Annotated in this window: 141 protein-coding genes, 7 tRNA genes and 3 pseudogenes; 56 read left to right on the top strand and 95 right to left on the bottom strand. The window is 42.7% G+C overall.

From position 1 onward, the window contains the following. A partial coding sequence (locus tag C0J08_RS10240) for an integrase core domain-containing protein (RefSeq protein WP_212652994.1) occupies positions 1 to 263 on the top strand: 263 nt, incomplete at its 5' end. A 45-nt stretch (positions 264 to 308) separates the two neighbouring features. On the opposite strand, the gene yiaY is transcribed toward C0J08_RS10240, so the two are convergent. Then, positions 309 to 1,457, bottom strand: a complete 1,149-nt coding sequence (yiaY, locus tag C0J08_RS10235; RefSeq protein ID WP_212656029.1) for an L-threonine dehydrogenase — start codon at positions 1,455 to 1,457, stop codon at positions 309 to 311. Positions 1,458 to 1,856: 399 nt separating this feature from the next. Between yiaY and C0J08_RS10230 the strand changes: the two genes are divergently transcribed. Together C0J08_RS10230 and C0J08_RS22735 are read left to right on the top strand one after the other, a co-directional pair. Next, a complete protein-coding gene (locus C0J08_RS10230) occupies positions 1,857 to 2,531 on the top strand; it encodes an outer membrane beta-barrel protein (RefSeq protein ID WP_212656028.1) in 675 nt (224 codons plus the stop codon). A gap of 383 nt (positions 2,532 to 2,914) precedes the next feature. Next, positions 2,915 to 3,043 (top strand): hypothetical protein, encoded by a 129-nt coding sequence (locus tag C0J08_RS22735; RefSeq protein ID WP_283247164.1) that lies wholly within the window; start codon positions 2,915 to 2,917, stop codon positions 3,041 to 3,043. An 892-nt stretch (positions 3,044 to 3,935) separates the two neighbouring features. Here the strand turns inward: C0J08_RS22735 and C0J08_RS10225 are convergent. Then, complete coding sequence (locus C0J08_RS10225; RefSeq protein ID WP_212656027.1) at positions 3,936 to 4,517, bottom strand: hypothetical protein; 582 nt, start codon at positions 4,515 to 4,517, stop codon at positions 3,936 to 3,938. 281 nt (positions 4,518 to 4,798) lie between these two features. Continuing rightward, positions 4,799 to 5,770 (bottom strand): transposase, encoded by a 972-nt coding sequence (locus tag C0J08_RS10220; protein ID WP_212656026.1) that lies wholly within the window; start codon positions 5,768 to 5,770, stop codon positions 4,799 to 4,801. A 234-nt stretch (positions 5,771 to 6,004) separates the two neighbouring features. Here C0J08_RS10220 and C0J08_RS10215 point away from each other — a divergent pair, with 234 nt between their 5' ends. Continuing rightward, on the top strand, positions 6,005 to 6,868 hold the full coding sequence (locus tag C0J08_RS10215) for a lipase family protein (protein WP_212656025.1): 864 nt from the start codon (positions 6,005 to 6,007) through the stop codon (positions 6,866 to 6,868). 86 nt (positions 6,869 to 6,954) lie between these two features. On the opposite strand, the gene C0J08_RS10210 is transcribed toward C0J08_RS10215, so the two are convergent. The 6 genes and pseudogenes from C0J08_RS10210 to C0J08_RS22870 all read right to left on the bottom strand — a co-directional run. Next, a complete protein-coding gene (locus tag C0J08_RS10210; RefSeq protein WP_212656024.1) occupies positions 6,955 to 9,663 on the bottom strand; it encodes a hsp70 family protein in 2,709 nt (902 codons plus the stop codon). A 3-nt stretch (positions 9,664 to 9,666) separates the two neighbouring features. Then, positions 9,667 to 11,433 (bottom strand): Hsp70 family protein, encoded by a 1,767-nt coding sequence (locus C0J08_RS10205; RefSeq protein ID WP_212656023.1) that lies wholly within the window; start codon positions 11,431 to 11,433, stop codon positions 9,667 to 9,669. Positions 11,434 to 11,436: 3 nt separating this feature from the next. Continuing rightward, the gene (locus tag C0J08_RS10200) at positions 11,437 to 12,030 is read right to left on the bottom strand and encodes a DUF2760 domain-containing protein (protein WP_212656022.1); all 594 of its coding nucleotides are present in this window, start codon (positions 12,028 to 12,030) and stop codon (positions 11,437 to 11,439) included. A 3-nt stretch (positions 12,031 to 12,033) separates the two neighbouring features. Continuing rightward, positions 12,034 to 12,246 (bottom strand): annotated as a pseudogene (locus tag C0J08_RS22880) (ABC transporter ATP-binding protein); the annotation flags it as partial. 378 nt (positions 12,247 to 12,624) lie between these two features. After that, a pseudogene (locus C0J08_RS22875) lies at positions 12,625 to 12,939 on the bottom strand (ATP-binding cassette domain-containing protein); the annotation flags it as partial. A gap of 186 nt (positions 12,940 to 13,125) precedes the next feature. Next, a pseudogene (locus tag C0J08_RS22870) lies at positions 13,126 to 13,959 on the bottom strand (ATP-binding cassette domain-containing protein); the annotation flags it as partial. A 262-nt stretch (positions 13,960 to 14,221) separates the two neighbouring features. On the opposite strand from C0J08_RS22870, the gene C0J08_RS10190 reads away from it, so the two are divergent. The 3 genes from C0J08_RS10190 (at position 14,222) to C0J08_RS10180 (ending at position 19,287) form a co-directional block, all read left to right on the top strand. Further along, on the top strand, positions 14,222 to 15,310 hold the full coding sequence (locus C0J08_RS10190) for an efflux RND transporter periplasmic adaptor subunit (RefSeq protein ID WP_212656020.1): 1,089 nt from the start codon (positions 14,222 to 14,224) through the stop codon (positions 15,308 to 15,310). Positions 15,311 to 15,327: 17 nt separating this feature from the next. Then, positions 15,328 to 18,474 (top strand): efflux RND transporter permease subunit, encoded by a 3,147-nt coding sequence (locus C0J08_RS10185; protein ID WP_212656019.1) that lies wholly within the window; start codon positions 15,328 to 15,330, stop codon positions 18,472 to 18,474. A 246-nt stretch (positions 18,475 to 18,720) separates the two neighbouring features. Beyond that, entirely contained in the window at positions 18,721 to 19,287 is a 567-nt protein-coding gene (locus tag C0J08_RS10180) for a DUF3237 family protein (protein WP_212656018.1), read from the top strand. 60 nt (positions 19,288 to 19,347) lie between these two features. On the opposite strand, the gene C0J08_RS10175 is transcribed toward C0J08_RS10180, so the two are convergent. From C0J08_RS10175 to C0J08_RS10110, 14 genes are all read right to left on the bottom strand, one after another. After that, a complete protein-coding gene (locus C0J08_RS10175) occupies positions 19,348 to 20,520 on the bottom strand; it encodes an O-succinylhomoserine sulfhydrylase (protein WP_212656017.1) in 1,173 nt (390 codons plus the stop codon). A 97-nt stretch (positions 20,521 to 20,617) separates the two neighbouring features. Continuing rightward, complete coding sequence (gene purF, locus C0J08_RS10170; RefSeq protein ID WP_212656016.1) at positions 20,618 to 22,123, bottom strand: amidophosphoribosyltransferase; 1,506 nt, start codon at positions 22,121 to 22,123, stop codon at positions 20,618 to 20,620. Between the two features lie 77 nt (positions 22,124 to 22,200). Then, positions 22,201 to 22,734: a CvpA family protein gene (locus C0J08_RS10165; protein WP_212656015.1), complete on the bottom strand. Its 534-nt coding sequence runs from the start codon at positions 22,732 to 22,734 to the stop codon at positions 22,201 to 22,203. A 71-nt stretch (positions 22,735 to 22,805) separates the two neighbouring features. Then, on the bottom strand, positions 22,806 to 23,399 hold the full coding sequence (locus tag C0J08_RS10160) for an SPOR domain-containing protein (protein WP_249344617.1): 594 nt from the start codon (positions 23,397 to 23,399) through the stop codon (positions 22,806 to 22,808). Further along, positions 23,396 to 24,661, bottom strand: coding sequence for a bifunctional tetrahydrofolate synthase/dihydrofolate synthase (gene folC / locus C0J08_RS10155; protein WP_212656014.1), 1,266 nt, complete (start codon positions 24,659 to 24,661; stop codon positions 23,396 to 23,398). The genes C0J08_RS10160 and folC overlap by 4 nt, the downstream gene beginning before the upstream one ends. A gap of 4 nt (positions 24,662 to 24,665) precedes the next feature. Continuing rightward, positions 24,666 to 25,535 (bottom strand): acetyl-CoA carboxylase, carboxyltransferase subunit beta, encoded by an 870-nt coding sequence (gene accD, locus C0J08_RS10150; protein ID WP_212656013.1) that lies wholly within the window; start codon positions 25,533 to 25,535, stop codon positions 24,666 to 24,668. 31 nt (positions 25,536 to 25,566) lie between these two features. Continuing rightward, positions 25,567 to 26,373 (bottom strand): tryptophan synthase subunit alpha, encoded by an 807-nt coding sequence (gene trpA / locus C0J08_RS10145; protein WP_212656012.1) that lies wholly within the window; start codon positions 26,371 to 26,373, stop codon positions 25,567 to 25,569. Further along, positions 26,370 to 27,593 (bottom strand): tryptophan synthase subunit beta, encoded by a 1,224-nt coding sequence (gene trpB / locus C0J08_RS10140; RefSeq protein ID WP_212656011.1) that lies wholly within the window; start codon positions 27,591 to 27,593, stop codon positions 26,370 to 26,372. Before trpB ends, trpA begins: the two co-directional genes overlap by 4 nt. Further along, on the bottom strand, positions 27,574 to 28,191 hold the full coding sequence (locus C0J08_RS10135) for a phosphoribosylanthranilate isomerase (protein WP_212656010.1): 618 nt from the start codon (positions 28,189 to 28,191) through the stop codon (positions 27,574 to 27,576). Before C0J08_RS10135 ends, trpB begins: the two co-directional genes overlap by 20 nt. Next, positions 28,175 to 29,002 (bottom strand): tRNA pseudouridine(38-40) synthase TruA, encoded by an 828-nt coding sequence (gene truA / locus C0J08_RS10130; RefSeq protein WP_212656009.1) that lies wholly within the window; start codon positions 29,000 to 29,002, stop codon positions 28,175 to 28,177. The genes C0J08_RS10135 and truA overlap by 17 nt, the downstream gene beginning before the upstream one ends. Further along, a complete protein-coding gene (locus C0J08_RS10125) occupies positions 28,995 to 31,190 on the bottom strand; it encodes a motility hub landmark protein FimV (protein WP_212656008.1) in 2,196 nt (731 codons plus the stop codon). Before C0J08_RS10125 ends, truA begins: the two co-directional genes overlap by 8 nt. 212 nt (positions 31,191 to 31,402) lie before the next feature. Then, positions 31,403 to 33,049, bottom strand: a complete 1,647-nt coding sequence (groL, locus tag C0J08_RS10120; protein ID WP_212656007.1) for a chaperonin GroEL — start codon at positions 33,047 to 33,049, stop codon at positions 31,403 to 31,405. Positions 33,050 to 33,106: 57 nt separating this feature from the next. Then, the gene (locus C0J08_RS10115) at positions 33,107 to 33,397 is read right to left on the bottom strand and encodes a co-chaperone GroES (RefSeq protein ID WP_212656006.1); all 291 of its coding nucleotides are present in this window, start codon (positions 33,395 to 33,397) and stop codon (positions 33,107 to 33,109) included. 129 nt (positions 33,398 to 33,526) lie between these two features. Then, entirely contained in the window at positions 33,527 to 34,006 is a 480-nt protein-coding gene (locus C0J08_RS10110; protein WP_212656005.1) for an FxsA family protein, read from the bottom strand. A gap of 47 nt (positions 34,007 to 34,053) precedes the next feature. On the opposite strand from C0J08_RS10110, the gene C0J08_RS10105 reads away from it, so the two are divergent. Further along, the gene (locus C0J08_RS10105; protein ID WP_283247163.1) at positions 34,054 to 34,374 is read left to right on the top strand and encodes an MGMT family protein; all 321 of its coding nucleotides are present in this window, start codon (positions 34,054 to 34,056) and stop codon (positions 34,372 to 34,374) included. A gap of 43 nt (positions 34,375 to 34,417) precedes the next feature. Here the strand turns inward: C0J08_RS10105 and C0J08_RS10100 are convergent, their stop codons facing one another. Continuing rightward, positions 34,418 to 34,903 carry a YajQ family cyclic di-GMP-binding protein gene (locus tag C0J08_RS10100; protein WP_212656004.1) on the bottom strand — a complete coding sequence of 162 codons (486 nt, stop codon included), beginning with the start codon at positions 34,901 to 34,903 and terminating at the stop codon, positions 34,418 to 34,420. A gap of 83 nt (positions 34,904 to 34,986) precedes the next feature. Here C0J08_RS10100 and C0J08_RS10095 point away from each other — a divergent pair, with 83 nt between their 5' ends. After that, positions 34,987 to 35,934, top strand: coding sequence for a ketopantoate reductase family protein (locus C0J08_RS10095; protein ID WP_212656003.1), 948 nt, complete (start codon positions 34,987 to 34,989; stop codon positions 35,932 to 35,934). A 23-nt stretch (positions 35,935 to 35,957) separates the two neighbouring features. Here C0J08_RS10095 and C0J08_RS10090 read toward each other — a convergent pair whose 3' ends face one another. Beyond that, positions 35,958 to 36,791, bottom strand: a complete 834-nt coding sequence (locus C0J08_RS10090) for a CvfB family protein (RefSeq protein ID WP_212656002.1) — start codon at positions 36,789 to 36,791, stop codon at positions 35,958 to 35,960. Between the two features lie 79 nt (positions 36,792 to 36,870). Continuing rightward, positions 36,871 to 37,431, bottom strand: coding sequence for a DUF1415 domain-containing protein (locus tag C0J08_RS10085; RefSeq protein ID WP_212656001.1), 561 nt, complete (start codon positions 37,429 to 37,431; stop codon positions 36,871 to 36,873). 216 nt (positions 37,432 to 37,647) lie between these two features. Between C0J08_RS10085 and C0J08_RS10080 the strand changes: the two genes are divergently transcribed. Continuing rightward, complete coding sequence (locus C0J08_RS10080) at positions 37,648 to 38,853, top strand: DEAD/DEAH box helicase (RefSeq protein WP_212656000.1); 1,206 nt, start codon at positions 37,648 to 37,650, stop codon at positions 38,851 to 38,853. Between the two features lie 79 nt (positions 38,854 to 38,932). Here the strand turns inward: C0J08_RS10080 and ribA are convergent, their stop codons facing one another. After that, a complete protein-coding gene (ribA, locus tag C0J08_RS10075; RefSeq protein WP_212655999.1) occupies positions 38,933 to 39,541 on the bottom strand; it encodes a GTP cyclohydrolase II in 609 nt (202 codons plus the stop codon). Positions 39,542 to 39,638: 97 nt separating this feature from the next. After that, positions 39,639 to 40,112, bottom strand: coding sequence for an Lrp/AsnC family transcriptional regulator (locus C0J08_RS10070; protein WP_212656287.1), 474 nt, complete (start codon positions 40,110 to 40,112; stop codon positions 39,639 to 39,641). A gap of 215 nt (positions 40,113 to 40,327) precedes the next feature. On the opposite strand from C0J08_RS10070, the gene leuA reads away from it, so the two are divergent. Further along, a complete protein-coding gene (leuA, locus tag C0J08_RS10065; RefSeq protein WP_212655998.1) occupies positions 40,328 to 42,001 on the top strand; it encodes a 2-isopropylmalate synthase in 1,674 nt (557 codons plus the stop codon). 70 nt (positions 42,002 to 42,071) lie between these two features. Here leuA and C0J08_RS10060 read toward each other — a convergent pair whose 3' ends face one another. The 17 genes from C0J08_RS10060 to C0J08_RS09980 form a co-directional block, all read right to left on the bottom strand. Beyond that, positions 42,072 to 42,998 carry a GGDEF domain-containing response regulator gene (locus C0J08_RS10060; protein WP_212655997.1) on the bottom strand — a complete coding sequence of 309 codons (927 nt, stop codon included), beginning with the start codon at positions 42,996 to 42,998 and terminating at the stop codon, positions 42,072 to 42,074. Next, positions 42,998 to 46,774, bottom strand: a complete 3,777-nt coding sequence (locus C0J08_RS10055; protein ID WP_212655996.1) for a response regulator — start codon at positions 46,772 to 46,774, stop codon at positions 42,998 to 43,000. The genes C0J08_RS10060 and C0J08_RS10055 overlap by 1 nt, the downstream gene beginning before the upstream one ends. A gap of 108 nt (positions 46,775 to 46,882) precedes the next feature. Beyond that, the gene (locus tag C0J08_RS10050) at positions 46,883 to 47,134 is read right to left on the bottom strand and encodes a hypothetical protein (protein ID WP_212655995.1); all 252 of its coding nucleotides are present in this window, start codon (positions 47,132 to 47,134) and stop codon (positions 46,883 to 46,885) included. A 196-nt stretch (positions 47,135 to 47,330) separates the two neighbouring features. Beyond that, positions 47,331 to 48,719, bottom strand: a complete 1,389-nt coding sequence (locus C0J08_RS10045) for an ABC transporter ATP-binding protein (protein WP_212655994.1) — start codon at positions 48,717 to 48,719, stop codon at positions 47,331 to 47,333. Further along, positions 48,716 to 49,498 (bottom strand): ABC transporter permease, encoded by a 783-nt coding sequence (locus C0J08_RS10040; RefSeq protein ID WP_212655993.1) that lies wholly within the window; start codon positions 49,496 to 49,498, stop codon positions 48,716 to 48,718. The genes C0J08_RS10045 and C0J08_RS10040 overlap by 4 nt, the downstream gene beginning before the upstream one ends. Then, a complete protein-coding gene (locus C0J08_RS10035; protein ID WP_212655992.1) occupies positions 49,495 to 50,430 on the bottom strand; it encodes an ABC transporter permease in 936 nt (311 codons plus the stop codon). The genes C0J08_RS10040 and C0J08_RS10035 overlap by 4 nt, the downstream gene beginning before the upstream one ends. Further along, positions 50,427 to 51,983 carry an ABC transporter substrate-binding protein gene (locus C0J08_RS10030; RefSeq protein ID WP_249344616.1) on the bottom strand — a complete coding sequence of 519 codons (1,557 nt, stop codon included), beginning with the start codon at positions 51,981 to 51,983 and terminating at the stop codon, positions 50,427 to 50,429. The genes C0J08_RS10035 and C0J08_RS10030 overlap by 4 nt, the downstream gene beginning before the upstream one ends. Positions 51,984 to 52,213: 230 nt before the next feature. Continuing rightward, the gene (locus tag C0J08_RS10025; RefSeq protein ID WP_212655991.1) at positions 52,214 to 53,440 is read right to left on the bottom strand and encodes an ABC transporter substrate-binding protein; all 1,227 of its coding nucleotides are present in this window, start codon (positions 53,438 to 53,440) and stop codon (positions 52,214 to 52,216) included. A 109-nt stretch (positions 53,441 to 53,549) separates the two neighbouring features. Further along, complete coding sequence (locus C0J08_RS10020; protein WP_212655990.1) at positions 53,550 to 55,523, bottom strand: beta-galactosidase; 1,974 nt, start codon at positions 55,521 to 55,523, stop codon at positions 53,550 to 53,552. 2 nt (positions 55,524 to 55,525) lie between these two features. Continuing rightward, complete coding sequence (locus C0J08_RS10015) at positions 55,526 to 56,404, bottom strand: SMP-30/gluconolactonase/LRE family protein (protein WP_212655989.1); 879 nt, start codon at positions 56,402 to 56,404, stop codon at positions 55,526 to 55,528. 5 nt (positions 56,405 to 56,409) lie between these two features. Beyond that, positions 56,410 to 57,057 (bottom strand): 2-dehydro-3-deoxy-6-phosphogalactonate aldolase, encoded by a 648-nt coding sequence (locus C0J08_RS10010; protein WP_212655988.1) that lies wholly within the window; start codon positions 57,055 to 57,057, stop codon positions 56,410 to 56,412. A gap of 5 nt (positions 57,058 to 57,062) precedes the next feature. After that, entirely contained in the window at positions 57,063 to 58,064 is a 1,002-nt protein-coding gene (locus C0J08_RS10005) for a 2-dehydro-3-deoxygalactonokinase (protein WP_212655987.1), read from the bottom strand. After that, on the bottom strand, positions 58,064 to 58,837 hold the full coding sequence (locus C0J08_RS10000; RefSeq protein ID WP_212655986.1) for an SDR family NAD(P)-dependent oxidoreductase: 774 nt from the start codon (positions 58,835 to 58,837) through the stop codon (positions 58,064 to 58,066). The genes C0J08_RS10005 and C0J08_RS10000 overlap by 1 nt, the downstream gene beginning before the upstream one ends. After that, the gene (locus C0J08_RS09995; protein ID WP_212655985.1) at positions 58,837 to 60,573 is read right to left on the bottom strand and encodes an IlvD/Edd family dehydratase; all 1,737 of its coding nucleotides are present in this window, start codon (positions 60,571 to 60,573) and stop codon (positions 58,837 to 58,839) included. Before C0J08_RS09995 ends, C0J08_RS10000 begins: the two co-directional genes overlap by 1 nt. Beyond that, positions 60,574 to 62,724: an alpha-galactosidase gene (locus tag C0J08_RS09990; protein WP_212655984.1), complete on the bottom strand. Its 2,151-nt coding sequence runs from the start codon at positions 62,722 to 62,724 to the stop codon at positions 60,574 to 60,576. It lies immediately after the preceding gene. Positions 62,725 to 62,728: 4 nt separating this feature from the next. After that, positions 62,729 to 63,580, bottom strand: a complete 852-nt coding sequence (locus tag C0J08_RS09985; RefSeq protein ID WP_212655983.1) for a carbohydrate ABC transporter permease — start codon at positions 63,578 to 63,580, stop codon at positions 62,729 to 62,731. Then, positions 63,580 to 64,455: a carbohydrate ABC transporter permease gene (locus C0J08_RS09980; RefSeq protein WP_212655982.1), complete on the bottom strand. Its 876-nt coding sequence runs from the start codon at positions 64,453 to 64,455 to the stop codon at positions 63,580 to 63,582. The genes C0J08_RS09985 and C0J08_RS09980 overlap by 1 nt, the downstream gene beginning before the upstream one ends. A gap of 203 nt (positions 64,456 to 64,658) precedes the next feature. Between C0J08_RS09980 and C0J08_RS09975 the strand changes: the two genes are divergently transcribed. Both C0J08_RS09975 and C0J08_RS09970 read left to right on the top strand, forming a co-directional pair. Next, on the top strand, positions 64,659 to 65,441 hold the full coding sequence (locus tag C0J08_RS09975; protein WP_212655981.1) for an IclR family transcriptional regulator: 783 nt from the start codon (positions 64,659 to 64,661) through the stop codon (positions 65,439 to 65,441). 16 nt (positions 65,442 to 65,457) lie between these two features. Continuing rightward, positions 65,458 to 66,561 carry an ABC transporter ATP-binding protein gene (locus C0J08_RS09970; protein ID WP_212655980.1) on the top strand — a complete coding sequence of 368 codons (1,104 nt, stop codon included), beginning with the start codon at positions 65,458 to 65,460 and terminating at the stop codon, positions 66,559 to 66,561. 56 nt (positions 66,562 to 66,617) lie between these two features. Here the strand turns inward: C0J08_RS09970 and C0J08_RS09965 are convergent, their stop codons facing one another. Both C0J08_RS09965 and lysA read right to left on the bottom strand, forming a co-directional pair. Beyond that, a complete protein-coding gene (locus tag C0J08_RS09965) occupies positions 66,618 to 67,325 on the bottom strand; it encodes a dienelactone hydrolase family protein (protein WP_212655979.1) in 708 nt (235 codons plus the stop codon). 126 nt (positions 67,326 to 67,451) lie between these two features. After that, entirely contained in the window at positions 67,452 to 68,699 is a 1,248-nt protein-coding gene (gene lysA / locus C0J08_RS09960) for a diaminopimelate decarboxylase (RefSeq protein WP_212655978.1), read from the bottom strand. A gap of 114 nt (positions 68,700 to 68,813) precedes the next feature. Here lysA and C0J08_RS09955 point away from each other — a divergent pair, with 114 nt between their 5' ends. Together C0J08_RS09955 and C0J08_RS09950 are read left to right on the top strand one after the other, a co-directional pair. Next, on the top strand, positions 68,814 to 69,740 hold the full coding sequence (locus C0J08_RS09955; RefSeq protein ID WP_212655977.1) for a LysR family transcriptional regulator: 927 nt from the start codon (positions 68,814 to 68,816) through the stop codon (positions 69,738 to 69,740). 102 nt (positions 69,741 to 69,842) lie between these two features. Next, positions 69,843 to 70,244 (top strand): GFA family protein, encoded by a 402-nt coding sequence (locus tag C0J08_RS09950; RefSeq protein WP_212655976.1) that lies wholly within the window; start codon positions 69,843 to 69,845, stop codon positions 70,242 to 70,244. 219 nt (positions 70,245 to 70,463) lie between these two features. Here C0J08_RS09950 and proX read toward each other — a convergent pair whose 3' ends face one another. From proX to proV, 3 genes are read right to left on the bottom strand one after another with little or no spacing between them, the layout of a single operon-like run. Next, on the bottom strand, positions 70,464 to 71,450 hold the full coding sequence (gene proX, locus C0J08_RS09945; protein WP_212655975.1) for a glycine betaine/L-proline ABC transporter substrate-binding protein ProX: 987 nt from the start codon (positions 71,448 to 71,450) through the stop codon (positions 70,464 to 70,466). Between the two features lie 44 nt (positions 71,451 to 71,494). Continuing rightward, positions 71,495 to 72,562 (bottom strand): glycine betaine/L-proline ABC transporter permease ProW, encoded by a 1,068-nt coding sequence (gene proW, locus C0J08_RS09940; protein ID WP_212655974.1) that lies wholly within the window; start codon positions 72,560 to 72,562, stop codon positions 71,495 to 71,497. Beyond that, complete coding sequence (gene proV, locus C0J08_RS09935; RefSeq protein ID WP_212655973.1) at positions 72,559 to 73,755, bottom strand: glycine betaine/L-proline ABC transporter ATP-binding protein ProV; 1,197 nt, start codon at positions 73,753 to 73,755, stop codon at positions 72,559 to 72,561. Before proV ends, proW begins: the two co-directional genes overlap by 4 nt. 738 nt (positions 73,756 to 74,493) lie before the next feature. On the opposite strand from proV, the gene C0J08_RS09930 reads away from it, so the two are divergent. From C0J08_RS09930 to C0J08_RS09915, 4 genes are read left to right on the top strand one after another with little or no spacing between them, the layout of a single operon-like run. Next, positions 74,494 to 75,243 carry a MipA/OmpV family protein gene (locus C0J08_RS09930; RefSeq protein ID WP_212655972.1) on the top strand — a complete coding sequence of 250 codons (750 nt, stop codon included), beginning with the start codon at positions 74,494 to 74,496 and terminating at the stop codon, positions 75,241 to 75,243. Between the two features lie 27 nt (positions 75,244 to 75,270). Beyond that, a complete protein-coding gene (locus tag C0J08_RS09925) occupies positions 75,271 to 75,936 on the top strand; it encodes a hypothetical protein (RefSeq protein ID WP_212655971.1) in 666 nt (221 codons plus the stop codon). Next, positions 75,929 to 77,038, top strand: coding sequence for a sensor histidine kinase (locus C0J08_RS09920; protein WP_212655970.1), 1,110 nt, complete (start codon positions 75,929 to 75,931; stop codon positions 77,036 to 77,038). The genes C0J08_RS09925 and C0J08_RS09920 overlap by 8 nt, the downstream gene beginning before the upstream one ends. Next, entirely contained in the window at positions 77,025 to 77,804 is a 780-nt protein-coding gene (locus tag C0J08_RS09915; protein WP_212655969.1) for a LytR/AlgR family response regulator transcription factor, read from the top strand. The genes C0J08_RS09920 and C0J08_RS09915 overlap by 14 nt, the downstream gene beginning before the upstream one ends. A gap of 178 nt (positions 77,805 to 77,982) precedes the next feature. Here the strand turns inward: C0J08_RS09915 and soxR are convergent, their stop codons facing one another. From soxR to C0J08_RS09890, 6 genes are all read right to left on the bottom strand, one after another. Next, positions 77,983 to 78,432: a redox-sensitive transcriptional activator SoxR gene (soxR, locus tag C0J08_RS09910; protein ID WP_212655968.1), complete on the bottom strand. Its 450-nt coding sequence runs from the start codon at positions 78,430 to 78,432 to the stop codon at positions 77,983 to 77,985. 433 nt (positions 78,433 to 78,865) lie between these two features. Next, complete coding sequence (locus C0J08_RS22730; protein ID WP_283247162.1) at positions 78,866 to 78,994, bottom strand: hypothetical protein; 129 nt, start codon at positions 78,992 to 78,994, stop codon at positions 78,866 to 78,868. A 352-nt stretch (positions 78,995 to 79,346) separates the two neighbouring features. Further along, positions 79,347 to 80,333 (bottom strand): DUF3644 domain-containing protein, encoded by a 987-nt coding sequence (locus C0J08_RS09905; RefSeq protein ID WP_212655967.1) that lies wholly within the window; start codon positions 80,331 to 80,333, stop codon positions 79,347 to 79,349. A 26-nt stretch (positions 80,334 to 80,359) separates the two neighbouring features. Continuing rightward, positions 80,360 to 81,022, bottom strand: a complete 663-nt coding sequence (locus tag C0J08_RS09900) for a hypothetical protein (RefSeq protein ID WP_212655966.1) — start codon at positions 81,020 to 81,022, stop codon at positions 80,360 to 80,362. A 163-nt stretch (positions 81,023 to 81,185) separates the two neighbouring features. Further along, positions 81,186 to 81,935, bottom strand: a complete 750-nt coding sequence (locus C0J08_RS09895; protein WP_212655965.1) for a DUF8608 domain-containing protein — start codon at positions 81,933 to 81,935, stop codon at positions 81,186 to 81,188. A gap of 92 nt (positions 81,936 to 82,027) precedes the next feature. After that, a complete protein-coding gene (locus C0J08_RS09890) occupies positions 82,028 to 82,192 on the bottom strand; it encodes a hypothetical protein (protein ID WP_212655964.1) in 165 nt (54 codons plus the stop codon). Positions 82,193 to 82,394: 202 nt separating this feature from the next. Here C0J08_RS09890 and dusA point away from each other — a divergent pair, with 202 nt between their 5' ends. The 4 genes from dusA to C0J08_RS09870 all read left to right on the top strand — a co-directional run bounded on the left by dusA (position 82,395) and on the right by C0J08_RS09870 (position 86,308). Next, positions 82,395 to 83,420, top strand: coding sequence for a tRNA dihydrouridine(20/20a) synthase DusA (gene dusA / locus C0J08_RS09885; protein ID WP_212655963.1), 1,026 nt, complete (start codon positions 82,395 to 82,397; stop codon positions 83,418 to 83,420). Positions 83,421 to 83,425: 5 nt separating this feature from the next. Further along, the gene (gene tal, locus C0J08_RS09880; RefSeq protein WP_212655962.1) at positions 83,426 to 84,376 is read left to right on the top strand and encodes a transaldolase; all 951 of its coding nucleotides are present in this window, start codon (positions 83,426 to 83,428) and stop codon (positions 84,374 to 84,376) included. Between the two features lie 89 nt (positions 84,377 to 84,465). Beyond that, entirely contained in the window at positions 84,466 to 84,987 is a 522-nt protein-coding gene (locus C0J08_RS09875; protein ID WP_212655961.1) for a sugar O-acetyltransferase, read from the top strand. Positions 84,988 to 85,192: 205 nt separating this feature from the next. Continuing rightward, a complete protein-coding gene (locus C0J08_RS09870) occupies positions 85,193 to 86,308 on the top strand; it encodes a PQQ-dependent sugar dehydrogenase (protein WP_212655960.1) in 1,116 nt (371 codons plus the stop codon). Positions 86,309 to 86,359: 51 nt separating this feature from the next. Here the strand turns inward: C0J08_RS09870 and C0J08_RS09865 are convergent, their stop codons facing one another. The 3 genes from C0J08_RS09865 to hrpA all read right to left on the bottom strand — a co-directional run bounded on the left by C0J08_RS09865 (position 86,360) and on the right by hrpA (position 92,234). Beyond that, complete coding sequence (locus C0J08_RS09865) at positions 86,360 to 87,385, bottom strand: GGDEF domain-containing protein (RefSeq protein WP_249344613.1); 1,026 nt, start codon at positions 87,383 to 87,385, stop codon at positions 86,360 to 86,362. Between the two features lie 6 nt (positions 87,386 to 87,391). After that, the gene (locus tag C0J08_RS09860) at positions 87,392 to 88,288 is read right to left on the bottom strand and encodes an MlaA family lipoprotein (RefSeq protein ID WP_212655959.1); all 897 of its coding nucleotides are present in this window, start codon (positions 88,286 to 88,288) and stop codon (positions 87,392 to 87,394) included. Positions 88,289 to 88,358: 70 nt separating this feature from the next. After that, positions 88,359 to 92,234: an ATP-dependent RNA helicase HrpA gene (hrpA, locus tag C0J08_RS09855; protein ID WP_212655958.1), complete on the bottom strand. Its 3,876-nt coding sequence runs from the start codon at positions 92,232 to 92,234 to the stop codon at positions 88,359 to 88,361. 246 nt (positions 92,235 to 92,480) lie between these two features. On the opposite strand from hrpA, the gene cysK reads away from it, so the two are divergent. Then, entirely contained in the window at positions 92,481 to 93,446 is a 966-nt protein-coding gene (cysK, locus tag C0J08_RS09850; RefSeq protein WP_212655957.1) for a cysteine synthase A, read from the top strand. Between the two features lie 84 nt (positions 93,447 to 93,530). On the opposite strand, the gene C0J08_RS09845 is transcribed toward cysK, so the two are convergent. From C0J08_RS09845 to C0J08_RS09785, 13 genes are all read right to left on the bottom strand, one after another. After that, complete coding sequence (locus tag C0J08_RS09845) at positions 93,531 to 93,779, bottom strand: hypothetical protein (protein WP_212655956.1); 249 nt, start codon at positions 93,777 to 93,779, stop codon at positions 93,531 to 93,533. 154 nt (positions 93,780 to 93,933) lie between these two features. Beyond that, positions 93,934 to 94,509 carry an NAD(P)H-dependent oxidoreductase gene (locus C0J08_RS09840; RefSeq protein ID WP_212655955.1) on the bottom strand — a complete coding sequence of 192 codons (576 nt, stop codon included), beginning with the start codon at positions 94,507 to 94,509 and terminating at the stop codon, positions 93,934 to 93,936. Between the two features lie 59 nt (positions 94,510 to 94,568). Further along, on the bottom strand, positions 94,569 to 94,916 hold the full coding sequence (locus tag C0J08_RS09835) for a MerR family transcriptional regulator (protein WP_212655954.1): 348 nt from the start codon (positions 94,914 to 94,916) through the stop codon (positions 94,569 to 94,571). 38 nt (positions 94,917 to 94,954) lie between these two features. After that, entirely contained in the window at positions 94,955 to 95,746 is a 792-nt protein-coding gene (locus C0J08_RS09830) for a class II glutamine amidotransferase (protein WP_212655953.1), read from the bottom strand. Further along, the gene (locus tag C0J08_RS09825; protein WP_212655952.1) at positions 95,739 to 97,607 is read right to left on the bottom strand and encodes a VWA domain-containing protein; all 1,869 of its coding nucleotides are present in this window, start codon (positions 97,605 to 97,607) and stop codon (positions 95,739 to 95,741) included. The genes C0J08_RS09830 and C0J08_RS09825 overlap by 8 nt, the downstream gene beginning before the upstream one ends. Before the next feature lie 52 nt (positions 97,608 to 97,659). Beyond that, the gene (locus tag C0J08_RS09820) at positions 97,660 to 98,139 is read right to left on the bottom strand and encodes a YcgN family cysteine cluster protein (RefSeq protein ID WP_212655951.1); all 480 of its coding nucleotides are present in this window, start codon (positions 98,137 to 98,139) and stop codon (positions 97,660 to 97,662) included. A gap of 16 nt (positions 98,140 to 98,155) precedes the next feature. Next, a complete protein-coding gene (locus tag C0J08_RS09815) occupies positions 98,156 to 98,449 on the bottom strand; it encodes a YcgL domain-containing protein (RefSeq protein WP_212655950.1) in 294 nt (97 codons plus the stop codon). A gap of 28 nt (positions 98,450 to 98,477) precedes the next feature. Beyond that, positions 98,478 to 99,620 (bottom strand): ribonuclease D, encoded by a 1,143-nt coding sequence (gene rnd / locus C0J08_RS09810; protein ID WP_212655949.1) that lies wholly within the window; start codon positions 99,618 to 99,620, stop codon positions 98,478 to 98,480. A 1-nt stretch (position 99,621) separates the two neighbouring features. Further along, complete coding sequence (gene recR / locus C0J08_RS09805) at positions 99,622 to 100,215, bottom strand: recombination mediator RecR (RefSeq protein ID WP_212655948.1); 594 nt, start codon at positions 100,213 to 100,215, stop codon at positions 99,622 to 99,624. A gap of 9 nt (positions 100,216 to 100,224) precedes the next feature. Continuing rightward, the gene (locus C0J08_RS09800; RefSeq protein WP_212655947.1) at positions 100,225 to 100,551 is read right to left on the bottom strand and encodes a YbaB/EbfC family nucleoid-associated protein; all 327 of its coding nucleotides are present in this window, start codon (positions 100,549 to 100,551) and stop codon (positions 100,225 to 100,227) included. A gap of 14 nt (positions 100,552 to 100,565) precedes the next feature. After that, a complete protein-coding gene (dnaX, locus tag C0J08_RS09795) occupies positions 100,566 to 102,809 on the bottom strand; it encodes a DNA polymerase III subunit gamma/tau (protein WP_212655946.1) in 2,244 nt (747 codons plus the stop codon). Positions 102,810 to 103,016: 207 nt separating this feature from the next. Then, positions 103,017 to 104,012: an oxygen-dependent tRNA uridine(34) hydroxylase TrhO gene (trhO, locus tag C0J08_RS09790; RefSeq protein WP_212655945.1), complete on the bottom strand. Its 996-nt coding sequence runs from the start codon at positions 104,010 to 104,012 to the stop codon at positions 103,017 to 103,019. Between the two features lie 66 nt (positions 104,013 to 104,078). Next, positions 104,079 to 104,843, bottom strand: coding sequence for a 2OG-Fe(II) oxygenase (locus tag C0J08_RS09785; RefSeq protein ID WP_249344611.1), 765 nt, complete (start codon positions 104,841 to 104,843; stop codon positions 104,079 to 104,081). Between the two features lie 32 nt (positions 104,844 to 104,875). Here C0J08_RS09785 and radD point away from each other — a divergent pair, with 32 nt between their 5' ends. Beyond that, on the top strand, positions 104,876 to 106,633 hold the full coding sequence (gene radD / locus C0J08_RS09780) for a DNA repair helicase RadD (protein ID WP_212655944.1): 1,758 nt from the start codon (positions 104,876 to 104,878) through the stop codon (positions 106,631 to 106,633). Here the strand turns inward: radD and C0J08_RS09775 are convergent. Beyond that, positions 106,630 to 107,217 carry a TetR/AcrR family transcriptional regulator gene (locus tag C0J08_RS09775; protein WP_212655943.1) on the bottom strand — a complete coding sequence of 196 codons (588 nt, stop codon included), beginning with the start codon at positions 107,215 to 107,217 and terminating at the stop codon, positions 106,630 to 106,632. The two genes, radD and C0J08_RS09775, sit on opposite strands and share 4 nt — an antisense overlap. A gap of 68 nt (positions 107,218 to 107,285) precedes the next feature. Beyond that, entirely contained in the window at positions 107,286 to 108,050 is a 765-nt protein-coding gene (locus C0J08_RS09770; RefSeq protein ID WP_212655942.1) for a DUF1499 domain-containing protein, read from the bottom strand. 298 nt (positions 108,051 to 108,348) lie between these two features. Here C0J08_RS09770 and C0J08_RS09765 point away from each other — a divergent pair, with 298 nt between their 5' ends. Beyond that, positions 108,349 to 109,059 carry a tRNA-uridine aminocarboxypropyltransferase gene (locus tag C0J08_RS09765; RefSeq protein ID WP_212655941.1) on the top strand — a complete coding sequence of 237 codons (711 nt, stop codon included), beginning with the start codon at positions 108,349 to 108,351 and terminating at the stop codon, positions 109,057 to 109,059. Between the two features lie 57 nt (positions 109,060 to 109,116). On the opposite strand, the gene C0J08_RS09760 is transcribed toward C0J08_RS09765, so the two are convergent. After that, positions 109,117 to 109,599, bottom strand: coding sequence for a DUF2947 family protein (locus C0J08_RS09760; protein WP_212655940.1), 483 nt, complete (start codon positions 109,597 to 109,599; stop codon positions 109,117 to 109,119). 145 nt (positions 109,600 to 109,744) lie between these two features. On the opposite strand from C0J08_RS09760, the gene C0J08_RS09755 reads away from it, so the two are divergent. Continuing rightward, positions 109,745 to 109,936 carry a hypothetical protein gene (locus tag C0J08_RS09755; RefSeq protein ID WP_212655939.1) on the top strand — a complete coding sequence of 64 codons (192 nt, stop codon included), beginning with the start codon at positions 109,745 to 109,747 and terminating at the stop codon, positions 109,934 to 109,936. A 149-nt stretch (positions 109,937 to 110,085) separates the two neighbouring features. Further along, a complete protein-coding gene (locus C0J08_RS09750) occupies positions 110,086 to 110,730 on the top strand; it encodes an HAD family hydrolase (protein ID WP_212655938.1) in 645 nt (214 codons plus the stop codon). 44 nt (positions 110,731 to 110,774) lie between these two features. Here the strand turns inward: C0J08_RS09750 and C0J08_RS09745 are convergent, their stop codons facing one another. Beyond that, complete coding sequence (locus tag C0J08_RS09745) at positions 110,775 to 111,803, bottom strand: nucleoid-associated protein (protein ID WP_212655937.1); 1,029 nt, start codon at positions 111,801 to 111,803, stop codon at positions 110,775 to 110,777. Positions 111,804 to 111,888: 85 nt separating this feature from the next. On the opposite strand from C0J08_RS09745, the gene C0J08_RS09740 reads away from it, so the two are divergent. From C0J08_RS09740 to C0J08_RS09690, 11 genes are all read left to right on the top strand, one after another. Then, the gene (locus C0J08_RS09740) at positions 111,889 to 112,206 is read left to right on the top strand and encodes a hypothetical protein (RefSeq protein WP_212655936.1); all 318 of its coding nucleotides are present in this window, start codon (positions 111,889 to 111,891) and stop codon (positions 112,204 to 112,206) included. A 94-nt stretch (positions 112,207 to 112,300) separates the two neighbouring features. After that, entirely contained in the window at positions 112,301 to 112,723 is a 423-nt protein-coding gene (locus C0J08_RS09735; RefSeq protein ID WP_212655935.1) for a VOC family protein, read from the top strand. A gap of 116 nt (positions 112,724 to 112,839) precedes the next feature. Next, positions 112,840 to 113,472, top strand: a complete 633-nt coding sequence (locus C0J08_RS09730; RefSeq protein ID WP_212655934.1) for an OmpA family protein — start codon at positions 112,840 to 112,842, stop codon at positions 113,470 to 113,472. A 151-nt stretch (positions 113,473 to 113,623) separates the two neighbouring features. Beyond that, the gene (locus C0J08_RS09725; RefSeq protein WP_212655933.1) at positions 113,624 to 114,538 is read left to right on the top strand and encodes a restriction endonuclease; all 915 of its coding nucleotides are present in this window, start codon (positions 113,624 to 113,626) and stop codon (positions 114,536 to 114,538) included. 28 nt (positions 114,539 to 114,566) lie between these two features. Beyond that, the gene (locus tag C0J08_RS09720; RefSeq protein ID WP_212655932.1) at positions 114,567 to 116,276 is read left to right on the top strand and encodes a class I SAM-dependent DNA methyltransferase; all 1,710 of its coding nucleotides are present in this window, start codon (positions 114,567 to 114,569) and stop codon (positions 116,274 to 116,276) included. Next, a complete protein-coding gene (locus tag C0J08_RS09715; protein WP_212655931.1) occupies positions 116,266 to 117,591 on the top strand; it encodes a restriction endonuclease subunit S in 1,326 nt (441 codons plus the stop codon). Before C0J08_RS09720 ends, C0J08_RS09715 begins: the two co-directional genes overlap by 11 nt. Beyond that, positions 117,584 to 118,783, top strand: coding sequence for an SIR2 family protein (locus C0J08_RS09710; protein ID WP_212655930.1), 1,200 nt, complete (start codon positions 117,584 to 117,586; stop codon positions 118,781 to 118,783). The genes C0J08_RS09715 and C0J08_RS09710 overlap by 8 nt, the downstream gene beginning before the upstream one ends. Continuing rightward, positions 118,780 to 122,004, top strand: coding sequence for a type I restriction endonuclease subunit R (locus C0J08_RS09705; protein WP_249344610.1), 3,225 nt, complete (start codon positions 118,780 to 118,782; stop codon positions 122,002 to 122,004). Before C0J08_RS09710 ends, C0J08_RS09705 begins: the two co-directional genes overlap by 4 nt. A 579-nt stretch (positions 122,005 to 122,583) precedes the next feature. After that, the gene (locus C0J08_RS09700) at positions 122,584 to 123,519 is read left to right on the top strand and encodes a DMT family transporter (protein ID WP_212655929.1); all 936 of its coding nucleotides are present in this window, start codon (positions 122,584 to 122,586) and stop codon (positions 123,517 to 123,519) included. A gap of 132 nt (positions 123,520 to 123,651) precedes the next feature. Next, positions 123,652 to 124,305 (top strand): hypothetical protein, encoded by a 654-nt coding sequence (locus tag C0J08_RS09695; RefSeq protein WP_212655928.1) that lies wholly within the window; start codon positions 123,652 to 123,654, stop codon positions 124,303 to 124,305. Next, entirely contained in the window at positions 124,305 to 125,075 is a 771-nt protein-coding gene (locus tag C0J08_RS09690) for a DUF3307 domain-containing protein (RefSeq protein ID WP_249344656.1), read from the top strand. The genes C0J08_RS09695 and C0J08_RS09690 overlap by 1 nt, the downstream gene beginning before the upstream one ends. 92 nt (positions 125,076 to 125,167) lie before the next feature. Here C0J08_RS09690 and C0J08_RS09685 read toward each other — a convergent pair whose 3' ends face one another. Continuing rightward, on the bottom strand, positions 125,168 to 126,685 hold the full coding sequence (locus C0J08_RS09685) for a BCCT family transporter (RefSeq protein WP_212655926.1): 1,518 nt from the start codon (positions 126,683 to 126,685) through the stop codon (positions 125,168 to 125,170). Between the two features lie 28 nt (positions 126,686 to 126,713). Continuing rightward, positions 126,714 to 128,708, bottom strand: coding sequence for a CocE/NonD family hydrolase (locus tag C0J08_RS09680; protein WP_212655925.1), 1,995 nt, complete (start codon positions 128,706 to 128,708; stop codon positions 126,714 to 126,716). Positions 128,709 to 128,820: 112 nt separating this feature from the next. Between C0J08_RS09680 and C0J08_RS09675 the strand changes: the two genes are divergently transcribed. Both C0J08_RS09675 and C0J08_RS09670 read left to right on the top strand, forming a co-directional pair. Continuing rightward, the gene (locus C0J08_RS09675) at positions 128,821 to 129,750 is read left to right on the top strand and encodes a LysR substrate-binding domain-containing protein (protein WP_212655924.1); all 930 of its coding nucleotides are present in this window, start codon (positions 128,821 to 128,823) and stop codon (positions 129,748 to 129,750) included. A 96-nt stretch (positions 129,751 to 129,846) separates the two neighbouring features. Continuing rightward, on the top strand, positions 129,847 to 130,707 hold the full coding sequence (locus tag C0J08_RS09670; protein WP_212655923.1) for an NAD(P)-dependent oxidoreductase: 861 nt from the start codon (positions 129,847 to 129,849) through the stop codon (positions 130,705 to 130,707). Positions 130,708 to 130,811: 104 nt separating this feature from the next. Here the strand turns inward: C0J08_RS09670 and C0J08_RS09665 are convergent, their stop codons facing one another. After that, positions 130,812 to 131,570, bottom strand: coding sequence for a DeoR/GlpR family DNA-binding transcription regulator (locus C0J08_RS09665; RefSeq protein ID WP_212655922.1), 759 nt, complete (start codon positions 131,568 to 131,570; stop codon positions 130,812 to 130,814). Positions 131,571 to 131,838: 268 nt separating this feature from the next. Between C0J08_RS09665 and ltnD the strand changes: the two genes are divergently transcribed. Genes ltnD through C0J08_RS09635 form a run of 6 tightly spaced genes read left to right on the top strand, consistent with a single transcriptional unit; the run spans position 131,839 to position 137,913 of the window. Further along, a complete protein-coding gene (gene ltnD / locus C0J08_RS09660) occupies positions 131,839 to 132,741 on the top strand; it encodes an L-threonate dehydrogenase (RefSeq protein ID WP_212655921.1) in 903 nt (300 codons plus the stop codon). 1 nt (position 132,742) lies between these two features. Then, entirely contained in the window at positions 132,743 to 133,999 is a 1,257-nt protein-coding gene (gene otnK / locus C0J08_RS09655; protein ID WP_212655920.1) for a 3-oxo-tetronate kinase, read from the top strand. Continuing rightward, positions 133,996 to 134,628 (top strand): 3-oxo-tetronate 4-phosphate decarboxylase, encoded by a 633-nt coding sequence (gene otnC / locus C0J08_RS09650; RefSeq protein WP_212655919.1) that lies wholly within the window; start codon positions 133,996 to 133,998, stop codon positions 134,626 to 134,628. Before otnK ends, otnC begins: the two co-directional genes overlap by 4 nt. Then, the gene (otnI, locus tag C0J08_RS09645) at positions 134,628 to 135,404 is read left to right on the top strand and encodes a 2-oxo-tetronate isomerase (RefSeq protein WP_212655918.1); all 777 of its coding nucleotides are present in this window, start codon (positions 134,628 to 134,630) and stop codon (positions 135,402 to 135,404) included. The genes otnC and otnI overlap by 1 nt, the downstream gene beginning before the upstream one ends. A 36-nt stretch (positions 135,405 to 135,440) precedes the next feature. Continuing rightward, the gene (denD, locus tag C0J08_RS09640) at positions 135,441 to 136,388 is read left to right on the top strand and encodes a D-erythronate dehydrogenase (RefSeq protein ID WP_212655917.1); all 948 of its coding nucleotides are present in this window, start codon (positions 135,441 to 135,443) and stop codon (positions 136,386 to 136,388) included. A gap of 37 nt (positions 136,389 to 136,425) precedes the next feature. Continuing rightward, positions 136,426 to 137,913, top strand: coding sequence for a GntP family permease (locus C0J08_RS09635; protein WP_212655916.1), 1,488 nt, complete (start codon positions 136,426 to 136,428; stop codon positions 137,911 to 137,913). Positions 137,914 to 137,962: 49 nt separating this feature from the next. On the opposite strand, the gene C0J08_RS09630 is transcribed toward C0J08_RS09635, so the two are convergent. Further along, positions 137,963 to 139,093 (bottom strand): BaiN/RdsA family NAD(P)/FAD-dependent oxidoreductase, encoded by a 1,131-nt coding sequence (locus C0J08_RS09630; protein WP_249344654.1) that lies wholly within the window; start codon positions 139,091 to 139,093, stop codon positions 137,963 to 137,965. A 393-nt stretch (positions 139,094 to 139,486) separates the two neighbouring features. On the opposite strand from C0J08_RS09630, the gene C0J08_RS09625 reads away from it, so the two are divergent. The 6 genes from C0J08_RS09625 to C0J08_RS09600 all read left to right on the top strand — a co-directional run bounded on the left by C0J08_RS09625 (position 139,487) and on the right by C0J08_RS09600 (position 147,485). Further along, positions 139,487 to 140,071: a hypothetical protein gene (locus tag C0J08_RS09625; RefSeq protein WP_212655914.1), complete on the top strand. Its 585-nt coding sequence runs from the start codon at positions 139,487 to 139,489 to the stop codon at positions 140,069 to 140,071. A 101-nt stretch (positions 140,072 to 140,172) separates the two neighbouring features. Then, positions 140,173 to 141,468 carry an imelysin family protein gene (locus C0J08_RS09620; protein WP_212655913.1) on the top strand — a complete coding sequence of 432 codons (1,296 nt, stop codon included), beginning with the start codon at positions 140,173 to 140,175 and terminating at the stop codon, positions 141,466 to 141,468. 102 nt (positions 141,469 to 141,570) lie between these two features. Continuing rightward, on the top strand, positions 141,571 to 142,953 hold the full coding sequence (locus C0J08_RS09615; RefSeq protein ID WP_212655912.1) for a di-heme oxidoreductase family protein: 1,383 nt from the start codon (positions 141,571 to 141,573) through the stop codon (positions 142,951 to 142,953). 2 nt (positions 142,954 to 142,955) lie between these two features. Next, on the top strand, positions 142,956 to 144,014 hold the full coding sequence (locus C0J08_RS09610; RefSeq protein ID WP_212655911.1) for an imelysin family protein: 1,059 nt from the start codon (positions 142,956 to 142,958) through the stop codon (positions 144,012 to 144,014). 2 nt (positions 144,015 to 144,016) lie between these two features. After that, entirely contained in the window at positions 144,017 to 145,123 is a 1,107-nt protein-coding gene (locus C0J08_RS09605) for a DUF1513 domain-containing protein (RefSeq protein WP_212655910.1), read from the top strand. Positions 145,124 to 145,235: 112 nt separating this feature from the next. After that, complete coding sequence (locus tag C0J08_RS09600; RefSeq protein ID WP_212655909.1) at positions 145,236 to 147,485, top strand: GGDEF domain-containing phosphodiesterase; 2,250 nt, start codon at positions 145,236 to 145,238, stop codon at positions 147,483 to 147,485. Positions 147,486 to 147,593: 108 nt separating this feature from the next. Here C0J08_RS09600 and C0J08_RS09595 read toward each other — a convergent pair whose 3' ends face one another. The 9 genes from C0J08_RS09595 to mdlC all read right to left on the bottom strand — a co-directional run bounded on the left by C0J08_RS09595 (position 147,594) and on the right by mdlC (position 157,745). Further along, on the bottom strand, positions 147,594 to 148,904 hold the full coding sequence (locus C0J08_RS09595) for an OmpP1/FadL family transporter (RefSeq protein ID WP_212655908.1): 1,311 nt from the start codon (positions 148,902 to 148,904) through the stop codon (positions 147,594 to 147,596). A gap of 278 nt (positions 148,905 to 149,182) precedes the next feature. Continuing rightward, a tRNA-Val gene (locus C0J08_RS09590) sits at positions 149,183 to 149,258 on the bottom strand. A gap of 47 nt (positions 149,259 to 149,305) precedes the next feature. Next, a tRNA-Asp gene (locus C0J08_RS09585) sits at positions 149,306 to 149,382 on the bottom strand. A 509-nt stretch (positions 149,383 to 149,891) separates the two neighbouring features. Beyond that, positions 149,892 to 151,250: an MFS transporter gene (locus C0J08_RS09580; RefSeq protein WP_212655907.1), complete on the bottom strand. Its 1,359-nt coding sequence runs from the start codon at positions 151,248 to 151,250 to the stop codon at positions 149,892 to 149,894. Between the two features lie 64 nt (positions 151,251 to 151,314). After that, entirely contained in the window at positions 151,315 to 152,541 is a 1,227-nt protein-coding gene (locus C0J08_RS09575; RefSeq protein ID WP_212655906.1) for an MFS transporter, read from the bottom strand. A gap of 63 nt (positions 152,542 to 152,604) precedes the next feature. Then, a complete protein-coding gene (locus tag C0J08_RS09570) occupies positions 152,605 to 153,627 on the bottom strand; it encodes a carbon-nitrogen hydrolase family protein (protein WP_212655905.1) in 1,023 nt (340 codons plus the stop codon). 277 nt (positions 153,628 to 153,904) lie between these two features. Continuing rightward, positions 153,905 to 154,825, bottom strand: coding sequence for a helix-turn-helix domain-containing protein (locus C0J08_RS09565; protein ID WP_212655904.1), 921 nt, complete (start codon positions 154,823 to 154,825; stop codon positions 153,905 to 153,907). 218 nt (positions 154,826 to 155,043) lie between these two features. Then, positions 155,044 to 156,018, bottom strand: coding sequence for a ketopantoate reductase family protein (locus C0J08_RS09560; RefSeq protein WP_212655903.1), 975 nt, complete (start codon positions 156,016 to 156,018; stop codon positions 155,044 to 155,046). Between the two features lie 140 nt (positions 156,019 to 156,158). After that, positions 156,159 to 157,745, bottom strand: coding sequence for a benzoylformate decarboxylase (gene mdlC, locus C0J08_RS09555; protein WP_212655902.1), 1,587 nt, complete (start codon positions 157,743 to 157,745; stop codon positions 156,159 to 156,161). Between the two features lie 101 nt (positions 157,746 to 157,846). On the opposite strand from mdlC, the gene C0J08_RS09550 reads away from it, so the two are divergent. Beyond that, complete coding sequence (locus C0J08_RS09550) at positions 157,847 to 158,740, top strand: LysR family transcriptional regulator (RefSeq protein ID WP_212655901.1); 894 nt, start codon at positions 157,847 to 157,849, stop codon at positions 158,738 to 158,740. Positions 158,741 to 158,793: 53 nt separating this feature from the next. Here C0J08_RS09550 and C0J08_RS09545 read toward each other — a convergent pair whose 3' ends face one another. Continuing rightward, a complete protein-coding gene (locus tag C0J08_RS09545; protein ID WP_212655900.1) occupies positions 158,794 to 159,681 on the bottom strand; it encodes an AraC family transcriptional regulator in 888 nt (295 codons plus the stop codon). A gap of 152 nt (positions 159,682 to 159,833) precedes the next feature. Here C0J08_RS09545 and C0J08_RS09540 point away from each other — a divergent pair, with 152 nt between their 5' ends. Both C0J08_RS09540 and C0J08_RS09535 read left to right on the top strand, forming a co-directional pair. Then, a complete protein-coding gene (locus C0J08_RS09540) occupies positions 159,834 to 161,285 on the top strand; it encodes an aldehyde dehydrogenase family protein (protein WP_212656282.1) in 1,452 nt (483 codons plus the stop codon). A 74-nt stretch (positions 161,286 to 161,359) separates the two neighbouring features. Further along, positions 161,360 to 162,805: an aldehyde dehydrogenase gene (locus tag C0J08_RS09535; protein WP_212655899.1), complete on the top strand. Its 1,446-nt coding sequence runs from the start codon at positions 161,360 to 161,362 to the stop codon at positions 162,803 to 162,805. A 203-nt stretch (positions 162,806 to 163,008) separates the two neighbouring features. Here the strand turns inward: C0J08_RS09535 and C0J08_RS09530 are convergent. From C0J08_RS09530 to C0J08_RS09510, 5 genes are all read right to left on the bottom strand, one after another. Continuing rightward, positions 163,009 to 163,084: transfer RNA gene (locus tag C0J08_RS09530), tRNA-Val, on the bottom strand. 138 nt (positions 163,085 to 163,222) lie between these two features. Beyond that, positions 163,223 to 163,299 (bottom strand) — tRNA-Asp (locus C0J08_RS09525). A 33-nt stretch (positions 163,300 to 163,332) separates the two neighbouring features. Next, positions 163,333 to 163,408 (bottom strand) — tRNA-Val (locus tag C0J08_RS09520). Between the two features lie 47 nt (positions 163,409 to 163,455). Beyond that, positions 163,456 to 163,532: transfer RNA gene (locus C0J08_RS09515), tRNA-Asp, on the bottom strand. A 33-nt stretch (positions 163,533 to 163,565) separates the two neighbouring features. Next, positions 163,566 to 163,641 (bottom strand) — tRNA-Val (locus tag C0J08_RS09510). Between the last annotated feature and the right edge of the window lie 48 nt (positions 163,642 to 163,689).

The raw sequence follows: 163,689 nt of genomic DNA, 5'->3' as shown, positions 1-163,689 counted from the left end.
ATCAAAAAGAATTACAACGCAATAAAATAAAGCCGTCGATGACAGATGGCTATGACTGCTACCAAAATGCGTTAGCAGAAAGGGTGAATGGCATATTGAAGCAAGAATTTTTGATTGGAAGATGCAGAACTTTTAAAGAATTAGAAAGGCATATTAGTGAGTCTATTGATATCTATAATAGGTATCGACCTCACTTAAGTCTTAATATGAAAACACCAGAAGAAGTGCATGAAAAAGCCAGTATGGAATCCATACTGGCTTAACAAAAAATCGTCAACTTATTTTAGGACGACACATTTAAATAAGAACTACATAGCAGCCTTAAAGATTGACACCACATCTTCATGAGTTGGCTGAATTGGGTTAGTAAAACCGCAAGCATCTTTCATGGCATTGCTTGCTAAGGTAGCAAAGTCTTCTTCTTTAGCCCCCAATTCCATTAATCCTGAAGGGATATTAATACTTTGGGACAAAGTAACAATAGCTTCAATCGCGGCGGCAGCCCCCTCCTCATTCGTCATTGCTTGTACATCCACGCCCAAAGCTTTAGCAACATCCTTTAACTGTGATGCTGCGACTTGGCTGTTATAACGCTCTACATGAGGAAGCAAAACGGCATTACACACACCGTGTGGCAAATCATAAAAGCCACCTAACTGATGAGCCATTGCGTGAACATAACCCAAAGAAGCATTATTAAAAGCCATACCGGCCAAGAACTGCGCATAAGCCATTTGCTCACGAGCTTTCATATCCGTGCCGTTATGTACAGCTTGATGTAGATTGTCGCGAATAATTTCAATGGCTTTAATGGCGCATGCATCCGTTATTGGATCTGCCGCCGTAGAAACATACGCCTCAATGGCATGAGTCAACGCATCCATTCCGGTTGCTGCCGTCAAACCTGCTGGCATGCCTGACATCAGTCTTGGATCATTAACAGACAATATCGGCGTGACATTTTGGTCTACAATGGCCATTTTGATATGACGTTCTTGGTCTGTAATAATACAAAAGCGTGTCATTTCAGAAGCCGTGCCAGCCGTGGTATTAATACCAATGAGAGGCAATTGTGGCTTCTTAGAGACATCGACACCTTCGTAGTCACTGATATGTCCCCCATTGGTTGCAACCAAAGCAATGCCCTTAGCACAATCATGAGCTGAGCCACCCCCTAAAGAAATAACACAATCACACTGATGAGCATGCAAAACTTCTAACCCAGCATTCACATTTTCCACTGTGGGGTTGGGCTGAACACCATCATAAATTAGACTTTGCACACCTTGTTCCTGTAACAATGCTTTTACTTCAGCTGTGACTCCCAATTTTGTCATTCCTGGGTCCGTTACAATCAAAGCCTGCTTAAAACCCAAACTTTTAATTTGTTTAACTGCATCGTCTAAAGCATTCTCGCCCATTATGTTTACGGCTGGGATATAAAATGTACTACTCATGACCTTCACCTCTTCACTTTCTTAAGCGGATAATTAACCTATGCAACCATTCTGAACCTATAGGTTAAAAACGCTTTGACTTGGGACAAGACAAAGTAAAAGAGTGCAAATGAATAAATGTGAATAGAACTCAAATCCAAATAGGCAGAAAGAGAAAAAAATGGTAGTTAAACCTAATTCCCACTCTTCAACAATGACATATCATCCAATAAAATAGATTAATACTTAGATCAATCTTGTTTGGTCCAATAGTATCAAACATAATTAGCCATTCGAATTGACTTATATTCAAACTATAGATTCTTGCAATATTAAAATACGAATAATAAAATCATTAAGAATGATTTTGAAGATAGTCTCCGTATAAAAATCCACTACTAAGGTATAAGGGAAATATAAATGAAGAAAATTTTATTAAGTGTTGCTATATTTTCAGTCACATCAACGGCTTTAGCAGAAAATTCTTTTTCAGTGGAAGCGGCGGTGGGTAAAACTGAACAAAAAACCTTACAGGAAGGTTATGATGTAGATTTTGCTATTGGTGATCGTAGAGCGGATAGTACATCATCTTCTTTTAAGATCGGGTATGAATTTACAGACAGCTGGTGGCTAGAGTTTGGCTACGATGATTATGGCAAAGGCACTTTGAAAACTTACAATGATAGCTATAATAGTAGTAGTTCTCTAAGAAATATAACTGAAACCGCCTCGACCTCAGCCACACTCATAACTTTAAAAAAAGAGGGAGCTATCTCGGATAACTTATCTGCCTACGCGCGGCTTGGGATTGCTCGTTGGGAATTGGATTTAGAATCGACTTATCCTGACTCTACTTTAAAACGAGACTTCACATGGAATGAATCGGGTATTGGTGCCTACTTTGGCATTGGAGTTTATTATCAATTAACGTCTAATTTACAACTTTCGGCTAATTATTCTTTTACCCAGATAAGGCCTGATCTGTTCGTTAAATTAAAAGCTAATTCTAGTAATTCTATATATAACCTGCCAGCTAACAGTTCCTACGATGGTGACATTAAAAATTACTCAATAGGAGTAGCTTATAAGTTCTGATAAACGAACACCTTCTCGCCATTACTTGAGGTTTATAGATAGTGCTTTTTTACCCAGAAAAGTGAAAGAGCACTCTGTTTTTACGAGTCCTAGGGGTTAAAAACGATAAGCCAATCCAGACAATTCGACAACTTTTCCCAATAAGATAAACTATTGTCAGAAACACCAGCAACTCCATTCTAGAAAGCTTTACGAGGCATCCACGTTAAAAAACTTGATTTACTGACTTCTAAACATGCGTGTCCTGTTGAATTTACTCCGATGGTTCATAATTAGGACTATTCATAAAATCACCGGATGGCGTACCATCTTTATTAAATGGCAAACAAGTTACCATGAGGGTCTTATTAAGTTTAAACCCTTGATTTTACTGGTTTATTAACATGAGTGTCCTATTAAATGCTATTAAATTGACTGGATTTAAAGCAGGAAATGTCTATGGACAGGACAGTATAGGTGTTTTTACCAGCTGTGAAGTTGATATTGCTGGGTTTGAAAGTTGGTTGGCTTAGTAACATCTTTCTTTACACTAGTCGCTACCATTATTACTTTGTACTCTTACTCCAGTCTAAATTTATAACTTCAATATAACCTGATAAACTGATAAACTGAGAAGGATAGATATAATAATAAAAGCGCCACATCCGAATATAGCTATACGGGCATATTTATAATCTTTAGTAATAACGGGGCCAACTAATTGAATGTCTTTTTTAAATACATATCCATAAACAAAATATCCACCTACGCTATACAACATGAGAGTAGTTATAAGATTATCCCAACCATTCAAATTAGAAATAAAATAAAATATAAAAAATAATAGGTAGTGTAATAATATAAATATTTTCTGGTAATTTTTTTTGTTCATTATTCAGTACCTTTTGCACCATTCTGTTTTATGTCCTGACTTGCAAATATTCCAATTCGAGAGACTGCTTCCTTTGCCCCCCCCTGTTTTATTCAGTCCGAAGGGTATAAAGTTACCCAAAATCATCGCCTTAGCAGTAGTTCCGCTAGTTCCATCGGTTGTAGTAAAGATTGAAAATAAATCAGTAAATATGCTTGTAATACCTGCTGCATTTGCAATCCTACCTACAGGAGTACGCAATACTATAGCATCTGCTGTATACCCCACGCCATTAATGACTTTATTACGGTCAATCTTTTGAATTTTTTTACTAATACCCTTTATTTATTATTTAACAAGACACCCATATTAAATACCTGTTACATCATACAAAACCACCTTCTTCACTGGAAGAATTTATATAAAACTCATCTTTATATCGCTTCATTAAGATCTAATTAACTATTAAAAAGCTGGTTATTGGGTTGTTAGGCGAGTGAATTTACTAATATATAATTAGTAAAGAAAGAAAGGCTCTGAGTGGTGAAATGAAGCTAAGCGAGTAATTGGTTATAACTGGATCTTGGTTTTCTATTTAGTTTGTTTGAACCACAGTAATGAGCAATAGATTGTTCAGCACCAACAACAGCACCGGTTCTTTCGCCAAATTCTGTAGCAATGCATAACCAGTTTTCAGAGGCAATATTGAGACGTTTCAAGATAGGAAGTAACGACGCATTTATTGAGCCTCGTTTGTCTTCTCGTATGATTCGACCTGTCATATCAACCAATACAAGGTAATCTGACAATTCAAAAGGTAAACCATCTGGCATGTTTTCTCTGGGGTTACCAACAAAGGGATAGAGCACTAATGTTGACCATGATTGCGCTTTCTCTGCACCCACATGCAAAACAACATGAAGATGATTGCTCATCACAGCATAAGCACATATATCGATAGAAAAGACAGACGCTAAAAAAAGTAACCTCTTCTCTATCCAGCCACGGCGATGCTCATAGCTGTTTCCTGTGGCAGGATCATCACCGCATAAAAAAGCCCGTCGAACACAACGAGCCACACAATGATAATAAGGAGTATCTTCTAAACTGACTTGTTCTTTTCTAGACCTCGGCATATCCAACCTCTCTTCCTTGAGAAAATATACTGTAATTGTATACAGTATATTAAAATATGGTCAAGAAAAAGCTAGAGGCCTTGTAGAGTCAAACAGGACACGCACAATAAAAACACGATATAAAAAGTGAGTAAAGCAGATCACATCGGTTACCAAAAATATCTATTTTATTGTGTTGGAAGAAAGAACATTACAGAAAGGCATTTAAAAGCGGACTTTCAGGCATACTGAAGCAAATCACGCTTTTTGGTGAATGGATTTTATAATGTTTTTATGACAAGTTAAGCGATGAATTGAAGGTTTTGCCTTTTAGGTTTTCTTTGTCGTTGGTGCCTTTCACAATAATGATCTATGGAGTGCTCTTGTCCAACTAAGTTACCTGTTCTTTTCTCAAATTCTGTTGCGATGCATAACCAGTTTTCAGAGGCAATATTGAGACGTTTCAAGATAGGAAGTAACGACGCATTTATTGAGCCTCGTTTGTCTTCTCGTATGATTCGACCTGTCATATCAACCAGTTCCAAGTAATCCGTCAGTTTGAAAGGTAAGCCGGATGGCATGTCTTTTCTTGGGTTTCCAATAAAAGGATATAAGGTTTTTGGTTGATGTTTTCTTTTTGCAGAATTAACGCGCTTTTTCACGCTGGTAAAATCAGAGTCTTCGGGGGTTTTACTCATGCTGGCTCGAAGTGGATTTAAGTCAACATAGGCCATACAAGCCATTAATGCGGCTTCGTCTAATAAGGCTTGAGACTTAAAACGCCCTTCCCAGAAATGACCTGTGCAGTTATCTTCGTAGTTCGCTCTTCGTGCAATGGGTTCGTTTAGCTCTTTCATGAACCAACTGATGTCCATCAAGCGCTCTCTATAGGTTTCAGCAGCTTTTTCAACGAGCTCTACGAGGTAATTAGGTAAGGTCTCTCCTCTTAAATATCGCTGAGTAAACAAAGTACCTTTATGGAGTTGATGCCAACGCTGCAATACTTCTAATGTTGACCATGATTTCGCTTTCTCTGCATCCACATGCAAAACAACATGAAGATGATTGCTCATCACAGCATAAGCACATATATCGATAGAAAAGACAGACGCTAAAAAAAGTAACCTCTTCTCTATCCAGCCGCGGCGATGCTCATAGCTGTTTCCTGTGGCAGGGTCATCACCGCATAAAAAAGCCCGTCGAACACAACGAGCCACACAATGATAATAAGGAGTATCTTCTAAACTGACTTGTTCTTTCCTAGACCTCGGCATATCCGACCTCTCTTCCTTGAGAAAATGCACTGTAATTATATACAGTATATTAAAATATGGTCAAGAAAAAGCTAGAGGCCTTGTAAATACTGGGTTCTTGAGGTGCATGTCCTGTTAGGTTCTCTTGTCCTGTTAGGTTCTCTCTAACAGCAACATCAGCCAATTAAATAGCTGTTCGCTCTCAACCTTTTTTAGTACTCTCTATTTCCTTTCATTACACCGTCGTCCAGCAACATGTTTAAATTTTTAATACTGTGTTTTTTCTCGATAATCCAGATTCATACTGCTTATGCAGCACAAGACTTCATAGAAATTCGAAAGCAGGCTAATCTATCAAACGATACTTACCTTGAAGCCAACATGCTAAAACAAAAGCTTAAGGAGCAAGGTCAAACACTCGTACATCAGTCGCTCATACCTATTTCACAAGTGAGTTATTTTTTGAGCCGTGCGGATAAAATCCAGACGATAGGAATAAGGGGCACGGCGAATTTAGAGAACGCTATGGTAGATTTAGACCTAGAATTAAAGCCTGATGCACTGCTAAAAATTAAACTACACCAAGGTTTCGGTCTGGCAGCAAAAGCCGTTTTTGAGGACATCAAACCTTTCCTAAAGAAAGACCAACCCATCCACTTAACAGGCCACAGTTTGGGTGGTGCCATTGCGGTAATTCTAGCCATGTATCTGCAAAATGACGGCTACCCAGTCAAACAAGTCATCACCTTTGGACAACCTAAAGTCACCAATGTCACAGGTGCGAAAAAGTTTGAAGACTTACCCTTAATTCGTGTTGTTACGCCAAATGATATCGTGCCGCTTGTACCACCAATTAGTCCTTTGCAAATCAGAGATTTGGATATTTTCTGGCATATGGGAGAGGAAGTTATTCTGTTAGGGGCTCAAGAGTTTACTCAAACTAATGGCATCAAAAGCATGCTAAGAGCGACAAAATTCACCACATCTATTCCCAGTGAAAAAAATCTACTTGCACATCAAATGACGACTTATCTCAATTTGATCAATCAGCTGCAGACATCAGCTAAAGAAATACCTTATAGAACTGATATCAATTTCTTCGGTTTCTCTCTGGACTAATAATTTCCCACTTCAGACGAGAGGAAGAAAGTTAAGCGTACCAATTGGCAAACTCATCAAGTTTTCCGATGAGTCTGCCACACAACTTATAAACGTAACCCGATGGGCAAACTTTCACCAACCAAGGCATTCAGTTCATCACTGTTTATCTCAACCTGACTTTCTAAACGCTCCAACCATTGAGCTGGGCATTTGTCTTTTTTAAGTTTGTTGGCGATTTTTTTGCGAAACGCGCCGAGCTTCTCCGATTCACCTAAACTCACTTGGCTCATTAGAACCGCCGCCAATCCGGCTTGTTTGCGCTTTTTCCAGTCTTCTCTCAGAGCAATCTCCAGAATCGGAAACAGCTTATCTTCCACGATTCTTTGCTCTTGTTGGCCGGATAACAAATGGCGAGAAGCAATACGCCCTATTGTCCACCACGCGGTATCTGGCTCTGACGACTTCTGTAAACGTTTTAGTAACCAATCTATTGCAGTCAGTTTATCTTCATTAGAGAGACTTTCTAAGGCGCCCACTAGACGAATCAAATCATCACTGGATTTAGTCGTCAGTGCCTTCATTTTATCTCGAGAACGTTGACCACTTGGTGAGTAATACTGACTAAACTGTTTGAACAAATGTGTTTGTTGCTCTACAGACAAACCACCAGCAATACGTCGATACAATGTCCAATATTGCCCCCAAACCGGAGCGGTATCAAACTGTGTACCGACTTTGGTAACATTCACGACTTGCTGAACACGATTCACATCATCCGTGGCGCCAAAACCAGGGCGTAAACAATACCCCATCAACTGCAACCATTGTCGCTCATGCTGAGCACTTTTGGTTCGACCGGATTTTAAGCTGAGAAGTTTATCGACCATACGGCGGGAAGTTGCCAAATTCCAGTCCTCACGACTCCCCAAGAGTTGATCTAAATCTTGCTTGAGGGATTTGACTAAATCAGGGTTCTGTTTTTGACCAACACTGGAGAAACACTTCGTCAAATGCTCTTCGGCTTGCCCCATATTGGCATGCAACAAACCCGTTTCATCGACTGAAGCCGATTCATTTTTAGACGTCACCTGTGTTGAAAAATCCAAACGCCATTGATCTTTTTGATTATTGGCATTTAGTTCTACCTGCAACACCCCCACCTCAGTCATTTGCACCGACAAGGTGACAGCCGTTTCTTCAGCATCAACAGAGCCATCAAGCTCGGTCATCAAGTTCGATATGTACTGCAATCCTTCTTGATTACGCACCGCTCCAACCACGCAGTCAATATGATCATCAGAACGATATAAAGGAAACTGTACCTGCTGACCTAAGGTGACGAAAAACTCTTGCTCTAGGGCAATCCGTTCGCCTTTTAAGGTTCCTTTAGGCAAAATACCGACATATTGATCTTCGCCCACCTTCAAATACAGACTATGAGCCACACCACTTTCAATACGTGTACTCTCGCCTGCCAAAGCACTCAGATACATGACAGCGCCTTTCGCCACCGCATCATTCGGCTCCTCTGCGGAACACGCAAGTATCGGTTTGGTAGACCAAGTGTTCAGCAGCTCTAATAAGCGGGCTTTCATCACAGGACTATTAAATAAGCCACCGTTAAACAGCACGGCATCAGGCATGGACGATCCCGTTGCCGCCTCAATCACCTCTCGATGTTGTCGTAAAAAAGAAGCTAAATGACGGGTGAAAGCCGGATCAGACTCGTAAGGCAAACCAAGTGTATGCATTGCATAGTCACTCTTTTGAACCTGTTCATTTGCGTCCACCAGAGGAAAAAAACCGCTGCGCACTTGGTCCAGCAGAGTCTCTCTAGAGACCTCGAATTTTTGCGAACCACCAATTAACCGGCTACCACCACCAAGTACGGTAATACTTAACGAGTCAGGGGCGTTTTCGCCTAATAAGGACTCTTTCGCTTGTCGGGTTTGCTGTACCAAAGCCGCCAAACGGCTAGCGGATAATGCAGAAATCTGTTTGGGGTCTAACTGGAACGCTAACGCTTGGTCAAGATTGTCGCCACCCAACAATAAATGTTCGCCCACAGCAACCCGTTTAAGAGCCACACTCTGCGAATTCTCAGAGGTTGAATGAATGGCGACCAAACTAAAATCACTGGTACCACCACCGATATCAACCACCAAGAGCATTTTCTTGTCCGCCAGCGCCGCCAATTTGTCATCATCACTAATATAGTGATAACAGGCCGCCTGTGGCTCTTCTAGCAGATATAAATCATTTAAGCCCGCGAGTTTTGCCGCTTCTAATGTTAAGGCGCGAGCCTCTTCATCAAATGAAGCAGGCAGGGTTAACGCAATGGACTGAGACTCAAGTGGCGCATCGGCAAAGCGATGATTCCAACTCTGCTTAATGTGCGATAACAAAATTGTACTGGCTTCAAGTGGGCTAAGTTTTTTAGGAAACTCGCTTGCCCAAGGCAAAATAGCCGCACGGCGATCAACTTGGCGATGACTCAACCAACTTTTTGCACTTTGCACCAATTGCCCTGCACGACGTTGACCGAGAGCTAACGCCCCAACCCCTACAATCCGTTCTTTATCATGATGACGCCACGGCAAAACAGGATCAATCTTCCCTATTTCATCCGATGCTAAGAGATAAATGGCACTGGGCAAATAGTCAAACTCTTGTACAGAGCCATCAGCCATCACCTGTGGAATGGGAAACAAAGTCGGTGTGTTTGCATTCAAATGATCGGATACTGGAGTATACGAAACGACACAATTGGTCGTTCCTAAGTCAATCCCTACTCGATAAGCCACTTGCGCCATTGTCTATGACTCCCTAACTTGAAACTCAATAGTCCAACTTAAGTCTGATTGAGTGTCGTGAGCTTGCAATAACAACAAACCTAACTCCGTTACTCGAGCCGTAAGATAGACTCGCACCATGTCACCCGCTTGGTAATGACCCGCATCCAAACGAACCGACAAAGGATTCAACTCATCAAGCTGAGGGACCGAAAAAGACGCAATGACTTTACCAACCCCGTGCGCTTCACCGTGTTTAGATTGGAAGAAGCGGAAGGTGACACTTTCCCCTACCACCAGCGAAAACTCATTGGGTAGCATTTGCTCTTCTGAGCCTTCTTCTAAGCCAAAAGGCGCCACACAAATGGCATCGACCGGAGGAGCCATACCGGGAATCGCTGGCATAGGACTTGCCACACCAATATAGTAATTGGCAGCTAGACCGCTTTTTACCTTCACTCCGCCTTCGGCTTGAACCTGCGCGTAATAGGTAGCGCCTTTAGCCACAGCATGATCAAGGTGTGATGGCGTTAACATGGTTAATTCCGTGCCGCCTAACAGGGTTGCCAAACGCGCTTCCAAGGTATCGCGAATCACGTTGGCATTAAAAACACCACCGTTTAGCAGCACTTTGCTTGGTTTCACATCGTGCTGAGCCAAAAATTCACTGATATGACGAGTGATCGCTGGATCACCTTCATAATCTAGATTAATGGCACTGAAGCCACTTCTGGCTGTTTTATGAGACTGCTCACCTAACTGAACTTGCGGGAAGAAACCTTCAATCAAAAGCTGCTGAATATCGGTTTGTGTCAACGTGGCCTTGATGCTGTTATTAAACAAGTTGCGACCACGACTTGGCACAACAACGCTCACTTCCGCCAAATCAGCATTCGACAACAAACGTTCTTTTGCTTCACGGCAGGCTTGGGTCAAACCACTAATTTGCCAAGGTTCCAGATTGGTTCCATTTTGTGCGAGCTGAGCAGCCAGATGATAAGTCAGGGTTAAATCCATATTATCGCCACCAAGCAATATATGACGCCCCACAGCAACCCGCTCTAAACCAAGCGATCCATCATTTTCTACTGCTTGAATCAAAGACAAATCCGTTGTGCCGCCACCCACATCGACCACTAAAATGTGTTCATTAACGTCTAAACTGTCTGTCCAATTTTGTTGATCACTCAGCCAAGCATAAAATGCGGCTAATGGTTCTTCAATTAGGCGAGCTTGCAGACCAACCTTCTCTGCAGCTTGCTCCGTAATCGCCCGAGCGGCAGGATCAAAAGAAGCCGGAACAGTAATAACAACGGTTTGTTCTGCAATCGGCGCATGGGGAAATTGATCTGTCCAAGCGCTTACTAAATGGTCCAATAACGTCTCTGTCACTTGCGCTGGCGATACCTGGTCAACCTCTTCTAAGGCATCGACAGGCAAGACCGCTTCGTCTGCGCTAACACGAGAGTGACACAACCAGCTTTTGGCACTTTGCACCAATCGACCAGACGATTTCGCCCCCAGCTCACGAGCCAGCTGACCAACAATCGATGTAGCTTTTCCCCAAGGCAATTGCAAATCACTTTCTAAAAATTCGGTTTTATGAGGAAAATATACAAAAGAAGGCAACAAGGGACGAGCGTCTACTTGCCCCGCTGCAATGAACTGCGGAATGGCTAATTGCTGAATTCGACCTATTTGATTAGCGTCTACGTCGGCGAGTTTAGAGGGCGAATAATAGACAGCCGAATGCGTGGTACCCAAGTCGATACCAATAAAATATTGATTCATAGGTTATACCTCGATTTCAGCGGGCGCTAGAATAGTCAGACTATCAGTATTAGACACTTTCGGTAATCGCGTTTCAGTTATTTTCCAACCTGGATGAATCAATGTACCAGCGTATGGTCCATTACCTTCCACGCGACCTTCTAATTTGATCTGTTTGGCATCGTAATCAGATGGCACTTCTACGCGACTATTTTCTGCGGCACTGTTAACAACGTCGATGGTAAAGTGCTGTTTCAATACTTTAGAGCAACCCGCATGAATTTGACGAGAAGCCGCACCAACATCGGCATCACTGTAATCATCGATGCTTTCTTGAATAAAATCGATGAAGCGAGCCTCTTGCTGAAGTAATTGCAACAACTGATGAGCACCATCTGCATTGACAGAATCTAGAGTAGGTGCCGCCACTTCGACTTCGCGAATCACTTCTATTTCTTCTGTGATTACCTTCGGCTCTACTTCAAAGGCAAACTTCTCACCTTGGCCAATGGTTTGACAGCGAGCGGCATAATCGCCGCTCCACATGTATTTAAATAATTGTCCGAAAGCGCCAAAAAAGCGCGGTAAAAAGGAAACTGGTTTGATTTTATTCGTCATAATTTACCCGTTTTGCATTTCTTCAAGCTCAAGCCAACGCTCCATGGTTGTTTCAAGCTCTTCTTCTTTGTGCGCCAGTTTAGCCAAGGTTTTTTGAACTTTATCCGCATCACCCGTATAGAATTCTGGTGCGCTGGTTGTTTCATGCAACCCTGCAATCTCTTCTTCTAATTTGGCAATAGTCGCTGGCATATCATCAAATTCACGCTGTAATTTATAGCTTAATTTGGCTTTAGGCTTAGCAGCGGCACTTGCTTTTGAATTGGTTTCTTCCGGCTTTTTGGTTTCAGCTTTATCTTTTTTGCTAGGCACATCATCGGTTTGGGAAGTGGATTCAGTTGGGAATTTACCTCCCTGACGGATCCAGTCTTGGTAGCCACCAACGTATTCTTTAACTCGGCCTTCACCTTCAAACGCGATCACACTGGTAACAACGTTGTCTAGGAAAGCACGGTCATGGCTCACCAACAACAAAGTACCATCGTAGTTCATCAGTAGCTCTTCAAGCAGCTCTAATGTTTCTACATCAAGGTCGTTGGTTGGTTCATCCATAATCAAAAGGTTGGCTGGGCGAGTAAATAGTTTCGCCAACAAAACACGATTTCGCTCACCACCCGACAAGGCTTTAACTGGAGTACGTGCACGCTCAGGCGGGAAAAGGAAGTCTCCAAGATAGCCAATAACATGTTTGTTCTGACCATTAATTTCGATAACATCTTTGCCTTCGCCCACGTTTTCAGCAACGGTTTGCTCAGGATCCAGTTGCTCACGCAGCTGATCGAAATAGGCTACATCGAGCTTGGTTCCTTGACGGACCGTACCGGTTTCTGGTTCAAGTTTGCCAAGTAAGATTTTCAAGAAGGTACTCTTACCACAACCGTTCGGGCCAATCAGACCAATGCGGTCACCTCGATTCACCATAAAATCCATTGGTTGCAAAATCACTTTATCTTCAAAAGAGTGACCAACTTGGGTGAACTCAGCCACCAGCTTGCCAGATTTATCTTTGGTTTCGATCGCCATTTTCGCATTGCCTTGGCGATTGATACGCTCAGAGCGTTCTGCACGTAACGCTTTCAAGGCACGAACTCGACCTTCATTACGGGTACGACGAGCTTTAATGCCCTGACGTATCCACACTTCTTCCTCAGCCAAACGTTTATCAAACAAGGCGTTGGCACGCTCTTCTTCTTCTAACATTTTTTCTTTAAAGGCAAGGAAGGCCGTAATGTTTCCGCTGAAGGAAATCAAGTTGCCACGATCAAGCTCAATGATGCGATTGGCCAGTTTTTCAAGAAAGCGACGATCATGGGTAATGAACAAAATCAAACCACGGAACTGCTGAAGCTGTTGTTCCATCCATTCAATCGTTGGCACGTCTAAATGGTTAGTCGGCTCGTCTAATAACAATACATCTGGGTTAGAAATCAGTGCTTGCGCAAGAATAACTCGACGGCGCCAACCACCTGATAATTCAGACATCAGCTTGTCAGCAGGTAAAGCCAAACGCTGAATCATATGATTCACACGCTGCTCTAGATCCCACCCTTGAATTCGGTCTAACTCACTCTGAATATCACTTAATTCATTAGAGTGATCATTTTCGAAGTCTTCTAGTAATTTGAAATAACGAGTCATTAATGAGTGGGCTTCACCCGCGCCTTCACTCACGACTTCACGTACGGTTTTATTATTGGCATCAGGTAATTCTTGAGGAAGCTGACCGATTGTCATGCCGCCTTCTAGACGAACCACACCTTCGTCGGCAACTTGCTCTCCAGAAATGACTTTCAACAGCGTCGATTTACCTGCGCCGTTACGACCGATAATGGCAACACGCTCTCCAGCTTCCGCTGAAAAACTGATTTTTGACAGCAGCGGATTATGCCCAAAAGCAACACTGATCTGTTCTAAAGACAATAGACTCATATCTATCCATATAATGTAAAAATTTTGTGGCGGTATAGTACCACCCTTCTACAGCAAGGTTCAGCATATAGACACGATAAGATATTAAAAAAGAAACAGATTTCGGCGAAGAAAATATTTTTTTAGCAATTTCAATCATAAAATCATGCAAAAAGTTTGCTATTGTCCTTACAAAGTTTAAACAAAAGTTCTTTCTTCCTTATTATTTGCGAATATACTGATTGTTAAATAAAAAGAATCCTTCTATATAACGGAGTGTTTAATGGAGTTTAAAAGCAAGGTCGGCCCTATTACCGCGGTTGCTCTAGCCGCAGTAACAGTTACTTGGATGCTAATAGGAGGTAATGGCGTCACAGTTAGCCCTCAAACTACCACCCCAAAAGAAAATACGGTTTCTTCACAAAACGCTGAGAACAAACTCGCTTATTCTGTTCAAGCTGAAACACTGACAGCAAAAACCATTTCAATACACCTGCCTTTAAGCGGTAAAACGCTGGCGAATGAAAGCCTACAACTTATAAGCAGTGTCAAAGGGCGTATCACCAAATTACCTGTTGATAAAGGTCGCTTTGTCGAAAAGGGAGCTTCGCTTTTACAGATTGACACCCGAGCACTCAAAGCACAAATAGAACAAGCCAGTCTGTTGGTTAAACAGAAGCGACTCGAGCTTGAAGGGATAAAGAAACTCAGCGCAGGAAACTTTTCTTCTAAAATGAGATTAGCTCAAGCCGAAACCGAACTTGCCTCAGCTAAAGCAACAGAGCAAGCGCTGATAGTGGATTTAGAAGATGCAAATCTTACCGCACCTTTTTCCGGTGTATTAAACACTTTAGATGTGCAAGAAGGTCAAATACTGTCTGCAGGCGCCTCTATTGGAACACTCGTATCTTTAAACCCAATAAAAGTCAGCGTTAATATCCCTCAAAACAAAATTCAGTTAGTTAAACTGGGAACATTGGGTGATATTCGTTTCGAATCTGGTTACGAAGCCCAAGGAGTCGTTTCTTACATCAGCTCTACTGCGATTGAGTCAAGCCGTACTATTCGTGTCGAAATAGAAGTGGATAATCCAAACAATTCTATCCCTGCTGGACTAACGGCGGCTGTTGATTTTATTGTGGATGAACAAAAAGCTCATGCTTTTTCTCCTGCGCTACTAACATTAGACGACTCTGGTGCAACAGCAATCAAAACCATTGATATAAATAATAGAGTGGTAGTAACACCTGTAGAGATTGTTAAATCAGAACGAGACCAAGTGTGGGCAATTGGGCTTCCTGACAACGTCAACATTATTACCGTCGGACAAGGTTTTGTCTCCGCAGGTGATAAAGTCGACGCACACTATTAAAACTAAGGAGGCCCAATATGCAAACATTAATTGAGGCGGCCTTAGCGCGCTCTCGAACCGTAATGATGTTTTTTGTTCTCATACTGATTATGGGAACCGTGTCTTATATTGAAATTGCAAAAGAAAGCAACCCAGACATTACCATTCCAATGGCTTATGTTTCGGTCTCATTAGAAGGCATTTCTCCAGAAGATGCTGACAGTTTATTGGTTCATCCTTTAGAAAAAGAACTAAAAGGATTAGAAGGTCTTAAAGAACTCAAATCTACCGCTTCAGAAGGCCATGCTTCTATCATTTTAGAATTTGACTCTGGTGTCGATATTGACCAAGCCATTAGTGATGCAAAAGACAAAGTTGATAGAGCCAAAAGCGAGTTACCTGCCGATGCAGACGAACCGACAGTCAATGAAATAAATTTATCAACCTTCCCAGTATTACGAGTCAACTTATCAGGCAATGTGGATTTCGCCAGCTTAAGCCGCATCGCTAAAAACCTACAGGACTCAATTGAGGCTGTTAATGGTGTACTAGAAGCCAAAATCAGTGGTGATCGAGACCAACAAGCACAGATAATTATTCGCCCTGAGCAGCTTGAATCTTATAATTTATCGCTTACTGAAGTGGCAAATTTTGTATCGGGTAACAACCGTTTAGTTGCTGCCGGCAATTTAGATACTGGTGCGGGTCGATTTTCATTAAAAGTCCCCGGGTTATTAAAAACGAAAGAAGACATTCTCAACTTACCAGTCAAAGCTGACGGCGACCAAGTGGTTTTATTAGGTGATATCGCTACAGGTGAATTAACATTCGAGGACCCTGCCAGTTACGCCCGAGTCGAAGGTAAACGCAGTATCACCCTAGCGGTATCTAAGCGCGTTGGTGTCAATATAATTAACACCATTGATGCCGTAAAAACCGTGGTACAGCAAGAAAGCCAACAATGGCCAGAAGGTGTTGAATACAACCTTACTGGGGATCAGTCTACTGAAATTGAAACGTCACTGAATGATTTGTTCAATAATGTCCTTGCTGCCACCCTTTTGGTAATGATTGTGATTGTCTGGGCACTTGGTATACGCAGTGCTGTCTTAGTAGGCTTGGCTATTCCTGGTGCTTTCCTATCAGGTATTTTAATCCTCAATATACAAGGTTACACCATTAACATGGTGGTGCTTTTTGCCTTGATTTTAAGTGTTGGGATGCTTGTCGACGGGGCAATTGTTGTCACCGAATATGCCGACCGCAAACTTGCCGAAGGCGCATCCAAGCGCCAAGCCTATAGCGAAGCAGCTAAGCGCATGGCTTGGCCTATTACAGCCTCTACGGCCACGACACTCGCTGTCTTTATGCCCTTATTATTTTGGCCAGATATTGTGGGGGAATTTATGCGCTTCATGCCCATCACAATTATCGCCACGTTATCATCATCATTGGTTATGGCCTTAATCGTTTTGCCTACAATCGGCTCTATTATCGGTAAAAAAGGCGCTTACAATGAAAAAACAATGCATGCGCTGCGCACCACTGAAACTGGGGACTTAACTGAACTGACTGGTCTTACTGGCTTATACGGACGGGTTTTAACTCGCTTAGTAGAAAGTCCTGTTTGGGTACTGCTTTTTACTATTGTTTTGCTGATAAGTATTTTTGCCAGCTATGGAAAATTTGGTAAAGGCATTGAATTCTTCCCGAGCATTGAACCAGAATCAGCAAACCTTGATATTCGTGCACGAGGTGACCTTTCCCTTGAAGAAAAAGATTCCTTAGTAAGACAAGTTGAGCAGCAAGTCCTTGGTACGCCAGCATTAAAAAGCGTTGTTGCGACCACCTACGCGACACCAGGCAACAACAGTGCGCCTGATAGTATTGGCACTATTAGTATGGAGTTGATTGACTGGTATAAACGTGAACCAGCGACAATCATTCTGGATCGTATCAGAGAGCGCACTAAACAAATTCCTGGCATTGAAGTAAGCGCACAAAAGGAACAAGGTGGCCCCCAATCAGGTGCAGACATCCAACTGCAACTAAGTTCTAATTACTCTGCAGCGCTTAACCTTGCTGCCGACGAAATTATTAAACAATTACAGCAAAGGGATGAAATAGTAACGGTTAGCGATGACAGGTCTCTTCCTGGTATTGAGTGGCGAATTGATATTGATCGCGCCGAAGCCAGCCGTTATGGTGTCGATGTCAATAGTCTCGGTAACGTTGTGAAACTGGTCACATCAGGCATAAAACTCAGTAATTTTTTACCTGATGGAGCCGATGATAAAATTGACATCGTACTGAGGTACCCTGTAAACCAACGCAGCTTAGATCAGCTGGATCATTTACAAATTCCAACCAATCATGGCAGCATTCCAGCCAGCAACTTTATTCATCGCTATGCGGCACCTAAACAAGGTGTAATCAATAGAACAGATGGTAAGAAAACCATTAAAATTGATGCTGATGTAAAAGACGGTTTAGTGGTGGATGAAGTCATCAAAGCCATTAAAGTAAAATTGGATGCGGCTGGTATTGATAAGTCTGTCAGTTATGAATTCCGCGGCAACACCGAGGATCAGCAAAAATCCATGGTATTTTTGATAAAGGCATTTGGTGTGGCTTTTTTCATCATGGCGATCATCCTTGTGACACAGTTTAATAACTTCTTCCAATGTCTGTTGATTTTAAGTGCTGTCATCTTTTCAACCATGGGGGTTTTTATTGGTCTCATGGTAAAAGGACAACCTTTCGGCATTGTCATGAGTGGTGTTGGCGTCATTGCTTTGGCAGGTATTGTTGTAAACAATAATATCGTGTTGATCGACACTTTTAACGGCTTACGAAAGCAAGGCATGATGGTTAGAGAAGCGGCTATCAGAACAGGGGTTCAGCGCCTAAGACCCGTTATGCTGACGACCATTACGACTATTCTAGGATTGGTCCCTATGGTGTTTCAGCTAAATATTGACCTAGTACACCAATCCCTCAGTATCGGAGCACCATCTGCGCAATGGTGGACCCAGCTCTCTACTGCGATCGCTGGCGGGCTTACTTTTGCCACACCATTAACGCTTATACTAACGCCCTGTCTGTTGGTTTTAGGCTATCGTCGTAAAGAAAGAAAACAGCAAGCGGAACTCGAAAAAGCAAAAGACGAAACATCTTCAGATTAAGCACTTTTCTAACCGCTCAAATCGCTAACAAAAACCACAGTTGCACTTCATGCACTGTGGTTTTTTCGCTTTATCACATCGACCTACCACTTTGACAAACAATCTACCCTGTTCACTTCTTACCAGTGACCAATACCACTCAATAAACTTAATGGTTATATCCTATTTGGGAGATGTCGTTCAAAAAATAGTTGTTACATTAAAGGAGCAATCAGAAAAATAATCACACAAGGAGCGCCACGTATAATGAAAAAATTCACCGGATTTCTAAAATTGTCCGCCACAATGTTAATTGCCTATTCATCCATTAACGCTATGGCATCAGAAGTCGTTAGGCCGGAGCTTGGAGCATGGCCGCCAAACGTCATGACTCCGACCAATAAATTGGTTTTGGAGGGCATTGTTGACTTAGATAAACATGTTGAAATAGGTGCAGCGAATAAAGGCTATAGAGGCATTGCCCCCATCATTGGTGGAGAGTTCCATGGTAAAGATGGATTCAAAGCAACCGTACGAGCAGGTGGGGCCGATTGGCAGCTCGAACGACATGACGGTGTATGGGAGTTGTTTGCTCTGTATTCTATTACGACAGACGATGGCACCAACATTGTTATTGATAATCGCGGTGTTGCTCTTGATCCAGCAGGGAGCGGAACACCGGTCGAAGATTGGTACATTGTCACAAACCCTACTTTCCAAGCACCTATAGGCAAATACGACTGGCTAAATAAAAAACAATTTGTTGGAACCGTTGATGCAGCACCCGATGAAAGTTACGTTGTGGTTCGTATCTATGAAGTGAACACTAAATAACACAAAGCCAGCGCAAAGATACTTTTGCGCTGGCTTTGAAATCATGAAAATAGATTAGCGCTATAACGTCGCTAAAGCCTGATCTACATCCGCAATAATATCTGTAATGTCTTCTAAACCAACAGAGACACGAATCAACCCTTCAGTTATACCTGCTTTTGCCTTTTCTTCATCCGTTAAACGGCCATGAGTTGTCGTAGCTGGATGCGTAACCAAGGTTTTGGTATCACCCAAATTACCAGTAATTGACATCAACTTTGTACCATTAATCAAAGCCCACGCCGCCTTACGACCGCCTTCCACTTCGAATGACAATAAACCGCCAAAGTCTTTTTGTTGCTGTTTCGCTAATTCATGGTATTTGTGACTAGGCAAACCACCGTAGTTCACTTTAAGGACTTTCGGGTGCGCTTCTAAAAATTCAGCCAGTTTTAATGCATTCGCTGAATGGGCTGTCATACGCAAAGATAAAGTCTCAAGACCGTTAAGTAATACCCATGCATTAAACGGGCTCATACAAGGCCCCGCACTACGCATAAAGGCGGTAAAGGTGTTCACTATCTCTTGGCTTGCAATCAAAGCACCACCTAAACAACGTCCTTGACCATCAATAAATTTGGTCGCAGATTGCATGACAATATCAGCCCCTTGCGTCAAAGGGTTCTGCAATGCTGGTGTTGCTAAAACAGTATCCACACACAACAACGCACCTTTGTCATGAGCTAAAGCAGCAACTCTCGCAACGTCAACCACTTCATAGAGAGGGTTTGACGGTGTTTCAAAATAACAAAATCGAGTGTTCTCGTTGATCGCTTCTGCCCAAGCACCATAATCTGTCGCATCGACATACAACACTTCTACACCAAACTTGGCGGTGTAGGCATTAAAGAATTTGACAGTCGAACCAAAGATATTACGCGAACAAACAACACGATCACCAGCACTTAACAAGCTGTAAGCCAGAGTCATCAGAGCCGCCATACCAGAGCTTGTCGCAATGGCGGCTTCACCTTTTTCCAAGGTCGCCAAACGCTTCTCAAAAAGCTCTACTGTCGGATTAGTAAAACGTGAATAGACATTGCCATCCTCATCACCAGAGAACTTGACCGCCGCCTCCTCCGCACTGCCATAAGCAAAACTAGAGGTCATAAAAATGGCTTCACTGTTTTCTTGCTCTTGTGTTTGACGTATACCCGCACGAATCGCATTCGTTGCGTCTTTATAATCAGCCATTAATTTACTCCAAGCCACTCTTTAAAAATATTCCCCAAAAACAACTAAGCCAGGCGTGACCTGGCTTAGTTTATCCGTCACGACATAACCTAAGTGTCTACATAGGATGCATCATATCACTAGCCTGCTCCATTACTGCGGCTTTATTCGAATCATTACGCGCCCCCTCTATGCCAGCTAAATAAGCGGCATCGATGTTCCCTGTAATGTATTTTGCATCAAATACAGACGTATCGAATTCACGAACATCAGAATGTTTTTCATCGATACAAGCATCAATCAAATCTTGTAAATCTTGGAAGATTAATTTATCTGCACCAATTAATTCACAAATTTCATCGACATTACGATCATGAGCAATGAGCTCTTTAGCGGCAGGCATATCGATACCATAAACGTTAGGATATCGAACTTCTGGCGCAGCCGAAGCGATGTACACTTTCTTAGCGCCAGCCTCTCTTGCCATTTCAATAATTTCTTTACTTGTTGTGCCACGTACTATGGAGTCATCAACCAATAAAACCGTTTTGTCTTTAAATTCAAAAGGAACAGGGTTCAGCTTTTGACGAACGGATTTTTTACGTACGGCTTGACCGGGCATAATAAATGTACGACCGATATAACGGTTTTTCACCAAACCTTCACGAAACGGAATATTCAACGCTTGCGCAATTTGCAGAGCCGCCGTTCGGCTTGTGTCTGGAATAGGAATAACAACATCGATATCGTGATCCTTCCATTCACGTTGAATTTTCTCAGCAAGACGGTCCCCCATATTAATACGCGCTTTGTACACTGAAATACTATCAATAACCGTATCAGGACGAGCAAAGTATACATATTCAAATAAACAAGGACGCGCTGCTTTCTTTGGTGTGCACTGACGCACATGAACCTTATGGTTTAAATCAAAAAAGATTGCTTCACCTGGCTGGATATCACGCTCAATTTTGAACCCTGCCGCATCAAGTGCAACACTTTCGGAGGCCACCATATATTCCGTGCCAGAATCCGTTTGGCGAGAACCATAAATCAATGGACGAATACCATCTGGATCGCGAAAAGCCAAAATTCCGTAACCAGTAATCAGAGCTACAACGGCATAACCACCTTCGATACGTTTATAAACACGTTCAAGTGCATTAAAAATATCTTCAGGTGTTGGTATCAATTTGCCTTCTTCATGAAGCTCATGAGCCAATACATTAACCAACACTTCGGAATCAGACGTCGTATTAATATGACGCAAGTCAGACTCAAAAACTTCTTGTTTTAACTTACCAGTATTCGTTAAATTTCCATTATGAGCTAAGGAGATGCCATACGGAGAGTTAACATAGAAAGGCTGAGCTTCCGCTGAACTGGAAGTACCTGCCGTTGGATAACGGACATGCCCTATTCCAATATTGCCGTGTAGTTTTTTCATATGACGAGTGCGAAAAACTTCACTCACCGGACCATTGTCTTTACGCAAGCATAAACGTCCATTATGGCTTGTCACCATGCCTGCAGCATCTTGCCCACGATGCTGAAGAAGGGTTAACGCATCAAAGATAGCTTGGTTAACCACAGACGTGCCTACGACACCAACGATACCACACATGTTCTAGATCCTCGTGTTGGGGAATTGCGGCAAACACCGCAAAGGTTCTTAATCTATTTGATTGCTACAGAGAGCAATTAACTACCAAGAGCACGATCAATGAGAGTCGAATCCATCAGATCCGAACTCTTGCCTAACATATCACGTGTCCAATCATTCAATTGACCCAGTTGAGGAATCAATTGAGACGTTTTCCAAAATTCTGTTTTTTCTATCGCTGGGCTTAAGCTCAATAAAGATACAAAAGCCACAACAATTAAGCTGCCTCTAGCAAAACCGAATAGCATACCAAGTACTCTATCGGTGCTAGATAGGCCTGTTACCTGTATTAAAGAGCCAAGCAAAAAGCTGACGAGGGCCCCCACAACCAAAGTGGCAATGAATAATGATACAAAAGAAACTATGTAGCGAATCTGGTCATTCTGAACTTGATCAAGCAAAAGCGCTTGCATCTGATCAGAAAATTTAATGGCAACCACAAAGGCGACAACCCAAGTAAGCAGAGACAAAACCTCTTTTACAAAGCCTCTCTTCAAACTCAAAAGAGTAGAAAGCACTACGACTGCAACAATCAACCAATCCACTGTTGACATTGAATTTACTTGCTCCATGAGTTCCTCTAAAAATGCGGAGTTTAACAGATGGCTAAAATTTTCCAAATACTACAACAAACGACCGCGAATTAATTAACAGAATATTTAATAACAAGGCCTTTCAATTTAAATTCATTGTTAATTTTTTCTCGCATTTTTTCAGACGTTTCTCTCTTAAACTCTGGTCCCACATAAACTTTATAAAGTGAGTTTGTCGTTAGACTGTAAGCATCATAATTTGCGTCTTTTAATTTTTTAACGAGACGAATTGCATTGTCTTCGCTCTTAAAAGTTGCAATCTGCAGGGTCCAACGCTCGGCAATTTTAGTCGAAGTGACTTTTTCTGCAGACGCTGTTTTAGCTTGGGACGCCACTTCAGCTTTCTTCGATGAAGGAGCAGACTTCTCAATAACAGCCACATCCTTTGCGGACTTTGGAATAGGAATCAATTGAATATCTTGTGCTGATTTTTCTTCGGCTGGTGATGGCTCGACTGGCAAACTCTCTACAGGCTGGACAGGAGCAATGTTCACTACAGGAAAGTCTGGAGGTGTTGTTACATGAACCTGGACATCCAATTCAGCTGGGCGTTCACCATCTAATATCAATGGCAAAACGATGGCGGCTGATAGCACCATAATCCCTGCGCCAATCAACCTATAGGTTATAGCTCTGTCTATCATAAATCACTCTTCACTTGGCTTAATGCCAAATAATCAGATACGGTCACAAAGGAACCAAAAACAATGATGGGGCGCTGCTCTTGTTTTGCCGTACTAAGAGCAGACGGTAATGCACTCTCAACGGAAGTATAGGTATGAAGATTATTAGCAGGCAGATTTGGCGCAACCTTCAAGATGCTGTTAACTAACTCGTCAGCTTTTGCCCCTCGAATACCACCTAAATCACAGCAATACCATTCTGAAAAAGCATCCGCCAAATAAGCCATTACGCTACCTATATCTTTGTCTTTCAACATGCCACAAATAGCGATAGGTTGTTTTGGCAGACCTTTGACGCGACTAGCAAGCTCTAAAGCCGCTTCAGGATTATGAGCAACATCAATATAGATATCTGGTGAAGATGAAACCTTTTGAAAACGCCCAAGCAATTTAGCGGTACTAAATAAACGAGCTAAATCTTCCTTATTTGGCGACATCCCCATATAGACTAATACAGCAATTACAGTCGCAGCATTCTGAAGTGGTAATGATGGAATAGGTAAATTAGCAAAAGACATATCATTACCGCGCCACGACCAAACATCTTGATCAAGGCTAAAACTAAAATCCACATTCTTTTGACGGAGAATGGCGCCTACTTCAAAAGCGGTAGTAGCAATAGAATCAGGAGGGTTAACAACACCACTCACCAGCAACTTATCTTTCCTGGCGATTCCCGCTTTTTCTCTGGCGATAACCTCTAAGTTATCCCCTAACCAATCAACATGATCTAAAGATATTGATGTCAATACGGCAACATCTGCATCCACCATATTAACAGAGTCTAAACGCCCACCAAGGCCGACTTCCAATACCCAATAATCTAAATCCGAATGGTCAAAAATCCAAAGCGCGGCAAGTGTACTGAACTCAAAATAAGTAAGCTCAATCCCATCTCGAGCAGCTTCAATTGCCTCAAATGCTCGACAGAGAATAGCGTCATTACATGGATTATTATTTAGAGCGATTCGCTCATTAAATGCGAGAAAATGGGGGGAAGTATAAGTGCCAACAGAATAACCTTGCTCATAAAGATATTGGGTCAGCATGGCACAAGTAGAACCCTTTCCATTTGTGCCGGCCACAGTAATAATTTGATGCTTCGGCCGAGATAAATTCAGTCTAGATAAAACTTTATTCCCTCTATCAAGCCCTAGCTCGATTTCTGCAGGATGTTGGCTTTCAATATATGAAAGCCAACTCGCTAATGACGTATGCGTCATTTAATTAAGCAACCTTATTTTCAGTCAACAAAGATAAAATATTAAACAAACGGTCGCGCATTTCATCACGCTTAATAATCATGTCCAACGCGCCTTTATCTAATAAAAACTCACTTCGTTGGAAACCTTCAGGTAATTTTTCACGAACAGTTTGCTCAATTACACGAGGACCAGCAAAACCAATCAAAGCATTTGGCTCAGCCACATTTAAATCACCTAACATAGCAAGAGAGGCAGATACTCCACCAAAAACAGGGTCCGTCATGACAGAAATATAAGGAATTTTCTCTTGCTTCATGCGTTCTAAACCCGCGCTGGTTTTAGCCATTTGCATCAAAGAAATCAAAGCTTCTTGCATGCGAGCACCACCAGAGGCAGAGAAGCAAACAAGCGGAATGCGCTTCTCTAAACAAACATTGACGGCTTGAATAAAGCGCTCACCAACAATGGCGCCCATTGAACCACCCAAGAAGCTGAATTCAAATGCAACCGCTACAACTGGCATACCATTCAACGCACCTTGCATCGCAACTAATGCGTCTTTCTCCCCCGTCGCTTTCTGTGCATCGGCGATACGATCTTTATAGCGTTTAGAATCCTTAAACTTAAGTTTATCTTCAGGTTCAAGGTGAGCACCTATCTCATGACGACCTTCTTTATCCAAAAAAATATCTAAACGACGGCGAGCACCTACACGCAGATGATGATTACATTTTGGACAAACATCTAAATTTTTCTCGAGCTCTGGACGATAAAGCACGTTTTCACATTTTGGGCATTTTTTCCAAAGTCCCTCAGGCACCGAGCCTGCTGTGCTGCGCTTTGACTCACTGCGCACAATCGAAGGAACAAATTTATCTAACCAGCTACTCATATTTTTCTCCAAATTTCTCGTTTACTGCCGCTTAAGCATCCATTTCATCACGCATTGGCGACAAAATTGCCTTTAAAGCGTCAGCTATAAATTCTTTTTGACTCTCTTTATTTTCTGCTATGGCGTTAACTAATACACTACCAACAATGACGCCGTCAGCACATTTACTGACTGCTGACGCTGTTTTTGCGTCACGAATACCAAAACCAACCCCAATAGGCAAAGATGTAATAGTGCGCAAAGAGTCAACGTGTTGCTTAACACTTTCGACATCTAACTCAGCAGAACCTGTTACACCCTTTACTGAAACGTAATAAACATAACCAGACGCCAAGTCACAAATTTTCTTAGCTCGTTCAGGTGTAGTCGTTGGCGACAGCAAATAAATAAGATCTATCTCATTATCTCGGAAGCATTCTACTACATCTGTCGCCTCTTCTGGAGTCAGATCTACTAATAAAACGCCATCCACACCCGCTTCTTTTGCCGCATCAGCAAAATTTTGATACCCATAAAATTCAATTGGGTTCAAATAGCCCATTAAGACGATAGGCGTTTGCTGATTATTACGTCTAAATTCCTTAATAATTTGTAATACTTTTTTAACATTGGTTCCAGCAGCTAAACTCCGCTCACAAGCCAACTGTATGACGGGACCGTCTGCCATCGGGTCAGAAAACGGCATGCCGACTTCAATAATATCTGCACCTGAGTCGACCAGTGAATTCATCATAGTGACAGTATAATCAGGACTAGGATCACCAGCAGTAATATATGGAATGAGCGCCTTTTTACCAGATTTTTCTAAATTTACAAAACATTGTTTAACGCGACTCATACTTCAATCCCATCCAATTCAGCTACCGTTAGAATATCTTTGTCACCTCTACCTGAAAGATTAATAACTATCACCTTATCTTTATCCATTGTTGCAGCAAGTTTCATCCCGTATGCCACAGCATGGCTTGACTCTAATGCAGGCATAATACCTTCTAATCGAGTCAAATCACGAAATCCTTCCATTGCTTCATCATCATTAATGGCAACGTAATGAGCACGACCAATATCTTTCAACCAAGCATGCTCAGGACCAACACCTGGATAATCTAAACCTGCTGAAATGGAGTGTGTCCCAATGATCTGACCGTCATCATCTGCCATAACATAGGTTCTGTTCCCATGAAGCACCCCTGGGCGGCCAGCACTTAAAGGAGCGGCATGGCGCCCTGTTTCTACACCATCACCACCCGCTTCAACGCCATACATAGCTACACTTTCATCTTTGATAAAGGGATGGAACATGCCAATCGCGTTTGAGCCGCCACCCACACACGCGACAACCGCATCAGGTAAACGCCCTTCTTGCTCCAAACATTGTGCTTTGGTTTCGCGTCCAATAACCGCTTGAAAGTCCCTAACCAATTTTGGATATGGGTGTGGGCCCGCAGCGGTACCAATAATATAAAATGTATCATCTACATTTCCGACCCAATATCGCATTGCTTCATTTAGCGCATCTTTAAGCGTCTTAGTGCCTGACTCAACCGACACGACTTCTGCGCCCAATAGCTTCATGCGGTATACATTTAGAGACTGTCGACGAATATCTTCAGCCCCCATAAACACTTTACACTTTAAACCTAAACGAGCAGCCACGGTTGCCGATGCAACACCATGCTGACCAGCACCAGTTTCTGCAATGATATTAGGTTTACCCATATGCTTAGCAAGTAATGCCTGACCAATCGTATTATTGATTTTATGGGCGCCAGTATGATTCAAATCTTCTCGTTTCAGGTATATTTTCGCGCCGCCGGCTTTCTCTGTTAATCTTTCCGCAAAATATAATGGAGACGGCCGACCAACATAATGCGCTAGGTCATAATCAAAAGCGGCTTGAAACTCTTTATCTTTAGACAAGCGTTCATACATTTTCGCCAGATCATCTAGAGCTGACATGAGAGTCTCTGAAACAAATATGCCACCATATTGGCCAAAACGACCATGAGAATCGGGTAAATCTAAGTTCACGTCTCTACTATCCACACTTTGCTCCATTGATAAATTCTTGAACTTTAAGTTCGCTCTTAATGCCTTTGGATAATTCTACCCCACCGCTCACATCAACAGCATAAGGCTGAACCTGTTTAATTGCCTGCCCTACATTTTCAGGCGTCAACCCACCAGCCAACACGATTGGTTTAGGCAAGTTACTTGGTATTAACGTCCAGTCGAACACCTCTCCGGTACCACCCGGAACTCCGGCTTTATAAGCATCCAATAACATGGCAGTAGCACTCGAGTATTGCTCAACTAAAGCCCTGACATCGTCATTTTTTTGCACTCGCAAAGCTTTCATATAAGGACGTTGATATGAAGCACACTCATCTTCCAACTCATTCCCATGAAACTGAATAACCCAGCGTGAGCTACCCTCTAGGACAGAGCTTACCAAAGCAGCGTCCGCGTCGACAAACAAAGACACGGGCGTAACAAAAGGAGGCAACTGAGCAACAATTGAATTAGCGACCTCTGGCGATACATACCGCGGGCTATTCTTGTAAAAAACAAAGCCTAACGCATCTGCACCATGTCGGCACGCCATTAGCGCATCGTCTAAATTTGTAATACCGCAGATTTTAACTCGGCAACTCATAGGAAGGCTCTTCAACAAAGGGTAAAAAATGAGGTCCTAATGGACAAACCGGAACATTAAAAGAATTAGGGTATTGAGCGTCTACGAAATAGAGCCCATTTGGAGAAGCAGTCACCCCTCCCTTAGTTCTATCTCTTGCATCTAACACCGTTTTCGCCCACTCAACAGGTGCATCTCCGGCACCTATGGTCATAAGTACTCCAGCAAAATTACGAATCATATGATGTAAAAATGCATTAGCTCTTACATCTAAAACAATATACCGTCCAAACTGTTGAACCTCAAAGTTCAAAATTGTTCGAATTGGACTTTTTGCCTGACACCCAACCGCGCGAAACGAACTAAAGTCATGCTCTCCCACAAAGTACTTTGCAGCGTCTTTCATCGCTAATACATCAAGCTTTCGATACGACCAGGTCACACCGTTCGCCAGTATAGCAGGACGTAAATTAGATTGATAAATCACATATCGATAACGACGACTCAAGGCACTGAAACGAGCATGAAAGTCTTCATTCACATATCGAGCTGCAACAATAGAAATGTCATTAGGAAGGTGTGTGTTGACACCTAGCGTCCAAGCACGCTCATTTCGAATCGAATTGGTCTCGAAATGAACAACTTGAGCGCTGGCGTGAACACCAGAATCAGTCCTGCCAGCACAAATTACACTCACAGGGTGATTCGCAATAATACTTAACGCTTTTTCTACATTCCCTTGCACTGTTGGCACATTGTTTTTTTGAGCCTGCCAACCTTTATAGGCTGCGCCGTTATACTCAACGACAAGAACTACTTTCTTTTTAGTCACTTGGGAACATTCGCTCCATCATATTCTGCGCTTCTGCAATCTGTTTTTCATTACCTGACTCGATAACATCGTCAAGGATTACGCGCGCGCCTTCTTCGTCACCCATATCCATGTAAGCCCTTGCTAAATCTAATTTTGTAGCAGCCTCATCACCGCTCGCATCAAAAAAGTCAAACTCCTCTTCTTCGTCGTTAACCTCTTCATCCGCCGCCGCTTCCGCTTCACCAAATTCCGGAATATCTATTTCATCATCGTCATCTTGTTGCGCTTCAGCCAATGTTTCTTCTATCGAGTCAGCCAATGAATCATTGGGAACGCCATCAAAAATAGCAGATTCATCGACATCATCTTGATCCGCATCATTTAGTAAACTAGAAACAAAAGACTCTTCTTCACTTTCAGCCTCATCTTCTGCTTCAGATGATTCTGTTTCAGCGTCTATAGATTCGGGGGTCATTGTCGGAATATCTTCCTCCGAAAATGCATCGATTTCGTCTAAATCATCTAACTCGTCTTCATCAAGATCCAGTACTGGCTCTGGTAAATCATCCGATTCACCAAAGGAAGAGAAAACATCTTCATCATCAATCGAAGCGTCATCCACGGCATTTTCAAACTCAACCTCCGGCCCATCTTCAGACAAATCAACAGATGCTATATCTTCATTTCCAAAAGCGTCTAAATCATCATCGTCATCAGGCGCATCAAAATCAAAAGCAAAAGGATCCTCTTCTTCTAACTCATTCATTTCTTGAGGTTCATTCTTTTCCTCAGGCTCATCTGCCATGGCAAATTCAGTGGCAGCCACGGCGGCTACAGGGGCAGCAGATGAAAGATCAAATTCATCCTTTTTTGTTGTATCTTCCTCCTGTTTTTTACCTGAGCGTCGCATGATCAAGCCAATCAAAAAGCCAAGTAACAACAGGACAACAGCGCCGATGGAAACGATAATCGGATTGCCAAAAATTTTGTTAACGATGGAGTCCGCTTCAGCCTGCTCTTTCTCTCTACGGATTTGATCTGCTTCCAACAGCTGATCTACCGTATTTTTCTGTTCTTGAAGCGCTTGTTGAGCACTTGTAAACTGCTGCTGCAAATCTGCCAGCTGCTTATCTTTTAAACTAATTAACTTTTCTAGGGTTGCTAGTTGTTTATTTAAATCGCCAAGCTGATTAGATAGCTCACCTTTTTCCCGCTTTTCCTTATCAAGCATTTCCTGAGAAGCGGACAATTCATTTTTTAAAGCTTCGACACTAGCAGCATTACCTTCACCAGCATTAGAGCTTGCATTCTTTTCAGGTAATACACTTTGGTCAGAAGCAAGAGTTAATTTATCTCCACCTGCACTAGCCCCTGCAGATGCCCCCTTCCCTTTTGCTTGTGTATTTAGTTGTGCTTGTTCAACTAAAGCATCGCCTTTGGTACCTTTCAAGGCCATCCATGCGTCATGCTGTCGTTGAAACTCTTCTTTTGAAATAGACTTATTAAATAATGCAATTTGATCTTTAGTTGGCAAACGCAGAATGGCACCTTCTTTAAGAAGGTTAATATTGTCTGAATAAAATGCGTCTTTATTGAGAGCCTGAATGGCCATCATCGTTTGATAAATGGTCAGTTGATTTGTAGGCTGGTTTTGACCTGCGATAGACCACAAAGTATTACCTTTGGCAACACCTAAACGGCCTTTAGATGACATCTTTTCAGCAGCCATTGTAGCCTGACGGAATACCGAACTATTCGATGAAGCCGATGAGGTAGAAGCGGATTGAACAACCTCTCGCTTCGATTTATTAACTAAAGCCGATTGATTTAAAGGCGTTTGATATTCTCGTACGACTTGACCACTTGGCCAGCGAGCCGCCAAAATAAAATGCAACTCATCAACCCTTAGGGGCTTGTCTGAAGATACCGCAACAATAAACTTGCCATTTTCTCTGGCCACATCAAATTTAAGTTGTGACAAAACCCGCGTAGGAGCGAAACCAGCCTGTTGAAATTCACTTTCGCTGCCGAGACGAACAAGAATATCATCATTCGTCAGGTTACCTACATCAGAAAGTTCAATTTTTCCGCGGTAAGGCTCGCCCAAATTTGATTGAGAGGTTAACTCACCCAGTTCCAATCCGTAACTGCTGGACACATATAGTGCTCCTGACACAGCAATACTAACGAGGGTTTTTCTGAGCATAAGCTTCCCTTTATTTACAAATAATGGACATAAATATCTAGTCAAGTATCTTACACAGGTGAGCATTTATCAATAGCTTTAGAATCAATGGTTTGCACATAGAGCTATAGAAAGATAAAAAAGACAGAATCAAGTCGATTTTTGACTTATAAACATTAAAAAGCCCCACTAAAAAGTGGGGCTCTGTTTAAGCTAAGTAGCTAGGGAAAGGGTTACATCATGCCGCCCATGCCACCCATTCCGCCCATGCCACCCATATCAGGCATAGCTGGACCTTCTTCTTTTGGAAGGTCGGCAATCATAGCTTCAGTAGTGATCATCAACCCAGCAACAGAAGCGGCAGCTTGAAGAGCTGAACGAGTTACTTTAGCTGGGTCAAGAATACCCATTTCTAACATATCTCCATACTCACCCGTTGCTGCATTGTAACCGTAGTTACCTTCACCTTGTTTCACTTTATCAACAACAACAGACGCTTCAGCACCCGCATTTGTAACGATTTGGCGCATTGGAGCTTCCATCGCACGTAACGCAAGCGTAATACCAACGTTCTGGTCTTCATTGTCGCCTTTAAGGTCAACTACTTTAGTTAGCGCACGAACAAGTGCAACACCACCACCAGCAACAACACCCTCTTCAACTGCTGCGCGAGTCGCATGAAGAGCATCGTCTACACGAGCTTTCTTCTCTTTCATCGCTACTTCGGTTGCTGCACCGATCTTAATCACAGCAACACCGCCAGCCAATTTAGCAACACGCTCTTGAAGTTTTTCTTTGTCGTAGTCAGAAGTAGAATTAGCCATCTCTGCACGAATTTGTTCTACACGACCAGTGATATTAGCCGCTTGACCAGCACCATCAACAATGGTTGTGCTTTCTTTCGTCAAAGTAACACGTTTTGCTGTACCCAACTGCTCAAGAGTTGTTGTCTCAAGAGACATTCCCACTTCTTCAGAAATAACAGTTGCACCAGTTAAAATCGCAATATCTTCTAACATGGCTTTACGACGATCACCAAAACCAGGCGCTTTAGTAGCCGCAACTTTAACAATGCCACGCATTGTGTTTACAACCAATGTAGCCAACGCTTCGCCTTCAACGTCTTCTGCAATAATCAATAGTGGACGAGATGCTTTGGCAACACCTTCCAATACAGGTAGCAAATCACGAATGTTAGATACTTTCTTGTCAACAAGAAGAATGAAAGGGTTTTCTAGTTCCGCGCTCATCGTTTCTTGGTTGTTGATAAAATAAGGAGACAGGTAACCGCGATCAAACTGCATACCTTCAACAACGGCTAGCTCATCTTCAAAGCCAGAACCTTCCTCAACAGTAATGACACCTTCTTTACCAACACGATCCATAGCTTCCGCGATAATTTTACCAACAGAAGAATCTGAGTTAGCAGAAATAGTACCAACCTGCTCGACAGCACGGTTGTCTTTACAAGGAGTAGAAAGTGCAGCAATTTCTTTAACTACGGCACCTGCGGCTTGATCAATACCACGTTTAAGATCCATAGGGTTTCGGCCAGCTGCAACAGCCTTAAGACCCTCAGCAACAATAGCTTGAGCTAGAACCGTTGCTGTCGTTGTACCATCACCAGCAACATCATTGGCTTGAGAAGCAACTTCTTTCACCATTTGAGCGCCCATATTCTCAAACTTGTTATCAAGTTCAATTTCTTTCGCAACAGTAACACCATCCTTAGTAACAAGAGGCGCTCCGAAAGATTTTTCAATGACAACGTTACGACCTTTTGGGCCTAACGTTACTTTAACTGCATCTGCAAGAACGTTCACACCTTTCAGCATTTGCTGACGTGCGCTATCTCCAAATTTAACTTCTTTAGCTGTCATCTTTTTATACCTTAACTGTTGTAAATGCCATGAATCGTAATAGAACTTTATAACGAATTAGGCTTCGATAATGCCGTAAATTTCGTCTTCTTTCATAATAAGAAGTTCTTCACCTTCGATCTTAACGGTCTGACCTGAGTACTGGCCAAACAACACAGTATCACCAACTTTAACGGCCAAAGCTTGCACATCACCATTTGATTGAATACGGCCAGTGCCAACAGCCAAGACCTCTCCCTGAGTAGGTTTTTCTTGAGCAGATCCAGGCAGGACGATACCAGATGCGGTTGTTGTTTCTTCTTCTTTACGTCGAACAACGACACGATCGTGCAAAGGACGAATATTCATTGATCAATCTCTCCAATTAAAAACGATACCAGGACTCCCCTGGCTGGATAACCCCACTTTTATACAGCAGGAATCTTTAACAGGGTTCTATATACGGCTACACAAGCCGATTTCAACCCTGAAAACAAATTATTTTTTATCAATTAAGTCATTGTCATCTTTATGTTCTTTTGAGTACTCACCATCAATTGTTTCTCCTTGAGACTGAGTATCGTAACGACCATAGGGAGCCCATTTAGACCCTCTTTTCACCATAGAAGCAACGAAATTAACCAAAAGACCTGCAGCAAACAGTTTGCGTAGCGGTGGTATTAACAATAATCCACCAATAATGTCCGTCACAAACCCAGGCATAAGCAAACATAATCCAGCAAATATAAGCATCAAACCTTCAGCAACTTCAGAAGCTGGCAACTCACCTCGACGCATTTTTTCCTGTGCCTTCAATGATGTTTCTAATCCTTGCTTACGTATTAAAGTCACACCTAAAATAGCCGTTAAAAAAACCAAACCAACCGTTGCCAGTGCACCTATTTGACTGCCAACCTTAATTAGCACAGACAATTCAATAACGGGAATGAGTATAAAAAGCAAAAGTGCAAATCTCATATTGACCTTCTTAATTTTAAATGTAGTTATTTATCTAAGGGCTAAAAGTGACGAATCAACCGATGGATAGATTTAAATCTCAGGTATTACTTATTTTAAGTGAAATCCCTGAGGGTGAATGTATTGCTTATGGAGAACTCGCAAAGCTCGCAGGTTTTCCAGGTTATGCACGACAAGTAGGAAGTTTAATGAAAAGCTTACCAAAAGATACCAAACTGCCATGGTATAGAGTCATAAACGCCCAACATCGAATTAGTTTTGCTGAAAATACCGATAGTTACTTAAGGCAAAGAAAAAAATTAGAGCAAGAAGGTTGGATTATTGTAGGCAACAAACTAATGAAAAATGAAAAGCACACAAAGAAATAAATGCACTGCTACACAGCATGATGTAGCAGCACCAAGAATCAAATTAATCTCTGAAGTTAGTAAACTGAACAGGTTGCGCCAAATCCGCACCACGCAATAACGACATAACTTGCTGAAGATCATCACGCTTCTTGCCTGTCACTCGAAGTTGGTCACCTTGAATCTGAGCTTGAACCTTTATTTTACTTTCCTTGATCATTTTCACGATCTTTTTGGCTTCATCCGTTTCAATGCCCTCTTTCATTCTTACTGCTTGCGAAGCGCGCATATTTCCTTTAACGACATCTTCTTTTTCCAAACTTTTTAAATCAATGCCACGGCTAACCAATTTTTGGTTTAAAATATCAGACATCTGACGAAGTTGAGGTTCCGCTTCCGCTTCCATGACGACGCTTTTTTTGTCTTTAATTTCGTAGTGTGCTTTTACGCCTTTAAAGTCATAACGAGTCGTAACTTCTCTGTTTGCCTGATCGACTGCGTTAGTGACCTCGTGCCAATCTAACTCAGATACTACATCAAATGATGGCATTTTCTGCTCCTTTGCATTTTCAATAATGTATTTTGGAGCGATAATAACAGGGATTGAAATAAAACACCTAATGGAAACCTATTATGAAGAATACGCCTTGGTTAATCATCGGCGCTGGCGCTATCGGCCTTTTCTGGGCTTGTAAGCTAGAAAAACTCGGCAATAAAGTCCATATTGTGTATCGATCCGATAGCCCCGGTAAAAAAATCACCTTAGAGTCACTTACCGACGATGAAGGCCATCAACAAGTCAACGTATCCACACATAAAATAAAAAGTTTCAAAGCTGAAGAACTAAAAGAACAATACGACAAAGTGCTTTTATGCACAAAATCCTTTGATCTTAAAAATGCTTTTTCTCAAGTAGCCAACCACATAAAAGCCGATGCTGACATCGCTTGTTTATGTAACGGCATCGGCGCTCAAGAAGAGCTGCAAAATATCTTATTAGATACTCAAACCTTATGGGCAGGAACTACCAGTGAGGGCGTTTTAAAAATTGAAGCCAACCATATTAAGCATACAGGCTTAGGAGACTCCTACTTTGGCCAATGGCGCTCAACTACTCCAACCAAAGACTTCCCCATCGAAAACATGACAGTAACAAACATTCACCAGCGCATGATTGAAAAGCTCGCAGTCAATGCGGTGATCAACCCCATTACCGCTATTTTCAACATCCATAATGGCGATATTTTAAACGATGAATTTAAACCTTTAATCAACGCAACCTTATCCGAACTATCTAGTTTATTTACTCATCCAAAATTTAGTTATGCAGAAGAAAGCCAACACCTCACTTCTGGCAATCTAAAAAACCGAATTAACACCATTGCCCAGCTAACTCGATTGAACAGATCTTCAATGCATGAAGATATTCGCTTACACAGGCAAACGGAAAACAGTTTTATCTCAGGCTTTTTACTGGATAACAGCCCAATTGATCTTCCTGTACAGCGCTTGCTTTACGATGGCGTTGCTCATGCGGAACAACGAGAAGAAGTCAAAAAAAAGCTGCTAAGTATTTCTTAGCAGCTTTTTTTTTAAAATATAATCTAGATCTTCGTGATCTTTTCTTTAGTAAGATGAATTTTCTTTTCCTTGTATAACGCACCTAACGCTTTTTTATAGGTCGCTTTACTCACTTTAAAAACAGCATAAATAGCTTCTGGCGACGCTTTATCAGTCAATGGCGACTCACCACCATGGGAATCCAAATAGTCTAAAATATCATCTAAGATATTGCGTACTTTTTTGTAGCCCACCTCTTGTAAGCTGAGATCTATCTTACCGTCTTCACGCATCTGCTTTATAAAACCAACGGTTTTTTCTCCTTTTCGAAGCTGTCTAAACGCATCCTCGAAAAACAAAACCCCCCAAAAGCGATTATCGATAACACACTTAAAACCAATATTAGTTTTATCGCCGATGATGATCGACACTTTATCACCAACACGGTAAGGCGCTTCTTCACGGTTAAGCAGAGCATCAACCTTAGTGGTCGCTACGATACGATTTGTCGTTTGATCTAAGTAGATAAACAATAAATGCGTTTCGCCTTCTTCTACGCGATTCTTCTGCTGGCTAAACGGGACCAACAAATCTTTTGGTAATCCCCAATCAAAAAACGCACCCACTTGGTTTACCGCTACAGAGGTCAATGCGGCAAACTCACCTACTTGAGCTTTCGGAAATTCAGTCGTCGAAATTAACTTATCATCTGAATCTAGGTAAACGAAGACTTCCACTTCATCTCCTATTGTTACGCCCTTTGGAACGTAACGCTTAGGCAGCAAAATTTCACCTAATTGATCGGCATCTAAATACACACCAAAATCTTTTTCTTTAACGACTCTTAATGTATTTAAGCGCCCTATTTGTGTAGCCATGGGTTCTCCGGCAAGCAATTTTTTTCGAACTATACGCACTTCACTCTTAAGCGCAATAAAGATATCCCTAAAATATAAGTTAGTCGTGATCCACTTTCATGCAATCAGCAAAAATAACGTCTAACTTTGATTTTCCCAGCTGTTCCATTTTCTCAATGTTTTGCTCTGGAATCTCGGCGGTATCACCATAAAACTCAATGGCTTTATCAACACTCGCTTCCCTCAAAAGGTGCAGCATCGGGTATGGAGAGCGATTGGTGTAATTTGAAACATCATCCGGCTCAGTGCCCGCAAAACAATAATCAGGGTGAAACGTTGCCAACTGATAAACACCTTCACAACCTTGCTCAAACATTAAATTCTCAGCCGTTTCTACAAAATCCAAATAGCGGTGAAAGTCTTTAAACAAAGTAGGAAAAATCAGTAAGGTCGTTTCGGTTTCCGGATTCTCATCTAACCATTGAACCTCAGTCATCAGCTCTTCTAAGGCGACATCTACTTTCTTCGACCTTAAGACAACGCAACGAACACTGTCTTTTTCTACTTCTCGCTTGGCAAAAGGGCAAACATTTAACGCCACAATAAATTCTTTTACCCACCCCATGGTTTGGGTAGTGACTAACTCATCCGATAACAACATAACGCGTCTTCTTATAAATATTTGTGTGTATTTTAGAGCAAAGCGTAGAAAGGGTCTAACATATCATCCAACATCGGAGGTTTAGATTTCGCAACCTCTGAAAACAAGGTATCATGCCAAACATTACAATCCATGATAATGGTCATTCGACTCATTTTGTTATTACACTAATATTCATAATCGGTCACACCATTTATCCCGTTACAGAGAGTTTACATGTCATTTGCTGAATTAGATCTGGATTTCACCATCGAACAAGCTATAAGCGACCTTGGTTTTGAAACCCCAACAGAAATCCAAGAACATGCCATCCCAATTGCCTTAGATGGATCAGACCTACTTGCAACCGCACCAACAGGCACAGGAAAAACCATCGCATTTTGTGCGCCAGCCATTCAACACATCCTCGATCGAGATGAACCATCCACAACCGCACCTAAAGTATTGATTTTGGCTCCTAGCCGCGAGCTAGCACGTCAAATTTTTAACCTAGTAGAACAACTTACGCAGCATACTCGCATTCAATCTCAACTTATTATTGGTGGCACACCTTATGGCATGCAGCAGCAGCAACTTAGCGAACCATGCGATATCTTAGTGGCGACACCCGGGCGATTAGTCGAACTAGATGAAAAACAATGGCTTGATTTAACGGATGTGTCTTATTTCGTCATTGATGAAGCTGATCGCATGTTGGATATGGGATTTTTGAATGCTATCAAGCAAATTGCGCGTGAGTTACCACAAGAACATCAAACATTGATGTTTTCGGCAACATTAGAAGGCGAAAAAATGGGACGCTTCGCTAGCGCCCTCTTAAATAAGGAAACACAGCAAGTTCGTCTTGGCGAATCATCACGTGCAGTACCAAATCAGATTCGTCAAATTGCCTATCGTGTAGATAATGAAGAACATAAAGAAGCCGTACTTAAGCATTTGCTAACCCAAGAACGTGTCCATCAAGCCGTTTTGTTTGTTTCTAACCGCGAACATGTCGATGTTTGGGTGCAGCGTATTCGTAAAATGGGCTTGATGTGTGATGGTTTACATGGCGAAATGAAACAAGGTGATCGTAGTGAGCACATGAAGCAGATGAAGCGTGGCCGTTTGCAGGTGCTTGTTGCCACCGATGTCGCATCTCGAGGCATTGACCTTCCAGAAATCAATACGGTGATTAACTTACGTTTACCTCGCAAAGCAGACTCTTATATTCATCGAGCTGGACGTGCTTCTCGCGAAGGCGCACCAGGTGAGTGTATATCATTGATAGACATTAATGACTTGCCAATGATCGAAAAAATTCAGCGTTTTATGCAAACCAATATTAAATTTGGCCGTATCGAAGGTTTAGAACCTAAAACTAAAGCTCGTTCCTCAAGCAATAAAAAGAAAAAGAAGAAACCAGCCTCTGCTAAGAAGTAAGTATCCATTTAACGATAAACAAGAAAGGCGCCTTTTATGGCGCCTTTCTTGTTTATCGTTAAATGACAATTTTTCACCATCAATCAAACTTTAAAGTATGCTGCTTACGCTTAGCTTTGGTTTCTAAGTAATTGCGGTTATGTTGATTAACATGAACCTTAGTAGGCACCAATTTTACAACATCAATACCATGCTCTTTTAGTTGCTGGGCCTTATCAGGATTATTGGTTAATAGCCGAACCTTAGTCACACCAAGAGCGCGCAACATTTCTGCAGCAATACCAAAATCACGACCATCATCAGGCAAATGCAGCATTTCATTTGCTTGATAAGTGTCATAACCTTGATCTTGTAACGCATAAGCCTCTAGCTTAGCGTACAACCCAATGCCACGACCTTCTTGACGAAGGTATAAAATATAGCCGCCTTGCTCATTAATAAGGTCAATAGCCTCGTCTAATTGCTCGCCACAATCACAACGGCCAGAACCAAACACATCTCCCGTTAAACATTCCGAATGCAAACGGACCAATGGAATGCTTTCATTATCCTTAGCTTTTGTACCTTCAAAAAATATCCCTATGTGCTCTTTACCGGAATCATCACCATTAAAGGAAATGAATTCGGCCATAACGTCGCCCGCCCTCACGGGAATCATTACACGACGCTTAATTGTTAAATCACTCATAACTACTTCTCTACTAGGGATTTTTTATTGTAACAGTATAACATTCATTTATTTAGCCAAAAGCTAAAATATCAATGTTAAATAATGAAATAACACTCTAAAGCAAATGATCTAGAGGCAAAGAAGTACTCTCTTTTACGCTACGCAATAAAAAACTTGATTGAACGCCAGTAACCCCAGGAATACGCGTTAACTTACCCAATAAAAAATCATGGTATTTTTCCATATCCTCAACCACGACTTCTAATAAATAATCACAGTTTTGTCCTGTCACCAAGTTACAATTCCTTACCTCTGGAAAACAGTCAACCTGATCTTCAAATACACTAAAACGATCTGGAGTATGTCGGTCCATACTAATTTGTAGAAACGCCGTCAACTTTAAGCCTAAACTCGACTTTTTCAAAATAGTCACTTTACGATCTATAACACCAATTTCTTCAAGCGCCTTTACCCTTCGTAAACATGGTGAGGCAGAAAGCCCAACCCGATCTGCCAACTCTTGATTTGTTAAGCTAGAATCTTGCTGTAATTCTCGCAAAATATTCAAGTCGATTTTATCAAACCTCAACATAACCACCCCTAAAAACCAATTTCACCTTACTTTACGCAATATAATGCCATTTGGGTTTAATTTTCTATAAAAAACGCAATCTTTTACTCATATTTTTTGGTTAGACTATAGAAACTGAAACAAACAAAGAAACAGACAATCTAAAAAGCGCCAATCAGAGACGCATTAATAAAAACGAGGTTTATCGACCTCATATTAATAAGGACAAAATCATGTCATCTTTTGATCACACTAAATATACGCCATTTAAGCCTGTTGCCATCGCTAACCGAACTTGGCCTGACAACGAAATCACTAAAGCTCCTATCTGGTCTAGTGTTGACCTGCGTGATGGCAACCAAGCATTGGTAGAACCAATGACGGTTGAACAAAAGAAACAATTTTTTGCCCTACTTGTTGATGTTGGCTTCAAGGAAATTGAAGTGGGCTTCCCTGCTGCCTCTCAGCTAGACTTCGATTTTGTTCGTTGGTTGATTGAAGAAGATCAAGTGCCTGACGATGTATACATCCAAGTGTTGACTCAAGCTCGGCCAGAATTGATTGAGCGCACTTATGAATCACTAAAAGGAGCCAAAAAAGCCATTGTTCACGTTTATAACTCCACTTCCACTACCCAGCGTGAGCAAGTATTCCGTTTGGATATGGAAGGCGTTAAGCAAATCGCGATAAATGGAGCAAAATGTGTAAAAGAGCATGCAGCGAAACACCCAGAAACAGAATGGGTATTTCAATACTCCCCTGAAAGTTTTACTGGAACAGAAATCGATTACGCCGTCAAAGTTGTTGATGCCGTTATCGATGTTTGGCAACCGACACCAGAAAACAAAGCCATTATCAATTTGCCTGCTACCGTCGAGGTTTCTACGCCTAACCGTTATGCAGACCAAATTGAATACTTCTGCCGTCATGTAAAAAAACGTGACAGTATGATCGTTAGCTTACACACACACAACGACCGTGGCTGTGGTGTAGCGGCAGCAGAATTGGGCGTTATGGCTGGGGCTGATCGTATCGAAGGCACATTGCTAGGAAACGGCGAGAGAACCGGCAATATGGACATAGTTACCATGGCTATGAACATATACAGCCAAGGCATTGATCCAGAGTTGGCGTTAGGCGATATGGACCGCATCATAAGTGTGGTTCAAGCCTGCACCTTGCTACAAGTTCACCCGCGTCACCCATACGCAGGCGAATTAGTGTTCACCGCCTTCTCCGGCTCTCACCAAGATGCGATTAAAAAATGCTTGGCAAACCAAACAGACGATAAGCCATGGGACGTTGCTTATTTGCCAATTGATCCTCGTGATGTGGGTCGCAGCTACCAAGAAGTCATTCGTGTAAACAGCCAATCTGGTAAAGGCGGAGTCGCTTATACTCTTGAACAAGAATACGGTTTGGCTTTACCACGCTGGTTGCAAGTCGAATTTAGCCCTATCGTTCAACAATTCGCAGAAAACGATGGTGGCGTTGTAAACGCTGAGTCAATGAAAGAGTTGTTCGAAACGAGCTTCATGACGGGTACTACCCCTTATCAATTAGGCAAATATGACCTAGCCAAAGATGATGTAGATACCGTTCACGCTGAGCTTATTGGCAATAACTCTGCTGTTAAAATCAGCGGTAGTGGTAATGGAGCATTGTCAGCGTTTAGCGAAGCACTAGGCAAACATTTCAATATGCGTGTCGATATTATCCAATACCAAGAGCATGCATTAAATGTTGGTAGCGATTCCCAAGCTATTGCCTATGTTCAGGCAAACATCGACGGTGATCGATTCAACGGTGTTGCGATCGATAACGACATTGTCTCTGCGTCTATTCAGGCTCTATTAGCCACTGTGAACCAGAAAGTCACAGAGAGCAAAGATTCAGCCGTTGCATAATTCATTAAGTTGAAATTAAAAAGCCGAAAATCGTTTAGATTTTCGGCTTTTTAATAGATCTTTTACTGAATTATATAGGATTACAAACTACCTTATTTCGTCCAGTTTCTTTTGCTTCATACAACGACTGGTCCGCACGCTTTAAAAGAGCGATTCTGTCTTCTAAATAACCTGTATATAAAGTTACACCGACACTAATCGTAACAGGTATTTCTATGCTCTCATATTTCACTGGTTGCTCTGCGACAGCAATACGATACCTTTCAAATATATCTAAAAGCTCAGTCTCACTTACTTTGGGTAAAATAACCCCAAACTCTTCCCCGCCCAATCGACCAATAGTATCCCCACGCCTTAAAATACTTTTAATTCGACTAACCACTTCAACGAGGACCGCATCTCCAGCATCATGTCCGTAGGTATCATTAACTATTTTAAATTTATCTAAATCAAAAATAGCGCACGCCATAGGTGATCCATAACGACGAGTGAAGGTAATTTCTCTGTCTAACATCATTTCAAACGCACGACGGTTAGCAACACCTGTTAAATAATCCGTTGATGCTAACTGTTCAAGTACCAAGTTTGATTCAACAAGTCGCCGTCTCATATCTGCTATACGCTGCATGGCCAGCATCTTTGCTGACAACACTTTTTGGCTAATAGGTTTCATCAGGTAGTCGTCGCCACCAGCCAAAATCCCCCCTTCTATATCTTCATCTTCAGCACTGGCACTCAAAAAAATAACGGGGAGCCACTCTTGTTTCTGCTCTTCTTGTATTGTACGGATCGCTCTCACGGCCTCGAAGCCATTAACACGAGGCATTTGAACATCCATAAGAATCAAATCCAAATCCTGTGAATGCGCGACAAATTGATCTATCGCCTCTTGCCCATTACTTGCTTCTATTGTTTTATAACCTAGTTTAGATAGATGAAGCTTCAACAATAATCGATCAGAATTTGCATCGTCTGCAATTAACACTTTCATTGGCATTACAACATGCCTTTCAATTTATTCTTAATGTCTTGATACATCGCTAGGATTTCTCTTAGTTTGGTGTTTAGATCCGGCACCTTGCCATCACGACCTTCTAGTTCAAGCTGAGCTGCCATAGAAGACATCGACGTAGCACCTACATTTTGACTAACGGATTTAAGACTGTGAGCTAAGCGCGCAATGGATTCGTAATCTACTTGATCTTCTTGATTTAGCATTTCTTCAAATGAAGCCATAATTTTATTTGCGTCATCAAAAAAGGCCTCAATTAATAAAACAAAGTCATCACCTAATAAAGCTTTCAACTCGATTAAAACAGATTCATCAATTATGACATTGAGTGATCCTACTGAAAAAGCAGAGTCATTACTGTCCTCTAATTTATCTTGCAATCGACTATTGTTTGGTAGCCACTCATTCAACATATCAATTACCTCCTTTTGCTTAAACGGTTTTGGCACTAAACCATCACCACCAGCACGCAACACTTCTGGTAAGGTTTCTTTCATCACATCCGCCGTTAGTGCCACAATAGGTACACGAGCATGATCACTATTTTTTTCCGCTTGCCTAATACGACGCATAGCCGATAATCCATCCATAACAGGCATATGCAAATCCATAAAAATCAAGTCTGGTTGATGGGAAGCCCACATTTCAATGCCCAACTCACCATTTTCTGCACCGATAACATCATACCCCATTTGAGAAAGAATTCCCTGGGCCACCGCCATATTCGCCTTCATATCCTCAACGACCAGAATCAAACCTTTTCTATTGGTTTCTTCCTGGTCAATAATTTCAGACAACTCATCATTACTATCAGTATTTGACAATTGATGACCAAGGGTATTAAAAGACAGCCCCTTAACTAAGCCTCGCTTCAAATCCAAAGCGCTTACAGGCTTCGCAATGCACACATTAACCCCAGCCGCAGTCAACTCATCATGGTTTAACACACCGGCCGAGGATGTCATCAAAATAATGGGAGCATACAAAGAACCGCTTATTTCTCGTATAGACCGAGATAGCATTACACCGTCCAATTCAGGCATCATGTAATCAATCACAATCAATTGGTAAGGCACCCTTTCGTCAACGGATTGCTTAAAGAGCATTAAAGCCGTTTCGGGATTTAATTCTGTCTCGGCACAAATACCACATGAATTAAGCTGGTTTTTCAAGATGGTTAAATTCGTTTCACTGTCATCAATAACTAACGTTTTTTTACCAACTAATAGGCTTTCATCAACAACGGATTCAATATGAGATATGGCATGACTTTCTGGTAAAGCCAATTCCACCGTAAACGTAGAGCCGACATCCAATGAACTTGAAAGCGATATCTCTCCCCCCATCAAGCCTACCAGCTGTTTGGTTATTGCCAGCCCTAACCCCGTACCACCGAATCGGCGCGTAGTTGAACTATCAGCTTGAACAAAAGCACTGAACAGCAAAGGTTGTATGTGTTCGGCAATACCTACGCCGGTATCCGAAACGCTCATATTAATAGTGACTATCCCCTGGTTATCAGAAGCACCTGTTACATTCACTAAAACATGGCCACTACGGGTAAATTTAATTGCATTGCTGATTAAATTGGTCAGTATTTGTTTAATCCGAAAAACGTCTCCCACAAAAAATTTTGGACAACTCTCATCATATTGAACCAGTAAGTCGATGCCTTTTTCTTCTGCTCGGATAATAAGCATGCGCACGACATCATAAATCGCCTTTTCTAGGCTAAAATCAACACGCTCAATAGAGAGGTGTCCGGCCTCTATTTTTGAGAAGTCCAACAAGTCATTAATGAGGCTTAAAAGGCCTTCACCAGACTCTTTTAATATACGCAGTTGCTCTTTCTGTTCCGAATTTAATTTACTCGTATTCAACAATTCAGCCATACCTAAAACGCCGTTTAATGGCGTTCTTATTTCATGACTCATTGTCGCTAGAAAATCACTTTTTGCCTTGCTTGCAGCAACAGCCTGATCTCCTGCTTCTCTCAGCAAAACTTCGGTTTCTTTTATAGAGGTGATGTCCATATTCACACCAACAAGATGTGATGCATTTCCCTGTTTATCAAAAACAATGGCGGCATTAGACTTCAAATAACGCACCTGACCATCCTTCCTCATGATCCGAAAGTCAAAGTCTAAATCTTTAGAGATATGTGAAGCCTCTTTTTTATTAGGAAAATAAGAGCCACTTCCTTCTAGTCCAGCAAAAACACGTTCTAATCTTTCTTTATCTACTGGATAAACACAATCTTCCCAAACTTGGTGAGGCTGATCTCGCTCATGCGCCGTAAAGCCATAAAGCCGATACATCCAGTCATCCCAATGCAAACTATTGTCATGAAGGTCAAACTCCCAAACACCGATTCCAGCCGCATCGGCAGCAATCGAGAGACGCAAGTTGGTGTCTCTCATTTTCTGCTCAACCTCTAAACGTTCTGTCACATCACGAATGTGGGCAATATAACCCCCCAGAGTTCCATCTGGGTTTCTTATCATACTGCCAATGGTTTCGGTGTGGATTATTTTGCCTTGTTTGGTTTTATAACTAACGCGATAACGGTTTAAAACATCTTCGGCGTCATCTTTGTAAGCTTTACCTTTTTGAATAAAGTCATTTTGTTCCGCATACAAAACTTGAGTTGTCTTTCCTTTTAAGTCTTCCAGACGATAACCAAATAAATCGGTAAAAGCAGGGTTCAGCATTTTTATTTCACGATCAGCCCCAACCAGCACAATAGCTTCTGGCGCATGCTCAAAAAGCGATTCAAAAAATACTTTTTGTTCGTGCAACTCATTTTCATATTTAACTTGCAAATGACGATCGTGAGAAAGTGTCATCTCATTTCCCACCCATTGCGAAAGCAACTTCATCACTTCATAGTCATCTTCGCCGAAAGGTTGAGACATGGGCTCTGGACTTGAGAAGTTAAGCGTGCCCCATCGTTTACCATCAACATAAAGAACAATGCCAATATAAGCCTCTAAGCCAAAATTTTTATAACAGGGATGCTCTTTTATATCGCTAATGGCCGTGTGGAAATACGATGTCGGCAAATCACTATCAAGCGTATGTACACAATAAGTGTTGCCTAGCTCAAACTGTGCTCCTGGAAGCACTTCTCCATTTGGGGTGCAACTATACTCAACTTGATAAACATCCCCGTTAATAGAACTAATAAGGCCGATTGGTAATGAAAAATGCTCTACCCCCACTCGCAGAATATTTTGTAACTTCTCGTCCAAGGACAGATCAGAATTCGCGGTCACTTCATGCAAGTTTTTTAAGGTTTGCAACGTTCTTTTTTGCTTATCCTCACTGTCCCTAACAGACATTCGGGCATTTACGTCTATATCAGAACAAGAAGACAAAGAATCATGAGAGGACAACGCAATGGTGGTAAATAAATCAACCAAGCTAGAAAGGTGTTCTTCAACCTGCTGCGGTTCGACTAAGCAAGGAGAGTCGCTTAATAAACATAAGCGAATTTCATCTACTGAAAAAGCTTCAATAATACAAGCAGATAAGTCTGGTAAGATAGAAGGAAAGGAGTATGAAGGTAAGTCATTTTTTATATTAAGATGACGGCATGGAGAGGAATCAATAAGATGAGTAAGCCGATTTAGAAGCTCATTTCGAGAAAAAGAGCCAAGCTCACCAGATAAAATTACTCGACCACTTCGAAACAACAAAGCCGCACAAGACACTCCAAATAAAGATCTAGCTACTTTTAAAGCAGCTTCAAATTGACCCATTCATTTTACCTCTTGGCTGATGACATCAAAAAACCATTAACAAACTCTCTGCTCCTTAATAAAACATATCAAATTCTACAGAATCTGCTGGAAAAAGATAAAAAATAATTATGGCAACAATTTATCTATCAAAACACAATCTTTCGTGTCATTACGGCTTGCTTTGACTTTGTCTAAAATCTTTTGTGCCACTTCTTTTTGACGATCTGAAATGTATTCTGACTCCACCGTTTTTTGAACATTGCCTAAATAAGCATTCAACTTAGGAGTGCAATAATCATCAAACGCTAAAGCACTAGTAGAAGACAAAAGTGCGGCTGCACTGACCAAAGCACCAGTGAATAAGTTCTTAAACAACATGAAAATTTCCTTGATAGGCGTTAGATTAGAAAAATTAGACCATAGAAAAAATCAAAGTGAAACCGAAAGCGAGAGAAGATAGATGGATTTACATCTTTAAATCACTAGGTGCTTAAGACAAACACCTTGTTACGAACATTGAGTTAACTCATCAAAATAAAATCAACTCAATGCCGTAACAAGCTATCTGCTTTATTTAAAGGCTAATAACCTGATGACAAGTTTTTTCGACTAAGGCCGGATCATGACTCACCAACAAAACAGCGCAATTGGCTTCACTGGCCAATTCCACTAACAAAGCCGTCACTTCTTTTGCTGTGATCGGATCAAGTCGTGAAGTCGGCTCATCGGCAAACAAAAACACTGGATCCAATAGCAAGGCTCGTAAAATAGCAAAGCGCTGCAACTCACCACCTGACACGCCCAAACAATTACGTTCTAGAATGACGTTTGGCAAAGACAAACGATCCATCAAAGGCACGATACGTGCTCTATCAATACCATGCAATTTAACCAAATCATCCAATAACTTGCCGAGGGTGACACTAGCCGAAAAAGCAGATGGCGGATCTTGATACAGTTTCTGCCATTGATGCGGTTTAGCCGCTTTATCCAAACGAGTAATGCTTCCCGACGCTATAGGCAAAAAGTGAAGTAAAGCATCACCAAGTGATGACTTACCACAGCCACTATCACCAACAACGCCGACCACTTCCCCTTTTTTGATAGAAAAAGATAGGCCATCAAATAAAGTGCGACCGCCACGTTTAAGACTGAGTTTATCCGCTACTAAGATGTTTTCAGCGCTGTCTTTGCGTACCGATGGAGCCATATCTGTCCAAGCACTAGGCTCAGCAGCAATCAATTCTCGCGTGTAATCATCTTTTGGATAATCCAGCACCTGACTCGCTTCACCCTGCTCCACCAAACGACCTTCTTTCATTACCAAAAGCAGGCCACCCAGCTGTCGAGCTACCGCCACATCATGCGTGATGGTCAATAAACTTCCTAAGGTTGAGCGAGTTTGCAACAAACTCACAATGCCATCACGACGTGATACATCCAGACCTTTGGTTGGCTCATCGGCCAAAATCACATGCGCACCGCCTGCCGTTGCTGCGGCAATAGCAAGACGCTGCGCCATGCCTCCTGACAATTCACCAGGTCGTTTATGGCCATTATCCGCTAAGCCAACATGCTGTAAGTCATTTTCAGCCAGTGAAAGTGACTCTTCGTCCGTTTTTTCCCTAACGAAGTTATACACCTCTTTTACTTGATCGACGCCTTTCATTAGAGGGTCAAGCGAGTTCCAAGGCTCCTGGGGCAGCATAACCAAATCCCGCCCCCACAAAGCTTTACGTTCGTCGATTGTCATCGTACGACCGAAAACTTCCACGTCACCAGAAACCGTTAAATTTTCTGGTAACAAGCCCATAATGGCTTGTGCTAACAAGCTTTTACCTGATCCAGTTTGACCAAGAATCGTTAATGGCTCGCCTTGATGTAACGTTAAAGACATGGGTTCAAGCAAACAGGTTTTATCTGCGTATACGGCCACATTGGTTAATTTCAGCAACACACTCATGCTCGTTTCCCCGCCAATAAATGAAATGCAAACACCATCAAAGCAATCACCACTAAAGGTTGTGCTAATAGCCAAGGCGCATCACTGTAATACGGGAATAACTCAACCGTCATCAAACCCAACTCAGCCAATGGCGGCTGTATGCCAACATAAACAAAACCTAATGACGCCATGGTTAAGATGGCGCTTGCACCGCCAAAAGCAGCCAAGGTAAAAACGGAAGGTGATATTGCAGGCCAGATGTGACGTTTAAACTGATACCAACGACCAAAGCCCATCATCGCTGATGATTGTCTAGCTGGGCTCTGAATAACCCCTTGTGTTATGGCACGCACAACACGGAAATATTCCACCCATTGCACCAACGAAATCGCCAAGTACAACATCAAGAAAGACCCGGGAACAATGGCAGCAAATAGCAAGACAACAACCAAGCCAGGTAGAGCGAGTAAAATATTCACCACCACACCCAAGACAGAATCGACTTTTTTACCACCCCAAGCGGCCCAAACTCCGAATGCCGTCCCTACTATGGATGAGGTCAGCATACACATCACACTGAGCGCAAAAGACAAGCCGACGGCATGAGCCATACGTGTCAACATGCTACGACCATACTGGTCTGTACCAAGCCAATGAGCCGCCGACGGCGCCTCCATAATCGCATTTAAGTTTTGTTCTGACATACTGTACGGTGACAAAGAAACACCCAAGACAGAAAACGCCAAAAGACTCAGTAAAATACCGAAACCAAGCCATTGTGAAGATCTCATTTTCATTGATTTTTCACTCCTCTTGGATCAATCCATAGGCAGATGATATCCACCAAGGTATTGAGCAAAACAAACAATATTCCCATCATCAAAGCAGAGCCTTGAATCACCGGAATATCACGAGCAAAAATCGCATGCGCTAAACCATGGCCAATTCCAGGCCAAGAAAATAGCGACTCAATCATCACAATCCCTTCAATCATACTCACCAGCTGGATGCCAAAAAACGCCACCACTGGCAAGGCAATATTGCGCGCACCATGACGACGAAAGGTTTGCCACAACGACAACCCTTTCACCTGTGAAAACTGATAAAACGCCGATTGAAACGTTGTCTTAGCGGAATCTCTTACGACTCGATTAGAGATCGCCGCCAAACTCAATGCCAACGTAATTGCGGGCAACACCAAATACGCAGGCGAACCAAACCCAGCGACAGGAAACCAGTTTAAATGCAATGCAAACAGCAAAACAAACAACACACCCAACACGAAAACAGGCATTGCTCGAATCATGCTAGACAACCCCATCAAGACAGAATCTAAAGGGTTACCTCGCCACGCACTCAATAAACCTAATGGTACTGAAATCAAAATAGACACAAACAATCCCGCAAAAGCTAGCAGCAAGGAATGCCCTAGCATGTGCTGAATCGAGTCCATAACAGGCAGACCACTCACTAAAGAGTCGCCTAGCTTCAACTGCATAAGATCCGTTAACCAATGCCAGTATGCTGTCAATGCACTTTGGTCCAATTTCAGCTCTTCACGGACAAGAGCGGCCGCCTGAGAATCCACATTATCTTGACCATACCGACTGGCCGCGATTCGATAAGCCATGTCGCCCGGCAAGGATCGCATCAAAATAAAGGTCAGCGTTCCAACGCCCCAGATCACCGTAATCAACTGCAGCAATCTTTTAAAAAGCATTACCTTCATGGATTTACGAACTCCATTTCATTCAAGAAATAACTGCGTTCAAATGGGTCAAAGCGGAAACCTTTAATTCGCTTATTTACGGCCGTTTGCTGCACATAAGATGACACAGGAATGACAGGACGCTCGTTATAAATTATTTGAGCACTACGCTGAGCAAGTTCTTTGTACTTTACTGGATCAGAGGTTTGCTCTAGGGCTAATAAATCAGCGCTTAATTCTTTATTGTTCCAATTCATTGCGCCCCAATCACCACCGCCATCAGAGCCGTAGTCGGACAACATCACACCCAGCGGATCAGCAATAAAACCATAGTTTCTCGCCATCAAAGCGGCTTCCAATGATCCATCCTGATGCCCCATAGGAATCGCACTGGAATTGGTCACTTCTACGTTGGTCTTAACACCAATCTTGTTCCACTGTGCTTGAATTGCGGTGGCAACCGTTGTCAGCTCAGGTCGATCCGCATAAGTAATCAGTGTTAACTCAAACAACTCGCCATCTTTTTCTAACTTGCCTTGTGCGTTTTTCTTCCAACCCAATTCAGTCAGTAGTGACTCAGGTGTTCCCGCTGTGGCTTCCGTTTCATCAGTAACGTTATCTAAATACCAGTTCGTCATCGACGCTGGTAAAATTTGCTCGGCTTCAGAGCCAGGAATATGCAAAACACCTTTAGCAATGCCTTTTCTATCAATGGCTAAACTCAGTGCTTTACGTGCTCGCACATCGTCTAAAAAACGATGACCGCTGTTTAACTTCAAAACAATGGTTCTAGGAATTGGGTTGGAATGCACAGTGAGAACATCCACTTTTTCAAGGGACGGTAAACTGGCTGGGTCCAAGCCAAATACAATATCGACTTGACCACTTTTCGCTTGCAACACTCGGCTTTCTGCACGATGACCGGTTAAATAGCTGGCATACTGGATACTGGCTTTCTTGCCCCAGTAATCATCAAATCGCTCAACCACTAATTTATGTGGTGGTGCAAATTGGAATACCTTATAAGGCCCTGTGGCTGACAGCTCAGTCACTTCTCCTTTATCGTCATAAGCCGCTGGCGATAAAATACCATTCGCGTAATTCGCTAAAACGGCACCCAATGGCGTAAATGGACGAGTCAAAGTAACAATGACAGTGTGATCGTCTTTAGCAAAGATTTTTTCGATTGGTGCTTTACGTAATGCTCCGTGCTTAGATTTAGCAATCATCAGGCTGTTTACAACCGCATCTGCATCCATCAAAGCGCCATCGTGAAAATGCACCTTGTCACGTAAATTAAACGTCCAAACTTTCGCATCCTCACTAATATGCCAATCTTCAGCCAAAGCCGGAACAAGTACACCATCATCATCGACATCTAACAGGGTCTCTAATATCTGCATTCGGCTAAAAACAAAGCCATTTTTGGACGGTGCTAAACTGGTAAATTCAAATGGCCCACTGATTGAAACGGTATTTGATGACGTCGGGCCCGAACAGGCAGTCAAAGCCAATGCCCCACTCAACACCAAGGCGAAAAAAAGCATTCGCTTAAAAAAAGGTACTATTCTCATATTCATATTATCCATAACAACAAAAAAGTTATGATATAACATATTAATTGATTCTAACAATCATTTGAGAACAATTTTCATCTCCGTGTATTTTTTGTACAATAAATTGAGATTTATAACGTACCTTATTGATATATAGACCAAAAAAAACCAGTCCAAAAAAATTGGACTGGTTTTCGAAAGCGGTATTTGACCATCTTTCAAGCATTAAATATCAGCAGAAACTCACATTACTTTTTGAAAACGCGTTTTCTCACACCTTCCAAACGTTTTAGGATGGCATCTAAGCGTTCTGGTTTTACCATAAACTCTTGGAAACCTTTCATACCTTCTTGAGCCATGCTTGGATCCGTATCACGATCATAGAATTGCGCCGTACCCGAGGCATTATTTAGCATTTCCACACCTTTGTTTAAGAAATAGTCATCTGGCGCACTGGCTTTCTTATGAGGTGGAATTTGCAACAATGCAGCGTTCACAAGAGTTTGATTATCTGGACGCGCCATAAATTCTAAGAACTTACGCGCATCTTTTTTATTGGAAGCTTTAGAAGGAATATGCACTGTATCCATTGGTGCGTCCTCCGCCATACCCACTTTGCTGTTTATTTGTGGAAATTGGAAAAAGCCCATTTTTCCATCAAGCTCTTTCGGGAAGTTTGGCACAATAAAGTTACCAATTAGGTACATGGCCGCCTTACCGTTATACATGAATGGCTGTGCTTCTTGCCAAGAATAAGAAGCATGATTTTTTAAGAAGTAACCTTTATCCACCAGCTCTTTCCAATGTTCAAAGGTCTTACGAACACGCGGATCAGTATAAGGAATTTTGCCATCCATCAAATCAATGTGAAAATCCAGGCCGTTAGTACGCATGTTTAGATAATCAAACCATCCCGCTGCGGTCCAAAGGTACTTAGTACCAATAGTAATCGGTGTAATATCATTAGCTTTTAGCTTTGCGTTTACCGCTAAAAACTCATCCCAAGTTTTTGGCTCAGACAAACCTAACTTATCAAAGATATCTTTGCGGTAGTAAACGCCCCACTGATAGTAAGTATAAGGAACACCCCATTGTTTACCTTTTACCGTCATAGCAGCCGTGGCTGATGGCATATTCGTTTTGAGGTTTTGCTTTTTCCAAATGTCGCTCACGTCTTCAAATAAGCCGCGATCAACAAATGTTTTCATGCGATTACCCGCGTACCAAAAAACGATATCAGGTGGTGTTGTTGATAACCAATTACGAATCGCGGTTTTATACCCTTCTTTGTCGTACAAATTATACTTAACAGTTACATCTGGGTTTTCACTTTCAAACTTCTGTACGATTTCAGCAAACGCTTTTTTAGGTGCTGGGTCAGCCTGATCTGAGTTGATCACCAAGGTGCCAGCATTAGCGATAGAAACAGCGCCTAGCGCCATTGCTCCTACCAATAAGGATTGTATTTTTTTCATTAATCTAAGCCCTCTTTTTCTTTTTATTAATTGGAACCGAGTTTCAGTATTAATCAAAAAGATCAAAAAATCAACAAACGAAACCAAGTTCCACTTTATATTTTTGCTATTATTTATTTTTCTTCCAAATCGCTACGCAAGCACTTCCTAGTGTTTTACTACCCAGTAATAACTCGGCATTCTCCGGCTCAAAAACAACCGACTGAGAAGCATAGTTAAAAACAAAGATCACATTGCCACGTTCACGAATTCGAACACCTTTTGGTAAGTAATAAGTGGGCAAAGAAGCCTTCTCTGCGAGCTTCGCCAAACTGAGTTTCAACAAGTTATTATCCAAACAAGAAGCAAGGTAAAAATGTCGATCAGCCCCCATTAACACGGGGTTGCCAGCATCGTCTTTTAATACACATGGCAAATTTGTTTTGATCTGTTCATGCCAATGCTTCAACTTACCTGTCCCCCATTTTCCAGAAACAGCCAGCTGAGTATGCTCAGGCAAAGCATCTACCCGCTCAACCGTTAAAGGAAGCAAGTTTGCTAATGGGCCAGGAGCAAGATTTTCAGGGATTTGATAAGTATCGGTTTTGCTGCCGGTTCGTGGTCCTGCTAACAAGACACCTTCGTAAGCGTTGAGCTTTTCTTGCAATTCAGACGTAATATGAGCTTGAGCAGGCAGCACCAAGAGTTCATACATATCTAAAGAAGCATCACTTGGAATGATGTCGACCGACAACCCCAGCTCGCGCAAGGCTTCATATACACGATAAGACCAAAATAGATAACGATAGGCTCGGGATTGCGGCTGAATATCCAGCGACCAACAGGCATCATAATCAAACATCAATGCCACTTTTCCGGCACTTGGTAATGACACCAGCTCTTCAGCATCCAAACCAAGCGATTGCGCCAATTGTTTTACTTCGTTAGCAACCTGCGCGGCTTCTTTAGCCGCTTCCGCTTCTTGAGCATCGGGGCGCAATAGACCCGCATGCATTTGCTCTTGGCCAAATGGTGCCTGACGCCAACGGAAGTAAGAAACCAGTTCTGCACCATGAGAAAACGCTTCCCATGTCCATAAACGCACGGCGCCATCAGCAGGTGTCGGATTATGCGGCGCCCAATTCACAGGCCCTGGTTGCTGTTCCATGATCCATAAACGCCCTTTGCCACAGCCACGATATAAATCATGATGGAAAGCGCCGAAATCAGGATGCCCCACCCGCAAATATTGGTGTTTTTCTTCTTCGGTATAGATCGCTTCTTGATCAAGAAAGCCCAAGGGATAGGTATCCCAACTCGCCACATCCAGATCTTGACCCACTTTATGATGATCAAACGCGGTGAAAAATCCCATGTAGTTATGGACTAAATCACGACCAGCGGAATATTCACGCAGTATATCGACCTGTAACTTATTAAAAGCCACCACTTGATCTGAACAGCAGCGTTGGAAATCGAGACGATGGGAAGGGTTGGCTTCCGTAACGGTTAAATTCGGCAGTTCAATTTCATCAAAGGAGCGATAATCCATGCTCCAAAACACATTGCCCCACGCCTTATTCAAGGCGTCGACCGTACCGTATTTTGCCGCTAGCCATAGCCGAAAAGCCGCCAGATCCGCTTCCGCATAACTCAAAATCGTATCATGACAACCAAATTCATTATCGGTTTGCCAAGAAGCCACCGCAGGATGTTGACCATAACGCTCCGCCATCAAAGTAACGATACGACGACATTCTTCACGATACTCAAGGCTCGCAAAAGTGTAATGCCTGCGAGAACCAAAATGACGGACACGGCCCTGCTCATCTTTTGCCAACATAGAAGGATTGCGGTCCACCAACCACTTTGGCGGTGTCGCCGTGGGCGTTCCTAAAATCACTTTTAAACCATGGGAATGCAGAATATCTAATGATTCATCCAACCATTCCCAATGCAGTTCACCGGGCGTGGGCTCAATCGTACTCCAACTGAATTCGCCAATACGCACATATTCAATACCGATTTTCTGCATCTGTTGAGCGTCTTCTTGCCAGCGACTTTTTGGCCAATGCTCAGGGTAATAACACACACCTAATTTCATTTTTATGCTCCAGAAAACGGCTGACTTGGCTCGCCAGTGACATCAAGACCCAGTGCGTCCTTCAAATCAATAGCGATAACATGGCCAGCAAGCGGCTGTTCTGCTAACGCTTCTTCGCTGGTCGCCACACTGGCCGATGTGATAAACAATGTATTGCCAGCAGGCCCACCAAACACACAACTAGTCGGTTTTGAAAAAGGCAGCTCAATGGTTTGCAGCACTTCACCTTCAGGGCTGTATCGCACAATACGCGCACCATCCCAGTTGGCATTCCATAGACAACCAGCAGAATCAATGCAAGAACCGTCCGCTCCAACCCCCTCTTTCACTTCAAAAAAAGGTGATTGGCTGCGTACGTCATAGAATTCTGGATAGGGAAACGCATGCACTTTACCTGTTGTCGTATCACCAAAATAGAAGCGACCGCGAGATTCGTCCCACGCCAAGGTATTGGAAATGCCAATTCCTTCCAGCATGAGTGTTCTTTTACCTTCTGGGGTAATTTTCCATAGTCGACCAGATGTGTTTTCTTCCGCATCGTCCATTGTTCCCAACCAAAGCACACCGTTGGGATCGCATTTAGCATCGTTACTGCGATTACCCGGAATATCCGTATCTAGGTCGCACAAATGCTCTAATTCGCCTGTCGCTTTATCCAAATACGCGACGGAATCCGCCAAGGCCACCAGCAAACGATCGCTTTGCGTGGTGAACACCGCCGATACTTTTTTCGGTAGAGTCCAATGCTGATATTCATTGGACTCTTGATGCCAGCGCCAAACTTTGCAAGCGGGAATATCGACCCAATACAGAGCTTGTTCAGACTGGCTCCAAAATGGTCCCTCTGCTAATTGGTGGCGCTGAGTACTAATTTGCTTCATTGTTTTTATTCTCCTAACTCGTTTTGATAAGCCTTCCATGACGCCATAAAGGCCTCAGCGTTAGCTTTTGTGGTAGCAACAGATTGACCCTTTTTATACAAGGCGGAACCCAAACCAAAACCACGAGCCCCCACCTGTAAATACTCAGCGACATTTTCTGGATTCACGCCACCAACAGGACATAACCAAGTTTTTGCGGGAATCACAGCTCCCAAGGCTTTAACAACATTGATTGACGGCAAGGCTTCGGCAGGAAACAATTTCACCGCATCCGCACCAGCATGAAGTGCGGCAAAGGCTTCACTAGCGGTAAAAAAGCCCGGCATGGCATACAGGCCTGCTACTTTCGCGGCTTTAATTAGCTCAACATCAGTATGCGGACACACCATTAATTGTGCGCCCGTAGCAACCAATTCCGTGAGCTGAGCCATGGTTAACACAGTACCGGCACCAATCAAGACTTGATGACCAAATGTGTCTTGTAGCATTCGAATACTGGTAAAGGCATCAGGAGAATTGAGCGGCACTTCAATCAGACGAAAGCCCGCATCAATTAAAACTTGAGTGTGCTCAACCACTTCCTCCGGTGTAATACCGCGAAGTATCGCCACCATAGGAAACTCTTGCATCAGTGCATCAAAAGAGTGTTTCATTTTTATTAGGCTCCTTGTGCCGGATTCATTTCCGACCGAATTTGACGATTCGCCAAACGTTTTAAACCGCGAATACTGGCTTCATTGGCAGGTAAAAATTCAGTGCTAAGATGGTGAGCAGATAACGCCAACCGATAGCGCTCTGCTAAAGCTTGGCTGCCAATAATGATCACCGAATTGATTGAGTGATTTGAATAAGCCTCTTTTAACGCCTCTAATGTGTCATTCACATCATGCCCAATCACCACGCCAGACAAATAATCACGCACTTCTTCAGCCGCCAAATCACCACAAACAAAGCGACTTCGAGTACTAAATAAATGATGCAAAATGCCACCCGCTTGCTGACTAGCCAAAACGCCTTGATTGAATGCAGCAGCGTTGATTTGCTCTGGTTTAGGCAGGCCTTTTACTAAACTGGACTCGTCATTAAGCCGTGCAAACAGCTCACCAGTAATCGAAGTGGAAAACTGGTTCACTTCACCCTGTGTAATTTGCGCCCATTTACAATGTGTACCTGGCAAACAAAATATGGGGGTGTCATCGGCTCGACCTTGTTCTTCTAGCCAATCAAGCGCCCCGAGTAATTGAGTTTCTTCGCCGCGCATAACATCCACAAGACCAGCAATACCAATACCCTGTAGACCCGGCACAATGGCAATAGGGTTAGGCAAAGAGGTTGTTAGCCACTGAAGCTTGTCCGCCAAATCATCCAATTTCATCGGACATTGTTGATAAGGGACTTCTTGCCAGCCGCCACGACTGCCCACCATACCAGCCATATAGATGGGCAAATCAGAGGTGAGCCAATCACCCAGAAAATCGGCCAAGACACGTTCAAATTCAGCTGAGCCAAGTTTTAACATGCCTCGATCACTGTCACGCTGGGCTTGAATATGACCATCCTGATTCATCAAAAAGGCACGTAAATTCGTGGTTCCCCAATCAACAGCAATAAAGCTGGCTTGGTCACCAGCAGGTTGTGAAGCAGGATTAAATAAGGTCATTACAAGCGCCCTCCATCCACAACCAAACTTTGACCAGAGATCATGCGACTGTCATCCGCACTTAAAAACAACACCAAATCCGCTACATCTTCTGGTTCTATTTTTTCTTTCAGGGCTTGTTGCGTCATCAGTTCCGCTTCTGCTTCTGGCGTTAGCCAAAGACGCTTTTGCTTTTCGGTCATAACCCAACCAGGCAAGACGGTATTCACTCGAATTTTCTGACCACCCAATTCACGGGCCAAGCCCTTGGTTAAACCGGAAATACCTGCTTTTGCAGTCACGTAACCTGGATAGCCAGCAAGTCCTAACATCCAAGAATTGGAACTCATATTGATAATGCTGCCACCACCTGCTTCCGCCATGGCGGGCGCCACCGCTTGAGCAGCAAAGAAATGATGTTTTAAATTGACCGACATGCATTGATCGAACGCATCCGATGTCATGTCTTGTAAAGTATGACGATGATCGTTGGCCGCATTATTCACTAGGATACGAATCGCTCCCCAATCCGCCATGCGTTCATTAATCACGGCTTGAAGCTTATCGACATCCGTTAAATCAACCAAATTAAAATGCGCTTGTAGACCTTGATCCTTTAGCTCTTTGGCAAGACTGTCACCTGCGGTTTGATCAATATCCAAAAAGCTGACCAAGCAACCTTGCTGCGCCAAGGCACGAACTAAGGCTTCGCCAATACCAGATGCACCGCCACTAACAAGCGCATGACGTCCTTTTAAACTAGGAAAAACGGTTTTATTTTTATTATTGGTCATTAATGAGACTCCCTACTCACTTTCGATCCACTTTTGCCAACAAGGAAATCTAGGTCCGCCCCTTGATCGGCCTGCATGACATGGTCGATATACAACTTGGCATAACCACGCTGATAGTCGCTTTCTTCCGGTTGCCATGCGGCTTTACGGCGCGCCATTTCTTCCTCTGAAATATGCAAATGCAAACCACGCCCCTCTACATCTAGGGTGATTTCATCGCCATTTTGCACCAAGGCCAATGGCCCTCCGACAGTGGATTCCGGTGCCACATGCAACACCACAGTACCAAATGCTGTTCCGCTCATACGTGCATCACTGATGCGTACCATGTCGGTAATGCCTTGTTCTAGCAACTTACTCGGTAATGCCATATTGCCCACTTCCGGCATCCCGGGGTAACCCTTTGGCCCACAACCTTTAAGAACCAAAATCGAGTCTTTATCGACTTCCAATTCTGGGGTATCGATGCGCGCTTTGTAGTCTTCAATGTTTTCAAACACCACGGCTTTGCCCGTGTGTTGCAATAAAGCGGGGGTAGCGGCACTGGGTTTAATGATCGCCCCTTGTGGTGATAAGTTACCGCGCAATACGGCAATGCCTGCTTTCTCTCGCAATGGTTTGTCTAACGGACGAATAACGTCCTCGTTGAAACACTCTGCACCTTCGGTAATCTCGCCCAAGGTAGCGCCACATACTGTATTGGCGTTCATATCAAATAGATGACTCAAACGCTGAATGAGCGCAGGGAAACCGCCGGCGTAATGGAAGTCTTCCATCAAGAATCGGCCCGATGGCATCAAATCAACCAAGCAAGGAATGTCCGCGCCAATGCGATCCCAGTCTTCTAAGCTTAAATCCACCCCGACACGACCCGCGATAGCCAGTAAATGCACAACGGCATTGGTCGAACCACCTATCGCCGCATTCGCTCGAATGGCATTTTCAAACGCGGCTTTCGTCAAAATGTCAGAGGGTTTTAGATCTTCTTTCACCATGTCGACAATCCGCGCTCCTGTCATATGCGCTAGCGCTTGACGACGGGCATCCACCGCGGGCAAGGTGCCGTTTTCGGGTAGTGACATGCCTAAGGCTTCCACCAAACAAGACATAGTCGACGCGGTGCCCATGGTCATACAAGTGCCTCGGGAACGGGACATGCCCGACTCGGCTCGCATAAATGCATCAAGACTCATTTTGCCGCCGCGTACTGCTTCGCTGAACTTCCACACATCCGTGCCGGAACCAATGTCTTTGCCGCGGTATTTACCATTTAGCATAGGGCCAGAAGAGACAACGATAGTCGGCAAATCCACTGAACATGCGCCCATCAATTGGGCTGGCGTGGTTTTGTCGCATCCCCCTAACAACACAACGCCATCCATGCCATAAGCCCGCATGGATTCTTCCACATCCATACTCATCAGGTTACGAAACAGCATGGCCGTTGGCTTCATTTGGGTTTCACCCAACGACATAACGGGAAATTCAAGGGGCACACCGCCGGCTTCCCATACTCCCCGTTTTACGTATTCCGCCAGTTCACGAAGGTGCGCATTACATGGCGTCAACTCACTCCATGAATTACAAATGCCGATGATAGGTCGACCATCAAAACTGTGGTCTGGCAAACCTTGGTTTTTCATCCAGCTGCGGTGAATAAAGCCGTCTTTGTCTAATTTTCCGTACCATTGCTGACTGCGTAATGGTTTTTTATCTTTGTTATTGTTATCGCTCATTCAATGTTTCTCCATAGCAGGTACGGCTTGAATCCCTATAAGTACAAGAGATTCAGGATCAAAAATCGGTAATTGAAGACCCACTTGGCTCAAACTCGCCCCATTCAAAATCAGGTCTTGTTTCCACCACGCAGGTAAGGCTTTCATAAGATGGCCGGGTAGCGGACTGTGCTCTAGCACCTCTACTCGATAAAGCTGATCCGGCAATAGGTTTGGTAAACAAAGCGGTAAAGTTTGCGCCTGCTTTGGCATAGCCAATTGGCTATAAACGGCCAAACCTTGTAGTCGGTCTTGACTCAATGCCCACTGGGTTTGTGCCCGACCGTCAGCGCTTGGCAAACGCCAATTCTTACCGTCATGCAACAGGGCTCTATGGCGCTTGTAATGAGACAACCAGTTTGAAATCGTCGCTTTTTGCTCGTCATTAGCCTCTAATAAATTCCATTCAATACCAAAATGACCAAGCAAAGCCGTGCCAGCACGGAATGCCACATCGTGAACGCGACTGGTGGTATGACTTTTATCTGGTCCCACATGGGATCCCATGACTTCAGGCGGTAAAAAATAACTGAAGCCACGCTGGATGGTTTGACGCTCTAACGCATCATTACAATCAGATGCCCAGAAACGCTTAGTAAAATTCAAGATACCGAAATCCACTCGCGCACCGCCTGAGGAGCAGCTTTCGATTTCCATCGCGGGAAAAGCATCATTAATGTCGCCCAATAAGCGATACAAGGCTTCAACCTGAGCATGGGCTTGCGGGGCAATATCACCACTTGGCTGGGAATAATCTCGGTTCATATCCCATTTCACATAATCAATGGGATATTCCGTGAAGAGTGAAAATAAACGCTCGCGGATATATTGATAGGCTTCCGGTTTCGCTAAATTCAGAACCAATTGATTACGTGCGAGAGCGGGTTCGTATTGGGGAAGTTGCAAAGCCCAATCAGGATGAGCACGGAATAAATCGGAATCTGGGTTAACCATTTCAGGTTCAAACCACAAACCAAACTCCATACCCAGTTCCTCTTTGACATAGCTAATCAAAGGCATTAATCCATCTGGGTATTTGTTTTCATCAACAAACCAATCCCCTAACGCGGCTTTGTCATTGTTGCGACCGCGAAACCATCCATCGTCCAAAATATAACGTTCAACCCCAACGTCAGCGGCGGCTTTAGCCAGCGCTTTTAGTTTGGTCATATCGTGATCGAAATAAAACGCTTCCCACGTATTCAAATGCACTGGACGAGGCTTAGCTAATTGCAAACGAGCACGTGCTTCTTGGTGGAACTGCTGACTCATGGCATTTAGCCCAGTGCCACTGTGTGCCGCCAAGAATTCAGGGGTCGAAATAGACTCATTGGCGGCGAGGATAATTTCACCAGATAAATACAAGACTTCCGCTTGTAAATAACGATGACCTTCTGCGGTGTAATCGGCTTTTAGTCTGTGGTTTCCGCTCCAAGCAAGATGTGCCCCAAGCACTTCCCCTTGCTGCTCCCCAAAGCCTTGCTCACCAACCATCACCGCGGGAAAGTTCGCCTGAGAATTACGGCCGTTGCGGTTTTCTTGCAACCAAGTAGCATGCCAATCACTGCGCTCTTGTTGAAACTCTTGACACCAACGACCATAAAAACCCATTCGCTCAGTAAAACGCGCAGCAACAGGCAAGGTACAAGCCAAGCGCTGCACCATCACATCGCCCTGTCCTTGGTTAGTTAAGGTCAGTTGTTGACGTAAGACGCCAGATGGCAATAAACCAATCGACAGCGACACCGACAATTGGGCCACGTTATCTTCCAAACGAATCTTAAAGCCGCTTTCTAGCGCTTCCACATCAAGCAAGCTCCAACAGGCAGCCCATGTTGGGCGGTCTTCTGCACTGGCCTCCACGGCTGGCGTTTGCAGCCAACCGCGCCCTGCTTCAGGGAGTAAAGACATAGGAACAGGCTTGTCCATCATGGCTTGCGGAATGCCTGCTTGTTGCGACATATACACCGAACTTAAATCCGTCTGCACTGGTAACGCATCACCAAAGTAGAGCAACTCTGGCGAGCCTTGTTTTGGGCAAGCAATCACCAAGGTCTTGCTTTGGTCTTTTGAGTCTTGTCGATAAAACCCTATGTTCAATCCATTTTTCATCGTCTTATCCTTTCGTAGCACCCAAAGTTAAGCCAGCAATAAAGTGACGCTGCATGGCGAAGAACAAGATGACAGGCGGTAACGCGGCGACAATTGAACCCGCAGCAATAAGTTGCCAAGACGCCATCCACTGACCTTTTAGAGCACTAATCCCTGCTGTGATCGGGCGCACTTCATCACTCTGCACCAGCACCAGCGCCCAGAAATAATCATTCCAAATAAAAGTAAAAATCAGCACAGACAAGGCGGCCAAAGCGGGACGAACTAATGGTAAAACCACATGCCAAAATATTTGCCATTCGCTCACCCCTTCCACCCGCGCCGCTTCAATTAATTCATCAGGTAAACCGACGATAAAGTTGCGCATAAACAAGGTGCAAAACCCTGTTTGAAAAGCAATATGGAACAAAATCAAGCCCGAGGCGGTGTCATACAACCCCATGCTAATAGTGAGATCGCGCACTGGAATCATTAAGATTTGAAACGGCACAAAGTTACCTGCGATAAAAGTCGCAAATAGCGCAACATTGCCGCGAAATTTAAACTTAGCTAAGGCGTAACCGGCCAAGGTCGATAAGGCAACCGCGCCAAATACCGCGGGTAAGGTAATGATCAGCGAATTGATGAGATAGCGCAGCATGGGCGTTTGCGTAAATACCATGGTGTAGTTTTCAAACAACATCCATTCACTTGGAACCCCCCAATAATTACCAGAGTTAATATCCGCCATAGAGCGAGCGGAAGTCATCATGACGGCAATCAAAGGCAATAACCAAAGTAACAAAGCGATCCAAACAGCCACGCGATAGCTTAAATTAAAAGGTAACGATCTTTTTTCTATAGGAGTTGGAAACATTAGGCTTTCTCACTCTTCAGCATACGCCATAAGAAGTAGGCGATATAAATATCCATTATCAAGAACAACACAGTCGCAATCGCTGCACCGTAACCAGCTCGATAGTTAAAGATGGATTGTTCATACATGAAGTAAGCTAGAACACTAGAAGACCCAAATGGCCCGCCACTGGTCATGGTGGCAACAAGGTCGAAACTTCTTAACGCACCGATCACTGTCACCACAACTGCAATGAATGTAGCGGGACGCAGTTGAGGCAAAATAACATGACGTAACATTTTCCAGCCGTGCGCGCCGTCTAAGCGAGCCGCTTCGATTTGATCTGGATTTAAATTATTCAAGCCTGTGAGATAGAGGATCATGCAATAGGCAATTTGTGGCCAAAGACCTGCCACGATAATGCCAAAGGTCACCCAATTTTCATCAGATAAAACCGCCACCGGTTCCATTCCAAATAATGCTATGGCCTTATTGAAAAGACCAAAAGATGGGTCATAAAACCAAGAGAAAACCAAGCCAACAACCACTTGAGAAATAACGAAAGGAAAGAAAAACATGGATTTAACTAAACGTATGCCCATGATTTTTTGATTGAGGAACAGTGCAATGCCCAGTCCAATGGGCGGGGCCAGCATAAAGAAAACCATCCAATACAGATTGTTTTTTAACGCCACCCAAAACTGATAATCGTCAAAGAGTTCTACATAATTACTAAAGCCTACGAAGGTTTTTTCACCAATTCCATCCCATTCATAAAAGCTCAACCAGATACTTTGCAGAATAGGAAAGATAACGTAGACCACAAACAAAATGACTGCTGGCGCTAAGAACAAAACCGGCATCCATTGCTGTTGCTTGCTATGCAACTTTTGCATGGCGCACTTACCTCTTATTTTTATTAGTTTATAAATTGTCTTGCTGATCACCCATTTTTAATCATGAGCAACTTGCACAACAAAATAATGGAATAAAGTTCCATTTTTTGCAATACTCAAATTAGATCATTTTTTCAGCCCTAGTTTTTGGGGCAAAATCGACCTTAAAAAAATATAAAAACCGATATTAAGGAAAAGAGATAATGGCCGAGCAAGATTCCAAAAGCGGAGGCTCATCATTAGACAAAGCAATTAGCTTGCTACAGGAGGTTTGCATGACCCCTGTACCGCTTCGCTTTGCGGAATTGGTTGAAAAGACAGACTTGCCCAAAGCCACCGCACATCGAACCCTAACCTCATTAACAGACAAAGGCTTAGTTCGCTTCGATGAAGCCACTCAGCTGTATCACCCTGGATATGGTTTACTGGAACTTGCTCACCAAGCTTGGTCAAAAATCGATGTGCGTGATATTGCCGCCGATCAAATGAAACGGTTATGGGATGAAACCGGCGAAACCATTCACCTTGCCGTTCTTGATCGCGGTGATGTGATTTACATCGATAAACTTGAAAGCCAAAAAAGTTTGCGTTTGTTTTCGGCTGTGGGCAAAAAAGGCCCCGCTTATTGCACTGGTGTGGGGAAAGCCATGATGGCCTTTCTGAGTAAAGATCAGCTGGCGGCCGCCATTAAAGAACAACGCTTTGTCCAGCACACAGCCACCACACTGATTAACGAAGACAGGTTAAGAGACGATCTTAATAAAATTCGTGACAGCAAAATCTCACTGGATTTAGAAGAACATGAGGAAGGCATTCAATGTGCTGCCTCCGTGATACTAAACCACCGAAATGAACCTATTGCCGCGCTTAGTATTACCGCACCTAAGTTTCGCGTAGACGACGCGCGCTTCCAACACTTTCAAGCATTGGTCAAAGATGCCTGTCAGAAAATATCCACTCGAATGGGGGCCATGGCCTCTAACTAGCATAGGAAAGTCCATTATGGCGACGATAAAACTAACAAACGTCATCAAACGGTTTCATGACATTGAAACAATTCATGGCGTCAATTTAGATCTTCAAGACGGTGAATTTGTGGTCTTTGTAGGTCCTTCTGGTTGCGGCAAATCCACCCTACTACGCTTAATTGCCGGTCTAGAAGAAATCACAGATGGTAAGCTAGAAATCAATGGCACCAACATGAATGACGTAGCCCCCGCTGATCGCGGAGTCGCTATGGTATTTCAATCCTATGCGCTGTACCCACATATGACAGTGGAAGAGAATATGAGTTTTGGCTTACGCATGAACGGGGTTGATCCAGAAAAGATCAAAGCGCAAGTCAGCAATGCGGCGAATATTCTTCAATTGAATGAATTGCTGGACCGCAAACCTAAACAACTCTCTGGCGGCCAGCGTCAGCGTGTGGCGATTGGACGTGCCATCGTACGTCAGCCAGAAGTATTCCTGTTTGACGAACCTCTTTCTAACCTAGATGCCGAACTACGCGTCGACATGCGTATTCAAATCGCGCAGCTACATAATCGTTTAAAAGCCACCATGATTTATGTCACACATGATCAGGTGGAAGCCATGACCTTGGCCGATAAAATCGTGGTATTACGGGCTGGCAATGTTGAACAAGTTGGTTCACCACTAGAGCTGTATCACAACCCAGCTAACGAATTTGTCGCTGGTTTCATCGGCTCACCCAAAATGAACTTCTTGGAAGGCAAAGTCATCAGTATTGATAATAAAGATCTGGCCGTTATCGATATCTATGGCCAACGTATTGAACTAGAAGTCGATGGCACCAAAGTCTCTGTCAACGAGACAGTCAAACTCGGCATTCGACCAGAACACATCAAAGAAAACACGGAAGATGCCGACCTAACGATAGATCTAGACATTGACGTAGCGGAACACCTTGGCGGCCTCACCTACCTTTATGGCCAATTTCAAGGTAGCAAATTGACGATAGAAGTCAGTGGCGCAAACCTAACGCGAAATGGTGAAAGAGTGACAGTGGGTATAAAAACGGCTGATTGCTATTTGTTTAATTCTAATGGTGAGGCCTTAATAGATCGCCCTGTTCCAGCCCGTTAACACTAAAAGGCCTCGCCTATTTTCTAGGCGAGGCCTTTCTTCTAGTACCCTAGTATTTAGACAAACTCATCTAAAAAGTTGGCCAAATAGTTATACCCTCGCTGAGCGGTTTGAGGATTGAATTGGCTGCCATGCTGGGGGTTATCAGCGCTAGGCAACATAAACGAGTGCATGGTGTTGCTGAAATCAATGAACTGAAAATCCATCCCTAAACCACTCCAGTAACGTTTTGCTTCCTGAGCGTCTTCTTCCGTTATTAAAGGGTCTTGGAGACCATTTAATACTAATATTTTGGCTCTAGTATTGGCTTTATCTTCTGATTGCGCTCGGAAAAAACTCATCAACCCATGAAAGCTTACCGCTCCGGCACTGTTTTCAAGATGCAAGCCGGCTTCCAAAGCCAACCGACCGCCAAGACAAAACCCAACATGCACAATAGTCTTACCTTCGGCATCACAAGCAGATTGAGTCAATTCATTCAACAAGTCATGTAAGGGTTCAGCCTCAGCGACCAAGGCGCCCATTCGGGCACGTTTTTGGTCCATTTCGACGGGATTATTGTCGACACCATACAAATCGATCGCTGTGGCAGAAAAACCTAATGATACGATTTTATCAGCAATGCTTTTCTCAAAATCGGTTAAACCGGAAAATGTCGGCCAAATCACCACTTGAATATGACTTTTATCAGAACTCAGCCCATCCACTTGATAATGCGCCCGCTTAATGTTCTCTTTGAAAATTGCCTCAAATGTAATATCCACCGACTACTCCTTGATTGTATTTCTCAATTAACCAGCTAATACTTTCAGTTTAACCAGCTAAGTAAAATAAAATCAATCCACTTCCTTGTTTAACCACATTTCAATCCGTTTCAATTACCAACGAAATTAGATCATTTCCAATGACAGCAAATCTCTTATGGTTTGTCGTTTTCTAATCAAGCGATATTGTCCTTCATCAATCATTACCTCTGGTGCCAATGGACGGCTGTTGTAATTTGATGACATAGCAGCGCCATACCCACCAGCATCCTTAAATACCAACATATCTCCAACCCTTGGATTATCTAATGCCTGATGGCAAATTACGCCATTCTCATCTTGTGTAAACACATCACCAGATTCACATAAAGGGCCAGCGACTGCGTACTCACGCTTACCATGCATTGAGTTTACCGACTGTTGTGTTGCGGCTTTATGGAGAACCTCAATTTTATGATAACTTCCATACATGCTGGGTCGTAAAAGATCATTAAAGCCTGCATCCACCAAAACAAAACGATGCTGCGCTGTCGACTTCAAACAATGAATTTCAGCGACCAGAACTCCGGCGTTAGCCACCAGAAAACGCCCTGGTTCCACTTCTAATGTTATGGCATGTCCCAAATGATTTTCTATGTCTTTACGTGCCTCATCCCATAATCGAAAAAAACTATGGGTATCTAATTCAACGTCATTTTTTAAATAAGGTGCAGGAAGCCCACCGCCAGTGGAGATGGCTCTAATATCAACATTGGCCAATTTCACTATTTCTACCATAGCCTGACAAGCCAAAGACAAATGTGCGAAGTCTGAGCCAGAACCAATGTGCATATGGATGCCAATTAAATCCAGTCCATATTGTTGAAGTAAAGCAACGACCTCGGGCAAATCTTCTAGCGAAATACCATGCTTACTATTTGGCCCACCAGTATTGGTTTTGTCACTATGGCCATGGCCAAACCCCGGATTTACACGAAGCCAAACAGGATGATGAGAATCCACTTCTGCGATACGGTGCAACATATCCAAAGAGCCGATATTCACAGGAATATTATGTTGAATAACCAAGGCAAGCGCTTCACGATCAATCACATCGGCGGTAAAAACAATACTCTCGGGATTATCTTGATTGCTATAACCTGCCGCCAAGCTTCTTTCAATTTCCCCAGCAGAAACCGCATCCACCATCACTCCTGCTTCACGCATTAAACGTAAAATATGTATATTCGAACTGGCTTTTTGTGCATAACGAATAACATCGAAGTCACGTAACAATTCTATTTTCTGGCGAATAGTCGGCGCATCGTACACCCAGAGTGGCGTACCATACTGCTGAGCTATTTCTCTTAAGGTATCAGGGTTAAAGATAGTCATTTCGTCACGCTCCCAAAGATGTTCAATTCGTAAAAGATGAATCAAGCATAGCGCACGGGTAAAAATTCAAATAATATCCATTTATACAAATTCTATTCATTTTTGATATGACTTATGAAATTAACATTTCGACAAATTGAAATATTCAATGCATTAATGACAGCAGAAAGTGTGACGAGCGCAGCCAATATCTTGCACACATCTCAACCAACGATTAGTCGTGAATTAGCAAGACTTGAACACATCTTAGGTTTTAGCTTGTTCGAAAGAGTACGTGGCCGCCTTAAACCCAGCAATGCGGCATATACATTATTTGAGGAAGTAAAACGCTCTTATATTGGCTTAGAACGAATTTGGTCAACTGCGGAGGATTTACGCACCAATCAAACGGGAAGATTATCCGTACTGACACTACCTGCGTTTTCACAATCACTGTTACCTGGCGCTTGTCTAAAATTCTTAGACACTAACAACAATGTTGGTATATCTATTTCTGTTCAAGAGCCACCCTATTTAGAACAAAGCTTAACGTACCAGCAATATGACCTCGGTTTGACAGAAAACAATGACTCACCCTCCGGTACCGCACTTAAACCTTTATTGGATATTGATGAAGTATGTATTTTACCGAATCACCATCCATTATTGGCAAAAGACAGCATCGATATACGAGACTTTGAAGGTCAGCCTTTTGTAAATTTATCACCTACCGACCCCTATCGAATCAAATTAGATAATGAACTCAATAAACTTGGCGTCCATCGAAAAACCGTGGTTGAAACACCGACGGCGGCATCGGTATGCCAACTCGTCAGCAAAGGTGCGGGTATCGCAATCATTAACCCTTTGACAGCCTTAGATTTCATCGGTCATGGTTTGCAGATTAGGCCGCTTACTACCTCTTATGCTTTTACCATCAATATCCTTTTGCCCCTGCACCGCCCTTTTAATCCTCACTTAGACGATTTCATTACGGCTCTGGAAGCAGAAGCAAAAGAAATAAAAAATAAAATCAGTCAATACACGCACGATTCGAGGTAAAAATACCTTTTAATAGACGTAAGTTGTCTGTTAAGAACAAAAGGTTTAACCTGAAACTTCAGCTAAACATAGTTATAACCCACCGATATTTAGGAGAAGAGCATGTTATCTGGAAGCTGTTTATGTAATGGCATTCAATACGAAATAAAAGGCGATCTGGGTGACATAATGCAGTGCCACTGCCAAAAATGTCGCAAAGCTAACGGTTCTGCCTTTGCTGCCAATGCGGCCATTCCAACCACAGCTTTTACCCTTTTAAAAGGGAAAGAACTACTAGCGGAATACGAATCTACTCCTGGAGTGTTTCGAGTCTTCTGCAAACAGTGTGCCTCACCACTTTATAGTCGACGTCCAAATATGCCAGAGCTACTTCGCCTACGCATAGGCACACTCGATACGAAAATTGATGGCAAGCCTTCCTCGCACATTTTTGTTGGGTCTAAAGCGGAATGGTACGATATCTGCGATGACAAACCGCAATATGAAGAACGTCCTATAGTGTAAAAGGACATTAGAATAAAAGAATAATTTAGAAAACAAGACAGCAAAATGCCTTTCATTACCAAGCAATGAAAGGCATTTTTTATGATCATGACTCTATGTCATTCATCACTTAACAATAAAAAAGGACACTGTATAAATACAGCATCCTTTAGTATTACTTTCTTATAATTCCAACATTCAATTAGGTTAAAAAGCTGGAACCTTGTTAGCAAAGCGCTTTTATTTAGCGGCTTTCTTAGCTTCAGAGATCCAGCCATCAAACGTCGCTTGGTTAGCACTAATCCAATTATCAGCATGGATAGCGATATCACGCTGGGAATCTTCACCATCAGCAATCAACATATTCTCAGCACTCACTGCGTTAATTGGTAGCTTCATGATTTCAAATAATTTTTTAGCGGCTGGATTCGCTTCAGCAAACGCTTTGTTGGCAACAATTCGCTCACTGTTGATGTCAAAACCGTAGTTTTTGCCATTCGGTAGCGCTGTATCAGTGTTATTTGGATTTGAAGAATAAGGTACTTCTAACCATACAACATCACGACCAGGAACGAGTTTGCCTGATACCCAATACGGTGTCCAAGTGTAATAAAAGATCGACTCACCTTCATTGAAACGCGCAATGGTGTCAGAAATAATCGCCGCGTATTGTCCCTGATTATGCGTGATCCTATCACGTAAACCGAAGGCATCTAGCTGATGTTCAATAACACCTTCACAACCCCAGCCAGCCTGACAACCAGTTAAGTCTGCTTTGCCATCACCATTCGTATCAAATAAGGCTGCAATTTTTGGATCTTTAAAATCCGCTATATTCGTAATGTCATATTTATCAGCGGTTTTTTTGTCAATAAGATAACCTTGTGCAGCCCCTTCAATATAGAAGCCGGCGCGATAAAATTTGTCGTCACCACCAGCATTTTTATACATAGTGTTATGAAGTGGATACCAGTTCACCGCAAGATACTGTGCATCACCATTAGCAACAGAAGTGTAAGCGGCACTGTAGTCTACTTCTTTGATAGGCTGAACATCATAGCCCAATTTCTCTAATGCTTTATTGACAACAACAGTCTGGAATGTCTCTTCTGCAATCGTACTTTGTACAGCTGTGACTTTTACACCCTCACCAGGTAAGTGACCATCTGCTAAAACAGCACCACTAAACAGTGCGGCAAGTGAAGTTAGTGTAATTACCTTTTTCATTGGAACATCTCCTTTGAATGAGTTTTTTGTAAACGTATTAGTTTTCATTTTTTAAGCGCAAGTAATAAGCCAATTGGTCCAGTTTCATACCAATGACGAGTACCACGCTGACGAGCATCTTGTCCAAGTGATTGCGTCATGCGATCTAAAATAACGGCGAGGATGACAATACCGATACCACCGATGGTCGCGAGTCCAATATCTAAACGGCCAATACCGCGCAATACCATTAGACCCAATCCACCGACTGAGATCATCGATGCAATAACCACCATAGATAAACCCAACATTAAAGTTTGGTTAACACCGGCCATAATAGTCGGCATCGCTAGAGGTAATTGGACTTTGAACAACATCTGTTTTTTATCCGCACCGAACGAGTTAGCCGCTTCAATTAAATCACCTGGCACTTGTCTAATACCGAGATTGGTTAAACGAATAACAGGCGCAACGGCAAAGATGATGGTTACAATGACCCCAGGTACGTTACCGATACCAAAAAGCATTACGATTGGAACCAAATAAACAAATGCAGGTGTGGTTTGCATAATATCCAAAATTGGACGAATCACTTTGGCAGCGCGATCACTTCGAGCCATCGCAATACCCGTCGGAATTCCCAGAATGATACAGAACAACACTGACGTTACGACCAAAGCCAGCGTCGTCATGGATTGTTGCCAAGCACCAATAGCACCAAGCGTTAACAGGCCAACGACAGAGCCAATAGCCAAACGTCGTCCTGATAATTGCCAAGCAAGCAAGCCAAACAAAATGATGACGAGAAGCGGTGGTGCGGCATTAAATGCACTATCAACTGCCGTCAAGGTTGCGTCTACCGGGGCTTTAACTGCAGTAAAGAAAGGACGGAAATTGGTGACAACCCAATTCACCCCCGTTTCAATCCAGTTATCAAGAGGGATCCAAACTTCTTGGAAAGGATGAAGTAAACTAAAATCAGTGTGTTCAACGGGGACATTACTCGCAGACATTGATGCCGCATCGGAACTTTGTGTCGAAGCAGCACCGCCCCAAGGATTACTGGCTGTCGATTCTGCAGCCCCAGTGTCGTCTGAAGCGGTGGTTGCCCATGGATTTGAATCAGTACTCATACAGAAGCCTCCCTATCCAATGTTTCTAGTAAACGCGCTTTACTGATAACACCTACGTACTTCTGCTGATCATCAATGACGGGCACAGCACATGGCGCGTGAGCAACGATAGAAATGATATCTCTAATAGACGTATCCGCAGAAATCGCCTCAACTTCATCAATCATGGCTTCGGTAAGCGTTTGTTTATTCTTAATGACATCAAGCAACGAACCTGTCGACACGACGCCTAAGAAGCGTTGGCTTTTATCAATCACATAACCATAATCTCGATCGTGATCATTCAATAGCTGTAAACCAGCACGCAAACCTTCGCTTGAATCTTTCTTAATAAGCGTCAGTCTTGATCTGGAAGCTATATCTTTAGCACTAAATACGTTACTGACATCCACCCCTTTGAAGAAGGAGCGAACGTAATCGTTTGCCGGATTATGCAAAATATCATCAGGAGTACCGACTTGCACAACCTCACCGCCCTGCATGATGGCAATTCGATCACCAATACGCATTGCTTCATCAAGGTCATGGGAAATAAACACGACAGTTCGTTGATGTTCAGACTGTAGTCGAACTAATTCGTCCTGCATTTCAGTTCGGATAAGAGGATCAAGGGCGGAAAAAGCCTCATCCATTAGTAGAATATCGGGATCATTTGTCAAGGCTCTAGCAAGGCCAACGCGTTGCTGCATACCACCAGATAATTCATCGGGATAACTATTCGCATGGGATTCCAAGCCGACTTGAGCAAGTGCACTTTGCGCTTTTTCATGACGCTCTTTCACGTCGACTCCAGAAAGCTCTAGACCAAATGCCGTATTATCAATCACATTCATATGTGGCATTAAGGCAAAAGATTGGAAGACCATGCTGATTTTAGTTCGACGAATATCACGTAACGCCTTGTCATCGACTTTGGTAATGTCATGGCCATCAATGAGGACTTGGCCTTGTGTTGGTTCAATAAGACGATTTAGTAGACGAACAAGGGTTGATTTACCAGAACCCGAAAGTCCCATCACCACAAAAATCTCACCTTCTTCGATGGACAAACTGGCATTTTTTACGCCGACCGTCTGACCCGTTTTTTGAAAAATTTCGTCTTTGTTTATGCCTTTGTCTAGCATCTTCAGAGCTTTCTTCGGATGCTCACCAAAAATTTTGTATAAGTTCTTAACTTCGAGTTTTGTAACCATAACGGCTCTCTGTTGTTAAACATAATGCGTAAATCATTGTTGGAGAACGACTTAACGTTTATTTAGCATAGTGATAATTTTTATTACTTACAAGTCTAAATATTTACGTTTTGTTTAACATTCAAAAATCTTACCAAAACCAAGAAGCACTAAAATCCATAAAATAATAAACACACAAGAATGGCTTTTTTGGTAAATTTTTCAACAAAAACACCGTAATAATGAACAAAAAACAACCTCTAGCGGTATTTTCACAAAATAAAAGATATATAGAACTGTAATGAAAAAGCCAAAAAACAAGTCGTATTTCTGACATAACGCACTAAAAACGACCGCTTCATGATCAATTTTTTACCAGACGAGCGTACACAAATACCTTCTTATAAAAATAGCTTATTCCCTTAGAGTTCATCGCCACCTGACATCATGATTTGCAAAGCCCCACAAAGAAATTATTGCTTTCATGACTACTTTAATTATTTGAAAAATAAAGAAAATTAAAAAATATACAGACTCATCTCTGCATGAAGTTAGCAATACGAATTTTCGAGTCTTCTACACATCAAAGCTTTTCCCGTTAAACATCTCATCCCCGTATTTTTCCATTTATCTCTTAATACGACCTTTCGTCACCTGATCATTTCGCCCAGTTTATTTTATGTGATCTTTAGCCCGCACTTTTGGAGTGCATTCTTTAAAAATACCCATCAACAGAGAAAAAAGAGTAAAGAGATGAAAATGCGTACCTTAGTAACAACGACTAAATGGAGTGCCCCTATTCTGTTAGCAAGTGTTAGCCTGTTTGCCAATGCAACCGAGTTAAATGCCAACCTTGGGCTTTCATTATTAGGCGAACAAAATCATGTCATTGGCGAAGACAATGATGTCAAAATTCATCCGTATTTGAATGTTCAGTACGGTATGTTCATCGTGGGACCAGAAGGAATAGGTTTAACGAAAAAAGTAGGCACAAACGATCAATTTAGCAGTGTATTTCTAATGCGAGAGTCGGTCTTTGATAAAGAGGATAACGACCTTCTAAAACATTTTGACAAACGTGATGACGCGACCGAACTAGCACTACAATGGACTCATTACACTCCCATTGTAGATATCACAACGGCTATATCAACGGATGTATCTAATACTCACGAAGGCTATGAAGCTAAACTCATGCTCTCTAAAAAGCTTCAAACCAGATTAGGAACATTCATCCCTGCTGCAGCGATACAACATCAATCTGATGAGTTAGTGGACTATTATTACGGCGTAAGTTCCAAAGAAAGCAATAGCCGTTTTTCAGCTTACAAAGGTGAAGCCGCAACGAATACCAACCTTTCGTTAACGCATGTTTACCCGATTACGGCTAAATGGCATCTTGCGACAAGAGTAGCGTATGACCATTTAGGAGAAGCAATCGCTGATAGTCCAATCGTTAAGCGCTCGAATTACTGGAGTGGCGCGTTCTCTGTTTTTTATCAGTTTTAAACAATGAATAACAATAGGCGCACCAAGATGAAAAATAACTTATTAACCGGCACAACAAGTTGGATAGCTGGGCTTAGCTTTCTAGTGGGAATGATTGTTTATGTAGCCTTACTTTCGTATGTATCATATGGGGATACTGCACAAGCCGTCCTACCTCAGTTGGAATTTATAGCCTCTTATTCAACCTTACTTTATGTATGGTACTTTGTTATTTATATTCTATTTGGTTTGGCATTAATTGGCTTTCAAATCAGTATAAAAACACACCTAGTAACAGGTTTTTTTCGGTCCTTTGCCTTAATTTTAGGGTATCTCTGGGCTGGTATTACCATTGTTACGGGTATGTTAGCCAACGTGGGGACTCATATGATTCTGGAGCTTATGGGTCAACATCAAGAACTGGCTATTTCGCAATGGTACAACCTACAAATGCTGATTAATGGTATGGGTGGTGGTAATGAAATTGTTGGTGGCCTTTGGTTGATTGCAATGGGGCTCAGTTTGAATACACATTGCTCACTTGCGCCTTTATTAAGAAGTATCGCTCTTGTGTTTGGCTGTGTAGGAGTGTTAACAGCCGCACCTATGTTAGAGTATTTGGGAGGCATTTTTGGGGTTGGGTGCATGCTATGGTTTTTCGTGATGGGCAGTTATAAGTTAGTTAAATACAAACGAGAAATAGCTTATGCATAAACTTCCTTTTAAGACGTTTTGGCATCGTCATGAATTACTCAAAGACACTTTAACCGTACTGATTTATTGTACCTTGATTGCCGTGGTTATTTGGATCACCAAAGCGGGTGAGTTCTGGATGACCTTGCAAATATCTTTGGTATTTGGTGCAGCCTGTTTTTCCTGTATTCGGCTGAGTCTTTATTACTTAAAAGATAAGTTATCTATCCTTAAGGCGACAATATTAGGCTACTTAGGCGGCGTTATTATTGGTATGTGCTATTTACTATACCAAGTTTATGACTCCGTTGATGCTGTGCTGAATGCGTCTTGGTCAGACCTGCTTTTGAAAGTGCTTTTTAGCATGCTGGTAACTTACATTTTTTATAATGCTCATAGACTCAGTCGAAAAGAGCAAGAGCTGCAAGAGCAGAAAATGAAAGCGCTCATGCAAGAAAAACAACTGGCAGAATCTAATTACCAAATGCTGCAATCTCAAATTGAGCCGCATTTTCTATTCAATACGCTTGCTAACATTCAGGTCTTAATTGACATTCGACCTAATGATGCCAAACGCATGCTAGACGATTTAACCAGCTTGCTAAGAGTTTCTATGAGCAAGATAAAACAGCCGCGTATTAAATTAGTTGAAGAATTGGACCTAGTCGCCGCGTATCTATCTATTCAAAAGGTGCGAATGGGGGATAGGCTAAATTTTCAAATACAAAAACTAGGAGCTATAGAAAAAGCCGAGTGCCCTCCATTCCTACTACAACCATTGGTTGAAAATGCGATTGTTCACGGCATTGAACCGAGTTTAGAAGGAGGATTCATTGCCGTCTCTGTGCGTATTGATGATGAAAACTGCTATGTCTCCATTCGTGATACGGGTGCTGGATTAAAACCGAACTGGCAAGAATCCGATACCACAGACAATAAGCATGGTATAGCTTTAAAAAATATTCGCCAAAGGCTGCTCTTGATTTATGGGGAGCACGCTCGTTTTGAGATCAATAATGTATTAAATGAACAGAAACAGATTTCAGGTTGCCAAGTTCAACTTAGTTGGCCATTAAACTTGCAACCTTCTGCCATGTTAGGAATGGGAAATGCCGGACACTAAATCAGAAAATTTGGTACATGTTATGGTGGTAGATGATGAACCATTATTACGTTTTCACCTACAGAAGCTATTGCAAGAACTTTGGGAAGATATTGACCAAACTATCGCGGTTGGCTCCGGCGTAGAAGCGTTGAATGTCGCGAATGAACTTAATATTCACACTATTTTTATGGACATAAAAATGCCCGGAATTAGCGGGATTGAAACGGCCAAAGCACTTCGTGAATCGAGCTATAGTGGTAATCTGGTATTTGTTACCGCATATGATGAACATGCGGTCGCTGCGTTCGAACATGAAGCTTTGGATTATTTATTAAAGCCTGTAGATGAAAAGCGTTTACTAGAGTGCATTCAGCGATTAAAGAAACGTTCGCAAACAACAGTCAAATATGAACTTGACGCCAAACAATTGACTAAATTACTCCCCCAACATACACATCAGTCACTACAATGGATTAATGCTTCTCAGGGAAATGGTATCCATGTCATTAAAGTCAGTGATGTGAGCTGCTTCATTGCGGAGGATAAATACACCACGGTAGTGACTGAACAAGGTAACTTTTTAATTAAAAAATCGATCAAACAATTGTTAGAAGAGCTAGACCCTAATGAGTTCTGGCGCATTCATCGCTCAGTTATCATTCAGGTTAGTCATATAAAACAAGTGGTCAAAGACGAGAACGGTTACTTAAACGTTTTACTCAAAGGAATTGATAGAATATTACCAGTAAGTCGAAATAACGCGCATTTATTCAAACAAATGTAGGTTAGTTCAAGACCTGTCCATGACTTTGATTTTTCTTCAATATAGCGACTTATCCCCTCTTCTTAAACCACTGCGTCAAAGAATGGCTCATGGGGCTTGCTGGACTCAGCAGCCATCCTGCAATTTAAAAAATTAAAGACATATTGGAGAAGAAATAAGCCTAACAAGACGATTGCTTTTATTCCGTCATAAGCCTTGGTCCTGACCCTTTTTCAGCCAATTCGTCATGCGGATTAAGAAGCTTACACCTTTCAAGGGAAAGACAACCGCAACCAATACAATCGGTCATCATGCTTTTTAGCTCCGTTAATTGAGTAATCTTCCTATCCAACTCTTTTTGCCACCTCAACCCCAATGCTTCCCAATCCTCAAGAGTGACACGAGTTCGATTTGGCAACTCTTCAAACTCCAACAAGATGTCTTCCAATGAAAACCCTGTTCGCTGAGCAACCTGAATCAGAGAGACTATACGAATAACATGTTTTGGATATTGCCGGTGATTGGATGTATTTCTTTGACTCTTTATCAACCCTTTCCTTTCATAAAAATGCAAAGCTGACACAGACACCCCAGTCCTTTCACTTAACACACCCACCGATATCCATTCTGGAATAAATTTTTTTTGCATTTGATACTTACCACCTTCACTCAATCTATCATGAAGATAACAGTCTAAACGCCTATCTCAAACTTCCGAAAGACATTAATACCCCTTAGAAAGAATAGAAAACAGAAACGAAAAAGCCCATCGCAGGGATGGGCTTGAGATGTTTGGTTTGATTATTTCAAGAAGCTAAGGATTATTTATCTGGCCCAGAACTTCTAGAATAATGCAGATAGCTTGAATCATTTCGATCACTTCTTTAGATAAAAGGGCAACGGGATCACTTTGTATCTGCATGGATTTGACGTTGTTGTTGAGCAGTTGCCTTATTTTGGAGGATATAGCTGTCTGTTTCCGCTAGTGCTAGGTTGTCTGTGGTTGGTTTTGCTCACGGAGATGTTTGGAGTAGATGAAGACTAGGCGCTATTTTTCATCTGACCCCAAACTCCAGGCAGTACTATTTTGCGTAAAACGTTTCTGTGATGCTTGCCAAAGAATTTAGCAAGATCAGTCGAGGTAGTAGTGTTTGATCGTTAGTGATTTGTACAATGGGTGCGTCAATGCTTGAAATAATGTCCGTAGCCATGTTTGGCCTCCTGTGTATGAAGTTGACCACCTCGTGAGGTTCGAATCTCAGTAAGGTGGTGGATCTAAATCAGGTTCGCACTACCGCCCGTAGGAACGGCCAACCCGAAGGTTGCCCAACAAAGACCTACCATAAAAGCCGAATCTCGGCTACAAAAAAACACGCGGTACGTGTTTTAGGCCGCTTTGGTTAGAACGGGGGATCAATCCCGACACTGGATTTTGCCAATGCAAGAAGAGTGTTAGATCAAGATTGTGGTGGGGTCAATGAAGAAAGTAAACCAAGAGTTGTTTGAGAGTGGAAAGAGTAAACAACAAAGTTAGCACTTTGTAGACTTCAATCTCTTGTTAACTTACTTTTTATAATGTTTGTCGAACTCTTTTTGAATATTCGGGTTGTAAAAAGTCTTCTTCCCACCATTTGGATTATTTGGGTTCAGAAGCCGTTCGTATACAAATTTCCTATCCCCTTCAAATTGCTTCCTTAACCTGTGATACTTTGCATTCATTTTGAAATCAGAATATCGTTTTGATAAACGAGTACTCAAAATATCGTAGTCCCAAGGGTATTTATCAGTAAAATCCTCTTCTGATAGGAAGACTGATGTCGCTGTTGGATCATTCGTAACCTGAACGGGAAGACCTGATGTACTTTTAACCTTCTGAAACTTTACATCGATTCTCAGAGTTAAGTTGTAATCGCCTACGTCCTCAGTGCCATCATATCCCTCTTCTGACTTTTTAATGTATTCCAGTACTTTCTTTTCACTTGAATTTAGCGAAACACCTGGTGCCTCATTGAAATTTCTAAAAAAAGACAAAGGCATAAGGTAAAAATTGTATCCTGATAGAACATCACCAAACCAAGAAGATACTAAATGAAGATAGTTTTGAAGAGATGCACTGCCTAGCTCTTGAATCTTTAAGGACAACAGTAAGTCATCATTTACAAAATGTATCGAGTTATCCCTAATCTCGGTAAGAGCAATCAAATTATCGAATACAGCCTTATCTATCTTTACTCCATAATCCTCGGTGGTGACCCTGTATGCTTCAAAAATATTAATAGACAGTGGGTTTCCAGAACGGTTTTTTTTGGGACTTAAAACAGTCGATTTTTTTCCTGTTTTAAGTGTTTTGTGCTCCATTGAGTAGAGTGAAGCTAATTTGTTACTTGCCAGATTAAGAACTTTAGCTTTTAAAAGTAGTTCCCAAGAATTAATGCATAATACAGAAAATGTCTCCTCACGATATTTAAAGTCAGGCTTGTTGTATATCTCAATTGCTGACAGCATTGCAGCGATAGATTTTTCAAGCATTAATCGAGAACGTGACTTCATTAGACCCCCTTCGTTGATTTAACGCTTCAATAAGCTAATGCATCAGCACTCGACTGAATTGGTTTGTTGGGTTTCTTAAAATGGAACTCTTTATTTATTTGAGAATCCCTCGAACACATTTCACTTATAAAACCTTCCATTACTTCAAAAGCAAGGTGAATTTCCAATTCAAAAGGGTGTACATAGTTAAACTTGTCGGAATTTTTAGAGGTAAATTCTTTTGTCTTAGGGTGAACCAGTGAATTCCTTTGATCAAATACTTGCCTAATTAATTTTACGACCCCTTCATTAGGGTCAAGTTTATAATCAAAACAAACTAAATATAACAACATCAATTTTTCGGTAATTCCAATACGCTCTAAAACACGCTTGTAATATGTTTCACCCAACCGTTTGACGCCATAGAAATTGATAAAGCCCTCTATCGCCATACATATATAAATGTGTGCAGAAGTAGCTGAGCGGTATGCATCCGTGTGTAAATTATCCGTTTCATGTCTTATGAATGCGCTATAAAACTCGGGGGGAACTTTCTTTGCCTCACTCTCAAGGGATATTTCTTTCTCTTTGAGAGCTTCCAATATATTCTCAAATTCATAGAGACATAGCCAAGCACACTTATAATGTGATGCATATGAGCTACTCCAAGCACCCTCTCTAAAAAAATCATATACTTTTTGATTTGTCATCGTAATCCTGAAGCTTTACAGCTTGTGAGCGTCATAATTGACGCGATTTTTATAAATTCAAGGGGATCAGAGTCGTTGATTTTCTAAAGAATTCAAGGGCTCTTTTCTAACCTCATCCACGAGCGCAAACTTCATAAACTACCTTATTAAGTAATTTTTAATATCAATTTTTCTTACCAATTCCTTTTGCATCATTGATACGTTTAACCAACTCTTCAATAGGTGCATTTTGTACAGGATAAAGTTCTTTAAGTATATGCTCGAAAATTCGATATCCATCAAGTACATCATTTTTACGTACATGACAACCTGCGTGTGTACCATCATTACCAAGCCAACGAATAGCGTTGGCTGGCTCTATAATTTCCTGAAACTCTTCTGGAAGCAATTTAATACGCTCTTCCAGTTTGAAAAATCTCCCTTTTCCATTTACTGACGGTACTTCCATTTCACCAAGAAGCACCTCTAGAGAAGAACGTAAATGAGTTAGGCTTGTGCTTGGCGATGAGAAAAATGTAGAAAAGGATGTTTTAAGAGATTTTTTAACATCAAGTGGAGTCTCTTTTGGTGGTACAAATATTTGTAGTGGTGGTTCAAAAAATGTAACTGCAAATGAATCAAACCAATCCCAATTACCCGAACCATCATGAAGGTATTCTTGCGATACCCCTCCATTACCAACACACATGACATGACTTGAGCATTTAGCAACTGAACACTTTAAATTCATACTAAAAACATACTCAATCCATTCAGGGTCAAAATTTGGATGATTTGGATCAATGGGGGTTTTATAACTTTTTTGAAATTGATCTTTCGTGCACGACAATGAGTAAGAACCACAATTAGGACATGGCCAAGTAGGAATATCTTCACCAACAAAATGCGAGACAAATAACTTTTCATTCAACATCTGTATTTCCTTTTATATATATATATTTATCCTAGATGCCTTCCTCATCTAACTCCAGCAAAAACCTTACAAACCAATGACAATTATAAAACCTAACTTTCCCTCTTATCCGTCAAGCTCCCATCGGCCCTTGTGGCAACGTCCGTATTGCCCTGTGCAAATTCAGCCTTGAGTCTTTCTATCACATGATCGCTTATTTGTTGGTTGTAACTTGGGTTGCCTGTTGGCGTTAGGTTGATGGTTAATGGTTGATGCATAGGTGATGCTTTTGCTGTCACCTCGTGCGGTGACTTTGTCGATGGACCAGTCTCCTTTCATGCCACTTTCACCTTTTAAACCCCAATGTTTCCCTTAGACTCTTAGCTATCTTGTAATTTTATGACATAATGTGACTCATCAGTCGCTGGGGACATTTCCCTATGTTGCGGCGCTTTTTTGAATTAATTCGATAGTAGAAGCATGTCACTAGAAAACGGGGCAACCCCAGTAAACCCAAGCAATAGGCTTGATCGTCGATTTTCCATTGCTCCAATGATGGATTGGACCACATCTGATTACCGAGTTTTCGCGAGGACCTTGAGCAAGAATACCTTGCTCTATACTGAGATGGTGACCACTGGAGCCTTGCTTCAGGGCAATCATCCTGAAAGATTCTTACGTTATGATGAGTGTGAGCACCCTATTGCGTTGCAATTAGGCGGTTCTGACGCCGTAGCCTTGGGTAAATGCGCAAAAATGGCGGAGCAAGCTGGCTTTGATGAGGTTAATCTTAATGTCGGTTGCCCAAGTGACAGAGTGCAAAACAGTTTAATTGGCGCTTGTTTAATGGCTCACCCTGACAAGGTAAAAGAGGCCATGCGCGCTATGCAGGACAACTGCTCTATTCCTGTGACGATCAAACATCGCATTGGTTTGGATGATCAGGAAGATTACAGCGTAGTACGAGATTTTGTTGGCGATGTCGCCACCACTGGCGTGACGACTTTTATTGTCCATGCCCGCAATGCGATTTTGGAGGGTTTAAGCCCGAAAGAAAATCGCGAAGTACCGCCGCTCAAATATCATTATGTGCATCAGTTAAAGAAAGATTTCCCTGACCTTGAAATCATTATAAACGGTGGCATAAAAACGCTAGATGAGTGCAAAGAACAATTAGCACACGTAGATGGCGTTATGGTTGGCCGTGAGGCATACCATAATCCTTGGATTTTAAGCCAAGTCGACGAAGTATTATTTGGCGGTCAAGCCTTAGTTCATGATCGCTACGAAGCACTAGAGGCTTTTGTTCCTTATGTGGAACGCAAGCTCAATGAAGGCGAACGCTTAATGCACCTAACCCGACACATTTTGGGTATTTTTCAGGGCGAAGCTGGCGGCAAACAGTTCCGTCGCTACCTGTCTGAAAACGGTCATAAAGCTGACGCACAGGTAAATGTATTATTAGAGGCCATTGAATTGGTCAAACATCATCAACGCAAAGGATAAGAGCAATGAGCAACAAGTTATCTCAGTTAAAAGAGTTCACAACCATTGTGGCCGACACCGGTGATATCACGGCGATCAAAGATTATTTACCACAAGATGCGACCACTAACCCATCTTTGATGCTTAAAGCTGCGCAAATTCCAGAGTATGCTCCTTTCCTAGATCAAGCCGTAGCTTGGGCAAAAACGCAAAGTAATGACAAAGACCAACAAGTTTTGGATGCGGGCGATAAACTTGCCGTTATCGTGGGTACTGAAATTCTAAAATACGTCCCTGGCCGTATTTCTACCGAAGTCGATGCGCGTTTGTCTTTTGACAAAGAAGCGACACTAGCAAAAGCACGTAAATTGATTGCTCTTTATGAAGAAGCTGGCGTGTCTCGTGACCGTGTGCTTATTAAAGCCGCGTCTACTTGGGAAGGCATCAAGGCAGCAGAAGAGCTAGAGAAAGAAGGCATCAACTGTAACCTAACGCTGCTTTTCTCCTTCGCTCAAGCACAAGCTTGTGCCGAAGCCGGTGTTTACCTGATCTCTCCTTTCGTGGGTCGTATCCTTGATTGGTACAAAAAATCTACTGGTCAAGAATACACAGCCGAAACAGATCCAGGTGTGGTATCGGTTACTGAAATCTACAACTACTACAAGCAGCACGGCTACAACACAGTTGTTATGGGTGCGAGCTTCCGTAACATCGGTGAAATCGAGCAGCTAGCAGGTTGTGACCGTTTGACTATCAGCCCTAACTTGCTTGAAGAGTTGAAGAAAGACGAAGGCAAACTTGAGCGTAAACTAACGCCAGCAAGCGACATCAAGGCTGCACCAGCCGCTATCACGGAAGCAGAATTCCGTTGGGCAATGAACGAAGATGCGATGGCAACTGAGAAGCTGTCTGAGGGCATTCGTAACTTCGCTGCCGATCAGCGTAAACTAGAAGAAACGCTACGTTCTATGCTTTAATCAGCACGACTGCGTTACCACGCTCTTTAAAAACGCGACTTAGGTCGCGTTTTTTGTAGGCTTTTTACATACTTTTAAATAGTGAATCGATGAACAAGCAAACTGAATTTGAAAAGATGGTTCGAGGTGAGCCCTTCAATGGAATCGACCTTGACCTTAGATTACGACGCGAAACCGCTCGCCTAGCTTGTGCCAAATACAATGCTCACCCGAGTAAAGGCAACTTGCGTCATATCACACGTTTATTTGGCTCCATCGGCAGCGCGATTATCGAACCCGGATTTCAGTGTGACTACGGCTCACAAATTCACCTTGGCAATAGAGTCTTTATCAATTTCCAATGCATCTTTTTAGACGGTGCGCCGATTCATATTGGTGATGATGTCTTAATTGGCCCTGGCGTGCACCTTTATACTGTTGATCACCCAAGAGACGCCGATTTACGTGCTTCGGGTGAATGTTTTGCTCGTCCGATTCACATTGGCAATAAAGTCTGGATTGGCGGCGGGGCGAAAATCCTCCCCGGTGTCAACATTGGCAACAACGCCATTATTGCGGCCAATGCAGTGGTTAGACGGAACATAGCGGACAATGAACGCTACTTTGGTTAGCTTCTTCAGACAGGATTCTTACGTCTTTAGTCTTTGCATTATCCCTGCAAAACACACACTTTAAGGCCCTAAATAACACTTCGTTGAATACTTCATTCAACTGGGTAAGCAATCGGCAATTGTTGAGGAAATGCCTTTCCAAAACCTCATATGGCGACTATTTTCTATATACTTCGCAGAAATTCGCGGTAAGAGGTTGCCTAATATGAAAACTTGGATTCTATTTTTAGCTGGCCTGATGGCGCTAAATGTTAGTGCCTCAGACGCCATTACAGATAACTCTTTAAACGTTCAAACCGTCACCCAATTTGATGGTATTCCTTGGGGAATCGCTTTACTTAACGACAAAGAAGCCATCGTCACGATCAAAAAAGGTTCTGCTTACAAGGTCAATCTACAAACAGGTAAAAAACAGACTTTGAAAGGACTGCCCAAAGTCGATAACCGAGGCCAAGGCGGTTTACTGGATGTCGCACAATCCCCTCAATTTAAAGATCAACGCTGGTTGTATTTCACCTATTCGAAACCTACTGACCAAGGCGCTAAAACCACATTAGCCAGAGCAAAACTAGACGGTGACACATTAATGAATTGGCAAGATTTATTGGTAACCGATTCCGCTACCAATGAGTCTAAGCACTTCGGTGGCCGTATTGCTTTTGACGATAAAGGGCATGTGTTCTTTTCAGTGGGTGATCGCGGCGTTCGTGAAAATGCGCAGGATTTGACCAATCATGCAGGCAGCATTATTCGTTTAAATTTAGATGGCAGCGTGCCAACGGGTAACCCTTTTGTTACTCATGCCAACATACGCAACGAAATATGGAGCTATGGTCACCGTAACCCACAAGGTCTTTTTTATGACACGGACACCCATACTCTTTGGTCAAACGAGCATGGCCCAAGAGGCGGTGATGAGATTAACCTGATTCGCCCTGGTGCTAATTATGGTTGGCCAATCGTATCTTATGGTAAAGAGTATTGGGGGCCGATTAATGTCGGTGAAGGCAAAACAAAAGATGGTATAGATAATCCAGCTAAAGTATTTATCCCCTCTATCGCGCCAAGCAGCTTAATACGTTATCGAGGGATGTTATTCTCAAACTGGAGCGGTGATTTCTTATCAACGGCATTGGCATTAAGACACTTAAATAAAATCAAAATTGATAAGAATGGCAAAACAACTGAAACGCGTTACCTGCAACATCTAGATGAACGCCTACGTTCCATTGCTCAAGACACATCGGGCATACTTTATATAGGAACAGATTCGGGCAAATTATTAAAAATAACACTCGCGACAGACAAAAAACTCAATTAAAAAATCAGGAGCATAGACCATGCTCCTGATTTTTAGCCTCAGCGAAAATCGTCAATCTGCTAATACCACACAATTACGGCCAAGGCTTTTAGCTTTATACAAACGCTGATCGGCTGCCTTATACAAAAGCTTAAAGTCTCGGCCCTCTTTTTGACTAAAAGATACGCCAACACTAATCGTATAGTGAATATCTATCCCCTCAAACTTCAAAATAGTGCCATCCACATACTGGCAAAACGTTAATGCCCAGTCTTTAGCTTGTTCAGCCGACATCAAAATGCAAAACTCTTCTCCACCTAGACGAAACACATGCTCATTATCATTCGCGTGAGCCCTAAGTCTTTCTGCAAAATCAATTAGAACCACATCACCAATATCATGACCATAATGGTCGTTTATTTTTTTAAACTCATCTAGATCAATCAAAATAAACGCGAGATCATCGCCTTTACCTTCAAGAGTCGCAAGCTGAAGCGGATAGTTAACAGCCATACCACGCCGATTAGCTAGTCCAGTTAACGGATCTGTAATAGCGATTTTTCTTAGGGTCTTAAGCATCTTTCTATGTGTTAATTCTGCACCATAGGTTAACCCCCACACGAAAGCATAAGTAAAGGTTAGGTTAACAAAGATACGAACAAGAGCCACACCAAAGTCAGCGTAGAAACGCTCAAAGAGAATGGCACTAACCACACTATAGCCAATAAAGCTCAACCAAAAACCCGCACGCTTGCCCAGCAAAAGATAAGACGCCATGGGAAAAATAAGCACCCACACTTGCCGACCAGAATACAAAGGCGACACGGCAATCCCAATCAAAATCAAGCAAAAAAGAAGGCTAACATAGATAAATTTCACTAATTGATAGTAACGCCAGTCTTTAGGACAAAACCAAACACCCACAGTAAAAGCCAAAATACCCAACTCAATGAGAGCGATTGGGAGTTGCATTACATAAACATTAAGGGTAATCAGAAATACACAAGAGCAGCCAATAACAAGCAAGAAAGCGTTAAGCAAAGAGTTGTTAAACGTGTTGTCACTGAACCATTGATAGTTTAATAGTTGCTTTTTCATCGTCAATTATTCAGACCAACTGCTTTCGCTAGAAATATCCTCTTGAGTGGTCGCAGATTCATCCCCCCAGCTATCCGTTGTTGTTTCATCACCCCAGCTATCCGTTGCAGAGTCGTCGCCCCAACTGTCGCTTGTAGAATCATCCCCCCAACTGTCTTCAGCCGGCTCATCTCCCCAACTATCATCCGCGGAGTTTACCTCTTTGTTAACTTGTTGTTTTGGAGGATTACCGTCATAAACGTCATAAGCTCGGCTCTGCAAATACACATCGCGAATGAAACTATAGCGGTCACCTATGATCATGCCTTCGGCATTAAGCAAACGAGCACGAGTCTGCACGACATCCAAGGCCAAAAGACCAAGTTTCTCATCTTGATTCAAGTTTAGAGACTCCGTCTCATCCAAGTAGGTATAAGTAACGACCAAACCGGATCCATCTCGAACGGTTGAAGGCCCAAAGAAAGGCAAAACAAGATAAGGACCAGAGGAGACTCCCCAATAACCTAAGGTTTGGCCAAAATCCTCATCGTATTCTTTTAAACCCAACTCGCTGGCCACATCAAAAATACCAAACCAGCCAGCGGTACTATTGATTAAAAAGCGGAATGTGGAAGAGGCTGTTCCATCCCACTTACCTTGTAATAAGTTATTAGCAATATTGCCAATCTCGCCTAAGTTAGAGAAAAAATTGCTCACCCCTTTTTGAACAGGTGTTGGTGTCACCGCCTTATAACCTTTCGCAACTGGCTTTAAAATCGCCCCATCAACGGCATCATTAAAGGCAAACATCGAACGGTTAAACCCTTCCCATGGATCGCCTTTGGTTTCTACTGGCACTTGAGCACAAGATTGCACAAGCAATAACATAGAGCCAAACAGTAAAGTCCTCATTACTTTAAACATTTTCACTATCCTTAAAGGGTAAAACGTCACAGGTCACACCTGACTAAAAAACAAAACCTTAGGTATAAAATCAAACCAATTTCTTAACTTCCTGCCACTGCTTAGACAAGCGCTTTGCCGATATGGGCTCCAGCGTCCCAACCGATTGAGCAAACAAAGAAATACGGTATTCTTCCAACATCCAACGGTACTTTATCAACTCTGGATCGTATAAGGCTTTCTCATCATGGGCTTTTTTCTGCTTAATGTAGGTTTGCCACAAGCCTTCCAGCTCAGACACGTATTGGTTCTCTTTGTTCAAATGATTTTGGAAGCGTTCTAATCTTACCTCAATCCCTTTGAAATAACGCGGTAATTGCCCCAACCAAAAAAGTGGCGTATTACCGATAAAACCCGGATAAATCAGGTTCTGTAATTGGAACTTAATATCGCCGTAAATACGCGTCCACGGCAAGGGAATATTGCCCTTCATACGTTTCGCTACGCCTTGGTACGAAGACAGCACACGATAAAGCTGGTCTGCCATATGGTTAGCCACACTGACCAAATTAACTTTATGATTTTGTAGGCTGCTATCAAATTCCGCTCTGGTTCTCGGCAAAGGTCGACCATCTAAAAACACTTTATCCAACACCGCGTTCAGTAAGTCTTCTAGTAGCGTTTCTTTTTGACCAATTGGCGCAAAAATCAACATAGATTCTTTTAGATGCGGAAGATTCTTTTGCAGATAACGCATTTCTTTGTTTAGAGTCAGCTTAAGCAAGGTAATCACCCCTTTTCGGTGATTTTCCAATGCCGTTTGTTGGTCATCAAACATTTTTAACGACACTTGCTCCCCTTGAGACACCAGCGCAGGAAAAGCCGTAACATTAATCCCCGCTTGTTTAATCTGCTGACGCTCAGGAATGTCTTGATCAGGCCAGGCCGTTAGACCTTCTTGCTCATGTTTCTTAGTGCCAAATTTCGCAAAACTCTCTTCCACCATGTCGCTGAATTGAGCCTGTAACTGAGCAAGATCCTTACCGACTCCAAGCACTTTTCCACGCTCATCTACCACTTCTAAATTCAAGGTTAGATGAGAATCCAGCTTATCGGCATTCCATTCATTCAGCGGAATATCAATCAGAGTTTCTCGTTTGATCTGCAAACTTAATTGCTCTAACAAGTCCCCTTTATCTTTCGATAAATTCGGATAGATACGATCGACGAATTGAGGAATAGGCACAAAGCGTCGGCGTAATACTTTCGGCAATGCGCGCAATAAGGCTTCGCACCGTTCTTTAATAAAACCAGGCACCGCCCAGCTTAGATCCTCTAAACTCAATTGGCGCAATAACCCAACAGGCACTTTTAGTGTGGCCCCATCGGTCTCTTTACCTGGATCAAACGTATAATCGATAGGTAATGCCACGCCATTAAGACCATATGAATCAGGAAAAGCATAATCATCCACCGACACATCTTGATTGATCAGGTCTTCTCGGGTCATTAACAGAGTATCGGGATGCTTTTTAGCAAAAAATTCTAAGCTTTTTTGATTGCGAACATCGCCAGGCAATCGCGCATTGTAAAAGGCAAACACAGCTTCATCATCCACCAAGATATCACGAGTGCGTAACTTAGCTTCTTGGGTTTCAAGAGACTCAATCAATGCTTGGTTCTTGCGATAGAAAGCTTGCTTGCTACGTAACTCACCTTCCACCAGTCCTGATCGAATGAATATTTCACGGGCTTCTACAGGGTTCACATGACCGTAATCAATACGTCGTTTCGCTACGATAATCAAACCATAAAGCGAGACTTGCTCATTCGCCATGATGCGGCCTTGATTACGCTCAAAATGCGGATCAAAGTACTGACGCTTCACAAATGGCGCGGCGTATTCTTCGATCCAAGCAGGATCAATACGCGCGGTCACACGAGCGTAGAGTTTGCTGGTTTCAACCAGCTCTGCCGCCATAATCCACTGTGGTGGCTTTTTAAATAACATAGAACCGGGGAAGATCGACAACTTGCGGGAACGACAGCCAAGCATGTCTTTACTGTCTTCCATTTTGTTCGCAACTTGGGTGAACATACCCGCCAATAAAGCACGATGAATCGCTTCGTAATGACGCTCTTCATGGTTCACTTCTTTGAATCCTAACTGCTTGCAGGCAATCATGATTTGTCGATGAATATCACGCCATTCACGCATGCGCATGAAGTTAAGGAATTGTTTACGACAATATTGGCGCAATTGATTCTGCGACAAGGCTTGGCGTTGCTCTTCAAATCGGTCCCATAAGTTCAAAAAGACAAGAAAGTCCGAATCTTCGTCTTTGTCCACCGCATGGGCTTGATCGGATTGCGTTTTCTTATCTTGTGGACGCTCCCGTGGGTCCGCAATTGACAAGGCACTAACAATGATAGCGACCTCTTTCAACACGCTGTGCTGTTCAGCGGCAATCAGGATGCGCCCTAACTTGGGATCAATAGGTAATTTGGCAAGTTGACGACCAATAGGGGTTAAGCGCTCTTTGTGCAACGCCCCGAGTTCCGTCAAGGCTCGATAACCATCGTTGATCATGCGTTTTTCTGGCATTTCAACAAATGGAAACTTTTCAACAGCCCCCAGTTTTAGGTTGGCCATTTGCAAAATAACCGACGCCAAATTGGTACGGAAAATTTCTGGATCGGTGAACTCAGCGCGATTATTAAAATCTTCCTCGTCATATAAACGAATACAAATACCATCGGCCACACGACCACAGCGCCCTGCTCTTTGGTTGGCACTGGCTTGGCTGATCTTTTCAATCGGCAATTGCTGAACTTTAGAACGCACACTGTAGCGACTGATTCGCGCTAAGCCCGGATCTATGACATAACGAATGCCCGGCACGGTTAGGGAGGTTTCCGCTACGTTAGTCGACAACACAATGCGACGACCAGAATGGGATTTGAAAATACGCTGTTGCTCACTGGCACTCAATCGCGCGTACAAAGGCAGAACTTCGGTACTGCGAAGTTCTGCACGACGGAGAATGTCAGCGGTTTCCCGAATCTCTCGCTCGCCCGGTAAAAACACTAAGATATCACCCGCGCCTCGGTATCCTGACTGGCGCTCCTCTGCGATAAGCAGCTCGACGGCATCTAAAATGCCTTGCTCCATGCTCTGGTCTTCGTCTAATTCTTCCGAGTCGGATTTGCTTAACAAGGGCTGATAACGGATTTCAACAGGGTAAGTTCGACCAGACACTTCGATAATAGGCGCGTTTTCAAAATGCTCAGAAAAACGCTCAACGTCTATGGTCGCCGATGTGACAATGACTTTCAAATCGGGTCTTGCGGCAAGGACTTGTTTCAAATAGCCAAGCAAAAAGTCGATGTTCAGACTACGCTCGTGGGCTTCATCTATGATGATGGTGTCGTATTTGTACAGGCGTTTGTCTTGCTGAATTTCAGCCAACAAAATACCGTCCGTCATCAACTTGATCAGGGTTTCTTCATTACTTTCGTCACTAAAACGAACCTGAAAACCCACTTGCTCACCAAGATTTACTTGCAGCTCATCACTGATACGCTCAGCCACACTGCGAGCGGCAATACGTCTTGGTTGTGTATGACCAATTAATCCAGCGACTCCTCGACCTGCTTGCAAACACATCTTAGGCAATTGCGTGGTTTTACCTGAGCCCGTTTCACCCGCAATGATCACTACTTGGTGGTCTTGAATGGCCTTGATAATTTCATCGGCACGAGCCGCAACAGGCAAACTTTCATCGTAGGTCACCTTTGGCATACGGGATTGACGTGCTTGATATAGGGTTTCTGATTTTTCAATGAGCGTGTTCAGCTCAGATTGCATACGGTCAAAAGGCAAGCCTTCTTTTTGACGCTTGTTAAGCTGCGCTTGTTTTTGATCAATTAGATGACGATCGCGCGTCATTACGGAATTTGTCGGCATGATAGGTAAACTTGTATCCTTTTTACTTGGCGCAGAAAAAGTAGAAATAATAAACAGTGCGCCGTTTGTATAAGAAGTTTTAATACTGTACGTCAAGTGAAGTTAATTGGATGTACGAAAACCTCTAACGATATAGTTGTAAATTCTAACATCAATCCCAAGGTAAGGGTTATAGTGAACGTCATTCGCGGCGCATCTAATAGGATGTTGCCATTCAACACAGATCTACAACAAAAAGGAAATGGTATGTCTCATCAAGTATTTGAAGATAACTCTCTTACCATTGGCAATACGCCACTTGTACGCTTAAATCGCATCGGTAATGGCAATATCTGGGCGAAAATCGAAGCTCGTAACCCAGCCTTCTCGGTAAAATGTCGTATCGGTGCCAACATGGTGTGGGATGCCGAAAAGAAAGGTATTCTAACGAAAGGAAAATCCATCGTTGAACCTTCTAGCGGTAACACAGGTATCGCCTTATGTTTTGTTGCGGCATCTCGTGGTTATCCAATCACCATCACTATGCCTTCCAGCATGAGTGTGGAACGTCGCCAAGTTATGAAAGCCTTGGGCGCCAATATTGTATTAACTGAGCCAGCCAAAGGCATGAAAGGCGCGATTGCAAAAGCAGAAGAAATTGCTCAAGACGAGAACTTTGTGCTGCTACAGCAATTCGATAACCCAGCCAACCCTGAAATTCATGAAAAAACCACTGGCCCTGAAATTTGGCAAGACACCAATGGTGAAATCGACGTTTTCGTTGCTGGCGTCGGTACAGGTGGCACCATCACAGGTGTTAGCCGTTACATCAAAAACACCCAAGGCAAAGCCATTGTGAGCGTCGCGGTAGAACCCACTAGTTCACCGGTTATTACCCAAACTCTTAACGGTGAAGACCCAACACCTTCCCCACACAAAATCCAAGGCATTGGCGCAGGCTTCGTACCGAAAAACCTCGATCTTTCGGTAGTCGACCGTGTTGAGCAGGTGTCCAACGAAGACGCTATCGCCATGGCAAAACGCTTGATGCGTGAAGAAGGCATTTTATGTGGTATCTCTTGTGGTGCCGCTATGGTTGCAGCAGAGCGTTTAAATCAATTGGATGAATTCAAAGACAAGAAAATAGTCGTCGTATTACCGGATTCTGGCGAACGTTATTTGTCTACTGCGTTATTTGAAGGCGAGTTCACTGATAACGAATTGGTGCAATAAGCCTAATTAAAACGCTAAAACACAAAAATCCCCGCACGGCCTAAGCCTTGCGGGGATTTTTATGTTAAGTGATCATGGCTGCTATTAGTGCGGTTTCTTCGCGCCATAACGCACCATATCTTTACCATTTTCAAATACGTCGGTCGTAATCCAACGCCCTAAGACCAGTTGCTGATTGTCATCTAGCACAGCCACAAAAGGACGGCCATTCGCATTGTTCGTCGCCAATGCCACACCAGATACGTTATCAAGGCCCAAACCACCCACTTCGACTAAACGCAAAAAAGTTTCAAGTTCGTCTAAGGTTTCGATCACATCATTGTCATTAATCATTCGTTCTACTCTGTTACATCAATAATGGCGTAAGGATAACAGCTATCGAGACGAGTGAAAAACCAATGCCAATGCCTAGCTAAAAATAAAACCTTGGCGGTAAAGCCCGTTATTGCTACACAAACAGCAAGAACCAATATGAAAAGTGACAAGACTATTTGAGTTTTTTAGCGATTTTACTGACTTGATTTAACCACTTTTCGCGCTGCTCTCTTGTCGAAGAAATTATGGGAGCAAAATAGGTAGCCGATGTATTTTTAATCCCTGAAAAGCCAAGCATACAGCGTTTTAGCTCTTTATAAATAGGATTGCCATTTACATACTTATACCAAAATACAGGCGTATCAAGGGTGATAATTAGCTCAGAAGTGCGACCTTCTAGTAATTGCTTAGGGGTGGATTTGTCATTGATGTATTTAAAAGCAAACCCAGGAAGAAAAGTTCTATCAATTAGCCCCTTAAATTTTGCAGGTAATCCCCCCCACCAAACAGGCGATATAATAACAATATGTTCTGCCCATTTTACGCTCTCTTGAAAGTCAACTAAATCGGGTTCTAATGGCTGTATTTGGTCGTAACCTTCCTGCAAATTACTGTCAAAATCCAATAATCCAAGATGAATGATTTTGCTGGCATAATGGCCAGGCAAGGAAGCGCAGTATTGATCAGCAAGAGACTTACAAAAGCTATTAGACTTAGGATTAGCATTAATGACTAACACTTTTTTCATGTCAAAAAGACTCCATTTATTTGAAAAATGCAGTCTACACTCTCACCTATAGGTCAGAGTCAATCTCCTTCAAGACATTTTTTAATCGTTTCACGATAATCCGCAATCCGTTTTTTTTGTACGATTAACGTCTGGATTTTGTCTTCAACTATCTCTTCCTGCTGAATCAGAAAGGCACTTACTAATTGCCAATCTAAATCTTCATCTTGGCTTTTAAGAATCAGTAAATCCGATAATTGAATGCCAAGAGTTTGTGCTTCTCTAATAATTTTAATGAGTTCAATATGCTTATCGTTATAAACACGATACTTACCCGACCTGGGGACATTTAATAATCCAAGAGCTTCATACAAACGGATAGCTCGCTGCGTTGCTCCAGAACGTTTCGATGCTTCATTAATGTACACACCAATTCCCTTATCTCGATCTCAGTCATCGAAAAAACTTAGTTAGCATGATCTACTTTAATCTGACTAACCACTTCCCCACCTTCAAACACACACAACTCACCCTCGGTCATTTGCTGCCAAGTCTCATCGTGGGTTAATGGCTGAGTGGCGATGACAGTAACGACATCTTTGTCAGTGGTCACTTCTTTAAAATCAACGATGACGTCTTCGTCTGACAGGGTGGCTTTTTTGAATGGAGCCCGTCGAGTAATCCAGTGCAACTTAGTCGTACAGAAACAAAAAAGGCGAACACCATCAGATAACATCATGTTAAACACACCACGCTCTTTCAGCTGTAACGCCAACTCTGAAAGCGCCGCAGACAGTGATACTAACGAGGGCTCTTGCTCACCAAACTTTGCTTTCAGCTGCTCTACAATCCAACAAAATGCCCGCTCTGAATCCGTACTTCCTAATGGGTGATAATGCTCTATCGGTAAAGATTCTGATGATTCTAATTGTCCGTTATGGGCGTAAGTCCATGTTTTGTCCCAAAACAAACGATTGAATGGGTGAGTGTTTAATAAACTCACCGCTCCCACATTGGCTTGTCTAATATGGCTGATGACAATATCGCACTTTAGTGATGTGTTGCTGATAACTTCCGCCATGTCTGAATCAGCACTTGGTCTTGGGTCATGAATCGCCCAAACATCACCATCACGATACATGGCCATCCCCCAACCGTCTTTATGGGGACCTGTACGTCCACCACGGGCACGTAAACCTGAAAAACTAAAACATATATCGGTTGGCACATTCGCACTCATGCCTAATAACTCACACATCGTCTACATCATCTCTTTTAAGGGATCGTTTTTTCTTCATACTACGATATAAAAATACACCACCAGCAATCACCAAAATACCGCCCAAATTTAAAACCGCATACATAATCCATTCTGTTGTCGATAAGGTACTTACTTCATCCAAGACCTCATCTGTTGTCGATTTGACTTCCTGCTTCTCTTCATCTGTTGGCGAAGCAGTCATACTTTCTTCTGACTCACTCACCACAGATATGGAAGGTGGAACCAATACTGGCATCACATCATTATTGGATGAAGCCACGGGAATGAGTATCTCATCAGAAGAAGTATCGCCTAACCCAACCGTTGGCGAGTCATTTCCTTGCCGATTGAAGTGCCAAATAGGTGTCCAATACTCAAAACGCACTCCGGCTTGAGTGAAAGCAATTAACTGCGCACGAACTTTAACGTTATCATTTGCTGAAACAGGAACAATTTTTTCCCAATAACCTTGACCAACAAGCGGCATGTCTTCAATTTCAGTTGTGCCATTCTGGTCAGTAAATTCAAGCTTCACTTTCGAACGAAGCATATTCAATTTTAAGTTCACAGGCTTAGCAGAAAAGGCCACCAAATTTCCGCTAGGGTTCGTTCCTTCAAAGTTAATTGCTGGATGTACCGTAAAAAATTGACTGAGTTGACGAGAGAAAGTTTTACCATCTAGCACACTAACCAGTTCATAATTACCTGACTCAGTCACCCCGCCTAAGCGCTGCTTAAACTGTCCTTTCGTTTTTTCCATCTGACGAGAAAACAGCGTTTCTTTTTGCTCTCCACTTAAACGCACAAGAGTTTGTTTTACATCCACTAAATTTAGTATTTTCTCATCTTTAATCACTTGATCTTTTTGAAATAAAGCAATGGTCGAACTTATGGGTTCATTTTGAAAGATGACTGGGGGGACACGTGTAGCATGAGCACTTAAATCGGTAATAATTCTGATATTACTTCTCTCAAGATCAGCATTATTAACTTGCCACTTCCCAGATGCAGGGTTACGAATCGTGATAAGGGTGTAATGACTTGAAACAGAGACCAGAAGATTTTTAGTCGTTTCCAATGGCAAAATGGATCCATCGGGTTTTACAACTTGAGGCTGCACATCCCCGTCATGAAACACCACCAAAGTTAACTCTTTAATAGAATCATCAACATCAAAGTAATTACCATCAAATGGTAACTCATCAGAAGGTGATGCTTGAGTAAATATACGGTCAAAGGTATCCAACAAATCTTCTGGAATAGCCACTTCGGTATGGGTTGCATTAGTTAACAATGAAAGAGACTCAAGTAAATCTTTGTCTGTGTAACCTGTCATTGAAACAGTATGCAGATGAATTCCACGTTCTTCTAACTTGGCGCTCAATTCATTCAGAATACGATCCCGGGACGCTTTATTTACCTCATTATCCAAGCTGATATCTACCATGCCATCCGTGACTAAAATCCAATGGCGATTAAACCCAGACTTCAAATCTCCCGAATCCGGTGTATCTAGCAGTAACTTTAAAATGGCTTCTAAATCGGTTTTAACATCTTGCGTCAAATAGCTATCGACATAGCTCGCAAGTTTAGCTTTATTCGCTTTATTAACAATAGCTTCTGGTAATAAGACTCTTGGCTCCTCACCAAACAACCAGATGCCGAGAGTAGCTTTTTCTTCAGGAGCAAGATTTGAAATGAGTCGTAAGGCCTCAGACGTTAATTTATCAGGGTCACTGATCAACATACTGCCAGAGGCATCAACAATAACGCGGAATTGGGTATCCGCTTGGCTAGATGGCACCCAAAAGGATAAAACAGCCACTAACAACACAGTATTTATTTTCAACCACTTCACGTTTGCGAACTCCTTGAACTACTTTGCTGAGATTAGCGACTGTTTGTCGAACTCATGTTATTTCATACGGCTCCGGCATGCCATGAACCCACTTAATAATATGGGTTTCCCAATCTTCTTCGTCAACCGTATTTTCATTCACCGCATAATGAGTCACGGTCAGACCTTGACGAAGCATCTCTTTATTACTACCCACAATCAAAGGATGCCAGTCTGGTAACGCTTTGGTCTCGTGTAGTACACGATAGCTACAAGTATCTGGTAGCCAATGAAACTCATCAATCTGATCTGGCGTCAGCGTAATGCACGTTGATACCTTTTCTTGGCGAGTTTCGTACACTTTGCACTGGCAAGATGCAATATTAAGTTGATGACAGGACAGATTGGTATAAAAAACCTCGTCTGTTTCGTCATCTTGTAGCTTCTGCAAACAACACTTGCCGCAGCCATCACATATAGATTCCCACTCTGCTTGAGACATCTGCTCTAACGGAGTGGTTTTCCAAAAAGGCTCATAACGCTTTGCGATCATTCTCTACATCACCCAATTAATAAACGGCTTCTGTTGGTGCTTTATACAAATCCAACAAGTAGTCATCTTTCGCTGGTGGCAATTGCAAATAAAAGCCTTTTTCACGAATCGCTTCAATTACCGTTTCAGGCGTGGCTCGAGCCAATTTACTCTCTTTGGTGAGCAGCATCGTCATCGCACTAATGCCTTTGCCAAAGCGACTCATAAGCTCTTCCGGAATGTCCTTCAGCCCTTTGCTTTTTTCCACATACAAGTACATTTCATCATGCTTGCTAGAACGGAATATTTCTACGATTAAATGCTGTTTCATAATTTTCTCTTGGCGCTAACACGCCATGTTAAGACTTTTTAAATTTCTCTAGGACCGGATTAACAATAACGTCACGTCGCCAACCATTTAATGCCGGATTAGTCCAATCCACCTCAGTACCATCAAATAAATAACGCACTAAAGGTTCCAATAACTTGCGCTTCATCATAGCTTCTGGCGCTATATTCAACGCCTCAGCCTGTTCACGCACAAACGCTTTAATACTTTTGGTTAAATCCCCAGCCTGCGAAGGCAAAGGAATTTCCAATGGCAACTGATATTCATCAGGAGACAGTTCGTTCACCAAAGCAACGTTTTGTAGAATAACATCACCGTATAAACGATGTTGGCGTCCGGTTAATTCTTCTGCTTCGGAAATCGCTTTATGGTGAGTCGGTAAGATTTTTGACAGCGACCATAAGGTTCGATCTTTAAGGATCTGCCCTTTTGGAACATCTTCTTTGCGAGCTTGCTCATCACGCCAGATAAACAACAAACGCAATAACGTTAAACCTGCCGGAGTCAAACGCCACGCGGTTTTCACACCATCCCAGTTTTGCTCAGGATCAGAATTCATCTGATACTGCCATTTTAGTGACTCACAATCTTCCATGACCCATCCAAGCATATTCTTCGCTTCTAAACGAGCAATTTGCATTGGATAAACTTGTGCTAAATACACAACATCAAGTGCAGCGTAACGCTTTTGCGCATCCGTTAAAGGTCGCTGAACCCAGTCAGAGCGAGTCTCATCTTTTGCCACTTCAATTTGCAAATACTCATGAATCAACTTCACATAACTCAGTGACCATTGCGCGCTGGCATAAGCCTCGCCAATTTGGGTGTCATAAAAAGGTGCAGGTAAAACGCCTAATAAACGATCAAAAACATCTAAATCTTCAGAGCAAGCGTGAAACACTTTCATCACCCCAGGATTCACCATCAAATCACGGAGTGGTCCCCACTCATCAATGCTCAAAGGATCAATCAATACAGCCTTTTCACCTTCACTAATTTGAATGAGCCCTGTAATAGGAAAATAGGTTGTGCGACGAATGAACTCTGTATCGACTGCGATAACGGGGAGCTCGGCCCAGTAATCACACCAACTAGCCAGCGCCGCATTATCAGCCACCCAAATAATATTCAGAGCATCATCTTGATCATTCATACTAGAGTTTTTTCCGTCCCTCTAGCGCTAAAGCCAGAGTGTTGCCATCAACGTATTCCAGCTCACCACCCATTGGTACCCCATGGGCAATACGACTGACATTGATGTTCAGTGTTTTTAATTTTTCAGCAATATAATGGCAAGTCGCCTCGCCTTCTACTGTTGAATTCGTGGCAATAATCGCCTCTTCTACTTGATTGTGTTGGACCAAGGTTTCTAATCGATCCAAACCCAATTCTTCAGGGCCGATACCATCAATCGGAGACAAATGTCCAAGCAATACAAAATAACGCCCGGTGAAACTTCCAGCCGATTCGATAGCAATGACATCCGCTGGAGTCTCTACAATACACAAACGTTTAGCATCACGCTCAGGATCTTTGCAAATCCCACATTCAGACTCTTCGGTAAGCGTCCGACAACTTGAGCAACGCCCAACTTTGTCGAGCGCTTCTCGCAAAGCATCTGCCAATCTATCCGCCCCTTGATGATCTCGTTCCAATAAGTACAACGCCATTTTTTGTGCGGATCGTGGACCAACCCCAGGCAAACAACGTAGAGACTCAATCAATTCTTTAATTAAGGGACTAAACAAAGCGCTCTCCTAGAAAGGCATTTTGAAACCGGGAGGTAAAGACATGCCCGCTGTCGCCGCTGACATTTTTTCTTTCTGAGTTACTTCAATATTACGAACCGCATCATTAACCGCCGCAGCAAGCAAATCTTCCAACATTTCTTTATCATCGCCGAACAAAGAATCATCAATAGAAACGCGTTTAACATCGTGACGGCCAGTCATTAGGACTTTAACAAGACCTGCACCGGCTTGCCCTTCTACTTCCATATTGGCAATTTCTTCCTGCGCTTTCTGCATGTTTTCCTGCATTTGTTGCGCTTGGCGCATCATGTTACCCATACCACCTTTAAACATATTTACTCTCCAATTTAGGCTTTAACTTTAACTGTATCGTATACCAGCTGTGCACCCATCGTTTCTGATAAGGCCTGCACAACCGGATGTGAATTCAAATGTTCGATAGCCACTTGCAACGCTTCAGCGCGTTTGCTGGCAGCAAACTCTTCTGCGGTGACACCTGTCGTGTCTTCCACTGTGTCGATAATTAAGGGCACATGCATAGCAAAAAATTCGCTCAGCACTCCCTGTATTTGTTCATAACGAACTTGATTTAACATATGGCCATATTCCAATGGCACTTCCAAACGAACGCCTTGGTCACTGGCATCAACCATGCTGGAATTCATTAAAATATTTTGCACCAAACCTGTCAAAGGCAAACGCGGTGCCAATAGCCACCACAACTCCATCGTCAATTCATTATAATGACTTACTTCTGGCATCGGCATGCCTAAGGCGGGTTGAGCAATCTTATCAGGCACTTTAGATAGCCGGGTATCAGGCGTTTTCGCTTCCTCAACTTCTGGCGCTTCAATTGGCTCTGCACCTAAGGCTTCGACCAATTCCGCGGCAGGATTAAAAGGATCAACAATATCCGCGATGGCGCGTTCTTCTGCTTCCTCTTCGTCCTCATCATCGTCGTCATCCAATGCGCTTTCTGACAGCGTCTCTTCAGATAAAACTGCGGAGCTCGGCTCAGGTTGTGACGCAGAATCAGGCTCAGACTGATGACTCAATTCTTGCTCAATATTCGGCTCTGATTTAGTGTCTAACTGCACCTCAGGGGCTTCTTCAGCCAACAACTCAGTCGATGCTAAATCCGCATTTTTCGCAGGTTCGGCCATCTCAATATGAGTCGTTTCTTCCTTAACCACCTCATTAGAAGCATTAATCGTTTCAACGTTATTAACTTCATCCGCAACGGACGATATTGGCGCCTCTTCCCAAGGCGGGTGTTCATTGGCTGACGTTGGTGTTTGTTCAGCTTTTGGCTTTGTATCCGCTTGGTTATCAACAGACTCAATTGGCTCTGTTACAACAGATTCCCCTTGCTCAGGGAGTGTTTTTTTTTCTGTCACCGATTGCGTCGGATAATCAGATTCCGAAGACTGATTCACCCTGTCAGCGACAGGGTCTGTGGCCGCACTGACGACTGGCTGCTCATTGTGACTAACAACCATTGGCGGAGTCGGACGGAAGGCAATCAGCCTTAACATCAACATTTCAAAGCCAGAGCGAACAGAATGAGCTAGATGTAAATCTCGGCGTCCGATCAACAAACTCTGATACATCATTTGTATTTCTTCAGGGCTGACGCTCGCAGCCATAGCCTGAATACGTTCCAAATCACCAAGCTGATCCATTAAAGCGCCCGGCACTTGTTGCTCTATCGCTACCCGATGCAACACATCAAGCAAACTCCCACAAATAGCCGAAAAATCAGGCTGATAATCCGCGAGCTGTTCTATTTGTCTAAGGACTTGCGCCGCATTTTTAGATGCAACGCTTTCTAATAAATCCAATACTTGTGCTTGATTTACTAAGCCAAGCATCGCTGTCACGCCAGATTCTGAGATAGTGCCATTACCAAATGCAATCGCTTGATCCGTAAGACTCAAGGCGTCACGCATACTTCCATTTGCCGCTTGACCAATTTGCCACAGGGCTGGCTGATCAAAATTAACTTGCTCTGTATTGAGTACAGTTTGCAAATAATCAACCACACGCTGTGGGGACATATTTTTAAGGTTGAATTGCAAACAGCGAGACAAAATCGTTACAGGTAATTTCTGTGGATCTGTAGTGGCAAGTAAGAATTTGACGTGAGCTGGCGGTTCTTCCAATGTTTTTAGCAACGCATTGAAGGAATGCGTCGACAGCATGTGCACTTCGTCTATTAGGTAGACTTTAAAACGGCCACGAGTAGGCGCGTACTGCACGTTTTCTAATAATTCGCGGGTATCTTCTACTTTGGTTCGGGAGGCTGCATCCACCTCAATCAGGTCGACAAAACGACCTTCTGCGATTTCGCGACAACTATCGCACGTACCACAAGGCTCCGGAGAGATACCATTGGTTTCACAGTTCAAGCATTTAGCGAAAATACGCGCGATCGTGGTTTTACCGACACCACGTGTTCCGGTAAATAAATAAGCATGATGCAAACGCTGCTGACGTAAAGCATTCACCAACGCTTGAAGTACATGGTCTTGCCCAGCCATTTCAAGGAAAGTCTGTGGGCGCCATTTACGTGCTAAAACTTGATAACTCATGATGGATACTGGCTGATAAAAAGCGATTTTTTATTGTACGGCAGTACGAGCAATTTCGAAACCACTCTTAGTGCACAGGACAGTAGGTAAATAAGAGAAATAACAAAAAACTTCGCTATAAAGATCAATAGCTTAAATTTAGAACACATTTTTGATCGACCTATCACCCAAAGAGCCAAGTGATAGGCCAAGCAAAAAGCCAGAAAATTAACTTGCTTTCGCTTCGCGAACTTTGCGTTGACGCTCTTTTTCTAATGCTTTTTCAAGACGATGTTTTTCCACCGCACTTAACACTTCGGCGCCAATGTGCTCTTCACCACGAGAACGAGCCAACTGAACTTGGCGTTCACGCTCTATAAAGCGCTGACGCTGCTCGTCGCTGAATTTATCAAAACAATGAACACAACTCACACCTTGAACATAGTGCTCGCTTTGTTTTTCTTCTTCCGTAATAGGCATACGACAGGCGTGACATTGGTCATATTCACCTTTTTGCAAATCGTGATTTACAGAAACGCGATTATCAAAAACAAAACACTCACCTTCCCACATGGTTTCTTCTTTCGGCACTTCTTCCAAGTACTTCAAGATGCCGCCTTCAAGGTGATACACCTCTTCAAAACCTTGCTCTAGCATGTAGGCAGTGGATTTTTCACAACGAATACCACCGGTGCAGAACATAGCCACTTTCTTGTGTTTCGCAGGGTCCATGTTCTCTTTTACATAAGAAGGAAACTCACGGAATGTTTCTGTTTTCGGATTGATGGCATTTTTGAACGTACCGATTTGCACTTCGTAATCATTACGCGTATCCACCAAAACCACATCAGGATCAGAAATCAAAGCGTTCCATTCGGTCGGCTTAACATAGGTACCAACGACACGTTTAGGATCAATACCTTCAACCCCCATGGTGACGATTTCTTTTTTGAGTTTCACTTTCGTGCGGTAGAATGGCATGTCTTCGTCATAAGACTCTTTAGACACGATATTGTCTAAACCAGGCTGTTCATCCAACCAAGCCAACAGAGCATCGATCCCTTCACGAGAACCCGCTACCGTGCCATTAATCCCTTCACTTGCAAGCAACAAGGTGCCGCGAATACCATTATCTTCTAAGGTTTTTTGCAGTGGCTCGCGCAACGATTCAAACTGAGGCAAATCCACAAACTTATAAAGGGCACATACTACGACTTTGGACATATCATTCTCCTATGCGATCTGGAACGTAAAACCAGAGCAATTAAACAAGCCGCGTATTATAGAGATTTATTGATCTGGATCAAGGGTCGAGCCTGTGGTGTTATTGACTCGGAACCAGCCTGCAATACTGTGTCGGGTGCGCTTGGCTACGACCACTTCATGGTAAAAACATTCACTCAGAAACACGGCCAAACGCCCCTTCTTAGGGAAGAATCGCCCCACCTCAATAGAAGGGTCATGTTCGTCATAAATAATGAGTTCGCCCCCATCTCCATCTTGCCAATCTTCGTTTAAATACAAAACGGTAGAAAGAATACGGTTACTCTGACCTTTAAAAGCATCAATGTGTTTTTCATAAAAAGCCCCTTCTTCATAACGAGCAAAGTGAGCTTCATAATCAAACAATCCAAGAAACAAACGGCGATTTAGGGCAACACGCAAATCCGCCATCATCTTCAAGAAATCGGTGCGAATGGGTTTGTCTGGATCAATCCACTGAATGTAATCCCGTCGCGCATCCAACTCGATTTGGTGGTCTTGCTTCCGACCAATACCAGCCTGCAACATATAGGCATTTTGAATACTCTCCGCTTCATCCACTAAGGCTTGGGTGAAATCCGTTGAAAAAAAGTCATCTTGCACACTCCAACCCTTGGTTTGCAGATCCATTAACAAGTTTTCAAATGGCTCCTCTCGACTAAAAGCAGGGATAGAGTTTTCTACATATAGACGCTTAGCAGGTAACACTTTGGTAGACATAGATGGATTATTCACTTTTAAACAGGCAAAATTACGAGAGCGGTCATAATACTGTAGCCAACGAGACAACACACCTAGATTTCATCACATAGATGCAAAATACAATGCCCCAAACCTTTCAATTACGAGACTACCAAACCCAAGCCGTTGAGGCCTCTTTGGCGCATTTTCGCAGCAGTGATGATCCAGCTGTTATTGTTTTACCCACTGGGGCCGGCAAAAGCCTCGTCATTGCCGAACTCAGCCGACTCGCCAAAGGTCGTGTCATCTGTCTGGCCCATGTCAAAGAATTGGTGGAGCAAAACCACGCTAAGTTTCTAGCCACTGGGGCCACGGCGGGTATTTTTTCTGCGGGGTTAAACCAAAAATCCAGCACCGAAAAAACCACCTTTGCCAGCATTCAATCTCTGTCATCCAATCTAGAAAGCTTTGTTGAACCGGCGAGTTTGATCATCATTGATGAATGCCATCGGGTTGGCATGGAAGACAGTGGGCAATACAACAAAACCATCGAACATTTTAGACAGTTAAACCCTAACGTTAAAATTCTGGGACTGACCGCCACGCCCTATCGCCTAGGCAGCGGCTGGATTTATCAGAATCATTACCGTGGTTACACAAGAACCTGCACAAACTCTCTGTTTAAAAAGTGTATTTTCGAACTACCACTGCAACACATGGTGAAAAAAGGCTACCTGACGCCTCCAATTCATTATGATGCCGCCATTGCGCATTATGATTTCAGCTTATTAACGGAAAGTTTGGATGGTGAACAAAGCACCGACGACATCGCACTGAATGAACTCATTCACAAACACCCACGAGTAACCAAAGCCGTCAGCGAGCAAATACTCCAACTGAGCCAAGACCGCCAAGGGGTGATGATATTTGCCGCCACGATAGACCACGCAAAAGAAATCGTCAGCTACCTTCCTGAGGATAAAACCGCGCTAATAACAGGCCAGACTAAACAAAAACAACGGGATTCATTGATCACTGCCTTTAAAAACAAAGAGATCAAGTACCTAGTCAATGTATCGGTTTTGACAACAGGATTTGATGCACCTCATGTGGATGTGATCGCCATATTGCGACCAACTCAATCCATTAGCTTGTTCCAACAAATTGTTGGTCGAGGCTTACGATTAAGCCCAGAAAAAAAAGACTGTCTAGTCTTAGACTACACCAATAATGGCTACAACATATTCCAGCCTGAGATTGGCGAGAAACGCCCTACGCAAGATTCAGTCGCGGTACAAATTCATTGCCCTGCCTGCGACTTTGCCAATACATTTTGGGGAAGAAAGGATTCGGAAGGTAATATCCTTGAGCATTTTGGCCGACGTTGTCACGGTCTCGTAGAAACCGAATACGGTGAAGAACAATGCTCGTATCGATTTCGCTTTAAACGCTGCCCCCATTGCAATGAAGAAAATGATATTGCAGCACGCCAATGCCAGCACTGCGCTGAGAAACTCATCGACCCTGATGACTTATTAAGAAGCGCACTCAACCTAAAAAACAATAAAGTATTGCGCTGCTCCGCCATAACACCGGACATCAACCTCAAAGAAAAAAACATCAAGATCACTTATCACGATGAAGACGGCATGACGTTATCCGAGACCTTCCGTTTCAACTACAAGAAGTCACGCCAGAGCTTTAACGACTTATTTGCTCGACGAATTGCTAACGGCAGTCAAGCCATTGAGTTTGATAAACTGGAAGAAGTAGAACCCTTTCTGCCCTACTTGCCTGCACCGGACTTTGTTATCGCCAAAAAACAAAAGCAGCACTGGCAAGTTACAGAACGCTTATTTGATTACCAAGGCCCTTACCGAAAAGCCAACGAACTTGGCTAAGACTTATTTTTTACCGCATTACGATAAGACACTTCAAACGGAAGGTTCATACGCTTCAAATGATCTATTGCCATCGGACCTAAAATACCTTTTGGCACACTGGTTAATAAAACAAACCAATAGTTAGAAATCATATTTTCCGCAAAAATAGCGGCGGTTTTGTCATCTACGCCAACTTGTTTAAAGCGCTTCACAATACCGTCTGAAATAACCGCCATTTGGTTAGTATGAAATCCCCCTTTGGCGAGGCTATCCAACAAAACTTGACGCGTAAATTCAGCGTACTCGTCATAGAAATCAAACAAAACCTGAGCCATTTGAAGAAGGTAATCAATAGGAGAGGCACTGACTTTTTGAGACGCAACAGCAGCACGAAGTGCCACATCCATCTCATCAAAAAAGATGTCTTTTACTAAGGAAAGCTTATCGGGAAAGTGAACAAATAAAGTGCCAACAGCAATACCGGCTTGCTGACTTAAATAACGGGTGCTGGTTGCTTCAATGCCTTGCGTTAAGAAGGCTTGCTTGGCAATGGATTTTATTTTAGATCGAGTATTGGCTTTTTGTTGCTGACGAAGACTCACCTGAACATTCCCCTGAGTAATACATCAGGAGAGTCTAGCCTGTCTGATTTTCGAAAACGAGCAGAAATTTAACGTCCAGTGTAAACATTAGGAACACCTGTCTTTGATAAATTCACCGACAAATCATCCATAAAAGATACAATGCGCTCTGCATTAACGCCAAAGTCACCAAGGCCGACTCTTGAGCAAGAACGCATATCCACTCTCACCTCATCCACATCGACCTGAATAACACGTATAACCACATCATCCCGGAAACCAAAAATAGGCGTACGAGCGGTTGCTTCAATGATGCCGGCCCCTGGGTATTCTGCTAGAACATCCCAATCACGCTGCTCAACAAGCTGCTCCACAGCCCTAAACACCGCTGCCTTATCTTTAGAAGAAAAAACAGGCTTAACTTCCGGATAGAATTTATGCTGAATTGGCGCCCATTCGCTGTTGTAGCGCAAATCATTTTCTTGAGACTGACGGACAAAATTGACATTGAGGAAGGCTGGAGGGTTATGAGTATCAGTGGTGATATCATTGATATTGGGTAAGTTTGCTCGTTGTAGATAAAAGCCAATCCACATTAAGCTATAAACAAGGGAAACAATTAAGACTAAAAAAAAGAATCTCTGACACGCTATATTTTTTTCTTTCCGACAAACACCTAATGACACCGCAGCGAGAAGGGATAAGACCAACGAGGCAAATACGCTCTTACGCAGCATAGAGAAACCCGTAATTGGTTCAAACAGCCCAACTCTTACACCGGCGATAGATATAAATGCGATACAACCAACCAACATGAGAAGAATGTATAAAACCGGAGAGATATAACGACTCATAGACAACTCATAGCGAAAAAATAATATCTCACACCTTATCGCGACTTGAAGACAACGAACAGGAACAACAAGCGCGTTTCGGCGCATTCCTTTATTTTTGCATATTTTCTGTAAGGTTTTAGAAAGAAAGACCAAATATTGCTCTTAATCAATACAAAAAAAACACACTAAACACGCCACCAAGACTGACACTTTGAACAAAAAACAGCCTCCAGCATAAAAACCTGCCCAGTTAACCTATAGACAACCTGTACTAAAAGTCGATAATGTCGTGCCAAAAATGCCACGCAGCTAATACATGACACAAAAACCAGCCCCGCATTGCGTTGATCGATTACGCCTACAATGCAAACATGATTCAAAAAGGCCTTTCCTTGCCCGAGGCGCGAATGCCATTCGCTGCTCACACTGTTTAATGGCTGAATTTGCCTGCTTTTGTCACTTAAGAAAAGCATCGCCTTCCGCCGTTGAGTTTATTCTGCTATTTCATCGAGATGAGATTCACAAACCCACCAACAGTGGTCGCCTCATTGCTGACTTATTCCCACAAGATACCCATGCCTACTTATGGAGTAGAACAGAACCACCTAAAGCCCTGCTTCAGCATCTTGAGACTAAACATGATAATTGCACCCTACTCTTCCCAAATACAGAAACGGCACAACGACAGGGAAGACAACAAAGGCTATTCGATCAACCAATCAACAAAAGTGATGAAAAACATACCTTCATTATTTTAGATGGTACTTGGAAGCAAGCGAGCAAGATGTTCCATCAAAGCGAATGGCTAAAACAAATACCGCATTTTGAAATAAGCAGCGAATCACAACGCTCATTTCTTGTTCGCCATTCTCAACATCAAATGCAATTTGCCACCGCAGAAGTCACCGCCATGTTGCTCGATACATTAGGCCACCAACAACAAAGCCAGCGGCTGCTAGATTACTACCAAGCCTTTAACAAACAATGCTTAATAAGTCGTAAGCGAGGTAACGACGACACAATCTGAAAGAAAATTACCAAACACAAAGAGTAATAAGAACAAGTAAATACAATGGCAGAGCCATTAAGATTGTCTATAAAGTAAATTCATCCAACCATTGGAATGAAACTGAGCCGCTTGTTTCTTCTTTTTACCAACCAAAATCGGGCCATTATCCAAGAACAAAAAAGCTTTCCAAGTGCGCTTAAATACGCCCCACTCTAACTCAAAAACCAACTCATTATGGCAGCAAAAAAACACCTTAGTATCGTCACCCCAAGCCGAAAAATGCACTAAAACTTCCTCTGGCAATGATACTTCATCACTGTCCCATGCTTTTTCCCATTGAAGCTTACCATCTGGGGCTTGCGCGTTAGGATTATTTAACCAATCTCGTTCAGTGAAATGATCAGGATGAAGCTGTTCGTCGCTAATATAGTCCCGCCAAATCTGACTAGCACGGGCTTCACTTAATAAGTGTATTTGCTGCAAATCTTCCGCTTCAACCTTGGGGTCATTACGCTTAAAGATCCAACTTTTTGAGAACTGTTCTAACGGTTGGTACAAGGATACTTCCTTAACAATTTAAAATGATGAAAAAAACTAACCTAACAAGTGAAAAAGGATCGTTTGTTCAATCGGTCAAGCTTAACTACTATTATCATTGTTGTAATAAAACAACATTTCTTAATTCAAATATCAGGAGAATACTATGGACTCTCAAGAACAATACGAAGCATTACTCGCAAAATGGGGCTACGCTGACACTACTGTTGAAGACCACGCTCGCCGTCAACGTCGTGCTCGTCGTATCCAAGCTGTTGTCGCTTTCTTTAAAAGCACTGTTAAAACAATCAAGAAAGCCAGCGCTCGCCAACAGCAACTTGGTCAAGCAAGCCACTAAGTTGCACAAAAACAAGCCCATCATAATGGGGCGTTAGTATATCGTAAACAGATCTTTTTAAGGGGAGAAAAATAATAAAACTCCCTCCCTTCCTTTCCCCCCTCTCTATTCGCTATCATCAATACTCATTCACAACACAACTTCTTTTTATGATTTATTCTTACAAGGCAATCATCTTTGACTGCGATGGCGTTATTGTCGACACCGAAAACATCTCCAACACGATATTAAAATCCATGCTAAGCGAGTGTGGGCTAGAACTTGACGACGAAACACTGCATGCGAAATTCACCGGCTTTACCAACGCCGAAAACCTTATCAACGCCGAAAAAATGCTAGGCAGACCCTTGCCTGCAAATTTTGATGACGATTATAGACAACGCTTTCACGCTACCATCGAAGCAGAACTAGAACCGATTAAAGGCGTGCGAGATTTACTCAACAAAATAACAACCCCCATTGCCATGGCAACCAACGCTCGACGCCAAGAAATGAACTTTAAGCTGGATAAAATTCAACTTACGGAACAATTCTCCACTCGTTTTTGCGTGGAAGACGTAGAAAACGGTAAACCAGCGCCAGACCTCTACTTAAAAGCAGCCAGAGCATTAGGAGTAGACCCGGAAGATTGCTTAGTTATAGAAGATTCTGTGGCCGGCATAACTGCAGGACGAGCCGCGGGAATGCGAGTGCTTGCCTTTAGCGAAACACTGGATTCAGAAATGCAAACGGCCGCAGGCGCGACCGAATGTTTTAACACTATGAAAGAACTAGAAGCATTATTAGGACTTTAACAAACGTCTAGCTTGCTTTCGTTAGCTCAGCTCATCTAACAAAATTAGTTAGACATTGACTGTAATTGTTTGAGCAGACTCTTTGGCAAATCTTTAATCGTCAATGTGCCTGAGTCTGCATCAAACGTAATAGACTCGCTCAGCAACTCACTATCAAAACTGATCGTCAAAGCACGTGAACTGCCTGACAGACGCGTCAATTTTTTCAATGCGGCTTTCTCGACAAAAATTTCCTTTTCCATCTTAAAGCTATCGGAATCCGCAATCTCTAAAAACTTATTCGCCTGTTCGACTGAAAAACGAGACTCCACTTGCGACGCAATCTCTTTAATCGCCAGCGGTTCGCGATCTTCTGCTTTTGCCTGACAATGTTCAGACACCACTTTCTTAAATTCATTTGCTTGCTTAGAGGGTAAGCCTTCTGACTGACAAAACGCTGACGTCAAATCCACCAACTTGCGCGTTTCTTTTGCTGCCACCTTTGGCTCATCACAACCAATAAATTGCGTGAAATACTCGCTTTCAAATTTTGGCGCACGACCAAAACGAAAGGAAATATAGCGACCTTCATCGCCAGCTTGCCATGCGGTCAAATTAATCCGCAGCGACATGTGCAGTTTTTCCATCTCAATTTGTTCTATCGGAGACAAACTCAAATCAGCACCCAGACCAATGCCTTTTTTGCGTTTCAACATCACAATATATAAAAAGTGCGTATCATGAAGCTCGTAATGATTAAACCAAAGCAAGCCACCTTCGGCCTCTTCCACTGGCTCCAAATACTTTAGGTATTCCGCAGCGCACTCTTTAGTAAACTCGGCAAAATCGACAAAGGTATCGTTTTTAAAATGCTTAAACAGCAAAGCAGGTAATTGTGCGCCCTCTTCACTTCCTTGAGGGTTAACAAAACGTCCTGTGTTCATACCGGAACGATTAAATAGATTCGTCACCTGAGCAGACAATGCCTCTGCTTGCCCATCTACAGGGTTTTCATTTGGACGCGCAATCAATATCGCTTTACGCTCGCCTTCATGTTTTTGAATCTCATGCACAATTAAGTTGCTAATAGACACCAGCTACCTCTTACGTTTAATATGGATGATTACGTTCACTTTTTAACCCATTGACTCATACAGGATCGCCCCTAACCAAAACACCATGATAAAACCCAAAACCACCAAAAGAGACACACGAAAAGAACTGGAGTCTCTAGTAGATCAATTTATCAAAGAAAACGGAACGATCCAGCAGGTCAACATGGGTGAATCCGGACTTGTTGACGGCAAGTATAACACGAGCCACATCGGCTTTAACGAACCAAAGCAAGATCGCACGCCATTAAACCACGTTGTTGCTGCGATTCAACAACGAAAACAACCCAAATCCCAACCTGCCTCACCCATCAAGAAAAAACCAAAGAAAAAAATCATCTACGACGACTTTGGCGAGCCACTTAGATGGGTATGGGAAGAATAAGAAGACAATAAGAGTCTTCCCCCTACCACTTTGAATTACCCACCTGATACTGCAATAATGCTTCCACTAAAATCAACCGGAACAGGAAGCAATTATGTCTATTCGATATCTGCACGCTATGATCAGGACCGATAAACCGGAAGAGAGCCATACATTTTATACAGAAGGCTTGGGCTTAATCCAAACCAGACGCATGGACAGTGAGAAAGGCCAATTTTCGCTTATCTATTACGCAACAGAAGAAGGCGCACCAGAAGTTGAACTCACCCACAACTGGAGCGACCGCACCTACACCGGCGGAGACCAATTCGGTCACCTCGCCTTTGAAGTAGACAACATTTACCAAGTCTGCGAAAAACTTCAATCTATGGGCGTTACCATTTTAAGACCGCCTCGCGATGGTCATATGGCTTTTATTAAAGATCCTAATGGCATTTCCATCGAACTTTTACAAAAAGATGGCTCGCTTGAAAGCGCCGAACCATGGGCCTCTATGGAGAATACAGGCAGCTGGTAGTTACATAAAGTTACATAACTTTTAATTTTTTATACAAAGATACAAAAAGCCGATATAACTATCGGCTTTATTTTTTTAACCTTATAGTCAGTTAATACTTATTGGGCATTATTAAAATGAAAATAGGCAATGTCGTCATCACACTCACATTAGGAGCTTTGCTTTGCTTCAGTCACGTCGTGACTGCAGAAAGTTTGTATGCCTCCAATGTCGAGTCACGACTTGCCGATGCCGACCGAGATGGCGTTATTGATGCTCGCGACCTATGCCCAAACACACCAGAAGGGTCCGCGGTAGACAATGACGGCTGCCCCAACAAAACCACCAAACTCCTCTCAGTAGAATTGAATGTTCTTTTCGACACAGGTAAAGCCGACATCAAACCACGCTTTTACTCTGAGTTGAAAAAACTGGCAACATTCCTTCAAGAGCACCCGACCAGCACAGTGGTCATTGAAGGACATACAGACAACAAAGGATCGGCCGAACTTAATCGCGAACTGTCTCAAAAACGCGCAACAGCTATTGCCGATGTATTAGTAGACCGCTTTAGAATTAAAGCCGATAGAGTAAAAGCCATCGGCTATGGTGAAAATCGCCCTATTGCTGATAACGACACCGAAAACGGCCGTAAACAAAACCGCCGAGTGGTCGCCGAAGTTTATGCAAAACAACAATTCGCCAGTAAACGCTGGACCATATACAGCGTAGACAAAAATGCCAACACAGCGTTAAACAGCATCAACTAAGCAATTCAGAACATCCCCCCTTTTAAACCAGTCCGACAGCGACTGGTTTTTTTTTGGTTTGTTATATCGCTTAAATTTGCATTCTTGCTTCTACCAACAAAGCAACACAGGGTAAACTACACCACCTATCCATAATCACTTAAGGAAGAGCATGATCCCTAATTACCAAGACTGCATGAGGCCTTTTTTGGAAGCCGTCAACAATGCATCGGATACGGAAGTAAAATTAAGAGACATCATTACGGCCATTAGCGATCATTTCCAACTGTCAGAAGCGGAACGTGCTGAACCTTTGCCCAGTGGCAAACAACCCATCATCGACAATCGTGTGGGTTGGGCACGCACCTATCTGAGCAAAGCCGGTTTAATCGACAGCCCACGCCGCGCCCATTTTCAAATTACTCAACGTGGATTAAACGCCCTAAGCGATTCAAGTACAGAGATTAATACCCAATATTTAAAACAGTTTGAAGAATTCATCGACTTCACCAGCACCAGTGCAAAAACAAACGATGCAAAAACACTAGAAGAGCAAAACGTCGATGCCAACGACACCCCCGACGAAGTATTGCGTAATGCCTACAAAACCATCAACGATGCCCTCGCACAAGACATTCTAGAGCGCACTCGTAACGTCACGCCGGCTTTCTTTGAACAATTGCTTATCGATCTACTTATTGCCATGGGTTACGGCATTAATGGCTCAGGACATCGCTTAGGTGGTGCATACGATGGCGGCGTCGACGGCGTGATAAACCAAGACCCACTAGGCGTTGAGCAAATTTACATCCAAGCCAAACGCTATGCTCAAGGCCGCAATATTACACCAGAACAAATGAACAGCTTTGCAGGTGCCTTAGACAAAGTGAAATCAAAAAAGGGAATCTTTGTGACCACATCAGACTTCTCAACCAACGCCATCACAGAATCACAAAAATTCAGTGCGCAAGTCGTACTAATAAATGGCGAACAGCTTGCTAAGTTGATGCTGCGCTATAACATAGGCTGCCAGACACAACAGACATTGCATATAAAGCAAATAGACGAAGAATTTTTTGACATTTAAATTTTCACGCCCTTATTAGAAGACCTATATGAACAACCAAGAACAGGAATACTTAAAAGAGTTAGAGAAAAAACTCTGGAACGCCGCCGACAAATTGCGTGCTTCACTAGATGCTTCACAATATAAACACGCCGTACTTGGACTGATATTCGTTAAATACGTGTCTGATGCCTTTACCATTCGTCAGGAAGAGATCAAAGCCGACCTTGCCAACCCAGAACACGAATACTATTTAGACCCAGAAGGCTTTAGCGCGGAAGAATTGGCCGAAGAAATCGCCATCGAGCTGGAGCAACGGGACTACTACACCGAGAAAAACGTCTTTTGGCTACCGACCGAGTCGCGTTGGTCGTTCCTTCAAGATAATGGCCCAGTGGTGATCGGTGGTGCGGATTTAGAAATCGACGGTAAAACCAAGAAAATCACCTCAGTCGGTCACTTGATAGACAACGCATTAGAAGGCATTGAGCGCGAAAACAAAAAACTCAAAGGCGTACTGAACAAACATTACGCTCAGCTGCGAATTGATCAAGCCAAGCTTAACGAGCTGATCAACCTGATTGCCACCATTCCGTTTAACCACAAATCGCTCAACAGCAAAGATATTCTTGGTCATATTTACGAATATTTCCTCGGTCAATTTGCTCTAGCAGAGGGCAAAAAAGGCGGTCAGTTCTATACACCCGCCTCCATCGTTAGCTTAATTGTAGAAATGATCGAGCCCTTCGAAGGTCGCGTCTACGACCCTGCCATGGGTTCCGGTGGCTTCTTTGTGCAATCGGAAAAGTTTATCGAACGTTATGCCAATCAATACGACATCGACCCGATCACGCAAAAGCAGAAAATTTCCATCTACGGCCAAGAGTACAACTACACCACTTGGCAACTGGCTGCCATGAACATGGCGATTCGCGGTTTAGACTATGACTTTGGTAAAGAGCCTGCCAGTACCTATACCAATGATCAGCATCCCGATTTACGTGCTGACTTTATTATGGCGAATCCGCCCTTCAATATGAAGGAATGGAACACGGGCGTAGACGACAACGACCCACGTTGGAAATACGGCACGCCCCCCGCCGGTAACGCCAACTTTGCTTGGCTGCAACATATGCTGCATCACCTTGCGCCCGATGGCTCCCAAGCCCTATTGCTCGCCAATGGCTCGATGAGTTCCACCACCAATAACGAAGGGGAGATTCGTAAAGCGCTGATCGAAAATGATCTTGTGGAGTGTATGGTCGCCCTACCCGGCCAGCTCTTTACCAATACGCAAATCCCCGCTTGTATTTGGTTCCTCACCAAAAACAAAGGCATGCGTACAGACAAAGCCGGACGCAAACTGCGTGACCGCTCGGAAGAGATCTTATTTATCGACGCTCGTAACCTTGGTTATATGAAAGACCGCGTACTACGCGACTTTACTTGGGACGACATTCGCAAAGTCGCCGATACTTTCCACGCTTGGAAGACCACCAAGGATGAGGTAAGTGACCTTACGCCCTATTCTGATATCGCCGGTTTCTGTAAATCCGCGACCCTAGCCGACATCCAAAAACACGATTATGTTCTCACACCAGGCCGTTATGTGGGCGCAGCGGATGTGGAAGATAACGGCATTCCCTTTGCCGAGAAAATGGCCGACCTAACGCAAAAGCTCAGCGAGCAATTTACCGAATCCGCCAAGCTAGAAGCGGAGATTAGAAAGAACCTAGCGGGGTTGGGTTATGAATTCTGATTGGCCTTTAATAAAGATCGATGATCTGAAAGCCAAAAATAAAGGTGCTCTTGCTATTGGCCCTTTTGGTTCAAGGATGAAAAGCGATTGCTATGTAAATAGTGGCATCCCTGTGATCCGTGGTACAAATTTATCCTCAGGGCCGACTTTTGTAGGCGATTTTGTATACATAACTCGTGAAAAAGCTGATGAATTAAGAAGTTGTAATGTTTATAAAAATGATCTCGTTTTCCCCCATAGAGGTTCTATAGGTGAGGTGGGGATTATCCAAGCTGATGAGAGGTATGTACTTTCATCCAGCATGATGAAGCTAAGCTGTGATACTGATAAAGTAAACCCTGAGTTTCTTTACTATTTTTTCAAAAGTAGATTAGGCAAGCATGAACTTCTAAAGAATGCATCCCAAGTTGGAACTCCAGGAATAGGCCAGCCTTTAACTTCGCTAAAAGCAATTGAGTTAAGGCTCCCTCCTTTGTATGTCCAAAACTATGTTGCCGAAACTCTATCATCGATTAATAAAAAAATTGATGCTAACAACAGTCTAAATAACACCCTAGAAGAAATGGCGCGAGCCATCTTTAAATCATGGTTTGTCGATTTCGATCCCGTCAAAGCCAAAATGAACGGCCAGCAGCCAGTCGGTATGGACGAAGCCACAGCAGCACTGTTTCCAGAAAAACTGGTTGAAAGTGAACTAGGCCTGATACCGGAGGGGTGGAAGCTAAATACACTCTCAAATTTGATACAGTTAACAGGTGGCGGCACACCAAAACGTTCAGAAGAAACTTACTGGAATGGCAGCATTCCTTGGTTTTCTGTTAAAGATGTACCGAGTGGCAGCAACGTCTTTGTGGTTGATACTGAAGAGCGAATCACCGAGCTTGGCCTCCAGAAATCGTCTACAAAACTCCTGCCAAAAGGTACAACAATCATAACGGCTCGCGGAACAGTTGGTAAGCTAGCCCTTATAGGGAGTGACATGTGTATGAACCAGTCTTGCTACGGCATCAGGGGGAAAGATGTGGGAGACTATTTTAATTACTTCAACCTAAAAGAAGCTGTAAGCACATTGCAGCAAAACACTCATGGTGCAGTATTTGATACGATTACAACAAAGACTTTTGATACCTACACCATAGCGTTTTCAGGTATTGAGCTAGCAAATAAATTTGATGTGATAGTTTCTCCATTTTTGCAAAAAATAGAGAGTAATGTCCGAGAGAATATTGAACTATCAATACTCAGGGACACCCTACTTCCTAAACTACTTTCTGGTGAAGTAAAGTTAGACACGATGGAGATTTCAGGTGAATAAACCATCTTTTGACAGCAACTATGTTATAAATCGTGTTGAACAATATCTACAAAGTAAGTTAGCGGAAAATTCTGAGTTTAACGATGAGGTAAACCACAGTGCTTCTGTTGAAATCTCTGACGAAGGCCCGAAAGTACGCATTAAAAGCCTAACGGACCCTGAAACTGAGTTTAGCTATGATATCAGCGAAATCCTTTATTGGATTGAACGAGATACCTATTTTGACGAGCTGGCTAAATGGAACGGCGTAAAGCTTGAGGAAATGCACAGAGATGCAGTCGTTTTTTTAAAAGAGACACATCAGTATTCATTATTTATGGATCTTGTTGATGCAATTCGACGACAAAGAATTGCTCCTTTTATTGGTGCGGGAGCATCTCTTCCAGCAGGTTACCCTAGCTGGGGCAATGCTTTAAAATCCCTTGCTAAATCAATGGGCGAAAAGGTTGTAGAGTCAACAAGTCAATTATTAAAAGCTTGTGACTACCTTCCTCTAGCTGAAATATTATTTCAGCATAATGAGCATCTTTTTTTGAATTTTGTTCAAACCGAGTTTAGGTTAAAGCCAACGCATGAAGATGATAAACCTATTTTTCCACCAGTAATTGATCTACTACCTCAAATCACAAGCTCATGTATTATTACAACGAATTTTGACCGCTTAATTGAAAAGCGCTTCGAACTATTAAGAGGAAGGCCACTTCAAGGTTATATGTATGGTAAACAAGCACAAAATGGTTTTGTGACCCAGTTGTTAAAAGGTGAACATTGTTTACTAAAATTGCACGGTGATGTTGAGGAACCTCAGTCATATGTTTTCACTGATACACAATATAGCGAAGCATATGGAACAGATGCTATAGATTTTACTAAGCAACTACCTAGATCACTTCGGCAAATATACGTTAGCCATTCCCTATTGTTTTTAGGATGCTCTTTAGAACAAGATAGAACTCTAGAACTCTTTAAGTCAGTAAAAGATGAAGGGCATTTCGAAATTCCAAACCACTTTGCACTGCTTCCAGAACCAAAGCAAGATGATAAACCAGAAAAAATGGGGAGATTACTTAGTATGAATATCAAACCCATTTGGTATAGAACCGATAATCACGATCACTCTATGCTCGAAAAGATATTAATGCTTGCAACAGATGTGGCTAGTAAAAGATACAGCCTGGGAGCCATGAAGTGATTACAGAAGATCAACTAGAACACCAATGCATAAACTGGTTCCAAGAGCTGAAATACCAATATGTGAATGGCTACGACATCGCGCCCGATGGCACTTCTCCTGAACGAGAAGACTTTCAGCAAGTCACTTTGCGCCAGCGTTTCATTGATCGACTGGTAAAGCTAAATCCTTTCGTGCCTTACGATAATCTAATCGAAGTCGCTAAAACGGTGGCGACCCCTGAAACACCTATCCTCATTAAAAACAACCGTATCTTTCATAAGTATTTGATCGAAGGTGTGCCGCTTGAATATTCCATTGAGCAAGATGGCGAGCAGATTACCAAGCATACTCATGTTCGCTTGATCGACTTTAATGAGCCAAATAACAACGAATTCTTAGTCGTTAATCAGTTCACCATTACAGGGACTAAAGGCAACCGCCGCCCGGATATTGTTGTGTTTATCAATGGTCTGCCAATGGCGGTGATCGAGCTTAAAAATCCCGCCAACGAACAAACCGATATTTGGAATGCTTACAACCAACTGCAAACCTATAAAGACGAAATCTCAGACTTGTTTGTCTTTAACGAAGCCTTAGTGGTAAGTGACGGCTGGGTGGCACGTGTTGGTTCTCTTACCGCAAATCAAGAGCGTTACTTACCTTGGAAAGCCATCAATAACGAAGACGATAAACCGTTATTAGAGTTTCAATTGGAAACCTTGATACGAGGCTTTTTCAAACCTGAGCTTTTGTTGGATTATTTACGATACTTTATCTTGTTTGAGAACAATGGCGACAAAGTAATCAAAAAGATTGCTGGCTATCATCAATTCCACGCTGTTCGTGCCGCAGTGCAAGCAACCGTCATCGCGGCAGACAGTCAAACGGGGCTTGGTGAGCGACGCGCGACTTACCTTGAAAAAGTCAAGCCCGGTAGCCGAAAAGCAGGGGTAGTTTGGCATACCCAAGGCAGCGGAAAAAGTATTTCCATGGTGTGTTATGCCAGCAAATTATTACAACAGCCCGAGCTTAATAACCCAACACTTGTGGTAGTAACGGATCGTAATGATTTGGATAGTCAGCTCTTCAACACCTTTTCCATGGCAAGTGAAACCTTAAAACAAACGCCGCAGCAAGCCGATGGACGCGACGAATTGCGTGAGTTGCTACTAGACCGCCAATCCGGTGGCATTATCTTTACCACGGTTCAAAAGTTCTCATTATTGGAAAAAGAAACGGAGCATCCAAGGCTCTCTGAACGCTCAAACATTATTGTCATTTCAGATGAAGCCCATCGTAGCCAATATGGTAACAAGGCGCGTCTAGTCGATATAAAAGACGAGAAAGGTGAAGTGATTGGTAAACGCTATGTGTACGGTTATTCCAAGTACATGCGTGATGCCCTACCCAATGCATCCTTTATCGGTTTCACTGGCACGCCAATTGATAAAGATGACAAGGACACTCGAAGTGTCTTTGGTGATTATGTTTCGATTTATGATATTCAAGATGCCGTAGACGACGGCGCGACTGTGCCTATTTATTATGAATCACGTTTAGCGAAGCTCGATATCAATCAAGACAAGATAGAAGCACTGAACGATGAAGTGGAAGACGAAATCGGTGAGGAAGAAGAAACCGCTAGCCGTGAGAGAATTAAATCCCAATGGTCTGCTCTCGAAAAACTGGTCGGTGCGCAACCGCGCATTGATGCAGTAGCAAAAGACCTTGTGGAGCATTTTACCACTCGCTGCGAAACCTTCCCTGGTAAAGCGATGATCGTTGGCATGAGCCGTGAAATCTGTGTCGATTTATACGATGCCATTATTAAGCTTAAACCAGAATGGCACGATGAGGATCCCAGCAAAGGCGCCATTAAAATAGTCATGACTGGCTCTGCCTCGGATCGTCAAAAGATGCAGGCGCATATCTATGATAAGAAAACCAAAAAACTCTTTGAAAAGCGCTTTAAAGATACAGACGATGAGCTAAAACTCGTCATTGTACGGGATATGTGGCTCACTGGCTTTGATGCACCTTGCTGTCACACCATGTACATAGACAAGCCAATGAAAAGCCATAATCTGATGCAGGCCATTGCGCGCGTAAACCGCGTTTTTAAAGACAAACCTGGTGGCTTGGTAGTGGATTACCTCGGCATTGCCAACGACCTGAAAGATGCACTAAAAACCTATACTAATAGCAAAGGTAAAGGCCAACCTACCGTTGATACCGCAGAGGCGTTCGCTTACTTAGAAGAGCGCATCGATATTATCCGTGGCATGTTTGCCACACCGTCTGATAACGGTTCCGTTTTTTCCTATCTTGACGATTACGAAAGTAAGCCTCTTCAGCTATTACCAGGGGCGGTAAACCATATATCCGGCTTGAGCCACACTAACCGAGAAGGCAAAGAAGTACGTGACGGAAAGCGCCGCTTTCTTGATGCGATGGCACAGCTAAACAAAGCTTATTCCTTATGCAATACCCTTGACGAAGTCGAACCATATAAAAGTGAAATTGCCTTTTACGGCGCCGTTAAAACGGCGTTTTTAAAACACTCCACTGTGGATCAAAAACGCAGTGATGAATTACGTAATTCAGCCCTTCGTCAGATTTTAAATAACGCCATTGTTTCTGATGGCGTGGATGATATTTTTTCAACGGTTGGCTTAGACAAACCCAATATTGGCTTGTTGTCTGACGAGTTTTTAGAAGACATGAAGCACATGAAAGAGAAGAATCTCGCCGTTGAATTATTAGAGAAACTTCTACGGGATGAAGTCAAAGCCAGGATGAAAACGGACAAAGTACAAGAGAAAAAGTACTCCGACCGGATCATGGCAACCCTTCAGAAATACCATAACCGCAGCATCGAAACCGCTCAGGTCATTGAAGAACTGATTCAATGGGCGAAAGAAATGCAAGCTGATGCTGAGATGATGAAGGAAATGAATCTAACAGCAGATGAGATCGCCTTCTATCGCGCCTTAGTTGCCAATGAAGCCTCTGTCAGAGAATTAGGTGATGACAACTTGCGCAAACTCGCTATTGAGCTCACACACCAGCTAAGAAAATCTGCAACGGTTGATTGGTCGAAACGTGAAAGCGTTCGTGCTCGTATGAGAAACCTCGTACGCCGTCTGCTGCGTCGTTTTAAATATCCTCCAGACAAGTCTGATGAAGCTATCCGTTTAGTGCTAGAACAAGCTGAGGCACTGTCTGACAGCTGGGCTTAATAAGGAGTATATGGAAGGCATGAGTATCATAATTCCTCTATATAGCCAGTTACATATTCTTCGTTAGTTGCCTGGGCACTTTGGTTTGGAATCATTATTTATTTAAAACAAAAATGGCTCTCTGAACTAGAAAATATATTGGATAATGGCTGTCGCACTTTCAGCCGTTTAGGCCTATTCTTTGCAGAGCAAGGCGTTCTTCAATACGCCACAGAGTTTAGTAGTCGCTTTCACACCAAATGCTTCGACATATTGGGAAAAGGGAAAAGGGAAAAGGGAAAAGGTAGCTAGACATATCCAACGATGGTTTATTTTTGCTTTTTGCTGGTTTATGACAAGCAGCCTTCTCTTTTTTGGATCGGCGGCGGTTTTGCATTTTTACTCTTAAACATATTAGTTTGCGCCTTTGGATCGCCACTCAAATACGCTTGGGTCTGTGCCTCAATCCTCCAAAATCACACCATTCATAGAAAAATCCAACGGTGAATAATGAGTTTCTGCTTTATTCACTAGGCCAGCATGGGTATGCTGGTAAGCAAAAATGAATTGGGATCCGCTGTACCATTTTAAGGATTGATAATGACCGCTTTACTGAGCTTCTTCACTACCCGCATTCACTCCAATGCCTATGTCTTACTGATTTTATGTACTCTGTTTTGGGGGGGGAATACCATTGCTGGCCGTCTGGCTATCGCTCAGGTTTCACCACTCTCCGTGGTGTCTTTACGTTGGTTGATTGTGAGTAGCGTGATGTGGTTCTTTTATGGCCGCCAAGTCCGTCAGGAATGGCACCTGCTGCGTCCCCATTTGCTAAAAATGGTACTGATGGCGACCTTGGGCTTCACCTGTTTTAACTCCCTGTTTTACATTGCCGCTTACCAGACCACCGCCATTAATATTGGGATCATTCAAGGCAGTGTGCCAGTATTGGTTCTGCTCGGAGCCATGTCACTGTATCGAGAAAAGGCCCATCTTTTGCAGTCCATTGGGATTATTCTCACTCTAGTGGGGGTGACTTTGGTGGCCACTCAGGGCCACCTAACTAAGCTGCTAGAACTGTCAATTAATCCGGGGGATGGATATATATTGATCGCCTGTGTTTGCTATGCCATTTACACCTTGGCACTACGCAGTAAACCAAATGTCTCTGCCATGGTGTTCTTTACTGTTTTGTCCTGTATTGGCGCCATCACAGCGCTGCCCGCGCTGGTCTATGAAATAGCCACTGGAGCAGCTTACTGGCCCACTCCGAAAGGCTGGCTGATTGTGCTGTATATTTCGTTCTTCCCCTCTCTGATTTCTCAGGTATTTTTTATGCGTGGAGTGGAATTAATCGGCCCCGCCAGAGCTGGGGTGTTTATTAATTTTGTGCCAATTTTCGCCCCCATTTTAGCCGTGCTACTGCTGCACGAAACATTCCACTTTTACCATGCTATCGCTCTGACCATGGTACTGGCTGGGATCTGGCTGTCGGAGCGCAAAAAAAGCATGCAGACCGACTCAACCCCTTCTTAGTAGGTTGAAATAAATACTAACCAAACCATATTTGGTCAGTATTTATTGACCAAATTAGCTTTGGTCAATAATTTATGCTTTTATTACGGCTTTACTTAGCGATTAATCTTGGCGAGCTGGGAGGATGGATGCATGAGTTTGAATAGCAAAGCGGCGCTTGGCGGTGTGATAACCGGTGATATGGTGAATTCTAGTGCTTTGTCTGCTGAAGCACACCAAGCTTGTTTACAGCAGATTGAGCAAACTATTGGTATTTTCCAAGAAGAGTTTCATGCTCAAGGGGATGTGTTTCGCGGTGATGAGTTTCAGGTATTTGTCCCTGAGCCAAAACACGCGCTGCGCTGCGCTATCTTATTAAGGCTCACGCTGATGAGGTGTGTAAAAGGCGCTGATGCTCGGGTGTCTATCGGTATTGGCCAGTATCAACAGATCGAAACGGAGCTGAGAAAAACCGCCAAAGGTGAAGCTTTTCAACTCTCTGGGCGCGCTTTAAAAGACATGGAGGAAGAACGCCTCAAATTGTCTTTGCCCGACACAGTTGAAGCCAACCCCAGCCGTGATTTATTGATTCGTCACTTAGATTTTATGATGACGGGGCTCAGTGAAAAACAGGCCGAAGTCTTGTTCCCTCGCCTTCTTTATCCAGAATTTACTCAAGAGGCTCTTTCCGCGAAAACGGGAATCCACCGCCGTTCATTAGCCTCACGGTTGCAACGTGCCAACGCGAGTTTGATACTAGATACTTTGGATGTCATAGAAGCCACGTTAATAGGGAGTAAGTCGTGATGTTTCAATTCGACGGTTTGGCCGTGTTGCTCTTGTTGTTACTGGGGCACGTGATTGGCGATTTCTTTTTACAACCCAACGCTTGGGTGAAAGACAAAAACACCCAGCAAGGCCACTCGCGCTCTTTGTATTATCACGGTCTGGTTCATGGTGCCATTGTCTTAGCGATTGTGAGTTTAGCCACTCCCAACAGCTTGCTAGGCTCGCTTTTCATCGGTTTATTATTCGCGTTTATTCATAGCCTAATCGATTATGTAAAAGTGAAAGTGGGACAAGGCTTTTTGTGGTTTATCATCGACCAGTTACTTCATGTCCTCAGCATTCTATTTTTATGGTTTTACCTCTTTGATAGCGCGATAGAACAACTTAAAACACTCATCAATGACATAGATTACAACGCGGCTTTGCTCATCGCTCTGGCTTATTTAATGATGCTAAAACCAGCCTCTATCGTTATGGGTGAAATTCTTTCTAAATGGTCGGCCGATTTAGATGTGGACGGCAGTGATGCCCAAAACAAGAAGGTGCAATCCTTACCGGATGCGGGCAAATACCTAGGCTACCTTGAACGTGTTTTGGTATTAACCTTTATTTTAAACGGACAATACACCGCCGTTGGGTTTGTACTGGCCGCGAAATCCATTTTCCGCATGGGGGATTTACGGGAAGCCCATGATAGAAAATTTACCGAATACGTGATGCTAGGCTCACTGTTTTCGGTGAGTATCGCTTTATTCACTGGTTTTATTGTCTTGAAGCTACTGCCTTAAAGCCGCCATCATTAAAGTCTCAATAAAAAAATGGCTTAGCATTAACGTGCTAAGCCATTTTTGTTCTCCTTGTTATGGGAGTAATGCCAAACTTACTTGTTCAGTAAGGATGGATTCTTTATCCATTTCACCAGTGTAAAACTACAACACAGAATAATCAGAGTGGCAGGCAAGCCACCTAAGTTAGACAGAGATTTAACACCGGCTACGCCTACCGTGCTGACCATGATCCAAGCGACCAAGCCGATAATGGTTCCCCATAGCACTTTAATTGACATGCCGGTTCCTTCTTGCGAATCGGCATTGAAGTTTTTCACACACAAGTCACCGATAGCATCCGTGCTCGAATCCGCTGCGGTTACATAGGAGATAAACGCAATAAACACCAGAATCAAAGAGGTGATAGAGCCAAGCGGGAGTTCACCAAAAATATGGTAAAGCAACTGCTCAATACCGCCGTCGTTCAGTATCGCGTACAACGCACCATTGCTGGTTTGATCCATATAAATGGCCGCACCAGAAAATACTGAAATCCATAACAACACAAACAAGCTTGGGAAAAGCACATTGACTTGAATGAATTCACGCACTGTGTAGCCACGGGCAATTTTACCTAGGAACATGGCGGTAATCGGTGCCCAAGCAAACCAAACAGCCCAATAGAATACACTCCACCATTGTGGCCATGGATCGTTCGCGGCCTGCCCTGTAAATAGGCTGAGTCGGAAGAAGTTCTGCAAGAAAGCACCAAGACCTTCTACACCAATACCGAGCATATACAGGGTTGGACCGAAGATTAAGATGAAAACAAACAAGCCAATCAACAGCCAGAAGTTGATCATAGATAAGCGAGCAATGCCTTTGATCAAACCGCTTGCTGCGGACAACACAAAGGTCAATACAATCACGGCAATAATCACACCCAATGTCAGTGCATTGCGCTCAATTGGCAGGTACTGACTTACTCCACCTAGCAGGGTAAGCGCCCCCGTCCCCAAGGACGATGCCATGCCAACCACCAAGGAATACAAAGCTAAGGCATCAATCACACTGCCCATGCGACCATCAACGTATTTGCCAAAGACAGGACGCAATGAACTACTGATGGAGTAAGGCAATTTTAGATTATGAAACGCCAAAGCAAAGATTAACGCGGGAACAGCATAGATGGCATAGGGCGTTGGTCCCCAGTGCAAAAACATCGCCGAAAAAGCAAACAGCACGGCGTTCGGGCTATTGGCCTCTATTCCCCAGCTTTCTGGTGGTGAATAGACGTGATACAAGGGCTCTGCGGTGGTCCAAAATAACACCCCAACAGCCAAGGTTGTACAGAGTACAATCATGAACCAACGGGATTTTTTGAGTTTCGGTGTCGCATTTTCGCCACCGATACGAATATTCCCCAGCTTCGAAAAGTACGTAATACCAATCAACACCAGTAAATAGAAACTCCCCAAACTAAACAGCCAAGAAAAGTGCGCCAACACAAAGTTGTTGGCTATTTTGGTGTATTGAGTAAACAGATCCAAATTCACCAAACTGAAAATTAACGCGCCAACCAAAATAATAAAGGTCGGAAAAAAGACCAGCGGTCTGAGTGACTTAAACATGGAACAATATCCTCATAGAGATAATCGATTAAACGCCCGTTCGTTTGATGGTTTCCTCAAACTCTTTGCTGAATATCAGCTCGTCGTCATGGAAGGCTTGCCACGTGCTGGTAATGTAAAAATTCTGTTTGTCACAACGCATGTGATACAGACCTTTCAGCCCAGTCCACCAGCCTTCTCGGCCCATCGTTAAGTCAAACACCAGTTTGGACTCAGCCGATAATGGATCGTCTGGATGTATGGTTTGCCACTGACTCATGGACATATCAATCATGCTGTCACAAGAATTATAATATTGACGACCAAAGTCATCGTGCGTTTCCAATGTCACCAAGCCCGTTTTGTAGTCCTGATGAACAATGCGTTCACTGTTACTCGCTCGTAACATTTCACCGTCAATAGCCACAGGCGTATCCAGTGCTGGCGGCTCAACCTCTGTCACCAAATCGGTTCGATAAGGCACCTCAATGCGGCTCTGGGAAGAGTCTAATGTAATGGTCGCACGATCAGGCGAAGGCCAGATAAGTGGCCAACATGCCGTAGAAACAGAGATTCGTAAACGGTGACCCGCTGGTACTTTATATGCCACATGGGTAATAGGCACTTGTACTTGGTACAACTCACCGGGCGTCAATGGCTCAACAAACTCATGGCTATCACGATGGGTTAAATTCAGTACCCCAACACTAATGCGAGTCACGGCACCATCTGGATGGACATCCGATACACGTACGGCAAGGTTTGCGGTTGGTTTATCGCAACGCACAGCAAGATTGGCCATCACTTGCCCCGCTATGGCGAGATCTTCTTCTAGAGGCAAGGTGTCAAAACACAGAGAGCCTGCGTCATCGGCACGCTGATCCGCAGGTTGCTCCATGGCAAGACGAATTCCCACACACAACCGCCCACCGTTCAACCCCACTGTCTGAGGTGAACAAATTTTCTCGGCTAAAGCCGTGGGTTGAGGTGCTTCCAACAACTGACCATTAGACGGGTACAAGGTTTTTAGCTTGGTCTTGGGTGACGGCCAAGTTGCTTCTGAAATCCATTGTCCAGGGCGATGTTCATAATCCGTCTGTGGACGGACACTGTCTTGCATGTAATAGGTTAATTCAGGCTCATCATCAATGCCATTTTCTATGCCTTTTAACCAACGATCCCACCAACGAACCGATTCTTTCACATAATCCATTTTCGGGTTTGGGTAGGCTATATTGGGGTATTTATGTGCCCAAGGGCCAACCAAACCTTTGCGTGGTACGTCCAAGTTTTCCAGCAAGCGAAAAACCGTATCACGGTAGTTATCAGCCCAACCACTCATCGCATACACTGGAATCTTAATGTCGCTGTAATCTTCACAGATTGAGCCGTGCTTCCAGTATTCGTTGCGAACTTGCTCGGTAAGCCAGGGTTTGGCGAGAAATGGCATTGTGTTTAATCGATCTAGCCATTGCGCTTTCCAGCCCTCTCCCACTAACTTGGCATCTGGCGCTCGGCCTTGTGCGTATGCCCAGAAAAAAGACGCCCAATCAAGATTGTCATTCAGCAAACACCCCCCCATGTAATGGACATCGGTTGCGTAACGGTCATCTGTAGAACACTGAGTGATGATGGCTTTTAAGGCCGGTGGATTCAGTGCGGCCACTTGCAGGGAGTTAAAGCCGCCCCATGAAATCCCTACCATGCCGACATGACCACTGCACCATTCTTGTTTTGCCAACCAAGCGATAATGTCACAGCCATCTTGTAACTCTTGGGCGGTGTATTCGTCAGTCGAATGACCTTCCGATTCACCACAACCACGAAGATCTACACGTACACAGGCGTAGCCCTGCGCCGCTGTTTGCGCCATGGTAATTTCATCGCGAACAATGGTTCCGTCATTTTTACGGTATGGAAGGAATTCTAAGATAGCTGGAACAGGATTATCTTTCGCATCGCTCGGCATCCAAGCACGGTACGCGAGTTTTGTGCCATCGGGTAATGGCAACATTTCATGATGTATATGAGTAACGTTTTGCATAATGTCCTTTCATTCTATTTGTCGTGCCTATTCATATTAGGAAGAGGAAATTGTAAGTAAAACGCTATTTTGTTAGGGTATCTTGAACTAAAAGTTCAAGATGTGTAATCAGATGCCAATTCTCAACCGCTCCATTCCTTCTTTAAGCAGCCTTATTGTTTTCGAATCGTCTGCTCGCCTTGGATCGCTAAGCAGCGCCGCCAAAGAGCTTTGCGTGTCTCCTACCGCCGTAAGCAAACAGGTAAAACAACTAGAAGCTTTTTTGAATACACAACTTTTTGTGCGCAAGAAAACAGGGCTGGAACTGACCAAAAAAGGCACAAATTATTTGAAAGTGGTCAATGAAACATTGGCCACTCTGGTAGAAGAATCGCAAAAAATGGACGACAACGTCACTCCGCTGCCACTCAATTTGGAGTTGGGAGCATGCTTTAGTCACTTCTGGCTCATCCCTCATCTTGATGATTTTCGTGAAAAATACCCTGACATTACCCTGAACATCAGCATCAATAACGAGCGAAACATGTGCGAGGTCACCAGCGATCAGTATGATGTGGCTTTCTACTACACTTCGACTGGTGTCGATTCAGAAGATAACTTTTTATTGTTCAAAGAGCGCATGTTGTTGGTATGCAGCCCAAGCTTCTTAGAAAAGCGCCCTGAGTCGAAAGATTTATCACATCTTTGGCGATTACCCTTGCTTGGCTTAAAAGATGCGCCTAGCTTTTGGGAGGACTGGCGCAGTTGGGCTGAGTATTCCAACACGCCTTATCAAGATCCATTAAACGAAATTCAAATGGAGGACCAAATAGCGGTCATTCATGCAGCACAAAATGGGCTTGGCATTGCTTTAGCTTGGGACTGGCACGTTGAAGACCTTATCAAAGACGGCAGTCTTATTGCCCTGACGCCTCCTGTTGAATGCCATAATAATGGTTTTTTCCTCACTCGAACGAAAAACGCGAATCAACACAGTTCCGAACGCTTTATTGATTGGGTGATGGCACTGCACGCCAGCAAAAGCCAAGCCACACCGTATTAAAAATCAGCCAAAGCCTAACGTAACGTGACATGCTCCATCCGCTGTACCTTTCTATTGGTGACAGCGTAAAAACAACATCGAATAAGAGAGATCCTTATGAAAAGTATTGGTTTTTTGGGTTTAGGTATCATGGGCTGCGCCATGGCAGCCAATTTAATAAAAGCGGGATTTGATGTCACCGTATGGAACCGCAACGCTGCAAAATGTGCTGAGCTGGTAGCATTAGGCGCACACCAAGGTGACACACCCAAAGCCGTTGCCGCAAGCTGTGATATTACCTTTGCCATGGTATCTGACCCTGAAGCCGCCCTCGCCCTTTGCCAAGGCCCTAATGGTGTTGCGGCAGGCATAGGTTCAGGTCGAGGTTATGTGGACATGTCCACAGTCGACGACAAAACCTCAAAAAGCATTTCTGAGCAGATCATTAAAGCAGGCGGACGGTTTTTAGAAGCGCCCGTTTCAGGCACCAAAAAGCCAGCCGAAGATGGCACATTGATTATTCTCGCCGCTGGGGACCCATCCCTTTATAACGACGCAAAAGCGGCATTCGACGTCATGGGCAAAATGTCACCCTATCTTGGTGAGGTTGGTCAGGGTGCCAACATGAAACTTGTGGTGAATATGATGATGGGCGGCATGCTAAGCATTTTTAGTGAAGGCATGTCTCTTGGAGAAAAAGCCGGTTTGGACGGCCAACAAATTTTAGATATTCTGGATGCCGGTGCGATGGCAAACCCAATGTTTAAAGGCAAAGGCGCCATGCTGTTGAATGAAAACTACAGCACCAGCTTTCCACTTAAACACATGCAAAAAGACATGCGTTTAGCCATTGCCCTAGGCGATCAACTTGAACAGCCTCTTCCAACGGCCGCGATTGCTAACGAAGCCTTTAAACAAGCCATAAAAGCAGGCTTTGCAGATGAAGACATTGCCGCAGTTTATAAAGTGATAAAGTAATGAGTGTTTAGAAAAATAGAAAGGGAGAAGATCGATGCATCTTCTTCCTTTTCTTATCGCTTCCTACTCTTACCGCCGCCTGCTTTCGCTCTGATTTGCAAAAATTAGGCTGTTAGAATATCAATACCCTTATCTTTTAATTCATTGAATGCACTTTCTGGTAACCCTGAATCAGTGATAATACTGTCCACTTGTTCCATATCCAATGCATGAAAGGCTGCAATTTTACCGTATTTAGAGGTATCTGAAACCAAACAAACGGCTTTCGATGATTTGGCAATAGCTTGCTTAACAATCACCTTATCTTCATTCGGCGTGGACAGCCCTTTCAAATTCCAAGACGAGGTAGAAATAAAGGCAATATCAATATTCATGCTTAATAGAAAATCAGCTACTTTTGACCCAACGGTTGACTGGTTTTGTCGATCTACTTTACCACCGGTATGATAAATATCATTCGCAGAGTTCGCCATTAAGAAAGCCGATATGGCAAAATCATTAGTGATAATGAGTAGATCATTTCTCTGTGCAATTTGGTGAGCAATTTCTAACGTTGTGGTGCCTGCATCAAGGTATATTGTCATGTTAGGGGCAATAATGTTTGACGCCAGCTTACCGATTTGCTCTTTCTCAGCGGCAAATTGGGTAATTTTCATATCATGTGAGAGTTCAATATGAATATTTCTGGCAAGCTGAACCCCTCCCGACACTGAACTGACTTTGCCAATAGCTTCAAGTTTTTCAATGTCTCGGCGAATCGTCATATGAGACACATTAAATAGATCCACCAGCTCTGAAATACTCACTACTTCTTGATTTTTTAATAATGTCAGGATCTTTCTTTGCCGCTCTATTGGAATCATTTTTTCGCCATTTAATTCAATCAATTACACATCTGGCAGCTTACCAAAAAAAATACGCTGTGTGAATTTATGTGAAAAACATCAATCAATTAGATGAAGCCTCTATTTTCGTTGCATCAAAACGCGTTGAGTCAAAGAAAATCACAAAAACCATCACACAAAATGTTAATTAATGTTGAAATATGTGAAATAAAGCGTTTTAATCGACTTAATTAGTGAAAAAATCACAAATACGAACATAAACTAACAATAATTCAGTAGGTATTTTATGACGATCAAAGCAAAATCTGTCGGCGTGATTGGATTAGGCTCTATGGGTATGGGAGCCGCCAAATCCTGTATCAATGCGGGTCTGGATGTTTACGGTTTTGACTTAAACCCTTTAGCATTAGAGGAACTTACTCTTGCTGGCGCCAAAGCGGTTTCGAACAGCGCTGTAGACTTTGCTGAGCAACTCGATGCTGTCTTGATACTTGTCGTAAACGCGAAACAAGTTAATGCCGTACTATTCGAGAGCGGCTTAGCTGCCGCATTGAAACCACAAACAGCCATCATGGTATCTGCCACCATTTCTGCTGAAGATGCCAAAGCCATTGAACAAAAACTCTCTGAACAGCATTTATTAATGCTAGACGCACCGGTATCTGGCGGTGCGGCAAAAGCCGCAACCGGTGACATGACGATCATGGCTTCTGGATCGTCTGAAGCCTTTACGAAACTACAACCCGTTTTAGATGCAACCGCAGCGAAAGTCTACAGAGTAGGGGAAGAAATTGGTCTTGGCGCGACGGTTAAAATCATCCATCAATTACTTGCGGGCGTTCATATCGCCGCCGGTGCAGAAGCCATGGCGCTTGCTGCTCGCGCAAACATTCCACTAGATCTTATGTATGACGTCGTAACCAACGCCGCAGGCAACTCTTGGATGTTTGAAAACCGCATGAAACATGTCGTCGATGGAGACTATTCACCGAAATCTATGGTGGACATTTTTGTGAAAGACTTAAACCTTGTGGCTGATACTGCCAAAGAATTGAAGTTCCCTCTTCCTCTGTCTAGTACCGCTTTAAATATGTTCCTTTCTGCTAGTAATGCAGGTTTTGGCCAAGAAGATGACAGCGCGGTGATTAAAATCTTTGATGGCATCCATTTACCAGGCGTGGAGAAATAATATGTTATTAGGTGTTATTGCCGACGACTTTACTGGTGCGACCGATATTGCAGGTTTTCTTGTTGAAAATGGCATGCGCACCATTCAAGTGAACGGCATCCCTGCGGCAAATATGGAGATAAATGCCGACGCGGTCGTCGTCAGTTTAAAATCCCGTTCATGCCCAACCATACAAGCGATTGAACAATCTGTCGCGGCTCTTAAATGGCTTCAGTCACAGGGCTGCCAGCAATTCTATTTCAAATACTGTTCAACCTTTGATAGCACTGCGGAAGGTAATATTGGTCCAGTGACCGATGCACTGTTAGATGCGCTCGACGAAGATTTCACGATCGTTTGCCCTGCCCTTCCGGTTAATGGTCGCACTGTTTTTAACGGCCACCTTTTTGTGCTTGGTCAGCTACTCAGTGAATCGGGTATGCGCAACCATCCAGTCACTCCAATGACCGATTCCAATCTTATGAATTTGATGGATGCTCAGTCTACAGGTCAAACGGGATTGATTGATTACCAAACTATTGAGCAAGGCGCTGACAGCATTATTGAAAAATTCTCAGAACTAAAAGTACAAGGAAAACGCTACGCGGTTGTCGATGCTTTTAAAGCGGAACACCTCAATGAAATTGGTCAAGCCGTTAACTCACTTAAGCTGGTCACTGGTGGTTCAGGATTAGCTACTGGCATTGCAAAAAACTGGGCAGAGCATTTGCAAGATCAGACAAAAGCGAAGCAAGCAGGCTATCCAGCTAAAGCACCAACCGTCGTTTTTTCAGGCTCATGCTCGGTCATGACCAACCAGCAAGTTGAGCTTTACAAAGCCAAAGCCCCTTTCTTCGCCCTTGATATAGAGCAGTGTATGGGCAATGAAAACTATGTAAATGAGATATTTGATTGGGTTGTCAGCCATTCCAACGAATCACTTGCTCCTATTGTTTATGCCACAGCGGACGCGGAAAAACTCCAAACGATTCAGCAACAATATGGCGCAAAAAAATCCAGCCAAGCCGTGGAGAATCTTTTTAGTGCGTTAGCAATCAAGCTACAAGATTTTGGTGTTCGTAACTTTATCGTTGCAGGTGGCGAAACGTCAGGTGTTGTCACCCAAAGTCTAAAAGTCGATAGCTTTCACATTGGCCCTCAAATTGCCCCAGGCGTACCTTGGGTAAAAGCCATCAATAAAGATCTGTCTCTCGCTCTAAAATCGGGAAATTTTGGTAATGAGAACTTCTTTACTACGGCTCAGGAGTATTTTTTATGAATGAAGCTGAATTAAGACAACAGATGGTCGATTTGGCTCGGTCTATGTTCGAGCGTGGCTATGCAACAGGCGGCGCTGGTAATTTGTCATTGAAATTGCCTAATGGCCATTTTCTAACAACACCAACAGGTTCGTCTTTTGGTCGCTTGGTTGCAGAAGACTTGTCTGTCGTTGATAAAGATGGCAATCACTTGTCCGGTAAACGACCATCAAAAGAAGTCGCGTTTCATTTGGCTATTTATGAGAAAGACCCAAGCTGTAACGCGATCGTGCATTTGCACTCTACTTATTTAACGGCACTTTCTTGTCTAGAGAATTTAGATCCTAGCAATGCCATCAAGGCATTTACACCTTACTACGTGATGCGAGTCGGTGAGCTTCCAGTCGTCCCTTACTATCGTCCCGGCTCACCACATATTGCAGAAGACCTTGGCAAATTAGCCGGTAAATATCGCGCATTTTTGCTAGCAAATCATGGACCCATTATTACTGGCAGCGACTTTTTAGACGCCGTCGATAATGCGGAAGAGTTAGAAGAAACCGCGAAATTGTATTTTTTACTGGCAGAAAAACCGACTCGCTATTTAACCAATGACGAAGTGGAAGACCTAAAAGGGAGAGGAAAATAATGGCTAAATTCGCAGCAAACCTGACCATGCTATTTACTGATGCCCCCTTCTTAGACCGTTTTGAGCGTGCACATAATGCGGGCTTTAAAGCCGTTGAGTATTTGTTCCCTTATGCATTTGAGGCCAATATTTTAGCCTCAAAACTGCAACAATATGGTTTTGAACAGGCTTTATTTAACATGCCGCCAGGCAACTGGGACGCAGGTGAACGAGGTTTCGCAGCCATTCCAGGCCGTGAAAAAGAATTCCAACAAAGCGTAGAAACCGCTCTAACTTACGCAACAGCGCTTAACTGCAAAAAAGTCCATGCTATGTCTGGCATTGTTGACCAAAACTTCACTCGTGAAGAGCATATCAACACATTTATAAATAACATTCGCTTTGCCGCAGACGTATTTGCTCAGCATGGTATCGAACTGATGATTGAGCCGCTTAATAGCCGTGATGTTCCTAACTATTTTATTGCTCATCAAAGAGAAGCAGCCGAGCTAATCAGACAAGTTGACCGACCAAACGTCAAACTACAACTCGACATCTATCACGCCCAAATTATGGATGGTGATCTTACCCACCTAATCCAAGACCTTGCCGATGTCACGGGGCATATTCAAATTGCCTCCGTTCCTAAAAGACATGAACCATCTGAAGGCGAAATTAACTATCCACATCTATTCAATGTATTAGACGAGTCTGGATATAAAGGCTGGATTGGTTGTGAATATAACCCCAAAAGTACCACAGAAAGTGGCTTAACTTGGGTCAAACCTTATTTATAAAGCAATAAATCAAATAACATATATAAGGATAAACATATGAATATCGTCATAACTGGCGGAGCGGGTTTTTTAGGCACTGAACTATTAAAAAATTTATTAGAAAACTTACCTAATATAAATAGCATTAAGGTTGTTGATAGAGTTTCATTAAATCCCGAGTTAATAACCAGCAACAAAATCCAATCTATTATTGCTGATATTACGGTTGCAGAAGAAGTTAACAAGATCATTGATAAAGAAACAACCCATGTTTTTCATCTTGCGGCAATCGTATCAAGCCATGCGGAAGAAGATTTTGAACTTGGAATGACAGTTAACTTAAAAGCGACACAACTTTTATTGGATCGTTGCCGCGAAGCTAACACAAATATTCGCTTTGTTTTTTCAAGTTCTCTTGCCGTATTCGGCGGAAAACTACCAGAAAAAATCGATTACATGACAGCGATGCAACCCAGTTCATCTTATGGCACTCAAAAAGCCATATGTGAATTATTAGTCAATGACTATGCCCGAAAAGGCTTTATTGATGCAGTATCTGTACGCTTACCCACTATTTGTATTCGCCCTGGAACGCCTAATAAAGCAGCCTCATCTTTTGTTAGCGGCATTATACGCGAGCCGCTAAAACACAAAAAAAGCAACTGCCCTGTTGATCTCAATCTTCCTCTTTGGGTCTCCAGTCCAAATACTGTGATTCAGAATATTATTCACGCCAGTCAGATAGACACAGCGCATTTAGATGGGTTTAGAACCATTAATCTACCAGGTTTACAAACTTCCCCTAAAGAAATGATTGCATGTCTTTCTAGTAAATGCGGTGAGTCTTATCTGGATTTTATTTCTTATGAGAAAGACTCAAAGATTGAAGAAATTGTTTCCAGTTGGCCAAAAGCTATTAATAACGAAAAAGAGTTATCGATAGGATTTATAAAGGACAGCCACTTCAATTCAATATTCAGTGAATATGTAGAATCAACAAAATAAAAAAACCGTCTCTAATAAAAATAAAGGAAAAAAAACTATGTTACCTATATCTGTAATAGGCTTAATAATAGCTGTGTTCGTTTTAATATTTTTAGTATTAAGAACGAGAGTTCATGTATTAATTGCCATGCTGATCGCAGCCTGTATTGCCGGATTAATTGGTGGATTGAGTGTTGATCAGACCATGTCTGCCATCAGCAAGGGATTTGGCGGAACCTTAGGTGGTATCGGTATTGTTATCGGTTTAGGCGTCATGATGGGAGCAATACTTGAAACCTCTGGTGCCGGTGAATCGATTGCTTATCACTTCATCAAATGGCTAGGAAAGAAAAAAGAAGAGATGGCCTTGGCCATTACTGGCTACATTGTCAGTATTCCTGTTTTCGTAGACAGCGCGCTTATTATTTTGTATCCGATTGCTAAATCCTTAGCAAAAAACACCAATCGCTCTATCTTAACGTTAACAGTCGCTCTTGCTGGTGGGTTAGTCGTTGCTCATCACTGCATTCCACCAACACCGGGGCCATTAGGTGTCGCGAGTATCTTTGATGTCGACTTGGCTTCTATGCTTGGCTTTGGTCTGTTAATCGCCATTCCTTGCGTATACGGTATTGTTTTGTATGCACGCTGGTTGGAAAAGCATTTCCCTGAATTTGCCGTTTCACCAACGCTGGCCGTTGATGACGACCTTAAAAAAATTCATGATGATTACATGGCTTCCAAAGAGTCTAAAGAACTTCCTTCGCTTATTAAATCCATCATGCCAATCGTGGTTCCTATTGTCTTAATTTTAATTAAGTCACTGATGAGTCTTGCTGAGAAACAATTTGGCATGGAAGGCTTATCTACTAGTGCTTTTGGTGTTGCTTTTAACTTCCTAGGTAATCCGATTATTGCACTTTCAATCAGTACATTATTGGCGGTGTATACACTAACCCCCTATTTGGATAAAGAAACAACAACTCGCAAACTAGAAGAAGGTATATCTACTTGCGGCATTATTCTTTTAGTAACAGGTGCAGGCGGAGCGTTAGGTAGCGTACTTCGTGAATCTGGCGCAGGCGCAGAAATTGCCAACCAAATTGTGGCACTCTCTATATCGCCAATCATGATTCCATTTATTATCGCGACTTTGGTTAGAATCATCCAAGGAAGTGGCACAGTATCTATGATTACTGCAGCTTCTATCTCTGCGCCAGTACTAGCAGAAATGCAAGGCGTGAACATGCTCTTTGCAGCCTCAGCAGCCACTATGGGTAGCTTATTTGCTGGTTACTTTAATGACAGCCTATTCCACATCGTTAACCGTTTGATGGGCGTTACAGAAGTGAGAAAGCAATTGGTCATCTGGACGGTCCCAACCACCATAGCGTGGGCGATTGGCGGATCACTGATTATGATTTTGAATCTAGTGTTCGGTAACCTAGGAAGCATCTACGACCCAGTCCTCCCATTACTCGTATTAGCTGGTTGTATCTTATTTGTGAAAAGCCAAAGCAAGCCACAAATCAAAACCGCTAAATAGATATAATTAAATAAGCATCAAAGGGCCGACAATAAAAAGTCGGCCTTTTTTAGACATACTGACCAGCACAAAACCCACTCGCCCACGCCCATTGAAAATTATAACCTCCTAGCCAGCCAGTAACATCGAGGACTTCCCCGATAAAATATAGCCCTTTTTGCTTTTGTGACTCAAAGGTCTTTGAAGACACTTCGTTGGTGTTCACGCCGCCTAGGGTTACTTCTGCAGTGCGATAGCCTTCGGTTCCATTTGGTGCAATATCAAAGTTTGCTAAGTAGTGAAACAATCGCTCAATCTGTTCATTTGAGGTTTGTGCGCTTCGCTCTGTTAGCCAAGGAAACTCGCTTTTGATTAACTCAACGAGCCGTTTAGGTAAAAGGTTGGATAAAAAGCCTTCATAGCTTTTTTTCGGGCTGTTTTGGCGTACATCAAGTAAATCATGTAATGATAAAGTCGGCGCGATATTGATATTTAATGTCTCACCTGGCTGCCAAAAATTGGTAATTTGTAATATGGATGGACCGCTCACGCCACGGTGGGTGAAAAGCATTGGCTCTTGGAAGGTAACACCACTCGCAGTTGCCGCAATCTCACAAGCAATACCAGACAGTTCTGCAAACTGCGCTTTTCTATCCGGCTGAACCGTTATAGGAACTAGGCTCGCTCGTGTAGGTAAAATATCATGGCCCACCTGTTTCGCTATGTCATAGCCAAAACCAGAAGCGCCCATGGTTGGTATGGATAAACCGCCCGTTGCCACAACAAGAGATTCGCAAGCAAATTCACCTTGATTCGTTTTGACGACAGTCTGTCCATCTTGGAAATCGATATTGTGGATTTTTGTGTTTAACTTTAACGCTGCCCCAGACCATTCAAGCTCAGTCAATAAGATATCCAGTAGGTCTTTGGCTGAGTGCTCGCAGAATAATTGTCCTGGTGCTTTTTCCACATACTCTAGACCATGACGGTCTACCAAATCGACGAAGTCTTGTGGTTCATAACGCTTTAATGCAGAAATACAAAAATATGGATTGTCTGATAAGAAATGCTTGGGTGCGGCATCCATGTTACTAAAGTTGCAACGACCACCACCAGACATGAGGATTTTTTTGCCGGCTTTATTGGCATGATCTAATACCACCACTTTTTTACCACGGTAGCCTGCCGTTGCCGCACACATTAAACCAGACGCTCCGGCACCAATTATGATCACATCCACTTTATCCACAACCAACCTCTTCGTTTATTTGTGGCTGCATTATAGTGGCTGACACAGTTATTACCATCGAATAAGCAGAGTTTTGCATCAAATTTAGACAAAAAAAGATTCTCTGAATCTTGTCCACAGAAACCGTTAAGAAGGCTGTGGGAATCATAAAAAAAACCTTTTAATTCAATCAACTAAATAAAATCAAACATTATTTTTTATATTTTTAAAAAAACTAGATCTGCATCAAAATCGAGAATTTTTTTTAAAAATGCAAACTTTTTTAAAAAATACGCTATACAAAAATACTGATTAAATATACAGTACTGTATAAATAAACAGTAAAGATTTTTTAAGGATGTGAATATGATCAAGCTATTAAGCCAAACTCGTAATATTCATAAAATTGCACTTATCGGTGTTATTTCTTTAGCTCTATATGCTCCTGCAAAAGACCTTGTTCAATTTGCAAAAGCCTACTTTGCAAAAGAAAAAATCCAAATCATTGATGCTTCTTTTGGCACAAATATGCCTTGGCAAACAGCAAACTCTTCCTATGTAAAAGTAAGTCAGAATGCCCAATCAAGCTTATCCCGTTCTCAAATTATCTATACAAAATTACGTTTCACTAACCCGACTTCTAAACCGCAAACCTACCGTAAAATTTGGTTAAACTTCTCTCACGCAAATGGCGATCAGGAATACACAACCGATTACACACTGTACAACACTGAAACTCGCCAAAGGCTTATTGGTCAATCTATTCAACTAGGTGCAAATAGCAGTATTGATGTAGTTGCTGCTTACCGATTCATCCCTAGCTACAAAAACAAAGCGCCTGTTAGCATGAGTGTTTCTTGGGAAGGTCAAAATTTATTAAGAGATAAAGCGTGTGAATATGATCTTCACAACACGGCAGGGAGTACTTTTCAGTTCCAGTGCGGAAATTAAACCTTCCGCATAGAAAATGTAAAAAATGCGCAAAACAAGTCATTGATAATCGTTTTCATTTCTAATACTATGCCTAAACAAATTAATTTTGGAGCATGTAAATGAAACGATTATTAACCCCTCTCTCTATTTGCGTATCAGCGGCCATGCTCACAGCTTGTGGCCCTGCTAATGTAAAACAAGAGTCTAATGCTGTATCGGCAAACTCTGTTGTCGTTCATTATGCTGATATTGCAGAAGCTGTTTACAGTGACTCTTTAACGACAGCACGCACACTGCGCACTTCTATTGACAATTTTCTTGCTGAGCCAACGGAAGCTAATTTGAAAGCGGCTCGAACGGCTTGGATTGCAGCACGTGTTCCTTACCAACAAAGTGAAGTGTATCGCTTCGGCAATCCAATTGTGGATGAATGGGAAGGTAAAGTTAATGCTTGGCCATTAGATGAAGGTTTGATCGATTACGTAGCATCAGATAGCTACGGGACTGAATCTGATTTAAACCCTCTTTATACTGCCAATGTCATTGCCTCTAAAAGTATTAGTGTTGGTGGCGTGACTATTGATACAACCAATATAACACCTGAACTTATTGCAGACAGTCTTCAAGAAGCAGATGGCGTCGAAGCGAACGTAGCAAGTGGTTATCACGCCATTGAATTTTTGCTTTGGGGCCAAGATTTACACGGAACAAATCCTGGAGCAGGTGAAAGACCGGCAACAGATTTCGATCTAAACAATTGCACCAATGGTAATTGTGATCGCCGCCGTGACTACCTTGTCGCTGCTACTGATTTGCTCATCTCTGATTTAGAAGAAATGGCGAATAATTGGAAAGATGGCGGCGCAGCTCGCACTGCCCTATTGGAACAAACGCCGGAACAAGGCCTATCAACTATTCTGACCGGAATGGGAAGCTTGGCATATGGAGAACTAGGTGGCGAAAGAACCAAGCTTGGTTTGATGCTCCACGATCCAGAAGAAGAGCACGATTGCTTCTCTGATAATACTCATTGGTCACATTACTATGATGCAAAAGGCATTAAAAATGCCTACCTTGGCGAATATAAACGCGTAGATGGTAGCTGGGTTAAAGGCGCTTCATTGTCTGACCTTGTGGCAAAACAAAACCCACAACTAGATGAAGAAATGAAGCAAAACTTAGAGGCAACGGAAACTGCAGCCCAAGCAATGGTGAATGCCGCTGAAAAGGGTCAAACTTTTGATGTTCTAATTGCAATGAATAACACCAAAGGCAATCAGCTAGTTCAAAACTTTGTTGATTCATTGGTCACTGAAACTCGCACCACGGAAGACGTTATTCATGAGTTAAACCTTGAAGGTATTGCACTAGAAGGTTCAGACAGCCTTGACAATCCAAGTGCAGTTTTTGAATAAGCAGCTTTTCTTTAAAGTGCTATTGTTACCCAATTAAAAATAACATAAATGGGATACAAGGAAGGATGTGTCATTTAGTCAGTTAATGGTATTTATCGGTTTATGACAGAAAATTCAAAATCTTTTTCTATCTTTATAGCTGGTGCTTTATGCACCGGCTTTTTTTGTTTTCAGAGCAATGCCTTTGCAAGTGACTATTCAAGGCCTCTACCAAAAATAAGTCCTGAAGATAAACTTGATTTTCGTATTGGTGAAAACGTATTCCAAAAATTTTGGGTACCTGCGCCATCATCTACAACGGCAAGTGATGGTTTAGGGCCTCTTTTCAATACTCGCTCTTGCAACAGTTGCCACTTAAAAAGTGGTCGTGGACATGCACCAGAAGAAAATGTAAGCGGCGTATCGATACCTTCTTTTCTGGTTAAACTAGGAAAAACATATCCAAAGCAGGCATATAGACCTCAAACAATTTATCCCCAAATCGGCGACTCACGCTACGGCAATCAGTTTCAAGGACATAGTTCTCCTGGTATTTTGCCAGAAGGTGATTATTACCTTACCTATAGTACGCATATTGAAACTCTTAGAGATGGTACCGAAGTTGAATTAAGAAAGCCCAATCTCCACTGGAGTAAATTGAATTATGGGGACTTTGACAACAGTACTGGATTTACCATGTTAGTATCTCCTGCCTTAGTTGGAATGGGATTATTGGACAACATTCCTAATGAACTTATTACTTCCAATGCTGATCCCGATGACAAAAATAACGATGGTATTAGTGGTCGTGTCAGTTGGATTGACTCAGGTAAACATAAAGTCATTGGCCGTTTTGGCTATAAAGCAACAGCCGCAAGCGTCAGTGCACAAAACCAGTCAGCGTTTAATACTGATTTAGGCTTATCTACACCGCTTAACCCCAACCCTTATGGCGATTGCACAGCGTTCCAAGATGACTGTCTTAAGAGCCCAAATGGTAATAGCCCACACCTTGACAACCTTGAAGTTGATAAACAACAAGCAAGATTAGTCGACCTTTTTGTGTCATTATCTTCTCCTCCGGCTATGCGTAACCTTACTAGCAGCACCTTTTTAAAGGGAAAACGCCTCTTTGAAAATGCTGGTTGTGCCAGTTGCCACACGCCAAAAATGAAAACAGGCCGTAACTCCAAGTTTGCCGTATTAAATAATCGCACGTTTTATCCTTTTACAGATTTACTGCTTCACGATATGGGAGCAGAGCTAGCTAGCGGCTTCCCTAGTTTTACGGCTACCCCAAGAGAATGGAGAACAGCTCCATTATGGGGAATCGGATTATCAGAAAAAGTATCAGGTAGAACAGGATTCTTACATGATGGCCGAGCACGAACCATCGAAGAGGCAATTTTATGGCATGGCGGCGAAGCAAAAGTAAGCCAAACTTTTTATAAAGCGTTAACAACAGAAAACCGAAAAAAACTTATCTATTTTTTGGAGTCACTTTAATAATGAAACATTTTCCTAAATTTATTGTTTTGGCAATCACGGCCGCCACTCCTTTACTGGCATCAGCAGGCCAATGGTCGGGGCCTCTGAATGGTATTGTCGATAATGTCATTACTCAAGGCTATGAGTCTTATACTGATTCCTCAAAAACACTACAGCAACGTAGTAATGCTCTTTGTTCTACACCGACTAAAGACGCGCTAAAAAAGGCACAAAATGCTTTCCAGAATAACGCTTTAGATTGGCAACAAATACAGTGGTTAAATTTTGGGCCAGTCACCTATTTTATGCGTTATTACGCGTTTGAATACTGGCCTGATAAAAAAGGCGTTACGCAACGACAGCTAAGATCTTTAATTAAAAGTGATCCGGCCATCATGGAAAAACCTAAATTTTGGACTTCCGCCAGTATTGCTGTACGCGGTTTAACTGCGATTGAAAGTTTACTCTATCATCCAGATTTCAAACCAATGACATCGAATGAACAATGTCATTTACTTGAGAAAATCACTAGCCATCACTTAGAAAGCGCCACGGCAGTAACGAAACAATGGCTAGATGGTAAAGCTCAGGATTGGGTATATGATGAAGAAGGTGCAGGCTTTGATTCTGAGAAAGTTGCACTAGAACAATTTTTACAGCAATGGATTGAACATATGTCAGCGGTCAAGGACGCCAAACTTGAAACACCGATTGGCTATAATAGTCGTGAAAATCTCAAACTTGCCGAGTTTTATCGAAGCGACCTTTCTTTAAGAGCAATACAAAAAAATTTACAGTCGTATCGTGAAATCTATCACGCTGGCTCCCCTTCTTTGTATGATATTGCCAAACAAAAAGATCCAGCGTTAGCCGATCAATTTGAGCAACAGCTTACCCAAAACATTAAACTTGCCTTACAGCTTCCAAGTGACTTTTTCCACAAAAATCACACTAAAAATGACCGTATAGCGCTCGCTAAACCCTTAGTTAAATCTATTTCCAATAGCCAAACTCAGCTTTCTAATCTAGTTACTCAATTAGGGTTCCAGATTGGCTTCAACAGTAGAGATGGAGACTAGTTATGTTGTCTAGACGGTCTTTTCTAGCTTTAAGTGGGGCAACATTAGCCTTACCTACTTGGGCCGGATTAACCCAATCTGATACGGATAAAAAGCTTTACGCATCAGCCTATTCACTTAATAAAAAAGAACATTTTTTTGGGTTATTCAATGAAACAGGCAATATGCTTTGGTCAACACAACTCGTCAGTCGCGCTCATGCTCCTGTCGTTCATCCCAACCAAACTATTGTTGGCATAGTGGCGCGAAGACCAGGTTTTTTTATGGATTTTTTTGATGTATCAACTCATCAAAAAATAACGCAAATTAAACCAACCGCGGAGCATCACTTTTATGGTCATGCTCTTTTCACTAAAGATGGTAAACGCTTAATTACCCAAGAAAACCATTACCCAAGTGGCCAAGGTAAAATATTTATCCGTGAATGGCCAAGTGGAAAAGTGATTCAATCGTTTAGCAGCAATGGTATTGGACCTCATGAATCTGTGTTTTTAAATCAAGAGGTGTTAGTCATTGCTAATGGCGGTCTGATGACGCACCCAGAAGAAGACAGAAAAATACTCAATCTTGAGACAATGAAGCCAAATGTAACCTATTTGAACTTAAAAGACGGTCGTGTTTTAAGTCAATCCGAACACAGTAACGAGCTACACCAGTTAAGCATTCGACATTTAGATGTCAATCAACATGGAACGGTTGCTCTAGGCTTTCAATATCAAGGAGAAATATGGGACCAAGTGCCTTTAGTAGCTTTATCTCGTATTGATCAACCAGAGTTAGAGTATCTAACGATTCCAGAAGACATAAGAGTTCGCTTTAAGCAATATTGCGGCAGTGTATGCTTTGATAAATCTGGTGAAATACTTGCCATTAGTACACCTAGAGGTGGTTTGGTAGCTTATTGGCATGCTGATTCAAAAACCTTCTTAGGTGTCGAGAACTGTCGAGATGTTTGTGGTCTTGTTGCAACAGATAAATCACATGAATTTTTGCTAACAAGTGGTTTAGGCATTCAATTAACAAGTAACCCTGTCCAAAAAGTCAGCAATGTGATCAAAAAGCACACAAAAATACATTGGGATAACCATTTAAGACAAATTGAAACGTAAATTTCTCATATAACACCAAACTAGCATGGTCAAATTCAAGAATTTTAGGTAATGTTTAGCCTTAAGCCGCAAATAATTGCGGCTTTATTTTTTAACATTATGAAGTTAATTAATGTTCGACGACCTAAAAAACTACTTTTTGATTGACTCTAATCCAGCTACTGGAAAAGAAAACACCACCTTTAGACAAAGCGTTTTAAGAATTCTTCTTGCGCTAACTGTTTGTATTTTCACGGTATCTGAAGTTCATTCTTTCGTGATTTACAGGGAATTTGCTTTTCTAGCCATAAACAGCGCGTACCTATGTCTACTATTTGGATTATTGTATTTCAGTAAAAAATACACTACATCAGCGTCAATCGTATTTCTGATCACCCTTATCACAACCAGCTTTTTACTACTTACACAAAGTGATGAGTTTCATGCAGAAAAATACGCCTTAATCACCTTATACTCTCTACCACTCATTATCCGCTTACTTTTTTGCTTTAAAGCCTCTCTCGTGGCAATGCTTGTCAACATTTACCCTTTTTATATTATGACCACTGACAGTCTAAGTGTTGATAATACAGAGATTGCATTATCCTTTTATTTTCAGATACTCACTTTTGTTACCTTAAACATCGCTCTGCCTCTGGCTGTTTCCAGAATCATTCAGTCTCTTGAAAACAATGCCGCGCGTTTAAAACAGCTTTATCAAAAGCTGAATGACAACTACGCCATGTATGAAGAATTCTTTGAAAACACAGGCACACCGACTTTACTTTGTGATCAAAAAGGGAAACTACTCAAAGCCAATCAAATGGCACGAGAACTACTAACAGATTCCAAGCAACATAAGTTCCCCGAATCCATTATTTCAGATTGGTTAGTTCCTCTCAGTGATACAGGTAAATTTTTCTGGCAATCAAACGTAGCAGAATGCACCTTAAAACATAAAACCAATATTTATATTGAAGTTCGTCGTGCCTCTCTTACTCAACATGGGCATTATGTACTGCACTTACAGAACACAACACAGCTCAAAGCTATCCAACAAGAACTAGAAAGCTCACAACAAACCAACAGTCGTTTAGCAAACTTTGATCTGCTAACCCGATTTCCCAATCATAGACACTTTTGCCGACAAGTTAATCAACGTATAAATGAACAAAACAGCCATTTAACAGGCGCTATGTTTATCATCAAAATTAGCCAATTTAAAATACTTAACAAGCAATACGGCAAAGATGGCGCCAATAAAATCATCCTTAACTTCTCTAAATCCTTACAGAGAAAACTGTCTGAATACACCATAATTGGTCGCTTACGGGGTATAAAATTCTCCTGTTTTGTCCCTCTAAGCCAAACACATTTAATTAAAAAAAATCTATCCGCGTTGATTAATGATGTTCTACCCACACAGATTACCGTCGATGGCAGTAAGCTAAACATGGATTATCAGGTTGGTATTGCCTATTACCATACAGATGGTAAAACGGCAGAAGAGCTGCTTGAACGCTGTGAAATGGCGCTAGAGTATTCAAACAGTACTGAGCGCTTATCTTATTACAATCACAACTTAGAAAATAAACTCATTGAAGAGCATAAACTAGGCTTGAAACTCAGCTCCGCCATCAAAAATAAAGAGATAGAGATCTGGCTTCAACCACAAGTAAAAACCAATGGTCAGATATGCTCATTTGAGGCGCTTGCTCGATGGCAAAATAATGGAAAATTTATCCCCCCAACCATTTTTATCAAGATTGCTGAAGAGCTTGGTTTACTTCCGGCTCTCGCCGAAAACCTTGTTAGAGAGCTGGTTGCCACACTTTCAGCATGGCATAAGGAGCGAATTCAAACCCCAATTGCCTTCAACCTAGCTGGTCAAGAATTAATGAATGATGGCTTTTTCGCCCTTCTAATGACACTCATCTCAGACAATTCTTGGTTAAGCAACATGCTAGAGCTTGAAATAACCGAGACCAGTCCGGTGATGACCCACCCACTCATACATAAACGCTTACGCAGCCTATCACAATATGGCTACAGCATTGCTATTGATGATTTTGGTACAGGCCAAGCTTCTTTAGGGCAACTTGTTGATATCCCAGCAGATATTCTAAAAATAGATCGTCGCTTTATCGCACCTCTTCCCGGTGACCAGCGTCATATTGATATAGTGAAATCCACTATAAAACTTGCCGATTCTTTAGACATGAAAGTGATTGCTGAAGGAATAGAAACGAAGGAGCAAGCTAATCTGCTTATTTCTCTAGGCTGCCATACCCTACAAGGTTACTATTTTGCTAAACCCTCACCACTGTCTGACTGGACAGCTCAAGACCACGCCAAAGCAAAAGAACAACGCATGGTATATTAAAATCAATTAACCGAACAAAACCATCAAAGCCCAGATATAAAAAAACCCCCAGTAATTGGATAGTCCAACTATTGGAGGTCAATTCAATTTAAAGACTGATCAACGACCTTAAAATGCCATATTCATTGCAAGAGATATAACATTAGCAGAGGACTCATAATTTGCCTTTAACTTACCGCGCGCAGTATCCTCAGCCAAACCAGTACGATTGACAGATACATCATCAATCATGACATGAGTAAACGCAAAAGTACCTGATGTCATCTCATTAAAGTCATAGGTTGCCCCCAAAGAGATCCATTTACGATCACCATCCGGCGTACGTGCTGAGCGGTACTGATCAGTAACAGGAGAATTATCCATAGCAACCCCCGTACGTAAAGTAAGCTTGTCTGAATAGTCGTAAGTCAAACCAGCCGAATACATCCATTGGTCTTCAAAGCCAAATGTTAAAACTGAGTTATTTTGTGAGCTAGGGCTTTCAAAATTGATATCCAACCCATCCAATGCCCCCCAACCAGTTCTTATTGCACTTAGACCTAAAACTAACTGAGGAGTAAGCTCTTGCTCAAGACTTAGCGATAAGACCGAGGGTAAAGTAATTGAATCACTCACAGTTGTATCTATCAATTGAGCAGACCCAAGCGACTTAAGAGCCAAGTTTAAAGCTGCGGTATCTTTGTATTTAACATCGCCTTTAAAATCAAAATCAATTTTACTACGATAACCAAGCCCTAAACGTGTCCCTTTTCTTGGCTCAAATGCTGCACCTAGGCTGAAGCCATAACTGGTATCATCGGCTTCAATACGGCCATCACCTTCTCTACCTAGAAAACCTACTGCAGACGCCAACACAACTTCCGCTTTATGAGCCTGAACACTTGCACCAACAGATGCCCAATCATTAACTCGATGCGCTAAAGAAAAGCTTAAAGCAATATCTTTTAAAGACGTTTCTGTCGCATGAAAACGACCAGCCCATTTATCACCATAGTCACCAGAAAGGCCAAATGGAGCATTCAATGATATACCAGCAACAGTACTAGCTGAGATAGGCTTCGCGAAATAGAATGAAGGCACTATTGTTTTATCTACAGAGTCTGATGAGGTAGTTGGAGAAGTAGATGACAGGTCAGTACCACGAGCATCTTTAGCTTCAGTAACCTTCACATCCATACTAGGCATAACATAAGCGCCAGATACATAGATTGTTGTTTCTTTAGCATTAGCAAAAAGCGCAGGGTTCCAGAAGCTAGAAGAAATATCTTCATTAGAAGCCGCAACACCACCTAAAGCTTTACCAGAAGCAGAAGCACTGTGATCGTTTAAAGCGAAACCAGCAGAGAAGGCAGACGACGCGGCAGCAACCGAAGCAGCAACAACACTCACTCTAAACAAGCATTTTGAGGAGATAGTCATAAATAAACTCCATTGTTATTTTTATCGGAAATATATTTTTCAATCATTAAGGCAATTATACACTTGAAGTATAGAAGCACACATCCTGATATTACCAGCAAGTATTTCTTAAGCAATACAATATTTATAAAATATTAGACTAAAAAGAAAAATAATAAGGGAGAATGATCTCAACTGGGATAAAAATGAAGTTAGATTACAAGGAGAGAATGAGAGAACCATGCTCAAATACAATATGACTAAGTTTGGTGAGTGATAAAAAAGATATAAGGAAGGTTTGGTGGGTGTGGAGAGGTTCGAACTCCCGACATTCGCCTTGTAAGGGCGACGCTCTCCCAACTGAGCTACACACCCATCATAATGATGGTAACGCTGCCGACTTACTTCTCATTGAAAGTAAGTGGCGGAATGGACGGGACTCGAACCCGCGACCCCCTGCGTGACAGGCAGGTATTCTAACCAACTGAACTACCACTCCGTTGTCATAAGCTGTTTAACCACTGTCTTATAAGTGGCGTGGGTGAATATTCGCCTTGCAAGGCTCGAAAAAACAAAAGTTATTTCATTCCCCCAACATGACCTTAAGGTCATACATCTTAATGGCTATAGTCTAATCACAGTTTTGCAAAAACGACCTTTGCCTGAAGACGGGCGTATAATACACTAACAAATTGTATTGTCTAATCTTTTTTGCAAAAAAAATAATATCCTTAGTTCCTTGATAAGCCATCCTAATTTTACTAAACACCTACTTGAGTCAGCTCTTATAATGTTAAAATGCAACTTATAGCATCCCCATGATATTGCAAACTTTTGAAACACTACAGAGTGTGGACTCTGCAAAAATTCACATATAGCAAGCCATGGGACAACAAGTAATTAGTCTTTAACTGGACTGTTATAGAAAGTTGCTAGCGCTCACTCGCGAGCTTACGAAAAAACACCTATCTAAGGTGCCTTTTCACAGCCCCGCTATCAAAACAATCACTAACTTGCTCTTTTTCTATTTTCTAACTCTTTCAAAATAGTGGGAAAAATCTTATCTAGCTGATAAAAGCACAAAATGATAAAGGTCAATAAGGTCACCACAAGTGGATACCAAATAGATACAGCTAAAATAGCAGTGATCGCGCTATCACCTTGAACAGCCTCAGAACCAACATAACCACCAGCACCTAAAACCCATCCAACCATAGCCGTTCCTAGGCCAATACCAACCTTACTTCCAAAGCTACCAGCTGAATAAACTAACCCTTCTGTACGCAACCCTGTCTTCCATTCTCCGTATTCCACAGTATCTGCCAAAATAGCAAAGAAAGAGCCAATTAAAGGCGCTAACCCAATACCTTTAATAATGGTAGAAGCGAACACCAAATCCGAGTGATAAGGATCAATTTGAATCAGTAAATAGCTGACCACCAAACAGATCAAACCAAATTGGCAAGTCAAACGCTTTCCCCAACGTTTTACAATGTTAGGCATTAAGAACAAAGTCGGGAACTGTGGAACAATAAGACACAGTATTAAGGTTCCGATAGTACTTGGATCGTTCAAAATGTATTTTCCATAGTACACTGGCGTATTGAATGTTAATCCAATCACGACAAAAAATAAGGTGCCAAATAACAGTGCTAACCACCAATATTTATTGTGTACTAATGCCCCTAAGGCTGGTTTTAAGTCATGCTGCTTATGGTTCTGAGCGGTTACGTTTTCCTGTGAAGACAGAAAAGTAATCAGAAATAGTACGGCACTTATAATACTCAAAACAATAAATGCATACTGCCAACCTTCTTTGCCACCACCGAAAAACGCCACCAATGGCATCACCAATTGGCCAACTACAATTACACCAGCGTTAGCCATAAAAGCGCGAGCAATATTCAATAAAGACCGTTGGTAAGGGTTATTAGTGATCAAAGAATTAAGCACGCCATAAGGAATGTTGATCGCGGTATAAAACAGGCTCACCAAGTTGTAGGTTATAAAAATATACGCAATTTGTAGTGTTAAACTATCCGACTCTGGTACAAAAAAAACCAAAGCGGCCGAAATACCAAAAGGAATAGCCATCCAAAGCAGCCAAGGTCGGGCTTTACCAAATCGGCTTTTAGTGCGATCAACGATGACCCCCATGATAATATCACTCACCCCATCAAAAAGGCGTGACACCAACATAACGGTACCGACAATCGCCGCGGGAATGTTGACGATATCCGTATAGAAATACACCAAGAAAAACGCAAAACCAGTAAAGATAAGATTGCTAGCGAAATCCCCAACGCCATAGCCAATACGGTTTTTAAAAGAAATATTATTCACATCCACTGAGGATTTCCCATTCATATACCCTTCTCCTAATTATCGTTACTTACCTCTTCATGTAAGAGGCAAGTAACTAATGACAACATTAAGCGTTTGCTACCTGATTTACCGTACCGAACTTAGGAGAGGTTTCCTTCAGCATATACGAGCCAATAAACGCCAAGCCAGCCAGCCCAGCAGCAAAATAAAATGGCGCATTTAATCCATATATATCCGCCAATACCCCACTAATAGAAGGCCCCATAAAACCTCCAACCAGCTCAGTTACCCCCATTACAAAGCCAAGGGTTCCTACCACATATTTACGTGGAACACTTTCTGAAGGCACCGTAGCCATCACAATTGGAATAGCACCAAGACCAAAGTAAAAAAGGAAGAGACTGGTCATCATGTACGCTTGGCTTCCAGCCATGAACAAAACACTCAACGGACAAAAAATCGCGATCAAAGTGAAAAGACGAAACACACGAGCACGACCGAACATATCAGATAACATTGGAACTAATAGACCAGAGATCACGGCAGATACACCCAAGATACTCATGACACTGCCCATTTGATAACCGCTGTAACCTTGGACTTTGGTCAAATATACGGGAATGAAAGTTAACTGAGAAAACATCCAAGCCACCATGAGGCAAGATAAACCAATACTCACCATCACGTTCTTATTGCGAACTAACATGCCCAAACCATAAGATTTCGCTTCTGAAGTAACCGATTTATCGACTTGAGTATGTGGTGCTAATTTGATGTATTTATAAATCAAAAACGCAACAATCAAACCTGGTACACCAGCAACGATAAAGGCATGTCGCCAACCATAATTTTCAGCCACATAAATGAGTATAATGGGCGCTAACACAGACCCTAATAGATTACTTGCCGCATTTTGCACAAAGCCCATATTGAAGCCACGACGTTTTTCTGATGACTCTTCTATTAGTATTGACTGAGCAATTGGCAATACAGGACCTTCGGCAATCCCCATTAATACTCGAATAATCAGAAGCGCCATAAAACTTGCGGCTATAGACGAGAGCAATGTAAAAAGTGAAAACAAAATAACGGAAATTACTAATACTCCGACCCGATGGCCGTAACGCGTACAATAGTTACTTAGGAAGTAACCGGAAATTGCCCATGACATGGCTAATGCAGAGGCCAAAAGCCCAATCTGTGCATTCGTAATATCCAATTCTTGAGTAATAAACGGCATAAGAAAGTTGATCGAAAGACGATCAACAAAGACAAAGCCGAACGTTAGCCCCATTATGGCTAAAATGGAATTTTCTCTGTTTAATAGTTTCATTTTTGTTCCTCATATACAGGCCCATTTAATGGGTCGCTGTTTTTATTATTTTCTACATGTGTCTTATTCGACTTTACTGTCCTCAGCAGCGCCCTCTTCCGTGTTCTTTTTAACGACTTCTTTTGCCTCGGCTTTGTTAGGGCTCGAAACAATTCGTTTACGACGATCATCAAACAAAACTTCATAAACATCTGGTCGAGAATAATGGCCTGCGCAATCTAAGAAGTGCTTGCACACATCAACCGCATCCAGCTCGACATCCGCATACAAAATGCCTTCTTCATTGGAATCCAGCTTTTCACACAGAGGCTCACCACCCGGCCCAAAGATCACCGAATGCCCGCCACCGATTGAAATCAATTCATGTTTTTCAGGCTTGTCGCACAATTCATCGATCATGGCTTGCGATACCAGAGCTGACGGAGCGACAACAAAACATGCTCCTTCCACAGCATAAGAACGGGTAACCGTATTATTGATTTCCCACGTCATGCCGCTGGCAAACTCGTAGGTTGTGAAGCTTGGCCAGGAAGCCACATGGATTTGTTCGTTCTGGGAAAACATAATGAACTTATTGAGCGGCAAAACGTGTTCCCAGCAGTTCAGTGCTCCCATACGTCCTAATTCGGTGTCATGCACTAACATGTCACTGCCATCGCCTTCACCAAATATGGTGCGCTCTACATGGGTGGGTTTTAATTTACGGCGTTTTGCAATGGTCTCGCCCTTGCTATCAATTAACCATTGGGCAATATACAAGGAGCCGTTTTCACGTTCGGAGAATCCCAATACAACATTGATGTTATATTGGCGAGCAGCATTACTGATTAGCTCAGCTCTAGGATCATCATAGGATAAGGAATTTTTGTAGTAACGAGATACAAAGCCTGACGCTACAGCCGCAGCGGGTGTATCAAGCCAAATCCACCATGGATAGCCGGTTAACCATAGTTCTGGAAAAGCGACGAGTTTGGCCCCCGATTCAGCAGCTTCTTTGATGAATCGAATAGTTTTTTCAATACCAGCGTCTAGGTTTAAGAATTCTGGGGCAGCTTGCACTGCCGCCACTTTATATTGAGTTAGCATGATCAACCTCTCTTATTTCAATCAAGTTAGAGGTTAATCTTTTTTAATTTTAAAGCGTGGTAAAATCAGGAATAAAAGGTTGGACTTTTTTACACTTTGGGACTTATTAGTGACAATCAATCAAGACTATTAGGCTACATAAACTAAATCTACTGCTCGACTTTAAGCTGATTTCAATCAAGACTTCAAAGAAGACCACAGTATCGCCCTAATATTCGATTCTATATATTCGACATAGTCGATTTATATTCAGATTATTTTTAAATTATAAATACCATTAACAATGTAAAATGGGATTGTGAGTCAATCTATATTCTTTTGGCGATAATCCCGTGTACGCCTTAAATTGCCTAGAAAAGTAAGCGTTATCATAAAAACAATAGTCACTGGCAATAAAGCAAATTGTTTTTTTCGACTTCTCAGGTGATACAAGATCTTCCATTATATGGTCCATGCGCATTTGAAAAATGAGCTTAAGTAGCGATAAGCCCTTAGTACTCAGTATTTTATTTAAGTACCTTGATGAATAACCCATTTTTTTGGCAATAAATTCAGGAGAAAGGTATTCTTGTTTCAAATGACTTTCCACAAGTACAATCATTTCCTTCAGCAGATAAGAAACATGATCACTACTTTGTACAATATCGCTGTCATCATTCGCACTTAACACTCCTGATATAAGACTTAAAAAACTGCTTTCAACATAATTTGATAGTGAATTATCTGGGGGAGAAACAAGGTCTAAATATGGATTAATCAGAGCAAAAAAGGCAGGGTCAATATAAGGTTTTAATTTAGAATCTTTCTTGGATAAAAAAATACTCTCGGAAACAGATAACTTGCTCTGTGGAATATACAGAGTTTTTAAATCCACTCTGTCGGATGTTTCTATTGAATAAAACTCACTGGCTCGACAAAAAAATGCTGTTCCTTCATGAAATTCAAATTGATCGTATTCGCGCTCTAAGTAACATTCTCCCAATTTAACTGAGGTAACAACGATGCCTTCTTGTGCAGAGTTCATAGGGCGCCTCACCACGCGGTGACGTGGTGCATTGATCTCACAAATCGTCAACTGCCCCAAGCGCTTTTCAGCAAATCCGCCTTCAAAATAATGGTCATTTTCAGCAATACACTCAAGGTTCAAAATTGAGCTGGATACGCGTTTTTCAAACTCGCTTAACTTCATGGAATTCATGACTCATGCCTCCTAAAACACTTTTAAAATAAGCAAATCTTGCGCCAAGAGCTCCCTGCATAAAAAATCATAAAACATTGAAAAGACCTACAAATTTTGAATATTTTTATTCAAAACCATCGTATGCAATATATCGTACTACTCAATCTGAAAAGCACAAAGCCACCTTATAAAATTGCCAATAAGGTGGTAAAAAATCGATATCAGCCACTGAGTTACTAAGATTTTTTGTTCTTAGCTACTTGCTCAGAGAGTCGAACCAATTGCGCCAAGGTTTGATTTACTGGGGCTTGCAGGCCGACTAAACTGGCCGCTTCAACTATGGCACCATTAATTGCATCAACTTCTGTCGCCCGCGCAGCTTCAATATCTTGCAACATGGAAGGCTTATGGTTGGGGTGTTCCCGCATGGCCATTTCTACATTATTCCAAATATAGCTCTCATCCAAAATCACTCCATTAGCTTGCCCCACCAGCACAGTCTCATGAACTACGTGTTTGGCAAGTTCCTTGAAGGCAGATGACGGCGTTAGGCCTCCAGGCGACGAACCAGTAATGGAGCAAATAGCATTAAGTGCAGCATTAAAAGCGACTTTGGACCAAATCACCGTCATAATTTCTGGGTCAACGCTGGTCGTAAGGTATGCTTGATTAAACATTGCTGACAAATCTGCTAACCACTCAGGATTTTTTAAGGTCGAGTCCATGATGTGTGAACTAGACGGCCCGTGCGATGCTACATGACCAGGCCCCTTCAAATCTGCTGGCACCAAGGTTGTCCCCACCACAATTCGATCAGGGTTTACAAATTGACCAATACGTTCGGCATTACCCAAACCATTTTGCAACGATAAAACTACCGTTTCATTCGTCAATATGTGACGAATAGATTCCATCGCCCCCTCTGTGTGCATAGTCTTGGTGAACAAAATCACCAAATCAGCGGGATGAATAACGTCTTTTGCTAACGCTGCATTCGCAGGCATTTCAAATGCACCATCATCGGTTTCTAAAATCATACCGCGTTGATTAATGGTCGCAATTTGCTCAGGATTTACATCCACAAATGACACTGTATGACCTGCTTTTATGAGCATGCCACCAAAATAGCACCCCATGGCACCGGCTCCAACTACGACAATATGTGGTTGCGCACCGAATGCGCCATAGTTACTGACTGACTGAGACAACATTCTGTATTACTCCTAAATCAATTTCATCGCCATTGAAAAGCGACCAAACCGGACAAGGCGTTCACCCCTAACCTTGTGCCAAATATTTTCGAACTCTGCTGACAAGCTAACATTTTCGTCGGCAACCCTAGAACGCTCTTTCACGGCTCAATCGTAGTCGTAGGCACTTCAATCAACATTGGTTTGTTAGACTTCAATGCAACTTGCAAGGCGCTCCTGAATTCTTCACGGGTATGAGTTTCTATCGCATCCACTCCGTAACCTTTGGCAATCGCACAAAAATCTAAGCCAGGTACATCCAAACCAGGAGACGTTTCCGCATCCAATAAACAAGAGAACCAACGCAATGCGCCATAAGTACCATTCTTTAAAATGATAAACACGACAGGAACATTGTATTGTGCAGCGGTCCACAAAGCGGTAATACCATAGTTGGCGGAACCGTCGCCAATAACGCCTATCACTTGACGGTCACTAGCTAATTGCGCTCCAACGGCCGCAGGCAAGCCAAAACCTAAGCCACCCGATGCAGGAAAAAAATAGCTTCCAGGGTGACGCATTTCGACCCGCTGCCAAAAAGCCGTAACGGTCGATGTGGACTCGTTGACATAAATAGCATCTTTTGGCGCTAACTCATTCAGGTCATCAAACACTTCCTCTGGCGCCAACGCCCCTTCAGTGGTGACAGGATACGGAGCCGGTACTGGAAGACCTTGTGGCATTGGGCGTGATGTTTGCTTAGTGTGCTTCAAAATCCCCTTTAACATAGCCGTGATATCTGCAACATACGCATTACCCATTGGTGCTCTTGCTGCTTCTTGCAAATCACAAGTGATATGAACTAATTCAGCGCCTTCTGGTAAATATCGACCTGGCGCATGTTGATGGTAACGGAATACTGGCGCGCCAATCACAATAATCAAATCGTGCCCTGCCAGTTTTTCGGAAATACCAGCAATCGCAGCCGGTAACGCCCCTCTAAAACTAGGATGACGAGTTGGAAACGGGCAACGAGGAGCAGAAGGAGCAACCCAAACTGGCGCGGCAATTCTTTCAGCCAATTCAACAGCAAGCTCATTCGCTAAATAAGCATCTACATCTGGACCTAATACAAGAACAGGGTTATTCGCTTGATTAATACGTTGGGTTAACAAAGATAACTGCTCTGGAGAAGGTGAACCCGCCGTGGTGACATCGCGCTCGGCTAACAACATAGCGTCACCTTCAATTTCTTGATCCCAATCGTCATGAGGGATGGAGACATACACAGGTCCTTTTGCTGGCTGGTTTGCCATATGGATAGCTTGACTAATGGCTCTTGGAACGTCACCAGACCAAGATGGCTCATAACTCCATTTAACTAAAGGCTTAGGCAGTTGAGCCGCATCCACATTAGACAACATGGCTTCAACTCCAATGAGGGAACGAGCTTGCTGACCCGCAGTAATCACCAGCGGAGAATGGGAATACCACGCGTTTGTTAGTGCCCCCATGGCGTTGCCTGAGCCTGACGCTGCATGCAGATTTACCAAAGAAGGTTGGCGACTCACTAAAGAGTAACCATCTGCAATTCCAACAACCACCCCTTCATGGAGGGCAAGTATGTATTCAAAGTCTTCAGGAAAGTTTTTTAGAAAAGGCAGTTCGTTTGAACCTGGATTACCGAAGACTTTAAACATGCCATTTTTGCGCAACAAAGCATAAGTTGTTGAGTGTACTGTGCTCATAACCCTTCTCTCTAATCAAATTCACGATTGAATAACCTTATCTCTCCTGCTTTAATTGAACAAATCGATATTTTTTCTAACAAAAATAGATAGCATTTATTATGTCAAATATAGACCTTAATCTTATTCGTACTTTTGTGATCTTGTATGAAACCCGAAGTGTGACTAAGACGGCTGATCTCTTGTTTGTCACACAACCTTCCGTTAGCTATGCCCTGTCACGATTACGCGACCTATTCAAAGACAAGCTCTTCATTCGCAATAAAAATGGCATGGAACCTACGGCTATTTCTCAGCAGCTTTATGAAGAATTCAGTCACTCTTTGAGCATGATAGAAAACACGGTAGCGAATGTGCAGACATTTGATCCAGCGGTATCTCACAAACGCTTTAGAGTAGCCATGACGGATCTAGGTGAAATGGCACTATTGCCAGCAATCGTCGCTCGTTTACAAATAGAAGCACCTAATATTGAAATGAAAGTCATTCCACTGGAAATAGACAAAGTCGATGAGTGGATGTCATCAGGAAAAATTGACGCGGTTATTTGCAGTCGCCCCATAGAAGGACAACATATACAACGTCATGTCATGATCGAAGAACACTATGTCTGCGTACAGCACAAACAATTTTCCTCAGATAAGCCATTAACCATGGAAGCCTTTATTGCACACAAACACGCCCTTGTTACAAATAATTTAGGTCACGGTGCGACAGAAGATGTATTGGCTCAAATGGGTGTTAAACGTAAGATTAGTCTAGAAGTATCTCATTTTTTGATTCTGCCTTCTGTATTAGCAAAAGCCGACTTATTGGCGATACTTCCCTATCGCATCGCCCTCGTTTTTGCTCAGAATAATCAATTGACCCTTTACGATTTACCCTTTGACGTCCCCGCCTTTAACGTTGCTCTCCATTGGCAATCGCGCCACAACGAGTCCGCCTCCCATCGTTGGTTTCGTGAGCTCATCATCAGCGCGCTCTCAACCCACTAAATAGGCAACATTCCTCTTTTTTCAGCGCATTACATGTAATGCGCGTATTACCCTTATGGCCAATCTGAAAAATCAGGCGTATTTTCATCACGTTCTTTCAAGCCCTTTTCGGTGTGGTTACGCTTAAATTGACTAGGTGACATGCCAGTTTCTTTTTTAAAAAAATGACTAAATTGGCTGCCATCGCTGTAGCCCAGATCATTTGCTATCGCTTGGATTGATCCTGCTGATTTTTTTAATCTGGTTGTTGCTTCAATGAGCACTCTATTATTAATCAACTGTAAAGGCGTTTTTTTCAGATTACGTTGGCAAATAGCATGCAATCTGTCATAGGTCATATTCAGCTCCTGACAATAGTAAGAAACTACTCTTCTATTACGATACTCAACCTCCACAAGTTGCCGAAACTGCTGCAGCACTAGCTCATCCGGGGAATGTGTTAATCGTATCGACTCGATATCACTAAGGCGATAAATACAGATAAGTAATATACGTATGATTGAGCATATAACTGTACGAGAACGCTTATTGCTTATAGAAATTTCAGCTCTCAAAAGCCCGAGAAGTGGTAAAAACTCACTATCTATACCGTTTTTTGTACTAGATGTAATAGTGAATTGTCGCATTAAGGTTTCTAACATAGCACTGTCTAAGTCAGTTCCAGTCACTAACGAAATCAGTTCATTTCGATAACCTAACAACCAAACTTGGCTTCCTGCTGGAACCAATACCTTAGCCTGCTTCTTATGAGGTATACAGAAAACAGATGACTCAGTGACCTGATGCATTTCTTCCATCGATACAGTCACATCACCACGTTGAACAATGCCAATTAAATTGAAATCGGAAAAGTTGTCCTTCCCTGTACTGAAGACTCTAGATTGCAAACCTGGTTGGATAGACTCAAACCTAACCATGGAGCCTATGATATTTGTTAACATCCACTTCCCTCCAGAAACGCCAAATAAACCAGAATTAAACAAGAATAAGCCATTAATTGACATTTTTACACAGGGTATAGCTGCTATTCTTCTTAATGCACTCATCGACCGACAAACAAATCTAATAACGGCAAGGTGACATTTTGAGTTTCATGCACAACAAAACAGACTTATCCATACCCACTGAAGTGAACATGTTCATTGGTGGTAGACCTACTCCAGCGATGTCTGGCGGGTATTTTGAAAGACTAGATCCAAGCACTGACTTAGTGGCTACTCGTGCAGCATCTGGTCGCGCAGAAGATGCTGAACATATGGCTGCAATTGCCGCTGCAAGTTTTTCAAAATGGTCAAATACAGATGTTTCAGAACGAGCGAAAATCCTTTGCCGAGCTAAACAGCTCATGCCAAAATACAAGGATCGCTTTGCCCAATTAATGTTAAAAGAAATTGGGGCGGTAACCGACTGGGTTGATTTCAATATCAAAGTGGCTGAAGAAGCCATTGAAGCCGCAGTTGTGCTCGCACTTAAGCACCCTTCTTCGAATATTAATAACGAAACTTCAGATTCCTATACCATACGCCAACCCGTGGGCGTATGTCTTGCCATTGCGCCCTGGAACGCCCCCATTGCATTAGCTATGCGCGCAGTTGTTTTCCCTTTAGCATTCGGAAACAGCGTTATTCTAAAAGCCTCAGAACTTTCACCGGCAACACATTCCCTAATAGCGGAGGTACTTGATGAGGCTGGAGTACCTAAAGGCGTTATTTCAGTCATGACCAATGCGACTGAGCACTCGGAAGAAGTCATCACCAGTCTGATTGCTAATCCATCAGTACGTCGAATAAACTTCACAGGCTCCACACGCATAGGGAAAATCATTGCGAGCATTGCTGCTCAGCATCTCAAACGATGTCTTTTAGAATTGGGCGGCAAATCTCCATTGATCGTTTTAAAGGACGCAGATTTACACTTAGCCGCCAAAGAAGCCGTTTACGGCGCCTTTTTAAATCAAGGCCAGATATGCATGGCGACGGATCGAATCATTTTAGAACAAACGATTGCCGATGAGTTTATCCATATTATAAACACAATGCTGACTGACTTAGTCGCTGGAGACCCACGTCACGAAGGGACCAAACTAGGCCCAGTCGCAAGCCCTACTATTGCCTCTCGCCTATCTGCACTTATTGAAGACGCTCTTGATAAAGGTGCAACCCTTATATCAGGCGGGCATCGCAGAGGACAGTTTATTGATGCCACCTTGCTAGACCATATCACCCCCATGATGCGAATTTATTCCGAAGAATGCTTCGGCCCTATTGCAGGAATTTATCGTGTTGACTCACCTGAAGAAGCGATTACCGTCGCAAATAATTGCGAATATGGTCTTGCTTCAGCGATTTTCACTCGTGACTTAACGCTCGCAAAGAGTATGGCCAATAGGTTGGAATCGGGTATGTGCCATATCAACTCAACAACAGCAAAAGATGATCCAGCCATGCCCTTTGGTGGACTAAAGTCCAGTGGCTATGGCCGCTTTGGCAGCGACGCATGCGTGGATGAGTTTACCGAAATTCGCTGGGTCACAGTCACCCCATAATGCAAAGCAGCTGACGGTGGCTTAAAGGCCTCCATTTCCATTGAAAACTAAACCTATAATAAAAGGAAAATACAATGACAGTTTTACTTAGTATCGCAGGTAAAAACCAATCTGCTAGCAATCAAAAAACATTTTCACGTTTAGATCCTGTCACTCGTGAGGTAGCTTCTGAGTGCGCTGCGGCGACACTTGATGACATATCTAGCGTCACTAAAGCCGCTCACGCTGCGTTTCCTAACTGGGCTAAAGTTGGCCCTTCTGAGCGCCGTGCCTTACTTAATAAAGCAGCAGATATCATGGATTCAAAAAGCGAAGAATTCATCAACGCTATGATTACTGAGACGGGGGCAACAGGGCCATGGGCTGGCTTTAATGTTATGTTAGCCGCAGGTCACATCCGTGAAGCAGCCGCACTAACATCGCAAGTTGGAGGAGAAGTTATCCCTGCTAATAAGCCTGGCACCTTAGCTATGGGCATCCATAAACCTAAAGGTGTTTGCTTGGCGATTGCGCCATGGAATGCTCCAGTTATATTAGGCGCTCGTGCGATTGCTGCTCCCCTAGCCTGCGGCAATACAGTGATTTTAAAAAGCTCCGAATTCTGTCCTCTGACTCATCGTCTTATTATTGACTGTTTTATCGAAGCGGGTTTACCAGAGGGGGTTGTTAACTTCATTTCGAATGCACCTGAAGATGCCCCAGAAATTGTTAAAGCACTAATCGAGGCACCACAAGTTCGCCATGTTAATTTCACTGGCTCTAGCCCTGTTGGTCGTATCATTGGTCGTCTTGCTGGCGAAAATTTAAAACCTGCCCTATTGGAACTGGGCGGTAAAGCACCTCTTTTAGTACTTTCCGATGCCGATATTGACAGTGCAGTGAACGCTGCCATTTTCGGCGCCTTCATGAATCAAGGTCAAATTTGCATGTCCACTGAGCGTTTAATCGTTGATAACGCTATTGCCGATGAATTCGTTGAAAAATTGGTTGCCCGAGCATCCAAATTACCTTGGGGCAACCCACGCGATCACGTTGTGCTTGGCTCACTGGTCAATCCAGAAGTATCTGATAAGATGCATGAACTCATCGATGATGCCGTCAGTAAAGGCGCTAAGATGGTATGTGGCGGTGAGAACGAAGGCTCAGTCTTTTCTGCAACACTACTCGACAATGTTACATCTAGCATGCGCATCTTTAACGAAGAAAGTTTCGGACCGGTTAAGTCTATCATTCGTGTTAATGGTGATGAGGAAGCCATTGCCGTGGCAAACGATACAGAATACGGCTTGTCTGCGGCAGTATTCTCGCAAGATATAAATCGTGCCCTAGCTTGCGCCAACGCCATCGAGAGCGGTATTTGCCATATCAATGGCCCTACTGTTGGTGACGAGCCGCAAATGCCATTTGGTGGGGTAGGCGATTCTGGCTACGGTCGTTTTGGCGGTAAAGCAGCAATTGCAGAGTTTACAGATCTACGCTGGATAACGGTTGAAGATCCAAATCAACACTACCCATTTTAATAACTTTCTAAAGATAAGAGCGAACTAGAAATTAACTTAAGGCTAGTCTATTCATAAATAGGCTGGCTTTTTTTTAACAAAAGAAATAAATCAAATTATTGTGTATATTCGGGATAACTACAGACTTTAATATTTTCTGTTAATTACGAATCAAGGGAAGAAAAAGATTATCAAAAAGACTTAATAGTGATGTTGCATATGAATGGTGGGTGTGGAGAGGTTCGAACTCCCGACATTCGCCTTGTAAGGGCGACGCTCTCCCAACTGAGCTACACACCCAATCATATTTTACATCTACATGATGTGGAGTTCTTAACTCCCTCTGATATGCGCATTGTTAAGATAAATCTCTTAACTGAGCTACACCCGCATCTCAATGATGGTAACGCTGCGGACTTACTTCTGATAAGAAGTAAGTGGCGGAATGGACGGGACTCGAACCCGCGACCCCCTGCGTGACAGGCAGGTATTCTAACCAACTGAACTACCACTCCGTTGTATAAGCTGTTTAGCCACTGTCTTATAAGTGGTGGGTGTGGAGAGGTTCGAACTCCCGACATTCGCCTTGTAAGGGCGACGCTCTCCCAACTGAGCTACACACCCATCATAATGATGGTATTTCTTGCAACTTACTTCTCATTAAAAGTAAGTGGCGGAATGGACGGGACTCGAACCCGCGACCCCCTGCGTGACAGGCAGGTATTCTAACCAACTGAACTACCACTCCGTTGTATAAGCTGTTTAGCCACTGTCTTATAAGTGGTGGGTGTGGAGAGGTTCGAACTCCCGACATTCGCCTTGTAAGGGCGACGCTCTCCCAACTGAGCTACACACCCATCATAATGATGGCATTTCTTGCAACTTACTTCTCATTAAAAGTAAGT

Source organism: Marinomonas sp. CT5 (genome assembly GCF_018336975.1).
GTDB lineage: Bacteria > Pseudomonadota > Gammaproteobacteria > Pseudomonadales > Marinomonadaceae > Marinomonas.
The sequence above is the reverse complement of the archived record's forward strand: the minus strand, read 5'-3'. Positions and strand labels throughout refer to the sequence as shown.

Bases quoted from the DNA above. Each gene is read 5' to 3' on its own strand.
- C0J08_RS09820 (WP_212655951.1), bottom strand. From the start codon at position 98,139: ATGATCGCAAAGCGTTATGAGCCTTTTTGGAAAACCACTCCGTTAGAG.
- C0J08_RS09670 (WP_212655923.1), top strand. From the start codon at position 129,847: ATGAAAAGTATTGGTTTTTTGGGTTTAGGTATCATGGGCTGCGCCATG.
- C0J08_RS10200 (WP_212656022.1), bottom strand. From the start codon at position 12,030: ATGACGAATAAAATCAAACCAGTTTCCTTTTTACCGCGCTTTTTTGGC.
- C0J08_RS10090 (WP_212656002.1), bottom strand. From the start codon at position 36,791: ATGGCTACACAAATAGGGCGCTTAAATACATTAAGAGTCGTTAAAGAA.
- C0J08_RS10180 (WP_212656018.1), top strand. From the start codon at position 18,721: ATGAAAAAATTCACCGGATTTCTAAAATTGTCCGCCACAATGTTAATT.
- C0J08_RS09815 (WP_212655950.1), bottom strand. From the start codon at position 98,449: ATGAAACAGCATTTAATCGTAGAAATATTCCGTTCTAGCAAGCATGAT.
- C0J08_RS09955 (WP_212655977.1), top strand. From the start codon at position 68,814: ATGAAATTAACATTTCGACAAATTGAAATATTCAATGCATTAATGACA.
- C0J08_RS09870 (WP_212655960.1), top strand. From the start codon at position 85,193: ATGAAAACTTGGATTCTATTTTTAGCTGGCCTGATGGCGCTAAATGTT.
- mdlC (WP_212655902.1), bottom strand. From the start codon at position 157,745: ATGAGCACAGTACACTCAACAACTTATGCTTTGTTGCGCAAAAATGGC.
- C0J08_RS10165 (WP_212656015.1), bottom strand. From the start codon at position 22,734: ATGGAGCAAGTAAATTCAATGTCAACAGTGGATTGGTTGATTGTTGCA.
- C0J08_RS09615 (WP_212655912.1), top strand. From the start codon at position 141,571: ATGACAGAAAATTCAAAATCTTTTTCTATCTTTATAGCTGGTGCTTTA.
- folC (WP_212656014.1), bottom strand. From the start codon at position 24,661: ATGACGCATACGTCATTAGCGAGTTGGCTTTCATATATTGAAAGCCAA.
- yiaY (WP_212656029.1), bottom strand. From the start codon at position 1,457: ATGAGTAGTACATTTTATATCCCAGCCGTAAACATAATGGGCGAGAAT.
- C0J08_RS10230 (WP_212656028.1), top strand. From the start codon at position 1,857: ATGAAGAAAATTTTATTAAGTGTTGCTATATTTTCAGTCACATCAACG.
- C0J08_RS09680 (WP_212655925.1), bottom strand. From the start codon at position 128,708: ATGCAAAACGTTACTCATATACATCATGAAATGTTGCCATTACCCGAT.
- C0J08_RS09840 (WP_212655955.1), bottom strand. From the start codon at position 94,509: ATGAAAAAAGTGTTAGTCATTAATGCTAATCCTAAGTCTAATAGCTTT.
- C0J08_RS09740 (WP_212655936.1), top strand. From the start codon at position 111,889: ATGATAAAACCCAAAACCACCAAAAGAGACACACGAAAAGAACTGGAG.
- C0J08_RS09605 (WP_212655910.1), top strand. From the start codon at position 144,017: ATGTTGTCTAGACGGTCTTTTCTAGCTTTAAGTGGGGCAACATTAGCC.
- C0J08_RS09950 (WP_212655976.1), top strand. From the start codon at position 69,843: ATGTTATCTGGAAGCTGTTTATGTAATGGCATTCAATACGAAATAAAA.
- C0J08_RS10050 (WP_212655995.1), bottom strand. From the start codon at position 47,134: ATGTTGTTTAAGAACTTATTCACTGGTGCTTTGGTCAGTGCAGCCGCA.
- C0J08_RS10055 (WP_212655996.1), bottom strand. From the start codon at position 46,774: ATGGGTCAATTTGAAGCTGCTTTAAAAGTAGCTAGATCTTTATTTGGA.
- C0J08_RS09630 (WP_249344654.1), bottom strand. From the start codon at position 139,093: ATGTGTGCGGCAACGGCAGGCTACCGTGGTAAAAAAGTGGTGGTATTA.
- accD (WP_212656013.1), bottom strand. From the start codon at position 25,535: ATGAGTAGCTGGTTAGATAAATTTGTTCCTTCGATTGTGCGCAGTGAG.
- C0J08_RS09690 (WP_249344656.1), top strand. From the start codon at position 124,305: ATGTTTCAATTCGACGGTTTGGCCGTGTTGCTCTTGTTGTTACTGGGG.
- C0J08_RS10160 (WP_249344617.1), bottom strand. From the start codon at position 23,399: ATGATAGACAGAGCTATAACCTATAGGTTGATTGGCGCAGGGATTATG.
- trpB (WP_212656011.1), bottom strand. From the start codon at position 27,593: ATGGAGCAAAGTGTGGATAGTAGAGACGTGAACTTAGATTTACCCGAT.
- C0J08_RS09900 (WP_212655966.1), bottom strand. From the start codon at position 81,022: ATGACAAATCAAAAAGTATATGATTTTTTTAGAGAGGGTGCTTGGAGT.
- C0J08_RS09975 (WP_212655981.1), top strand. From the start codon at position 64,659: ATGGCCGAGCAAGATTCCAAAAGCGGAGGCTCATCATTAGACAAAGCA.
- C0J08_RS09980 (WP_212655982.1), bottom strand. From the start codon at position 64,455: ATGCAAAAGTTGCATAGCAAGCAACAGCAATGGATGCCGGTTTTGTTC.
- C0J08_RS10220 (WP_212656026.1), bottom strand. From the start codon at position 5,770: ATGCCGAGGTCTAGGAAAGAACAAGTCAGTTTAGAAGATACTCCTTAT.
- C0J08_RS10205 (WP_212656023.1), bottom strand. From the start codon at position 11,433: ATGAATCAATATTTTATTGGTATCGACTTGGGTACCACGCATTCGGCT.
- trhO (WP_212655945.1), bottom strand. From the start codon at position 104,012: ATGTCCAAAGTCGTAGTATGTGCCCTTTATAAGTTTGTGGATTTGCCT.
- C0J08_RS09730 (WP_212655934.1), top strand. From the start codon at position 112,840: ATGAAAATAGGCAATGTCGTCATCACACTCACATTAGGAGCTTTGCTT.
- trpA (WP_212656012.1), bottom strand. From the start codon at position 26,373: ATGAGTCGCGTTAAACAATGTTTTGTAAATTTAGAAAAATCTGGTAAA.
- ribA (WP_212655999.1), bottom strand. From the start codon at position 39,541: ATGAGTGATTTAACAATTAAGCGTCGTGTAATGATTCCCGTGAGGGCG.
- C0J08_RS09845 (WP_212655956.1), bottom strand. From the start codon at position 93,779: ATGATTAATGACAATGATGTGATCGAAACCTTAGACGAACTTGAAACT.
- C0J08_RS09685 (WP_212655926.1), bottom strand. From the start codon at position 126,685: ATGTTTAAGTCACTCAGACCGCTGGTCTTTTTTCCGACCTTTATTATT.
- lysA (WP_212655978.1), bottom strand. From the start codon at position 68,699: ATGACTATCTTTAACCCTGATACCTTAAGAGAAATAGCTCAGCAGTAT.
- C0J08_RS10040 (WP_212655993.1), bottom strand. From the start codon at position 49,498: ATGAAAATGAGATCTTCACAATGGCTTGGTTTCGGTATTTTACTGAGT.
- C0J08_RS09920 (WP_212655970.1), top strand. From the start codon at position 75,929: ATGCATAAACTTCCTTTTAAGACGTTTTGGCATCGTCATGAATTACTC.
- C0J08_RS10030 (WP_249344616.1), bottom strand. From the start codon at position 51,983: ATGAGAATAGTACCTTTTTTTAAGCGAATGCTTTTTTTCGCCTTGGTG.
- C0J08_RS10000 (WP_212655986.1), bottom strand. From the start codon at position 58,837: ATGACCAATAATAAAAATAAAACCGTTTTTCCTAGTTTAAAAGGACGT.
- C0J08_RS09665 (WP_212655922.1), bottom strand. From the start codon at position 131,570: ATGATTCCAATAGAGCGGCAAAGAAAGATCCTGACATTATTAAAAAAT.
- C0J08_RS09930 (WP_212655972.1), top strand. From the start codon at position 74,494: ATGCGTACCTTAGTAACAACGACTAAATGGAGTGCCCCTATTCTGTTA.
- C0J08_RS10015 (WP_212655989.1), bottom strand. From the start codon at position 56,404: ATGAAGCAAATTAGTACTCAGCGCCACCAATTAGCAGAGGGACCATTT.
- C0J08_RS09620 (WP_212655913.1), top strand. From the start codon at position 140,173: ATGAAACGATTATTAACCCCTCTCTCTATTTGCGTATCAGCGGCCATG.
- C0J08_RS10135 (WP_212656010.1), bottom strand. From the start codon at position 28,191: ATGAGTTGCCGAGTTAAAATCTGCGGTATTACAAATTTAGACGATGCG.
- C0J08_RS10185 (WP_212656019.1), top strand. From the start codon at position 15,328: ATGCAAACATTAATTGAGGCGGCCTTAGCGCGCTCTCGAACCGTAATG.
- C0J08_RS09990 (WP_212655984.1), bottom strand. From the start codon at position 62,724: ATGAAAAATGGATTGAACATAGGGTTTTATCGACAAGACTCAAAAGAC.
- C0J08_RS09890 (WP_212655964.1), bottom strand. From the start codon at position 82,192: ATGCATCAACCATTAACCATCAACCTAACGCCAACAGGCAACCCAAGT.
- C0J08_RS10020 (WP_212655990.1), bottom strand. From the start codon at position 55,523: ATGAAATTAGGTGTGTGTTATTACCCTGAGCATTGGCCAAAAAGTCGC.
- C0J08_RS10045 (WP_212655994.1), bottom strand. From the start codon at position 48,719: ATGAGTGTGTTGCTGAAATTAACCAATGTGGCCGTATACGCAGATAAA.
- C0J08_RS10115 (WP_212656006.1), bottom strand. From the start codon at position 33,397: ATGAATATTCGTCCTTTGCACGATCGTGTCGTTGTTCGACGTAAAGAA.
- C0J08_RS09575 (WP_212655906.1), bottom strand. From the start codon at position 152,541: ATGAAACTATTAAACAGAGAAAATTCCATTTTAGCCATAATGGGGCTA.
- C0J08_RS09895 (WP_212655965.1), bottom strand. From the start codon at position 81,935: ATGTTGAATGAAAAGTTATTTGTCTCGCATTTTGTTGGTGAAGATATT.
- C0J08_RS10215 (WP_212656025.1), top strand. From the start codon at position 6,005: ATGTTTAAATTTTTAATACTGTGTTTTTTCTCGATAATCCAGATTCAT.
- C0J08_RS09635 (WP_212655916.1), top strand. From the start codon at position 136,426: ATGTTACCTATATCTGTAATAGGCTTAATAATAGCTGTGTTCGTTTTA.
- C0J08_RS09860 (WP_212655959.1), bottom strand. From the start codon at position 88,288: ATGTTTAAAGTAATGAGGACTTTACTGTTTGGCTCTATGTTATTGCTT.
- C0J08_RS10025 (WP_212655991.1), bottom strand. From the start codon at position 53,440: ATGAAAAAAATACAATCCTTATTGGTAGGAGCAATGGCGCTAGGCGCT.
- C0J08_RS09560 (WP_212655903.1), bottom strand. From the start codon at position 156,018: ATGTTGTCTCAGTCAGTCAGTAACTATGGCGCATTCGGTGCGCAACCA.
- C0J08_RS09915 (WP_212655969.1), top strand. From the start codon at position 77,025: ATGCCGGACACTAAATCAGAAAATTTGGTACATGTTATGGTGGTAGAT.
- C0J08_RS09675 (WP_212655924.1), top strand. From the start codon at position 128,821: ATGCCAATTCTCAACCGCTCCATTCCTTCTTTAAGCAGCCTTATTGTT.
- C0J08_RS09535 (WP_212655899.1), top strand. From the start codon at position 161,360: ATGACAGTTTTACTTAGTATCGCAGGTAAAAACCAATCTGCTAGCAAT.
- proX (WP_212655975.1), bottom strand. From the start codon at position 71,450: ATGAAAAAGGTAATTACACTAACTTCACTTGCCGCACTGTTTAGTGGT.
- C0J08_RS09720 (WP_212655932.1), top strand. From the start codon at position 114,567: ATGAACAACCAAGAACAGGAATACTTAAAAGAGTTAGAGAAAAAACTC.
- C0J08_RS09565 (WP_212655904.1), bottom strand. From the start codon at position 154,825: ATGAATTCCATGAAGTTAAGCGAGTTTGAAAAACGCGTATCCAGCTCA.
- C0J08_RS09600 (WP_212655909.1), top strand. From the start codon at position 145,236: ATGTTCGACGACCTAAAAAACTACTTTTTGATTGACTCTAATCCAGCT.
- C0J08_RS09995 (WP_212655985.1), bottom strand. From the start codon at position 60,573: ATGAGCGATAACAATAACAAAGATAAAAAACCATTACGCAGTCAGCAA.
- C0J08_RS09625 (WP_212655914.1), top strand. From the start codon at position 139,487: ATGATCAAGCTATTAAGCCAAACTCGTAATATTCATAAAATTGCACTT.
- C0J08_RS09865 (WP_249344613.1), bottom strand. From the start codon at position 87,385: ATGAAAAAGCAACTATTAAACTATCAATGGTTCAGTGACAACACGTTT.
- rnd (WP_212655949.1), bottom strand. From the start codon at position 99,620: ATGAATGATCAAGATGATGCTCTGAATATTATTTGGGTGGCTGATAAT.
- C0J08_RS09765 (WP_212655941.1), top strand. From the start codon at position 108,349: ATGACACAAAAACCAGCCCCGCATTGCGTTGATCGATTACGCCTACAA.
- C0J08_RS09970 (WP_212655980.1), top strand. From the start codon at position 65,458: ATGGCGACGATAAAACTAACAAACGTCATCAAACGGTTTCATGACATT.
- C0J08_RS22735 (WP_283247164.1), top strand. From the start codon at position 2,915: ATGAGTGTCCTATTAAATGCTATTAAATTGACTGGATTTAAAGCAGGA.
- C0J08_RS09595 (WP_212655908.1), bottom strand. From the start codon at position 148,904: ATGACTATCTCCTCAAAATGCTTGTTTAGAGTGAGTGTTGTTGCTGCT.
- C0J08_RS09725 (WP_212655933.1), top strand. From the start codon at position 113,624: ATGATCCCTAATTACCAAGACTGCATGAGGCCTTTTTTGGAAGCCGTC.
- groL (WP_212656007.1), bottom strand. From the start codon at position 33,049: ATGACAGCTAAAGAAGTTAAATTTGGAGATAGCGCACGTCAGCAAATG.
- C0J08_RS09830 (WP_212655953.1), bottom strand. From the start codon at position 95,746: ATGTGTGAGTTATTAGGCATGAGTGCGAATGTGCCAACCGATATATGT.
- C0J08_RS10085 (WP_212656001.1), bottom strand. From the start codon at position 37,431: ATGTTGTTATCGGATGAGTTAGTCACTACCCAAACCATGGGGTGGGTA.
- C0J08_RS09580 (WP_212655907.1), bottom strand. From the start codon at position 151,250: ATGAATGGGAAATCCTCAGTGGATGTGAATAATATTTCTTTTAAAAAC.
- C0J08_RS09700 (WP_212655929.1), top strand. From the start codon at position 122,584: ATGACCGCTTTACTGAGCTTCTTCACTACCCGCATTCACTCCAATGCC.
- ltnD (WP_212655921.1), top strand. From the start codon at position 131,839: ATGACGATCAAAGCAAAATCTGTCGGCGTGATTGGATTAGGCTCTATG.
- C0J08_RS09735 (WP_212655935.1), top strand. From the start codon at position 112,301: ATGTCTATTCGATATCTGCACGCTATGATCAGGACCGATAAACCGGAA.
- C0J08_RS09715 (WP_212655931.1), top strand. From the start codon at position 116,266: ATGAATTCTGATTGGCCTTTAATAAAGATCGATGATCTGAAAGCCAAA.
- cysK (WP_212655957.1), top strand. From the start codon at position 92,481: ATGTCTCATCAAGTATTTGAAGATAACTCTCTTACCATTGGCAATACG.
- otnI (WP_212655918.1), top strand. From the start codon at position 134,628: ATGGCTAAATTCGCAGCAAACCTGACCATGCTATTTACTGATGCCCCC.
- C0J08_RS10010 (WP_212655988.1), bottom strand. From the start codon at position 57,057: ATGAAACACTCTTTTGATGCACTGATGCAAGAGTTTCCTATGGTGGCG.
- C0J08_RS09550 (WP_212655901.1), top strand. From the start codon at position 157,847: ATGTCAAATATAGACCTTAATCTTATTCGTACTTTTGTGATCTTGTAT.
- C0J08_RS10060 (WP_212655997.1), bottom strand. From the start codon at position 42,998: ATGCCAATGAAAGTGTTAATTGCAGACGATGCAAATTCTGATCGATTA.
- C0J08_RS09570 (WP_212655905.1), bottom strand. From the start codon at position 153,627: ATGCTAACTCAATATAAAGTGGCGGCAGTGCAAGCTGCCCCAGAATTC.
- C0J08_RS09875 (WP_212655961.1), top strand. From the start codon at position 84,466: ATGAACAAGCAAACTGAATTTGAAAAGATGGTTCGAGGTGAGCCCTTC.
- leuA (WP_212655998.1), top strand. From the start codon at position 40,328: ATGTCATCTTTTGATCACACTAAATATACGCCATTTAAGCCTGTTGCC.
- C0J08_RS09985 (WP_212655983.1), bottom strand. From the start codon at position 63,580: ATGTTTCCAACTCCTATAGAAAAAAGATCGTTACCTTTTAATTTAAGC.
- C0J08_RS09770 (WP_212655942.1), bottom strand. From the start codon at position 108,050: ATGAGTCGTTATATCTCTCCGGTTTTATACATTCTTCTCATGTTGGTT.
- denD (WP_212655917.1), top strand. From the start codon at position 135,441: ATGAATATCGTCATAACTGGCGGAGCGGGTTTTTTAGGCACTGAACTA.
- purF (WP_212656016.1), bottom strand. From the start codon at position 22,123: ATGTGTGGTATCGTTGGTGTCGTAGGCACGTCTGTGGTTAACCAAGCT.
- C0J08_RS10175 (WP_212656017.1), bottom strand. From the start codon at position 20,520: ATGGCTGATTATAAAGACGCAACGAATGCGATTCGTGCGGGTATACGT.
- C0J08_RS10110 (WP_212656005.1), bottom strand. From the start codon at position 34,006: ATGAGATTTGCACTTTTGCTTTTTATACTCATTCCCGTTATTGAATTG.
- C0J08_RS10125 (WP_212656008.1), bottom strand. From the start codon at position 31,190: ATGCTCAGAAAAACCCTCGTTAGTATTGCTGTGTCAGGAGCACTATAT.
- C0J08_RS10005 (WP_212655987.1), bottom strand. From the start codon at position 58,064: ATGACCTTATTTAATCCTGCTTCACAACCTGCTGGTGACCAAGCCAGC.
- C0J08_RS10225 (WP_212656027.1), bottom strand. From the start codon at position 4,517: ATGCCGAGGTCTAGAAAAGAACAAGTCAGTTTAGAAGATACTCCTTAT.
- soxR (WP_212655968.1), bottom strand. From the start codon at position 78,432: ATGCAAAAAAAATTTATTCCAGAATGGATATCGGTGGGTGTGTTAAGT.
- C0J08_RS09905 (WP_212655967.1), bottom strand. From the start codon at position 80,333: ATGAAGTCACGTTCTCGATTAATGCTTGAAAAATCTATCGCTGCAATG.
- C0J08_RS10210 (WP_212656024.1), bottom strand. From the start codon at position 9,663: ATGGCGCAAGTGGCTTATCGAGTAGGGATTGACTTAGGAACGACCAAT.
- dnaX (WP_212655946.1), bottom strand. From the start codon at position 102,809: ATGAGTTATCAAGTTTTAGCACGTAAATGGCGCCCACAGACTTTCCTT.
- otnC (WP_212655919.1), top strand. From the start codon at position 133,996: ATGAATGAAGCTGAATTAAGACAACAGATGGTCGATTTGGCTCGGTCT.
- C0J08_RS10190 (WP_212656020.1), top strand. From the start codon at position 14,222: ATGGAGTTTAAAAGCAAGGTCGGCCCTATTACCGCGGTTGCTCTAGCC.
- C0J08_RS09925 (WP_212655971.1), top strand. From the start codon at position 75,271: ATGAAAAATAACTTATTAACCGGCACAACAAGTTGGATAGCTGGGCTT.
- C0J08_RS10100 (WP_212656004.1), bottom strand. From the start codon at position 34,903: ATGCCATCATTTGATGTAGTATCTGAGTTAGATTGGCACGAGGTCACT.
- C0J08_RS09540 (WP_212656282.1), top strand. From the start codon at position 159,834: ATGCACAACAAAACAGACTTATCCATACCCACTGAAGTGAACATGTTC.
- hrpA (WP_212655958.1), bottom strand. From the start codon at position 92,234: ATGCCGACAAATTCCGTAATGACGCGCGATCGTCATCTAATTGATCAA.
- C0J08_RS09695 (WP_212655928.1), top strand. From the start codon at position 123,652: ATGAGTTTGAATAGCAAAGCGGCGCTTGGCGGTGTGATAACCGGTGAT.
- C0J08_RS09800 (WP_212655947.1), bottom strand. From the start codon at position 100,551: ATGTTTAAAGGTGGTATGGGTAACATGATGCGCCAAGCGCAACAAATG.
- tal (WP_212655962.1), top strand. From the start codon at position 83,426: ATGAGCAACAAGTTATCTCAGTTAAAAGAGTTCACAACCATTGTGGCC.
- proW (WP_212655974.1), bottom strand. From the start codon at position 72,562: ATGAGTACTGATTCAAATCCATGGGCAACCACCGCTTCAGACGACACT.
- C0J08_RS10080 (WP_212656000.1), top strand. From the start codon at position 37,648: ATGTCATTTGCTGAATTAGATCTGGATTTCACCATCGAACAAGCTATA.
- C0J08_RS09750 (WP_212655938.1), top strand. From the start codon at position 110,086: ATGATTTATTCTTACAAGGCAATCATCTTTGACTGCGATGGCGTTATT.
- C0J08_RS10095 (WP_212656003.1), top strand. From the start codon at position 34,987: ATGAAGAATACGCCTTGGTTAATCATCGGCGCTGGCGCTATCGGCCTT.
- C0J08_RS22730 (WP_283247162.1), bottom strand. From the start codon at position 78,994: ATGGCTACGGACATTATTTCAAGCATTGACGCACCCATTGTACAAATC.
- C0J08_RS09755 (WP_212655939.1), top strand. From the start codon at position 109,745: ATGGACTCTCAAGAACAATACGAAGCATTACTCGCAAAATGGGGCTAC.
- radD (WP_212655944.1), top strand. From the start codon at position 104,876: ATGCCCCAAACCTTTCAATTACGAGACTACCAAACCCAAGCCGTTGAG.
- otnK (WP_212655920.1), top strand. From the start codon at position 132,743: ATGTTATTAGGTGTTATTGCCGACGACTTTACTGGTGCGACCGATATT.
- dusA (WP_212655963.1), top strand. From the start codon at position 82,395: ATGTCACTAGAAAACGGGGCAACCCCAGTAAACCCAAGCAATAGGCTT.
- C0J08_RS09545 (WP_212655900.1), bottom strand. From the start codon at position 159,681: ATGTTAACAAATATCATAGGCTCCATGGTTAGGTTTGAGTCTATCCAA.
- C0J08_RS09610 (WP_212655911.1), top strand. From the start codon at position 142,956: ATGAAACATTTTCCTAAATTTATTGTTTTGGCAATCACGGCCGCCACT.
- C0J08_RS10035 (WP_212655992.1), bottom strand. From the start codon at position 50,430: ATGAAGGTAATGCTTTTTAAAAGATTGCTGCAGTTGATTACGGTGATC.
- proV (WP_212655973.1), bottom strand. From the start codon at position 73,755: ATGGTTACAAAACTCGAAGTTAAGAACTTATACAAAATTTTTGGTGAG.